Genomic DNA, 219,839 nt, shown 5'->3' on the forward strand with positions numbered 1-219,839 from the left:
ATGATTATTAACAAAAAGAAGCTAAATTCTATAACTATTACTAACTTGTTAGGTTGCAATTTTCTATAGTTATTAAAATGAACTATAAATTATACAATTATTATTAAAATAAAAAGATTCCTATATAAAATAGAAATCTTTTTTCGTCTTTAACATTAAAATTATTTTTGTAGATATACCTTAAATCTAATTTAAGGAGATGTAAATATCAATGGTTTGATTATTTATGTCTTCGCTATCATTATGATAAACTTCAAAATCACAATTATATTTTCTATCTAAATCCATGTTCCAAATCTTCTCCCAAGCTTCACCTACTGCCTTTTGCATATGACCTTTTACTGTGAACTTTGCATATTTACCCGATGGTATAACTTTGGTAACAATATCGTCCTTTTCTTCTATAGCACTACTTACTTCAGCAGCACAATAAAATTTATATGGTTTTGTATAGTCACCTTCATATTCTGTATATAATCCTATCGCTTTTTCATTTACCCTCATTGGAATAGAATCTATTAACTTTTCTCCTATAAATTTTCCCCATAGCATACCAATATCTGTCATAGCCTTCATATTTTTATTGGTAGTTTCTACTCCTATGCCAGCTACAATCTTTTCTTGTATATTAACTATTTCATAATTCATCTTCGTTACTCCTAACATTATTAAATTCTTAAAATACTTTAGTTAATCTTATCATTTTAAACTTTACAACTGTCTGTCATATTCAAAAACTTTTATAGGAAATATTTATTTTCTTAAGCTCACTCTATTTATTCTTACCAAAATATTTTATAATAAGTCCCCTACTAAGATTAACGAATTTGTATATCTGTAATCTATTCTTTTCCTTTTTCAAGAGCAATCTCAACTGCCTTTAAAATTACTTTACTGCTTAGTGTAGCACCACTAACTTCATCAACTTGTAATGACTGCGCTTTTTCAATCTCCTCTGTTATTTTTTCCGCTTTTTTACCTAATCCACAGTCATGTTTTTCAATTTTTATATCATTAATTTTATTCCCTATTACCTCAACTTTCACAATAGCTTTTACCGGACCAGCTTCATATTCTCCAATGTAAGAACCATCATTAATCTCTTTAATATTAATATTTTTGATTTCAATGTTCGGTACTTCAATAGACTTTATATAGAAAAATCCAGCAGTTATAACTATAAAGATGACAATTATTATACTAATAAGAATTTTTATGGATTTCTTCATTTTACTTCTCTCCTTAATAATTTTATCCAAATATTATATAAGGTATATAATAATAACTAGTTAGTATGTTTAGAAGTTATATTCACTAAACTCCATAATGTTAGTAAAATCAATATCCTTATCTCATGGAAAATATTCTAAACGGCTTTAATCAGTTATTTCAATTTATATGACTAATATAAAAATATATTTTTATTCAAGATCGGTTCTTTTACTAAGGTCTGTAACCCCATACTTTCTTGCAGTTTTTCTTGAATTATAATTTAAAAAAGCTACTAATAGTGGATAAAAAAATTTAGGAATTTTTACTGTTAGAAGTTTTTGAGGTTCAGAAGATATTATTTCCCCATGAAAAACATCTTTTAGTGCAAGTTTAAAAGCTGTGGTAATTTTCTTTCCCTTCCTTCCTAAATTCTCTAGCAATTCTCCATTTATTATTGCGCCTCCTCCATAAGCTAAGGCTCCCATCCATTTCATTCCTGTCTCCTCTGCAAAATACCTACAAGATTCTAGAAGCGGCTCACAAAGGATTATATCTGGAAATCCACATTGAGCTATTGCAAAAAAAACTCTTCCCTTGAAGTTCATGTACAAAATCAACAGTGAGTTTTTCAAAGAACCAAATGTCAGGATAAGGAAGTGTATCTACATACAAAGGGGATATGAAACTTATGATATCACTTTGTAAAATAATGCTTTTTAAATTATTAATATTTTTATTTTTGTCAAGGTAATCAATAATGTGTATAATTTCAGCAGTACTACCTTCTTCTTCTATAAGCTTTTTTATTGTGCGTCCAAAGCTATAGGAAGTTCCTTTTTTTCTAGGGCTTCCATTTAATATAAGAAATCTTTTTCCCTTCATATTTAAACCTCTCCTCTAAGGACATCCTCTATTTCATGCTTTATTTTTCTTATATCATCTGATGGTTTAAATATAAGAGTTTTCTGTGTACACTGCATATTTAATCCATTTCTTTCTACTAAGGTTCTAAAATTATTTTCTGCCCCTTTTACATCTTTTAAAGCTATCCCTATTCCAATTATCAATTTACTATCATATCGCATAGGATGAAGCATATGACCATCCTTAACAATATAGAGTGGGAGACCTACTGCCACGAATTTATCAAGAGCTTTTTTCAATTGTGAAGAATATCCTCCAAACCTTATAGGAGTAAGCATTATCATTACATCACTTTTCGCAAAAGCTTTAATTATACTAGGCATCTCATCTTCAAATACACATTTACCTGGAGTTTTATGCGAACAAGCTCCACAACTTCTACAGGGTAATATGTTCATATCTTTAAGCTTAAAATATGAAAATTCCTCGCCTTTTCCTTCAAACATCTTTTTAAGTATAGCACCTATGAGATTTTCTTCTTCAAATCCATCAAGTATTACTGCCCTCAAACTCTACTCCTCCCTAAGCTAAATATTATTTATTAACTTTGCAAATTTATTTATATTTTCTTCTGAAATATTTGATATATCTTTATTAGTTTTAGCTACCTTCTTTACTATGAATCTTTCCAGAGTATTCATATTTTTAAATATAAATTCTCCGCCAAAATATCCTACTGCCGATGCATGAGTTAACAATTCTTCTGGAAAAGAACTATTTAATTGCATCTCTTCATTATCTCTGTTTATACAACATATAAAAAATCCAATTTTTTTATTTTTTAAGATATTAATATTTTCAAAGCAAAAATTTCTTATTTCACTTTGAATTTTACCTATATAAATTGAACCGCCAATAATGATGTTATGAAAAAACTCTATATCAGGTATATCTTGGTTTTTTATATTTATAGATGTAACCTCTCCTTGAAGCTTATCCTTTAGAATCATACTGCATTTTTCTGTACATCCATGTTTAGACCCGTAAATAATAAGTGTTTTCATTTTAAAATCTCCCTTTATTTTAATAATCCATTGATAAGAATTTGAAAATGATGATCTATAAGTCTATCTTTTTGCTTCTTAGAAATGCTTTTTTCTAATATTAATCTAGAAAGAAGTCCATAGGTAGATGTCCATATAATCTGTGCAGTAAGTTCAACATCCATTTCTCTAAATATGCCCTTTTCAATACCTAATGAAACTAACTTACACATAGATTCTATACTCTTTCTCTCCTTTGAAATACCTTCATCTAGTATATTGACTTTATCCTGTATACCTTCAATATCGTTCATCACAATTGCTCTAAACTGCTCTGGTGCTTCAAGCATAAGCTCAATATAGGCTTTTAAGCCATTTACTATTGACTTATCTGGATTTTCAATATCTACAGGAATTTTACTTATTGTCTTTAATATCCTTCCGTATCCTTCCTCCACAATCAAAGTTACTATTTCATCTTTATCCTTAAAATAATGATAAATAATGCCTGGCGAATACTCTATTCTCTTAGCAATTTTCCGTATAGATAAATTTTCATATCCTTCTTTAGCTAATATATCACTTGCAGCCTCTAGTATCTTCTTCTTTATAAGCTCTCTTTCAAGCTTTCTTCTTTCCGTAGTTCCCATTTTTTCCTCCAATAGAATAGATAATATTGAACATCGTAATAATATTAAACACTGTTCAATATTATTTTACCACTATTTTCTTTGTAGGTAAATATAATATTTAAACTTTAGATAATCATAAGAATCTAATTATTATCTCGCTAAAATATAGATAAGAGAAAAATTATTATCATAATAAATAAAAACACAGTTGTAAAACAATTATTTCACAACTGTGTTTTTATTTATTAAAATTTATTAATTAAATTTTTCCATTAAAATACTCTAATCCGATAGCTTCTCTAACTTCTTTTAGTGTTTTCGTTGTAGTTTCTCTGGCTTTTTGACTTCCTTCATATAATATTTTATATATGCTAGGAATATCCTTTTGTAATTCTTCTCTTCTTTGTCTTATAGGAGATAGCTCAGCTTGTAGAACCTCATTTAAATATTTCTTTATTTTTACATCTCCAAGTCCACCTCTTCTATAGTGGGCTTTCATCTCTTCTACAGCAGCCTTATCTTTAGCAAAAGCATCTAAGTATCTAAATACTGGATTATTCTCTACTTCGCCTGGATCTTCAACTCTTATATGATTAGGATCAGTAAACATTCCCATTACTTTTTTCTTTATAGTATCAGCTCCATCTGATAGATATATTGCATTTCCTAAAGATTTACTCATTTTAGATTTTCCATCTATTCCGGGTAATCTACAGGAACCATTTTCATTTGGTAATAATGCTTTAGGCTCAACTAAAACTTCTCCATATATAGAGTTAAAAGCTCTTACAATTTCTCGGGTTTGTTCAATCATAGGAAGTTGATCCTCTCCTACAGGAACTATATTGGCTTTAAATGCTGTAATATCAGCTGCTTGACTTACTGGATAGGTTAAGAAACCTGCTGGTATACTATTTTCAAAATTTCTCAGTTTAATTTCCTCTTTAACTGTTGGATTACGCTGTAATCTAGACACTATTACTAAATTCAAGTAGTAAGTTGTTAATTCATGCAGTTCTGCTATCTGTGATTGAACACAAATTGTAGATTTTGTTGGATCTATACCAACAGCTAAATAATCTAAAGCAACTTCTATTAAACTATTTCTTATTTTTTCTGGATTTCTTGCGTTATCAGTAAGCGCCTGTAAATCTGCAATTAATAAAAATGTTTCATAATCTCCTGTATTTTGTAATTGAACCCTATTTTTTAAAGAGCCTACATAATGCCCTAAGTGTAACTTTCCTGTTGGTCTATCACCAGTTAAAATTATATCTTTCTTCATAAAAACACCTCTAACCTAAGATTTTTCCAAAGTAATACTATCTTTTTACTGAATAGGAAGCTCTGATTAAAGATAAGTTCACCATTTTATATAAGAACATCCCAGCTATTAAATTTATCACTGTAGCTGGTAGTACTACTGTTAATAATAATGTTTTAAATGATGCTGGCAGACCTATTATTATTTGCGCTGATAATAAAAATATTATTCCGCTAATTAAGGTTCCTATAGGTAATATTACTAAAGCTATTATATAATTTTGTTTTCCTTCACTTAATTTCTTAAAAGATTTAAACTTACAAAGTACAAAGATTAATATATACACAAAATTTACCGTTATCAACTTATCTAACATATTTGGTATTTGGCCTCCTGGAAACTTTGTGGTCATAGCAGTAAATACTCCTGTTACTATACCAGCTACTAAAGAAGATTTATAATCATCCTTGTTTAATATGATTATTATAAACAACATTGCCAAAGCAAAATCCGGTTGCATTGGTAATCCTAATGCAGGGGTAATCTGATGTAATAGTGCACCTACAGCTAAAAGTAATGCGTTAATTGTTAATTTCTTTATATTCATATTCTCACTCCTCCTGAGGCATATTGAAAAAATAACTAGTTGATATGATAGTGTATTTTTTCATATACCTAAATTCATTTAATTTTTTATTATTTATATACTTTTTTGAAATACACTTTCACACCATGATACTCCCCCCTAACATTCTTTACTCTCTACCCTCTATCTTCATAAATAAAAAAACTCCGCCCTAAATCAATAGGACGGAGATATTATCCGCGATACCACCTAAATTGCAATATATGTATAACTTGCTTTAATAAGCTTAATTTTCATTTACTTAAGAATCAATAGATTTATAAACTTAAAAACAAATAAACTTTATACAATAAAAAAAGTATAAGTTACAAATCTATAATACCTTAAGTACTAAAAGTTTATACATATACTATACGCCTCTCAACTTCAAGTACTAACATACTCTATCCGCTATAACGTGCAGCCCACGATAACTGGTACTATCTAAAAAGATTTCCCTTTATTCCTCTGAGGCCCATTCATTAAACTCTTTCATACTAGGATTCCACCATCCCCAGCTCTCTTTAACGAACCTAAATTTAATTACTATCCCTCTTCACTGGATTAAAATTATTATACTTATTAAAATTATATTCATTATTATTTAAAATGTCAACCTATTTTTTTATTAGCACCCCCAATTAAATAAAATTTATAGATTATTTATTATGTTATACTTATATTATGAGAATGAAATTAGCTTTTATTAAAATAATTTCTTTAATTAATTTTTTTACTAGCAATACAATTGCTAATCCCCTATAAAAAATTGCTATATCATTTCAAAAAATCGATTAGAAGCTTTTCTTACAAAAGAGAAATATCAATAATTAATTTTCTTTTGTAAACTATCAATAGCCAATTAAACAAAACTTCTTCACCTTTTTAATAGAATAAATTAAGATACTCGTAATTTTCGTATGATATACATATATATTATACCTTATTTATAAAAACATTGATTGAAATTTATTTTTATTCAATTTAAAAAGCGTGGTAAAAACCACGCTTTTTAATATTATTTTCTTGGATTTTTAATTTGTGCTTGAGCTGCTGCAAGTCTTGCTACTGGTACTCTAAATGGTGAACAAGATACATAGTTTAATCCCACATCATGGCAGAATTCTACTGAAGATGGATCTCCACCGTGTTCTCCACATATACCAACTTTTAAATCATTTCTTGTTTTTCTTCCAAGTTCAGCAGCCATTTTAACAAGCTTACCTACACCAGTTTGATCTAGCTTTTGGAATGGATCAAATTCATATATTTTCTTATCGTAGTAATGTTTTAAGAAGTTTCCAGCATCATCTCTTGAGAATCCAAATGTCATTTGAGTTAAATCATTTGTTCCAAATGAGAAGAATTCAGCTTCTTTTGCAATTTCATCCGCTGTAAGTGCAGCCCTTGGAATTTCTATCATTGTACCTACTAAGTACTTAAGCTCTATTCCACTTTCTTTTATTATTTCATCTGCTGTTTTAACAACTATGTCTTTAATATATTTTAATTCTTTAACTTCCCCAACAAGTGGAATCATTATCTCTGGTATTATATTATAACCTTTTCTCTTTTTAACATCTATAGCTGCTTCTATTACAGCTCTAGTTTGCATTTCTGCAATCTCTGGATAAGATACAGCAAGTCTACATCCTCTATGTCCCATCATTGGATTAAACTCATGTAGTGAATCAATTGTACTTTTTAAGTCTTCATAAGTTATTTCTAAGTCTTTTGCTAATTCTTCCATATCCTCACGGTCTGATGGTAAAAACTCATGTAGAGGTGGATCTAAGAATCTTATAGTAGCTGGTCTATCTTCTAGTTCTTCATAAATTCCAATAAAATCTTGTCTTTGCATTGGTAATAATTTAGCTAAAGCTTTTCTTCTTTGTTCTTCATTTTTTGCAACTATCATCTCTCTAACTGCCATTATTCTATCAGAATCAAAGAACATATGCTCAGTTCTACACAATCCTATACCTTCTGCTCCAAATTTAATAGCTTGAGCTGTATCCCTTGGCGTATCTGCATTAGTCCTAACTTTTAATGCTCTAATTTCGTCAGCCCATCCCATTAGTATTCCAAAATATCCACTAATTTCTGGCTCAACAGTTTTTATTGCTCCAGCATAAACATTACCAGTGCTACCATCTATTGAAATGTAATCACCTTCATGATAAATAACTCCTGAAGCTTCAAAAGTTTTTGCTTCTTCATTAACCTTTAGTTCTCCACATCCAGCAACACAGCAAGTTCCCATGCCTCTAGCAACAACTGCAGCATGAGAAGTCATTCCTCCTCTTACTGTTAATATACCTTCAGCAGCAATCATACCTTCTATATCCTCTGGTGAAGTTTCAAGCCTTACAAGTACAACCTTCTCTCCTCTACTTTCATGAGCTTCCTTTGCATCTTCAGCAGTAAAATAAACTTTACCACAAGCAGCTCCTGGAGATGCTGGTAATCCTTTAGCTATAACATTAGCGTTTTTAAGTTCTACACTATCAAAATTTGGGTGTAATAGTGTGTCTAGTTGTTTTGGCTCAACCTTTAAAACAGCTTCTTCTTTAGTAAGCATTCCTTCTTTTTCTAAATCAACAGCTATTTTTAAAGCGGCTTGAGCTGTTCTCTTACCATTTCTTGTTTGTAAGAAATAAAGTTTTCCTTCTTCTATAGTAAATTCCATATCTTGCATGTCTCTATAATGTGTTTCTAATTTATTTGCAATTTCTATAAATTGATTATATATTTCTGGCATGTCTTCATGTAATCTTGATATAGGATGAGGAGTTCTAATACCGGCAACAACATCTTCTCCTTGAGCATTCATTAAATACTCAGCAAATATTTCCTTTTCTCCTGTTGCAGGATTTCTAGTAAATCCAACTCCCGTTCCTGATGTTTCACCTTTATTTCCAAACACCATTTCTTGTACGTTAACAGCTGTTCCCCAATTTGATGGAATATCATTAAGTCTTCTGTAAACTATAGCTCTTGGATTATTCCAAGATCTAAATACTGCAGTAATAGATTCTATTAGTTGAACTTTTGGGTCAGAAGGAAAGTCTTCTCCTTTTTCCTTTTTATAGAATTCTTTAAATCTTTTAACTAATTCTTTTAGGTCGTCTGCATCTAACTCAGTGTCAAGTTTAACACCTTTTGCTGCTTTAACTTCATCCATAATATCTTCAAAATGTTTCTTTTCAATTTCCATAACAACATCTGAAAACATTTGAATGAATCTTCTATATGAGTCATAAGCAAATCTAGGATTTTGAGTTTTTTTAGCTACACTTTCCACTGTTTCGTCATTTAAGCCTAAGTTTAATATTGTATCCATCATGCCTGGCATTGAAGCTCTTGCACCGGATCTAACTGATACTAATAGCGGATTTTCTAAGCTACCAAATTGTTTTCCTGTAAGTTTTTCTAGCTCTCCCATCTTGCTATGTATTTGTTCAACAATTTCTTCTGAGATTACTTCATTATCTTCATAATACTTATTACAAGCTTCTGTTGTAACAGTGAATCCTTGAGGTACTGGAATGCCTATACTAGTCATGTCTGCAAGATTAGCACCCTTTCCTCCAAGAAGATTTTTCATTGCTGCATTCCCTTCTTTAAAAAGGTATACATACTTTTTAGTTTCCATCTTAACAACCCCTTAAAACAAAATATATAGCTAAATAGGCGGAAAATTAATTATATTTCAAATAATTTTCTCTACCTACCTTCACCCATTTTTACAAAAAGCATAGTTATATTTGTTTTTGAAATTTTCCCAACAATTTTATGAATTTCTTTTCCATTCATAAATTCCTTTCTTACCACCGGTAAGCAATCAACTTCATGTTCTATAATCTTTTTAGCAGCTTGGTATGCTGTATCTTCTTCTTCAACTATAATTATATTTGGCATTCTAGTCATAATAATACCAACAGGTACCTTATGTATATCCGCTGTCCCCATTGCTGTTTTTATGAAATCCTTCCTAGATGCTGCACCAACTAAATTTCCATCATTCACTACAAACAATGTGCCTACATCATTCAAGAATAAATCTAAAATAGCATTATAAGTTGTAGTGTCCTCTGTTACAACTACTGGTTTTGACATGACGTCTTTTACCTTAATACTTCTTATATAGTCACTACTAAAGCCTTGTGAGGTCTTTTTTGAGTATATATATCCAACTTTAGGTCTTGCTTCTAATATACCAATCATAGTAAGAATAGATAAGTCTGGTCTTAACGCTGAACGAGTTAATCCTAATTTTGCTGCTAGTGCTTCACTGGTAATTGGTTCATTTTCTTTTACTAATTTTATTATTTCTTCTTGTCTTGGTGAAAATTCTATTGTTTTCGCCCTCTTTCGCTTTAAAATTCTAAAAACTTAATGCTATCTTTAAATTAAACGTAAGGTAAGATGAATTAAGATTTTATAAATATTTTATCATAGTAATATATTTAATAAAATATTTTTTCATTTCAATAAATTGCTCTAATTAACTAATAATTTGTCAATTGTTAGTTAATATATTTTACCATATTTTTCGGAAATGTGCAAATTTTCTGAAATAGTCTTTATTTCATTTTATCATTTGTTTTATTATTTATTTTAGCATTTTAATTGAACGAAATTCTTTTGTGCTACACTTTTCATATTAAGTATAGCACAAAAAAATGAAGATAGGAAGTCTATCTTCATTAATCATCAAAATTTACTGTATAAGAAAAGTTTGTTTCACGAATATTATTGTCTTTTCCAAAGGATTTATTTATTTTTTCTTTTAAATCCGAAGTAACATCTGTCGCTATATCTCTTGCATCATCTACCACATTTTTTACCATTTTATTTATAACTTCTACTGTTCCATCAGTTTTTGTTATCTCAATAGTTACTTTACTAATTAATGCTGTCGCCGCCAGAACTGCTAGTAATTTAGGATACATTATTGAAATTGCTCCTACAGCTAATGCCCCATTTAAAGGAATATCAAAAACTATTTTATCATTTTTCTTAATAGTAATTCTTGTAGCATTTCCCTTTTCTATTAAAGATTTAATATAATCAATAATTTCATCTTTATCTAAAAAAGTATAGCTTTCACTTTTCTTTTTCTTTTTTTCTTCTTCAATATAAACTAAAGCCTCTAAAACGTCTCCGTTACATAATTCTAGTACTCTTTTTGCTTCACTATAAGTAATGTTAACACGTTCTCTTAACATATCTATTTTTTCTAAAGTTATTTCACTCATTTTTTATACCTTCCTTCTTTATTATTTTTGGATTTTTTCTTCAATGTAATCAAAATGCTTTAACATTAAAAGACTTTTTGGCTTTCTCGTATAGTTAGCGCTTATGATAGAGCTTAAAATTTTATTTAGCTCCTTTTTCGCCTCTTCATTTATAGTAACTCTAGGTACTTTTTCAAGTTCTATAGAATTTAAAAATTTTAATATATTATAAGCCAATGCAGTAATGTGAATACCATATGTTTTTTCACATTCATTACAAACCATACCATAATATTGAAAGGATAAATAATTAGAACTTTTAAATTTTTTATCACAAATACTACATTGTTCCAAATTCAATCCGTATCCTGTAGCTTTTAGTAATTTTAGTTCAAAAGTTCTAGTTAGTATTTCTAAATCTGCTACACTATTTTTAATAAGATAAAAAGAAGTTACGAAATCTTTAAATAGCGTACCGTAATTTTCTTCTTCACAGGCAATATCTATAAGTTCGTTAAAATAAGATCCATAAATTAATGTTTCAAAATCTGTTAGCATCTGTTGAAATGATTCTATTATCTTTGCTTCATTTAAGGTATACAGATTTCTTCCTTTAAATATTACATATTCTCCATAACAAAAAGGTAAAGTTGAAGACATAAATTTACTTTTACTTTTTCTTGCTCCTTTTGCTATAACAGATATTCTCCCTAGTTCTTCACTAAAAAGCCAAACTAGTTTATCATTTTCTTTATAGTCTTGCGTTTTTATTACTACTGCTCTAGTTTTAATTATGCTCAATTAATCAACTCCAAGTTCTACTTTTTATATCCTAACTCCTTAAGCATCATTGGGCTATCTCTCCAATCTTTTTTAACCTTAACCCATAACTTTAGCACTACTTGATTATCAAAGAACTTTTCTATATCCTGTCTTGAATAAGTAGAAATCTTTTTTAACATACTACCATTTTTACCTATAATAATTCCCTTATGAGAATCTTTTTCACATAACATATTAGCATCAATATGATATCTATCTTTATCATCCTTCTTCATAGAAATAATTTCTACAGCTATACCATGTGGTACTTCTTGAGATAATAGCCTTAATGCTTTTTCTCTTATAATTTCCGTTACAATGAATCTTTCTTGTTGATCTGTTATCATATCTTCTGGATAATATTTAGGCCCCTCTGGAAGATAATTAACTACAAGCTTATTAACCTTATCGACATTCTTGCCATTAATTGCAGAGATAGGTACTACTTCTGCAAATTTAAAATACTCAGCATATTCTGCTATAGTTTTTGCTACTCTTTCATTTGGATTTTCATCTATTTTATTTACCAATAAGAATACAGGTACATCACATTCTTTAAGCTGTTCTAATATGTGAATATCTCCTTTATTCATTTCTTCACCTGGTGTGGTTATAAATAAAACAACATCTACTTCACTTAAGGCATCTTTAGCTACATTAACCATATATTCTCCTAATTTGTGCCTTGGCTTATGCATTCCTGGTGTATCTACAAATACAATTTGTGAATCTTCTTTTGTTAATATGGTTTGTATATTGTTTCTTGTAGTTTGTGGTCTACTTGAAACTATGGAAAGTTTCTCTCCCATTATATAATTTAATAATGTTGATTTTCCTACATTTGGTCTTCCTATAATTGTTATAAATCCTGATCTAAACATTATTTCCTCCTCTATTTAAGCAAATCCTCTTTAGTAAATGCTCCTGGTAATATATCCTCTAAGTTTTTCACCACATATTCATCTTCATTTTTAATTATAATTATTTTTAAGTCTTTAGAAGCAAATTCAGCTATTACCTGCCTACATATACCACAAGGAGTTGTAAAGGTAGACATATCACCTACAACTGCTATGACTTTTATTTCTCTGTGACCTTCAGATATGGCCTTAAATATAGCTGTTCTTTCTGCACAATTAGTTGCACCATAAGATGCGTTTTCTATATTACATCCTTCATAAACTGAACCGTCCTCTGTTACAACTGCTGCTCCTACCTTAAATTTTGAATATGGTACATATGCTTTTTCTCTTGCTTTAATTGCTATTTTTACTAATTCTTTATATTCCATGGACTACCTCCAAAATAAATAAAATATTAATCTCCAAATAAATGTACATAAATTATACCACTATATGATATAATTTCAACTTTTTAATAAATTTATCCTAAAAATTGATATAAAAGCAATGTTAAAAAGCATCCAAAGGCAGCTCCAAATAATACTTCCAATATGGAGTGTATCTGAGAATCCACTCTACTTTGTGCTACAATAATTGCTAATAAGTATGACAATATCATAATTAATGGTTCATTTGTTAATAGTGTTATAGTTGTTGCTATAGAAAAAGCTATAGCACTATGTCCACTAGGCATTCCTCCTTTTAATGGCGTACCTTCATCATAAATAGCTTTAACAACCAAAGTTGCTATACTTACAATTACTAACATTAAAAATATCATATGTGGATCAGAATTTCTTATTTTAAAAAGAATATTTATAGTAAAGGGCATTAATCTATCCCAAAATATTATATACCCTACTAATACAGAGTTAAAAGCAGTAATTAAAACTGCACCAGCTGCAACATTTTTGGCTATTTTAGCTAATGGGTGATAATAGTTAGTAGTAGCATCTATAGCACATTCTATTGCTGTATTAATCATTTCTGCAACAATAACCATGGTTATTGTTATTGTAGTTATTAAAAGTTCAATTTTAGTTAAGTCATAAAAGAAACATAAACATAACACTAAAATAGCTACTATCATATGTATTCTCATATTTCTTTGAGTCCTTATAGTATGTATTATTCCCTCAATTGCATAATTAAAGCTATCTACTAATTTTTTGACTCTCATTTTCAATACCACCTTAAAAATTATGACATGTAGATAAAACCACATGCCAATAAATTGCTTTATTCAATTGACAATAATTATTTATATTTTCAAAGAAAAATTTTGTATGAAAGTTAAAATGGTGTATAAGTTTAATTTCCCCAAGTAATCCTATAAGTTATATTCAAAAATAATTAATTAGTATATTAACCTATTCCCCTTATTTTATCCCATACGATTAATATTAAACTTATTTAATATTTCCTCTTCTCTTTTACGCATTAAAACTTTATCATTTTCCTCCATATGGTCATATCCTAATAAATGCAATATAGAATGTACCACTAGATACATAACTTCTCTTATAAATGAATGGCCATACTCCTCAGCTTGCTCTGCAGCCTTTTCAAGAGACAGCGCCATGTCTCCTAATACTAAATTGCCTTCATTTAGATCACAAAAATCAAATTCATAGTCTAAATACATTTCCTTAAAGACTTTTCCATCTTCGTAATCAAGCATTGGAAAAGATAGTACATCGGTAGCTTTATCTATGTCCCTTTGCTCCTTATTAATTTTTCTAATTTCTTCATTGTCTATAAAAATAATACTTATTTCAAAGGGAATATTAACGCCTTCTTCCTTTAATGTATATTCAATTATGTCTTTTATTTTATTCTCTAGTTCTTCTGCCATTTCGATTTTATCTTGCCTATTATCTAAAAATATCATTTATTACTCCTTCTTTTCTTCCAACTTTAATTTCTCTAGTGGATATTCAATTCTTTCATGATAAATCCCTTTTAATACCTTTAAAAATGATTCTTTAATTTTTTGAAGTTCCTTAAAAGTTAACTCACAATCATCTAATTGATTTTCTGCTAACCTTCCTTTAAATATATTATCCACCATTTGTTCTATTTTTTCTTTTGTAGGATTTGGTATTGATCTTACAGAAGCTTCAACTCCATCTGCCAACATCACAATAGCAGCTTCTTTACTTATTGGTACTGGTCCTTTATATTTATAATCTTCCTCATTTACCTCATCAGGATTTGAACTTTGATTTTTCATAGTTATATAAAAATATTTAACTAACGAATCCCCATGATGCTGTGCTATAACATCTTGTATAGCAGTAGGTAGCTTATAACTCTTAGCTAACTTTATTCCATCACTAACATGAGAGGTTATAATTAAAGCACTAAGTTTTGGAGAAATTTTGTCATGAGGATTATCTCCACTAAACTGATTTTCTTTAAAATAGTATGGCCTTTCAATTTTACCTACATCATGATAGTAAGCAGATACCCTAGCTAGTACCGCATTCGCCCCAACTGCTTCTGCTGCCATTTCAGCTAAATTTGCCACAAGTACACTGTGGTGATATGTTCCTGGTGCCTCCATAAGTAATCTTTTTAAAAGAGGATGATTCGGATTGGCAAGTTCTAATAATTTGATGTTAGTTACTATGTCAAAAATATTTTCTAAAAATGGTAACATTCCTATAGCTAATATTCCTGAAATAATACTAGACATTGCAGTTATTGTTGCTTTTACTATTATCTCTGCTATATGATTACTTAGTGCATATCCTATAGTTAATGTAAATATAAAATTTAATGCTGCTATATAAATGCATGAATATAAAATATCATTTCTCTGTTGTACTTTTTTCAATATAATAGGAGCAGCTACAGAATTTATAACTGCAATAATAGTTATTTCTACATTAAATCGCACAATAACACTTATTAATATGGCGTTCAAAACATTAATTGTCATTGATACTTTATCATCAATTAATATAGATAATAATATAGGTACACATGCAAATGGAATTAAATAAGGTGATATAATATATAAAGTCCTTGCAAGTATTAAAGAAATACAAGTAAGAATATTTATAACCATTATTTTATTAGATTTTTTATAAATTTCTTTACAATTCCATTTTAAATAGTACCACTGTATTAATGTTACAGAAAGTAATAATACAATTAAACTTATATGAAAATTTAACCTTAAAGACTTATCTTTATTTAATAGTCCTAATTCTTTTAACACTTCGATTTGAGCACCTGTTACTGGTTCACCCTCTTTTACAATGATTTGGTCTTTTTTTATTATAACAGGCTTTACTGCTTTTTTAGCTTCCTCTTTTAGATCCTCTGTTTTATCATAGTCAATAAAAAAATTTGGCTTGACTTGCGAATATCCTATGACCATTCCTAAGTCCTTAACATTCTTAGAAAATCTTGAATTGTTAAATTTTGTAGTTATTACTCCTTGTGCCAAAACTATATCTTCAGGTCTATTTTCACGTATAGTTACTTCATCAAAAATTTTATTAGTTGTACTTATTAAAAAACTTTTTAATTCATCCAATTGTTTTTCATCTAAAGAAAGTAAAGTGGTGTAATTTTCATCAGATAAATTAGAAATTTTTGATGATTTTTTTAGCTCTTGAAGTCTTTTTTCTTCCATATTGGCTTTATTAGCTTCCGATACTGTATTCAGAGGATATTGCTTGTTAATTTTAGCTACAGTTTCAAATAAATCTTCAATATTTTTTACTGCTACTTTACTGATGTTTGCATCATAGGTATATACATCTTGAATATGTTTTACAGAATCTTCAATAAGCCTCTCCGTAGCAATCTGATCTTGAATATCTTTCGATGCTTTTATATCACTCTTAGCTATGTCTCCTACCTCTAAGTCATAAGTTTCTGTAATCATTGAGGTGCTAAGTATAAAATAAATTATTAAAGTAGTAACAACAAAGATACCTCTCTGAGACAATTTGGGTAACTTAACTCTTTTATTCTTCTTAGAATATTTCATTATATCCCAACTTTCTTTTCTCTAGTTTCTAGAAATCTACTCCAAAACTTCTTCTTTATCAGCAATCTCTTCAATAGCAATATTTTCTTCTGCTATTACTAATAAGTTCACTATATAATTATCTTCCATTTTTTTAATCTCAGGTATTACCTCTAATATACTTACGGATTTATCAAGGTTTAAAATTATATTTCTATTTAGTTCTTTTACCACTTCATCTACATCAGTTGGTACTTTTTCTTCCACTACCTCATAATAAGTTTCAGTTTTTATAATTCCCTTGTTATTGTCTATTTTATCATAATTTTCAAAGTCATTTAAGCCATTTCTTATATAAAATTTTTTATCTTTAAATTCTATATAATAGCTTTTCGATACCTTACCAGTTCTTTCTCTTTTTACTGTATATTCAGGCACCTCTTTACTTTCTTCATAAAAAGTCTTAGCATATACAGTACCTTCTGCTTTAACATTATATTCTTTTCCTTCTTTTCCTTGCTCCGATTTTATTAATAAATCTCCTTGCTTTACAATCTTACCTGGTTCAACCATAGTAGTACCTGATGTTGAGAATATTCTATCCACTTCACCGTCTTTTGACGCCACAATATTTCCTGTAGTTTTATGTTCTCTAATCTTAGGAGGGGCTTGTCGTTCTGCCACTTGTACCATTAATTTAGAGCCCTCAATTCTAGCTTTAACCCACATCACTTCATCATTGTCCTCTATAATCTTTTCTTCCAATTTATATACATCAAAATCCTTTTTAAATGTCCCCCTATCTATTCCGTAAGATTTAAGTAACATTCTTATTTCAAAAGGTGATAAATACTTATCTGTAATTATCTCTACCTTCCATATAAAGCTACTTAGATAATATAAAATACCTATAAACAATATTAAAGTTATTACTAAAGTTTTTCTTCTTTTAAGTTTTAAAAGCTTAAAAGTAACTCCCTTTCTCTTTAAAACTTTAATTCTACTATTAGTCTTCGTTGCTCCTTCTAAAACGGCATTATAATCTTTTAACCCTATTTCCATGGTGTAGTTTGTTAAACTTCTTCTTTTAACATTTTTAATTACAACATCATTTCTCCACAAAAAATTTATAAACTTTTCCGGCTTTAAACTTTGAACTTCTATAACTAATATTCCATTACCATATTTTTTTATATTATTCATTTTCTCCATATTCAATAGATTTAAACTTTCCAGTTAAAACTATTGTACTTCCTCCTACAAATATAATTTCAAAGTCTCCGCCTAAAATTGTAATTATAGCTATTGAAGATTTTACCTTAACCATTTCTTTTTCAAATAAAATAATACCTTTATGATTTTCTATAGTAATTTCATTATTTGATACTATTGTTATTTTAGGGATGTCCATTATTACTTCTCTAGGAATATCTAACTTGTTAGCTAAGCGCTCTGTGGCATTTTGTAATTTATTATTCAAAATAATCACCTCTTATTTCTGTTTAGGTATCTGAAATAAAATAATTAGTCAAAGATGCAAGAATATTTTGTGTCAGATAAGGCGTCAGGTTCCAATGATAGTTATGCTATCACTGGCTTCTGACAACGCAGTATGTCACAAAATAGTCTAGCATACTGACTTTTTATTTTTTTGAAGATGCTTTATATAAATTAAGGCTAATATATATGTTAAATTTTATGATTACTTATCAAAATAAATTACTTTAAAGAAAAAAATCGTAACTTTGTCACGATTTTTTAATTAATATTTAATCTTCAAATATATATATATATATATACAAAAAGAACCCAGATAATTCTGAGTTCTTATTTATTCAAATATTCTTTAACTATTTGACTTACAATTTTTCCATCTGCTCTGCCATTTGTACTTGGTCTAACAGCAGCCATTACTTTTCCCATATCTTTCATGCTATTTGCGCCCAATTTCACCGCTGACTCTCGAACAATTTCTCGAATTTCATCTTCAGTTAACTGCTGAGGAAGGTATTGTAGCAAGATATCTATTTCAGCATTAGTGCTGTCTACTAAATCTTGTCTATTTCCTTTTTCAAATTCTTGCAAAGCATCACGTCTCTGCTTAACTTCCTTAGCTAAAACCTCAATGACTTGATCATCATTAAGACTTGATTTATTATCTTTTTCTACTTGTAATATAGCAGCTTTTGCCATGCTTATCACTGAAGCCTTAAATTTTTCTTTTTCTTTTAAGGCATTTTTCCAGTCTTCTTGTAATCTATCCTTAAGGGACATAGCCTGTTACCTTCTTTCAAAAATTCTATTTGAATTTTCTCTTTCTTGCAGCTTCTGATTTTTTCTTTTTCTTAACACTTGGCTTTTCGTAGTGCTCTCTTTTTCTTACCTCTGAAAGAACACCAGCTCTTGCACATTTTTTCTTAAATCTTCTTAAAGCATTCTCTAGTGATTCGTTTTCTCCAACTCTGATTTCTGACATTATTATCCCTCCCTCCGCTAGCTCAATTCAACTTTTAAATTAAAAGTAGCCAATGCGGGGCATAAATAGCACATTTTTAATTATACAATATAATTTTGCCTACTGTCAAGATTTTCATTATTTTTTCTTTAGCCTGGTGGCCACTTTAAACTTCTTCCAGCTAAAAGATGAAAATGTATATGATTTACTGTTTGCCCACCATCTTTTCCTGTATTAGTTACAACTCTATAACCACTCTCATCTATTCCTAGCTCTTTTGCAATATTTTGTATTGTTAAAAATATATGTGAAATAAGATGGGAATTTTGGTGATTTAAATCATTAATACTAGCTATATGAATTTTAGGAATTACAAGTACATGAATTGGTGCTTCTGGGTTTATATCCTTAAAAGCAAGCACTTTATCATCTTCATAAACCTTATTGCAAGGTATTTCGCCGTTAATTATCTTGCAAAATATACAATCACTCATTTTCTCACCTCCAATTTAATCTAATTGATAATAAACAACAATAAAGTTATTATTTTTGTTTTACTAAAATATTATTCTACAAAAACAATATTTTTCCTTCAAGAAAATTCATTAGAAATAAATTAAGTAATTATAATAAAATAAATAAGTCTTCCTTATTATTAAATTTATTATACTTCACCTAAAATATATCCTTTATTTATTTCTTTAAGTTTAGTTTCTACTATTTTCCCTTGTAAATTTTCATTACTTTTTGTAATAACCTTAATATAGTTTGGAGTATATCCTACATAGTGATTACTTAACTCTTTACTTTCTTCTTCATACAACACTTTCATTGTACGTCCTATAAATTTATTCATAAATTCATTTTCTAATTTTTCTGCTAAAGTAATTAATGATTCACTTCTTTGTTCTTTTATATTGCCATCTACTTGAAGCATCATTTCTGCTGCCTTTGTACCTTTTCTTGGACTGTACTTAAAAATGTGCATTTTAGAAAGTTTTATCTCACTTAAGAATTTATATGTTTCATTAAAATCTCTTTCACTTTCCCCTGGAAAACCTGCAATAATATCTGTAGTTATAGATACATCACTTATATATTTTCTAAGATTTTCAACTACGATTTTATAATCCTCTGTAGTGTAGTGTCTGTTCATTCTTTTTAAAGTAGCATCACATCCACTTTGAAGTGATAAATGGAAATGAGGACACATTTTTTCTAAAGTAGTTATTTTCTCTATAACTCCTTCTGAAAAAAAGGTAGGATCAATAGAACCTATTCTTATTCTTTCAATTCCTTCTACCTTATTTATTTCTTCTAATACTTTTACTAAAGACCAATCTCCTTCTAAATCTACTCCATAAGAAGCTGTATGTACTCCAGATAATATTATTTCTTTAAATCCATTTTCAGAAAGCTCATGAACTTCCTTTAATAATTTTTTAGGGTCTTTACTGCAAACTGCACCTCTCGCAAAGGGAATTAAACAATAGGAGCAGAATTTGTTGCATCCATCCTGTATTTTTAAGAAAGCGCGAGTTTTATCTTGATACTGCTCTATGTCTAATTCTTCAAAATTTTTATTTCTAAGTACATCACTTACTTCTACAAATTGTTTTTTTTCTTCTCTAGCTCTATTTACATAGTAAACAATATCTCCCTTGTTTCTAGTACCTAAAACTACATCAACACCTTCAATTTTAGCAATTTCGTCAGAAGCTATTTGAGAATAACATCCTACAACAGCAATTATAGCATCAGGATTTTTTCTTCTTGCTCTAGAAATCATTTGCCTTGATTTCTTATCTCCCATATTAGTTACAGTGCAGGTATTTATAACATATACATCTGAAAATTCTTCAAAATTAGTTATCTCATATCCATCTTTTATAAACTTTTCTATCATAGCCTCTGATTCATATACATTAACTCTACATCCTAATGTAGAAAAAGCAACTTTCATTATATATTTCCTCCTAAATCTCCTAGCTCATACATAAGAAGGCTCAAGGCTACAAAACCTGCCGTTTCAGTTCTTAAGATTCTTGGTCCTAAGGTTACAATATGCGCTCCTACTTTTTCAAGTTTTAAAATTTCTTCTTCCTCGAAGCCTCCTTCTGGACCTATAATAATAGCTATATTTTCAATTTGAGTATTTGCTAAATCGCTAATTAATTTTTTAATTCCGTCCCCTTCCTTATTTTCATAAGGGACTACAATTAAATCCATATCTTTTAATTTTATTAGAAGCTCTTCAAACTCTATAGGTACGTTTATATTAGGTATTAAACTTCTTTTACTTTGCTTACAAGCTTCAAGAGCTATTCTATTCCATCTATCTACCTTCTTAAACTCTGAATCATTTTTAACTACAACTCTTTCTGTAATTATTGGAGTTATACTTCTGATTCCAAGTTCAGTATTTTTTTGAACAATTAAATCCATTTTTGTAGATTTAGGCATTCCTTGAAAAAGATGAACCTTAATATTGCTTTCATTGTTTAGCTCTACCTCTTCAAGGATATTAATAATAACCTCTTTTTTATTAATATCAATAAGCTCCCCTATATACTCTTTACCTTCACAGTTATTAATATTAACTTTTTCGCCCTCTTTAAGTCTTAAAACTTTATATATATGTTTAACATCATCACCTTCAATGGTGCATTTATTTCCTACTATGTTATCCTTAGATACAAAAAACTTATGCATTTATATCTTCTCCCTTTAAATTACGCTTTTGACACTATACAAGCCCACTCACCATCATTAATTACTTCTAAAATCTCAAATCCACAAGATTTTAATTTATTAATAACGTCTTCCTGTCTTGATAGAATTATTCCTGAAGAAATAAAGTATCCATCTCTCTTTATAAACTCTTTAACACCTTCTGCTAAAAATATTATAACGTCAGCTATGATATTTGCTACTACTATATTTGCTTTTCCATCAACAACCTCCATTAAATCTCCATGAAGAACCTCCACATTATCTATGTGATTGTATGACACGTTCTTTCTAGCAGAGTCTACTGCTACAGGATCCAAATCTACAGCTATGACTTTTTCTGCTCCTAATTTTGAAGCAGAAATAGATAATATTCCTGATCCTGTTCCTATATCAAAAACTACACTATTTTTATCAACATATTTTTCTAATGATTTGATACACATTCTTGTAGTTTCATGAGTACCAGTACCAAAAGCCATTCCTGGGTCTAATTCTACTATTACATCATTATCTTCAGGCTCATAATTCTCCCAAATAGGCTTAACAAGTATCTTATCTCCTATTTTTGTAGGTTTATAATATTTTTTCCAATTATTCTCCCACTCTTCTTCATTAACTTTCATAGCGGTAACTACACCTTCACCTTTATCAAAACCAAATTCAGGAAGTTTTTCAACACTTTCTTTTATGTACTCTAGATACTCATCAAAATTTTCATCTTTTTTGAAATATCCTTTAACTACAGCTCCCGTTTTTATATCTAATATGGTTTCATCAAAATAATCCCAATCTCCAGGATTTCTTTTTTTAAACTCTACATCTTCCGAATCAATTATAGATACCCCTTTTACTCCAGTATTATAGAAAAAGCCTGATACAGCTTCTGTCGCTTCACTACTTGTAACTACAGTTACTTCTATCCAATCCTTATCCATTGTCATTCCTCCAATTAAATTTAGGCATTTTTAAAAATAAATAGTCAATGTCCTATCCTATTTTACATAATAGCACATTATCCTAAGACATCTTTATTATAAATAGGCTTTTAACCTCTATCTCTTCTCTAGCTAATTATTTTACTTCATATGCCTTATATAAATTTTATTTTTTCAATTAAATTTAGTATCATTATTATATACTATCATAATTTTTAACCTTTTTAAATTTTATAATCAATTATTTTTTCAATGGAAAGTGTAAAAATAAAGAAACCCCACTTTTAAAGTGAAGTTTCTAATAATTTATTTTTTATTTCCAAATAAATTAAACTTTTTCTTAGTTTCTCCAATTTCCTCTGTAGATTCTCCACTGGCTTCCATAAACATTCTAAGTGCTTCTACTTGTTTATCATTCAATTCCTTTGGAACATCTACTATAACCTTAACATATTGATCGCCACGTCCTGCAGAATTAACTCTAGGTACACCTTTTCCTTTTAGTCTAAATATAGTTCCTGGTTGGGTTCCTGCAGGTATTCTGTATTTAACATCACCATCAACAGTTGGAACTGTAATTTCAATTCCTAGTGCTGCATTAGCAAAACTAATATGTGTCTCTATATGAATATCAAAGCCTTGTCTCTTAAAGGTTTTATGTGGTGCCACTCTTAAATTTATATATAAATCTCCTGAAGGACCTCCATTTTCGCCTGCTTCCCCTTGTGCTCTTAAAGGCATAACATTACCGCTATCTACACCTGCTGGTATATTAACAGTTATCTTTCTAGTCTTTCTTTCTTTACCACTACCATGGCATGATGTACATGGCTCATCGATTATTTGCCCCTTACCTCTACATGCATCACAAGTAGTAGTTGAAGCAATAACTCCTATTGGAGTTTGTCTTTGTACTCTTATTTGACCTGAACCATTACATTTAGTACAAGTTTTAGCAGATGTTCCCGGACTTGCACCTGTGCCATTACAAGTTTCACAGCTTTCTCTTCTTGTTACAGAGATTTCTTTTTCTACTCCAAATACAGCCTCTTCAAAGGTTAAATTTAAATTATATTCAAGGTCAGCACCTTTTCTTGGAGCATTTTTTCTATTTCCTCCACCGAAGCCGCCAAAGCCGCCTCCAAATATATCGCTGAAAATATCGCCAAAATCAAAGCCGCCTCCACTAAAGTCAAAGCCTCCAAAACCTTGACCATTAAAATCGGCAGTTCCAAATTGGTCATATCTTTGTCTCTTTTCCGCATCAGATAATACTTGGTACGCTTCATTTACTTCTTTAAATTTTTCTTCTGATTCTTTATCTCCTGGGTTTCTATCAGGGTGATATTTTAATGCTGATTTTTTAAAAGCTCTTTTTATATCATCTTCACTAGCATTCTTATCTACACCTAAAACCTCATAATAATCCTTATTTGCCATTAATTCTTTCACCACCTATTATACTCTGTTTTATACTATAAAACATCTTTAGCATAAATTCAACTTCTATTAGTTTATTATGTATAATTCCTAAAATATGCTACTAATATTTAATTAATGTACAATTCACTATTATGAACATTTCTCATTTTTAGAGAAACTTCAACTTGACTTCTTTTTAAAAGTAAATAAGTTGCCTTTAATATAGAATAAGTAAAAGGCATACCTTCTCAACACAGTGTCTTAACAAAACCATTTAAGTAAAATTAGTTTTAACTTCATTGTGTATTATTTAAAATTATCAATTTAATAGATTATTGTATAAGTTTAGCTAAATTAAGGGAGGGGCGTTATACCCATCCCTTAATTAAAATAATTAATCTACTTTGTAATCAGCATCAACTACATTATCATCTTCTGGTCCGTTTTGTCCCATGTTATTTGGATCTTGTGGGTCTTGTGGTCCTTGACCTTGTGCAGCCTCTGCTTGATAAATCTTAGAAGATACAGCATAGAATGCTTGAGTTAATTCTTCTGTAGCTTTTTTAATAGCTTCTAAATCTTCTCCATCTTTAACTTTCTTTAGAGCTTCTAATTTTTCATTTATTGAAGTTTTATCTTCAGCTGATACTTTATCACCTAATTCATTTAAAGTTTTTTCAGTTTGATATGCCACTTGATCAGCATTATTCTTAATCTCTATATTTTCTTTTCTCTTCTTATCTTCTTCAGCAAATCTTTCTGCTTCATTTACTGCATTTTGAATTTCATCTTCACTTAAATTAGTAGAAGCAGTAATTGTAATGTTTGCTTCTTTTCCTGTTCCTTTATCCTTAGCTGTAACGTTAACTATACCATTAGCATCTATATCAAAAGTAACTTCAATTTGAGGAATTCCTCTTGGAGCTGGTGCTATTCCTGATAATGTAAATCTTCCTAGAGTTTTGTTATCAGCTGCCATTTGTCTTTCACCTTGAACAACGTGAATTTCAACAGATGTTTGACCATCTTGAGCTGTAGAGAATACTTGGCTTTTCTTAGTTGGAATTGTAGTATTTCTCTCAATTAAAGCAGTAGCAACTCCTCCTAAAGTTTCAATTCCTAAAGTTAATGGAGTAACGTCTAATAGTAATACATCCTTAACATCTCCTGTTAATACACCTGCTTGTATTGCTGCACCTGCTGCAACACACTCATCTGGGTTAACTCCTTTTGAAGGCTCTTTTCCTGTAAAGTTTTTAACTGCTTCTTGTATAGCAGGAATTCTTGTTGATCCTCCTACTAATACAATTTTATCTATTTCATTTATACTTAATCCTGCATCTTGTAATGCTTTTTTCATTGGCTCTATTGTTCTTTGTACTAGGTCATGAGTTAATTCATTAAACTTAGCTCTTGTTAAGTTTAAATCTATATGTTTTGGACCTGTAGCATCTGCAGTTATAAATGGTAAATTGATATTTGTTTGAGTTGATGAAGATAACTCAATCTTAGCTTTTTCAGCAGCTTCTTTTAATCTTTGAAGTGCCATTTTATCATTTCTTAAGTCTATACCATTTTCTGCTTTAAAAGTATTTGCTATATAATCTATAATTTTTTGGTCAAAGTCATCTCCACCAAGTTTTGTATCTCCAGTTGTAGATTTAACTTCAAACACTCCATCTCCAAGCTCTAATATAGATACGTCAAAAGTACCTCCACCTAAGTCATAAACAAATATTTTTTGGTTTTTATCCATTTTATCAAGACCATAAGCAAGTGATGCTGCTGTTGGCTCATTGATTATTCTCTTAACATCTAAACCTGCAATTCTACCTGCATCTTTAGTTGCTTGTCTTTCACTGTCATTAAAATATGCTGGAACTGTTATAACAGCTTCTGTTACTGTTTCTCCTAAATATGCCTCTGCATCAGCTTTAATTTTTTGAAGAATCATTGCTGATATTTCTTGAGGAGTATATTCCTTTTCATCTATTTTAACTTTATGGTTAGTTCCCATATGTCTTTTTATTGATATTATTGTTTTATCTGGATTTGTGATTGCTTGTCTTTTTGCTACTTGACCTACTAATCTTTCTCCATCTGCTAAAAAAGATACTACTGAAGGAGTAGTTCTTGCACCTTCTGCATTTGGAATTATAACTGGTTCTCCACCTTCCATAACAGCCACACATGAATTTGTTGTACCTAAATCAATACCTATTATTTTTCCCATTGTATTTACCTCCTAAATGTTAATTTGCAACTTTTACCATACTATATCTTAATACTTTATTTCCTTTTTTATATCCTTTTAAGAAAACTTCTGCAATTTGATTTTTACCTAAATTCTCATCTTCTACATGCATAACAGCATTATGAAGATTAGGATCGAATTCAATATCTGTAGCAACTTCCTCTACTCCTAATTTTTCAAATGAAGTACTAAATTGCTTAACAGTCATCTCTATTCCCTTTTTTAGATCTTCTTCACTTCCACTAGCATTTAGTGCACGTTCAAGATTATCTAGAACAGGGAACATTTCCTTTAGAACATCTCCGCAAGCATCTACATAAATATTCTCTTTTTCTTTTGCTGTTCTTTTCCTATAGTTATCATATTCAGCAGTTAATCTTAAAATTCTATCTTTTAATGATGATAATTCCTGTTTTAGACTTTCATTTTCTTCTTTTAAAGCTTTTACATCATAAAGTTCTGGTGATGATATGTCTTCAAACTCTTTATCCTCATTTATTTCAGATTCTTCTAAAGTCTCTTCAACATTATCAACTTCTTCATTATTTTTTAAAGCCTCTTCCATCTTTTTATTTTTCAGATCTTCATCTATATTTTGCACTTCTCATTCCTCCATTCCAAAGCTATTATAATACAACGATTTTACTTAAAACCGTTGTATTTTTTTGATATATTAATATTTAGTTCATTAACTATGCTATTAAGGACTGCAATTACCTTACCATAGGGAATTCTAGTGGGCCCTATAACTCCTATAGTTCCTAATGAATTGCCATTATAACTATATGTTGCAGTTATTATGCTGCAATCTTTAGCGCATTCCATAAAATTCTCTCGCCCAATTTTTATAGATAATTCGCCTTCATCATTTTCAAGAATATTACTGATATTTTCTGAATTATTAACTAACACTAAAAATTCCTTTGCTTTATCAATATTATTGTACTCAGGATAGTTAAAAATATTTGTGCTTCCTTCTATATAAACCTCACTATTTTCAGTATTCACCAAACTTTCATAAAGTACAGGAAGTATAGCATCGAATATTTCTTCATTTCCATGTAAATCTTTTTTTAGATTAATTAATAATTCTAAATTAATTTTTTCTACAGAAATATCTCTTAGTCTTATATTTAAAATATTATTTATTTTGAATAATGAATTATTATCAATTGGATTCTTAACTCTAATAACATTATGCTTTATTAAACCACTATCTGTGATAATTGTAGACAAAATACTATTCTTATCTAGGCTAATTAACTGTATATATTTAACAAAACTTTTTTTAACCGATGGTGCTTTTACAATAGATGTTAAATTTGTAAGTTCTGAAAGAATTTGAGTTGCACCTTTTACAATTTTGTCAATTTCACTAAAAGCTAAATCTACTAAATAATTTTTTATGGCACTTTCTTCTTCTTGAGTTAAAGAGGATAATTTCATAAGTCTATCTACATACAGCCTATACCCCTTATCTGAAGGTTTTCTTCCTGAAGAGGTATGTAATTGTTCTAAATATCCCATTTCCTCTAAGTCTGCCATCTCATTTCTTATAGTAGCTGAACTAATTCCTAAATCATACTTTTTAGCAATAGTTCTTGACCCTACAGGCTCTCCATAGATAATGTAGTCATTGATAATAGCCTGAAGTATATAAATTTTTCTATCATCAATCTTCATGTTATCACCTCTTTATTAGCACTCTCTATTATTGAGTGCTAATCACTACATTTTTAAAATATCATTTAAATTTTTAATTGTCAATACCCTTTATGATTTTTCTAGTAAAAATTCAGACATAATTATATTAGATACCTCTATTCCCCTTTCATTTAAAAATATTCTTTCCTCAGTTTCGCATAACATGTTTAAATATTTATACTTATTAATAACTTCTCCATAAATACTATGTATGTTTTGTGAAAATCTTTTCTCAAATTCTTCTTTTTTAATACCATGAATTTTTCTGAGACCTAAAAACATAAACTCTTCTACATTTTCTTCTAATGTATTTTCATTTTTATATACTAACGGGCTATTATATTTATTCATTCTCTCTATATAATCTTTTATATTTTCAGCATTTGAATACCTTATATTATCTATGTAAGAATGGGCGGCAACACCACAACCAATATAAGGATTTAAATCCCAATATACTAAGTTATGTTTACATTCCTTACCCTCTTTACAAAAATTAGAGATTTCATATTGGCTATAACCATATTTGCTTAAGGTTTTTAAAGTAGTAGAGTACATTTGTCGTTCAACATCTTCATTAGGTAAATTTAATTTTTTGTTTTTATTAAGATTAAAAAATGGAGTTTCTTCCTCAATAATTAAGCTATAACAAGATAAATGCTCTGGATCTAATGATGCTACTTCTTCAAGAGTTTCCGCCCACATCTTAAGGCTTTGATTGGGAAGTCCAAACATTAAATCTATATTAATATTATTAAAACCTAATTGTCTTGCCATTAAATAACTTTCTTTAAATTCTTCTATAGTATGAATCCTTCCTAAAGTTTTTAATAAACTATTCTGCCAAGCTTGAAGTCCTATACTTAATCTATTAACTCCCATATTTTTCAAAAACTCTAATTTCTCTTTTGTAAAGGTTCCTGGATTTCCTTCTACAGTAAATTCTACATCTTTATGAATATTTAGTTTATCTATACTTTCTTTTATTATCTTAAAGCCTTCTAAAGATAAATAGGTGGGAGTCCCCCCACCTATAAATATTGTTTTTATAACCGTCTCACTGCTTATGTTGTTAATTTCTTTAGATAAGGCTTTAGCATAATCGAGCATATACCCTTCATTGCCACTAAAAGAAGCAAAGTCACAATAAAAACATTTGTTTTTACAAAATGGAATATGAATATATAATGCTACCTTATTCATAATCTTATCCTCACTTTTTATTAATCTATCTTTAACACAGCCATAAATGCTTCTTGTGGTACCTCTACACTACCAATTTGTCTCATTCTCTTCTTTCCTTGCTTTTGCTTTTCTAAAAGTTTTTTCTTTCTTGAAATGTCTCCACCATAGCATTTTGCAAGTACATCTTTTCTCATAGCTTTTACAGTTTCCCTTGCTATGATTTTTGAACCTACAGCTGCCTGTATAGGAATTTCGAATAATTGTCTAGGAATAATCTCTTTAAGCTTTTCAGCCATAGCTCTTCCTCTATAATAAGCTCTCTCCTGTGGCACTATCATTGATAAGGCGTCTACTACCTCTCCATTTAACATTATATCTAACTTAACAAGTTTAGTTTCCTTATATCCTTTTAATTCATAGTCAAAAGAAGCATATCCTCTAGTTCTAGATTTTAATGCATCAAAGAAATCATAAACTATCTCATTTAAAGGCATATCATAATTTATAACTACCCTTGTTTCTTCAATGTATTGCATATCAATAAATATACCTCTCTTATCCTGACAAAGTTCCATTATTGCTCCAACATAATCTGAAGGTGCAATTATAGAAGTTTTAACCATAGGCTCTTCCATATAACTTATTTCTGATGGCTCTGGAAGATTAGTTGGATTTGTTATTTCTATAAGAGTTCCATCAGTTTTTACTACTTTATAAATAACAGAAGGTGCTGTAGTTATAATATCTAAGTTAAACTCTCTTTCTATTCGCTCTTGAATTATCTCCATATGTAGAAGTCCTAAGAAACCACATCTAAATCCAAATCCCAATGCTATAGAAGTCTCTGGTTCAAATGATAATGCAGCATCGTTTAGTTGTAATTTTTCTAGCGCCTCTTTTAAAGCTTCATATTTTGATCCATCTACAGGATAAATCCCACTAAAAACCATTGGTATTGCAGGTCTATAACCTTCAAGAGCTTCTTTTGCCGGTCTATTAGCTTCTGTAATTGTGTCCCCTGCTCTAGCATCTCCAACATTTTTTATTGAAGCACTTAAATATCCAACTTCACCTGCTCTTAGTTCTGTAACAGGCATTGGTGCCGGTGTAAATACACCAACTTCAGTAACATCATAAACTTTATTAGTATTCATAAGTTTTATTTTAGTTCCTGGTTTAACAATACCATCCATGACTCTTATATATGTAACAACGCCTTTATAGCTATCATAATACGAATCAAATATTAAAGCTTTTAATGGAGCTTCCTCATCTCCATTTGGTGCTGGTACCTTTTTTACTATTGTCTCTAAAACATCTTCTATATTTAGTCCTGTCTTAGCAGAAATAAGTGGTGCATCATGGGCTTCTATTCCTATTACATCCTCTATTTCTTGTTTAATTTCATCTGGCCTTGCACTTGGAAGATCAATCTTGTTTATTACTGGTGCAATTTCAAGATTATGCTCTAATGCTAAATAACAGTTTGCCAATGTCTGAGCTTGAATACCTTGAGTAGCATCTACTACTAATACTGCTCCTTCACAAGCAGCTAGACTTCTGGAAACTTCATAATTAAAGTCTACATGCCCTGGAGTATCAATTAAATTTAATATGTACTCTTGTCCATCTACTTCTCTTTTATACACAAGTCTTGCAGCTTGAGCCTTAATTGTAATTCCTCTTTCTTTTTCAAGTTCCATATTGTCTAATATTTGTGATTCCATTTCTCTCTCTGTTAAAGTACCAGTTTTTTCTAAAAGTCTATCTGCTAAAGTAGATTTACCGTGATCTATATGTGCAACTATAGAAAAGTTTCTTATATTTTTTTGTCTATTATTTTGCATTAATTTTTACCCCCGTTTACGATAATGGATATATTAAAGTTATATTTAATAAGTTTTGATTGACTTTTATTTTTATAGTATGAATACAATTATCACAATAAATTTAATGTAAATAATCGTAGATTTATTTTTTACTCTAAAATATTCTTAGTTCTTTACAAATTGTTATTACCTTTAAGTAAATATATTTATAATTATTTAATCAAAACTTCAAATTATACCTGAGTTATTAACAAATAAATAACTAATCAATACTATAAGTTTATTTTGTGTTATATTTCCTCTATAAAATTTCTACTAGCACCATTATAATCAGAATCTATAAACATATCTAACACAAGGTAAACCTTCCACCTTTAGCTATTTATTTTACTTCAAATACCTTAGTCTAATTATATATTCTATATCTTTGTACATAATTAATCAGATTAAATTATATCATATAATTTAGGAACTTTGTCAATAAAAACCCATTGTTTCTAGTTGATTAGGTTATTATTTCAAAATCTCTATGGTCTAGATAGAGATATTATTTTCTCAACAGTATTGCTTATAATAAGCTCTGCTCCATTTTTAAAATTATAGAATATCTCAGTATTTAATACTATATGTTTTTCCCCTAAATCTAAAACTATTTTTGGAGGATTATCTTTTACATAAATTTTAAAAGAACTTTTTTCTTTAACAATATTTGATGAATTTATATTAACAGATAAAACTCCTAATATTAAAATTGATATAGTTAAACATACTATCCTTTTATATTTTTTACTCATAAAAAGTACCTCCCCATGTCATAAGGATGTACTTTTTTTACTTTTTTTATACAAATAACACTTCTGAAAAAATAATTAATTAAAATTATCAATATATTTTATATCAAATTATTTTAAACAAAAAGAAAACCCAAAGATAGCATATTATCTATGAGTTATGGCGATAAAGTGTAACTAAAAATCTAGTCCAAAAACTATCAGGTATCTTTAAAGATACATTACAACTATTTCAAAGTTTCTCCAATAACCTGTCCTAAATATTTCATGCTAGTTTTTGCTTCACTTAAGGTATTTGTACTAGCACCTACCTCAATTAAAACCGCATTATCACTTAAATCCTGACTATAATAAGTTATTCCTGTAGTATAAGTGTCAAATATAGGCCTTCCTCTTAATAAATCTGGAAATGATTTATTTGCAATATTAACCATAGTATTCATTTTTGCTAATTGATTTTTATATCTAGGATTAGCAGTAGCAGGTACAAACATTATTTTTGCTACTGGTTCGCCATTTACAACTCCAGTTACAGACTCTTTTCTAGGGCCAGAATCTCTATGCATGTCTATAATTAAATCAAAATCTTTATATTGATTTAAGTATCTTTTTAAAGTTTCACGAGATTTATAGTATGAGTCATCATAAACAGTATCATGAAAAGTCTTATCATGTATAACTGCAAACCCACGTTTTTCTAATTCTGCTGTCAGCGCATCTCCTACTGCTACTATATTATTATTAGGATCTTTTTTTGAAGGCTCGCCTGGTGAATAAGCTTCACAAGTATGAGTATGATAAATTAATATCCTCTTATTGGCGTTTTTCATCCTATCCTCTTCACTAACATTTTTTATATCTTTTTTATTGATATCATTTTCCTTTAGGTTAAAAGAATCTATATTAAAATCTTCAATGAAAGCCTCCTTGCTCTCATCTACTGTATTTTCACTGTTATTTTTATTAAAAAATCCAAATTCATCTTTAATTATTTGTAGAATATTAAAAGCAGATATTCCCTTGTCCTCTTCTCTTACTAAATTATTTGAGGATGCACCAAAGGAGGATATACTACTATTTATTACCTTAAAATAAAGGCTAGTCCTAAAACTGCTTTGATGATTGTAATTGTGTATTAAAAAATTCTTTTCAAGTAAAATCACCAATAGTATCATAATTAAAAATGTTATTCCAATCTTTGAATATTTAGTTAGTGAATTATTTTTATTATTTATTTTATACTTATTATTATATCTACCATAACTTTGCCTTTTGTAATTCATTTTACCCCTCCTGTATACCTAAGAATAAGATTTATAACAATTGAAAATTGATAACGGACAATTATAAATACTTCCATTTATAAAAATAAGTATTAAATTAACTAAATCTTAAATTTAAAAATATGTACTCAACTTAAAAATATTTAAAAATCTTTATTGGATTTTAATTGTCCTCTTTCAATAATCAATTGTTTAAATCACATTGCTTATTAATAAATATATTTGATATATATGAGGGGATTTTATTATTTATAACTAATTCACGTATTTATTAATATCATCTAAGGTTAACGCTGGCTGAAGTGCTATGTTTATCCCATTAGCAATTATTTTAGATACAGAATCAATTATCATATCTATATCTTTAGGAGTAACTACTAAAGTTGCCATTTTTACTCCTAGAGTTTCTCTTATCAAATTTTGTTTTTCATTTCTATCTAAAGACTGTAAAAGCTTATAGAATTCTCCACCAGAAGTTGCTTCATCTGTTAAATCGTCTATAACTAAATCTATAGTATCATTTGCCAGTGTAGCTGCATCCACAACTGTAGGTACTCCTATAGCAATAACTGGTACACCCAATGTGCTTTCACTTAATTCCATTCTTTTATTGCCTATTCCAGCACCTGGTGATATTCCTGTATCACCAATTTGAATAGTTCTATTTACTCTTTGAGTTTTTCTAGAGGCTAATGCATCAATACATATGACTATATTAGGTTTAATTTTATCTACTATACCTCTTACAATCTCACTTGTTTCTATACCTGTAATACCTAGTACTCCTGGAGCAACTGCACAAACTGGTCTAACACCTTCATCTATACTGTTAGGTACATACTCTTTTAAATGTCTTGTTACCATAAGCTTAGATACAACCTTAGGTCCTAGTGCATCAGGAGTAATATTCCAATTACCAAGTCCTACTACTAGTGCAGTCATACTTTCATCCAATTTAATTATTTTACTTAATTCCTTTGCTAATGTTTTGCTTACATCATCTTTTGCATCACCATCATAATGAACAAAATCTGCAAACTCTAAGGTGATATAATTTCCTTTTGGTTTACCTATTATTCTCTCACCTTCATCAGTTAATACTTTTACATGTGAAACCATCACTTGTTTATCAATATAATCAACTACTTCTACTCCATCTATATCGTTTTTATTCTTTTCCTTGTAATATTCTCTAGCCTCTAATGCTAAATCTGTTCTTATATTATTCATAATCTCTCTCCTTTTTTACTTTTAATTAAAATTTAAAGATAATTTTTAATATAAATATTAAAATGATAAAGTGTTTTATAAAAAATAGTTTACTTTTAAAATGAAAGTCAAATAAATCCACATTATTCTTTTGGAAAAATTTTAACTAACTATGTATTTTTACTTCCATTACTGTTATAATACATAAAGGGAAGTTATTACAAAAATTATTAGAGTTATTAGATTTTAATCTTAAAAGATAAATTCTACTTGAAGTGATTTTGAAATAATGATATAATAGCATTTGTTAAATATAGGACTCATACGCAGACTTCCCCAAAGCTGCTGAGACGTGATAAAAATACAAGGGGGTGAAACACACATGGCAAACATTAAGTCAGCACAAAAAAGAATTAAAGTTGCAAAAGCTAAAACTCTTAGAAATACAATGATAAAATCTGCACTTAAAACTAAAATAAAGAAGTTTGAAGTTGCAGTTGCTAACAAAAATGTAGAAGAAGCTAAGGCTAACTACAGCGTAGTTGTTAAAGCTTTAGATATGGCTGCTTCAAAAGGAATAATACATAAAAATAAAGCAGCTAGAAAGAAATCTAGACTAGCTACAAAGTTAACTAGCTTATCAGCTTAATAAATAAACCGTGATAAAATCACGGTTTTTTATTTTAATAAAATTATAGATATTTATTTATAAGAAATTACTGTCTCTTTTTAAGAATTAAATAAAAACTTCTCTTATAAAAGAGAAGTCTTAAATTGATTTCTTTTCACGTGACACAGTCACTTTTATTAAAAAATTTATTAAAGAAATTAGTTTGATTAAAACTAATTTCTACTCTAATTGTCAACTGTCCATTCTCAATTCTCCATTAATTAAAATTGTAAATTAAAAAGCCATTTAAAGATAGTCATATTTAATATACATTAATTTTTAAGGTAGTTTATCTATATAATACCTATTCTATATCATTGAGTTTAACATAAAAGCTCTAAATGTATTTTATTATCGCTACTTGAACTTTTAATTAACTTTTCTGTTTCAACACAAAGTTTCAAATTTCTTTTTAAAGCCTGCATAGAAAATTTTTTACTTTGCTTAACCATTTTTTCTGCAATGTAGGGATGTAATCTATATTGTTTTGAAAGTTCATCTACTTTTATACCACTGTCACTACCTAACCTTAATGCTAACAATAATTTAAACTGTCTTTGTATCATATGTAAAATAACAGGAATTTTTTCTCCCTTATATATTAATTCATTAACTAGATCCATAGACTTTTTAATATTCTTTTGAGATAAACAATCTACAAGATTAAAGATATCATTTTCATTTTTAGGTGGCATTAGAGCTAATATGTCCTCTTTAGTTATTTTTCTATCTTCAGTATAACAACATAATTTTACTCATTTTGTTATTATATTCATATTATTTTCTACAAGACTACAAAAAAAACTTAATTCAGACCTATCTATCTTCTTACCCTTATCTTCAAAAATAGTTTTAATTATAGTATAAATTGTCCCCTTTTAATTTATCAATTTTTACTACTGTAGCCTTTTTTTCTAACTTTTTAACTTTATTACTTACCTTTTCTCTATCACTTTCAAAAACATAATACATAATTAAAGTTGAATAATCAGGAAGGTTTTCTAAGTATTTTGATAAATTATTAAAATCTACCTTTTTCCCATCAGATGAGGTTTTATAGCTATCCTCTAAAAATATAGCTCTATAAATTTCTATAACTTTTTTTTCACTCATAAAAGGCATAGTTTCACAACAATTAATTATAGTATCATTATCTACTTTTTTTCCATCTAATCTAATAAAATTTAAATCTCTAAAATTTTCATCTATACTTTTAGATACTATAGTGTTTATAGATGTTTTTATTAAATTTTCATCACTTCCACAAAAAATATAGCAGTTGTCAATTTTACCTTTTTTAATCTTTTCTTCAAATTCTACTAAAGTAAGCAAAGTTTACTCTCTCCTTTTTAAAATAACTTATACAATTTTAAGATTACAATTAATAGTCATTATAAATAAAATTTATAATATCAGTACGATATAAAATAAGTTAATATACTAACTAATTTTTATAAAGATACTTAACTATTTATAACAAGTTATTAACTATATAAGTTTCTAATAATGGTATTCAAATATACTATCTTTGATAATCCTATACCTTTTATATACCACACCATTAAAACCATATTCATCCTCTTTAATAAATTTTATTTTACCATAATTACCTTGGATGTGTTTGCTTTTATTAGTTGTAAATAATATTTTATTGTTTTTAGAGTAGATTATCAAATCCAAATCTCCTCTATTAGGAGTTGCAATTATTTTATAATCATTTTTCAAATTAATAATAGTTTCACTATTAATTTCATCATATATATCATCTACACTAATGAAAGATTTAATTTTTGATAACTTTATTATTTTATTGCTAAGTAAAACACTTTTATTTTTATATTTAACATTTATTATATTATGATTTTTTTGTTTTATATAACTAATTTCAGGATAAAAAGAATAATTACTAACAAGAGTTATTAAAAGAATATTATAGGAACATATAATGAGTTTTATATTCTTTTTTATATAATATATAGGAATAATATAGTGTAATCACAACTAGAGCTTGTATATAAGTAATTTTTGCAACATCCAACATGTTCTTTAAAAAAATCCCCTCAGCTGTATTTATTATAAATAATAGTGAAGTTAATACATAATTAATCAATTTAAATACAAATTTAGTGTTTAATAGTAATAAAGATATATTTCCTAATATAATAAGTATACTATAGAAAGGTATTAATATTAAATTGCTAATAATACCATTAAAGCCTATAGTATTCGTATTTAAAGCTAAATAAGGTAACGTAAATATAAGTGCTGATAAGGTCATAGATATTGAGTTTTTGATCACATTTGGTAAGGTTTTTAATTTATCTCTTATATGTCCATAGGTAGTTGTTATTCCTATCACTGATAAAAAAGACAACATAAATCCCATATCTAAAATATAGTATGGTTTAATTAATAAAAGTATTATTGCTGCAAAAGATATACTAGATAAAGTATCATAATTTCTTTTTATTACTCTAGACATTATCAAAATAGAAATCATGATAAAAGCTCTCACTGTTGAAGCATTCATTCCCGTTATTATTACATAAATAAAAGTTATTATAACTGCTATTTTATAACCAAAAATTTTCTGAAGTGCTCCGTATATAGCTGCAATATGAAATCCAGAAACACTAATAATATATACATCAATATATTCATATTATTTTTTTTACTATAAGAAAGATAATCCTTATCTTCCTAGACAAAGTGCCATTATTAAAGCCATAGAATTTTCTTCTCCTTGATAAATTAATAGTTTTTTAAATATTCTCCTTTTATATTCCTTATTTTAGATATAATATCTTTCTTAATTTTAAAAGATTGAATACTATAAGTTCCTATTATACCTTTATCATATATAGGCTTTTTCATATAAGTTCCCTTATCACATTAATATATCACCTTTATTAATACCTTTTAAATCTCCTTTTATAAGTATTTTTCTATTATGTATACTAGCTATAGTTTCATAATTATTTACTGCGGTAACTCTTAAAGTTTGATTTTGTCCTAAAGTAAAATTAAAATATATAAAGTAACTAACTATACCAGCTATTAAGAAACTGCATACTAAAATAAAATATCTTCTATTGACAGTTTTATAAATTATTATTAGAAATAATCCAATTAATATAAAAGATAAATATATTGAATTTAATAATAAATAACATATGAAAGCACCTAAAAATAAAGCAAAGCTATAATAAACTAATGGTCTATCCATAATCTCCCTCTTCGATAAATTATTTATTTCAAGCTTTGACCAATATATAATAGCTTATACACTTTTCAGTTCATAATGAATATTTCATAATTAAAGACAAATTTAATTCTCCATAAAATTATAAGTTGAACTATTTGAAAAAAGTTTTACATTTTAATATTCATATTAAAATAAAAAGGAATACTAATAATTTATATTAGTATTCCTTAATGTGTTTAGAAATTTTTAACCTTAAATAATTCTACTAATTTTTTCATACTATTGGTCATATTAGAAAGCTCCTGAGCTAAAGCTGATACTTCCTGAGTAGATGCACTTACCTCTTGAGAAGTTGCAGCAATTTCCTCAGAAGAAGCGGATACTTCTTCCGCTACTGATGAAGTTGCTTCTACTTTTTCTATTATATCATTTTTCCTATTATTTATCTCAATTGCTATCTTAGTTGTCTCCTCAATTTTAGGATTTATATCATTTACAGCCTTTGTTATTTCTCCAAAAGATTTTATTGCTGTTGTTATGCTACTTCGTTGAGTTAATAATTGATTACTTACTATATCAGTGGTTTCAACCATTTTTTCTGTATCTTGCGATATAGTACTTATTAACTTAACTATATTTTCTGTTGAGTGTTTACTTTGCTCTGCTAGTTTTCTTATTTCATCTGCTACTACTGAAAAGCCCCTACCTGCTTCTCCTGCTCTAGCTGCTTCTATAGCTGCATTAAGTGCTAGTAAGTTTGTTTGGTCTGATATTCCCTTTATTAATGTAGTTATTTCGTTTATCTTATTTATATTTCCTTCTACATTTTGTATTTTCTCTACTAATTCACTAAATGAATCTGTTACAGTATCTACTGAACTTATAACACTACTCATATCTTTATTACTATCATTAGCTTTTATATGAATTTCTGAAGTTCCATCTTCAATAACCTTTACAGATTCTAATACATTGTCAAGTTGAATATTAAAATCATTTAATATTGAAACTATATATACTAAATCTCCTGATTGAGTTTCCATACCTTTAGCTACATCCTGTACTGAAGTTGCCACATTATCAATAGAACTGGACATCTCTACTGATAAACTTGATAAACTTTCCGTATTTTCATCAATTGTAAAAGCATTATTTTGTACAGTACTTATAGCCTCACTCATAGATACTTGCATTCTCTCAATAGCTTTTCCTATATTAGTGAATTCATCACCACTATTTAATAATTTTTTTGATACTTCTTCTGTAAAATCTCCTGATGCTAATACTTCTAGATGGCTTACAGTAGTAGATATAGACTTTTTAATTGATTTTGTTAATAATAGTACAAACATTAAACTTATTAGTATTGCTACTATTGAAATTATTGCTATCATGTTTTCAGCTTTATATGTACCTGCCAATACTTCCTCAGCATCAATAAATATGCCTACTGACCAACCTGTAGTTGTAATAGGAGCATAAGCTATATACTGTTCTTTTCCACCATTAATACATGATTCAGCATTTTTTTGTCCACTAATCATTCTTTCACAAATATTAGCCATTCCTTTTAACTCTTCATTATCTTTTGACATTTCTATTATATTATCTCTTCTTTTTACTATTTCCGGATTATAATGTGCAGTAATTGTTCCACTTTTATCAAGCATGAAAGATTTTCCTGTCTCACCAAAAGTGACTTTAGATATCATCTCATTAATTTTCTTCAAATCTCTTGTTGCAGATAAAACTCCTTTAACACGCCCATTATTGTCTTTAATAGGTACTGAGTAAACTATTACTATTTCTCCACTTATTTTATCTACAAGAGGTTCACTTACTGCAACGGCACCTGATAAAGATTTTTTAAAATATTCGCTATCAGAAACATCCAAGGTGTTTCCATCAGTAAAATGAGCCTTTCCATTAGGCTCAATAATTCCCATTCTAAGATGACCTGTTCTTTCTTCCTCCAATTTAATATAACTAAGGTTTTCTTCTATAGTTATATTTGAATCTGTTAACTCCTCCCAAATTGATATTGATTGTAAAGAGTCTATAACTCCTTTTATGTAGTTATCTATAGAATTAGCAGCATTTGTTGCAACTTCTGGTAAAGTTAAATTTAAAATATTAAGTGCAGATTCTTCCGACAATCTTACTGATTGTGTTCCTAATACACCAGTAACTAAAAAAATTAGTATTCCAAAATAAAAAGCAAGTTTTGTACCTATACTCTTAAACTTTAGTTTAATTTTTATTTTTTTCTTCATTAACATATCCTCCCATAGCTTTAAATAGCAAACTACCGATATAAATTATGTTCGTCTATAAACTGTTATACTTTATACCTTTTTGATAACCTTTGCAGCTTTATAGAAAGTTTTTAAAAGGATATATATTAAAATAATATTAAAACTATTTTTTTTTAATTAAAATTAAAAATAATTTATTCTATTTATATATTTAAAAAACTTTTTCCAAAATATTGAATTCATATTATTAAGTATATAATCATTTTAATAAATTTTATTATATATTTTACATTTAAAAAGGTAATGTATAAATACATTACCTTTAACTTTTATCATCCTGTTCTTTCTTTTTTATAGTGCTTTGTTTAAACAATTGATTTGTATACACTGTAGTACCTGTAACTAAAATTCCTTGTATAATTGCTTCCATGCTAAATCCTAAAAGGCCTATGGCACTTCCTATACCTACAATTAAAAGTATCCAAGGAATACTCCAATCTTGAATTTTAGAGGTATTTTTAAGCATCATTCCTATTATATAAAGTACTGGTATTAATATAAGTGCCTTTTCTGTAATAAAACTCATTATATCCATAATTACCCCCATTCATAATCAATATATAAATTTAAAAATAATATAAAATTTATATTAATTACTTTGTAGTATAAATTTAGAATATCATTTTAATTTATAACTTAATAAATTATATGCTGAAATTTTATGAATAGAGATATTTTATAAAGTTTTATCTAATATTTTAAATGCATCTACAATATTTTTTATTTATACGATATACTTACAGTTTTATTTTATGATAAAAATTAAAATGACCACACTAATTTAAGTGTGCGGTTTAAAATAATAGAATTTTAATATTACATATTTAATTCAATTTACTTCTTCAAATTAAGCAACGCTAAATACATCGACATATTTTATTGCATTTTTATAGAGTATAATTTGTGTCCCATTTGATCTTTCACAAACAAAATTATCAGTAGTACCAGTTGTTAACCACGTATACATGTCATTATAATTTGTAATTGTTGTATTATTTAACCATATACTGTTCCATCCAAAAAAAGAATACTTAAACTTAATTCCATAATATTCCAACCCCCATTTTACATATTTTAGGATTTTTATATATAAATCAAATTACACTTATATTATATGATGAAATTATCATTTAAGTTCCACTATAAAAATACATTCAATATTATTGTAAATTTTATACTAAATAATATAAGCAAAAATAAATTTATTTTAACTTATAATAATTCTATATTTTATAATAGCTTTTTTAATTGAAAATTTTTTAAAGTACTTATCTGCATTCTAATTAAAGTAATGTTTACATTTTTAATCTCATGCCATATAACATATAACGAAAAGAAGGTATATCTATGAAAAAATTTTTAAAAAGATTATCTATCTCATTACTAACTTTAACTCTATTTTTTAGTATAGGATTTACTAACATAGCCAATGCTAAACCAATATGTGGTTGTTTTAATCTATGTATCCACACTGTAAAGACTGGTGATTGCACACTAAGATCATATTGTACTAATTGTGGTTAGCAGGATGATTAGGTAGCTTCTGATTGCAACAACTAGCTGCTCTAGAAAAAGGCACCTAAAGTATGTGATGTCTTTCTTATTATAATTAATTAAATTTTATAAAAAAATTAGAAGATTAATTCTAAAATAAGTAGCAGATATTTAAAACATATTAATCTAAAATTTCTGCTGTCAATTTGCCGTTAATTAAAAATATAAAACAAAAAAGCTTTGCAGGATTTTTATTTAAAATCTTACAAAGCTAGCATTATCAATTGGCGGGAATATGTGGGAATCGAACCCACCCGTCGTGGTCTTAGCACGGCAACACGGTTTTGAAGACCGGCAGGCACACCAGCACCTATCTACTCCCTTGTATTATCTTTTAAATTCGGACACATATGAAATTGTAACACATATATTTTCACATTTCAACAATTTTCTGATTTTAATATAGTATTTTCTATTATAATTTTAAATAGACTATATTTGATATTAATATAATAATCTATCATTCTCTACTCGCTTTGTAAACTTTATACTATCTAAATGCTCAAGTATAGCTACAGCATATTTTCTATTGGTTTCTAAAAGTTCCCTTGAAGTAGAAGCATTTATTGATCCATTCTTTTCTATATATTCCTTAATCATAATTTTAGCTTTCTCATAATTATCTTTTGTTAATATACATTCTTCGTTAAGCTTTACTAAAATTTCTTGATCTAATAATGATTCATATACCATTTTAAAAGTATTTTTATCTTTTTCTTCATTAGCTAAATCATTATATTTAGGACAGTTATATTTAGATTTTTCATACTCTGAAACAATATATTCTCTCATTCGCTCTTGTTCTTTATTATACTTAATATGAAAATCATATAGGGAAATAAACTTTGAACTTACTTTTATTATTTTTCTTTCTTCTAAAAGCTGCAATATTTCGTCATAATTCTTCTGCTTTAATGATTTTCCAAATATTTTATTTTTTATTTCTTCTTTAGACATTCCAAATTTTAATGGATTTTCTTTATGATATTCTACCAATAATCTTTCAATTTCAATTATTTTATCTTTCAAAAAATCTTTATGAATATATATATTGCTTTCTGAAGAAATTAACTTTATTACTAATCGTTCTTTTATAAGAGTTTCCAGTTTCTCATCTATATTTTCTAAATTTTTACCTAAACCTTTAATAATAGCTATCATATCAGGATACTGCTCACTTAAATTATAAACAGTATTTTCTAATATGCTTTCTGTTCTCCCACTTTCCTTTAATTTTAATTGTTCAAGGTACTTTTTATCAAACCTCTTAGCTTTTTTAGCTACTGGCTCAATAATACTACCACCTGCAATAGTATACATAGGAGAATAATTTCTTATAACATATCTATCATTTCGTTGTGCTGTTATAGGTTTTTCCAATCTTAGCTGTACATAGGCGTTTTCACCTGGTTCAATTTCTTCTTTATTTAATATTACAACTCTACATAATACTTCTTCAGTGCCATGATATAAACGTACCCTTTGTCTATTAACTAAAGTTCTATCAGTACTTTTTAAATAATAAAGATTACAATCTATAGTATTAGAAGGTTCCATCATATTTTCTTTTGCAATTACATCTCCTCTTTGAACTTCATTTAATTTGATATTAGCTAAATTAAGAGCACATCTTTGACCTGCCTCTCCAAATTCACAGCTTTCACCATGAATTTTAATTCCTCTAACCTTGGTAGTTATTTTTGATGGATACACTTCTATTGTATCTCCTACATTTACTCTACCACTAATTATAGTACCAGTGACAACAGTTCCAAATCCTTTAATAGTAAACGCCCTATCTATTGGTAATCTAAAATGCCCTTCTGTATCTTTAGCTTCTACCTCATCTGTCATAATTTCTATATCTTTTATAAGTTTCTCAAAACCTGTCTTAGTTTTTGAAGATACTGCATGTATTGGAGCATCTTCAAGGAAAGTTCCACTAAACTCCTCTTTGATGTCTAACTTAATCATATCAATCCATTCTTCGTCCACTAGATCTGCTTTAGTAAGTACTATTATTCCTCTTTTTACATTTAATAATTGAAGTATTTCAAAGTGTTCTCTAGTTTGAGGCATTATACCCTCATCAGCAGCAATAACTAGTAAAACTACATCTATGCTGCTTATACCTGCTAACATGTTTTTTACAAATTTTTCATGACCAGGTACATCAATTATTCCTGCTCTTTTTCCTGAAGGTAAATCAAAATATGTAAAACCTAAGTTTATTGAAATTCCTCTATCTTTTTCCTCTTTTAAAGTATCTGTTTCTCTTCCTGTTAAAGCTTTAATTAGGGTAGTTTTACCATGATCAATATGACCAGCTGTGCCTATAATAATATGCTTCATAAAACATTCATCCTTTCAATTAGATAATTTCATATACATGTGTATTATCTAAAAAGTTAATGTAAAACTCAATTAATATACAGTTTACAATGCACACTTTGATAAAAATTATTTTCTTATTTAAAATTCATATTTGAAAATGCTTTTGTAATTATGTCAAAATCTTTTTCAAATATAGTTCTTACATCCAAAATAAGTTCATCATTGAATATTCTTGTTATTATTGGCGTTTCATTATATCTAAGTTTTTGTTCCATCTCATTAGCTGAAAAGACTTTATTTTTAACTTTTATAACATAAGTTTCTATTTTTTCTGTAGGCATAGAACCTCCACCTACCATAGAAGCATCTAAAGTTACAGTAAAATCGAAATCCTTAGTATTACTAGAAAGTTTTTTCTTAAGTTTCATAGCCTTTTTCTTCATGTCTTCTTTTGAAGCCAAAATCATATTTAGACTTGGAATATTTTCTATAGCTGATTTTTCATCTAAATAATACTTAAGAGTACCCTCTAATGCTGCTAAGGTCATTTTATCAATCCTTAATGCACGAGTTAATTGATTTTTTTTCATAAGATTTACATATTTTTTCTTTCCTACTATAATTCCGGCTTGAGGACCACCTAGCATTTTGTCTCCACTAAAAGTTATTATATCAACACCTTTTTTAATACTTTCTTGTACTGTAGGCTCATAGGTAAATCCATATTTAGAAAAGTCAATTAAAACTCCACTTCCTATATCTTCTACCACTGGAATATTCATATCATTACCTAATTTCACTAAGCTTTCAAGGTCAACTTCCTCAGTAAATCCATAAATTTTAAAATTGGAAGTATGTACTTTTAACAATAATCCTGTGTTTTCATTTATATTATCTTCATAATCATATAAATGAGTTCTATTTGTAGTACCTACTTCTACAAGTTTAGCTCCACTAAACTTCATAACCTCAGGAACTCTAAAAGATCCTCCTATTTCTACAAGCTGCCCTCTTGATACTATAGCTTCTTTATCTTTACATAATGTATCCAAAACAAGCATTATTGCTGCAGCATTATTGTTTACCACCATAGCAGCTTCTGCTCCTGTAATTTTAGTTATAAGTTCTTCTATATGGCTATATCTTGACCCTCTTTTGCCACTATTTATATCATACTCTAAATTATTGTAACTACCTGCTACCTCGATAGCATTTTTTATTGCACCATCACTTAAAAGTGAACGACCTAAATTAGTATGTATAACTGTACCTGTAGCATTTATAACTTTTTTTAAATTAGGCCTTTTCTTATTATTTAACAGTTTAAAAGCATAATTTAAAATCTCTTCTCTTTCAAAACTATGAATTTTCTCTTCCAATATATATGTTCTATATAAATCTATTGATTCCCTAAGAGAATCCACGACAATTGTTCTTCCTGTAATATTCAGTTCTCTTAATACTAAATCTTCTTTTAAAAGTTCGTCTATTTTAGGCAATTGCCTCAATAACTCTTTATCCATATTACTTCTCCTATACCATAACAAATTTATTCTACAATAATATACTTCTCCTGTAGACTAATTACTTCTCCTATTATGGCAGATTTTAATTCTAACTTGTCTAATTTCTCCATAATTTTTACACTTTCTTCTTTAGTTGTAGAAATTAATAGTCCACCTGAAGTCTGTGGGTCAAATAATAAATCTTCCATCCATAATTCAACATTTTTCAATTCATATTTTCCATCTAAATAATTTTTATTATTATAGCTACCTGCTGGAACTAACCCCATCATCGCATATTCTTTAATACCTTCAATTATAGGTAATTTATCCTTATATAATTTAAAAGTCACATTAGATGCACTTGCCATTTCATAACCATGTCCCATTATGCTAAATCCAGTTACATCTGTGCAAGCGCTAACATAATGTTCTACTATGATTTCACCTGCATATTTATTTAAGGTACTCATAACTTTAACACCTTCATTATAAGCTTCTTTTGAAGCCATATCTGCTTTTATTGCAGTAGTTAGTATCCCTGTTCCTAAAGGCTTAGTTAATATTAATACCTCACCTTCTTTAGATCCATAATTTTTAAGAACCTTATCTGGATGTACTATTCCCATTACTGAAAGTCCATATTTAGGTTCATCATCAGAAACAGTATGACCTCCTATCACCACAGCTCCAGCCTCTATAACTTTATCTGCTCCACCTTTTAATATCTCACCTAGAATCTCTATATTAAGGCAATTTGGAAAACAAACTATATTCAGTGCAACAGTAGGCCTTCCCCCCATAGCATAAACATCACTTAGTGAGTTTGCAGCAGCTATTTGTCCAAAAGTATAAGGATCATCCACTACTGGAGTGAAAAAGTCTAAGGTTTGAATGGTTGCCAAATCATCACTTAATTTATAAACTGCGGCATCATCTGATGTTTCTATGCCAACAATTAAATTATCATTATGCATTTTAGGCAATTTGTTTAATATTTTTGAAAGGGTCTCCGGCCCTATTTTAGCTGCTCATCCTGATGTTTTTGAAAGTTCTGTCAATCTCTTTTCCATGCTAAACCCTCCTGCCTATAAAATTCTAATAACCTACTAAGATTATTTTTTAAAATTTTGATAAGATTTCAACGTAATCATTTTATAATAATCCCTATCTAATGTCCACCTTATCTCTAAATTTATCGATAGTCTTCTCACCTATCCCATCTACATTTGCCAATTCTTCTATGGATTTGAACCCATTATTAACATTTCTATATTCAATAATTGCTTTAGCTTTTGAAGGTCCTATACCTGATAATTGGGTTAAATCTTCAATAGTAGCCTTATTTATATTAATTTTTGAAGAACTATTAGAAGAATTCTCTACATTACTTGAGTTAACTATACTAGAGTCTTCCTCCTTATCTTCTTTTCCATATATAACTATACAATCCTCATCATTTAATGTTTTTGAAAAATGTACTCTATTAGTATCTGCTTCTTCTGTTAATCCTCCTGCCATAGTTATTAAATCTCTTATTCTGCTTCCTTTTTTTAAGGTATATTCCCTTGGATGTTTTATTTTCCCTTTAATATCTACTACTATAACTTCCTCATCAAATGTTGAGTTCCTCTTTTCTTCACTATTTATATCCTTAGTCTCTATAAATATATCCTCATAAGCTTCTTTACTGTTATTTCTAGTTATTAAATATCCACTAATAAGAAATACTATAGCTAATGCTAATATACAAATGGACCCAATAATTTTTTCTTTATCTTTCATGAAATACTCTCCTTTCTATTTTGAGTATTTCCATATTCTATAAATATCTATCGATATTTTTTAAATTTTTTGATATAATGATAGCTATCATATTAAAATTACTAGGAGGAAGATATGAAAAAAGCAATTGCAAGTTTATTATTAGTAAGTACTCTTTCATTTTGCAATTTTAAATACATATTTGCAGCACCAGCAGCTCCTGATCCTAGCGCTGCTGGAATGGTAGTACTTGATGCAACTACCGGTGAGGTTCTATTTGAAAAGAACAAGGACGTTAAATATCCTCCTGCATCACCAACGAAGCTGATGACTGCACTATTAACTTTAGAAAATTGCAATTTAGATGAAAAAGTTACAGTAGGAGCTACACCTCCAACTATAGAAGGCTCTAGAATATACATAGACCAAGGAGAAGTACTTACAGTTAGACAATTATTATATTCTTTAATTATGGTTTCAGCTAATGATTGTGCACAAGCTTTAGCAGAACATATAGGTGGAACTCAGGAAAATTTTGCAAAAATGATGAATGAAAGAGCAAAGGAATTAGGTTGTAAAAATACTAATTTTACAAATCCTCATGGATTATATGAGCCAAATCATAGAACTACTGCTTACGATTTAGCGTTAGTAGAAAAAGAACTTTTAAAGAATCCTGAGTATATTAAAATTTCAAAGACAAAAACTTTATTTTTAGACCCTACAAATAAATATAAGGAAAAAAGACCCCTATGGAATGATAATAGGCTTTTACATAATTATGAAGACTATTATTATGAACCATGTATAGCAGCTAAAACAGGTTACACTGACGAATCTTTACATTCCTTTGTAGCTTCTGCTGAAAAAGGAAATGAAAAATATATAGTTTCTCTTCTATATGATCCTTATAAAACTTATTTTAAAGATAGTAGAGATATATTTGAGTGGGCTTTTAATAATTTCGATACAATAAAACTTTATAGTAAAAATGATTTAATAACTTCTTATGAAGCTGAGGATGGTACCATAATTCCTCTATTAGCCTCAAATGATGAGTTTTATACTAAAGATTTATCTGCAAAAGAAGAACCTCAAATTTCTTTTAATACAGATAACCTTGATAAAAAGTCATTTTTAAAAGGTCAGTTAATAGCTACTGCTACAATGAAATATAATAATAGTACAAAAGAAATTAAACTTATTAGTGGAACAGATTACGCCCCTAAAAAGTTTCCTGTAGTTGCTAAAATTATAAAAGATAATGAGAGAACTATAAAAATTGCTTTAATTATTGGATTTATACTATTACTAGTATTAATAGTACTGATAATAAGAAGAATAAATTTAAGGAAAAAAAGACGTAGAAGATTAAATAGATTAACAAGAAGGCACTAAAGTTTAAAGATTAAAAATGAAGAATGAAGAATTTAGTTGAAATTAACTCATAAGAATTAATTTCATTAATAGATTTAAAAGTAGCTTAGTTACTTTTAAAATACATTCTCATAATTCTTCATCCTTCATTTTTAATTCTTAATTTATAAAAGTTTCTTTCTAAATTAAGATATTATTCAAAAACTTAATTAGAACTCCTCTAATTCTCATCCTTCAATTTACTTAAAAGCCTCTCTATATCTTCTGGTAATTTACTCTCTAAATTTAACATTTCACCTGTTCGAGGATGAGGTATTATAAGCTTATAAGCATGAAGCGCTTGTCTTTTTATGTACTGATTCTCTTCTATACCATATAAAATATCACCATAAATAGGGTGTTTTATGTAACTTAAATGAACTCTTATTTGATGAGTTCTTCCTGTTTCTAAGGTTAGTTCCACTAATGTAGCGTTTTTATATCGTTCTATTACTTTAAAATGAGTTATACTCTTTTGTCCATTACTCATCACTTCTCTTTTAATACTATCTTCTGTAGGTCTGCCTATAGGAGCATCAATAGTACCACTGTCTTCCTCTATTATTCCATGAACAACAGCTAAATAACTTTTAGTGATTAAATTATTTTCCATACTTTTAGCTAAATTCATATGGGCAAATTGATTTTTACCTATCATTATAAGACCAGAAGTATCCATATCCAATCTACTAACTAATCTTACTATACAATTTTCCCCTTTTTCTTTAAAGTAATAAAGTATACCATTTGAAAGAGTTCCTGTAGGATAGCTTTTTGTAGGGTGAACTACCATATTAGGTTGTTTATTCACTACTAACAAATCGCAATCTTCATATACTACATCTATCTCTATATCTTCTGGAATAATATTTTGACTTTCATCTTTAGTAACTTGAACTTCAATAATATCTCCTTTATTTAGCTTATGATTTAATTTAACAATACTTTTATTAACATATATCCTTTTATTAAGACCAGCATTTTTAGTAAATCTTCCAGAGAACTCTAATACATCTGTCATGTATTCTCTAAGTTTCATTCCTTCTCCACATTCTAGCACCTTATATATTAAATTGTTATTCATCTTTCACCTCCATATTTTATATAATTGATAATTAACTATAGACACTTGTGTATACTTCTCATTATTCAAAAAAACTCTCAATAGATTTTTAATAGAATTTGTTATAAATAATTAATCCAAATAAAATTACATTTAACATTATTTTTAATTGTTAATTAAACTATTTTTTCCGGTTAAAAACCTCGAGTAAATACTCGAGGTTTAATAATTATTCAGCTATAGCTATAACTTCAATTTCAACTAACGCATCTTTTGGTAAATTTCCAGCTTGGAAACAAGATCTTGCTGGTGGATTATCTCCAAAATATGTAGCATACACTTCATTCATTGCAGCAAAATCATTTATATCTTTTAATAACACTAAAGTCTTAACAACTTTATCCATAGATGTTCCAGCCTCTTCTAAAATAGCTTTAACATTGTCTAGTGATTGCGCTGTTGCTCTTTTTATATCATCATTTATAAACTCCCCAGTTGCTGAATTTATTGCTAATTGTCCTGATGTATACACCATATTTCCTACTTTAACAGCTTGTGAATATGGTCCTAAAGCTGCTGGAGCTTTAGCTGTGTTTATTATTTTCTTTTCCATGTTGAAATCCTCCTTAAATTTGCTTATATATTTACATATAAATTATATGTTTAATAAACAAAATCCCTATCCTCACCTAATATAACTTCTACTTCAAAATTCTCATTATATTCGGACATATATTCTACATCATCTATATTAAAATCTTTTTTAATAATTTCTACAGCATCTTCTTTTAATCCATATATCTTAATCTTAGAAGTTTGTCTATTTTCATTAGCATTTCCTGTAGTATATTGACTATATCCTTTTTTAGCTATATCTTCACCAAAGTTTTTTGCCAATCCTTCTTTAGTTGTAGAATTCAGTATATTAATTCTAATATTGTTTTTCTTAAATCCTTCTACTTGCTTTCCATCATTAGACTCTACTTGTTTTTCATTATTTAATATTGATAAAATTTCACTATTTGATTCTGGTGTATAAATAAAATAAGATATTCCATCTATCCATGCATCTTCGCCAGAAATTATGTGAAAGTCTATTTTTTCTTTTGGAGTACTAGCTAAGCTTAAACCATAATCCATTATATTTAATGCACTTAAATTAGTCTTTATATGTTTTGGAAAAACTGATAACACATTAGGAAGTTTAGGTATTATGCTTGGACTTTGTATTTTTGCTAGTAAGGTTTTAAAGAATTTTTGTTGTTCTTTTATCCTTCCCATATCTCCTTCTACAAGTCCAGTTCCATCATTATTTTGCCTCCATCTTACAAAATTCTCTGCTTCTTTTCCATTTAAATGTTGTGGTTCTGAGCTAGCTTCAAAATATATATGCAAATCTTGTGTAGGATCATCATAATACATATTTCTTTCTATTACTACATCTACTCCACCTATTGCATCAATGAACTCCCTAAAAGCTATAGTATCTACTTTTACGTAATAGTCTATGGTAATATTTAATAATTCCTCTACAGAATCAACTAAATATTGAACACCACCTATTGCATGAGCGGCGTTTATTTTTTGTTCCTGCCCATCAATAGTTACCTTAGTATCTCTAGGAATTGAAATAACATCATATTTCTTTTCCTTTCCATTATAATGTACTAACATTATGGTATCGGTTCTCTTTGGATCGTATTTATCATTTTCATTACCAGATCCTAGATCCAATCCCATTACGAGAAAATTAACAGAGCCATCACTAGATAAAGTACCATTCTTATTTCCTTTATTAGCACCAGATTTTTTAAGATCTATAGCATCATTATTAAAACTAGATAAATAAGCGTATACTCCACCACATAATAGTACTCCTATCAATAAAATTGTAAATAGAACTCTTAATAAAATAGATGACTTTTTCTTCTTTCTTTTATTTTTTCTTACAGATTCATTACTTCGTTTTTTATTTTCTTCCATACTTAAACACCTACTGCTTCTGAATTAATAAATAATTTCTAGCTTCTATTGTATTCTTATGTAATAAAAGTTTTTTAGATAATATATATTTTATAGTGTTTTCACAACAGTTAATAACAGCTTCATCTAAATTCTTATATGCAATTTCTCTTAAAGATTCAACTCCTTGAAAATTTCTTGAAGGTTCGATGTAGTCTGCTACATATATTATCTTTTCTAGTAAGCACATATTAGCTCTTCCTGTGGTATGATATGTAATAGCATTTAATATATCGCTATCTTCAATACCAAAGGTATTTTTAGCTATATATGCTCCGACAACACCATGTAATAACTGAGGTGAATTATAATAATCCTCATCTATTTCATGATTATTTTCCTTTGAAATTCTTACAAGCTCATCATTGTTCATATTTTTTGCTGCATCATGTAATAGAGCTGCTATTCTTGCTTTTTTAGCATCCACATTATACTGTATTGCCAATTTTTCAGCAACATCTACAACACCTAAAGTATGAACATATCTTGATGGCTTCAAACACTTTTCAAGATATTTTCTTATGTCATCTTCTATTAACATTTTTTCACTTCCTTTATTTATACAAGTTAAGCTTTTTAATAATTTTGTAGGCTTCACAAGGAAGAAGATATTTTACATTTTTATTTTCACTTATTTTCTTTTTAATTATGGTAGAAGAAATATCGATTAAAGGCATATTTAAAAATATAATATCTGTATTATATTTTTCTTCAATATTTTTCTTTTGTTTTTTTATTTCTTCAAGACTATATCCTGGTCTTGTAAAAACTATAATGGTACAATTCTCTAATATACCTTTCACATTTCTCCAATTTTCTAAATCAATTAAACTATCTGCACCAGTTATAAAAAACCATTTAGTATTGGGTTCTAGAGTATTAAAATATTTTAAAGTTTTATATGTATAACTTAATTCATTACTATTTATTTCATAATCACTTATATCAAATCTTGTTTCATCCTTGATTGTAGACTTTACAATTTCATACCTTATTCTACCTTCCGTAACTTTTCTTTGAATCTTATGTGGTGGGTTTCCACTTGGTATGAAAATAATTAAATCTAAATTTAAGTTATATAATGCTTCATAAGCAATATGCATATGACCGTTATGAATTGGATCAAAGGTTCCTCCAAATATTGCTTTTCTCATAATAAAACCCTCTTTTTTTCTATATTATATAATAACATAATTTTTACTTTTTACCAAATACAAATTTCTTCCTTATATTAAATCATACGCTCTATATAGAATTCCTTAATTAAAATTTAACTTATTCACAATTTTAGCTTCCATAACTAAAATTCTTTTCTATGAATGAAAAATGAAGAATTATGGTCAGAACTCCACAGGTAAAGCCTTTGGAGTTTTTTTCAAATAAATTTTATTTTAAGAAATTCATCTTTAGTGAATTTTTTCCTCAATTCTTCATTCTTAATTGTTAATCCTTAATTTCTAAGAATTTAAGTTATTTTTTAGAAAAATTATTTTCCAGAGTATATTTTAAGTTTTCACATTGGTTCCATATATATAGGTATACTAAAAACATTATTTAAAAAACCATGAAAATTCATGGTTTTTATCATTTACTTTGGAAGTTCTATTTTAGGCTTTTTAGCTGATTTTCTGTATATAACTAGTTTACTTCCTATAGCTTGAATGCCTTCGCATCCTAATTTTTCACATAAAATATCAGATGCTTCTCTAGGTGTCATTCCACTGTTATTTAATGTTTTAATTTTAATAAGTTCTCTTGCTTCTAAAGCCTGATCTACTTGTTTTAAGAAATTCTCTTCTATTCCACCTTTTCCCACTTGAAATATAGGATCTATATTATTTGCTAAGCTTCTTAAATAGCTTCTTTGTTTTGTACTTATCATAAAACTCCTCCTATAATAAAAACTCAAATTCAAAATCATTAAGTCTTATAGTGTCACCATCTTGTACTCCCATAGCTTTAAGTTCATCTAGTACACCTTTATTTCTTAAAACCTTATGGAAGTATCTTAAAGAATCTGGGTCATTTACATTAACACTATTAAGTAATCTATCAACAAAGCTTCCTTCTACAACAAATATACCTTCTTCTTCTTCACGTATTGTATAAGTAAACCTCTTTTCCTCAGGTACAAATCTTTCATCATTACTAATTTCAAGCTCTTGAACTGGAATATGGCTCAGCATCTCCGCAGCTTCCTTCATAAGCTCATCTACTCCTTGATTTGTAGCTGCCGAAATTTTAAATACTTTATTATATCCCATTTCATTTAGTTGTTTCTTAAAGCTTTCAAATACTTCTTCATCAAATAACATATCTGTCTTATTAGCAGCTATTATCTGTGGTCTATCCCATAATTTAATACTATACTTTTTAAGTTCTTCATTTATTTTCTTAAAATCTTCAATTGGATCTCTGCCCTCTAATCCTGATATATCTACAACATGTATAAGTAATCTTGTTCTTTCAATATGTCTTAAAAAGTCTAAACCTAAGCCTACTCCTTCTGCAGCTCCCTCTATTATTCCTGGAATATCTGCAATTACAAAGTTTTGTATTCCTTTTAAGCTCACCACGCCTAGATTAGGCTTTAATGTAGTAAAATGATAGTTTGCAATTTTAGGCCTTGCTTTAGAAACTACTGAAAGCAATGTGGATTTTCCTACATTAGGGAAGCCTAGAAGTCCTACATCCGCAAGTAATTTAAGTTCAAGTTTTATCCATCTTTCCTCACCAGGCATACCTGGTTCTGCAAAACTTGGTGCCTGCCTTGTTGGAGTACAGAATTTAGCATTTCCCTTTCCGCCTTTTCCACCTCTGCAAACTACATATGTATCACCAGCATGAGATAAATCACACATTATTTTATCTGTTTCTACATCTCTTATTACTGTACCCATTGGCACATCTATTATGAGATCTTCACCATCTTTACCATAACATTTTGATCCTTCACCTTTGCCTCCATCGTCAGCTATGAATTTTCTATTATAGGAAAAGTCCAGTAATGTAGTCATATTAGGCTCTACTCTTAATATAACACTTCCACCATTACCTCCATCGCCTCCATCAGGACCTCCAAGCGGCACGTATTTTTCTCTTCTAAATGAAACAGATCCATTTCCACCATTACCAGATTTAACAAAAATTTTGGCTGTATCTATAAACATACTTTTTCACCTTACCTTAAATAAAAATTATTCTAACATACATAACTATATTATTTACTAAATTCAATTTTTTATGGATAGTTTATAGTCTTAAAAGGTTTTTCTCTATAAGTCTTATAATATAGTAAAAGTAATTTATTATAAAGTATCTTGTTAATTAAGAATTAAGATTTAAGAATTTTAGATACTTCTTCTCTTATATGGTTTATAATGCACATTATATATACTTCTCCTTTATGAAAGAAGCTTTGAAATGATTTCTTTTTCTATTTCATAGTTTAAAATGCTTTTAAATCATTTCTTTATATCCATAGACAATTAGTCCATAATTCAATTCTCAATTCTTAATTCTCAATTTATCAGTTTAATTCATAAGTTTTTATTCTATAGATTAAAAAAGCACCCTAGCAGGGTGCTTTATCAACTATTCAGCTATTGCAACTTCTACATCGATTGGGTAAACGCTAGCTTTTTTTCTATTTTTGCCCATTCTTTCGAATTTTACAACTCCATCTATTTTAGCAAAAAGAGTATCATCTCCACCTATTCCAACGTTGTTTCCTGGATGGATTTTTGTTCCTCTTTGTCTAACTAGGATGTTTCCTGCAAGCACAAATTGTCCATCTGCACGCTTAACACCAAGTCTTTTAGATTCACTGTCTCTTCCGTTCTTTGAGCTACCTACTCCTTTTTTGTGAGCAAATAACTGAAGGTTCATAATTAGCATAATACTACACCTCCTCTATCTCTATCTTCATATAATCACCGTACGTAAATGCCATACTTATCAATCCAACATGCATAGTTTCAATTAAAACTTGACATCTTTCAATGTCGTCGCTTGTTAGATTCTTTAACGTTAAATTTATAATACCATCATTTATCTCATATTTTGGCTTTAACTTTAAAACCTCTTCCATACCAAGTATGGCGGTTTGTGATATCACCGACACACCACAACAAACTAAATCTATATCTAGATTTTCAGATCGCGGAGCAGCATGACCACTAACAGTAAACCCAATATATGTATCACAGTCTTTGTAAAATTTAACCTTAGTCATAATTAAGCTTCTATCTTTTCAATTACTATCTTTGTAAAAGGTTGTCTGTGTCCTTGTTTTTTTCTGTAGTCTTTTTTTCTCTTGTATTTGAATACTACAACTTTTTTAGCTTTTCCTTGTGCTACTACTTTAGCAACAACTTTAGCTCCTTCAACTACAGGTTTTCCAATTACTAACCCTTCTTCTTTTCCAACTGCTAAAACATTATCAAATTCTACAGTTGCATCAACGTCAGCTTCAAGTTTTTCAACGAATAATACGTCTCCCTCTTGAACTCTGTATTGCTTTCCTCCAGTAAGTAAAACTGCGTACATTAAAATACACCTCCTCAATCCAGTCTCGCCATTTAAGGTACATTTAATAAAAATTAAATGATTTAATAAAACCTATTCTGTGCGGTCTACAAAAGCCATTGTAGCATATCTAAATTTATTTGTAAAGGAATTTTATTCTTTTTATAACAAAGATATAAATCATGAAATAAGTTATAAAATGTTAATAACTATCCATATACCTTACAATTTTCTAGATTTCTTATTTGATTTGCAAATATCAATGGTTCTATTTTGAAAGTATCTAATGCATTAATATAATTTATATATATACGTTTATCCAATGCATTTATATTTTTTATAAAAGTTATTAAATCTCTTTGGATTTCATTTTTATAGAACTCATCTACCTCGATATATATATCCTTGACATTTTGCTCACTATTTAGTCTTTTAATATTATTTCTAATCATATTTTCAATATAACATAATTTTATTTTTACCCCTTTTCCTTTACATGATACACATTCTTCAAAAATATACTCATATATAGATTTCCCAGTTCTTCTTCTTGCAATTTGCACTAAGTTTAGCTCAGTAAAATTATATATAGTAGTCTTGTTTTTATCATCTTTAAAATATCTTTTCAGGGTATTAATAACATCTTGTTTTTCATTATCTTCTATTAAATCTATAAAATCAATTAATATTATTCCACTCAAATTTCTTAGTTTTATTTGTTCAGCTATAGTTCTTGCTGCTTCAATATTTGTGACTAATGCTGTTTTTCTAAGAGATGAGCTTTTTACATTTTTAGCTGAGTTAACATCTATTACATACATTGCTTCTGTTTTTTCAATAACAATATTCCCTCCACTAGGAAGAACTACTTTATTATTTCTAAGACTTAATATTTCTTTTTCAATACCATAATAATCAAAAAGCCCTATTGACCCATCATAAATTTTTATTTCACCTTTATGGTATTTGGAATTTAAAATTTCTTTACAATAATTAAAATCTGCGTTATTATTTATAATAATATTATAGTCGTCACCTGATATTTCTCTCAATATATTCCCTAAGATTCCTTCACTTCCATACAATAAGCCTATATTTTGATAATAAGTAAATTTTTTAACTATATTTTCATATATATTATATAAGCTAGACATTTCTTCTTTTAATATAGATAAGTCTACATTTTGCCCTTTAGTTCTTATGACTACTCCTATGTCTTTAGGCTTATTCAAATTATCTTCTATATATTTGATAAAATTCTTATCCTTTATTTTAGGTGAAAATTGTATTTTATTATGACTATTAGTTATAACGATATAACTTCCTGGTAAGCTAATTGAGTTTATAACTTTAGGACCTTTTTTACCAATTTCCTCTTTTATAACTTCAACTAATACTTCGTCACCTTTTTTTATATTTTTTATATTATCATTTAAATACATGTAGGCATTTTTTTTATAACCTATATCTATAAAAGCACATTTAATAGCCGGTACAATATTTTTAACTATACCCTTATAAATATCAGAAATTTTAGGAAGTTGATTTTGTTCTTCAATGTAACAACCCTTTAATACATTATCTTCTTTCACAGCAACTTTGAGAAAATCTTCTTGTCTTTCAATAAATACTTCTTTCAAAAAACTCTCCTAAAATTTATTAAAAATACTGATTTAGAGAGAGGATTTTTTCATTTTTATATGCATACATATCAATTCTCTCTATATCTACAAAAGAATCTTTTTCTATAGATTCTACTTTTTCTTTTATATAATCGCTAAGTAAACTAGCTGAAAGATTTTCTCTACTACCACAGGCTAATAATGTATTTAATATTACCCTATCCTTTTCAATGCTATAACTAATTTCTTTTATTAATGGTTTTATATCAACTTCTTTTTCACCTTTTTTGCTCTTCTTCACTATATTCCATTGGCTTTCTTTATTTAAGTTCTTTATATCTTCTATTGCTTTATTCACATCTTTAGCTTTTAATTTTATTATATATTTAGCGGCATCAATTATAGCCATTGCTTGAGGCGCCTTAGAGTTTTCCTTATTCTCAACCTTTTTTACATCTAGAAATTTAACACCTCTAGGCGTATTTTCGTTCAAATTCTTTAATATTTGATTTTCATCCATCTCCTCTGTAAATACAACATCCATATACTCTCCTTTGGAATATGAACCTACTGATAAAGGTTGAGCTATAGATATAGTCATATGTGGATTAAATCCTTTAGAATATTCTATAGGCAATCTAGCTCTTCTTATAACTCTTTGAATTGTCCTCATTAAATCTAAATGAGATATAAATTTTATTTCACTTTCCTTAGTGTATTTTATTAAGTATCGCACCTTCAAAGCACTTTCCCTCCTTAAAGCTCACGTTTATACCACATCTTTCACATATTCCTCTACAATCTGGCGTAACAATGGCTTCCTTAGCTTTATTGTTTTCCTTTATTAAGAATTCTTTAGTGACACCTATATCTATAAAATCCCATGGAAGTATCTCTTCATAATCTCTTTCTCTGTAAGCATAAAAATCTCCATCTACATTACAGTCACTCATTGATTCATTCCATGTATCAAAACTAAAGTATTCTCCCCAGCCATCAAAACGTGCACCTTTTTCAAAAGCCTTTATTAATACATCACAAAGCCTTCTATCTCCTCTTGCAAATACAGCCTCCATATAACTTACAGGAGACTCATGCCAATTATATACTATAGCCTTACTTTTAATTGAGTTTCTTAAAGTAGAAATTTTTTCTTTAACACTAGACATAGTATCCATTGGTGCCCATTGGAAAGGAGTAAAAGGTTTAGGCACAAATATAGATGTGCTAATTGTAACTCTTAACCCTCTTTTTCTTATATGCTTTGGAACATTAAAGTATTGTTCTACTACCTTTTCACCTAGGTCTGCTATACCTACAACATCTTCCATAGTTTCATATGGTAATCCTATCATGAAGTATAGTTTTAATGTTGACCATCCTGCTTCAAAAGCATTTCTACTAGACTCTAATAAATTTTCTTCATTAACACCTTTATTTATGATATCTCTCATTCTTTGACTTCCTGCTTCTGGGGCAAAGGTAAGACCTGTCTTTCTGACCTTTTGAATTTCATTAATTAAATCTACAGAGAAAGAATCTATTCTTATAGATGGCAGGGAAACCCCTATTTTTTCTCCTTCATATTTCTTAATTAAAGAAAATATTAAATTTTGAATATCTGAATAATCACAAATACTTAATGAAGTTAATGAAACCTCTTCATATCCGGTCTTCTTAATAATTTCATCTACTTGATTTATAAGTGTATCTGTCTTCTTCTCTCTAACTGGTCTATAAATCATACCTGCCTGACAAAATCTACATCCTCTTGTACACCCTCTAAAGGTTTCTAATGTAATTCTATCGTGGACTATTTCTGTATATGGAACTATAAGTTTATCTGGATATACATTTTCATCAAAGTTATTTATAATTCTTTTCTTAACGGTTTTAGGTACATCATCATAAATAGGTTTAAACTCTTCAATTGTATTATCATCTTTATAAGTTACCTCATAAAGGCTTGGAACATATACTCCTTTAATTTTGCATACTGCTCTTAAATAATCTTTCTTAGATTTATTTTTATATTCTTTATATAAATCTAATATTTCATGAATTACAATTTCACTTTCCCCTAAAACAAAAATATCAGCAATATCATATAATGGTTCAGGATTATAAGCACATGGTCCTCCCATCATAATTATTGGACTTTTTTCATCCCTTTGAGATGCTCTAAGAGCTATTCCTGCCATATCAAGCATATTTAATATATTTGTATAGCTCATTTCATATTGTAATGTAAATCCTAAAAAATCAAACTCTGATAAAGAATCTTTACTTTCTAATGCATATAATGGAATGTTATTTTCTCTTAATCGCTTTTCCATATCAGGCCATGGAGCAAAACATCTTTCACAAAAAGTATCTTCTCTTTCATTAAGTACATAATATAATATTTTACTTCCTAAATGAGACATTCCTACCTCATAAACATCAGGAAAGCAAAAAGCATAACGTATATCAACTACACTTTTATCTTTATTATAAGAATTAAATTCTCCACCTACATATCTAGCTGGTTTTTCAACTTTATATAGTATATCATCGGAAATTTTATTCATTCAAATTCCTCCTTAAGTTAATTACAATACTTTATTTTATCATAAGCTAGGAATATTTCAAAATAAATGTTGATTATATGAAAACTACTTTAACATTTAAAGTATGGGCGAATATTTATTTTTCAAGTCTATATATTTAATTGCTATTATAAATTTAAAGTATAAGTTATTTATTCTCAAAATATTAAACTCTTTTTAAATGTTAAATTAAGGCCTTGACTCTCTATAAATATCAAAGTCTCTATTGATTATAAATTGTTCTAAAGTCATGTTCCCTTGATTCTTTAATCCATTTATTACTTCTTCTTCATAGATAATCTCTAAAACATCCATATTATCGTCTAATACAGTAAAAATATTGTATTTATTTTTATCTACCAAATCTAAGAGTTGAAGTAATGTTAATTTATAGTGTACAGATATACTTTTATTTTCTATATAACCTCTTTTAATTAATTTTTCCCTTTTCTTTATTATATAACCCATAATTACATATACTATCCTTTCTTTTTCCTTTTTAGAAATAACCAAAATAAAAATAGCTATTAAGGCTAAGTTAATATTGGATATACCATAAAGCAAAGTAATAAAGTGAATTATGAGCAATATGTATCCTAAAATTATACTTATCCTTAAGGCTATTTCATTAGCTTTTTTATATAAAAATTTTGTTGTAAGTATATCTCTTAAAACTCTACCTCCATCTAGTGGAAAGGCGGGGAACAGATTAAATATTCCAATCGCCATATTATATTGTAAGAACAAAAGTATATAACTGTTATTTATATATTTATAGACAATATAGCTTATAAGAGCAATTATAAAATTTCCAATGGGACCACTTAATGAAATTATTATATCTTCCATAGGAGAAGCCTCATCTAAGTCTTTCAATTTTAAGGCAGCGCCAATAGGTAATATTTCTATACAAAATCCACTATAACCTAAAATTCTAGCGGTAATGTAATGAATCATTTCATGAATTATCACTATAATAAATCCTAATAAAAGCTTATAGTTTATTCCTATAACAATTAAAAATAATAAATAGGGTATAAAGTATTTACTAAACCGTATCAATCCACTCCTCCTCCAAATTTTTAGGTTACCATATAACTATATACATCTTGCGTTTTTCCCATGTATAAAATTTCAAAATAAAAGGTCTTAGGTTCTGCAGTATCTCCCTTTATTTCACCTATAGTTTCATCTTTTTCTACCGATTGACCTACATTCACATAAATATCAGATAAATTATAATATTTACTTTCTATTCCTTTTCCATGATCTATCAATATATAACTTCCAAGCTTATCATTATCTATCTTTTTAACTCTTCCATTATTACAACTTTTAATATCCATATTCTCGTAAACTTGAAGTTTTAAAATCTCATCCATACTTTTATCCCATTTATTATTACCATAAACTTTTTTTGATGATACAGGTAAAGAATAATCACTTTGAATTTCTTCATCAATTGTTCTTCCACCTACAAAGCCTATTTTAATTTTTTCTATTACTTTTATACTCATATTTTCTATATCTTGAATATCCACACTTTTTACTTTTTCAAGAATAGATTTATAATCATAACTTTTATTTATCATAGTTTTACTTAAATTATAAAATTTAATTGTATACTGATTTTTATATATCTTACATCCTAAAAATACTATGATTAAAAAAATTACTATGGAGAGTTGTATTATAATTCTGTTACCATAATTTTTACGGGACCATGCCCATAGGAATCTACTTCTATTGCTTTCTTTATTAATCCTATTTTTTTGGTAATATGCAGATTTATTTCTAGTTAATGCTGAATAATATTTTTCATATTGTTCACTATAACCTCCCATTTTTCCTCCTTTATAACTTCTTACTTTTCTATTTTATATATATTAAAATACTTGAATTTTATGAATAAAGTTTAAAAAAATCTTAACTTAGATATCTAAAATAAAATAATTAATTAAAGACTAATATATTATTTTATATTAGCAAATAAAAAAATTATGTAGATATTGGCGCCGTCCTCTTTTCACAACAAAAGTAAATAATAAAAATAGCATATAACTTAAATTACTTACAATTTAAGTTATATGCTATTAGTTTAATGTTTTAAGTTTCCTATATATTTTTAATTTTAAATACTTTTCTATCTGCCCTTTAAAGCTTTCATAATTACTTCAGCTGTGCCTAGATTTGTAGCAAGAGGTATACAATGAACATCACATAATCTAATAAGAGCAGTTACATCTGGTTCATGTGGTTGAGCTGTAAGAGGATCTCTTAAAAAAATTATAAAATCCATTTCTCCCTGTGCAAGCCTTGCACCTATTTGCTGATCTCCACCTAAAGGTCCTGACAAAAATCTATGAACTTCCAAATCTACTAAATCAGTTAATAGTTTTCCTGTAGTACCTGTAGCATAAAGTTCATGTTCGCTTAATATATGTTTATATCTTCTTGCAAACTCTATCATATCATCTTTTTTCTTGTCGTGGGCAATTAAAGCTATTCTCATAAAAATTTCCCCCTAGAAATTTATTTTCTTTCTTCTCATACCAACATTTAATATTAAACCTAAAGATATGAAGTTAGTTAACATTGAACTACCACCATAACTAACAAAAGGAAGAGTAATTCCAGTTATAGGCATTACGCCCATGGTCATACCCATATTTTGAATTATAGAAAACATTAGCGCCCCTATTATTCCTGTGCAAATTATACTCCCAGCTACATCCTTTGAAGTTCTTGCTATTTTTATTGATTTATACAGAATAATACCATATAAAGTTAATAGTATTAACGCTCCCATAAGACCCCATTCTTCTCCAATTACTGCGAAAATAAAATCTGTATGGTTTTCAGGAACAAATTTGTACTGCTTCCCATTTAAAAATCCAAGGCCGAAAACTCCTCCAGATCCTATGGCAATTTTTGATTGTAATAGCTGTAAGCCATGACTTAGCTCAAATTGCTCTGGATTTAAAAAAGCAATAAATCTTGACTTCCAATAAGGTTTCATAAGAGGTGAATTCCATAATGCAACTACAGCTAAGAATATACCACCTAAACCTCCTGCAATAGCTTTCCAATTTAAATTTGTTACCACAACTATTCCTAAAACCATAAAAAAGCAAACCATAGTCATCCCCATATCCGGTGCTATAACTATAAGTAACATTGGTATTGCTGCATATATTCCAAGCTTAATAACACTTTTTACATTATTTACATCTCCATCCATATCTTGAATTTGTTTAGCAAGCATTATTATCATACCAAGCTTGGCAAACTCTGAAGGTTGAATTGCTCTACTTCCAATACTGATCCATCCTGTTGCTCCATTTACTTCACTACCTAGTACAAACTCTGTTAAAATCAATAATACAACGCCCCCCCAATAAATAAGAGGTGCATAATTTAAAATTAAAGTATAGTCAATTAATATTACAAAATACATAGCAACAAGCCCTACTATGAGCCATGCAAATTGTAATTTTCCATAATATCCCCCTGCTGCACTATATATATTTACAATGGAAAAAAGAACTAATAGTACTACAGCTATAATTATGCTATAATCCAATCTTTTTATTAATTTATTATTTAGCTTTAAATTCTTTAGCATATTCATCCCTCCAACATAAATATGATTATAACATATTTAATAAAAGAACAAAAGTAATGGTTAATTTCTAATTATTAGTTAAAATCAAACTTTTATGCATAAATAATTCTATAATACTCTTTACATATTAATGTTTATTAAAAAAAGCTATGTATTTAAATAATACATAGCTTTAGGCTATCTATTTTTAATTTTTTTAATAGGTATACTAGCAATTAATGCTGGAGAAGCACCTTCAATTTCTTCAGCCTTTGTAAATTTAACATCCACATCGCTATCATCAATTTCCGCGTAGTTAGATATAACCTTTAATAGATCTCCCTTTATCATTTCTAAAAAATCTGGGGAAAAATCTGCCCTATCATGAATTAATATCAATTTTAATCTATCTGTAGCAATATCCTTAGAAGACAATTTACTTGAAAATATTTTAAACAAATCCATATCTTCCTCCTATTTGTTGCCGAAGAATTTTTTTACTGTAGCCCAGAAGCCACCTTGAGAAGAAGTTTGATTTAATTCTACAAAAGGAACCTCTTCACCTGTAATTCTTCTTGCAATATTTTTAAAGGCTTGTCCTGCATCCGCAGTATTATCTAGTACTATTGGTTCACCTTTATTTGTTGATATAGTTACCTTTCTATCATCAGGTACTACGCCTATTAATTTAATAGCTAGACACTCTTTTATATCCTCAATATCTAACATATCTCCATTTTTTGTCATTTCAAAATTAATTCTATTAACTATAAGTTCACTTTCTTCAAGTCCTTTTGCACAAAGCTTTCCTATAACCCTATCAGCATCTCTAACCGAAGTTATTTCTGGATTGACAACAACTATTGATCTGTCAGCTCCTACTACTGCATTTTCAAAACCTTGTTCAATTCCTGCTGGGCAATCTATTATAACATAATCAAAATCTTCTTTAAGTTCATTAACTACCCTTAACATCTCTTTTATGTCTACATCGTTTTTATCTCTTGTCTGCGCTGTTGGAAGTAAAAATAAGTTATTAAATCTTTTATCTTTTATTAGAGCTTGTTTTAATCTACATCTTTCTTCTATTACATCTAACAATGTGAATACTACTCTATTTTCAAGCCCCATAAGCACATCTAGATTTCTTAATCCTGTATCACCATCTATAACTACTACCTTTTTATCCATAGCAGCTAAAGCTGTTCCTATGTTAGCTGTTGTAGTAGTTTTTCCTACGCCACCTTTTCCTGACGTGATAACAATTGCTTCTCCCATTTATAATACCTCCATTAAATATATTTATTAACTAAATACGGCTCTACGATTATATTTCCATTCTTAACTCTTGCAACTTCTGGATAGGCTGGTTTTATACCATCCTCTGGCGCTCTTGTCATTATATCCGCAATTCTTATAATTTGAGGTTCTAGTGAAAATGCTGCTATAAATGATTTATCATTTCCTGTGCAGCCTGCATGCACACTCCCTCTAATAGCTCCTACAACTACAATATTTCCTGCGGCATATACCTCTGCTCCTGGGTTTATATCTCCTATTATAACTAGGTTACCTGAATATTCATATACTTGTCCACTTCTTATGGTTTTCTTTAAATATTTAGTACGACCTTCATAAATACCATTAAAGACCTTATTTTGTTTTTCATCTATATCTTGAAAAATACAATCTCTTATTAAAAATTCTTCAAATAAAAGATCTCTCAGATTTCTTAATTCTCTATCTGTAAATTCCTTTAATTGAGTTGTAATTTTCAAAGTACATCCTCTATAAAATCTTTTTCCTTTTGATAGCTTTTCAATTAATGCATTGGTCATATCTAGAGAGTTTTTAAATTTTTTCATGTCTATAACTACATTTAATCCCTCTTTATTACCTTTTATTATTATATTGTCTGCATACATAAATACCCTCCAAAATTGAGCTATTTGATATATTTCAACACTTCTAACTAAAATCCTTCTATAATAAGGATATTTTTAAGTAAACTTTAATAATTATAAGTTTATTTTACTCTATTTTCCACATATAATCTAGAATTTTGAAATAATGTATAGGATTTATTTGATTTATAAAAATAAAGCTTAAAATAATGGAGAATTCTCAATTATAGTTAAAATTAATTTATTATAAATTGATTTCTTAAATATATTTTATAAAAGACTTTAATTTTTTAAAATAGCCTTTATGCTAAATTTAGCATAAAGGCTATTTTGTTATTGATTATCATTATTTTGATCTAAAGTATCTTCTTGATTATTATTCTCTGTATTTTCATTATTATTTGTGGTTTTATTATCTGTTGTGTTATTTTTATTAGAATTATTTTGTGTTTCAGGATACATAAATTCATAACCTGGATTTACTTTCAATAATTCTTCTTTAAAATACTCTTCATATATGGCTCTTACTACTGGTCCTGCATATCCTCCATGTCCTCCATCAAATATAATAACACAGGTTACTATCTCTGGATCATCTAAAGGTGCAAAGCCTAAATATACAGCATAGGAAGTTCTTCCTAATGCTTCCTCTTGATTTTGATTAAAAGTGGAAGAACCTGTTTTACCACCATGTGTTAATGGATAACCTATAAAAGCAGTAGCACCTGTACCTTCTGTTGAGCTAACAACATCTTCCATACCTTGTTTTATAACTTCTAAATACTCTGGAGTGATATCAATTTTATCTAACAGCTGTGGTTTAATTACAATCTCTTCTCCTGTTACAGGATCAATAATTTTATCTACAAGCTGCATTTCATATCTATATCCACCATTAACTAAAGTAGCCATATAATTTGTTAATTGTAGAGGAGTAAATTGGTTCATTCCCTGTCCTATAGAAGCATCATAAGCATTAGCAGCAGATTTTTTGTTAGATATAGCATCTGCTATAGAATAATTAATCGCTATTGCCATATTTTTAATATCTTTATCTGTATATTTTTTTTCTTTAAATTCTGGAACAGATTCAATTAAATCTTTAAGAAGTTTTTCCATTTTAGGAACTATTTCTTCTTCTTTTCCTTTAACATCTTTTTTCATTTCTTCTTTTATAGCATCAATTAATACGCTTTTTTTCTCATTAACTTTAGCTATTTCACTTTTTTCTTTATCACTACCAACTTCATTTTTTCTTCTTATATCAATTGGTTTATAATGTGGTGTAGTGTTTATAGAATCTATACCTATAATTAAATAATCAGCTAATTGCTCTACATATTCATTAGCAAACTTATTTCTGCTTGATTCATAGTTATAAACTTGACCAAAGTTTTCTGGTATTTCTATACCAGTTTTAGGTTCTTTATTAGAATTAGGCTCTACCCCTAATCCAAACTTCCATGCATATTTAGCTATATAATCAAGCCCACTTGACTTCTCTCCGCCTTTTGCAAACAATCTATCTGCTACCTCATAGAAGAAATAGTTACAAGATACTTCAAGAGCTTTTCTAATATCAACATCACCATGAGAACCTCCATTTTGATTATATATCCAACATGCTCCCTTATAATCTGAATATCTTTTGTTGTATTCCCCAGCATCATTAACTGTGGTAGATAAATCTATAACTCCTTCTTCAAGTCCAGCTAATCCTGTTAATGGTTTAAATACAGAACCTGGTGGTATTAAAGATTGCGTAGCGTAGTTATATAATGGTTTAGGAAATATGTCATACCTATCTTGTCTATTCTTTGTATTACCTTCTGTTGTAGTATCTAGTGGGAACATTTTATTAAGTAATTTATCTACCTTTTGTTCATAAGAAAGACTAGATAATTCATTCTCATCTAATATCCCTGATATAGATGTAAGTCCTCTTTTTTCAATATATTCTTTTCCCATCTTTTCTAAATCAGAATTAAAATATTTTGATGAAAGTTCTGGCGTAAGTGTAAATATATTAGGATCATATCCTGGTCTACTTGCTAAGGCAAGTATTTTACCAGTCTTAGCTTCCATAACCACAGCTGCTCCTCTTGTAGCATTAGTAGAATCAACGTCATTTACTCTACCTTGTTTTTGAAGGTCAGCCATAGTATCATCCAATGCTCTTTCCGCAACTGATTGTATATTTTTATCAATATTAAGCTGTAAAGTCTTTCCTGGATAAGCTTCAACTTCTCCAAGGGTTTTAACTTTTCTTCCCTGCTTATTTACTTCTATACTCTCTTGACCTTTAGTTCCTTTTAGAATACTTTCAAAGCTAAACTCTAAACCTTGTTTTCCCACTTTATCAGCGCTTACATCATATCCCTTTTCTTCAAATTTTTCTTTTTCCCAAGAGTCTATTTTCCCAGTATATCCTAGGAAAGCTGAACCTAGTTCACCATTAGGATAAGATCTAATAGGCTGAGTTTCTATCATTATACCCGGCAAGTCTGGTTGAAGTTGTTCAAAGATAAATGCAGCTTCTTTATCTAAACTGTTAGATATAACCACCGGTTTATATCCTGAATAACTTTGCATCTTAATGCTATCTAATACAATAATGTATCTTCTCTTATCAGTTAAGTTATAATTTTTCTTGTCAATATCAATATCATAATCTTTCTTAAATTGTTCTTTATATTCATTAAAGAGCTTATTAAAAGCTTCTTCTGCAGTAATCTTTAATAATTCTTCATCTACTTTTTGTAATTCCACATTAGAAAGATCACTTTCGCTTTTTCCCTTATAAAGTTTGTTAATTATATCTCCTTGAAACCCTCTGTCTTTTTTAAATCTAAGCTCCATCCATTGTTTACTTGCTTCATCAACAGCATTAAATTTAAATTCAAAATTCGGCTCAACAGTTATGGGAAATTCATCTACTATAGAAATCTTATTTTCATCTAGGATTTTAAATACTTTTTCCATAGTATCAAAAAAAACTTCTTTACTTTCAGGAGTTTCTGTAAACATCAATGCATAACTTTGCTTACTTGTTGCTAAGACTTCTCCATTTCTATCAATGATATCACCTCTTGGTGCTACCTTAGAAACATTTTTGTAGTGTTTTTTACTTGCTTCTTCCCTATATTCTTCTACCATAACCACTTGAAGAAATAGGAGTCTTACTATTAAAATTGTAAATATCACAGCCATAGTAATAAAAAACACCGTATATCTTGAAAAATTTTTTTCTTTTTTATTGTTTTTTACCATAATACCACTATCCTAAAATCTCCAATCTTTCTTCATAAATTTTTTTTCAGAAAGTTTGTAAACATATCTATATAAAATTATAGATAAAATCATATTGTATATGCTTACATATAGTGCTGTTTGTATATTAACTTTTATCTTTAATAAATAAAATAAGCTAAACATCATAACTCCTTTTAAAATACTAAGAAAAAAAGTTGAAATTATCGGAACAAAGGATTTTTCTTTAAATATGCTTTTACCAATTTGTGCTGCAATATAGCAAGTAAGCATATTAGTAAGCATATTAATGCCTAATCCATTAAATAAATAAATATCTTGCAGTGCACCAGCAAATATACCTAAAATAATTGCCTCCACTGGACCATTTATTATTGAGTAGGAAATTATAAAAACAAATAAAATGCTAGGATAAATAGATTTAATAGCAATAAATGTACTTAATGTATTATCTAACATAGTAAGTCCAATACATATAAAAAATAGTGTTACTACTTTCTTCATTTTAATCACCTAATATTTATATTTAACTTCTATAGTGTCAGTTGGTACTACTATTAATACTTGTTCCAAAGTATTAAAGTCTACAGCTGGCTTTATTATTGCACTTTTCATTACAGCAGCTTTATCTTCCTTTACCTCTAACACAGTGCCTATTTTTATTCCTTTAGGATAAACTAATCCTAATCCTGAAGTTAAGATAGTATCTCCTTCTTTTATCTTAGAGCTAATTGAAAGTCCTGTAATTTCTGCAAGAAATTTTTCGTCATTTCCTCTGTATCCTTTTACAATCCCATCACTTTCTTTAGTTGATAATACGTGTGCTGCAACAGCTATATTTTCATTACATAAAGACTGTACTATCGACCAATTGCTTCCTACAGAAGTGACTTGTCCTACTAATCCTTCTGCTGTAATTGCTACCATGCCTTTTTTAATTCCATCTTTGCTACCTCTATTTATAACAAATCCATCTAAAAAATTTTCTCCACTTAATCCTTTAATATCAGCACCTATATATTTATACTCATTTTTAGAATTAGTGAAATTTAACATATTTCTTAATCTTTCATTTTCACTAGTAAGAATTTCATTTTCCGTTGACATTTGAGATAGTTTAATATTTTCCTCTTTTAACTTCTCATTTTCTTCTTTTATATTATTTATATTAGTAATAAAACTAAAGGAGTTTTTTATTTTATTTCCTATATTATAAACTACACTTTGAATACTATTTAAGGTGTATCCAACACCATTTTCCACGAAAGACATTTTTTCTCTTTGAACACTATATCCAATAAGAAACAAAAAGCATACTGACAGTAGTACAACTATTACTGCCAGTTTATTCTTGAACTTCTTCAAATTTATCCTCTTTTATACATTATATCTATATTATCTAGTGCTTTTCCAGCTCCTATAGCTACACAATCTAGTGGAATGTCAGCTACATTTACTGGCATATGAGTTTCGTGGTAAATTAGTGCATCTATCCCTCTTAACAATGCGCCTCCACCAGTTAACATTATACCTTTGTCCATAATATCTGCGGCAAGTTCTGGTGGTGTTTTTTCAAGTGTAGTTTTTATTGAGTCAATTATAGAGTATACGGGTTCTTTTAATGCTTCTCTAACTTCACTTTCATTGATTTCTGCCACTTTCGGCAACCCAGAAATTAAGTCTCTCCCTTTAATCTCCATAGTTCTTTCTTCTTCACCTAAATCGAAGGCAGAACCTAATTCTATTTTTATTGCTTCAGCTGTACGTTCACCTATCATTAAGCTATATTGTTTTTTTATGTAAGCTATTATTGCCTTATCTAACTCATCCCCAGCAACTCTTAAAGATTTACTAGTTACTATTCCGCCTAGAGAAATAATAGCTACTTCTGTAGTTCCTCCACCAATATCTACAATCATACTACCTGTTGGTTCATCAACTGGAAGTCCAGCACCTATAGCTGCCGCCATTGGTTCTTCTAAAAGACAAGCAAATCTAGCACCTGCACTTTTTGTCGCTTCTTCTATAGCTCTTTTTTCTACTTCAGTTACTCCTGATGGAAAAGAAACCACTATTCTTGGGCTTTTAAATCCATTTTTTGCCCCTGCTTTTTCAATAAAGCTTCTTAGCATTTTTTCAGTAACGTCAAAGTCAGCAATAACTCCATCTCGCATTGGTCTTATAGCTACAATGTTACCTGGAGTTCTTCCTATCATTTGTTTAGCTTCATTTCCTACAGCTAAAACCCTGTTTGTCTTTTTATTTATAGCCACAACTGATGGCTCTCTTAACACTATTCCTTTTCCTTTTACATAAACTAATGTATTAGCAGTCCCTAAATCTATTCCCATATCTCTTGATTTAGCAAAAAATCCCATATACTTTTTTCTCCTTTCGTTTCTATAAAAATGCTCTTTCTTTTAAGCTAACATAAATACCATTCCCAATTATAATATGGTCTAAAACCTCTATGCCTAGTATCTTTCCACATTCTTTAAGTCTATTTGTAATATTGATATCTTCTTTACTTGGAGTAGGATCTCCTGATGGATGGTTATGGCAAATAATTATTGAAGCACTACTATTTTTTATAGCTTCTAGAAATACTTCCCTAGGATGAACAATAGAACTATTTAAGCTGCCAACAGATATATGTTTTACAGATATAACTACATTTTTGCTATTAAGCATTATTAACTTGAGATATTCTTTTTTCAAATACCTCATATCTTCCATGACATATTCTGCTGCTGATTTAGCACTGGTTATTCTATATTCATCGCCAGACTTAAAGGTTTTAAAACGCTTTGAAATTTCTGATAATGCTATAAGTTGTGCTGCCTTAGCTTCTCCTATACCACACAAACTTAAAAAGTCTTGAGTATCACAACTAAGAAGTCCATTTAATCCATTACAGTCTGATATTATTCTATTGCATAAACTTAAAACATCTTCTTTTTGACTTCCTGTTCGCAAAATAATTGCTAAAAGTTCTGCATTAGATAGTGCATATGCACCATATCTAAAAAGTCTCTCACGAGGTCTTTCATTTTTAGGTAAATCCGTAAGTTTAAAATTGTTCAAACATAACACTTCCTTATTAAAGATTTACCCCCATCTCCATAAGTAAAGTATTTAGCCTATTTAAAGGTAAGCCTACCACATTATAATAACAACCATTAATACCTTCTACAAATGTTGCTGCTCTACCTTGTATACCATAAGCCCCAGCCTTATCTAAAGGCTCTCCAGTTTTTACATATTTCTCTATAGTTTCATCACTAAGTTCTGAAAATTTAACCTCTGTACAAACAGCATCAAATTTCATATTATTAGTTTTTGTATCTAAAACTACTATTCCGGAGTATACTTTATGAGCTTTGCCACTAAGCATTTTAAGCATGATAATAGCATCCTCTTCATTTTTGGGTTTTCCCAATACCTTGCCTTCACTATACACTATAGTGTCACAAGCAATTACAAGAGAATGTTCATTTAGCTTTTCAAGTATATTAAAAGCTTTTCCCTTTGCTAAGTTAATAACATACTCTTCACAATTATTATCAAAGCTTATAGTGCTTTCATCAAAGTCACTAACAATCACTTCAAAATTTTCTGTAATTCTAGTTAAAAGTTCTTTTCTTCTTTCTGAAGCTGATGCCAGTATAATCTTCATAATTGTTCACTCCTAATATTTTCTAAATAATATTATTGCCAATATTACACAAATAATAGACATTAAGTTAATATTGAAATAGATACCAAAAGTTATCCCTATTACTTTTAAGTTTAACAAAAAAGGATCACTTAATCCAATGGAATAAGATCTTCCTAATATATCTAAAAAGCTAACGCTTTTAGATAACACTTCCCCAATGAAACTACCAGAAATGGCTGCCAGTAGTATAACAAAAATGTATTCTCTGGTTTTCCTTTCTGAATTTTTCAATTTATATCCCCCATTTATTTCTTTATCTTATATAGTGTATCATTTAATAAAATGATTAACAAGTCTATAATATAGTTTTTAGAAAAATTTTCTGTTCCTTAATTTGGATTTTAAGGTATCAAACAGGTAAATTTAAAAATGACTAAAAGTCATGTTTTCTCAATTCATGAACCCAGTCATAAATTCACAATTATAAATCGTTTTTCTTCATAAGAAGATTTAAAATTAATTTATTTTTAAATCAACGGAGTTACTTGTATAAAATCTAGCAATGAATTCATTAGTAAAAAAGTATATTTTAAAAATTAATTCGTAAAGAATTAATTTCGACCATAATTAACATTAAAATGCCTAAGAAAATAACTATATTAAATTTTATATTAGGGTTTGCACTTTTTTACATTTATAAATATACAAATAGAACAGGCTATACCTGTTCTACTATTTAACTAGTTATTTTAAACTTTATTAATTTGTTATATATATATATATTCATTTCCTCTGATTTTTTCTTGTCCACTTCCTCTGGAAGAGAAGCTATATAACTTTTTATTTCTTTAACATCATTATATGAACGAGTATCCTCCTTCAAATTTTCTAAAGAAGACACCCACTTTTTTAATTCAGTAGTTTTTATAGATTTAACTTGTGCATCTGATGTTTTATTTATTACCTTTAATTTAGCCTCTATAATTTTACTTAACTCAACTATAGATAAATCTTCATAGGGTAAGGTTATTGCTATTTTATTATTTGGAATCTTATTTCCGTTCAATTTTTCTATAATTTTATCACAATCATTTTCAGTATATATACCTTGATATACTTTATAAGTATTATCTTGTTCTACAATAAAAGGACTACCAAAAGAATTTAGCTGTTTTTTTAACTTATCAGCATTTTCTTTTACTTTAAATACACCACATTGAATTAGTATAAAGTCGCTACTTTTAACATTTTTCTCTGCACCTTTAGTTTCTTCATTCTTCTTTTCTTTTTTTGTTTCTGTAATCTCTTTATTATCTTTTTTTAAATCATCATTAGAAGAAAACTTGTTAAAGAGCATAATAGTTAATAACAATGCAATTAACATTATAATTAAAAGATAAATCAAATTATTATTTTTTTTCTTAGGTTTTATATTATATCTTGTGTATTTCATTTTGTCCCCCTCCTATAACCTATAAATACTTGTCCTTAATTTATATTCATAGTTTATGAGGATTATGATAAAAAACCGACATTACTGCCGGTTTAAATTCTAAAATATTCTTCTTCCACCTACATACCTGGTGGAATAATAATCTTCTCCTAAATCACTTATTATTACCCTTCCAGTTCCTGAAGCTGCATGTATAAATTGACCATTACCCATATATATTCCTACATGAGATACAGAGTATCCATCAGTATTAAAAAATATTAAATCTCCTGGTTCTAAACCTGATCTTGAAACTCCTCTACCGTATCTTATCTGTGAACCAGTATAATGTGGTAAGTCTATACCATAATTGCTAAAAACATACTTTGTAAATCCTGAACAATCAAAAACCTCTGGTCCAGTTGCTGCCCAAACATATGGACTTCCAAGCTTAGTACAAGCTAAATCTACTATATCATAAGCAACCTCTGGTGTAGATTCACTTCCACCTCTAGATAGCCTCTTGTTTTCTAATGTTCTATTTGGAACTTTTATTGTCTTATCTGTTGATAAATTAGCTGAACGTAATATTATTTCATTTTTCTTTTTAGGTGTTTCGGTAGCTTGTACACTTTTGCAATTTATTAAAGTAACTGCAAATATAAACAACATTAAATTTAATAACAGCCCGCAGACTTTCTTCATATTTAACATAAATTTTCCCCCTAAAGACTAATAACTATACATCTTAATAACCTTAAAATAATTGCCTCTAAATTAATATATAACGTTATCATATAATGTTCTAAGGTTAATTACTGTATAATATATATTATATTTAGTAAATTTTAACTTAAAGACATTATAAATTATTAAACTACATCTAGTCAACTTTTTTATTAAGACAAATATTCCTAAATAAGTATATATTTCAAAATAATGTTGTTATATTTTAACTTATAAAAGCATATATTTATAGATTTACTACTTTCAAATCTAATATATAAATTCATAAAATTGTACTATTAAATTATTTAAGTTTACATTAATATGAAATTGAGAATTGGCGATTGACAATGGACAATTATTGATACTTTTCTTTTATAAGAGAAGTTTGGACTTATTCCTTTTAAAAGTGACAAAGTAACTTCTTAATAAAAATATTCTCATATGTGATCTTTTCACAGTATTAGTTTAAATCATTAGTATTGTTCCAAACTATACTGCACCTCAGGGGAATCCTAAAGGGTTTCACTACTGTTCCCCAGAGGTAGAGAACTGGCAATTATATTGCTAGCTAAAAATCTATTTATTAAAGAAATTAATTTGTAAAATTAATTTCCATCATAATTTTCAATTGTCCATTTTCAATTCTAAATTGATTAGAGTTGTAAATTGAGATACTCAAGGATACAGTTATACTTTTAAATATGTAAAAAATAATGAGTAGCATTATGCTACTCATTATTTTAACTATACATAAGAGTTAATCTTACTATTCTTCTCACAAAATTTCTTGCTCTCATGTATGGAACTCCTTTAGACTCTAAAAATCTAAATATACCTGGATTATTTCTTTCTATTCTATTAACTATTCTATCAATTTTTAAATAATTATATCCAGGATATCCTTGTGCTGTTTTTAGATCATTATCTAAAAATCCTAAATTTTCATTTACGTTTCCTCTTAAATCTTCTTCTTCATCAAAAACTTTAAATTCATTATCTTCTTCATCCATAATCCATGGCATAGGTGTTATAAATCCCATAGGATTACCTCTTTGCATTGGCATAATTCCCATCATACAATACATAGCAATGAATTCTTCCATCTCTTTAGACATGTTCGTATTATTCATCGGCTCTATAGGAACAAACTCATATTCTTGAACTGCATTTCCATCAAGATTTCTTTCATTATCTGAATACATTATGATACCCCCATATTTATATTGAAGATCAAAAAATAAATAACTAGAAAATATACTATTCCATTTTGTAAATGGTACCTTAACAGAACTTGCTGATATCAAGACTATTAAGGATGCTTCCCTGCATATTGATATAAAACATTCATTTTATGTTCTTTTACTAGTTATTTTACTTCAGACTCCTTACATTAAAATCTATGCATAATCCTATAAATTAATTCAACATTTTTCTTAATGCAACCATCCTATTATTTACAACTCTCCAATCAATATTATTCATAAAAACCTCAATATATTTTTTTCTATCAATTCCAAAATCAATCATATATGCATGCTCGTAAACATCTAAAACAAGTAATGGATAAGCATTCCATATAGGTCCACAATCATGGCTATCAAGTCCATACACATGGAGTTTTTTATCCATAGGTTCATATGCAAGTACTGCCCATCCCCTAACTGCTAAACCTGCATTTTTAAACAATTTTTCAAAAAAATCATAACTACCAAAACTTTCAAGTATTGCCTCATAAACACATGATGATATACCCTTTACTTCTCCATTCATGTTTTCAAAATAAAGCTCATGAAGCTTAACTCCATCTAGTGCAAAACCTTGAGCTACTAAAAGACTTCTATAGGGACTAAAAGTAGCATTTGTTCCTTCAAAATCCCTTTGTTTCCTTATACCACTCCATATTTTGTTAACATTCGTTACATATCCTTCGTATAATTTATAGTGTTGATCTAATTGATTTAAGCTTATTCCTTTAATATTCTTAAAATTAAAAGTTTTAGGACTTAATTTCTCCTCCATTATACACTCTCCTAAATTATTACTTTATGCATCAATAAATAAATAATCAATCATTAATATTATTTAATTCTTCATATGACTAATTAATCCATTTTAGACGCTCTAATACATTATATTTAATCTATTCCTTTAAAATTCATAAAATTTACTTCTACTAGGATAGAGAAGGAAGTTACTGTATTATTTTTTATATATAATTAAAGCTAATATACTTTAATTGTATATTAGCTTTAAAGAATATCTATAATATCGCCTGCATTATTTTTTAATTTATCTATAGAGTGAACATATCTATTTGTAGTTGCTAAATTTTTGTGTCCTGCAAATTCCCTTACTTTTTCTATAGTTGCTCCCTCTGTTATAGCTAGCGTTATAGCAGTATGCCTGGTAGAATGAACTTTTAAATCTTTATTTATATTTGCATTTTTACAAATTTGCTTAATTATATAATTTAAGCTGCTAGGATTTAATTTTTCCTTTTTTAAGCTATTTTTAGAATGACCTAAGAACAAATATTCATCCCAATTTTTTTTAAAATCTCTATTACTTTTTTCAACATATTGTTTTATTAGATTTAATACCTCTTTTTGAATTTTTATTATATCTTTAATATTACCTTTTCTAGTTATGTTAATAACATCATAACCTCCATATGTAGTTACATCTTTTAATTTTATGTTTATAATTTCTGATTTTCTTAAGGCTGTAGTCAATGCTAATGACATTATAGCCTTATTTCTAAGACCTATTATACTAGAAATATCTATGCTTTGAAGTAAAATTTTACATTCTTCCTTTGTTAAAAATTCTGTGTCCCTATTATTTATAATTGGTTTTTCTTCTTTTAAATTACCAAAAGGATTATATTTTATAAGCTCACTTCTTGTACTATTATCTTGAAATTTTAATAGCCACTTATAAAGTGCACTTAATGATGAAATTTTTCTATTTATAGTAGCAGAAGAAAATTTCTTAGAGCTTAATTCTAAAATGTAATTTTGAGCATCAAATATAGTTACTGCTCTAATATGATTAATTGTTATATCTTCAACATATTCTACTTTAAAAAAATCTTTAATATCTCTCTCATAACTTTTAGCAGTATGTTTGCTTTTATTAGCTTTTAATTCTAAAAAATATCTTATAAAATTTTTATCATTAAATAAATTAGTTATTCTTTGTTGATTTTTAATAATAATATCATTGTTCACATTTATCACCTAATGTCTATAACATAATAAAAACTGCTAACAAACGTCAGCAGCTTTTATTATGTTAATTATTCGAAGCTTTCTATTAAGTCACAAATACTTCCTAACGCCTTTTCTTTATCGCTACCTTTAGCTGAAACAGTAATCTTATAATCTTTATTTATGCCTAAAGATAGTATCCCTATCAAGCTTTTAGCATTAGCGCTTTTTCCATTGTACTCAATATTTATATTTGATTTGAAAGATGAAGCTACTCTAACTAACAGTGTAGCTGGTCTTGCATGTAACCCTTGTGGGTTTTTTACAATAACATCTCTTGATACCACTAGCATCACCTCTACAGTTTATTTAAAACTATCCTATGCTATTTACGAATTTTTCAATTCTATCTAATCCATTTTTAATGTTATCCATAGATGTCGCATAAGATAATCTTATAAAGTTATCAACTCCAAAAGCTATTCCTGGCACAACTGCAACTTTTTCTTTCTCTAATAGTAAATCGGAGAAAGTTAAGGAATCCTTAATTACTTTTCCATCAAATTCCTTACCCAAAACTTTGCTTATGTTAACCATAACATAGAAAGCTCCTTCTGGTTTAACACAAGATAAATTGTTTATTGAGTTAATTCTATCAACCATAAAATCTCTTCTTGCTTTAAATTGTTTTTTCATATTTTCAACTTCACTTTGATCTCCATTTAAAGCTTCTACTGAAGCGTATTGAGATATTGAACAAGGATTTGAAGTTGTATGACTTTGAATATTAGACATAAGCTTAATTATCTCTTCGCTAGTTGCAGCGTATCCTATTCTCCAACCAGTCATAGCATATGCTTTAGAAACTCCGTTAATAACTATTGTTCTATTATACGCGTCTTCTGAGATACTTGCAATTGAAATATGTCCTTCTACTCCATATAATAATTTTTCATATATTTCATCTGATATTATTAGTAGGTCCTTTTCCTTAGCAAACTCAGCAAGTTTTACTAGCTCTTCTTTAGTATAAACAGTTCCTGTTGGATTATTAGGGCTATTTAATATAAAGGCTTTTGTTTTATTTGTTGTAGCTTTTTCTAATGCTTCAACTGTTAATTTGAAAGCGTTTTCTTCCTTAGTTTCTACGAATACAGCTTTACTATCAGCTAATTGAATAAGTTCAGGATAACTCACCCAGTAAGGTACTCCTACTAATACTTCATCTCCAGGATTTAGTATTGCTTGTAACGCGTTTGCTAAACATTGTTTAGCTCCAGTTGAAATTACTATTTGAGAAGGTTTGTAAATTAAATTATTATCTACTTTAAATTTGTTTACTATAACATCTTTAAGCTCTGCTATTCCTGAAGCAGCTGTATATCTTGTCAACCCCTCTTGTATAGCTTTTATGCCAGCCTCTTGAATGTTTTTTGGAGTATTAAAATCTGGCTCTCCTGCACCAAAGCCTATTACATCTATGCCATCTGCTTTCATTTTTTTTGCTTTAGCTGTTATTGCTAAAGTCAATGATGGAGAAATTTGCATAGCTTTATTTGATAATTTCATAGTTACTACCCCCAAAATTTTCTTAATTTTATAAGTTATCTGCATACTCCCCTTCATATTTCAATAAAATGAAGGATATACGTCATATCATCTATAATATATCATTTATTATACTCAGTGTAAATAATTTTATAAGGCATATTTTGACTATTTATCAAAATAAAGATTATATTTTAAAATTAAATTTATATATAAATATATTTTTAACATGAAAATTAAAATATTATGTAAATTAGTTTTTAATTTAAAGTTATTATATAGAATTTCTTAGTAAAAATTAAGAATGAAAAATGAAGAATTATGGTTAAAACCCTACTATCAAAGCTTTCGGAGTTTTTAGAATAAATTTTATCTTAAATTCTTCACTGTTAATTATTAATCCTTAGCTTTTAAGTGGTTAAGTCATTTGTATAGCAAATCTATTTTCAAGAGTATATTTTAAAGTTCCATATTGTATTTATATATGTAAGGTAACCGGATATTTAAATGTGGTTTAAATAAAAAAGACATGGCTTTATAATTCATGTCTTTCTTCTATGTAAATTAATTAGTTTTATCTAGGCTGAACAATTAATCTTATCGCTGTTCTTTCTTCGCCTTCAATCTCTATATCTGTAAATGCTGGAATACAAACTAAATCTACTCCACTTGGCGCTACAAACCCTCTAGCTATTGCTACTGATTTTATAGCTTGATTAAGAGCTCCTGCACCGATAGCTTGAATTTCAGCTGCACCTTTTTCTCTTAAAACACCTGCTAATGCTCCTGCTACTGAATTTGGACTTGATTTTGCTGAAACTTTTAATACCTCCATGATTAACCTCCTATAAGTAAACATTCTATTGTGATAATATATAATTCTACAATAATCAAAAAAATCCTCTTAAATTTTGAATAAAATTAAAATTTCCAAAATTTAAGAAGATTATTTTTTTCATTTTTATTTTAAATTTCTACTTTTTACTATTTTGCATACTCAATAGCACGAGTTTCTCTGATTACATTAACTTTAATTTGACCTGGATATTCAAGTTCACTCTCTATTTTCTTAACAATATCCCTAGCCACTTCAATAGCTCCTGCATCATCAATTTCTTCTGGTTTAATCATAATTCTAATTTCTCTTCCAGCCTGAATGGCATATGACTTTTCAACGCCTTCATAAGAATTTGCAATTTCTTCAAGTTTTTCTAATCTTTTAATATAAGCTTCCAATGTTTCTCTTCTCGCACCTGGCCTTGCAGCAGAAATAGCATCAGCTGCTTGAACTAATACTGCTTCTAAAGATTGAGATTCTACATCACCATGATGAGCTGCTATAGCATTTACAACTATTGGTGATTCATGATATTTTTTAGCAAGTTCTGCACCTATTAATGCGTGTGGTCCTTCAACTTCATGGTCTACAGCTTTACCAATGTCATGTAATAATCCGCATCTTTTTGCCAATGTCGGATCCATGCCAAGCTCTGATGCCATAAGTCCTGCTAAATAAGCAACCTCAACGGAATGCTTTAATACATTTTGACCATAACTTGTTCTGTACTTCAGTCTTCCTAATAATTTTAATATTTCAATATGTAGACCGTGTACACCTGTTTCAAAGGTAGCTTGTTCTCCTTCTTCCTTAATATCATTTTCAACATCTTTCTTAGCTTTTTCTACCATTTCTTCAATTCTTGCTGGATGTATTCTTCCATCTACTATAAGCTTTTCTAAAGCTATTCTTGCAACTTCTCTTCTTATTGGATCAAATCCTGAAAGAATTACTGCTTCTGGAGTATCATCAATAATTAAATCTACTCCTGTAAGAGTTTCAAGGGCTCTAATATTTCTACCCTCTCTACCTATTATTCTTCCTTTCATTTCATCATTTGGAAGAGAAACTACGTGTACAGTAGACTCTGCAACATGATCTGCAGCACATCTTTGAATAGCATATGTTATGATTTCTCTGGCTTTTTTATCAGCCTCTTCTTTAGCCTTTTGTTCAACTTCTTTAATCATAACTGCTGCTTCATGCTTAATTTCTTTTCTTACTTCGTCTAGTAAAATCTGCTTTGCTTCATCAGATGTAAGACCTGATACTCTCTCTAATTCTTCTCTTTGTTTAGTATACAAATCTTGTATACTTGATTCTAATATTTCAACTTCTTGTTGTTTTTTATTTAGATTTTCTTCTTTTTTCTCTAATACTGCACTCTTTTTATCTAAAGATTCTTCTCTTTGAATTGTTCTTCTTTCAAGCCTCTGAATTTCATTTCTTCTCTCTCTAGACTCTTTTTCAAGGTCAGTTCTCAGTCTATGAACTTCCTCTTTAGCCTCAAGTATAGCTTCTTTCTTTTTAGATTCAGCATCTTTTTTAGCTTCTTCTATAATTTTTTTAGATTCTTCTTCTGACTTTGCAATATTAGCCTGTGATATATTTTTTCTAGTATAAACAACAACAAAAATTCCAATGAAAATAACAATTAATACAATACCTATCCCTAATAACATTCTTGTATCCATTGTATGTTAACACCTCCTTTGCTCATTTTAATATCTATTTGGATTGAAAATGAAAGCTAGAAAAGGTGTCATATTTTATTCAATTGGTAGCAATTACATTATGCTAAACCAGTATTTGTATTTATTTTATATTACTTTCTATATAATGTCAAGTTGCTTGGTATGCTACAAACAGGTAAAATATATACTTTTTTATAATATTAAAATTATATCCAATTATTCATATATATATTCAAAATTATTGAAAGATAAAAGAAAAATTTCCAAATAATTGAATTTATTTGTTATGTATCTATAAATATCTCTTCATTGTTATTAACCATCTATTTCTACTATCTTTTAATATAATTATATAACATTTTTATACAAAAATATTAGCTTTAAAAAAATTATACATTGTATCAAAAATTCACTATTATTTTACCATACATTAATTTTTAATATAATATTATTATAAAAATAAAAAAACAAAAGTAGCAAGAAATACCTGCTACTTTTCATTACCTTTTTCTTCTACTAAAACTTCTTCCTTATATAAAGGTAAGTTATACTTTTCTCTTATTCTATTTTCTATTTCTAATCTTAATTCAGGATTTTCTTTGAAATAATTCTTAGCATTTTCTCTACCTTGACCTAATCTTGTATCACCATAAGAGAACCATGCACCACTCTTTTGAACTATTTCCTCCTTAACTGCTATATCTAAAACGTCTCCTTCTCTTGAGATTCCTTCGCCATACATGATATCAAATTCTGCTTGTTTAAATGGAGGTGCAACTTTATTTTTAGTTATTTTAACTCTCGTTCTATTTCCTAAAAATTCATCACCTTGTTTAATAGTATCAACTTTTCTTACATCCATTCTAACTGATGCATAAAATTTAAGTGCTCTTCCACCTGGAGTAGTCTCAGGATTTCCAAACATTACTCCAACTTTTTCTCTAAGCTGATTTATAAATATAGTAACACATTTTGATTTATTTATTGATCCTGCTAATTTTCTAAGTGCTTGTGACATAAGCCTAGCTTGAAGTCCAACGTGAGAGTCTCCCATTTCTCCTTCAATTTCTGCTTTTGGTACAAGAGCTGCAACTGAGTCTACAACTACAACATCTACTGCACCTGAACGTACTAACGCCTCTGTTATCTCAAGACCTTGCTCTCCAGTATCAGGTTGGGAAACTATTAAATTATCTATGTCAACACCTAAGGCCTTAGCATATACTGGATCTAATGCATGTTCTGCATCTATAAAAGCTGCTACACCTCCAGCTTTTTGAGCTTCTGCAACAACATGTAGTGCTACTGTTGTTTTACCAGAAGACTCTGGTCCGAATATCTCTACAATTCTTCCTCTAGGTACTCCACCTATTCCTAGTCCTATATCTAGTCCTAGACATCCTGTAGATATTGAATCTAAATTAAGTACACTGTTTTCTCCAAGCTTCATTACTGAACCTTTACCAAATTGTTTTTCTATCTGTCCCATAGCTGCTTCTAAGGCTTTTAACTTTTCACTATTCATATATCTCCCCTTAAGGGTTCACCATCCTTTCACTTGACGAACATTTGTTCTGTATATATTATACAATATATTATTTAATAGGTCAACTAAAAGAATATAATAAGAAGTTCCTACTCTACAAGCAGGAACTCCCTTTTTATAATTGCCATTTTAAATGTTTTTAATCATTTATCCATTTTAATTACATTTGCATTTTTGTAGAAATAATCTATACCAGATACTATAGTTATTATAACAGCTAACGCCATTGATATCATTGTTATTATTCTAATAATCCAAATATCATAGCTTAATGTTACCAATCCTGCTATTATTGCTACTATTTGTATTACAGTTTTAGCCTTTCCCCAGTTGCTAGCTGCAATTACTATACCTTCTGATGCAGCTAATGTTCTAAGACCAGATACAGCAAATTCTCTTGCAATTATTATCATAGCTACCCACCCTGGTATTACTTGTAACTCAACTAAAGAAACCAGTGCAGAAGTTACTAATAACTTGTCTGCTAAAGGATCCATAAACTTTCCAAAGGTCGTTACTTGATTTCTGCTTCTAGCTATGTATCCATCAAGCTTATCTGTTAATGATGCTACTACAAAGACTATGGTAGCCAAAATTGTTCCTAAAGAAGTATTTAATGCTATAAACACTAAGAATACAGGAACCAATAATATTCTTATCACTGTAAGTTTATTTGCAAGATTCATATGACACAACTCCTATTTAAACAAAATTTTATAGAATAAATATGAATATTTTTACTGTAGAACAACTCCTATTAAATCATATTCTAATGCCCTTATAATCTTTACGTCAATAAATTGACCTATCTTTATATTATTATCATTTTCAATAAAAATTTCACCATCTATTTCAGGAGCCATTTCATAACTTCTTCCAATATACATTTTATCTTCTTTATTTTCTATTAATACAGTGTATATTCTGCCCACTTTATTTTTATTTAACTCCTTAGAAATCTGTTGTTGAAGAGCCATAAGCTCATGATATCTCATTTCTTTTATTTCATCATCAATTTGTTCATCCATATCAGCTGCAGCAGTTCCCTCTTCCTGGGAGTAAGTAAATACTCCTAGTTTATCAAATTTGATTTCCTTAACAAAATCTTTAAGCTCTTCAAAGTCTTCTTCGCCTTCTCCTGGAAATCCTACTATAAGAGATGTTCTTAAAACCACGTTAGAGACCTTAGCTCTTAATTTATTTATATTGTCAGTTATAGTTTTATTTCGTCCTTTTCTTCTCATATTTTTTAATATTTTATCACTTATATGTTGTATAGGTATATCAATATATTTACAAACTTTATCATTACTTGCTATTTCATCTATTATTTCATCTGTCAATTCTTCAGCATAACAATATAATATACGAATCCATTTAATACTTTTAATTTTAGATAGCTCATTTAATAATGTGTGTAGTTTCTTTTCACCATATATATCTATACCATAACTTGTAGTATCTTGTGCAACTAAAATTAACTCTTTATAACCATTTATAGCAAGTTCTTTAGCTTCTTTTAGAATATCTTCTATAGTCCTACTTCTATACTTACCTCTTATACTAGGTATAGCACAATAAGCACATTTGTTATTACACCCTTCAGATATTCTTATATAAGCGGTAGTTCCTCCAGTTGTAACCACTCTTTTCCCAATATTAATATTAGAATCACTATAACTAGTATAGGCTATTTTTTTATTATTTTTTAATACATCTTCTATACTGTCATTTAATTTATCATAATCATTTACCCCTAATATTATATCAAGCTCAGGTATAAGTTTTAAAAGTTCACTTCCATATCTTTGAGTTAAACATCCTGTAGCTATAAGCACTTTACAATTATGTTCTTCTTTATATCTTGCCATTTCAAGTATAGTATCTATAGATTCTTGCTTAGAACTCTCAATGAATCCACAAGTATTTATTATTATAATATCTGCATTATTAGGTTCATTTATAACTTCAAATTTTTCTTTTATATTTCCTATAATAATTTCCGAGTCAATTCTATTCTTATCACAACCTAAGTTTACTACTCCAACTTTCAATTTATCCACTAGTTTTCCTCCTATATTTTTCTTTATAGTATAAGGTTATCACTCTTCATATTCTTCTTTACTTAAAAGAACTTGTCTTGGCTTACTTCCATTTCTTCCAGAAATAATACCTCTTTCCTCCATCTGTTCTATTATTCTCGCTGCTCTATTATATCCTATTTTTAATCTTCTCTGCAATAGAGAGGTAGATGCCTGTTCTGTATCTATAACTATTTTTATAGCCTCATTTAAAAGCTCATCACAATCATCACTTTTAGGCCTAGCCCCTTCTTCTATTTCTTCAATAATGTGATCTTCATATTGATGTTCTTCTACTTGATTTTTAATAAATGTTACCACTCTCTCTACTTCTTCCTCAGATACAAAGGCTCCCTGTATCCTAACAGGCTTTGCTTCTCCTACAGGATAAAATAGCATGTCTCCTTTACCAAGTAATTTTTCTGCCCCTGACGAATCAAGTATAGTTCTCGAGTCTATTTGACTTGATACAGCAAAAGAAATTCTTGAAGGTATATTTGCTTTAATAACTCCAGTAATTACATCTACAGATGGTCTTTGAGTAGCTATAACTAAATGCATACCTGCTGCTCTAGCCATCTGTGCTAATCTTCCTATATAATCCTCGACATCATTAGGGCAAACCATCATAAGATCTGCGAGCTCATCAATTATAATTACTATCCAAGGTAACTTTTCTTCAAGAATACCCTTGTTTGCCATTTCATTATAACCTTCAATATTTCTTACGTTATTATCTGCAAATATCTTATATCTTCTAGTCATCTCATTTACCGCCCAACTTAATGCACTAGCTGCTTTTTTAGGATCGGTTACTACAGGGATTAATAAATGTGGTATTCCATTGTAAATATTAAGCTCAACAACTTTAGGATCTATAAGTAATAATTTAACCTCATCTGGAGAATACTTATATAGTAAACTCATGAGTAAGGTATTTATACACACACTTTTACCTGATCCTGTTGCCCCTGCTACTAGCATATGAGGCATTTTTGTTAAGTCAGAAACAATAGAATGTCCACCTATATCCTTACCTAGGCAAAAGGCTAAATTTTTATTAGAACTTATAAACTCTTCTGATTCAATAACTTCTCTTAAATATACTGGTGTTAATTCTCTATTAGGTACCTCTATTCCTACTGCTGCTTTACCCGGAATAGGTGCTTCTATTCTAACTCCTGAGGATGCTAAATTTAAAGCTATATCATCAGATAAATTAACAATTTTACTTACTTTCACTCCAGCACTAGGTTGAAGTTCAAATCTAGTTACAGATGGACCTTTTGTAACTTGTATAACCTTTGCCTCTACTCCAAAGCTTAAAAGAGTTTCTTGTAACTTACTTGCGCTATTTAATAAATCCTTTTTATCTCCTTTTTTAAGTTGATTATGTTCATTTTTATAAAGTAAATCCACATCAGGAAATTTATATTCAAAGTTTTTAGTACTATTTAAAGTATTAATATTAATTTCTTCCTCTAATTCATTAGTAAAAGCTTTATCATTAATAGAAGATTTTTCTTCTTTAATATTATTTTGTATAGAATTTTTTTCACTTTTACTATTATCATCTATCTCTGTAGATTTTAAGAAATCTATAATTTTTATTTTATGGTTTGTATCAACTTTTGATATGGAACTTTCTTCAATGATGTTTTCTTTTAACTCTTCATTCACAAGTATTTTTCCGTCATTTTTTAACTTATTTTTCTTTGAACTATCTTTCTTATTTATGATTTCTGAAATCATATCTTTAATAGTTATGTCCTTGATTAAAGTTATAGATATTATATATACTGCAATAAAAATTATGTAACTACCTAGTTTTCCAAAAAGCTTATATAGTGGAACTGATAAAAAATATCCTATAATTCCACTATGAAATATGCTACCAGAATTATAGATTTTTTCTACTCCTGCCATAATATTATCTTTTACATAATAATTAGATAAAACAGCCATTTGTATAAGTAATAAACTATTAATAATGAATAAAACTATTCCATAAAATCTCTTAGTAAAAGCAATATTACCACTTTTAATTATATAGCTAGCTCCTATAAATATACAAAAGGCAGGCATTACATATGCACCTAAGCCTATTAATCCTACAAATAATTTATAAATAAATAATCCTATCATACCAGATAATGATGATTGATTTGAAAATACAGTAGAACCTAAGCTAAGTAACATTAATATGCCTATAGTTATAAGTATAATTCCCGAAACTTCCGAGTGGCTTTTTTCATTAGTATATCTCTTATCAGTCTTTCCATTATCTTTGGCCCCACTTCTTTTTTGAGATTTTTTACTCTTTTCTTTATCAACGTTATTTTTAGCCACCGTATCACCTCCAAATTAACTATTTCTACAAATATCATAATATTTCCTTTTAAATAAATCCAATAAAAAATAGGTCAAAATCGACCTATTTTTTATCAATAAGTTCATTTAATTTGTGCAACGCTTGAGATATTCCTCCAACTTCATCAATAATTCCGCATTCAACTGCTTGCTTACCTATTAATATAGTTCCCATATCATTTAATAATTCGTCAGTTTCAGACATCATATTTCTCAATTCATTTGCATCTATTTTAGAAGTCCTTGTTATAAATTCAATAATTCGTTCTTGCATTTTTCTAAAATAGTCAAAAGTTTGAGGAACCCCTATTACTAACCCATTCATTCTTATAGGGTGAACAATCATAGTAGCACTAGGTGAAATAAATGAATAGCTTGAGGAAGTTGCTAGCGGAACTCCGATAGAATGCCCTCCGCCAATAACTAAAGATACCGTTGGCTTCGATAAACTATTTATCATTTCCGCAATTGCCAGTCCTGCTTCTACATCTCCTCCAACAGTATTTAATATTACAAGTATACCCTTAACTTTTTCATCTCTTTCCATTGCTACTAATTGAGGTATAACATGTTCATATTTAGTTACTTTTGTTTGAGGTGATGCCATACTATGACCCTCTATTTGCCCTATTATAGGTAGTATTTGTATACTATCATCGCCACTAGCCACATTAAGTACTCCTAACTCCTTAATATTTTGAACTCCTTCATTAGGTTTTGATTCTTCTTCATTTTTAGTTATCTCTTCACTTTTTATTTTCTTTTCAGTATTTTTATCTGTCATAATCATTCCTCCTAAATATACATTTCTATTTTGTACATTTAGAGGAAATCATATACTTAATTATTATAAATTAAACTCTTTATGAAGCACATTAATAGCCAATTCTGTATATGGAGCTTCTACTAAACACCATATAGTCATATGAGAATCCGCTGTTTGTAGTACTTCTATTTTTTCCTTTGTCAATGTTTTTAAAATTCTAGCCATAACTCCTGGCATACCTCTCATCTTAGAACCTATAATAGCAATTTTACTACAATTTTCAATATATGAGCATTGTAGATTTATTTCATTTGTAATTTCTTTAAATTTATCTAAATCACTTAATGCTATAGTAAATATTTTTTGTTTAGGAAAAACATTGATAAGATCAATACTTATACCTTTTTCTGCTATTATGTCAAACAATTCAACATAGCTATTACTATTATTATCTGCAACGGTAATTTGTACTCTATCTTTTACATGAGTAATTCCAGTAATAATACTTTGTGAATCATCTTCTATATGATTAGTAATAAAGGTTCCATCACAGTCGCTAAGAGTATTTTTAATAACTAATGGTATATTATATTTTTTAGATATTTCAACAGCTCTAGGATGAATAACTTTAGCCCCTTGATATGCAAATTGACATACTTCATCATAACTTATAGCTTTAATCAAAGTAGCATGAGATACTATTCTAGGGTCAGCAGTCATTATTCCATCTACATCTGTATAAATGTGAATTTCTTCTGCTTTTAGTGCTGCTCCTAAGATAGCAGCAGTAACATCGCTTCCCCCTCTTCCAAGAGTAGTTAAATACCCATCTTCACAGATTCCTTGAAAGCCTGCTACTACTGGTATTTTATCCTCATTTAAAAGTTTTAGCAATCTCTCAGTATCTACATCCATTATTGTAGCATTTCCATAATTATTATCTGTTTTAATTCCTGCAAGTCCTCCTGTTAGTGGTATAGCATTAAGATTATTATTATATAACTCATTTGATACTACAGCAGTGCTTATAATTTCTCCACACCCTACCATCAAATCCGTAGCTAATAAGTTATTTTTTTTAAAACTTTCGCTTAATAAACCAAGTAATGTATCTGTAGCATAAGGGTCTCCTTTTCTTCCCATGGCAGATACCACAACAACTGTCTTATATCCTTGTTCTACGGCACTAATTATTTTCTTTGCTACTAACTTTCTATTTCTTTCACTTGAAACAGAGGTTCCTCCGAATTTTTGTATAAGTATCTTCATTACTTCTCCCCCATTTAAATACGAGATTTTTTTAGCACCTCATTATCTACGTCTATTATAATAGTTCGAGAGCCAATTTTCTTTACATACTCCCAAGGTACTTCAATGAGTTCACTACTTTTAAAAAAACTAAAAGTAGCTTTATTATCGTTTAATATTAATAATTTTAATACACCACGTTCATCTATTACAATATCATTATTGCCTAAAAAATTGTATTTATCGCCATCATTAATATTTATAATCTCGTATCTTTCCATTTCGCTTAAATACTTAATATTATCTTCCATAATATCACCTCTTATTATAATTCCCATAGAAATAATTATGAGAATTAAGCTGAAGTTATGCAAGAAAAAAGTATTTACTTAAAACTAAATCTATTATTTTTTTATCTCAATTAGATTATCTTTATAAATTTCTTTTAAAAGCCTTATGTCTTTACCTACAAAAGCACTACTTTGTATGCCTTTTCTAAAAGTAAGCTCCTTAACTCTTTCTACACTGCCCATATCAATTTTATCTATTTTCTTAATTACATCACTTGGAGTGTTTATTTTATTTAAAAATAACACAGATTTCCCATTACTAAACATTCTACTGCTAGTACTTTCAAGTCCTAAAATATAATTTCCTTTTAATTGTTCTTTACTTTTTTGAAGTTTTTCATTAGTGATATTCTCTTTTGAAAATTTATTAACTTCATTAAGTATAACATCAATTGCCTCTTTAATATACTTAGGATTTAATCCTGCATATACATTTACAAGACCATTATTTACATGAGAAGACATATATAAATATATAGAATAACAAATTCCTAATTCTTCTCTTATCTTTTGAAAGAGAATAGATGCAGCTCCTCCACCTAATATATTAGATAATAGTATTAATGTATATAAATCATCGTCACCTATTCTTAGTCCCGGCATTCCTAGATTTATATGAAGTTGCTCTATATCTTTACGTCTAAAATAATTATTATTTAATATCTTCGGCGTAGAGTATACAGTTATATTTTTATCATCATATTGCCAGTTTCCAAAATATTTCTCTACAATTTTTTCTATGTTTTTCATATCTATTTTTCCACATATAGATATAACACAATTTTCTGGTATGTAATGAGATTTTAAATATGAAACTATCATTTCCTTATTAAAAGATCTTACTGTATCCTCAGTTCCTAGTATAGGAAGTGAAAGCCCATCATTTCCCCAAACAGCCTCAGCATGTAAGTCCATCAACACATCTTCTGCACTATCCTCACTCATATTTATTTCTTCAATTATAACACCTTTCTCCTTTTCAATATCTTCTTCATTAAATAGACTATTAAAAAGCATATCAGATAATAATTCAAGTCCTAATTCTAAATGAGTATCTAAAGTTTTAATATAATAACAAGTAGCTTCTTTACCTGTAAATGCATTTATTTGACCACCTACATTTTCAATATCCTCTGCTATTTGTTTAGAGTCTCTATTAATAGTACCTTTAAAAAGCATATGTTCTATAAAATGAGATACTCCATTATTAATGCTATTCTCATTTCTAGAACCATTTTCAACCCATAATCCAACTGACACAGAGTTAAAATGCTCTATATTTTCTACTACCACTTTTAATCCATTATTTAAAGTAAACAAATTATACATTTCATCTCTCCTTATTGAAGATATTTCCTTTAATATACCAATTCACAATGTAAAATTCACAATTAAAATTACTCCTAATTATAGATTTAACATTTAAAATAAAATAACTAGTCAAAGATGGAGCTAATATTTTGTGCCAATCAAGAAAAATGGTTTTGCATATAGTTATCATAATTATGTTCAGTTAAACGTAGACGCAATATAACACAAAATAACCTACCATAATGGCTAATTATTCTTTTTAAGATGCCTATATTTTTTAGGCTTTATTATGTCAATTAATTTATAAATGATTAATTATTTCTTTAATTATATATTATGAACTATTCATTGCAAATTGAATATGTTTAAATTTAAACCTAAAAGTAACATTTATTTTAGTTCTAAATTAAATTTCTAAAATAATAGTACTATTTATATATTTTCTTCAATTTTTCGTATAAATATTAGTATAATATCAATTATTTATTAAAAAGTACAGTAAAAAATACCCAAATATAAAAAGCACTTTAAAAATATAATATTTATATAAAAACTTAAAATAAAAGTTTTTGAGTGTAGATTGTTGAAAAAAGATTTCTATCTCAATTCTTAATTATTTATTTTTAACTTTACAAATAAGCAAATTAAAAAAATAAAAAGGCATTATGCCCTTCTATTTGTTATTACTTATCAATTTTATCTTCTTCTGTTTCTTTAATAGCATCTTTTCTTGAAAGATTAACTCTTCCTTGATTATCTATCTCTGTTACCTTAACTAATATCTCGTCTCCTACAGAAACAATATCTTCTACCTTGTTTACTCTTGCAGTATCTAGTTTAGATATATGAACTAAACCTTCTTTTCCAGGTAATAATTCTACAAAGGCTCCAAAAGTAGCAATTTTAGTTACTTTACCAAGATAAATTTCTCCTACTTCAACTTCTTTAGTAAGTTCTTTTATCATTTTTAAAGCCATATTTGCTCCAACACTGTCATTAGACATAATAACAACCTTACCATCATCATTAGTATCTATTTTAACACCAGTTTCAGCTATAATTTTCTTTATAGTTTTTCCACCTGGTCCTATGATATCTCTAATTTTATCTGGATTAACATTTATTGTATATAATCTTGGTGCATATGGTGATAACTCTTGTCTTGCTTCTGGTATACATTCTTTTATTTTATCTAAAATATATAATCTAGCTTTTCTAGCATTTTCTATAGAAGTTCTTATACAATAATCAGATAATCCTTTTATTTTTGTATCTACTTGTATAGAAGTTATACCTTTTTCAGTTCCTGCAACTTTAAAGTCCATATCTCCAAAGAAGTCTTCAATACCTTGAATATCTGTTAACACTTCTTCTTCTGATAAATCTTCACTAGTTATTAATCCCATAGCTATACCTGCTGCTGGTCTTTTTATTGGAACCCCTGCATCTAATAATGCTAATGTACTACCACATACACTTGCCTGAGATGTAGATCCATTTGAACTTAATACCTCAGATACTAATCTTATAGTATATGGAAAATCTTCAATTGAAGGAATTAATGGTTCTAATGCTCTTTCTGCTAAAGCACCATGTCCTATTTCTCTTCTTCCTGGTCCACGTAGTGGTTTAACCTCTCCTACACTATAAGCTGGGAAATTATAATGATGCATATATCTTTTAAATTCTTCTTCTCCAAGGCCGTCAATTATTTGAACATCTCCAAGTGCACCTAGAGTAGCAACGGTCATTACCTGAGTTAATCCTCTTGTAAATAATCCTGTACCATGTGTTCTTGGAAGTAATTCTGTTTCACAGCTAATTTTTCTTATTTCATCAAAACCTCTTCCATCCGGTCTTCTCTTGTCATGAAGAAGCATATACCTAACTATTTCTTTTTGAAGATTATAAACTGTTTCTGATATATCAGACATTTTATCTTCATATTTTTCTCCAAAAGCTTCACTAATTTTTTCTTTAATTTCTGAAACCTTATTATTTCTTTCATCTTTATCAGTAGTATACATTGCATCTTTTAACATATCATATGCAAAGTTTCTTATGTCTTCTTCTAAATTTTCATCAATTTTGTGTATCTCTGGAGTTACTTTTTCCTTTCCAAACTTCGCCATAGCCTCTTCTTGGAATGCAACTATTTTTTTACACTCTTCAAATCCAAAGTTTATAGCTTCTATCATTGTTTCTTCTGGAATTTCATCTCCACCAGCTTCTATCATCATAATTCTTTCTTTAGTTGCACAGACAGTTAATGATAATGTACTTTTTTCTCTTTGAGCTACTGTTGGATTTATAATAAATTGTTCATCTACTAGACCAACAGATACTGTTCCTACAGCATCAGTAAATGGTATGCTAGATAAACATAATGCCATTGATGCAGCATTCATAGCTAATATTTCTGGAAGATTATCTTGTTCAACAGATACTACTGTACAAACTACTTGAACATCATTTCTATACCCCTTTGGAAATAGAGGTCTTATAGGTCTATCTATAGCTCTTCCATTTAATATTGCCTTCTCAGATGGCTTACCTTCTCTTTTGATAAATCCTCCTGGAATTTTTCCTACTGCATATAATCTTTCTTCATATTCAACACTTAGAGGGAAAAAGTCTATTCCATCTCTTGGTTCTTCTGAAGCGTTTACATTAACAAGTACTACTGTATCTCCATAATTCATAAATATTGCACAGTTTGAAAGCATTCCAACTTTACCATATTCAACTTTCATGGTTCTTCCTGCTACAGTAGTTTCTAATGTATTAATCATAGTTTTGCCTCCTTTCAATAATTATTAATAGTATTGTCAAATATAATTAGTTATATTTACCTAAAAAATATAAGTTAAAATAATAGAGCGGCTTAGCCGCTCTAACTATTTTCTTATTCCTAACTCAGCTATTAAAGCACGGTATCTTTCGATATCTTGCTTCTTTAAGTAATTTAAAAGTCCTTTTCTTTGTCCAACCATCATTAAAAGACCTCTTCTTGAATGGTGATCTTTTTTGTGAACTTTTAAGTGCTCAGTTAACTCTTTTATTCTCTCTGTTAATAAAGCAACTTGAACTTCTGGTGATCCTGTATCTCCTTCAGTTCTAGCGAATTTTACCATTATTTCTTGTTTTTTAGCCTTATCCATGTTAAAAACACCTCCGATTGTAATATCCCCTTGTCCCAAGTATACCGTTGGCAATTCAGTAAACTTAGCATAAGGTTCAGACCAATTATAGCAAATAATTTTCTTTTTGTAAATTATTTATTATAACTTTCTTTTAAAATTAACTAGTTTATATATAGGACTTCTTAATATAAATTTAATTTGTAGAATATTTTTAATTCCATAGTAAAAATTCTTCTTTATGGATAAAAAATGAAGAATTATGATTAGAACTTTAACGCTAAAGCCTTTGAAGTTTTTTAAATAAATTTTATATTAATTGCCTATATATCTAACATATTTTGATTTTTAACAAATTTCTTATCTTTATTCAATTGAGCTATTAATTCTTCTAAAGAATTAAAACTTTTTTCTTCTCTAATTTTATGTAAAAAGAATATTTCTACAGATTCTCCATATATATCTTCATGAAAATCTAATATATTTGTTTCAACACAAAGCTTTTTTCCTTTTACTGTAGGATTATATCCTACATTAGTCATAGCTTTATAAAGCCTATCTTTATATTTAACCAAACTATAATAAACTCCACCTTGAGGAAGTACAAATTTTTTATCATAATCTAAATTTATAGTGGGAAATCCTATAGTTCGTCCTATCTGTCTACCTTTAATAATCTGCCCACTTAACATAAAAGGCCTTCCTAGCATTACATTTGCCTTTTCAATTTCTCCCTCTTGTATATAGTTTCTTATTTTAGAACTACTTATTATTTCATCTTTTAATTTAACAGGCTTAGCTACATAAAGTTTAAATCCTAAAATTTCACTGTACTTCTTTAAAAGTTCAACATCTCCTAAATTCTTATATCCAAATCTATAGTTAAAACCTACAATTACACCTACTGCATTATAGCAATTTACTAAGTTTTTGATAAAGTCTTCTGGACTTATTCTCATAAAATTATCATCAAAGGTAATAAAATTTATCACATCTACTCCTAGCTTTTCTAAAACCTCAATTTTATGATCATTATCCATTATAAGCTTAGGTGCAACATCTTCATTTATAACTGTTAAAGGATGATTCTCAAAGGTACATACCATTGTTCTAGCATTAACAAAATTTAAATTCTCTTCTTTATTTCTATTATACTTCTTGGCCATCTCTATTGATTTTTTTATAAGAGACTTATGGCCAAGATGAATTCCATCAAAACTACCTAAAACTATAAAGGTAGGGAAATCTAACTTCTCATTAAAATTATCCTTTATTATCTTCATACTTATATCCTCTAGATTAAAACCTTTATCAATTTAAAACCTACATCATTTTTTCTACCTATTCCAACTAAGTTGTTTTCTTCATCATAAACTCTGTAAATTTCATCTTTCTCTATCTTTGATGTAAAGCTTTTATCCTTTAATATGACACCATTAAGAAGAAGAGTTTTAAATTTAATATTAGCTACTACCTTAGGATAGTTTAAAAAAGCATTTTCTATAGGAATAATATAATCATATATATTTTCCTTATTTAAAGATTCTATATTTATACTATTTTCTTTAGTAAATTTACCTGTAGCTGTTCGTTCTAATGCACTCATCATAGCACCACAGCCTAATTTTTCTCCTATGTCATAACATAAACTTCTAATATAAGTACCTTTAGAGCAGTTTACTTCCATCTTTACATAAGGAAGATTAATTTCTAAAACCTTTATATCATGTATAGTTACACTTCTAGCTTCTCTTTCAATTTCTATACCTTCTCTTGCAAGTTCATAAAGCTTTTTACCATTTACTTTAAGTGCTGAATACATTGGTGGAACTTGTTTTATGTCTCCTTTAAAAGAATATACAGCTTCCATTACTTCTTCTGCCGTAACATTCACATCACACTTTCTTATTACTTTTCCCTCAATATCATAAGTATCTGTTACTTCTCCTAGCTTTAATTCTGCAACATAAACCTTATTATTTTCCATAATGTAATCAATAGCTTTAGTGGCTTTACCTATACAAATAGGTAAAACCCCACAAGCTTCAGGATCTAAAGTTCCACAATGACCAACTTTTTTTTCATTGGTAAGCTTTCTTATAATTCTAACTACATCAAAAGAAGTGATTTTTGTTGGCTTATAAATATTTAATATACCAAAAATATTTTTTTTATTAGAAATATCTTTATTTTCTCTATCTAAGTTCATTATATCAACTCTTTTTCTAATATAGTTATTAACTTCTCTTTTATAGTTTGTATATTACTTTCTGCCACAAAGCCTGCTGCTCTAATATGTCCACCACCATTAAAGTCCTCTGCAACTTTTCTTACATCAACCTTATTTTTTGAACGTAAGCTAACTTTAACACCATCTTCCGATTCCTTAATCAGTACTGTTACTTCTGCACCTTCAACTTTACTTCCAAATGCTATTAAGTCAGATGTATCTGAGCCATCTAGATCCAGTTCCTCTAATATTTTATTAGTAAGTTCCATAAATACAACTTTTTTATTACATTCTAAAGTCATAGTTTCTATAACTTTTCCATAAAGCTTAACTTTATTAAAACTTTTATTATCAAAAATAATTCTATGAATCTCACTAAAATCAATACCTGTATTTATTATATCCCCTGCAATGTTATGAGTATCACTAGTAGTATTAGAATGTCTAAAGGAGCCAGTGTCGGTTAATAATGAAGTATATAATGCTACTCCTATTTCCTTAGTTAGGTTTATATCTAGTAGCTTTAATATTTCATATACAATTTCTCCTACCGCTGCCGCATTAGTATTTACATAGTTTACATCTCCATATAATTCATTTGACATATGATGATCCACATTAATTAACGTATAATCCCTATCTTTTAAAAGAATTTCTGCATTAATTCTTTTAAAATCTCCACAATCTAATACAATGACTAAGTCTGTATCTTGTTCTACATTATAATTTTCACCAGTTATCTCTTCTGAACAAGGTAAATAAGTAAATGTTTCAGGAATAGCTTCCTTACAAAGAATAGTACAGTCTTTTCCTATACTCCTAAGTGCTAAAGTAAGTGCTGTACTACTTCCTAGAGAATCACCATCTGGAGAAGTGTGAAAGGTAATAGCAATTTTTTTACTTTCTTTAATTTTCTCAATAACATTATTTATTGTCATTGCTATTTTGCTCCTTTATTTGCTCAAGTAATGAATCTAAGTGTTGTGCTCTATCAAGGGTATTATCTAACTCTATAATAACTTCAGGTATATGTCTTATTTTAACATTTTTAGCTATTTCTTTTCTTATAAATCCTACAGAACTTTTAAGAGCTGAATAACTATCTTCTTTTTCTTTTTCACTACCAAAAATACTTACATATATCTTTGCATAGCTTAAATCTTTGCTTACATCTACATCAGTTACGCTTATCATTGCAGTTAATCTAGGGTCTTTTATTTTATTTTGTATTGTGTTACTTACGTCTCTTTTTATTTCCTCGTTAATTCTACCGCTTCTATACTTTGTCACGTAACTCACTCCTTATGTTTATATTTGTTTAGGTTTGATTTCCTCCATAGTATAAGCTTCAAGGATATCTCCTTCTTTTATGTCATTGAATTTCTCTATACTTAAACCACATTCAAAACCAGCTGCAGCCTCTTTAACATCATCTTTAAATCTCTTTAATGATGCTAATGTTGATTCAAATATAACTATACCTTCTCTTAAAATTCTTACACTTGAATGTCTAGTAATCTTTCCATTTAGAACATAGCATCCTGCAATTGTACCTACATTAGAAATTTTATAAACCGCTCTTACTTCTACTCTTCCTTGTATAACTTCTTTATACTCTGGATCAAGCATTCCCACCATTGCAGATTTAATATCTTCAATAGCGTCATATATTATTCTATAAGTTTTAATTTCAACGCTTTCTTTTTCTCCAGCAGCTATAGCATTTCCATCTGGTCTTACATTAAATCCTATTATAATTGCATTAGAAGCTGATGCTAGCGTAACATCTGTTTCAGTTATAGCTCCAACACCACCATGGATTACCCTAACTTTAACATTATCTGTTGAAAGTTTTTCTAGTGATTGTCTTATAGCTTCTACAGAGCCTTGTACGTCTGCTTTTACTATGACGCTAAGCTCTTTAACTTTTCCCTCTTGAATCTGGCTATATAAGTTTTCCATAGAAACTTTGTTAGATGCTGTAAAGTTTTCTTGTCTTATTTTTTCTTTTCTCTTATCTGCCATGTTTCTAGCTGTTTTCTCATCTTTAACAACATTAAATCTGTCTCCAGCTGCTGGAACCTCAGATAGTCCTAAAACTTCTACTGGTATTGATGGTCCAGCAGATTTTATTTTATTACCTTTATCATCTATCATAGCTCTTATTCTTCCATAAGTTGTTCCTACGATTATTGAATCTCCAACACTTAATGTTCCATTTTGAACAAGTAATGAAGCTACCGGTCCTCTACCTTTATCAAGTTTAGCTTCTATAACTGTTCCTTTAGCCCTTCTTTCTTTATTAGCAGTTAGCTCTAACATTTCTGAAGTTATTACTACCATTTCCAGTAATGTATCAATACCTTCTCTTGTATGAGCAGATACTGGAACACATATTGTATCTCCGCCCCAATCTTCAGCAATTAATCCATGCTCAGTTAACTCTTGTTTAACTTTGTCTGGATTTGCTGATGGTTTATCCATTTTATTTATAGCAACTATCATTGGCACATTAGCTGCTTTACAGTGGTTAATAGCTTCAGCAGTTTGTGGCATTATTCCATCATCTGCTGCAACAACTAATATAACAACATCAGTAATTTGTGCTCCTCTAGCTCTCATTGCAGTAAAAGCTTCGTGTCCCGGTGTATCAAGAAAAGTAATCTTTTCATCATTTACATCAACAGTATAAGCTCCTATATGTTGAGTAATTCCACCTGCTTCTGTAGCAGTAACTTTAGATTTTTTAATAGCATCTAATAATGAAGTCTTACCATGGTCAACGTGTCCCATAACAGTAACTACAGGTGGTCTTTTTTCTCCATCTTTTTCTTCCTCAAAGTTATCATCTATATCTACTTCTTCACCAAGTTTTCCTGCTTCTTCTTCTTTTAATACTGCCATTGAACCAAACTTTTCAACAACTTTTTCAGCAATGTTAAAGTCTATTTCTTGATTCATATTAGCCATAACACCTAAGAAAATTAATTGTTTAATAACTTCTACAGGTGATTTTTTAAGCTTTTCTGCTAAATCTTTAACAATTATAGTTTTTTCCATCTCTATAACTTCGTCTGGTGTTGATTCTGAATCTAAATCTTCTTCATCCCTATTTCTCATCTTGTTTTTATTTTTTTTCTTATTTAACTTATTTACATTCTCATTTTCGATATTTTCATAATGCTCTATTGTTTCATTTGTATTTGCTTTTTGATCTGCAAATAATTCTTTAATAAGCTCAGCATCTTCCTCATCTATCACACTCATATGATTCTTAGCCTCTATACCAAACTCTTCGAAAAGCACTGTGATTAAATCTTTACTTAAAACTTCTAACTCTTTAGCTAATTCGTATATTCTTACTTTCGCCAAAGCTTTCACCTCCGAATTTGTATGTTATTATGCTATTGCCATAAATCAATAAGTTTTTCACTCATATTTTTATCTTTTACACATAATACATTTATTTCTTCTCGTCCTAAGGAAATACCTAATTGAAATTTAGGCACATTCTCCAATAAAGGAATCTCTCTATCACTACAGTATCTTTTAAATTTATCCTTAGTATTTTCTGAACACTCTAGTGATAATATTACAAGATAAACCTTTTGTTTTTTTATCGCCTCTTCACATTTATTATATCCCTCTATCAAATTCCCTGACTTTTTAGTAAGTCCTAAAAATTGATAAAACTTATTGGTCATATCCCATCTCTTCCTTTAATCTTTCAAATATATCATCACTGATTTTACCTTCAAGATTTCTCTCTAACCTTTTTGCTTTTACGGACTTTTCTAAGCATTCTATATTTTTACAAATATATGCTCCTCGTCCTGGCTTTTTCCCAGTAGTATCAATAGAGATCTCTCCTTCTTTATTTCTAACTACTCTTATAAGCTCTTTTTTAGGCTTCATCTCCATACAGCCAGTGCACATTCTTTGTGGTATTTTTTTCACCTTCATAGATATCACCTACTCTAGAATTTCATTTATCTCAGTTTCTTCATTAACGTCAATAACATCTAAAGCTGTGTAAGCTTGAGATTTGCTTTTTATATCAATTTTCCATCCAGTTAATCTTGCTGCTAATCTTACGTTTTGGCCTTCTTTACCTATAGCAAGTGATAACTGGTTATCATCAACTACAACTTTAGCACTTTTATTTTCTTCATCTACTTTAACTTCTAAAATTTTAGCTGGGCTTAATGAATTAGCAATATATTCTTCAGGAAGCTTGCTGTATTTTATAATATCAATTTTTTCATTTTTAAGTTCATTTACAATGCTTTGTACTCTTATTCCTTTAGGACCAACACAAGCACCCATTGCATCAACATTTTCATCTTTTGAATGTACAGCTATCTTTGTTCTTGAACCTGCTTCTCTTGATATACTTTTAATCTCTACAATACCACTATATATCTCTGGCACTTCTCTTTCAAATAATCTCTTAACTAAACCTGGATGAGTTCTTGAAACTACTACTTGAGCACCCTTTGTAGTATTTCTAACTTCAACTATATATAAACTAAGCTTTTCATTGAAAACATACTCTTCTCCAGGCATTTGTTCATTAGGTCCAAGTACTGCTTCTATTTTGCCTAAATTAATAAATACATTTCCTCTATCTTTTCTTATTACTGTTCCTGTAATTATATCATATTCCTTTGCTATAAATTCATTGTATATGATATTTCGTTCTGCTTCCTTGATTCTCTGTATAACAACTTGCTTTGCAGATTGCGCTGCTACTCTACCAAACTGTCTTGGAGTAACCTCTATTTCTGCTATATCTCCTATTGTATATCTTGGGCTTATTTCTTTAGCTTCTTCTAATAGAATTTCACAACTTTCATCGTAAATCTCATCTACAACTTCCTTTTGTGCGTAAACATGAATTTCACCAGAATCTCTATTCATTGTAACCTTTACATTTTGACCGCTATTTGGAGAATTAGCATAGTTCTTTTTGTATGCAGCAACTAATGCATCTTCAATTGTGCTAAATAATACATCTTCACTTATTCCTTTTTCTCTTACTATCTCTTTAAGTGCGTCTATAAATTCTTCATTCATCTCATTATCCTCCTATAACGTCGGATTTAAATTCACTACTGATACTTTGTCTCTTGGAATCGTTACTGGAGCATTATCAATTTCAATCACTAAATTTAAAGTATCAAAGTCTTTTAAATTTCCTTCATATTTTTTCTTTCCATTTAATAAACTGTTCAAAATAACTTTTACATCTTGATTTAAATACTTCTCAAAATGAGCTTCTGTAAATAATGTTCTAAATACTCCTGGAGAAGAAACTTCTAAATTGTATTCATCTGAAATTGGATCTTCAATATCTAATATGTCACTAATTTCTCTGCTTACTTTCTCGCAATCAGAAAGAGAAATTCCTTTTTCGTTATCTATATAAACTCTAAAAATATATTCCCCTGCTTCTCTTACATACTCTAAATAATAAAGCTCACAATTATTTTTCTCTACTATAGGCTTTGCAAGAGATGTAAGTCTTTCAACTAATGGGCCATTTTGCATAACTACTACCTCCTTATTTAATTTTTGTTTAGTTTAAATCTAAAAATATATAATAAAACGCAACGAATAGATGTTGCGTTTTTAATAAATAGAGAGTAGGCAAAACCTACTCTCTCCAACTAAATTTGTCATAACTCACTAAACTAACCAAAATTATATCATAGTTTAAGCTTAATTTCAAGTAAATTGCCATCTTAAAATAAGCATAATTGATTAGTTTCTGGTAAGCCTTCCAAAGCACCATGATTATCTAAGGCTTCAATTACTGTTTTAGAAACTTTACTTCTAATTCGTAAATCTTCTTTGGAGATAAATTCTCCATCAGCTCTAGCTTCCATAATACTCTTAGCTGCATTCTGCCCAACACCTTGAAGTCCACTAATAGGAATTCTAACCAGTTCTCCTTCTATGGTAAATTTAGTAGCATCAGATTTATATATATCCACTGGTAAGAATTTTATACCTCTTTTATACATTTCGTAAGATAATTCTAATATGGTGAGTAGTCCTTTTTCTTTAGGTCCTACATTATTTCCCAAAGCGTTTATCTCGTCCATCTTAGCCTTCATAGCTTCTTCCCCTTTAATTACTATATCTCCATCAAAATCGTCTGCTCTTACAGTGAAATAGGTTGCATAGTAAGCTTTAGGATAATACACTTTATAATAAGCTATTCTAACTGCCATCATAACATAGGCCGCCGCATGGCCTTTAGGAAACATGTACTTAATTTTTTTACAAGATCCTATATACCAATCTGGCACATCATGCTCTCTCATTATTTTTTCATGCTCCTCTGAAAGCCCTTTACCCTTTCTAACTTTTTCCATTATAGTAAATGCAGTCTTAGGAGGAAGTCCTTTATATATTAGATATACCATAATGTCATCTCTTGTAGCTATACAATCTTTAAGTGTTGTATATCCTTCCTTAATATAGTATTGAGCATTATTAAGCCATACATCTGTACCATGAGAAAGTCCTGAAATTCTCACTAGATCAGAAAATGTCTTAGGCTGTGTATCTATAAGCATTTGTCTAACAAATTTTGTACCAAATTCCGGTATCCCATAGCTACCTACTTCACATCCTAACTCTTCTTTAGTTAAGCCTAAAGCTTCCGTAGAAGTAAATATACTTATAACTTTAGGATCTGAAAGTGGTATAGTCTTAGGATCAAGTCCAGTTATATCCTGTAGCATTCTAAGCACTGTAGGATCATCGTGACCAAGTATATCTAATTTTAATAACCTACCACTTATAGAATGATAATCAAAGTGAGTAGTTATTATATCTGATGTAGAATCATCTGCGGGACGTTGAATTGGACAGAAATTAAATATTTCATTATCATTAGGTACAACCATTATACCGCCTGGATGCTGTCCCGTAGTTCTCTTAACTCCTGTACATCCTAATGTGAGCCTTTCAATTTCAGCTGATGTTGCATACTTTCCTTTTCCATCTAAATATTTCTTAACAAATCCATAGGCAGTTTTTTCTGCAATAGTACCTATAGTACCTGCCTTAAAGGTATATCCTTCTCCAAAAAGAACTTCTGTATATTTATGAATATCACCTTGGTTATCTCCAGAAAAGTTAAGGTCTATATCTGGTTCTTTATCCCCTTCAAATCCTAAGAAAGTTTCAAATGGTATATCATGCCCATCTTTATTGTAGACAGTACCACATTTTTCACAATTTTTATCTGGAAGGTCTACTCCTGAAGCTACAGATCCATCCATAAAAAATTCACTATGTTTACAATTAGGGCATACATAATGCGGTGGAAGACCATTTACTTCTGTTATATCTGTCATAGTTGCAACAAATGAAGAACCAACAGATCCCCTAGAACCAACCAAATATCCATCAGCTATAGACTTAGCAACAAGCTTATGGGCAATTAAATAAAGTACTGCATACCCATTATTTATTATAGAATTAAGTTCTTTATCTAACCTTTTTTGAATAACTTCTGGTAAATTTTCTCCATATATAGAATGAACCTTTTTCATAGTCATATTTCTTATATCATCTTCTGCACCTTCTATTTTAGGAGGATAGGTTTCATCTGGTATAGGTTTTACAGCTTGAACTTCATCGGATATTTTATTAGGATTTACTATTACAACCTCTCGTGCTTTTTCTTCTCCTAAATAGGAAAATTCCTTAAGCATCTCATTAGTAGTTTTTAAATACAACGGAGCTTGATTATCCGCATCGGAAAATCCTTGACCCGCCATTAATATTCTTCTAAATACCTCATCTGTAGGATTTAGAAAATGAACATCCCCTGTGGCTACCACAGGTTTATTATATTTTTCTCCTAAATCACAAATTTTCTTGTTTATACTCCTAAGTTCTTCTTCATTTTTAACATTTCCATTTTGTATTAAAAATCTATTATTATCTATGGGCTGTATTTCTAAATAATCATAAAGCTTTACTATATTCTCCATTTCCTCTACAGATTTTCCTTGAAGTACTTCTCTATATATTTGACCTGCTTCACAGGCAGAACCTATAATAAGCCCTTCTCTATATTTTTCAATAAGACTTTTAGGTATTCTTGGTCTTCTGTAGAAATGCTCTAAATTAGAATAGGATATAAGCTTATATAAATTTTTAAGACCTTCTTGAGTTTTCGCCAATATAATTATATGGTATGTCATTGCTTTTTTTATATCAAAACTTCCTAAAAATTCGCTATTTAAAGAATTAATATCTAATATATCCCTTTCTCTAAGCATGTTAAAGCAATGCAAAACTATCTCTGCGGTTGCCTTAGCATCATCTACTGCTCTATGATGATTTTCTAAAGATATACCTATGTGCTTACATATCACATTTAGCTTATATCTTTTTAGGTCTGGAAATAAAAACTTTGCTAATGGTATTGTGTCCATTATCGGGTTTTTAAATTCTAATCCTAATCTTTTACAATTTTTCATTATAAATGATGTATCAAAGGAAGCATTATGTGCAGCTATTATACTATCACCTATAAAATCCATGAACTTAGGAAGTATAGAGGTTATATCCTCAGCATCTTTGACCATGTCGTTATTAATACCTGTGAGTTCTGTTATTTCATAAGGAATAGCTCTATTAGGGTTTACAAATTCATTAAATCTATCTATAATTTTCCCATTTTCTATCTTTACAGCACCAATTTCTATAATACTATCATTCTCACTAGAAAATCCTGTAGTCTCTATATCAAACACCACAAAACTATCATCTAGTGTTCTTCCTTCTCCATTTAAAACAATTGGAACTCCATCATCTACTAAATAGCCTTCCATTCCATATATAACCTTTATATCATTCTTTTTTGCAGCATCCATAGCTTCTGGAAAAGCTTGTGCCACTCCATGATCTGTTATAGCAATAGCACTATGTCCCCATTTAGCTGCGGTTTCAATTAATTTTGACGCAGAAGTCACTCCATCCATGGCGCTCATAGTAGTATGAGCATGCAATTCTACTCTTTTTTCTTCACTAGTGTCATTTCTTTCAATTTTATGCATCTTAACTATATGCTTACCCATTATAACTATCTCTCTAGCATAAGTATCATATATAACTTCACCACTAACTTTACAATAAAGTCCTACCTTTAGATTTTCCTGTAACCTTTCAAGCTCTTGATTCTTTAAAAAACATTTTATAGTTATAGAACTTGTATAATCCGTTACATAAAAAGTAGGAATTATCCTTCCAGTTTTGGTTTCAATAATCTCTACCTTAAATACATCCCCACAGATAGAAACAAATCCTGAAGTTTGATCTAATTCTTCGATAGGAGTTATTTCGCCATTTACATGTCTACCAACAATAACATTTTCGTCTTTAATATCTGTTTTAGTACTTTCAAATCTATTTTTTTTGTATCCTCCTTGATTTGAACTTGATGAGGATTTAGGTTTTGAATTTTCCTTAGATACTGTCATAGGTTTGTCTTTCATAACTTCTTGAATTATGTTAATATTTTCTTTTTCTTTTTCTTTAAAATAGTCAAATTTTTTATCAGTATCATATTGAACTTTAACACTAGCATTTATGCCATATACTTCTTTAAGAGTAGTCCTAAGATTATGTTCCATATTTTTATTACATAGTAAATCACAAATAAATCTATTTGAAATAAATATAATTAAAGTATCATCTTCCACTGTTTTTTTGCAATTTAAAAGTACTGTTCTTAGAGCTGGACTTTTTGAGGTTACAGCCGCAACAACATCAGTCCAATACATAGAACAAATCTCTTCAAGATTAGCAGATTTTATATCTATATACCATATAAATTCTAAGTCATTAAAGGAAGGTAAAATGTTTTTTAGGAGTTTTTCTACTCTTGGTTTATTTTCTTCTTTTACACTGCTATTGCCTTTAATGTGTATCCTCAATTTTCCGCTTTTTTTAAGGTACTGAACTCTCAGTACCTTAATATCATATTGGCATATTTCTTCATCTTCATTTAAATGATTCTTTAAAATATCAACTAGGCTTACGTTCATATTCCTTTGCCTCCTAGTCTTAAAGTTTTTCTATTTCCTTCATGAGTTCCTCAACTAACTCACTTTCTTTAACTTTTTTTATAATTTCACCTTTTTTAAATATAAGGCCCTGACCTTTTCCACCTGCAATGCCTATATCAGCCTCTCTAGCTTCTCCCGGTCCATTTACTACACAGCCCATTACTGCTACCTTAATATTTTTATTTAAATTTGCTAATCTTTTTTCTACCTCATTTGCAATACCTATTAAATCAATCTCAGTTCTCCCACAAGTAGGACAGGATACAAATTTTACACCTTCATTTATATAACCTAAAGATTTTAAAATCTCTCTTCCTACTTTAACCTCTTCCTCAACATCTCCAGTTATAGATACTCTTATAGTATCTCCAATTCCTTCAGTTAATAATGATCCTATACCTACGCTAGATTTTATAGTTCCCCTCCAAGGAGTTCCTGACTCTGTTACCCCTAAGTGAAGAGGGTAGTTAACTTTACTTGAAATCATTTTGTAGCTTTCAATCATTTGTAATACATCAGAAGACTTAATTGAAATTACTATATCATGAAAATCCATATCTTCAAGAATTCTTACATGACCTAAAGCACTTTCTACTAATGCTTCTGGACATGGTTTAGCATATTTCTGAAGTAAGGATTTTTCAAGAGAACCAGAATTTACTCCAATCCTTATAGGAATACCTCTTTCCTTAGAAGCCCTTACTACTTCTCTAACTTTTTCTTCACTACCGATGTTGCCTGGATTGATTCTAAGCTTAGAAACTCCATTTTCAATGGATTTTAAAGCTAATCTATAATCGAAATGTATATCTGCTACTAATGGTATGTTAATTTTCTTTACTATTTCCTTTATAGCTTCCGCTGCCTCCATATCTGGTACTGCACATCTAACAATATCACAACCAGCCTTTTCTAATCTCAAGATTTGCTCTACAGTGGAATTAACATCTCTAGTATCTGTATTAGTCATAGACTGTACAGATATTTTTGCATCTCCACCAATATAGGTATTTCCTATTTTTATCTTTCTTGTAACTTTTCTATCCATAACTTTCACTCCTAAAACTGTACAGGGCTAACTATATCTTTTATCAGCACTATCACCATAAGGGCCATTAATATCATGAAACCATAATAGTTTATTGTTGCAACCTTTTCTTTATTAAATTCCTTTCGAGTGATTATTTGAAGTAATAATAACATAATCCATCCACCATCTAATGCTGGAAAAGGAATTATATTAAATATAGCCAATTGCACACTTAGATATGCAATAAAAAACATTAATGTAGTTAGTCCTGCTTTCGCAACCTTTCCTGTAACTTTTATTATGGTTATAGGGCCACCTACATCATCTTTAGATATTTTACCCTGAAATAGTTGACCAAAGAATTTAAAAGTCTGTTTTGCCATACTTAAAGTTTGATCCACACCATATTTTACTGATTCAGTAAAAGTTGGCTTTTTAAAAGCTCCTCCAATACCTACTAAATACTGATTTTTTTCTTTATTAAACTCTGGCTTAACCTTATAATTTTCAACTATACCGTCTCTCTCAATAGTTATAGTTACTTCTTCACCTTTTCCTGTGATAATATTAGTTACAAAATCATCCCATGTTACAATTTTGTTGCCATTAACTTCCTTGATAATATCTCCTGATCTTATCCCTGCAATATATGCTGGAGTATTTTGTTCTATTCTATCTACTGTAGGAATTTGAAATCCTTGAACTTTTCCTACTAAAGAGAATAATATTATAGCAATAATAATATTCATTATTGGTCCTGCAGATACTATTGAAAGCTTCTGCCAAGAACTTTTATTTGCATAGGCTCTAGAATCTGAAGTAGTAACATCATCTTCTTCTCCATACATTTTTACATATCCACCTATAGGAAGAGCTTTTATCATATACTCAGTTTCTTTTCCTTTTATTCCAAAAAGCTTTGGTCCCATACCAATAGAAAATTCATCAACTCTAACATCATTTAATTTTGCAAGTATAAAATGACCAAATTCATGGCCCACTATAAGTAGTCCAAAGGCTAAAAGTCCCATAACTACATAAGAAATATTTTGAAGCATTGCTCCCATAAAAATCACCCCTTATAACTTATATTTTTCTATTACATAATGCCTTACTTTACTATCTATGTCTATTACTTCTTCTAAAGTAGGCTTTTCTATGTACTGAAAATTTTCCATGCATTCTCTTATAATTTTTTCTATTTGAAGATATTCTATATCCCCTTTTAAAAATAGTTCTACAGCTACTTCATTAGAGGCATTCATAACTGCAGGCATATTACCACTTTTTTCTCCTGCCTCATATGCCAGTTTTAAACATCCAAAAGTATCCATGTCAGGTTTTTCGAAAGTTAATGTTCCTAAAGTATAAAAGTCTAGTTTTTCTGTTATGGAAGTTTTTCTATCAGGATAATTTAATGCATATTGTATAGGTAATTTCATATCTGTATTACCTAATTGAGCTATAACACTACCATCTACATACTCTACCATTGAATGAATTATAGTCTCAGGATGTATAACTACTTCTATGTCTTTATATGGCATATCAAACAGATAATGTGCCTCTATTACCTCTAAACCTTTATTAACTAATGTAGAAGAATCTATAGATATCTTTCTACCCATATTCCACTTAGGATGTTTTAGCGCTTGCTCTGGGCTTATATTGATAAGTTCCTCTCTTTTTTTCCCTCTAAAAGGTCCACCAGAACCAGTAAGTATTATTTTATTTAATGATTTAGGATTATTTCCTTGAAGAGATTGAAATACAGCACAATGCTCAGAATCAACAGGCAGTATCTTTACCCCGTTTTCTTTTGCTTCTTTCATTACAATTTCTCCAGCCACCACAAGAGTTTCTTTATTTGCAAGTGCAATATCTTTCTTAGCCCTTATAGCATTTATTGTAGGTACGAGACCTATCATTCCTACTACAGAAGTAACTACCACTTCCACATCATCTAAAGTAGAAATTCTATTTAACCCTTCTAGTCCTTCATAAACTTCAACTTTTAAACTATTTTCTTTACAATAATCCTTTATCTTTACATAACTATCGTGATCCATCATAGCAACATATTTAGGATTAAATTCTTTAATTATATCTATTACTTTATCACAGCTGGTATTAGCGGATATTCCTACTACTTTAAACTCATTATTACTTTTTCTAATTACTTCTAGGGTCTGTGTTCCTATAGAACCTGTAACCCCTAATATACTTATGTTCTTCAAAACAATCTCTCCTTCATAAATCTATTTAACACCATAAATTTTATCAAATTTAGGTTTAAGGCATCTGATATAAAATAATAATCCAAAGATGTTAGCATATTTTATATCAGACAAGGCGTCAGGTTCTGATCATAGTTGGGCTATGGTCAGGTTCTGACAACGCAGTATGATAGAAAATAGGCTAACATACTGCGTTATTATTTTGTTGAAGATGCCTTAATATAAATTCATTTACTGTTATAACATATAATGGCCCCATAATCATTCCTACCAATCCAAAATTTTTCATTCCTATGTAAAGAGCTAGAACCATAGGAAGAGGATGAATTTGAAGCTTATTGCTCATAAATTTAGTTTGTATCATTTGAGTATTAACCATAAGCAAAATATATAATAATATGATACCAAATGCAATAATATATTGTCTTATCATTATATAATATACAAACAATGGTATGAAAATCATAAATATCCCTACATAAGGAATTATATCTAATAATCCACATACTATTCCAAGAACTACAGAATTTTCTACTGATAATGCTGAAAATCCTGCTATAGTTATAATTGTATTTACGCCTACAGATAGAAATAATATCTTAAATAATTTTTTTACTTCACTACTTTTTTCACATAGTATATAATAATTTTCTTCTGTAATTATCTTTTTTAGAAAATTACAAATAGAAATCGTATCAGATAAAATAAAGTAAGCAGTAATATTACCTATAAAGTATGTTAATATCTGATCGGTAGTATATACTGCTCCTTTAGTTAAAAATCCACTATTAAATACATTATGAAAAACTCCCTTTAATCCCTCTTTTATAGTAAAAGTATCAATTTTATTAAATGGTATAATTCTATTATACATATTAACAAAATCCACAATAAATCCCTCATATTGATTTCTAATAAAACCTCTTATATGAGTAAATAAAAAATTTCCTATAAACAATATAATTATAAATAAAAATCCATTAACAAATATCAAGCTAATTACTGCACTAGTTTTTGAATTAAATATATTATTTTTTGTTATTACTTTGTGTATGGGTAATGACAGTATTAATAGTCCTATAGTTACTACTATAGGCTGAATATAACTAGTCATTAGTATACTTAAAATTATAAATACTATAAGTAATATAGCTGAATAAATTATTTCTTTATATTTCACTCCTAAATCCCCATAAAAATTGTTATATAATAGTATATTATAACTGATACGAAAAGTATGCTATCAAATCTATCTAATATCCCTCCATGTCCAGGGATAAGGTTACTATAATCTTTAACCTTTGCATATCTTTTTATAGAAGATGCCACTAAATCTCCAAATTGACCAAATATACCTCCTAATGTTCCTATGATAACATAATTATATATTGAAATATTAACTCCATATTTACTAATCACATAGCCATATAAGGTACATCCTATTATGCTTCCTAAAAGCCCACCTATAGATCCCTCTATAGTCTTTTTAGGGCTAACTTTAGGAATTAGCTTATGTTTTCCTAAATATTTACCACTATAATACGCTAAGGTATCACATCCCCAAGATGATATAAATATTAACCATATTAAGTAGCTTCCATGTATTTTATTTTCAATTAATACTATAAAACTAAAGAATACAGCTACATATAAGTATCCAAATATGGTTACTGCTACATCAATAAAATTATAATCCGTTTTAATAACAGGAACACAAAGTAATAAAAATACTGCAATTATTAGTACATAAAAAAATAGTTCTAAATCTAATGTAGATTTTAAGGTAATAAAATGCACTAAACAAAGGGCATAACCTACTATAGCTATTGGTTTTATATCACATTTTTTTGCTGTCCTATAAAATTCATATAGTCCGAGTAAAGCTAAAAGCATTACAAAATATTTAAGGTAAATACCACCAATAAAGAATATTAATAATGAGGGTGCAATTATTGCAGCACCAATATATCGCTTATCCATTTTTAATCCCCCTTTGTTACTTTACCCCACCAAATCTTCTATTTCTATTTTGGAAATCCAATATAGCTTTATGTAAATCTTCTTCTTTAAAATCAGGCCATTTTATATCAGAATACCAAAACTCTGAATAAGCACTTTGCCACAAAAGATAATTGCTTAGTCTTTGTTCTCCACTTGGTCTTATTATTAAATCAGGATCTGGCATACCTTTTGTATATAAATAATTTGAAAATAGCTTTTCATTTATAGATGAAATGCTTAATTTTTCATTTTTTACTTCATTACAAATGTTTTTAACTGCCAATATTATTTCATCACGACCACCATAATTTAATGCTATATTCAAAGTTAACCCAGTATTATTCTTAGTTTTCATCTTTGCATTATCTATAGTATCTTGACAAATTTTTGGTAACTTTGTAACATCTCCAATGGTGTTAAAAATTACATTGTTTTTACATAAATCATCTAATTCTTTATTTAAAAATTCTACAATTAAATTCATAAGTGCAGATACTTCTTCTTCAGGTCTTTTCCAATTTTCCGTAGAAAAAGCATAAAGTGTTAAAAATTTTACTCCTAAACTATCACATTCATCTACAATTCTTCTTATACTTTTCATTCCTTCTCTATGACCCATAACTCTTGGAAGACCTTTTTGTTTTGCCCATCTTCCATTACCATCCATTATAATTGCAATATGTATAGGCATTCTCTCTAAATCTAATTCAGCTTTTTCTTTTTCACTTCTTTTCTTCTTAAAAAATCCTAGCAATCTTATCTCTCCATTCCATTTGCTTTAGCTAATTAAGGCATCAATATAAATTAACCAGTTAAATATGAAAACAGACTAACTTATTTTTTAAAGATACCTAATTCTATTATTAGTAAAAATTATATGTATTACAATAAAATAAGTTATATATTTAAAGTTTTTAATATTATTAATAAAACCTGCAAAAATGCAGGTTTTATTAATAATATAATTAAACTGACATAACTTCCTTTTCTTTAGCTTCAAGAACTTTATCTATTTCCTTAACAAACTTATCAGTTTCTTTTTGTATATTTTCTTCTGCTTTCTTAGCTTCATCTTCGCTAATTTCGTTGTCCTTTTTAAGAGCTTTTATCTTATCATTTGCATCTCTTCTAATAGCTCTTACAGCAACTTTAGCTTCTTCTCCAACTTTTTTAATAGATTTAACAAGGTTTCTTCTTGTTTCTTCAGTAAGTTCTGGTATTACCAATCTTATAACAGAACCATCATTTGAAGGATTTAGACCTAAGTCTGATTTTAAGATTGCTTTTTCAATTTCCTTTATTGAACCTTTATCCCATGGTTGAATTAAAAGAACCCTTGGTTCTGGAGCAGATACACCAGCAACTTGATTTAATGGCATCATGCTACCATAGCACTCAATCTCAATTCTATCAAGCATTTTAGGGTTTGCTCTACCAGCTTTCATTGAACTTAATTCGTTTTTTAATACTGATATAGTCTTGTTCATTTTTTCGTCAGTAGTCTTAATAATTTCTTTTACCATAGAATTACCTCCATTTAAACTTGGCCTTTACATGTATCAGAAGATACTAGAGTACCAATTTTTTCACCTTTAATCGCTCTAATTATATTTTCTGGCTCATCTAATCCAAATACTAATATTGGAATATTATTGTCCATACATAGCGATGTAGCCGTAGAATCCATAACTTGTAATCCTTTCTCTAGTACATCTATATAGTTAAGATTATTAAATTTTACAGCATCTGAATGCTTATGTGGATCTTTATCGTATACACCATCTACTTTTTTCGCTAACAAAATTACCTCTGCTTCGATCTCAGCTGCTCTTAATGCTGCTGTAGTATCTGTGGAGAAATATGGATTTCCAGTGCCTGCTGCAAATATTACTACTCTACCTTTTTCTAGGTGTCTCATTGCTCTCCTTCTTATAAAAGGCTCAGCAACCTCTCTCATTTCAATAGCAGTTTGAACTCTAGTATGTACTCCTACGCTTTCTAAGGAATCTTGAAGTGCTAATGCATTTATACAAGTTGCTAGCATTCCCATATAGTCCGCTGTTGTCCTATCCATACTCTCGCCACTTCTTCCGCGCCAAATATTTCCGCCACCAACAACTGCACCAACTTCTACTCCCATCTCTACTAATTTCTTAATCTGTAATGCTATTTTATTAGCTACCTCAAAATCTATTCCATATCCTTTATCTGCAGCTAAAGCCTCACCTGAAAGTTTAAGCATAACTCTTTTGTATCTCGCAGCCTCCATATATATTATACCTCCAATTTATTATATTTACATCATAATTTTGTATAATTACAAGATATTTGAAAAAAAGAGAACACAGGGTTCTCTTTAATTTTAATTATTTACCTTGCATTTTTTGAACTTCTTCAGCAAAGTTATCTTCTTTTTTCTCGATTCCTTCTCCTCTTTCGAATCTAGTGAATCTTGTAACTTTTATATCTGCTCCAATTTTCTTAGATTCTTCTTGAAGATATTTAGTTATAGTATAATCAGAGTTTTTAACCCAAATTTGGTCTACTAAGCAAACTTCTTTTAAGTATTTACTTACTCTTCCCATAACCATTTTATCAACTATATTTTCTGGCTTTCCTTCATTTAAAGCTTGAACTCTATATATTTCTTTTTCTTTTTCTAAAGTTTCTTGATTTACTGAGTTTTTATCTAAGAATAATGGGTTAGCAGCAGCAACTTGCATTGCAACATCTTTAGCAACTTGAGCTAAAGTAGCATCTTGTTTTTCACAAGCTAACTCAACTAAAACGCCTATTCTTCCACCACCATGGATATAACTTTGAATTAGTCCATTGTCTATAGAAAATCTTTCAAATCTTCTTACAGACATATTCTCACCAATTTTTGCTATTAATGCAGTTAATACTTCTTTAATTGTTTTTCCATTATCAGCTATGTATTTTTCTTCTAATAGTTCTTCTACTGTACTAACATTTGATTCAACTATTTGTTTAGCTATATTGTCAGCTAATGATTTAAATTCTTCATTAGCAGCAACGAAGTCTGTTTCACAGTTAACTTCAACTACTGCACCTTTTTTCATATCTTCAGATATATAAGTTACAACTAGTCCTTCTGCAGCTATTCTTCCAGCTTTTTTAGCAGCAGCAGCTAATCCTTTCTCTCTTAATATTTCGATAGCTTTATCCATATCTCCGTTTGTTTCATTTAGAGCTTTTTTGCAGTCCATCATTCCTGCACCAGTTCTTTCTCTAAGCTCTTTAACCATGCTCGCAGTTATCATTGTTATTCCTCCTCTTCATAATTAATTTAAAAGGTAAATGAAAAGAATTTCTTCTCTCACCTACCTTAAAAATTTATATGCTCATACATCTTAATTACAGATGTTAAAGTCAAGGTAAATAATATAGAAATTATTCAGCTAATTGCTCACCTTGTCTAGCTTCAATTATAGCATCTGATAATCTTTCAGTTATTAGTTTTACAGCTCTTATAGCATCATCATTTCCTGGTATTACATAGTCAACTTCATCTGGATCACAGTTAGTGTCAACTATAGCTATAACTGGTATTCCTAATATTTTTGCTTCTGATATAGCATTTCTTTCTTTTCTAGGGTCAACCACAAATAATGCACCAATTTTGTTTGCATCCATATTTCTGATTCCACCTAAGTTTTTCTCTAGTTTTTCTCTTTCATTTTTAAGCTTTATAACTTCTTTCTTTGGAAGAACATCAAATATTCCATCTTCTTCCATTTTATCTAATTCTTCTAATCTGCCTATTCTAGTTTTAATAGTTCTGAAGTTAGTTAACATTCCACCTAACCATCTATTGTTAACAAAATGCATTCCAGATCTAACCGCTTCTTCTTGTATAGCTTCTTGAGCTTGTTTTTTAGTTCCTACAAATAGAACGTCTTTTCCTTCTTCTGCAATAGATTTTAAGAAATCATATGCTTCGTCAATTTTCTTAACTGTTTTTTGTAAGTCGATAATATATATTCCATTTCTTTCTGTGAATATATATGGAGCCATTTTAGGGTTCCATCTTCTTGTTTGGTGTCCGAAATGTACACCTGCTTCTAATAATTGTTTCATTGAAATAACTGCCATTTTAATATACCTCCTTGGTTTTACCTCCATTACCTTCATGTTCATGAAAGACCTAAATTTAGGCACCTTTTCACAAATACAGTAATGTGTGTATTTTCTCACTTGTGTAGTATAACATAATTATAATTACTATTCAATATAAAATTTATAGCTTATAAATCTTATATGTAAATAAATTAATATTAACTTTATTCAAAATTCTAATAATTCTTCTCAGAATATATTTTCCATTTCAATATACTTAATATTAAAATATATCAAAATTGGAAATTTATATTTTAATATTAAGTTTTCCATTTTTTATAAGTAATATTCATATTATAAAATTCATTATTCAAAATATATACTCTGTATACTTATTAAGTGACAACTTATAAAACATTTATCTCTTTAAAAGCATAAAAATAGAGCAAAAGTGTATGCTCTATTTTTATTAATCTATTTAAGTTTGTTTAACTCTTCAATTAACTTATCATTAAGTATCTTTATATGTGTTCCTTTCATACCTAATGATCTTGATTCAATAACTCCAGCACTTTCAAACTTTCTTAATGCATTTACTATAACTGATCTTGTAATACCAACTTTATCAGCTATTTTAGATGCTACAAGTAATCCTTCAGTACCATCTAATTCATTGAATATATGTTCAACTGCTTCTAATTCTGAGTAAGATAAAGTTCCTATTGCTAATTGAACTATAGCTTTTTTTCTAGCTTCTTCTTCAATTTCTTCATTTTTAGCTCTTAATATTTCCATACCAACTATGGTTGCACTATATTCAGCTAATACTAAATCTTCCTCTGTGAATTCTTTATTAAATCTTGCAAGAAGTAATGTTCCTAATCTTTCCCTATTTCCGTTTATCGGAACTATAGTGGAAAGTTTTCCTTCTATCCCACATTCTTTTTCATCTTCAAACACACATATTCCTTTGCTTGAAAGGTTTGCTCTAGTTTCCTCAACGCTCAGTAATCTCTCATTGTAATCTTCTGGGAACCTCATATTTTTAACAACTTGATCTTTGACTGTATCACATTCAAACCCAGCTGCAAAATTAAAGCCTAGTATTTTTCCTTTTCTACTAATTATATAAACATTACACTGTAATACTTCGCTTAATAAATTGCAGATATCATCAAATACTACTGGCTCAGTACCTGATTTTTGCAATATTTTATTTAGTTTTCTTGTTTTATCTAATAGCGACACTTCTACTCCTCCTTACCAAATTCATTACATTAAATTGAGTATATATCTTGTTACTAACTACACCTAAGAAATCTCATTTAAAGATATAAAGTTGTCACTTTAAAACTTATCTAAAAATCGTCATCAAAATTTTAAATTTTTAGAATTGTTTCTTCCCTAGACTATAATATCATAAAACTTTTAGTATTTCAATAAATTTTTACCTCATTCGACAAATTTCTTGGAAACTCATAGGATATTTCTTCAGTTTTTAACATAATAAAGTTTTTAATTTAATCTTCTGTACTATTATTTTGCATATTTTGCTCTTTTTTATACTTACAATCTTTATTTATACATTCTAAATAATCGCCTTTTGTTTTTGTATATCTTTTAACCATTATTTCATTGCATTTTGGACATCTTTCACTTGTAGGCTCAAACCAACTTACAAAGTCACATTCTGGATAAGAGCTGCAGCCGTAAAATTTATTTCCTTTTCTACTTCTTTTCTCTAATATTTTATTTCCACACTTCGGACAAGGTACATCTAATTCTGCTGCTAAAGGTTTAGTATTTTTACACTCGGGATACCCAGGGCAAGCAAGAAAATCTCCAAACCTTCCATGCTTTATTACCATCTTTCTTCCACATTTGTCACATTCAATATCAGTAATTTCATCTTCAATAGTAATTTTAGCAATTTCTTTTTCAGCTATATCTATAGATTTTTTAACTGGTATAAAGAACTCATCTACTATTTTTTTCCAAGATTCTTTTCCTTCTTCTACGCTGTCTAACTTATTCTCCATGGCAGCTGTAAATTCTACATCTACTATTTCTTTAAAATATTCACTCATTAAATTATTAACAATATAACCAAGCTCTGTTGGTTCAAGAACCTTTTTATTTCTCTCTATATACTTTCTATCTAAAAGTGTAGATATAATAGGTGAATAAGTACTTGGTCTACCTATTCCATTTTCTTCTAAAGTCTTAACTAATGATGCCTCTGAAAATTTAGCAGGAGGTTGAGTAAAGTGCTGCTTACCTTCTATATTCTTAGATGTAATTTTATCACCTTCATTTAGTTTAGGCATTTTTATAGCCTTTTCTTCTTCCTCATTTTCATTGCTATAAATTTTTGTAAATCCATCAAATTTAACAGTAGAGCCAGTTGCTTTTAAAGAATACTCTCTATTATTAATTTCTATAGAAGTACTATCTAATATGCAAGAAGCCATTTGACTTGCCATAAATCTATTCCAAATTAGTGTATATAACTTATATTGAGGTTCTTTTAAATTTTCTTTAGCTATTTCAGGAGTTATATTAATATTAGTAGGTCTAATAGCCTCATGAGCATCTTGAGTATTTTTCTTTCCCTTATATACTCTCTTACTTTGAGGTAAATACTTCTCTCCAAAATTATCTGTAATAAAGTTTTTCGCATTTTCTTGAGCTTCATCAGAAATTCTAACAGAATCTGTTCTCATATAAGTAATTAATCCTATAGATCCATGTCCTTTAATCTCAATACCTTCATAAAGTTGCTGTGCTATTGACATAGTTTTTTTAGTTGGAAAATTTAATTTTCTATAAGCATCCTGTTGAAGAGTACTTGTAGTAAAAGGTGGCAATGGATTTTTATTTTTTTCACTATTTTTTATACTTTTAACAATAAAAGTTCCATCTTGCAAATCACTAATTATTTTGTCACTTTCCTCTTTTGAAGATATTTCAACCTTCTCTCCATCCTTGCTATGCAATTTTATTATAAAGCTTTCCTTTTGATTATCTTTAAAGACGTCACATTCAACAGTCCAATATTCTTTAGGTATAAATTCAGATATTTCTTTTTCTCTATCACATATTATTTTTAAAGCTACAGATTGTACTCTACCAGCACTTAATCCCCATTTGATTTTTTTCCATAGTATAGGGCTTATTTCATATCCTACTAATCTATCTAATACCCTTCTTGCTTGTTGAGCATCAAATACATTTTCGTTAATTTGCCTTGGATTTTTAATTGCTGCTTTTACTGCTGCTTTTGTAATTTCATTAAACTCAATTCTGCATTTTTCATCTTCAGAAATTTTAAGTGCTTTAGCTAAATGCCATGATATAGCTTCTCCTTCTCTATCAGGGTCCGTTGCTAAATAAACTTTTTCACTTTTTTTTGCTTCTTTTTTAAGTTTTTCTAAAAGCTCGCCTTTTCCCCTGATAGTTATATACTTAGGTTCATAATTATTATCTATATCTACGCCTAATTGGCTCTTTGGCAAATCTCTCACATGTCCCATTGAAGCTTCCACTGCATAATTTTTTCCTAAATATTTTTTTATTGTCTTTGCTTTAGCAGGTGACTCAACTATAACTAGTTTTTGACCCATCTTATCCCCTCCAGTAATCTTGTCATTAATTATTACTTTAATTACATAGATTAAATTTTAAAATCAAGCTAATTTAAGATATCTATATACTTTTATTTACCTTAGCATAATAATTACCATGTAAACAGTATATTTCATCTTTTAGTTGCATTTCAAATAATAACCCATATAATTGTTTTATGTCAATATTAGTAGATCTTACAATATCATCAATATGTATAGGACTTTCTCCTAATAAATTATATATTTTGTCATTTTTTTCACTATTATTAGAAATTTTTTTATCATTTTCTTGTCGAATCATATTTAATTTTAGTATATTTATTATATCTTCTGTAGATGTAAAAACAAATGCTCCTTCTTTAATTAATTTATTACAACCTTTGCTTTCTATAGAAAAAATTGAACCTGGCACTGCCATTACATCTTTTCCTTGTTCTAACGCCATAGAAGCAGTAATAAGGGATCCACTTCTTTCTCCAGCTTCTATAACTAAAACTAAATCACTCATGCCACTAATTATTCTATTTCTTTGAGGAAAATTATGTTTTTCCGGTGATTTGTTTGGTAAGAACTCCGATACAATGCATCCTCCCCTATTTAATATGTCCTCGTATAATTTAAAATTTTCTTTAGGATATATTACATTTACACCACTCCCTAATATTGCACAGGTATAAATGTCATTATCTAAAGATGCCCTATGTGCTATACCATCTATTCCTTTTGCCATGCCACTTATTATCTGAACATTATAATTTTTTAGTTCTTTACAAATAATATCAACTATGTTTTTTCCATAATGAGTAGCTTTTCTTGATCCTACTATAGAAAGTTTCTTACTATCATCTTCTAGCCTTTTAATATCTCCTTTATAAAATAATATATAAGGTGGGTTATCGATATTTATTAGCTTTTTAGGATATTTAGGTTCATTGAAAGTGACAGTATTAATCTTATCTCTTTCCATTGTTTTATAAATTAAATTTATTTTATTTTCATCAGAACCTTGTAATAATCTTTCTATAATCTTATTATTACTTCCTTTCATAGAAAATGCATAGTCATATATATTTTTTTCATTTTCTAATTCTTCTAAAAGTTTTATTTTTATATGATCACTCAATTCCACTGAGGCAAACCATAACTTATACTTATCCATTTTTACACCTATATATACCTTAAATTATTTCATTATTTATAAATCTTCTATATTGAAGTGCTTCCATAACATGTTTTTCTTCTATATTTTCACTATTATCTAAATCTGCAATAGTTCTAGAAACTTTTAGAATTCTGCTATAAACTCTAGTGCTTATATGAAATTTATTAAAAGCTCTTTCTAAAACTTCATTACAATTTTCATCAATTTTACAGTATTTCTTTATGTGCTTTTCTTTCATCTCTGAATTACAATTTATATTATCTTTATTGAACCTCTTTCTTTGAACTTCTCTACAAGCTTCTACTCTTTCTCTAATTTCCGCTGAACTTTCATTTTTTGTTGTACTTCTAATTTGTTTATATGATAATGGATTTACTGGAGTGAATATATCTATCCTATCTAATAACGGTGCTGAAAGCTTTCCTAAATATCTTTTAATCTCATAATCACTGCATTTGCAGGGTTTTATATTAGTGCCAAAGAATCCACAGGGACATGGATTCAAAGCTGCAATAAGCATAAAACTGGATGGATATATTACAGTTCCAGCATTCCTTGTTATTTTAATTTTTCTATCCTCTAATGGCTGTCTTAAAACCTGTAATAAATTCTTTTTAAATTCTAATATTTCATCTAAAAATAAAACACCATTATGAGCTAAGGAAATTTCTCCCGGCATTAAATACTTTCCTCCACCTACAAGAGCAACCTCTGTAGTAGTATGATGGGGATTTCTAAAGGGTCTCTCCGCTATTAGTCCTCCTTTATACGCTGTACTTCCATAAACACTATAAATTTTTGTTACCTCTAAGGCTTCTTCATAATTTAACTTAGGTAAGATAGAACTTATTCTTTGCGCTAACATAGTTTTTCCTGAACCTGGAGCTCCATGCATTAATAAATTATGTCCACCTGACGAAGCTACTTCTATAGCTCTTTTAGCAGCCTCTTGTCCCATAACATCCTCAAAGTCTAAAACATCATTTTTGATAGATTTTTCTTCTTTTTTATAAATGTAAGGACACATATCCTTATATATTAAAAAATCTACTACCTGCTTTAAGCTATCCATAGGATAAATTTCTGCATTTTTTATCATGCTGCATTCTTTTGCATTTTCATAGGGCATAATAAATTTTTTAATTCCCCTATTTACACCTTCTATTACTATAGGAAGTGCTCCTTTTATGCTTTTTAAATTCCCAGATAGCGATAATTCACCCATTAATATATACTTATGTATATCCTGTATATTTATTTGATTACTTCCTATTAATATACCTATAGCTATAGGTAAATCAAATAGCGCTCCTTCTTTTTTAATATCTGCTGGAGCTAGATTTACAGTAATTTTATTAACAGGAAATTCATAGCCTGAGTTTACAATAGCTGCTCTTACCCTATCTTTAGCTTCTTTAACGGATGTGTCTGCTAGTCCAACTATATTAAAGCAAGGTAATCCATTACATATATCAATCTCAACAGATATAAGTACACCTTCTACTCCCAAAAAGGTTGCACATAATATTTGCGTTGCCATATAATCACCCTTTATTATAATTTTATATAGTAATTATTGACAATATAAATTCATATAAACATTATCTTTAGAAATTTTACTTACAAATAAAGTTCATTTCATTAAATTTATTATTTTAATTAAATTATAATTGTATAAATCGTCATATTATTCAGTATTTTTTCAAATTCGACAATAAATTAATATATATTAACTCTCTCTGTATAAATTGCCCAAAAATTTAATATATAACTAATATCTAAGCTATTAAATATTTCAATTAACAACTTTAGTCAATGGAAAATTTAAAATGGCAATTGACAATTAATGATGAATTATGAATTGAAATACTATAAAAGGAAATAATTATACTAATTATTAAGATATTTAAAGATATAGAAAGGATGTTTAAATGAAGTCTTTAAATAAAAGCATTGGATGTTATGGTGAAGCCATAGCTGAAGATTATTTAAAATCTGTTGGATATGTTATACTAGAAAAAAACTTTATGTGCAAAATTGGTGAAATTGATTTAATAGCAAAAGATAAAAATTATATTTCTTTTATAGAAGTAAAAACACGTTATGGAAATCTCTATGGAACTCCAGGAGAATCTATAACCACTTTAAAACAACATAAAATATATAAAACTGCTCAAACTTACATTTTAAAGAAAAAACTCTATAAGTCTAATTTTAGATTTGATGTCATTGAAATCACATTAAACAATAAAAATTCTCCTTATATTAAATTAATTAAGGATGCTTTCAGAATATGATAGCTTATCCAATTAATATAAGTAAAATAATACTTTTTAATAAGAATTACAGCCAATTATAAAAAACATGACCTAAATCATGTTTTTTATAATATATTCTTTAAAAAACTTTTTCTATGTATTTTTGTCACACCATAGATCTTTAAAGCTTTTACATGTTCTTCTGTACCATAACCTACATTTCTTTCAAAGCCATAGTTTAAAAACTCTCTACTATAGTCTTCCATAAGTTTATCTCTAAAAACCTTGGCTAGTATAGAAGCACAAGCTATACTTGCACTTTTAGTATCACCTTTTATAACATGATAATTTTTAATATTAAAATCTTTAATCAAATATCCATCTGATAAAACTACCTCTGGTGTAATAGAAAGCCTATTACAAGCTTTTTTAAATACTTCATTATTACACCATCCTATACCTTTTTCATCTATTTCTTCATTATTAATAGTAGAAATGCTATAGCTTAATGCATTTTCTTTTATTTTTGCTGCTAACTCTTCTCTCAACTTTTGTGATATCTTTTTAGAATCATTAATGTATAAAATCATATCCTTATTTTTTTCAAAATCTAAATCTAGTATTACTGCTGCAGAAACAATAGGTCCTGCAAGAGGTCCTCTTCCTACTTCATCTACACCAGCAACATATTTATAATTACCAAAGTTTTTATCAAAATCATACATATGCTTTACTCTAATTATTTCTTCATGGTAAGCATTTATATATTTTTTTAATTTTTCACCTAACTTCTGTACATTTTTTCTATTATCATTATTTAATAAATTTACTAATTTCATAAACAGTTCATTATACTCATCAATGGTATAATCTGATTGAAATTTACTTACATAGTTTTTTATTTCATCATATTTCATAGAAGATAAATTCAAATCATGCAAAACTATCACCACTATTCTTTATAAAATTAAAAATGAACAATTGACAATTATGGTTGAAATTAATTCTTTATGAATTAATTTCTTTAAAAGAAATAAGTTTAAAACTTCTCTTGAGAGAAGTATCCATAATTGTTCATTGTCAATCGTCAATCCTCAATTGACTTAAGGTCTCTCTAGTGATATAGGTCCTAATTTTCCGCCCCTAAATTCATCTAAGAGCATTACTGCCACTCTATTATAATCTATATTTCCCCCTGAGATTACAGCCCCTCTTTTTCTTCCTATATTCTCCATGTTTTCAAGAGCACTTTCACTTAATTCATTAAGTTTATATCTCTCTTTTAATCGCTCTGGATAATACTCTTGCAACCTTTCTATAAGCTTTAATGCTAAATCTTCTATATCCATAATTTCATCTTTTATAGCTCCTGTAAAGGCAAGATTTAATCCTACTTCTTCATCTTCAAATTTAGGCCATAATACACCTGGAGTATCCATAAGTTCTATACCTATTTTAGTCTTTATCCACTGTTTACTCTTAGTAACTCCTGGCCTATCTCCAGTTTTTGCTATATTATTTTTAGCTAATTTATTGATAAAGGTAGATTTCCCTACATTAGGTATCCCTACCACCATAACGCGAGTAACAATATTAACTACTCCTTTATTTTTAAGTCTATCATGTTTTTCTTTCAAAATTTCATCCAATGCAGGCTTAATATTTTTAAGCCCCATACCAGTTAAACAATTTACTGCTAACACCTTAGTATAATCATTTGAAAGAGTCCTTACCCATTCTTTTGTTACTTTTTCTTCACTTAAATCACTTTTATTCAATAATATAATTCTGGGTTTATCTTTACAAATTTCCTCTATATCAGGATTAGCACTAGATTTTATAATTCTAGCATCTCTTATTTCTATTACTGCATCTACTAGTTTAAGACTTTCTTTAATTTGTCTTCTAGTCTTTGCCATATGTCCTGGAAACCAATTTATACTCATAAATACCCACCTTTCTTTTTCTTTATAGTCGGCAATAAGCAATTTATAATAGCTAAAAAATATTTTTAAGTTTTAAAACTTATATTTTAAAATAAAAAAAGGGACTTTTTAGCCCCATTTTTTACTTGATTAATTCTTTAACTTTAGCAGCTTTTCCTACTCTGTCTCTTAAGTAGAATAACTTAGCTCTTCTTACTTTACCTTTTCTTACAACTTCAACTTTCTCTATAACTGGAGCATTAACTGGGAAAGTTTTTTCTACTCCAACTCCTGAAGCTACTCTTCTTACAGTAAAAGTTTCTCTTAATCCACCGTTTTGTCTTTTAAGTACAGTTCCTTCAAAAATCTGGATTCTTTCTTTGTTTCCTTCACTGATTCTGATGTGAACTTTAACAGTGTCTCCAACGTTGAATTCTGGTAAATCATTTCTAATTTGTTCAGCTTCTATAGCTTTTATTATATCTAACATGTGCATTCCCTCCTAAGCTTTATTTGACGTTCATAATCATGTATCATGACAGAGGACCGCCCGTACTAGCACAAAACACATTTTATCACATAAGAAATATCATATCAATACTATTTTTTACTTTTATAGTAATTCTCTAATAATTTTTTATCTTCTTTTGTAAGTTCAATGTTTTTATATAGATCATTTCTCTTTTCTTTAGTTATAAGCAAGGATTGAAGTCTTCTATATTTTCTTATATTATCATGATGTCCTGAAATTAAAACTTCTGGAACCTTTTTCCCTTCGAAATCATAAGGCCTTGTATATTGAGGATATTCTAAGAATCCATTATAAAAAGATTCGTCCATAAAACTTTCATCGCAAGATAATACTTTTGGAATCATTCTACTTATACTATCTACAATTGGTATACATGCCATTTCGCCACCAGTTAGTACAAAATCACCTAAGGATAACTCCATGTCTATGTAATCATAAACCCTTTGATCTATGCCTTCATAGTGACCACATAAGAAAATTAACTCTTTTTCATTACTTAATTCCTTAGCCATTTCTTGATTAAAAGTTTTACCTCTAGGTCCTAGAAATATCACCTTACCATTATTAACCTTTTTGACATTTTTTATGCAATCTACTATAGGTTGAGGAGTCATCACCATTCCTGCACCCCCACCATAAGGATAGTCATCTACTTTTTTATGTTTATTATTTGCATAATCTCTAATATTTACACAATTTATTTCTAATATTTTTTCATTTTGTGCTCTTCCTATAATGCTGTGGTTAAACACATCAAACATTTCAGGAAAAAGTGTTAATATATGTATCTTCATTATTCAGACCAAACATTGACAGGCTTTATTGTTATTTTACTATTTTCAATATCTACTTTAACCACAATATCTTTTAAAGCTGGAATAAGCACTTCTTTTTTTCCTTTGACCCAATATACGTCATTGCTTCCTGTTTCAATAACATCATATACTGTGCCTAGTTCTTCTCCCTCAGTATCAAAGACTTTACAATCAATTAAATCTGCAATATAATAACTGTCTTCTGGCAGCTCTTTAGCATCTTCCCTATGAATCTTTAAATATTTATTTCTATATTTCTCAGCTTCATCCATAGAATCTATACCTTCAATTTTAAGTATTGCCCTATCAGTTTGAAGCTTGCAAGAAGTAATCTTTCTCTCTATCCCATCTATATATACTTTTTTTAACATTGTAAATTCTTCTAAACTATCTGCCAATGAAAAAACTTTTACCTCACCTTTAACTCCATGAGGCTTAGTTATTTGTCCTATGCTCATAAACTCTTTCATTTTTAAAAGCTCCTCCTAGAATTTTATTATAGGGTTTCCTAATCAAAATTTAATTTATGCAGTATCTTAATTTTCATAACAAAATTCTTACCTATAAATGAAAATTTAAAAATTATGATTTAAACTCCACTTTTAAGCTCTTCGGAGTTTCTTTAGGATATATGGTTTTAAGTTTTATATGAAATCCCTATAATTTATCGTCATAATTAATTATAATTATAAAATAAGAGTTAGGATACCCTAACTCTTATGTTTCTATTATTTCTACAACAACTCTTTTATTTTCTTTAACAGCCGCTGCTTTTACAACAGTTCTAATAGACTTAGCTATTCTTCCCTGTTTTCCAATTACTTTTCCCATATCTGCCTTATCAACTTTTAACTCTAATATTATAGAATGATCGCTAGCAACTTCATTTATTACTACGGCATCGGGATTGTCAACTAAAGACTTAGCAATAACTTCAAGTAACTTTTTCATGGAATGCTCCTCCATTCAAATCAACAACTTACTATTTTATTCCAGCATTGTTGAAAAGTCTTTTTACTGTATCTGTTGGTTGTGCACCATTTTTTACCCACTTGTTTGCTTTCTCTTCGTCTATTTTAACTGTAACTGGCTCTGTTGTTGGATTGTAATATCCTATTTCATCAATAAATCTTCCATCTCTTGGAGATCTTGAATCAGCTACTATAATTCTGTAGAAAGGAGCTCTTTTTGCACCCATTCTTTTTAATCTAATTTTTACTGCCATGTTTTTTCACCTCCTTTAAAGGATTAATATCATATATTTAAAAAGGTAACTTTCCAAATATACCTTTTTTCATTGATTTCTGCATACCCTTCATATTCTTCATTGCCTTCTTCATCATATCAAAATGTTTCAAAATTTTATTTACCTCTTGAATTGAAGTACCTGAACCATTAGCGATTCTTTTCTTTCTTGATGGAGAAGATGATATTAGATTAGGTTTTCTTCTTTCCTCAAAGGTCATGGAACTTATTATTGCCTCTATCTTACCCATTTCCTTTTCTCCTTGTGAAAGGTCTAATCCTTTTAATTCTTTAGAATTCATTCCAGGCACCATTTCCATAATTTTACCTAGAGGTCCTAATTTCTTCATTTGATTAAGCATATCTAAAAAATCTTCAAAGTTAAATTCTTGATTTAACATTCTATTTCCTAGTTCTTGAGCTTTTTGTTCATCAATTGCAGATTGTGCTTTTTCTATAAGAGAAAGTACGTCTCCCATGCCTAATATTCTAGAGGCCATTCTTTCTGGATGGAATACTTCAAGATCAGACATTTTTTCTCCCATACCAACATATTTTATTGGCTTACTAGTCATAGCTTTTATTGAAAGTGCAGCTCCTCCTCTTGTATCACCATCAAGTTTTGTTAATATTACACCTGATATATCTAGTTGAGAATTAAAACTTTCAGCTACATTTACTGCATCTTGACCTGTCATTGAGTCAACTACTAATAGTATTTCATTAGGATCTATATTTTCTTTTACATCTTTAAGTTCATTCATCAATTCTTCATCTATATGAAGTCTTCCAGCAGTATCAACAATTACTACATTACATCCATTATTTTTAGCATTTTCTATAGATGCTTTAGCAATATCCACTGGACTTGTTTTATCTCCCATAGTAAACACTGGTACATCTATTGATTTTCCTACCACCTGAAGTTGTTTAATTGCGGCAGGTCTATATATATCACATGCTACTAAAAGAGGTTTTTTATTGTTTTTTCTAAGGTTAAGTGCAAGCTTACCAGCCATTGTTGTTTTACCAGCACCTTGAAGTCCCACTAACATAATTACAGAAATTCCATTTGGATTTAATTGAAGCTTACTTTCCACATTTCCCATAAGTTTAGTTAACTCATCATTAACTATTTTAATTACCTGTTGTCCTGGGGTTAAACTTTCTAAAACTTCATTTCCAAGGCATTTCTCACTAACGTCCTTAACAAAGTTTTTAACAACTTTATAGTTAACGTCCGCTTCTAACAGCGCTAGTTTAACTTCTCTCATAGCTTCTTTTATATCTTTTTCTGAAAGTTTGCCTTTACCTTTTAATTTTTTTATGGTTTCTTGCAACTTAGAAGTTAATCCTTCGAAAGCCATAGTAAACCTCCTAAATTTCAATAATATTTTCGATTATATCATTGATTACTTCGGACTTTTCATGGTCCTCTATATTTAAACTACTTATTTTTTTTATTATTCTTTCTTTAGAATTTTTAATTTCTAAACTTTTTTCTAAAAGATGAAGTTTTTTTTCGTACTCTAATAAGAGACTATTACATCTTTTTATTAAATCATGTATTGCTTGCCTACTAGTATTTGTAATCTCTGATATTTCTTTTAAAGATAAATCATCATTAAAATACAAGCCCATTATGTCTCTTTGTTTTTCTGTAAGCAACGGACCATAAAAATCTAAAAGTAATGATAACTCTAATCTTTTTTCCATGTAATCACCTTACTCACAAAGCATATATTAGCAAAAATAAATATAGCTGTCAAGTATTTTTACTTAACACTCTAAATATTTTTATTTGAGCTTATAATTACTTTTTATTTTATTATTTAAATATAGAATCATCTATAAGTTTTTAACTTTATTCTCATAGTGGATTTTACATTTAAATTTTTTAAAATAGTGCTTCTACAAATTCTCTTGAACTAAATTCTTGAAGATCATCAATGCCTTCTCCAACCCCTATAAATTTAACAGGAATGTTTAATTGGTTTTTAATAGAAATAACTACTCCACCTTTAGCAGTGCCATCAAGTTTGGTAAGTATTATACCATCAATAGGACAGACCTCCATAAATTGTTTAGCTTGAATGACCGCATTTTGTCCTGTAGTTGCATCTAAAACTAAAAGTGTTTCTCTATGAGCTTCACTATACTCTCTGTCAATTACCCTATTAATTTTTCCAAGCTCATCCATTAAATTTTTTTTGTTATGTAGCCTTCCTGCTGTATCGCAAATTAATACATCCACTTTTCTAGCTTTAGCAGCTTGCACTGCGTCATAGACTACTGCTGCTGGATCAGATCCTTCTTGGTGTTTTACTATATCAACGTTTGCTCTTTTACTCCATACCTCTAATTGATCAATAGCTGCTGCTCTAAATGTATCTGCTGCTGCTAATAATACTTTATAATTTTCCGCCTTAATTCTTGCAGCAATTTTACCTATAGATGTAGTTTTACCTACTCCATTAACACCAATTATCAACTTAATTTCTGGAAGATTTTTAGGAATTAAAGTATTTTCTTCTTCTCCCATCATCTCAATTATAACTTCCTTCATACAAGGCTTAACCATTGCTACATCCTTAATTTTGTCACTTTTAATTTTCGCTTTCAGTCTTTCAATAATTTCTACAGAAGTTTCAACTCCTATATCACTAACAATTAGAGCCTCTTCCAATTCTTCATAAAGATCTTCATCTATAGTAACAGCAAGATTTAAAACATCTGATACTGCATTACTAATACTATCTCTTGTTTTTGTTAGACCAGTTTTAAGTTTTTCAAAAAAATTTCCAAACATAAATTTTCCTCCTTGTTTTGTTTATAATGTCAGGTAAAAGAAATTGATTCATAAAGAGTTAATTTCCACTTTAATTGTGGGTTTTAAATTATACATTATTTAAAATTGTGAAGTATAGTTTATCCATATATTCACTAGTTATTTTTTTGAATATCCATAAAATCAACAGAAACCACTTTTGATACTCCTTTTTCTTCCATTGTCACTCCATAAAGCACGTCACTAGCTTCCATTGTTCCTTTTCTATGAGTAATAACTATAAATTGAATATTATTTGAGAATTTCTTTAAAAACTCCGCATATCTAACTACATTAGCATCATCAAGAGCAGCTTCAATCTCATCTAATATACAAAATGGAGTTGGTTTCATCTTTAATATACCGAATAAAAGTGCTATAGCCGATAACACTTTTTCTCCTCCAGATAAAAGATTTATATTTTGAAGTTTCTTTCCTGGAGGCTCTACATTAATGTCTATTTTTGAGGTCAATTCGTCTCCATCTGTTAATATTAAATCTGCACTTCCACCTTTAAATAACTCTTTAAAGGTTTCATTAAAATTTTTTCTAAGTATTAAAAAGTTTTCTTTAAATACTATTCTCATTTTACTTGTCATCTCTTCAATAACTTTTAAAAGTTCATCCTTTGCTTGAACTAAATCTTCTCTTTGAGAAGTCATAAAGCTATATTTTTCCTTAACCTCTTTATACTCCTCAATAGCACCTACATTTACTGAACCTAAACTATTAATCTCCTGTTTAATTTGCACAACATTTTCTTTAAGTTTAGCTACATTTTCTATAGGTTCTTTAAAATTTAAAGCCTCTGCATAAGTTAACTCATATTCCTCATTTAATTTATTAAGAAGGCTTTCCTTTTCTGTTTCTATTCTAGCTAAAGTTACTTGATACTTGTGTAATTCTTTCTCTGAAGCTTCTAGTTCTAAAATTAAATCTTCTTCTTTAGATTTAATTTTAGTTATATTTTCTTTTAATTTTACCTTTTCAATTTCATTATCTGATATAAGCTTTTCCATACTAGATAACATCTCTAAAGTATCTTTAATAGTAATTTTATTATTACTTAAAATCTCTTGATAATTATCTTTATTTTCTTTTAAACCTTCTGCTTCTTTATTAAGTATTTCTATCTTACAAGTATAGTCTTTAATCTCATCATTTATTCTTGAAAGCTCATTATCTTTGTTAATGGTAATTTCATCAATCTTTGCTTTTTCAACTCTAAGTTCAGTTAAAACTTCTCTATACTTTTTAATATTTTCATCGCTTTCTTTTAACTTGCTTTTTAAAATTTCTTCTTCATTATCTATAACTTTTATTTTCTCTTCTATAGAATTTACATTTTCTCTAGATTCCTTTAGCTTTTCATTATTTAAAGAAATTTCATTTTCTGTATTTTTTAAGTTTATTCCAGACTTTTCCAAATCTATTTTAAGTTTAGCTTCTTCTTCAGAAATGGAATTTATCTTACTTTGCACTTTTGTTTTCTCTATATTTTCAAAGTGAATTTCATCTCTTAAATTTAAATTCTCTTCGTCTAAAGTTTTAATATTTTCATTTAACTTTTTTACTAAAATATTTTCATTTTCAATTTCATCATTTATATGGTTAAACTTAACTCTAAGTTCTTCAATCTCTCTTTTTCTTCCTATTACATTAGTAGACTTAGAATAAATACTTCCTCCTGTTAAAGCACCACCAGGATTTACAACTTCTCCAGATAAAGTTACAATTTTTTGTTTATAATTTAGCAACTTAGCTATTTTAATTGCATTATCCATATTATCACATATTATGGTTTTTCCTAGGGTATAATCAATTATACCTTTAAACTTACTATCAAAATCTATAAGTTCACTAGCAACTCCAATATATCCAAAAGTATTTTTAATATTACTGCTAAGTTCCAAGCTTTTACCTTTAACTGTACTTAATGGTAAAAATGTAGCTCTACCTAAACTATTTTTTTTCAAATATTCAATTAGAATCTTTGCATCATTTTCATCTTCTGTAATTATATTAGATAAGCTTCCCCCTAGTGCGATTTCCATAGCTGTTTCATATTTTCTATCAACTTTTATGACTTCCCCTAAAATATAACAACTACCTTTAAAATTAAGTACTTTTTTGGAATCTATATGTTGCATTAAAAGTTTAACAGACCTATTATATCCTTCATATTGCTTATCTAGATTAATTAACATATTTAAACTTGCATCTATCTTGTTTGAATTAGCAACTAATTCCTTAAGTTTTTTTTCTTCTAAGGTTTGACTATGTCTTAACTTTCCAATTTCACTTTTGTTAGCTTTAATTTTATCCTCGTAACTATTTATTTTTTCTAAAAGCTTATTAGATTCTATTTCAAGTACAGCTTTAGTAGAGTTATTAATTTTTAACGAATTAACAAACCCTTCTATATCTACTCTTAATCCTTGAAGTTTTTCATTTAAAATACCTAATTGGCTCTCTAGAAGCATTATGTTATTATTTTGAAGGTTTCTATTATCTAAAAGACTCTGCTTTTTTGATTGAAAAGCCACTAATTTTTCATTTTCATTAAAAGTATCATCACTTAATTTTTTTATTTCTTCTTCCTTAATCTTGATTTTACCTTCTATATTTTTTTGTTTTTCTTTAGAATCACTTAAACTTACTTCTAATTTATCTACTTCATCTTTTAAAGATTTAACCTTTAAATTTAATTTTTCTGTCTCTTCAATATTTTTTCTTATAGATTCATTAACTAACTCCATTCTCTCTTCTAAGATTTTTATCTCTGACAATATTTGCTGATGCTTTGATTTATTATCATAAAACTTTTGCTTATCTTCAGATATTTTATTTTCAAATTGTTCTAAATTACTACTTTGTATTTCTATTTGTTCTTTTATTTTTCTTCTTTCATTTAATTTTTCTTGCAATTCTTTATTTATAGCTTCACATTGTCCTTTATAACTAGAAATTTTTATTTCAGTTTTTTCTATAAAATCAATAATAATATTAATTTCATCATTTTTTAATTGATTTGATAATTCTAAAAATCTTTTAGCCTTATCACTTTCAATTCTAAGAGGTTCTAATCTTTCCTCATAAGTATCTAATATATCATGTATTCTTATTAAGTTTTGTTCTGTATTATCTAATTTTCTCTCTGCTTCTTCTTTTCTAGTTTTATATTTAACAATTCCAGCGGCTTCTTCTAAAAGTTTTCTTCTTTCCTCCGGTTTTCCACTAAGTATAGCATCTATTTTACCTTGACCTATTATAGAATATCCTTCTTTACCTATACCTGTATCCATAAATAAAGCTTGTACATCTTTTAATCTACATATAGTATTATTTATTAAATATTCGCTTTCTCCTGAGCGATAAAGCCTTCTTGAAATAACTACATCAGAATATTCAATATCTAGTTCTGAATCAGAGTTATCCAAAATAAGAGAAACTTGTGCAAGTCCCACAGGTTTTCTAAATTGAGTACCTGCAAAAATTACATCCTCCATTTTATCTCCTCTTAAGTTCCTAACACTCTGCTCTCCTAAAACCCATCTTACTGCATCTGATATATTGCTTTTCCCGCTTCCATTAGGTCCTACTACAGCAGTTACTCCCTTTTTAAATACAAGTTCCGTTTTATCTGCAAAGGACTTAAAACCTCTAATTTCAATAGATTTTAAGAACATCTATTCACTCTCCTAATTTGCTATAATTAATGGTAATACAATTCCTAATAACATAAACATAGAAATTACTGCTGCTAATATTTTCGCTAATTTTTCTCTTTTTTTCTTTTTCACAGTTCTCACCTTCTTTTACTACAATTTAGTTTATATTATTTACTTTAAAATATCAAACAAAAACATTAATAACCCTACAAATACAAGTATGAATTTAATAAAATTAATTTTATTAAATTCATTTCATTCTTAATTGTCATTTATTCACTACTAATTGTCAATTAGTTAAAATTAATTTAATTTTATATTAGATAATTTTTATAAAAGTCTGTTGATAAAATCTTTAAAATAAAATAACTAGTCAGTATGATACAAAAGAATTAAAGTTAAAAATAATATACTTAACTGATTAGCTATTTTTATAATAAAATTAAATAAATATATTATAATTAATGTTAATTTTTTTACTTCAAAGTTATTAATGTTTATAGTATAAAATATTAAAAACTCTTGATTTACAAAACTTCATTTTTGAAATCTAGCAATATCAAGAGTTTAAAATTCCATTTTTAAATGATATTTAAATCTAGGAATAGTAATAAATTTAATATTTATTTCTATATAGCAAATTTTCTTCTCAAATAATTTTCTAAAGTTATTTCCTCAGCATTTTCCTTTAGATTAAATCTTAATTCTCCCCTTTTTACTGATATATCCTGATTGATTTTTAGTTTTTTCAACCCTAATATTTTTAAAGCCTCATTAAAATATTTTTTCTTATTAGCATAAAGTTTTGATATATCTTTAGGATTTATAGAAATACTTTCAATATCACTATGACTTTTAAAATATTCTACTATTAATTCTTGATATATAGAACTTTCTACTAGTTCTCTAAAAGCGGGATGGAATGGACCTTCGACTATTTCCTTACCATAATTTATCTCTTCTGTAGGTTGAAGTCCTATTCTTATAACCATAATACCACTTCCTACGTACATCCCATATATTATTTTGCTAATTTCAACTGCCTTTTCTAAATCATAAGGCTTGTACTCTCCTCTTTCTAATAAGGTTTGCATAGGTGTATTTTTTATCACCAGAGAGGGATAGATTCTGCATATATCAGGTTTCATTGCTATACTTTTTTGAGCAGTTAATATATCCTTTTCCCTATTATCCCCAGGTAATCCCAACATAATTTGATGCCCTAAAGTAAATCCATATTTTTTAATTAACTTTGATGCTTTTACTACATCATCAGAACTATGTCCTCTTCCAGATTTTATTAAAACCTCATCATCAAGTGATTGTACTCCTAACTCTATTATGTCAACAGAATGCTCTTTAAGGTTAGATAATATTTTGTCATCTATGTAATCCGGTCTTGTTGATAACCTTATATAATCTATCTTATTACAATCTTTATAATTCTTTGCTACAGAAAGCAACTCATTTTGTTTATTTATATCTATAGCTGTAAAAGTGCCTCCAAAAAAAGATACTTCTACAACTGATTTTTCTCTATCTATAGTTTTTAGATATTCTTTTATAGTATTTTCTACAAATTCTCCATCAATTTTAAAGCAACTTCCTGTAATACTATCTTGATTACAAAATACACATGTATGAGGACACCCTTCATGTGGCACAAATATTGGGATTATGTAATGAAGTTTATTCATATATTTCCTCCTTAGTTAAAAGCACTTCTCTGGCAGCATTTTGTTCTGCTTCTTTCTTGCTATAACCTACACCGCTACCTTTAGATATACCATTTATTAAAACTTCGACATAGAATAACCTTCTATGTGGAGGACCTTCATATTTAATTAGATTATAAATTATAGACACTTCTCCATTTTTCTGAAGGATTTCTTGAAGCTTTGTTTTATAATCAATTATTATTTGATTTTTTAAAGCCTTATAGATTATATTTTTAAAATTAGTTAATATGAATTCTCTTACATATTCTAAACCCTTATCTAAATAAATAGCAGCGATTATAGCTTCTACAGCATCTGCTAAAATAGATACTCTAGTTCTTCCACCAGTCATTTCTTCACCCTTACTCATAGTTATATAAGAACCTAGATTCCATCCTTTAGCTATTTCATAAAGAGAATTTTCGCAAACAATTAGTGATCTGACTCTTGTTAAGTATCCCTCACTTTCATTTATATTGTTTGAAAACAAATGCTGAGAGATTACAAGTTGAAGTACTGAGTCTCCTAAGAACTCCAATCTCTCATTGTAATCTACGTCTTTTTTTTGATTAGCATAAGAACTATGGGTAATTGCTGTTTGTAATAATTCTAAATTATCAAAGTTTAATTGTAATTTATTCTGCAATTCTAATGTGTTAGGTCTAATCTTCATTTTTTACTCCTTCTTAGGAGTTTATTCCTCAATTTATTACCTCATTAATAAATTCAAGAAAGAACTCCTTGATTTTATTCCTTTTATATGAAAATAAAGTCCCGCAATTAGCGGAACTTAAATTTTACTCTTCTACACGTGCTTTTATGTATTCGACTACATCACCCACTGTAGATATTTTTTCTGCATCTTCATCAGGTATTTCTATATCGAATTCTTCCTCTAATGCCATTATTAACTCAACTATATCTAGTGAATCAGCACCTAAATCATCTATGAAAGATGATTCCATTTTAATCTCATCTTCCTCTATGCTTAATTGCTCAGCTATTCTCTCTCTTATTTTTTCAAACATAATTATTCAGCCTCCTAATAAATTAAAAACATTTCAATTAAATATTAATAGTTATATTGAAAGTAATCAATAGATTTTTAATTTTTTTAATATATTTTAATAATATACTTCAATTTAATAATATTATTCATGATATTTTATTCTTTTACTCTTTTTCTGTTCCTAAATTTTCAAGTTCTACTTGTATTTTTTCAACAATTTTATTATCATATGCTACTTTTGCTTGTCTTATAGCATTTTTAAAAGCTTTTGCATTTGAACTTCCATGAGCCTTAACACAAATCCCATTAACACCTAAAAAAGCAGCTCCACCATATTCTGTGTAGTCAAAATCACTTTTAATCTTTTTAAAAACAGGTTTTAAGAGCATACCACCTAATTTTGTAGTAAAAGAACTCATTATATTTTCTTTTAATATTGAAAATATGCTAGCAGCTACCCCTTCGTACATTTTAAGTACCGTGTTTCCTACAAAACCATCACATACCAGCACCTTAACATCGCCTTGAGTAATATCTCTTGGCTCAACATTTCCAACAAAATTATAATCTGTAGTCTTCAAAAGCTTATGAGCATTTTTAGTAAGCTCATTACCCTTTTCTTCTTCTGCACCAATATTTATAAGTCCTATAGTAGGATTTTTAGTATTTAATACATTTTCAAAATAAATTTTTCCCATTAGAGCAAATTGAACTAAATAATGAGGTTTACAATCTGCATTTGCACCTACATCTATAATCATAAATGGACCATTAATTCCTGGTAAAACTGGTGCTAATGCCGGTCTATCAATACCTTTCAATCTACCAACTATAAGAGTACAACCTGCTAAAAAAGCCCCTGTACTTCCAGCAGATATAATTCCATCTACCTTTTTTTCTTTAACTAATTGTAGCGCCTTAGAAATACTAGAATCCTTTTTTCTTCTAATAGCTTTTACAGGCTCTTCATTAGGGCTTATAATCTCTGTAGCATTCACTATAGTGATCTTTTCTTTATCATAGTCGTATTTGCTTAATTCTTTAGCTATCTCTTCTTCTGGACCGGTTATAATGAGTTCTATATCATTATATTCTTTTACTGCTAATACTGATCCTTCTACTATCGCTGAAGGTGAAAAATCTCCACCCATTCCATCTACTGCAAATTTCATTTTTAACCCTCACTTAATTTTATCAATTTTTTCTATAAGTTACTAAATAAAAAAAATTATGTATAAGTTCTTATTATAAATATTATATATTAAACTTTGTAAAAAATTCTACTTTATTCTTATATTTATAAAAAATATTATATAAAAAATAAAAGAAAGTCAAGTGACTTTCTTTTTTATTTCTCAGTTGAAACAACTTCTCTATTTTTGTAGTGTCCACAGTTCTTACAAACTCTGTGAGCAAGTTTCATTTCATGGCACTGAGGGCATTCAACTATTCCTGGTAAACCAAGTTTGAATGTTTGCGCTCTTCTTGAATCTCTTCTAGCTTTAGAAAATTTTCTCGCAGGATTTCCCATCGTAACACCTCCTTACGGGTTTGAAAACAATTCTTTTAACTTTGCCAACCTCGGATCAAGATCATCTTTTTCACAGTCACATGAATTATGATTTAGATTCGTTCCACAGTGTTGGCACAGCCCTTTGCAGCCTTCCTTGCAAAGTTTTTTTACAGGAAGCTCTACAGAAAGATTGTTTTCTATTATTTGGTAAATATCTATTTTATCATTCTTAATTGAGATAATTTCTCCGTCTTCATCTTTAATAGTATCAGATAACTTTTCATTTATGTCCATATTTACATTATAAGAAAAGCTCTCACTACATCTTGAACAAGGTAATAAAACCTCAGTTTCAACATTTCCAGTTAATTCATAGATATTATCAATTAACCTGATTATTCCTTTGAATTTTATAGGCTTAGTGAACTTTATAACTTCACCATTGTCATTAAAACTTTCTTTAGATAACTCTAAATCAAGCTCTCTTCTTCCATGTTTCTTATTCTTTAATTCTGAAAGGTCAATATTCATAATTTTTAACGCTCCGAAAAAATATTACAAAATATTCTTCTCATATGAATAGCTCATCATACATAATGCGAATTTAATCACATAGCTTGAGCAAAGCTACTACGCCCCTCCTTATGTTTATTCAAGATTTTCTACTATTTTCAAACACAAACTATTATATAAATTATAACTTTAAAAGTCAAGAATTATTTGTATGTTTAAAAACATATTAAGGAAAGGCAGTAGCTAATTATTATTTAAAAACTATTTAGAAGTTAACTCTTGAGTATCTCTTGCTATTACTAATTCTTCGTTAGTTGGTACAACGAAAACCTTAACTTTAGCGTCAGCAGCACTTACATCTACAGCTTTTCCTCTTACATTGTTTTTCTCAGAATCAATTTTAATTCCCATAAATTCTAAGCCTTTGCATATATCTTCTCTTGTAACTGGAGAATTTTCTCCTAATCCTGCTGTAAATACAATAGCATCAACTCCACCCATAGCTGCAGCGTAAGATCCTATCATTTGTCTTACTCTATAGTTATAAACATCTAATGCAAGTTTAGCTCTTTCATTTCCTTCATCAGCAGCTCCTTCTATATCTCTAAAGTCACTACTTACTCCTGAAATTCCTAGAACTCCTGATTTTTTGTTTAGTAAGTCATTCACTTCATCAACACTCATATTTTCTTCTTTCATTAAGAAAGTAACTATAGCAGGGTCAATGTTTCCACATCTAGTTCCCATTGCTATTCCTTCAAGTGGAGTAAAGCCCATGCTTGTATCTACTGATTTACCATTTTTAACTGCTGATAAACTAGCACCATTTCCTAAGTGACAAGTAATAATTTTAATATCTTTTATATCTTTACCCATCATTTCAGCAACTTGGCCAGATACAAATTTATGAGATGTTCCATGGAATCCATATTTTCTTATTCCATGCTTCTCATATAGCTCATATGGTAATGGATATATAAATGCTTCTTTTGGCATTGTTTGATGGAATGCTGTATCAAATACTGCAACCATTGGTGTGCTTGGCATTAATTCTTTACATGCATTAATTCCTATTATGTTTGCTGGATTATGAAGTGGTGCAAGTTTTACACACTCTTCTAATTTGCCCATAACCTCATCATTGATGATAACTGATTCAGCATACTTTTCTCCGCCATGAACAACTCTATGTCCTACAGCATTGATTTCTGACATGTTAGATATAACTCCATGTACTTTATCAGTTAAGCTATCTATAACGTGTTTTATAGCCTCTTTATGACTTTCCATTGGAACTTGGATTATGTATTTATCTCTTCCTGGAACCTTTTGAGTTAATATTGAACCCTCTATTCCTATTCTTTCTACTAAACCTTGTGCTATTGCTTCCTCATTTTCCATGTTGATTAATTGATACTTTAATGAAGAACTTCCGCAATTGATTACAAGTATTTTCATTGATAACTCCTCCTTAATGACACCTTTGTTATTTGTTATTTAGTAATTCTTCTAAAATTACTTTTAATAAAATTGTTATTAAAAGCTCACAATCTTTAGTATATAATATAACTTTTACTTATTGCAAGACTGTTGAGCTTGTATAGCAGTTATAGCTACAACATTAACTATATCATCAACGCTACAACCTCTTGATAAATCGTTAATAGGTTTTGCAAATCCTTGACAAACTGGTCCTATGGCTTTAGCATTTGCAAATCTTTGAACTAATTTATATCCTATGTTTCCTGCTTGTAAATCTGGGAATACTAGAATATTAGCATTTCCTGCTACAGAACTATTTGGTGCCTTTTGTTTAGCAACCTTATCTACAATAGCAGCATCTAATTGTAGCTCTCCATCAATTTGTAAATCTGGTCTTTGTTGTCTAGCTGACTCTGTAGCGATTCTCACTTTGTCAACATTTTCATGCTTAGCACTTCCCATACTTGAGAATGAAAGCATTGCAACTTTAGGTTCTATTCCACATAATGCTTTAGCATTATCTGCTGTACTTATCGCTATTGAAGCTAATTCTTCCGCATTAGGATTTGGATTAACTGCACAATCAGCAAATAATAAAGTACCCTCTTTACCATACTCACAGTTTGGAACTTCCATTATAAAGAAACTTGATACAACTTTTATTTCTGGAGCTGTTTTTACTATTTGAAGACCAGGACGTAATAAATCACCTGTACTATGTACTGCTCCTGAAACTAATCCATCTACATCGTCCATTTTAACCATCATTGTTCCAAAATATACTGGGTCTTTTACCACTTCAGTAGCTTTTTCTAGTGTTACTCCCTTATTTTTTCTAAGCTCATAAAAAGCTTCAGCATATTTTGATGTTTTATCTGAAGTCTCTGGATCTATGATTTCTATTCCTTCTATATTTACTCCAAATGCTTTAGCATTAGCTTTAACCTTCTCTTCAGCACCAACTAAAACTACTTCTGCTATAGCATTTTTTTTAATTAACTCAGCAGCTTTTAAGTTTCTTTCCTCATCGCCTTCTGGCAAAACTATTTTTTTCATATCTGCTTGAGCCAAACTCCAAATCTTGTCTACAAAACTCATCACAAAATCTCCTTTCAGTTTTAAACCACTAACATCCCTTATTAATATAACCCTTTTTTACTATAATTTTCAACCTAAAACAAAAATTTTATTAACATAATATAATTCTGAAAATTGCTACTTCTAAATCTTGTTGTACTAATATAATAGGTTTGAAATAAAATAATTAGTTAACAATAAGGTAAATATTCTCTATTAGATAAAGAATCAATATTTGATAATAGTTATAATATTAAAAAATTATGTTAATGAATCATTATATAAAATAGAGTAACATAATGACTAGTTATTTTCTTTAAGATGCCTTATAATACAAGTTAAAAATAAGATTAAATATGGATGTACTACTTCCATATTTAATCTATAGATTTATATAATTGTGTTATTAAATTGTTAAAATTTCAACCTTATACAATTGATTAAAATTGTGAATTTCAAATTTTCTAAAAGTTGCATAATAAATTTAATTACTAATAAAAATAATTTATAAAATTTAATCTCATAAGTAATTAATAATTTTTCTTTACTTCATTTTAATTACTTATTACTTAATTTTAAATTAATAAAGCTTTAAATTCATAATAAAAATTTAAATATACTATGGAAAATAGTTTTTTTGTAAAAGCAGCTTAACCATTTAAAAATTGAGGATTAATGAATAAGAATGAAGAATTAAAGATAAAATTCACCTTTAGTGAATTTCTAAAATAAAATTTATTCTTGATTAATCTATAAAATATGAGGTGAAAATCATAATGAAAGTATGTGGAATTATAGTTGAATACAATCCATTGCATAATGGCCATGTTTATCATATAAATAAAACTAAAGAACTTACAGATTGTGATATACTTATAGCAGTAATGAGCGGAAATTTTAATCAAAGAGGCATTCCTTCTATAGTAGACAAATATAATAAGACAAAGATGGCACTAGATAATGGAATAGACTTAATTTTTGAGCTTCCTACTATTTATAGTGTTGCCTCCGCAGAATTCTTTTCTTTTGGTGCTATAAGCCTTTTAAACAGCTTATCTATAGTTGATAGTATTTGCTTTGGAAGTGAACATGGAGACATATCTATTCTTATGGAAATTTCAAAGATACTTAAAAGTGAATGTGAAGATTTTAAAATTATTTTAAAAGAGAATCTTAAAAAAGGTACTTTATACCCTACAGCTCGTTCACAAGCTTTACTTTCTTATTTACAAAAAGAGAATTATAATATAGATAATTTAGAAGAAATACTAAATTCTTCTAATAACATACTTGGAATTGAATATATAAAAAGCTTATTAAAATTAAATAGTACCATTAAGCCTTACACAATTAAGCGAGAAGGTGCTTCTTACAATAGCATGATTCTTAATAATGTATTTTCTAGTGCTACATCTATTAGGGAATACATAAAAAGTGAAGCGTCCATAGAAAAGTTAAAGGCCCATGTACCAACTTCTGTTTTTAGTGATCTTCAAAAACTTCAAAGTGAAGAATACAATTTTACTTTTGATGAGTCAATGCTACCTTATATTAGGTATAAAAGTTTTTTAAATAAAAATTCTTTAGAAAAGATCCCAGATGTTTCTGAAGGATTACATAATAGAATATATAATTCTCTCTGTGAAGGAAATAACTACAATGACATAATAGAAAGAATTAAATCTAAAAGGTATACACGTACTCGTATTAGTAGAATACTTTGTCAGTACTTTATAGGCTTTGATAATTTTGACTCCAACCTCCTTAGAAATGAACCTTGTAGCTATGCTAGAATTTTAGGTTTTAATGAAAAAGGAAAATCCATACTTAAATCTATAAAAAGTAATAGTAATATCCCTTTATATACAAAACTTCCTAAAGACTTAAACGAGACACTAAAATTAGAGCTTCAGGCTTCTAGAGCATATAGCCTATTAAATAAAAATTATAGATATAATGAAGATTATCTAACTAGCCCATTAAAAAAATCCTGACTTACCTCAGGATTTTTTTAATTGACTACTAATTAATAAACAATTATAGATTTATGTCCATCCTTGAAGTGCAGTATGAACGATTTATTGAAAGAAATTAATTTTAACTATAATTGTCAATTGTCCATCATCAATTTTCCATTGTTTTAAGTTATCTTAAATAAAATAGTAAATTTATAATTTATGAAAATTAACACATAAGTTGTCCCTTTTATAAATATATTTTATATATGTATATTATACTTTAGGGAGTTGCATAATATTGAAACTTATATATGTTTTTCTTTTAATTATTTTATTATCTATACTTTATAAACTTATAAAAAGCTACGGATTTAATGCTATACTCACCATTTTAGCATCACTAATAATTATTTATATAATAGCTAATCCAAAAGAATGTATGGGATTTACTATAGATGGTGTTAAACTTTTTTTTAATTCTGTATTTCCGTCATTATTTCCATTCTTAGTATTAATAAATATGATTATTTCTTTTGGTGGAATTCAAATTTACTCTAAAATACTTGGGAAAATAATTTCTTATCCATTAGGGCTTTCAAAAAACTGTAGCTTGGCAATACTTGTTAGTGCCTTTTGTGGATACCCTTTAGGTGCTAGATACTCTAGTGACATATATGAAAGAAATTTAATAGATTATAAAACTTACGAGAGACTTCTAAATATTGCTTCTAACGGAAGTCCACTTTTTATAATAGGAGCAGTAGGAACAGCAATGCTGGGGAATGTTTACATGGGATATTTATTGTTATTATCAAATTTTCTTTCTTGTATAGCCATGGGTTTAATACTTCCTAATAGATATAAAAATAATAATTCTACAAGTAGTAAAAATATATTTGTGTATGGCAATACTTTAAACATAGGTGTAGCTTTTAAAAACTCTATAGAAGATGCCATTAAAAATGCACTATCTATAGGTGGATTTATAGTTATTTTTTCAGTAATTATAAACATAATAAAAGGCAATGTTTTATTTAACATTACCTTAGAAAAGATATCTACTCTTACAACTATTCCATTTGAAGTCATTCAAGGTCTAATTTTAGGAATGATTGAAGTAACAAATGGCTGTAGTATTATAACTAAGTCTTCTATTGATTTAAATACTAAATTGCTTTTATTAAGCTTTTTAATTACCTTTAGTGGACTTTCAATAACTTCTCAAGTTTACTCTTTAGTATATAAATTTAAAGTTTCTATGAAAAAATATTTATTTTATAAAACAATACAAGGTGCTATTAGCTCCTTAATAACCTTATTATTATGTAAATTACCATTTTTTAATTTTTCTCAAGAAACCTTTTTACAAAATAGCTATTATAATATAAACAGCTCTCAAATATATTTGATAGTCATACTAGTTATATTATCTCCTTTAATTATAACCAAAATAGAGTCTTAATTATTTTAGAAGATTAATAATAAAAACTACTATATCTTTAATAATTAAAAGTTTTAGTAATGCTTATAAATTACAACTGTAATTTATAAGCATTATTTTATATTCCCTAAATCTTTAATATTTTCTCTAACAATAGAAGTCGTACTTGTAATATCTTTATGCATATTTCTAAGCATAGCATCTACTTCCTTGTTAATTTTTATAATTATAGCTTCTCCATTAATATCTATTTCTTTCTGAAGATTGCTTAACGTTTCATCTGCATAATTTAATACACCAGCTTTTAATTCCTTAGCGTATTTATTAGCTTCTAACTTTACCTCTCTTGCTTCAGCATTAGCTTCTTGAAGAATTTCATTTGCCTTATGTTCCGCTGCTCTTATTACATCAGAATTTTCAAATTCTCTTTGAATTCTTCTTTTTGCATCCTCTCTTATAGCTTCTGCCTCTCTCCTAGCAGTATCTAATATTTGTTCTCTAGCTTCAACAATTTCCTTTGCTTCTAAAAATTGTTCTGGTAAGTCTGCTTTTAATTCACTTATAATATTAAGCATTTCTTTTTTATTTAAGCTTACCTTTCCAAGTAAATTGCTAGAAGTTTTTACTGTCTGTTCAAGATAATCTATAAGCTCTAAAATGTTATTAATCTTTTTGTCCACTATTATCCCCCCTCTTAATTTTAGCTCTTTCCTTTAAATCATCCTTAATCTCATCAGGAACTAAATCTTCAAGACATCCTCCAAATAAAGCAACCTGTTTTGTGGCAGAAGAACTTAAATAAGAATATTTAGAATTTGTCATCATAAACACAGTTTCCTTTGTTTTATCTAATTTCTTATTCATAAGGGCCATTTGAAACTCATAATCAAAGTCAGACATAGATCTAAGTCCTTTAACTATTACATCAGCTTCTTCTGCATTCATGAAATCTACTAATAGTCCGCTAAAACTTTTAACCTTAACATTTTTATAAGGTGCTATAACCTTCTGTATATGGGCTACTCTTTCATCAACTTCAAACCAACCTTTTTTATCGGGATTTATTAATACTGCAACTATTACCTCATCAAAAACGTAAGATGATCTTTTTATTATATCTAAATGCCCATTAGTTATAGGGTCAAAACTTCCAGGATAAACTGCTTTTCTCATTTTTATATCTCCTTATATTCATAGAAACATACTGTTGTATTTCCATACTTTCTTTTATCAGTTAATATTATTTTGTCATTTCCCTCGTATATAATTTCACTTGAATCTATCTTTGTAACAATAAGCCCCTCTCTTTGAAGAAGATTATATTTTGAAATCAACTCTATTGCTGGTGGTATCATCTCCTTAGCATAAGGTGGATCTATAAATATGAGGTCAAAAAATTTTTTCTCTTTTCCAAACTTCTCAAGATACTGATAACAATCTCCTTTTAAAGTAGTACATATATCTTGAAATTTTAAATTTTCTACATTCTTCTTTAAAAGATTGTAACTATTATCTCCTTTTTCTATTAAATAGCTATGTTTAGCCCCTCTACTGGCAGCTTCTATTCCTAAGCTTCCTGTTCCTGAAAATATATCAATAGACACTGCATCTCTAACCCTATTTTGTATTATATTAAATATTGATTCTTTTACTCTATCTAAAGTTGGTCTGGTTCCCATTCCCTCTGGTGGTAATAACTTTTTTCCTTTAGCTTTTCCAGCAATAACTCTCATTCATTTCCTCCTTAGATTTTAATTAAAGATTTTACTTTAATAATCTTACTATAATTATAAATTATACATTATGTAAAGTCTTTATATAAGATTTAATACTATTTTAAATATTATCTATCTTTTTATTCTAAGCTATTAAATCTAATTCATATCACACTACAAACAGATTCCATAACTTTTTCTAATATAAAATAAATCTCTATTTTTAACTTATATTTTGCTTAATTTAATTAAAACAAATATATTTAGAACTTTTTTCAAGCATTTTTCTTATTTCTTCTTTAATTTTTAAATCTTCATCTTTACTACTAAATATTATGTTTTTAGCTTCTTTATTAGCTATCTTAAAGAGCTGAAAATCTTCTACTAAATCTGCAAGTAAAAGTCCACTTTCACCTGATTGTTTAAATCCAAATACCTCTCCGCCTCCTCTAATCCTTAAGTCTTCCTCAGCTATAAAGAATCCATCATTACTATTTTTCATAGTCTCCATTCTTCTTCTCGTAGTATCACTTTTTATATCTGCTATTAATATACAATGAGATTTGTAACTTCCTCTTCCTACCCGTCCTCTTAACTGATGAAGCTGGGATAATCCAAATCTTTCGGCATTTTCAATTATCATTAAAGTAGCATTAGGTACATTAACACCTACTTCAATAACTGTAGTAGAAATTAAAACTTTAATATTTCCCTCTTTAAAACTTTCCATTATTAAATTTTTCTCTTTATTAGGCATTTTACCATGAAGTATTTCAATTTCAATATCTTTAAAGTATTTTTCTTTTATCTCTAAATATAAACTTTCCACAGAACTTAGGTCTAAATCTTCATTTTCTTCAACTAGCGGACATACTATATAAACCTGACGTCCTTCTGCAATTTCTTTTAATGCAAAGTTATATACTCTATCTCTTTCTTTTTTATCTACATAATAGGTATCTACTTTTTTTCTTCCTGGTGGAAGAACATCTATGGTAGATACATCTAAATCTCCATAGAGATAAAGGGTTAACGTCCTTGGTATAGGAGTAGCACTCATTACAAGTATATCTGCATTCTCTCCCTTACTTCCTAATTTATTTCTTTGATTTACTCCAAAACGATGTTGCTCGTCAGTAACAATCATACCTAGTTTTTTAAATACTACATTATCTTCAATAAGAGCGTGGGTTCCTATTAAAAGGTCTATTTCTCCATTAGATAAAGATTCCTTAATTAATTCTTTGTTTTTAGCAGTAGTACTTCCTGTTAAAAGTTCTATTTTTATATTAAAACCTTCAAAAAGTCTTGTAGCTTCATAATAATGTTGCTTTGCTAAAATCTCTGTTGGAGCCATCATTGCCGCTTGATATCCATTTTTGATAACATTGAATAATGATATCAATGCAACTATAGTTTTTCCACTTCCTACATCACCTTGAACTAATCTATTCATGATAATATTTTTCTTTTGATCTATTAAAATTTCTCTTACTACCCTACTTTGAGCTTCTGTTAATTCAAAAGGTAGTTTTTCCTTAAGAGTTGTGAGCTCATCACATATTTTAAATGGTACTCCACTACAGTTTTTATTAAGGTCCTTAAGTAATAAGACCTTCATAGAATATGTAAATAGTTCTTGAAACTTTAATCTTCTTTTAGCTTCTTTTAAGCTATTATTATCCTTTGGACTATGAATATGTCTTATTGCCTCATCTAAAGAAATAAAATTATAGTTCTCTATAATTTTTTCAGGTAAATTTTCAATAATTTTTGTATGAGATAAAACCTCAGTAATAACCTTATTTAAAAAATTATTACTTAAATTATCTTTAAGGGAATATTTAGCTAATATTTTATTATCATCTAAAGTTACATTTCTAAGTATCTTAGGATTATTCATTCTAACTTCACTATTAAACTTTTCAATTTTACCACTTAATATGTATTTTTCATTAACTCTAAAACTATTTTTAGCATAAGGCTGGTTAAACCATTGACCTTTAAAAGTTTTATTATTAGCTTTAAATATTATAGTAGAAAGAATTTTATTATTTCTAGTTCTTATATCTCTTAATATACTTACTACTTTACACTCCAATATTACTTTATCTTTTTCATTAAATCCACTAATATCATTTCCTACAGTTATTAATTCATAATCTCTAGGAAAATATAAAAGTAAATCTAAAACAGTATAAATTCCACATTTATTAAGTTTTTCGGCCATTTTAGGACCTACACCCTTAACATAACTAATATCATTATATAAATTCACACCATTCACTCCATATATAGAATTTAAAGCTTACTGCCCATTATAAATATATCATATATAGAAAAAAAGCCCTAAGGCTTTTTATTCTACAGATGTAATAAAATAATATAATGGTTGCTTTCCATCAAAGCACTGAACATCCATATCTGGATATTTTTCTTCTAACTTTTCTACAAGTTTATTTACTTCTTCAACACTACAATCTTCTCCATAGAATATAGTAATAAGTTCACTATCCTCATTTATCATGCTAGAAATCAATTCTTCACAAATATCATATATATCAGTTCCTATTTTACTAATTTTACCTTCTACAAGTCCAAGAATATTACCTTCTTTTATAACTCTTCCATCATCTTCAGTATCCTTAATTGCATAAGTTACTGAACCTGATATAACATTCTTACTACATTCTGTCATATTTTCACTGTTTTCTTCTGGTGAGGCTTCACTATTAAACATTGTTATAGCAGTAATCCCCTGTGGTATTGTAGTTGTTGGTATAACTATTACATTTTTATCTACTAATTCTATAGCTTGATTTGCTGCCATTATTATATTTTTATTATTTGGAAGTACAAAAACATTTTCAGCATTCACTTTATTTATACTTTCAACTATGTCCTGTGTGCTAGGGTTCATAGTTTGACCGCCCTCTATTACTACATTGACGCCTAAATCTTCAAAAATATTTTTAATACCTTCTCCTCTAGCAACGGTTACAAACCCATATTTTTGTGGCGGCTCTACAGAAGTAACTGCCTGAGTAGCATCATCTTCTTCATAATCCATTAAAGTTCTATGCTGTTCTCTCATATTATCAATTTTAATTTTTGATAGCTCTCCAAACTTAACAGCTTTTGAAAGTACACTTCCCGGATCATTAGTATGAATATGCACTTTAACAATATCGTCAAGTCCTACTAATACTATTGAGTCCCCTTGTTTTTCAAGTTCTTCTTTAAACTCTGGAATATTAACTCTTTCAGATAATATTATAAATTCTGTACAATATCCAAATTTAATATCTGCAGAATCAATATGAACTTCTGGACTTGCCATTTCTACTACTTTATTTTCTAAAATTTTAGTGTTAAGGTCAACTTTAAGGTCATCTTTTAAAGCTTCATGCATACCCTTGAAAAGGATTAATAATCCCATTCCGCCAGCATCCACAACTTTGGCTTGCTTTAACTGTGGTAACATTTCAGGTGTTTTGTTTAACATTTCTTCGCAATTCTTACAAATTTCTTCAAATAAACTAGTTACATCTTTAGCATTACTTGTTTTTATTCCTTCAGCTGCAGCTCTTATTATTGTAAGTATTGTTCCTTCTGTCGGCCTCATAACTGCCTTATAAGCAAAATTAGCACCTTGCACCATACTCTCTTTAATATCTTCTACTGATGCCTCATTTTTGTCTTCAAGTCCTTTTGCTATGCCTCTAAATATTTGAGAAAGAATAACCCCTGAATTACCTCTAGCACCCATAAGTGCTCCTCTTGCTAACTTTCGAGATATTTCCCCTACTGTTTCTTTATCTAAATTTTCAACTTCACCCACTGCTGTTTTAAATGTCATAGACATATTTGTTCCTGTATCTCCATCTGGCACAGGGAATACATTTAGCGAGTTTACATATTCCTTTTGCTCCTCTAACTTATTAGAAGCATTTCTAATCATATTGCAAAAATCATGCCCATTTATTTTTAAGTATTTCAATGTCGATACCTCCTAGACCCTCACACCTTGAACGTTTACTGTAACCTGTGAAACCTTAAGTCCTGTAAAGTTTTCCATATTGTATCTAACCTTCTGAATTATATTATTAGCTATTACTGAAATTTTAGTTCCATATTCTACTATTATATATAATTCTACTGTTAAGGATTCATTTTTCGTATTTATTTTGACACCTTTGCTTAGGTTTTCACCCTTTAAAAGCTCCCATAATCCATCTGTAGCATTTTTAGAAGCCATACCAACAACACCATAGCATTCCATTGTTGACACACCTGCAATGTTTGCTAAAACTTCTTCTGAGTAATATACGTTACCTATTTGATTTGTTATGCTAGCTTTCATAATAACTCCTCCTTAATAACACTATATAGATTATTCTATATTATAAAGTAAATTAATTCAACAATTTTAATTTGTAATTAATAGAATTTCCGTTAATTATTTTACATTTTGCTTGCATAGTTTATAATGACTATGTTAAAATATTGTATGTTTGATTTAAACAGTGTTGGTTATTTTAAGGAGGTGTTTATAATGTCAAGAAGATGCGATATATGTGATAAAGGTGTTGTATCCGGTTCTCAGTTCAGCCACTCACACCGCCAATCTAAAAGAAAATGGGCTCCAAATTTAAAAAGAGTTAAAGCTATAGTTAAGGGATCTCCTAAAACTATTCATGTATGTACTAGATGCTTACGTTCAGGTAAGGTTCAACGTGCTATATAAGCTTAAAAAATGCAACTCCAATAAAGAGTTGCATTTTTTTATGTTTATTTTTTTCTAACAAATATACTAACTATTTTAGATAAAAATTTCGGAAGCTTTATTGCAAATATTTTCATTGTTTCCCCCCTATAAATTAATTACGATCCTCCATAATCTTCCAACCCAAACCTATAATTACACATCCCATTGCCACAATCCATCCCCAAAATGGAATTAGCATTGCTAACAGTATTCCAAGCCCTACAGCTACTACTATTGCCCCAATTCTCTTTCTAGTTTTCCTGCAAAAAAACTTAGACATTTCATCTCCCCCATAGTTATTACTACTATTTAATATATGTTATTTTTTTACAATTGATACAAGTATTCATTGAAGTAACTTTATAGAAATTAAACAAAATAATCTTATAAATAATAAATTCTAAATAATTTTTTATAATATTATATTTTTAAAATAATTTAATAACAAAAGTGAAATACATATATAAATATGATAAAAAAATTTAAGATGTTTTTTAAAATTAGATATATGAAACTTAAAGTTCTCCATAAGCAGAAATAAAAATATTACAATAAACTTTTTAATAACAGTTCAATTGCATACTCTAATACAAAAATAATATTATTTAAGAAATAGTTTAAAATAAAGCACTAGATAAAATTGCTCTAGCGCTTTAATTTAAAATAAATTTGCATTTTAAATTTTATTTTCAAATTTTATCACCATCTAAAGTCAATAAATTTTTTATGATTTTAATTTATTTATCATTACGTGTTAAATTTTATAATTTATAATTTACTTAAGTTAATTAATGCTTCAACCTCTCCTACAACTTTTATTTCCATGAATACATCTAGCGAAAAACAAAATACATCTTTAATCAATACAGGAGCTTTTCTTGTTTTAGAACGAGTTTTCACAACTAGTTCTAATTCACTTGTTTCAATAGAGTTCGGTATACATAATGTGACTTCTTTATTTTTTTCCACAAATCTTTTTATTCTTTTTTTCTTACGTTTACCATCTCTAAATTCAATATTATATGGAATTCTCAGTGTAAATTTGACCTTTGAAAAATTTGGTTTCTCTTTAATTTTTTCTCTTATTTCTGTTCTATTTACTATAAATCCATTATGAATTATAATTTTTTGAAAAGTAAAAGGTTCTCTATAAGTTTTAGGAATATCCACTATAACTTTTGGCAAAGATATATTTTCTTTATAACTTGAAAATATTTTTTTAACTATTATAGGAGACAATTCAACTTCATCTTTTTTTTCTTCCATATTAGTTGAATCAATGGCATTTTCATTTTCAATAAGTGATTCATTTAAAATCATTGTAATATCATAAGGTTGACTATTAATTTCTTCTATAAGAATAGTATTAACTATGGAATTAGTGGTTGTATCAATTATATCTAATGCTCCCTGACCACCACAATTTCTATCAGTTACAAGAAGCTTATCTTTATTTGGAGTTAATAATATACTTTGTGGTTCTGGTAATGTAGTTGCAATAAATCCTTCTAATATATTAGTTGTAATATTTATTATCTCTATCCTATTAAGGCCTCTATTAGCGCCATATAAAATATTATCTTTAAGCGCCAAACTGGTTATAGAAGAATTTGTTGGTAGCTCTATTTGAAAAACTTCTTTTTTCTCAATATCTATTGTAGAGATACTAGCAGAATTCTTAGCTTTTCCACCTTGATTTGCTACGTATATGAATTTACTATCTTCATTTATTAAAATATAACTTGGTTTTACACCAACATTTTTAACTCTTGTTAATAACTTAAAATTAGATGTATCGTAAATCTTTAAATCTTTACGCAATGAATCTAAAACTACTAAATGCTTTCCATTTAAATCTAATTTTAAGCTCTCTATAGCCATAAATCCTACAATTCTTGCTATTTTTCTTTCTGTAAATATATCGTACACCAATATTTCTGAAGTGTTTGATATATATATTTTTCCATTTACTATATCTATTTCTAAGTTGCCATTATTAGGAATATCCAATATTTTTATTTCATCACTTAAATTACATATAATTGCAATAGGATTTTTATCACTACCGACATAAATATCACCATTTTTATGTGCTGATATTCTAAAAGGTCTGTAAGGAAGATTGATAGTTTTTATTATACTATTCTTTTCTCCATCAATAACTGTTATAGTCTTATTTGCTAAATTTGACACATAATAAGTTGTTTCTTTTATCCTTTCTACTGTTGACATAACATCTAGGTATCATCCCTCCTCCCCCAAATTTTACTTATAATAGATTTGTTCATTTCCGCTTCTAAATCTCTTTGCAATTTATTTTTTTCTTTATTAATTTGTCTTAACATTAAACTAATCTCTTCTTTTTCTTTAGTTACCATATCTAATTGTTTATCTAATGTTTCTAATGTATTTTGCAATTCTTCTTTTTCTTTAGTTATATTTTGGTAGTCTTTTCTCATAGTTTCATTTTCTATAGTTATCTGTTCTAAATTTTGTTTCAATTCTTTTCTTTTATTATTCATTACTTCTAATTCATTATTTATATGTTCCTTATCAAGATTTGTTTTATTTAAAGTTTCCTGTAATTTTTCTTTTTCTTTCTTTAATTTTTCTATCTCAAGATTTAAATTTTCATTTTCCTTAATTGTTTCTTCTAATTTTTCTTGTAAATCATCCAATTGTTTCTTTCTTTCTTTTAGTCCATCTTGAGACTCCTCATGTACTTGCTTAAAAATATTGCATTTTTCTTGAATCTTTTTATTTTTATAAATTATATTACTTAATTGTTCTTCCAGTTGTCCAATAATATTTTCTTTTTGTTTTAGCTGTAATTTTAAGTTAACTACTATACTTTCTAACTCTTCATTTAGCTCGCTTAAATTTGATATATCTTCATTTATAAAATCTTTTTCCTCATTGATATTTAATACTGAATTATTATCCTTCTCGCTTTCTTCTTCCTCTACATTCCTTAAAGAACTTTCAGGTAAAAAGAATTTTATAGGATAAGAATCTGTACCTAAAATTTTATTACCTTTTATTTTTTCATTATCATATCCAAATATACAATTGTACAACAGAATTTCTTTTCCTTCTTCAGTATCTAATCTAAATGGTGCATTCCACTCATTTTCAAATGAAGAACAAATTATATCCTTTTGTTCCCTCCACATTGCCCATAAAATATTGTTTTTTTCAATTAATATAGGGTCTGTAATTTCTGTTTTCCCTTCAAAAAGTTTATCATATTTCATTTCTCCATTAAAATCTATATATACAGTTTCTAATGAATACATATCCTTTTCCTTAGATAAATTTAAAATATGAATCTTATTTTTTGAAAATATAGTGGAAAAATTTATTTTACTACCTTTTATATCATATAATTTCTTAGGGAAACTCCAGTTAGGCTTTTTATATACAAAATTTTTTACTTCTATTTCTGGTTCTTTATTATTGATAAAAAATATAGAAATATTATTTCCTCTTACTATCTCTACATGATAATGATTATCTGCATTTGGTATAAGCATAATATTGTGAATACTGTTAATTATGGCATTCTCCTCTCTCCATATATAATGCATAAGACTTCCTCGGGAAGGATTATTTATATTTTTAAGTATGAAAAATGCATTTATACGATTTTCTACCATAATTAAAGTAAGTTCTCTTATTTCATTCTCACTGGCTTCAAAGCCATACAGTACTTTTCCTAGCCACTGATCTTTATTCCAAATGCAATATTTTAATTTTCCTTTTTTACTATATATAATGTGAATATTTTGATCTTTATCTATAGTAATATTAAATTCTAATACTTCTGTATCAATTTTACTTTCGTTAGTCCATCTATCTTCTGAATACATAATATTGTAAGCTAAATGCCCATTTTCTTTTAAAATAAACTTCCATAAATTATTTTCTTTATCGTAAAAAATCCAAGTATTAGTATTTTCCATATATTTCACCTCTTTATAAAATTATATTTTTTTATTTATATATATATGACCACATTTAAACTATCACACAATTATTTTATTTACATACAATGTAATGTAAGTAAGAATATCCTATGTAAGAAGGAGGAAAATATATGGCAATTACTAGTGATAATTTCTCACCACGTCCTGGGCTAGTAAATAAACAAGGATACCTTCCTGACCCAGTTGAATTGGTATGTATCGAAGTACCTAAAGTATTTGACCAATGTTTAATTAAAAAATGTCTTAAATTTAAAGAAGGCCCTGATACAAGTTGTACTGACGAGGAACTAAGAAGTAATCCACTAACAGATCCAAAAAGATTTTTAGGATGTAGAGATTTTAGTATTAAACTTTTATCTGTAGATAAAATTCCTATTAACGGTAAGCCAGGATATAAAAAAGTTATTATTTCTTTTATGATTTCATTTTTCGCAGATTTTTTAGATACATGTGGTACTACTCAATCTGAGTTATTTGAAATAAATAGAACTGAAGTTATTTCTAAACTTTATTGTCCTGACTCAATAGCTAAAACCACTTCTAGCAGTATATGCCCTGATGAAGATGAAGATTTCGATCCTGAAATTATAAAACTTGAATTAGTAGCAGACTGCCTTGATGGAGTATTTACTAGAGATTGTGATTGCTGTGATGTATTGGATATAACTTTAGGTTTCCATTTAATAGTAAAATGTGAACTTATTGTTCAATTACTAATTCCTGCTTATGGTTATTGTCCAGTACCTAAACAATGTAAAGAAGAACCAACAGAAGATCCGTGTGAAATATTCTGTAAATTACCACCACCAAAATTCTATCCGGATCAAAAATTAAGACCACTATTCTCTGATGATTATGATGATTGCTGCGATTAATTAAAAATAAGTTTTCTATAGCAAAGTAACACACTTGTCCAATGTCTCATATAATATAATGAAGAGTTTTAGATAAAATATTTTCAAATAACTTATAAAAAAATAAAATTATGTAAAAGTATAAGGGAGGCTTATTTATGAATTCAAAATCTAAATCTTTTAAATGCGAACATTGCAGATGCAATCCTTGTAAATGCGACGACAGATGCCATGATAAATGTCATGATAAATGTCATGATAAATGCGACCATGACAAATGCTGCTGCCATGAGCATAAATGGAACTGTGATATAGATTGCTGCAATACTTGCCACTGTACTCCAGGACATCCACTACCTGGTCCATCAATATTATCTTGTGGTACAGGAACTGGATTAACTATTCCAGCAGTTACTGCTGGTACTCCATTTAATCCTATACCAGTAGCTAGTGTTACAATTGATACTACTTGCTTATGCAGACCAACTGTAAAAATTGATTTTTCTAGTATAATTAATTATCAAGCACTTCTTACTTTAGGGGCAGGTCCAATATTGACTACTCCATTTACAGTAACCTTCCAATTGAGTAAGACTTGTAATGATGGATCTAAAATACCACTAGGAAGCTGGACCTTTACAATAGCGCTATTAGCAGTTGCAGTAAATATTACTGAAACCTTTGCTTTCACTTTCTGTGAATGCCATGCTTGCCCAGGCTGCTGTGTTTATACTGTAGATATAGTTCAAGCTCTTAGAAGTACACTAGCTGGTACTATTACTGTTACAAGTGAAACTGCTTCAATCGTTACTTCTAGCCTTACAGCAATAGCAGCTTCTTCTTGCTAATAATTTTAAACTTAACTGTAAATAAAATGTCATATTTAAAATTTATAGGAGTCCTCTCTTAACGAGGCTCCTGATTTCCATTTATGATATATTTCAAAATTAATATACACATTAAAATAAGTAGTATTTTAAAATATTATAGCTATACAATTCATAATTACGAATTTGTATTTATCCCTATAAGTTATATAAAAATTAGTATATAGTTAATTGTTACCTAGTTCTTTGAAGTGCAATATAATGGCACAAAGATATTTAATATATTTAGCAGTATCACTGTATTGCTTACCTCCCTTATTCAATTCATAATTGAAAATATTTCTTAGATAAAGCTCAGAGATTTAGAATTGATTTATTTTTAAGCAACACAGTTACTTCTTATAAAGAACTATTAATTATATTGCTAGTAAAAAAATTAGTTTGATTAAAACTAATTTTAATTACAATTTTTAATTTTGAATTGTTCATTATTTTAAATACTCCATTAAGTAAACTGTTCCCTAGAGGCGAAAAATTTAAAATTTATTAAAATATTAAGGAGGCATATTTATGAATTCAAAATCTAAATCTTTTAAATGTGATGATAGATGCCATGATAAATGGGACGACAGATGCCACGATAAATGTGACCATGACAAATGTTGCTGCCATGAGCATAAATGGAACTGTGATATAGATTGCTGCAATACTTGCCACTGTACTCCAGGACACCCACTACCTGGTCCATCAATATTATCTTGTGGTACTGGAACTGGCTTAGCTATTCCTGCAGTTACTCCTGGTACTCCATTTAACCCTGTACCAGTAGCTAGTGTTACAATTGATACTACTTGTCTATGCAGTCCAGCTGTAAAAATTGATTTTTCTAGTATAATTAACTATCAAGCACTTCTTGTTTTAGCAGCTCCTGTACTAACTACTCCATTTACAGTAACTTTCCAATTGAGTAAGACCTGCGATAATGGTAGTAAAATAGCACTAGGAAGCTGGACTTTCACAATAGCAATATTAGCAGTTGCGGTAAATATTACTCAAACATTTGCTTTCACTCATTGTGAATGTCACGCATGCCCTGGCTGCTGCGTTTACACTGTAGATATAGTTCAAGCTACTAGAAGTGCAATAGCTGGTGTTACTGTTACAAGTGAAACTGCTTCAATTGTTACTTCTAGTCTTACAGCAATAGCAGCTTCTTCTTGCTAATTGATTTTAAACTTAACTGCAAATAAAATGTCATATTTTCAATTTATAGGAGTCCTCTATCAACGAGGCTCCTAATTTGTTTTTTATAATATATTCTAAAATTAATACATTCACTAATACTTTAATTGTATTACCTATATCTATTATTCTAGTTAATTAAATCAGTGTTAATAGGAACTATGCTTTACCTTAAAAAAGTCTTCTACAATGGACAATTTAAAATTGACAAAGGAGAATTATTGCTACTTCTCCTTTTATTCAACTCATAATGCACAATTCTAAATTGCTCAGTAAAAACGAGTAATTTAGAATTTATTTATTTTGAAGCCACATAATCACTTCTTATAAAGAACCATCAACTGTACTACTAGTAAAAAAATTAGCTAAAGAAACTAGTTTAATTAAAACTAATTTTAACTATAATTGTTAATCTTCCATTATTAATTGTACATTACTTTAAGCTATCCATTGATTAAACTACTCTTAAAAGGTAGAAGAATTAAATTTTCTTAATTTATATAGTAAGGTAACACAGTTATCTAATAATCCATATAATATACTACACATTTTAAAATAATTTACAAAAGTAAAACTTATTAAAAATATTAAGGAGGCATATTTATGAATTCAAAATTTACTTGTTGTAATAAGCAAAATTGCTGCAACACTTGTGCTTGTACTCCTGGACATCCACTACCTGGACCAACAATTTTATCTTGTGGTACTGGAACTGGATTAGCTATTCCTGCAGTTGCTCCTGGTACTCAATTTAACCCTGTACCAGTAGCTAGTGTTACAATTGATACTACTTGTCTATGCAGCCCAGCTGTAAAAATTGACTTTACTAGTATAATTAACTATCAAGCACTTCTTGTTTTAGCAGCTCCTGTAATAACTACTCCATTTACAGTAACTTTTCAATTAAGCAAAACTTGTGATAATGGAACTAAAATAGCACTAGGAAGCTGGACTTTTACAATAGCAATATTAGCAGTTGCCGTAAACATTACTGAAACCTTTGCTTTCACCCATTGTGAATGCCATGCATGTCCAGCATGTTGTGTTTATACTGTAGATATAGTTCAAGCTACTAGAAGTGCATTACTTGGCGTTACTGTTACAAGTGAATCTGCTTCAATTGTTACTTCAAGTCTTACAGCAACAGCAGCTTCTTCTTGTTAATTAATTCTTATGCTTAACTTATAGAAAAAATGTCATATTTTCAATTTATAGGAGTCCTCTGTTAATGAGGCTCCTAATTTATTTTTACAATATATAAATATAAGAATTATAAAAAACTATAATTAACTTATTTTTAAAATAACTCAGTCACTTCTTATAAAGGACTAACAATACATTGCTAGTTAAAATTATTTAAAGAAATTAGTTTAATTAAAACATTAAAAAATATTCATCTATATATAACTTTTTACATAGTAAGTCTTATAGGTATTCAGTATGAAATTTAACATATATCCTATAAATAAATTTTATATAAAACTAGCTTAACCTCTTAAAAAATTAAGAATTAATAGTTAAAAGTATGAATTTATTAAAATAAAATTTATTCTAAAAAACTTCGAAGGTCCTGGTGGTGAAATTTTGACTATAATTCGTATCTTTAAATTTTTAATCTCTAAAAAACTTTATTATGGAGATTAAAAATAATATATAAATCAAATTTTTATTAAGGAACTCTATATTAGCTTAAAATACCTTAGTTAATGTGTAAAGTAACACAGTAATCTAATAATTCATATAATATAATACATATTTTAAAACAATTTACAAAAGTAAAAATTCAGTAAAAATATTGAGGAGGAATATTTATGAATTCAAAATCTAAATTTTTTAAATGCGAGCATTGCAGATGTAATCCTTGTAAATGTAACGACAGATGCCATGATAAATCCCATAATAGATGGAAGCATGACAAATGCTGCTGCCATGAGCATAAATGGAGCTGTGATATGCAGTGCTGCAATACTTGCCACTGTACCCCAGGACACCCATTACCTAACCCATCAATCCTATCTTGTGGTACTGGAACTGGCTTAGCTATCCCAGCAGTTGCTCCTGGCAATCCATTTAATCCTATACCAGTAGCAAGTGTTACAATTGATACTACTTGTTTATGCAGTCCAGCTATAAAAATTGATTTTACTAGCATAATTAACTATCAAGCAGTTCTTACTTTAGGAGAAGGACCTATATTAACTAGTCCTTACACAGTAACTTTCCAATTGAGTAAAACCTGTAATAATGGAAGTAAAATACCATTAGGAAGTTGGACTTTTACAATAGCACTATTAGCAGTTGCAGTAAATATTACTGAAACCTTTGCTTTCACTTTCTGTGAATGTCGCGCTTGCCCAGCATGCTGTGTTTATACTGTAGATATAATTCAAGCTAATACAAGTTCATTACTTGATGTTACTCTTACAACAGAAACTGCTTCAATTGTTACCTCAAATCTTTCTGCATTAGCAACTTCTTCTTGCTAATTAATTTTTATGTTTAATTTACAGATAAGATGTAATACTTTAAATTTGTGGGAGTCCTCTATTAATAGGACTCCTGATTTATTTTCATAAGAAATACATAATGTTTTAAAATTTAAGATTTATTAATTTATGTAGTAAAGTAACACAGTTATATACCAATCCATATAATATAATACATATTTTAGAATAATTCACAAAAGTAAAATTCATTTAAAATATAAGGAGGAATATTTATGAATTCAGAATCTAATTGTTGTAAACAACAAGATTGTTGCAACACTTGTCATTGCATTCCTGGACATCCACTGCCTACTCCAGCACTTTTAGCTTGTGGTACTGGAACTGGAGTAGCTATTCCAGCAGTTACTCCTGATACGCCATTTAACCCTATTCCAGTAGCTAGTGTTACAATTGATACTACTTGTCTATGTAGTCCAGTTGTAAAAATTGATTTCACTAGTATAATTAACTATCAAGCACTTCTTACTCTAGGAACAGCACTACCTATACTCACTACCCCTTTCATATTAACTTTTCAATTGAGTAAGACTTGCGGCAATGGCACTAAAATAGCACTAGGAAGCTTCACTTTCACAATAGCAATATTAGCAGTTGCAGTAAACATTACTGAAACCTTTGCTTTTACTCATTGCGAATGCCATGCATGTCCCGCATGTTGTGTTTATACTGTAGATATAGTTCAAGCTACTAGAAGTGCACTACTTGGCGTTACCGTTACAAGTGAATCTGCTTTAATTGTTACTTCAAGCCTTACAGCAACAGCAGCTTCTTCTTGTTAATTAATTCTTATGCTTAACTTATAGATAAAATATCATATTTTCAATTTATAGGGGTCATCTATTAATAAGGCTCCTAATTTTTTATTTTATTTTCTTTAATTTAGTAAAAAAGCTACTGGCTTCTGCATATAATGCAGTAGATATTTGTATTTTTTTACAAATGCAAAGATTTATAAAATAAGGGAGGAATATTTATGAATTTAAAATCTAAATCTCTTAAATGTGAGTATTGTAAATCTAATCCCTGTAAATGTGCTACCGATAAAAATATAGATTTAATGCATCCACTACCTATACCAATACTTTTATCTTGCAGTACTGGAAATGGACTATCTATTTTTCCTAATATCTCTGTTCCTATAACCATAGCTAGTATTACTGTTGATACAACTTGTTTATGTAAGCCAGTCGTAAAAATTGATTTTAATAGCACTATTAATTATCAAGCACTTATATCCGGTGGTACATCAATTACTCCATTCACATTAATTTTTGAGCTAAGTAAATTTTGCAATGACGGAACAAAAGTTGCCCTAGGAAGCTGGACTTACTCTATTGGCTCTCTATTAGTAGCAACAGATCTTACTAATTCCTTTAATTTCACTTATTGCGAATGTAATACTTGCTCTTCCTGCTTCGTTTATACTGTAGATATAGTGAAATTTAATAGCAGTGTATTATCCGGTAGGGGTAGCATTACAGAGAAGATTTCAATTATTACTTCAAACCTTTCAGCCTTAGCAACTTCTTCTTAAATAACTAATCTTAAAATTTATCTAATAAGTAACATATTATATTTAATGGAGTTCTCTCTATAATATAAAATAAACTTCTAATTAAACACATATATAAAATATCTTAATCTTAAACAATGATTTTAAGATTATAATAAATTCTTTAAAATTGTAAAACAATTGCTATTTGTTACAATATATATTGTACTGAAAAACTATAAAAATACTAAATAAGCATAAATTTATAAAATTCAAAATCTGAAAAATAACAGCATAAAGATTTTTAACTAACTGATCATTAATAAAGAACAACTTATGCAAGTCAACTGTTAAGAATGAAAAAATAAAAATCCTATATAAGCTAATTTTAAAAATACTTCTTTATAAAAATGTAAGTTAATATGACTATTTGCTATGCAAATAGTCATATTAACCGTTAAATAAAATTTAATTTTACAGATATATATTTTTTAATAGAGCTCCTATGAATACTGAAAACTTCCTTCTACTCTCGCAGTTATCTCAATTTCACCAGGCATTACTGGAGTACTAGCTGTATAAGTTTTCATCATGGCTCTACTTTCAAACTCTTGTATAGGAGCCTGTTCTTTTATGCTATTAGGAATTGTATTTACTGACACTTTTAAAGTGTCTCCAATGGTTATAGCTTTTTCTACTGCATCTATAACTGCTAATTGTAAAGCTTTATTATAATAATATCTAGGATCAGAAATTGTAAAACTTATGTTTCCTACATTGTTTGCTCCAATACTAACTGAAGCATCAATTATTTCTCCTACTCTTCTTATATCCCTTATAGTCACAGTAAAAATATTAGTTACCTTATAATTTCTAAACACCTGTTTACCTTCAATATAATCATATTGGGGTTCAATATTATAAATTGAAGTTTTTATATCTCTTCTTGAAATTCCCATTTCTTCAAGTTGATTTATAACCCTATTACTTATCACTATATTTTCTCTTTGAGCTGTTTCTAAGTTTTTATCTTCTGTTATAACTCCTAAATTGATAATAGCAATATCTGGTTCTGCTTGTATACTTCCAATTCCAACTACCCTTATGTTCCCTTGACTGCCCCTATCTTGATTATAATATGGTTCAGTGTCATAAAAATTAGAATACATCATAATCACTATTCCTCTTTATAAACTTGCTTATCTTATATAATATGAAAATATATAATCTTAGTTACAATTTTTACCATATACATATCAAAATATGAACTATAATTTTTTTAATCTTTTAAGAACTGATTGTAAAATAAAGCATATGAGTTTTCAATTAAAATAATGCACCTATCGCCTCATCACATCAAAATAAAATAATTCTAGGTGTTATAAAAAGAAAACTAAAATAGCACCTAGTCACCTAGATGCTTTTCTAAAATTTATTCTAACTTCTACATTCTTTTATTACCAGAACTTTATTCTTCAATAAATTTCATCAATTCTTTGTTAAATTTGTCTTGTTCATCATAAAATGTTGCGTGACCGCTGAATTTAAATGGTATAAGTTTTGAATTCTTAATACATTGATTTTGTATTTCACCTAGTGAGAATGGAACAACTTTGTCGTGAATACCATGAATAATTAAGGTTGGAACATTTATTGTTTCTAGATCAGAAAATAATACTTCACGTAACCAAGTATTTGCAATACTCGCAGTTGCCCAACCAGCTGCCTGTAATCCCAATTGGAAAAACCAATCAGATAATGCGTCAGTTATATGCTGAAAGAAGAATATGTCTCCAAAATCCCGTAACATCTTAGGACGATCAGTATATGTTCCTTGAATAATTTTAATTACCTCTTCTCTTTCTAGACCATAGGGAAAATTAGGACGCTTGATAAGACTAGGCGCCGCTGCATCAAAAAGAGTAAGTTTAGATACTCCATGTCCTCTATGACGAGCCATATATCGAATAGCTATAGCTCCTCCCGTTGAATGTCCTGCCAATGTGAAATTACATAATTCTAGTTCATCAACCACGCATCTAACATCATCTGACAATCGATCATAGTCGTAACCTGTATAAGGTTTATCCGAATCTCCAAATCCTCTCATATCTATTCCGATGCATCTATAACCCATCTTTGGAAGCTGGTTAAATTGATATTCGAATAAATTATGACTACCAGGCCAGCCGTGTAAAAACAAGATTGTATTCTTTCCCGCTGGATTAAGATCCTCCACATAAATTTTTACATTTGGTTCTACCCTAATATAGTATCCCACTTATAACCTCCAATGAATAATCACTCTATTAATACATTATTCACTTGAGAATAAATATATTCACGTAATTTCAGACATTCAAAAAGGCTTAACTGAAAACTTTTTAATTTTAACAAGTTAATTAATAATATTAACAATTAATATTTTCGTTGATATTGAATTAATAAAATCAACTTTTGTGGCATATTAAACAAAATCGTGACTAAGTGTCACGATTTTCGATAGTTTAAAATTATAAAAATTATTGCCTATTATTTTTTATTGTACCTCTTTTATCATTCTAAGATATATTTTCTTTCCTAAATGTGACTCTTCTACTACTTTATATCCAAGTACAGTATAAAAATGAATTACCTTATGATCATTAACGTCTACTAAAAGAGAGATTTTGCTTAAGTCTTTCTCCTTAGCCATTTTTTCTGCTTCCATCATTAAAGCTCTTCCTATACCTCTGCCTTGATATTTTATATGAGTAGCTATATTGGCTATAAATAATTCCCCTGGTTCAGATTCCTTTAGGTGATCAAGCATTATTATACTAGAGATATATCCTACTTTTTCTTTAAAGCCTTTTTGCCCTTTCATAAGTAACTTTGCAGTTTTTTTCTCAATATTTTTCATAGTGTCATGTGGAATTGCAAATAATATTCCTGCCACTTCGTTATTTACTACTGCAACTTTAGCATGTTGATAACTAAATCTATTTCTACTTTCTTTAACTATATAGGCAAGTCTCTCTATTATTTCGTTCTTGCTTCCCGTTCCCCAAATAACTTCTGGATTAGTTTCTGTAATATAAAGTAAACTTGCTATTTTTTTAACGTCCTTTATTTCTGCATTTCTTATGTCTATTGAATTCATGATTCCTCCCAAATAAAATTTCTTAAATTATTAGCTAATTATAAACCACAATTGTGTCAATTATAAGTCGCTATTATATTTAAGTAATACAGATTTTATAGATAAATAAGTTACTTCTTTTGGAAGCAATTCTTTTATAGGCTTTAATTTTTCTGCCCCTAGATTTTTAATTGTTTCTATTATTAACTCCTCATATTCCTTTTGTATAAAATCATCTAGGTTTACATCTAACCCCTCTGTCTTACACTTAAATAGATGTTCCTCAATGGTAACTTCAGCAAGCTCTCTTTCCTTAGAGATTTCTTTAATAGTCTTGCCTTCTTTATACATATTATAAGTTATTATATGACTTTTTATCTTTTCAGTGCTATCAATTTTTTCATTATCCATTGACACTTCTTTAGTTATGTTATTTTCTTTAATATATTTTTTAATTTCTTCTATAAATACTTCACCATATTTATTATATTTGCTTTGGCCTACACCTTTAATATTAAGAAAATCTTCCTTCGTAACAGGCATGTATTCTGTCATTTCTTTTAAAGAAGCATCTGCAAATACTAAATAAGGTGGTATTTTTTCATTTAATGCAATATCTTTTCTTAAAAGTCTTAAAGCTTCAAATAAGGTATTATTCACTTTTCCTTTTTTACTTTCAGGTTTTTTATTTATCTTTAGAAATACTTTTTCTTCACTTCTTAATACAGGAACAGCCTTTGGTCTTAATTTAACTACAGGAAATTCATCATCTGTAGTAATCATATAATCATCAGCAATAAGTTTATTAATTATATCTACTAACTCTTTTTTTGTATAGTTCTTTACTATTCCATAGGTTGAAAGCTTATCAAGTCCTAAATTTAATATTTTTGCATTAGTTGAACCTTTTAAAACTTCTGCAATTACATTGGTTCCATATCTCTCTTTCATTCTATAAACGCAAGAAAAAATCTTTTGCGCCTCTATAGTCATATCTACAGTTTCTCTATCATCATTACATACAGAACAATTATTGCAGCTATCCTTTATATCTTGTTCTCCAAAATATTCAAGTATATATTTTCTAAGACACATAGATGTATAAGTATAATCCACCATAGCTCTTAAGTTATTATATTCTTGTGCTTTTTTAACAGGGTTCAACTCTCGCATATCGATAAAATATTTTTGAGTCTGTATATCCTTAGGGCTAAATAATAATATACACTCACTTGCCTCACCATCTCTGCCTGCACGTCCTATTTCTTGGTAGTAAGCTTCTATATTCTTAGGCATATTATAATGAATTACATATCTAACATTAGATTTATCAATACCCATTCCAAAAGCATTAGTAGCTACAATCACATCTACATTATCATAAGAAAAATCTTCTTGCGCTTTTGCCCTATCACTGTCAGAAAGACCTGCATGATAAAGAGCAGCTTTAATATTTCTCTTCTTAAGATTAATATATACTGTCTCTGCCTCTCTTCTAGTAGCAGTATATATTATTCCAGTAGTATTGATTTTTTCACTAACATAATTAACTACATAATCTAATTTATTTTCTCCTCTTAATACTTTTAAATTTAAATTTTCTCTATCAAAACCACTTATAAATATATTAGGGTCTTTTAACCTTAAAATATTTATCATATCTTCTCTAACCTTATCCGTAGCAGTAGCAGTAAAAGCGGCTAAAATAGGTCTTTTTTCTAATCTTCTTAAGAAACTAGGTATTTTTTTATAACTTGGTCTAAAATCATGTCCCCATTGAGAAACACAGTGTGCCTCATCTATAGCAACTAAGGTTATATCTATATGTTTTAAAGCTTCACAAAAACTTTCGTTTTCAAGTCTTTCTGGTGCTACATAAATTAATTTGTATTGTCCGTTTCTAGCATAAAATATTCTCTCTTCAATTTCTAAAGGATCTAATGAACTATTTATATATGTAGAAGGAATTCCACTACTATTTAATCCATCCACTTGATCCTTCATTAAAGATATCAATGGAGAAATAACCACTGTAACTCCTTGTAATATAAGCGAAGGAATTTGAAAACATATAGATTTTCCTCCTCCTGTAGGCATAATAGTTAAGGTATCTTGTCCTCTTAATATGCTCTCTATAGGTTTAACTTGCGCACTTCTAAAATCATCATACCCAAAGTATTGTTTTAGAAGCATTTTAGCTTTTTCCATAACTTCAATTCCTTTCCCAATTAATGCACTATCATTAATTATAACCAATAATTCTAAAAAGTGTTATAAAAAATATTAAGTTTTTTACCTACTGCTAGGCATTAGTCAAGATAATTCACAATACAAAATGTAAACTTCTCAATTGGTGTGGGAATTAATTCCCTTAATTTTAAATTTTACTAACAATGAAATTGCTAACTTTTATTATAAGAAGTTGCTGTTTAACTTAAAAAGAAATCAACTGAAAACTTCTTCTATATAGGAGAAATATCAACAATTGTCCATTTTCAATTTTCAATTCTTACATTGTATAGAATACTAATATAATCACTTATTATTTTTCTAAACATATCTTCTCTCAATATGTTAATTAGTAGTTTTTTTTCCATTTTAATAAACTCATTCCATAACTTACATTACCAAATTCTATGATTTTAATTAGACAATAAGGTTGTAATGTATATAATAAGTATCATAGGCTTAAGCATCTGACACAAAATATATTACAATCTTTGGTAGTTATTTTTTGCCAGATGCTTAAATAATACTAATTATTTTCTAAAAAGAAGGGGGAACTACTTTAATGAATAAACTTAAAAAGAATTACATTATAATTCCCATTGTTATTTGCATTTTATCTTTAATAGCAATGACTTTTATTAACTTTGGAAGTTCAAACTTATCTTTTAAATCTTATAAAGAATTTTTAAAGGATGCTCATAATGACCAACTCTCAACTGTATATATTGTTCCCTCTTCTAAAATTACTGTTGTAATGAAAGATGGAACAAAATATACTACGGATAACCCTAATAGTCTTACTTTAAAAGAGGAACTTTTAAGTAAAGGTGTAGAAGTAAAAGAAAATAGCAGTACCACATTTATGCAAACAGGTTTTTCTGCACTTTTAACACTTTCAATTGTTGCCATTGTCCTTATGTCATTATCAAAGACTAAAGGCGCAAGAGGAGTTACTGCTATAGATGCAGTAGATGCTTCTACTCTAGTAAAAGATAAATTTAACTTTAATAGTCTAGCAGGAAATGAAGAGGCTAAAGAAAGTGTTAAAGATATAGTAGATTATTTAAAAAATCCTGAAAAATATAAAAAATATGGTGCAAGAGTTCCTAAGGGAATTATACTATATGGTTCTCCTGGTACTGGTAAAACATTACTAGCTAAAGCAGTTGCAGGAGAAGCAAATGTACCTTTCTACGCTGTATCTGGTTCCGATTTTATTCAAGTATATGTAGGGGTTGGAGCTGGTAGAGTTAGAAGTCTATTTAAAAAGGCAAAAAGTCACGGAAAAGCAGTTATATTCATAGATGAGATAGATGCTATTGGTAAAAAAAGATCATCTAAGGGTACTGGAGGTTCTGAAGAAAAAGATCAAACTTTAAATGCCCTATTAACAGAGATGTCAGGATTTAGCGAAAGCGAAGGAATAGTAGTTATTGCTGCTACAAATAGATTAGATATACTTGATCCTGCACTTTTAAGACCAGGTAGATTTGATAGACATATTGAAGTCGCATTACCTGATGTAAGTGCTAGAGAAAAAATAATTAAACTTCATTTAAAAAATAAACCTCATAAAGATATAGATATCTTAGATCTTGCTCATAGAACTTCATATTTTTCTGGTGCTAAATTAGAAAACTTAATAAATGAAGCAGCTATATTAGCTTGTAAGGAAGACATTGGATATATCACTAATGAACATATAGATACTGCATTTTCTATAGTTCTTGCAGGTTACGAAAAAATTGATAAATCTGCTATTAAAGAAGAAGATAGAAAAATTACTGCTTATCACGAAGCTGGACATGCTTTAATTTCATTGTTAAAGTTGCCAGAGGAAAAAGTATCTAAGGTTACTATAATTCCTACTTCTAAAGGTGCTGGAGGATATACTCTAAGCTTACCTGTAGATAGCGCATATCAAAACCTAGACTATTTAAAGAAAAAAATAATGGTACTTTTAGGCGGACGTGCTGCTGAAGAAATAATTTTTGGGAAAGAAAAGATTACTACAGGTGCTTATAATGATTTAAAACAAACTACTAATATGGTTTACAATATGATTGCTGAGTATGGTATGGGTGAATCTTTAGGTCTTCTAAGACTTTCAGAAGTGCCTAGTCCACTTCAAGGATCAAGTTCTAAGGATATATTAGAAGAATGTAAATCTACTGTTGATAGTCTTTATGAAGAAGTAAAATCTATATTATTAAAAGAAAAATCTAAGTTAGAAGCTTTAACTAATTCATTATTGATTAAAGAAAAGCTTTCTTACGAAGAAATTTTGTCAGCAACTAATTTTATATAAATTCGCAGTTCATCATCTCTCTTAATAAAAGCCTAGAAAATATATTTTCTAGGCTTTTATTTTTGATTATATAAATTAGATAGGCATTTTTCTCTTCTGATTTTTTATAAACTAAGAATTAATCCCTAACTCTTTAAATAAATCATTCAATCTATTTTTCTCTTTTTCTTCAATTTTGAAATTTGTATTATATAAATAATGTTGAAGTACATCTGCATCTTTAAGAATTTCATCATAAACATTATCTACATTATGTTTGTCACTGTGGTTAGATATAGATTTACAAATAATATCAATTTCTTTCTCATTAAAACAGTTAGTATCATTTAAAATTTTTCTTGCTTCTATAGAGCCTAGCTTTGAGTGATCAACAGTATAGCCGATTTTATAACTTGATATATCATGCAACATTCCAGCAATTGCGCACAATTCAACATTTAGTCCACGTTTAAATGCAAGTAAACTACAAATAGATGATACACCATACAAGTGAACAAAACCACAGCGCCTTTCTTTTAAGTCAGATTGCTCCATTAAAATACTATCAACAATCTTCTGAATTTCTTCTAATCTATTCATAAATTTATCTCCTACATTTATAGTTTTATAAGACTTTTTATATACCAATTATAATATTAATTAAAATAAATTGCATGTACTTAAATAAATATTGGCTCTCTTCCTTAAAATTCATTATTTTTGTATATGAGTATGATACATTTATCGAGATACAGTTTTTTAATCTTTACTACTTTTTTATCATTTTGAAACAATTATAACCACTTAACTCAGCTCATCTTATTAAAAAATCACCTTAAAAACCTTATGTCTTGAAATAAGTCCAGCTTTAACTAAAGCTTTATTAGAAGCTATATTATCAAAATCACAGGAACAAATTGCCCTGTGCCCTCTTGTAACGCTTTTTTCTAAAAGCTTGTACATGATATAACTCCCGTAGCCTCTATTTCTATAAGATTTATTCACAACTATTCCTAAATTAACAGTTCCAGGAAAGATATTGCTTTTACGATATTCTCCAACTCCTAGAATTTCGTTGCTATCATAAAGTACAAATAATTCATCATTAGCTACTAATCCTAATAAATAGCTATTTATGCATTCATCTCTATCTTCTAAGTTTTTCATATAAAATTCTTTAATTCTCTCAATTTGTTCCCCTTTAGCGAGTATAAAATTTAGACTATCATATTTTTTCATAAAACTATTAAGATTAAAATCATAAAACAAATAAGAATCTATACTTATCTCTTTAGCAATTCCCATAGTTAAGGATAAAAACATAGGTTCAATACTACATACAATAGCACCTTCTATAGATTCTTCCTCAATTATCATTGAAAAAATTTTTTCATCTAAAGTTCTAAATTCATCAATTATATAAAATTGAGATAATAAATTGTTATTATTACTAATTGAATAATATCCTATTAATCTATCATTTAAATATACTCCAAAATAACTTGCTGTAATGATGTGTACAACATCGTGATAATCTTCCATAGGCTTTAAAAGACTATTATAGTATTCTTTCCTTAAAGGTAAAATATCTCTTACTGAATCTAATTTTTTAAAATTTATCATTTAACTTCTCCTTAATAAACTTTCAAATGTATTTAAATAAACACTAAATACCCTTAAGTATTTAAATAATTTTTAAGATTATTAATTGCTTCAATTACTTTAGTTAAGTTTTCTTGAGAATTTAAATTATCTCGTGCATGTAATAATGCTGGTCTTAGAGATTGAACAGAGTGTCCAAAATTATACATCCACTTATATCTTGGAACCATCCAAGTATGGAAATGATGAGTAGTATCTTCATTATAGAAATAATATACATATTCAATATTCAATACCTTCCTCTGAGCTTCTCTAATTTTTGTTAGCAATGTTATATAGTCGATTTTTTCTTCTTCTGTTAATTCATCAAAACATTTAATGTGTCTTTTGGAAGCTAATATAACTAATCCTTCTATAGGATATACCACATCTTGATGTGCATGAAAAAACTCTGTTTCAATAATTGTTCCTCCATCAGGCTCAACCTCTCCACTTGTAATAGCACAACTTAGACATTCCACTTCAATGGTTTTATTATTAGCCAATGTAATTTTCCTCATCAACCCATCTCCCCTGTCTCATTACAATTTTTCCTCTTATTCTTACATTAACATTTATAATCTTAATAATATGTTTTTATACTATATATTCCTTTAATAAGTCTAATTCTTCACTTATATATGTACTGCCTTCTTTACTTATCATATTAGACAGTATATATTTTTTTAATTTCATGTAAAGACCTAGTGGAAATTCATACTCTACCCACTTTGTCCTATAGCCTATAATACCATGATTTTTTAAAAGTAGTTCACATTCTCTTAAAATTTCTCTTATAAAATCTTTAAACTCATAAATAGTATCTATATCTACACTTATCGTTTCTCCATCATAGGTTTCATTGGTTATTTTAATTCTTATATTTTCTTTATCCTCTAGGTACATTTCCCATTTATGCTGATTAGGATTATCGTGCCAAATAAAATAATATTCTTCGGTTTCTCCATCAATACTTTCTTCTAATATATTAACAATTGCTTGTAGTAAATCTCCTATGGCATCTGTTATATTGTAAGGTGTAAATTCACTTATATTTCCATTTATATTTATAAACCCTTCACAAACTCCTACCCCTGTAAGCTTATAACTGAACTCTACCATAAAACTCCTCCTACTTTCTATAAATTATATATTAGTGTATCTATAAAGCTTCTTTATATGCAAGATTTATGCAAAAACTTTATAGTTATATTATAATACTATTGTATAAATTTAACGATTTGAGAGGAGATTTCTATTATGGAAATAAAATTAGATGCTCTTACATGGCAAGAATTCAATGAGAGAAAAGAAAAGGATGTTGTAATCCTCCCTATAGGCTCTTTAGAGCAACACGGACCTCATCTTCCATTATGCACTGATACAGTAATTTCTTATGAATTATCATTACTTTTAGCTAAGGAGATTAATGGAATAGTAGCTCCATCAATCAATTATGGCTATAAATCATTGCCAGCTAGTGGTGGTGGTCCTCTATTTCCTGGAACTATAGACTTAAATGGAAGCACTGTAGTTGCTCTTGTAAAAGATATATTAGAAGAGTTTATTAAAGATGGAGTTAAAAAAATATTAATCTTTAATAGTCATTATGAAAATGAAGCCTTTATACTTGAAGCGGCAGACCTTGTGTCTCGTAATATACCAAAAGGAACTAAAATTATTATCACTAATTGGTGGGATCCATTATCTAATGAAACAATAGATAAAATATTTGATGAAATCCCATTCCCAGGTTGGGCATTAGAGCATGCGGCTATAACTGAAACTTCATTCATGCTCAAATTTACACCGGAACTTGTACATATGGAAAGATTGGTAGATGAAGCAATGACTCCTCCTGGATATGCAGTATATCCAGTGCCATCTGACTTAGTGCCACCTTCTGGATTACTAGCTAGTGCTAGAAGCAGCTCAAAAGAAAAAGCGGATATAATGATAGAAGAGATTATTCCTAAAATTAAAAGTATAGTAGAAAAAACATTTTAAAAACTTCTCTTATTAATTCTTTAATATACCTTAGGATATCTATATATTTATAAAAAATGAACTGAAGTAAGTAGATAAAATAAATACTCTGCTTACTCCAGCTCAATATATGATACGATCTTAAAAATTAATGTATAGCCCAATATAGCTACACATTTAAATATTTTCATGCATAACTTTAATTAATAGAGAATTAAGAATGGACAATTGACAATCGTCAATTTTCAATTTCATATTAATATAAACTTAAATAATTTAATAACATAATTGTATCAACGTATAGATTAAATTCTAAAGTTGTACATTTATATCAATATCTTTTAAATAATATATTATTTTCTAAGTGAATATGCTGAAAGATGTCACTTTCAAGATCAACTAATTTTCTATATGTCATCTCAAAGGTTAAGCATACATCACTTGGAATACTATAACCATTTGTTACTTTTCTCAATTCTTTAAGAATAACACCAGCACCTTCATGTTCATTTTCAAGTTCATTGATTTTATTTTTTATTTGCTCTTTTTCTTCACCTTTAAGTATAAGTGGAAAAATTTCTTCTTCTTCCTTAGGTAAATGAGTTAATAATTCTTTGGCTAAAGCTGTAAATAATTCTTGAACTTTATAAAGCTCCTTATGATTGTCACCATGTGCTCTTATAATTTTTTCTATAAGCTCTCCTATATTAGGAAGTTCATTGTATAAATAATTATGATGAGTATCTATAATATGCTTTATTAATTCTTCTGAAGATACATTCTTCCATAGCTTAGGTGCTGTTTTCATAATAGATACTTTATAATTTTCATTTATTTTATCCATTATCTCTTTTTCATTTAATCCTTGTTCTTTTATAGCCTCTATTAAAGGTCTATTTCCTCCACAACAAAAATCTATTTCGTAAATTTTAAATATATCGCCTGCTCCTGGATATTCACTAAGTATATCTCCAATGAGCATTGTGCTATAAAATGTTTTTTCCATAATAACTCCCTCCATTTAAGTATTTAAAAGAATTTAACAATTTTAAAATGTAATATACTAATATATTAGCTTGGCTTATGCCTTTATTATAGATTTTTATCTTATGGAAATATGTGATTTAAATCAAATTATAATAAATTATTTAGTGTATAATAAGATATATATATTTATACCTTAAGAAAGTGGAGGGTTCTTTTATGATTAACCTTTATAGTTGTAATAGTTGTTCAGGTAAATATTGCGCTAGTAAAATATCAATATTTAAAGGATTAGATGAAAATCAATTAAAAAAGATTACAACCTTAATAAAGAGAAAAAGTTTTGAAAAGGGAGATGTTTTATTTAATATAGATGATACTTCCGACAAACTTTATATTATAAATAGTGGGAAATTAAAGGTCTATACTTATAACAAAGAAGGTAAAGAACAAATTTTATATCTCTTAAATGAGGGAGATTTTATTGGAGACTTGAGCCTTTTAAAAAGTAGTAAATTTAACTTTGCTTCTAAAGCCCTTGAAAAAACTAATATTTGCATGATTTCTAAAGAGGATTTTGATAAAATCATCAAAGAATCTCCTGAAATTACTTTGAAAATATTAGAGTATGCTTATGATAGAATTGAAAGCCTTGAAAATATGATTACTACTTTAACCAATAAAGATATAGATAGTAGAATCGCAGAACTGCTATTAAAACTAGAAAAAAATAATACAATAATCCTTTCTATAAATAGAGAAGATATGGCAAATTATATAGGAGTGACCCGTGAAACCATAAGTAGAAAACTAACTTCATTAAGTGAAGAAAATATTATAGAACTTGTAGGTAATAAAAAGATTATTATTAAAGATAAAGAATATCTACAGGATTTATTATAACTAAGAAATAAAAATGCACTTTTTATCTAAATAAACATAAAAAGTGCATTTATCAAACTCTTTATAATTCACAATTATAAATAATTACTAAATATATATTAGGTGGCAATAGTTACTTCTTCTTTTCTCTTATTTAATATACCAATGAAAATAGTGGTAGCTAAAGCTAAGGTATCAGAAACTAGTGGTGATAAAAACACTCCGTCAACTCCTAAAAATTTAGGTAATATAAATGATACTGGCACTAAAAATATAAAGGAACGGCCTATAGAAATTATATTTGCATATAAATCTTTTTGTATTGATTGATAATAGCTTCCATAAGTTATTACTATACCTAAAAACGGTAATGACCCTAAGTACATTTTTAATCTTGTAGCTGTACTATTAACGAATTCCAAATTATCATTAAATATGTTTACAATTGAAGTTGCAAATATGAAAAGCAATATTAGTGCTATACATCCATATACTATATCAACGATTAAAGCTAACCTTAAAGTTTTCTTAACTCTATCATATTTTTCAGCGCCATAGTTATACCCTATAATTGGCTGAGTTCCTTGAGCTATTCCTAATAATATTTCTAAAAATATTGTTGCAACATATCCTACTATAGCAAACATAGCTAAATCTATTGTCGTTCCATAATGAAGTATTAAATTATTTTGGATAAAAGTTAAAATACCCAAAGACATTTGCATACCAAAAGATACAAAACCAGAAATACATATTTCTTTTAATATGTTAAACTTAATTTTAAGATGTTTTAGTCTAATATGAAGTTTGGATTTTCTTGAAAAAAAATAATAAAGAAAATAAAGGCCTGAAAGAGTCATGCCTACTATAGTTGCTGCTGCCGCTCCTCCCATTCCATACCCTAATTTCATTACAAATAACCAGTCTAGAAATGCATTTAATATAGCAGAAATTACCAAAATATTCATTGATAATTTTGGATTTCCTTCTGCCCTTGCAATTGGATTTAATCCTGTAGATAAAATATGCATAATTGTAGCAGAAATAATTATTACACTATATTCTTTACTTAACTTTAAAACTTCTCCTTCAGCTCCTAGGAAAATCATAATCGGCTCTAAAAATAATAATCCTACTATAGTTATTATTAATCCAATTAATATCATAGAAAAAACAGATGTACCTAAAATTTGCCTAGCTTCCTCTTTTTCATTTTGTCCAAGCTTTATTGCAATAAGCGCGGAACCTCCTACTCCTAAAAGCATACCTATTGCCATATTACCACACATTACTGGCCACAAAATATTTATAGCTGCTAGCCCTGTTTCTCCTACTCCTCTTCCTATAAATATTCCATCTACAATTATGTACACTGAATTTACTAAAACTCCTATAATTGCTGGAATTACAAACTTCAAAAACAAACTTCCGATACTTTTTGTAGATAAACTATTCTCCATTCTTCCCCTCCGTTTAAGTTAGTTAGTTTAATTAACTATTAATTCTATAAAAAAGTCTTATAATTAAGACTTTTCCATATCTATTTTATTATTTTCTCAACTATTATACTAGTTAATTCTTTATATTTTTCTAACTCCATCTCTATCCTCCTTAAAAACTTGTAATGTAACAAATACACACTAAATTATATTTATAATAAATTTTAAAGTTAACAAGATACATGGCTCATCATATAAAAGTAACTAATTTAAATCTTAAAATATCTAAACAAAAATAAAGAAATTAATTCATAAAGAATTAATTTCAATCATGATTGTACATTTTCATTGAGAATTATTTTAATTTATATTACTAAATTATTTCCATTATCTTTATTATTCTTTAAATTTAAACAAAGTATTATTGTAACAACTAATCCTATATAATCAGCTACTACTGGTGCTAAAAACACTCCATCTACTCCTATAAAATAAGGTAAGATAAATGATATAGGTATTAAAAGTACAAAAGAACGTCCTACAGAAATTATATTGGCAAATAAATTTCGCTTAGTTGCTTGAAAATAGCTTGCAAAGGTTATTACTATTCCAACGGTGGGCATGGATGCTAAATAAATAACAAGTCTTTTAGCCGCTAACTTAATAACTTCTGGATTATTATTAAAAATGCCTACTAATTTACATGAAAAAATATATACAAATATAAATGTAGTACTTCCAAAAATAACATCTGCTATTAAGCTAATTTTTAATATTTCTTTAACCCTCCCATGTTCCTTTGCACCATAATTATATCCTATAATAGGTTGTATTCCTTGCGCTATTCCATATAATATTTGAATAAATACTATGGAAATATATCCTACAATAGCAAATATTGATACATCTAAAGTTGTACCGTAGCTTAATAATATATGATTTTGAATAAATATTATAAATCCTAAAGCTACCTGCATAGCAAAAGACATAAAACCTGAGGTGCAAATTTCTTTTAAAATATCTATCTTTATTTTTAAATAAGACAATTTAATCTTAACATTAGCTTGTTTACTAAAGAAATAGAATAAAAGATATACAGAAGACCCTATTATGCCAATAGCTGTAGCACATCCTGCACCTATAATTCCTAGATTTAATTTAATAACAAATAACCAATCTAAAAATCCATTTAAAATTGAAGCAATAATAAGTATGTTCATGGATAATTTAGGATTCCCATCTGATCTTGTAATAGGATTTAATCCAGTAGCTAGTACATGAAAAGGTGTTATTAAAAATAATATAGTTCCATATTGCTTACTTAACTTTAAGACTTCTCCTTCTGCTCCTAGAAATCTCATTATCGGTTCTAAAAACATTAATCCTATTAAAGATATAAAAGCTGAAACTAAAATCATAGCTAAAATGGATGTTCCCAATATATTTTTAGATTCTTCCTTTTTATTCTCACCAAGTCGTATAGATATTAAGGTCGCTGCACCTGTTCCAAATAGAGAACCAATTGCCATATTTACACATGCTATTGGAAATATAAGATTAATACTAGCAAGTGCAATCTCTCCTACACCACGTCCTATAAATATTCCATCAATTATTAAATAAAGAGAATTTACTAATATTCCTATTATTGATGGTATAACAAATTTAAAGAAAAGACTTAGTGTATTCTTTTTTATTAAATCATTTCCCATTATATTTTCTCCTTTGGTTACTTATTAATATCAAGGATTTTTAGATAGATATATTACTTCTAATACCTTAAGTACAATAAATATTTTAATTATTCTTCTTAAAATAAGTAAAGTACACTATATAAAATGTTAATATAAAGTTAAGTGAATTTCAAATTAAAAAAATCTAATGTTTCTCTAAATTAATTTTAAAAATATAAATGACTAATTATTTATATTTGCAGTATTCATATTAACGCTATCTGAGAATTAATTATTAACATTTATAGAATTCTAATCTATTTTAATAAAATATTTTTTACGCAATAAAAAAATAGCCATATTTGACTATTTTTTGGAGCGGGTGAAGGGAATCGAACCCTCGTAACTAGCTTGGAAGGCTAGCACTCTACCATTGAGTTACACCCGCACATTGGAGCGGAAGACGAGATTCGAACTCGCGACGTTCACCTTGGCAAGGTGACGCTCTACCACTGAGCCACTCCCGCATATTAAGTTTTAAAATTAGTGGTCGGGGTGACAGGGATTGAACCTGCGACCTCATGGTCCCAAACCACGCGCGCTCCCATCTGCGCCACACCCCGAGTATTTTTTTATTTTATCACATAAAAATTAGTGACATTTAATTATTTTTTGGAGCGGGTGAAGGGAATCGAACCCTCGTAACTAGCTTGGAAGGCTAGCACTCTACCATTGAGTTACACCCGCATATTGGAGCGGAAGACGAGATTCGAACTCGCGACGTTCACCTTGGCAAGGTGACGCTCTACCACTGAGCCACTCCCGCATAATGATGTTAATTTTCATATTAGCATTTTAAAATATTAATATTTATCCAATAGCTTGTACTTATTTTAAATATGGGGTGACCGATGGGATTCGAACCCACGACACCCAGAGCCACAATCTGGTGCTCTACCAACTGAACTACGGCCACCATATTTGGTGCGTTTTAAGGGATTCGAACCCCTGGCCCACGCCTTAGAAGGGCGTTGCTCTATCCAGCTGAGCTAAAAACGCATGTATTTTGTCGACCACTGCCGACGAAGATTATAATACCATAGCTAGAAAAATTGTGCAAGTATTTTTGCAAAGTTTCTATTAAAAATTTAATTTAAACTTAAAAACATATTATATTTCAACAAATTGTACTCTATTAATTGCCAGTGCTCCATTGTATAAAGTTGTAAAGTAAAACTAAAAAGTATTTTTTACTTCTTATATCAATATTATAACCAATATTATATTATTATAGTATTGGTTATAATAATTTTGTATATTAAAATTAATTAAAAAGTAGGTGATACTTTGATAGATGTTTTACTTTTAGGCTGTGGTGGTAATCTCCCCACTCCAGGTAGGAGCTTAACCGCTCTTTTACTAAATATTAAAGGTCGTAAAATATTAATAGATTGCGGCGAAGGTACTCAAGTATCAATGAAAATGGTAGGAACAGGTTTTAAATCTATTGATATAATATGCATTACTCATTTCCATGGAGATCATGTAATAGGGCTTCCTGGACTTCTTTTAACAATAGCTAATTCTGGTAGACAAGAACCATTAACTATAATAGGTCCTCTGGGGCTGAAAGAAGTTATATTAGGACTCTCTGTACTCTTTCCTATTCTTCCTTATGAAATTAATCTTATAGAGACTGATGAAAATGGAGAAGTTTTTAATTTTGAAGATTTTATTATATATACTAGTTCTTTAGATCATACCACTTTTTGTAATGGCTATTCTTTTTATATAAAACGGAAAAGACGGTTTGATCCTATAAAAGCAATAAAAAATAAAGTTCCTAAAACCCTGTGGAACAAATTGCAAAATGAAAAAAAAGTATTTTTTGATGGAATATGTTATAGTAATGAAATGGTATTAGGAGAAGAGAGAAAAGGAATAAAAATTTGTTATGCCACCGATACTAGACCCTGTACTAATCTTGAAATACTTTCTAAGGATTCAGATCTTTTTATTTGTGAAGGTATGTATGGGGACGATAGTTATTTAGAAAAAGCACTTTCTAATAAACATATGCTATTTTCAGAAGCTGCACACTTAGCTAAATCTGCAAATGTAAAAGAACTGTGGTTAACTCATTTTAGTCCCAGCATGATAAATCCAGAAGAATATTTATATATAGCAAAAGATATATTTGCTAATACAATTCTAGGCGAAGACAGAATTAAAAAAACATTACATTTTGAGGACTAATAAAAAATTATCACAAAGTTTAACATTATTTATATTATGAAGTTATTTAGCTGAACTTTATTTTTGTAATAAAATTATTTTAAAAAGTATATAAGATATCTGAAAAATAAAGTGGTAGCATAACTACCACTTTAAAAATATTAATAATTAACACTTGAAATAAATTAATTTTCCATACTTACTATATTATAGGGATACAACATAAGGGTTCAAAATATATTATAGAAAATAGATTTTCTATAAAAATAACTTAGTCACTTAAAAATTAAGGATTATGATTAAGATTTCTTAGCCATTTCTTTAGATTTGTTCATACAGTCAACAATTGCTTCTATTACTGCTGTTCTTAGTCCTTTCGACTCTAAAGTTCTAACTGCTTCTATAGTTGTTCCTCCTGGAGAACAAACCATATCTTTAAGCTCTCCTGGATGTTTTCCTGTTTCTAAAACCATCTTCGCTGATCCCAAAACTGCTTGTGCCGCAAACTTATAAGCCTTATCTCTTGGCATTCCACCTATAACTGCTCCATCAGCCATAGCTTCTATAAACATGAAGACATAAGCTGGTGCTGAACCACTAACACCTATAACCGCATCTATTAAATACTCTGGAAGTATTTCTGATTGTCCAAAGCTATCAAATATACTTTTAACTTCTTTTAATTCTTCTTCTGTAGTATTTTTATTAGCACATAACACTGACATTCCTTCATTAACTAAGGCTGGAGTATTTGGCATAGTTCTAACAATTTTAGTATCTTCGCCTAGAATTTTCTCTATATCTGCTATAGTTTTACCTGCTGCTATAGTTACTACCAATTTTTCTTTAGTAATATCCTCTTTTATAGATTTCATCACTATATCATAAATATTTGGCTTAACTGCTAAAATAATTATATCTGCTTTTTTTGCTACTTCCTTAGAATCTGTAGTAGTTAAAACTCCAAATTCATTGTTTATAGCATCTAATTTATTCTGATCTAAATCAGAAATTATAACTTTCATCGGCTCTACAAGCTTTGACTTAATTATTCCACCAATCATAGCTTTTCCCATGTTTCCTGAACCAATAAATCCAATTGTCTTATTCATAATTAGTCCTCGCTTTCACTAAAAACTTTGTTCTGTTCTTTCAATAATTTCATCTTGGAGTACTTTGCTTAAATTATGGAAGTGATCACTATAACCAGCAACTCTAACAATAAGATCTTTATACTCCTCAGGATTATTTTGAGCATCTATTAAAGTTTTTCTATCTATAACGTTAAATTGAATATGATGCCCATCCATATTAAAATAAGCTCTAATTAATGAAGACATATTTTCGAGACCTTCATTTCCATTGATAACAGATGGAGTAAACTTTTGATTTAATAATGTTCCTCCCGTCTTTAAATGATCCATTTTAGCTGCTGACTTTATAACAGCTGTTGGTCCATTTCTATCAGCACCTTTTTCTGGTGAAATCCCCTCTGAAAGAGGTTTAGATTTAAGTCGTCCATTTGCACTAGCTCCCATTACTTCTCCAAAATAAACATGACAAGTTGTAGGAAGCATATTTATTCTATAAACTCCGCCTTTAACATTTGGCCTTCCTGTTACCTCTTTGTAAAAGGACATAAATATATCTTTCATTATACCGTCTGCATAGTCATCATCATTACCATATTTAGGAGTTTTATTTAAAACTATATTGTGAATAGCTTCATATCCATCAAAATTGTTATCCATAGCTTTAATAAGATCTTTCATGCCAATTCTTTTTTTATCATATACATTATATTTTATTGAAGTTAAACAATCAGTAACTGTTCCTATTCCAACTCCTTGAATATAACTTATATTATATCTAGCTCCACCATCATTATAATCTGCACCTTTTGATATACAATCATCAATTATTATTGATAAAAATGGTGAAGGCATGTGCTTCGCATATATAGCTTCGATTACATTACTTCCTTGAACCTTTATATCAATAATGTAATGCAACTGCTTTTTAAAAGCTTCAAATAGTTCATCAAAAGTTTTAAAATCTTCAGCATATCCAAGCTCTAGCCCAATTTGCTTACCAGATATTTTATCAAATCCATTATATAATGTTAATTGGAGAATTTTAGGTATATTTAAATATCCAGTTAAATTGTAAGATTCTTTTCCGAAAGCTCCTGTTTCAACGCAACCGCTTGATCCACCTTGTCTAGCATCTCCAATTGATTTTCCCATTTCCATAAGTTCTTGAACTATTGCTTCAGTATTATAAAAAGCAGGCTGTCCCCATCCTTTTCTAGATATTTCGCAAGCCCTTTTTAAAAACTTATTAGGAGTTTTTTTACTGATTTGAACATTTGAACTTGGCTGCAATAATTTCATCTCATCCATAGTATCTAAAATTAGATAGCTTATATCATTAACTCCATCATGTCCTTCTTCAGTAATTCCGCCTGTATTAATATTAACAAAATCTGTATAGGTACCACTTTCTTTTAGTGTTATTCCAACTTTTGGTGGTGCTGGTTGATTATTAAACTTAATCCAAAAACACTCTAATAATTCTCTTGCTCTTTCATAGGTTATTTTTCCCTCTTCCAACTCTTTTTCATAAAATGGATAAATGTGTTGATCCAATCTTCCTGGAGAAAATGCATCCCAAATATTAAGCTCAGTGGTCACACCAACATGAACAAACCAATACATTTGTAATGCTTGATGATAAGTTTTTGGTGCATGAGCTGGAACCACATCACAATTTTCTGCAATTGTTAATAAATCTAATTTTCTCTTTTCATTAGTTTCTTTATTAGCAAGTTCCCTTGCATATTTAGCATATCTCTTTCCATATATAATTATAGCATCACAACAGATAACCATAGCTTCAAGCTCTACTTTCTTGTTAAATGCTTTTTTATCATTTTTATAATCTATCTTTTCAATAGATTTTTTTATATCTTCTTTAAAATCTAAAAACCCTTTTATATATATCTTTCCATCAGCAACGGTATGACCCGGTGCTCTCTGCTCCATAAATTCTGTAAATAATCCACCTTCATAACAAGCCTTCCACTCTGCTGTCATATTAGCTAATATTTTTTCTCTTATTGAACGGTTACACCAATATGGAATAATTAATTCTTCTTGTGTCTTTCTAACTTCATCACTAACATTAAAAGATATTTTATCTCTTGAATTCATAACTTCTAAATCTTCCATGGTGTGACAGCAAAGTTCTGGAAAAGTGGGTGTGCTTTGAGGTTCTTGACCTTTCTCTCCAACTATTAATTCATCTTCATTTATACAAAGTTCTCTGTTTTCCATAAAATATTTAAAAGCTAACGCTCTTAAAATAGGAGTTTCAACTGAGCCTTCATATTTTTTATAAGCTTCTGTAAATAACTTAGCCCTTTCAATAGAAATATGTGGAGTTGCAGTTGTACTTTGTTTTCTTAATTTCTTAACCCTTTCATTTATACCTCTTTCCATAATATTTAACCTCCAATTTTAACATGGTAATTATACTTTTCAAAAGCCTTTTTAATTTTTTCAACTTTTTTCTCACTAGGTTTTGACATGTGTTCTTGTTTATAAAACATATTAAGCTTTGTATATTTGTGCATGCCAATATCATGGTATGGTAATAAATTTACTTCTTTAATGTTTAAATTTAGGAGAAATTTTATTGTTCCATTAATGTTGTCCTCATCAGTATTAATTCCTTCAATGAGTGGTATTCTTATATTGATCTTTGCTCCATATTCACAAAGCTTTTGTAAATTCTCTATTATAAGCTTATTTGGCTTTCCAATAAACTTCTCATGCTTTTGTGAATTAATTAATTTCAAGTCATACAAAAATATATCTACATAGTCTAATATTCTTTTATAGTTCTCAAAACTTGTATATCCACAGGTATCCACTGCCACAGATATCCCTTTATCTCTACATCTTTTAACAAATGCTTCTACAAAATCAATTTGCATCATCACTTCTCCACCAGATAAAGTAACTCCGCCACCAGATTGCTCATAAAAAACCTTATCTTTATCTACTTCTTTAATTAATTCTTCTACTGTATATTCTTTACCTATAATTTCTCTAGCATTATTTACACAAAAATCCATACATTTTTCACAAAAGTTACACTTTTCTAAATTTGTATACACTATTTTTTCACTAATTGAAATAGCCTGATTGGAACATCTCTTTTCACATTGGCCACAAAGTGAACATTTTTCATTGCTGTACATAATATCTTTTGTATATCTTTGTGTTTCAGGATTATGGCACCATAAACAAGTTAATGGACACCCCTTAAAAAACACGGTAGTCCGTATTCCAGGACCATCGTGTACTGAACACTTTTGTATATTTGTTATTAAGGCATTCTTCAATAAGATCACTCCTTGTCTTTAAAATGATTTGGAGTACTTACTTCCAAAATTCTCACCATCTTATTTGTATAGTTAGCATAATTATGCATAATTGCTGAACTATAATGAGCACTATCTCCTGGATATAAGTCATATTGTTCATTATTTATAAATAAAGTTAATGTTCCTTCTAATACATATATAAACTCTTCTCCTTCATGTTTATATTGATTTAAGTTTTCGTCCGTATTATTAGGAAGTACTTCTATTAATCTTGGTAAAAGTTCTTTATCATGACCATCAGTAGTTAAGTTATAATTTATAAACATACTATTATCAATTTTAAAAACCTCTTTTTCATAACTTCTCAATATCATTCTTGTTTTACGTTTGGGACTTGAAAAAAAGTAATTTAAATCTACATCTAAAGCCTCTGCAATTTTCATTAATGAATCCGTAGCAATACTGGTAAGTCCCCTTTCAAGTTGTGATAAAAAGCCAATAGAAAGACCTGTACCTTCACTTAATTCCCTTAGTGTCATCTTCTTGCTTGCTCTCAATTCTTTTATTTTGTTTCCAATATCCTTTTTCAACTTCGCACCTCTTTATTATCGCCACAAGAATTATTTGTTTTTTAACACTATTCTTAATTATCAATATACTCTAACTAAATTAACTTGTCTATAGTTTTATGAAATTTTTCACTACATTTTTTATTATACTGAACAAATCACTTTTTTAACGTTTATTTTTTAATATATATTAATAATTCTTTAGAATATTACCATAATTTAAACAAGGATTATGTAAAAACATAATCCTTGAATTATTATAGTATTTTAAAATATACTGTATATTTACTAAAAGTAGCATATTTTTATACTTTAATGCATATAAACTAAATTCTGCAGCTTATATTTTTAACAAATTAAATATATTAACTCAATTTTAAGCATAATTAGATGTTATTTATGTAAATATTATAACACCTATATAAATAAAAATCTTATATTAAATTTAATTTTAATAATTTTTTGATAGACTTTTTAATATATTATAAAAAGTTCAGTGTAATTAATAATATTAAAAAATTTTAACTTTATTTAGTATCTTTATCTTCTTTTGAGTGATTCTCTATGATTTTAGCATTTTCATTATTCAGCTTCTCTGTCTTTTCATTTTTAATTATATTATAAGGACAAATATATCTATTAACAATTACAGCTACTATAATGCCAATAGCCGTTTCAATAAATCTACTAATACCATATTGAAGTGGCGATATAGTTTTAAGATTTATCATTATAGCTAAAAATACTACACAAGCAATATTAGCAGATTTATTTTCATGAAGAATATTTGTAATATATATAATTAAGCTCACTCCTATTACTGTTAATATGCTGCTATGGGGTGCAATATAAGAAAATATAATGCCGATAATAGCTCCAATAGTTGTCCCTATCAATCTATTCTTTCCAGCTTCAAAAGAATTTTCAACGGTGGTTTGCATTGTTATAACTGCTGCAATACAAGCATAAAAAGGTGAATCAAACCTCAATATTCTTAAAAGAATTATACATATTCCTACAGATAATGCTGTCTTAATATTTCTCATGCCTATTCTTTTCATAAGTAATTCTCCTTAAAAACCCTCTCAGAAATCTTGCAAAATACCTATCCATATGCTAACCTATTTTTTCACATCCTTTATACTAAATTTAAAAATCATAATTTATTTTATAATACCATATTTTTTTATAACAGGTTATTTAAAATTCTTTATAAATCCAATTATTGAATAATTTCTTTTAAATAAATCTTTAAATATTAATTTCATTTTAAAAGACACCTGCAAAAGGTGCCTTTTTATCTTCTCATTTTTTGTTGTTCTTTTAATATATCTTCTTCTGATAGTCCAGTAATGTCCATAATTTCAGTAATTCCTACACTTTGTTCTAAAAGGTTTCTAGCCTTTTTCATAGCTTTTTCATGCATACCTTTATCCGCCTTTTTCGCCATAGAAAAACACTCCCATCTACTTTTTATTCTTATTATTTCTTTATATATAGTAAAATATTCCTAATATTTTCTATAGACATCATATTTTATTTTTTCTCATCTTTAAATCCTTATGATACCTATACTTCTACTAGTTTTCTTTTTAACTATATTATATGACTATTCAAATATTCATCACCGTATATTTCTTCTCTTTTCTTCTTAATTATATTTAGTATTTATAAAATCTTAATCTACTATTAAAAAGAAAAGTTATACTTAAGTTATTCAATACTATTTGGTTAAACTTCAATCAATAAATTAGTTTTAACTTTACTAAAAATTTTATAATTTATTAAAATAGTATGAAAAATTGTATCTCTTATCCATTTAGGTTAAAATAAATTATAAATAAAAGATTAGGGGGACATCATGAAAAACTTATTTATAATTAATCCAGTTGCAGGAAAAGGACGTTCTTTAGAATATATAGATAAAATTAAAAATTACTTCGATGTTTTACAGGAAGAATATATTATAGAAATCACCGAGTATAAAGATCATGCTATAGAAATAGCTAAAGAGTATACTTCAAAGGACACTTATAGAGTTTTTGCAGTTGGTGGAGATGGTACCATTAATGAAGTTTTAAATGGTTTAATCGGAAGTGATAGTGTTCTTTGTGTCATCCCTACAGGTACAGGCAATGACTTCGTAAGAACATTATATAAAGATAAAGAATTCGAAGATGTTTTAGATTCTCTAATAAGTGGACAAGAACATTATATTGACCTTGCTAAATCAAATGATAGGTACTTTATTAACATAGCATCTGTAGGCTTTGATGCTGAGGTTGTGTATAATGCTAGAATGTTTAAAAATAGAAGATTTATTCCTAGTTCTTTTGCTTATATATTGAGTGTAATTTATACAGCCTTTAACTTTAAATCTATAAATATGAGTATTAAAATCGGAGAACAATATATAAAAGAGTCAACATTTTTATTAGCTGCATGTAATGGCAAATGCTACGGTGGAGGAATTATGATAGCACCTAAAGCTGATATGAAAGATGGCTTATTAGATATTTGTGTTATAAGACGCCCAGGGTTATTTACTCTACTTAAATCCATCCCTAAAGCTTTAAAAGGTGAACTTGAAGGCATAGAAGAGGTAAATTACTACTCTGGTAAAAAAATAATAGTTGAAGGTGATAGGGAATTTATCCTCAATGCTGATGGAGAACTTTTTAGACAAACCCAAGCAGAGTTTGAATTAATTGAAAATGGCATGAAGGTTGTTATACCTTTTTAAAAGCGTGACTTTTAGTCACGCTTTTGTAAGTATCTAATTATGAAAACTTAAATATACTATGGAAAATAAATTTTCTATAAAAATAGCTTAACCTCTTTAGAAATTATAGAAAAGAATTTTTGTTATGGAGATTAAAATTATGTATAAGTTAAAATTCCATTGTGGAGCCTATATAAAGTCTATCCATCCTTAATAATATAAAATAAAAATTATTTTATATTATTATTTATTCAAGATTTCAATGATCTGTTGTAAAAATCTTTTTAAAGGACTTTTATTTAAAATAGTTGATGTTATAGTAATAATTTTTTTATTCTTCATCATTATATGTAGAATAGAGTTACAATCCTTGTCATTATCTATAATACTTATAAAATCTATTTCCTTAAAACTTATATAATTAGCCTCATTAAAACTTTCTTTAAAATAAATCCCCTCAGTAGTAAACAAAAAACCTTCTTTTCCAGCACCTAAAATTGTAATATCTAATAACGCTAATACATTTTCTTTTTTAACACGTTCACCATAAGAATTAATAGCATTATTTAATTTTTTTATAGGGATATTTTCAATATAATAGGTATTTATAGTAGAAATATCACCTATATATTTTTTTAAGCATTTCATTATCTCACTATCTTTAAATAACATTACTCTTCATTCCTTTATTTTTGTTTCATATATCTTATATTTATAACTATTAACACATATCTATATTTTATTACATATAAACTCTTATAAAAATTATTATAATTTCTACTTTATATAAGATTATTATATTACATAAGTTATATTATTAATTTAAATAAAAAAGTGCTAGGTTATTCCTAGCACCTTTTATTATACATTAGTTTCTTTTTCATCTTTTTCTACTGCTAGTTGAAGATGTAAATTACTTTTGTCTTCTATAGGTTTATCCTTAACAACTTTAAATTCTTTTTTTACTCTTCCGCCTAATAATAAAGTAACTAGTACTGTTAATCCATCTGCTAAGGATTGACTGAATCCTATTGCATAAAGACCTAATTCCATTTTATATGGTAATATATGAGTTAAAGATAAAAAGAATGAATTTCCACTTTCAAAAGCAGCCGGCAATAGTAGTAGAGCTGGAATAAAAAACAACCCTTGACGAGCTACTGATAACAGTGCGGCTTCTTTGCTCTTACCTAAAGCTTGGAATAATCCGGTATAAATCATTTGATAACCGAGGAATGGTCTTAATAATCCTAAAGCTATAATTGTATTAGCACCTATTCTTATTACATTTTTATCAGCACTAAACATTGATACAATAGGACTTGCAAATATCCACATTACTACTGTAGTTATTATGCAAAATATAGTAGACCATATTACAGATATCCTAATTGCATCTTTAACTCTCTTATATTTTTTAGCCCCATAGTTATATCCAGCTACTGGTTGGAACCCTTGAATATATCCTATAAGAATATAGTTAATCATTGAGTTTATTCTTAAAACAATTCCTACCGCTGCTACAGCTTCATCACCATAAGGCATTGCGGTGTTATTAATAAGACCAATTACAAAAGAATTTAAAAATTGCATTATAAATGTTGGAACACCTATTTCCAGCATTTCAGAATATATTTTTTTATCAAAAGAAAAATCTTTCCTGCTAATTTTCACAAAACTTTTTTTTCTATAGAAATATGATATTAAAAATATTGTGGAAACACCTTGACCTATAACTGTTGCTATAGCTGCACCTACTACTCCCATTTTAAATGTTAAAATAAATATTGGATCTAATATTATATTTAAAACTGCTCCAAGTATTATTGCAAACATAGAATACTTGGAATTACCTTCTGCTCTTATAATGTTGTTTAAAGTCATATTTGTAATAGTAAATATTGATCCAGTAGCTAATATTTTAGTATAGCTTATAGCATAAGGCATTATTGTTTCAGAAGCTCCCACTAGTCTTAAAACTGGCTTTACAAATATGTATAGTAAAACCATTACTATTATCCCTGCACCAATAGCAGTAAAGAATGCTACTGTTGCAGTTTTATCAGCTCTATCCTTTTTATTTTCTCCTAAACACCGTGAGATGTAAGATGAAGAACCTACGCCTATCGCTTGACCTACAGCACCAACTATCATAAATAGCGGAAAAGCTACTGATATAGCACCTATAGCTGCAGTATCATTTAGCATTCCTACGAAAAATGTATCTGCCATATTATATATAGCATTTATAAGCATAGCAATGATTGCAGGTATAGAAAGTTTAAGTAGAACAGACTTCATTTCTCCCTCGCCCATAAGCTTTGCCCGTTCTGCCCTAGCATCAATTTTATTTTCCATTTATTGTCCTCCTAAAAGTATTACTCTGTAACTAGTAGCCCTAAAATTAACTCTTCAATAAATTTAAGATTTTCTTCCTTTTTATCTTTTCTCACAGATAAATTCATTGTGATTTGAAGAATTAATGTTTGTGCTAACCTTTCATCTGCATCATCTATATCTCTTATTGATTCTACCTTTTCAAAAGGTTTAAACATCAATTTTAATCTTGATATTATCCTTTGATTAAAATCCCCAAGATCTTCAGTTTTTTCTTGGTTAAAAGTATAGCGTTGATGCACATAATATCCTAATCCCCGTCTTTCTTCAATTCCTGTATATAATATTTCAATTTCTTTTTTAATTTTTTCTTTTGCTGGAATATTTAATTCACTTGCTTTACTTAATTCCTGAAAAGTATATTCCCATGAGTTTTCAAGTATATCCATAAAAAGTTCTTTTTTACTTTTATAATAATTATAAAACGTACCTACTGCCATACCACACTCCTTTGCAATTAATTTAACATCAACTTCATCATAACCATGTTCTGAAAATAATTTTAGAGCGTTTTTTTTGATTTTTTCATCTAAATTTTTAATAATTTTTGGCATAACTTCTCCTTTATGAATTATGGTTCATCTTTAATGAACTCCTATTCATTATATGATTTTATTTAAATTTAGTCAACTTCTAAAGATATTATTTATTAATTTATCTTTTTAATTCAATACTATAATAATTCTACCATAGTTAAAATAAAAGCCATATAATAAAAAATCCATAAATATTTCTCTATAAAATAAAACCATGCTAATTAGCATGGTTTTTTTAAACATCATTTATGGCATCTTCTTTATTACAAGGTTTAATTGCAAAACATATCTCATAATTGAGATTACAATAAATTATATATTCATCTTTAAAGTTAAAAGAAGATGAAAAGTCTAATATTTGATATTTACAAAATAAAGATTTTTTTATACATCTTTTAAATTGATTTTTCACATAAAAGTCATTGTCCATTTTCTCACTCTCTTTCAATAACTATTTCATTAATATATTATTAAAATTATTGACAGCATTTGGACAATCCTATACTTAAATAAAATATCTTATTTAATACTTTTCGTACTTTCCCTTACAATCAACTCTGTATCAAGACTTATAATTTTTCCTTGTATTTTATTGTTTTCAATTAAATCCATTAATATTTCTACAGACACTTTGCCAATATCTTCTGTAGGTTGTTTTATAGTAGTAAGTGGAGGATCTAAGAATTCAACTAAAGTTATATCGTCAAATCCTACTACTGAAATATCATCTGGTATTTTATAATTCAATTCCTTTGCTGCTTTATAAACTCCACATGCCATCAAATCATCATGGGTGAATATAGCTGTTATATTATGATTCTTAATCAAATCTTTTGCAGCTTCGTATCCTCCTTCAATAGCATAATCATTAGATTTAATAATAGTCTCATCATATTCTATATGATTATCTATCAGTGCATCTTTATATCCTCTTAATCTTTCAATAGTAGTATTAATGTTTTTAGGACCTGTTATACAGGCTATAGATTTATGCCCTAAATCAATTAGGTGTTTTGTAGCATTATAAGCTCCTTTATAGTTATCTACAAAAACTCCATATTTTACCTCCACCTCAGGTTTTCTATCTATAAAAACCATAGGTATATCATCTTTATAAATGTCATATTTATCTTTAGTTTGCTTAGAACTAAGCAAAATTCCATCTACACATTTTTCTTTCAGTACATTTATATAATTAGCTTCCTTTTCTGTGTCATCATAACTATTACATAATATAAGATTATATCCTAATTCATTTACTAAATCCTCTACACTCTTAGCTATACTTGGGAAAAATGGATTTGATATATCAGGAAGTATTAATCCTATAGTCTTTGTTCTTTTAGTAACTAAACTTCTTGCTAATGCATTAGGTTTATAATCTAACTCTTCTATAACCTTTAGTATTCTCTTTTTTGTTTCTTCATTAGTATATCCTTCTATTTTATTTATTACCCTTGAAACTGTAGTAATTGAAACATTGGCTTTCTTTGCCACATCTTTTATAGTCACCTTCATAAAATCACTCCATCATATCTAATATCATTTGTACAGTAACTAGCACACCTTTATATAACTCTTTTTCGTCTATATCAAATTTACAATGATGATGAGGATAAAACTCACCTTCTACTGCTTTTCTGCTTCCTAAGAAGAAATATACTCCTGGAATTCTGTTTAAAAAATAGGAAATATCCTCTCCTATCATTGTTGACTTTTTAAGTATTACTAACTCTTCATTAGAAATAACTTTTTTGCTTGATTCAATTAGTCTATTTACTAAATCCTCATTATTTTTCACCATAGGATATCCAAAATGATAGTTATAGTCACAGCTCCCATTCATAGCTAAAGTAACTCCTTTAGCTATTTCTCCTATTCTTCTGCTGATATAGTTACGAACTTTTTCACTAGTAGTTCTAACTGTTCCTTCTAACTCTACCTTATCAGGTATTATGTTGTGTGCTGATCCTGCTTGAATTTTACCTATAGATATTACTCCATTCTCATTAGTATCAATTTCCCTACTTACAATACATTGAATACTTTGAATTATTTGAGCTGTCATAGTGATAGGATCTATAGATTTATGAGGCACTCCTCCATGTCCGCCTTTCCCATGAATAACTAAAGAAAATCTATCTAAACAAGACATAATCACTCCATACCCTACTGCTAATTGCCCATTATCAACCTCTTCAAAAATTGAGCCTATATGATGTGAAACTATATATTGGATATTATGTTTTTCAATTATGCCTTCTTGAAGCATTTTTTCTGCTCCACCATGTCCTTCCTCACCAGGTTGGAAAATTAGTTTTACTGTACCCTTTAATTCTTCCTCATTTTCTTTTAAAATCTCTCCTATTGCCAGTAAAATTGACATATGTCCATCATGACCACAGGCATGCATTGAACCATTTGTTGAAGCAAATTCTAAATTAGTTTTTTCTAAAATAGGAAGAGCATCCATATCTGCTCTTATTCCTATTACTTTCCCCTCTTTTTTTCCACCTATAGTCGCAACAATTCCTGAAACTTCTTTGAGTTCTTCAAATTTTATATTTAATTCTTCTAGCTGATTTTTCAAGTATTCTGTAGTCTTAGGTAACACTAATCCTACCTCAGGTATTGTATGTAAATATCTTCTATGTTTTATTATTCTTTCCTCTATTTTTTCTTTATTTATATTAAAAATCATTAATAATCCCCTCTTTTAATCTAAAATTTTTTAGAGATAAAAAACAAAATCGTGACAAGACCACGATTTTTCAATTGATAATATATATCTTATTCAATTAACTCAACCCTGTCTGTTGATTATGAATTATATAAAAATTGTAATTGTTTTTACTTATAAGCTCTAAATAAATTTAATGTGCTCTTTAAGGAAGAAAAAATCTTCTATAAACCATATAGAAGAATTACTCTTAGCTTAAATAATTGGTGATGATTTAAAATATTATTGATTTTAAAATACAACTATGATTAATTTATAGCATTGAGAATTATTATATAATACGAAGTTATTACTCCTTGTAAACCTTCATTTTAATTCTCAATTAATTACAACAGCTAGCATAGAGTAATCCAAATTTTCAATGATTTAAAACATAGCCAAATATCAAATATTTTATTAATGAGATTTTATTGTAGGGGCATCCAGATAGTAACTACCTAGACACCACCTTCAATAATTTAGTGTAATATTAGGAACTAATCGTTTTAACTAAATCTTACTTTCTTGTCATCCAATTTAAAATATTTATCCAAAGTTTATTGTAATATTCCCAATTTAGGAATTCTACTGGACCCCAGTGTGGAGCACAATCAGAAGTAAAGATAGCAGTTCTACCTTTTCCATATTCCATAACAGATATGAATGGATCTCCATCTATTGTTACTAGGTGTTCTCCTTTATCTTCTAGCGCTATTGTTCTATTATATCCTAAGAAATGCGGCCATTCTTTTGGTATTCCATTTAATATTTCATGCTCTTTAACAACTTGTGGATGGAATCCTTGTGGCGCCTCTACTCTATCATCTGTATCTAACATTTTTATTGGTAATATGTCCTTTACAGCAGTTTCACCATATCTAGTTTTTGCATCTATTCCAGTGAAAGACATGTATCCTCCTATCATTAAGAAAGATCCACCTTTTTCAACATATTCTTTTACAAGTTCTAATCTGTTCGGTAATCTTTTTCCTTGTGTAAATACTGATTTAGGTAATAATAGAGTATTTGATCCTATATCAGATAATATAACAGCTTCATATTGATTTAGTTCTTCTAAAGTTGTTGGAAATTTATCTGCAGCTAAATGGTTTGGTAGAAAGTCTACCTCATATCCACCTTCTTCTAATGCTTTTTTTATATACTCAACACCTTCTTCATAAACTGAAGTTGTAAAGCTATCAAATCCCTTTACATGTATAGTATGGCTCATCCATGATTCCCCAGCAATTAATATTTTACTCATCTTCAAAGTCCTCCTTAAAAATTATCTATCAAAATTTAATATTAAATTAGCGTATATAAGAATATGATTTAAATACTCTTCTACTTTTACATATTCATTAATAGTATGACATTGCTCTAGTGCTCCTGGACCTAATATAACTGTAGGTATATTTGCTATATTCTTTAAAAGTCTAGCATCATTACCTGCACAGCTTCCATCTACTATTGATGTACTATCAGTAGCTTCACTATATGCTTCTTTAACTTTAGATACAAAGCTATGATTTTCATCCATCTCAAAAGCTCCTCCAGCTTGATATATATTATATATAGGTGGATTATCTTTAAGATAACTATCTCCATTAGCACATAAATTTAGGGTATTTATAACATCATTTTTAACCATTTCATAACTCATTACTTCTGGTAAATAATGAATACACATTTTAAACTTACAATTGTCAGGTACTGTAGATCCTGCTGTACCACCTTTAATCACTCCTACATTTATTGTTGGAGCAGGAAGTACCTTATGCTTATATTTCATCAGCCATTGATGCTCTAATTCATTTAGTGCATTTATAAGCTTAATTGCTTTTTCAATAGCATTAATACCTTCCCATTTTTTACCACTATGTAGAGCTATTCCACTAACCTCTACTTCAAAGAATATAAATCCCATATGAGCATTTATTATTTTGTTATCTGAAGGTTCACAAATTACTGCACCATCAGCTTTTACACCTTTTGTAACAGCATGAATGGTTCCATTTCCTCCACCTTCCTCATCTACTACTGAAAGAATCTTCACATTAACAGGAAGCTCTATTCCTGCATCTTTTAATAATTTAACTGCCATTATAGATGCTATAAGTCCACTCTTCATATCAGCAGCACCTAATCCATAAAGCTTTCCATCAATTATTTCTGGCTTCCAAGGATTAATTTTCCACTTACTTATATCTCCTGGTGGCATTGTATCTACATGACCATTAAATAGAAGAGTTTTATCTCCTTTTCCTTTAAAATCTCCTATTAAATTAAATCTATCTTCATAGTTATGATTAAGATTTCCCTCATTATAGCTTTCAAGAGCTTTAATAATAGTTTCTTCTTCCATTTGCTCAACTATGACTTGTCCATCAAGTTCCTCTAAGAGTTTTTTGATGTATAACTGTCCTTCTTTTTCTTTTCCTCCATTTATACCATGACCTATTACTTGAGTATCTATAGAGATTAAATCCATAAGATGTTTTATATACTGCTCTTTATTATTCATAAGAGTTTCTTTTAACTTACTATTCATTATTTATCACATCCTATACTTTATATAAATTATTATTTATTATCCATAGTAATAAGAGAACTTTTTGCTTTCTTTTCTACTAAATATTTTCTAATCATTGAAATTGAAAGTATAGCAACAGTTGTAATATATGGAATCATCAGTATAAAATCTGAAGGAAATCCATGGGATTGTAATCTTGCACCTATAGAATCTGCAAATCCAAAGATTAGCGTTCCTACATAAGCAAATATAGGATTTACTCCTCCAAAATACATTGCTGCAACACCCATAAATCCTCTTCCATTAGTCATATTTTCAACGAACATCCTTGAATATCCTAAAGATAAGTGTGCCCCAGCAATTCCTCCCAATATTCCAGATATTATAATTACTTGAAACTTTGACTTATAAATATCTATTCCTGCTGTCTCCGCTGCCTTAGGATTTAAGCCGACACTTCTAATTCTAAGACCCCAAGTAGTTCTAAATAATAAATACCATATGGCAAATACAAAAACTGGTCCTAAAAGTTCAAATAAAGAATAGTTGTTAAACAGCGTGTTTAACACAGGAATATTCTCTAAAAAAGGTATATGCACTCTCGGTATCGGTACTATTTTATCAGAGTAGAAACTTCCAGCAACTCCAAATATCTCTCTTAATAAAAATCTTGTCACTGCTAATGCAAACATATTAAGAGATATACCAACAACCATAATTTCTCCTTTAAATTTTATGTGAGCAACTCCTACTATAAGTGCCATTAAAACTCCCGAAACCACAGCTGCTATTACAGCTAAAATCCAACTTCCAGTTAAAAAACTTACTGATACTGCTACGAAAGCTCCCATTAGCATAATTCCTTCAGTACCAACATTTAATATATCTGCCTGTTGAGTTATTATAACGGCTAAAGCAGCGTATAATATTGGTGTAGATGCTCTAATAGTAGAAGCAATCAAACTTAAATCAAATATAGATGATAACATTTCCAAATTTATTCACTCCTTTGCCACTATGCATTAACTGAACTTTCTTTAGAATCTTCAATCTTTGCTTTTTTCTTTTTTAATTTGATTCCACTATATAATCCTTCCATTGCCACTAGTATTATAAATACTGAAATAATTATATCTATTAAAGACTTAGGTATTCCCGTAAATCTTTCCATACCCAAAGCTCCTGCTTTAAGACTGGCAACAAAGAAAGCTATAAATGGTACAAGTTTTATATTATTTCTAGCAATTAACGATATAAGCATTCCATCAAAGCCTATTCCTACAGAAAAGTTTCCTAAAAAGTATCCATAAACACCAGCAACCTCTATTCCTCCTGCAAGTCCTCCAATTGCTCCACTTATCATCATTCCAATAACCATTATTTTCTTCTCTTTAATCCCTATGTATTCAGAGAATTTTCTATTAATTCCTACATTTCTAAGCTTATATCCCACTGTAGTGTGAAACATTAGCCAATATACAAATATTAAAACTCCAATTGCGATAAATAGTCCAGTATTTGCTTTACTTGGTTTTAAAATTGTTGATAACTTTGCACTATCCGCTATGTCTTTTGTTTTAGCAACAACACCTTGAGCAGATAAACTTCCATTTACTAAATAATTAGTGATATAAATAGCAACGTAATTTAGTAATATAGTTGCTGTTATTTCATTTACATTAAAATATGATTTTAGATATCCTGGTATAAAGGCCCATAAAGAACCTACAATAGCAGAAAAACCAAGTGTTAAAGGTATATGTATAATCTTCGGAAGACCTACAAGTGATGCACCTATCCATGCAGCTGCTATTGCACCTAAATATAATTCTCCTTCAACTCCTATATTAAATATTCCAACCTTTGAAGAGACTGCGAAGGCTAATGCCGCTAACATTAGTGGAACAAAAATTTGAAGTGTACCTCCTAAGTTAAAGTTACCTACAAAAGCACCTTTAAATAATTGTATATATCCTTCAATAGGATTAAATCCCATTGAAATTATAATTATCGCTCCTATAGCAAAGGCAGTTAGCAATGAAAGAAGTAAGCTTATATAATATTTTTTACCCATTTAATTTACCTCCTATCATAAGGATACCTAAATTCTCCTCTGTAGCCTCTTCTGAAGAAAGCACTCCTGTTATCTTACCTTCATACATAACAGCTATCCTATCTGAAAGAGAAAGTATTTCTTCAAGATCTGCAGATACTAAAAGTATAGCTGTATTCTTCTTTTTAGCTTCCTCTAAGTATTTTCTAATCTCTTCAATAGATCCAATATCTACTCCTCTTGTTGGTTGTGCCGCTATTAAAAGTTTTGCATCCATATCAACTTCTCGGGCAACTATTACTTTTTGTGCATTTCCTCCAGATAAATTAGATGTAAGTATTTCTCCATCTTTCGGTCTAATGTCAAATTTATCTATTAATTCCTTAGAATAATTTTCAATTTCTTTTTTATTCAATTTTATAAATTTACTAAAAGGACTTTTATAAAATTTATTTGCAATCAAATTGTCCTTGATACTCCACTCTTTATTTAATCCCCTAACATTTCTATCCTCTGGTATATGTGCTACACCTGATTGTCTAATTTTCAAAGGTGATAAATTAGTTATATTTTTCCCTAATAATTTTATTTCACCTTTCTCAACTTTTCTAAGTCCTGTAATGGCATCAATAAGTTCTGTTTGGCCATTTCCGTCAACTCCAGCAATTCCTAGGACTTCCCCTTCTCTTATCTCTAAATCTAAACCTCTAATTTTTGATAATTCTCTATCTCCTGGAACATAGATATCTTTTAACTGAATAACTACATCTCCAATCTTTCCAGTTTTCGCTTTAGCACTTAAAAATACATCTCTACCAACCATCATTTTTGCTATTTCTGGTATACTAGTATTTTTCTTTAGAAATGTATTTAAATAGCTTCCTTGTCTCATGACAGATATTCTATCACTGATTTCCATAACTTCCTTAAGCTTATGAGATATAAAGATTACAGATTTACCATCTTTCTTAAGTGCATTTAATATTTTAAATAATTGAATCGTTTCCTGAGGAGTAAGTACAGCTGTTGGTTCATCTAGTATTAATATTTCAGCACCTCTATAAAGAGTTTTTATAATTTCAACCCTTTGTGCTTCTCCTACAGATATATTTCTAACCTTTTTATTAAGTTGTATATCCATTCCATATAGATCTATATATTCTTGTATTCTTCTTCTAGCTTCATCTAAGTCTATTCTCATACCTTTGCTTGGTTCAAAGCCTAAAATTATATTTTCAAGTACTGTTAAGTCCTGAACTAACATAAACTCTTGATGAACCATGCCTATTCCCAATTCTATAGCTTCTTTAGGAGTTAAATATGAATACTCCTTACCTTTTATCACCATTTTGCCTTCATCAAATTTGTACATACCATAAAGTATTTTTAATAGAGTAGATTTTCCTGCTCCATTTTCACCTACTAAAGAATGAATTTCACCTTCATATAAGTCGAAAAAACCATTAGAAATAGCTTGTACAGTTCCAAAGCTCTTTTTTATGTTGGTCATTTGTATAATTTTATTTGACATAGCCTCTCCCCTACCTAACTAAATATATTTAATATACCAAGATTAAGGTTTTAATCTTGGTATATTCTTAATATTTGTTATTTCTTTCCAAATCCTGGATGCGACTTAACTTTTATCTCACCACTTTTAATTTTTTCTTCTATTTCTTTAACTTTAGTTAATATATCCTCTGGGAAGTCCTTTCCTAAAGCTTCTTTCATAACTGTCATATCTGTTAATCCAACACCGCCATTAGTTACATCCATGTAAAGTGTTTCTCCAGCTTTAAAGCTTCCATCAGCTACAGATTTAATTACTGTATATGAAGTAACATCAATACGCTTAAGCATTGAAGTTAATATGTTTCCTGGATATATTCCATCTTGATCTTGGTCAACACCTATTGCATATTTACCTGATTCTTTAGCTGCTTCTAATACACCATTTCCTGTGCCTGAAGCAACGTTCATTACTATGTCAGCACCTTGGCTATATTGAGCTAATGTTAATTCTTTTCCTTTTAATGGATCAGTAAATGAACCTGCAAAAGCTTCTAAAACTTTTGTTGATGGATCAATATATGCTGCTCCTTGCTTATATCCTGTTAAAAAGTCTTGTAATACAGGGATATCTACTCCCCCAACCCATCCTATAACTTTGTCTTCATTTACATTCTTAATGTTTGTTTTTTGAGTAAATAATGCTGCTGCTGCTCCTGCTAGGAATGATCCTTCATTTTGAGCAAATATTGCTGAAGCTACGTTAGGTTCATCAACAACACCATCAATAATTGCAAATTTTTGATCTGGGAATTGAGGAGCTATCGTCTTCATTATATCCTCATATTGAGCTGATACTGCTAAAATTAAATCATATTCACCTGATGAAGCCATAGCCATTGTGTTTGATTCCCAATCTGCTGGTTTATCAGTTTCCATAATTTTAACTTCAAGGTCAAATTCTCCTTGAGCCTTCTTTACTCCCTCATTAGCAGAGTCATTAAATGATTTATCTCCTAGATAACCTGCTAATAATAATGCAACTTTGGTTTTTTTACCTTCTTTAGAACTATCATCTTTACTGCCATTACTACTACCGCAACCAACAAGTAATGTTGAAAAAGCAATAATAAGAGTTAGTAACAATGCAATATGTTTTTTACATTTCATGGTTAAATCCCCCTTTAATAATTTTTTTATATGTTTTTAAATAGTTCACTTTTTATTTTTTTCTACTGTTAATAAATTCTTCTACTTCTTCTTTATAAGGTAATGAACTTTGAGCTCCCTTTTTACTAACAGTTAATGCTCCAACGTATAAAGAGTATTCAATGGCTTTTATAACATCATTTTCTCTATTTAAATGTGAAACAAATCCTCCTATAAAGGAATCACCTGCTGCAGTAGTATCTACTGCATTTACCTTTACAGAATTAAAAATTTTAAACTCTTCATTACTTGCATAAATTGCACCTTTTTCACCAAGAGTTGCTATAATATTTTTTACTCCCATGGCTAAAAGTTTATTTATAGCATTCTTTACATCATTTTCATTATTTATGTTTTCACCAGTCATCAATTCCAGTTCTGTTTCATTTGGTATTAAATAATCTACTTTACACAATATTTCCTTTGGTATTTGTTGTGCTGGAGCAGGATTTAATATTATTTTTATACCTTTTTTATGACAAAAATCTACTGCAGTCCTAACCGTATCTAAAGGTATCTCTAGCTGCATTACGCAATAAGAAACATTTTCAAAAGCTTCACTATATTTTTCAATATCCTCTACTTTTAAATTACTATTTGATGCTGGATTTACCACAATGCAATTATCTCCATTTTTATCTACATATATAAATGCAGTTCCTGATGGATAAGTTTCATCAAATAATACGTATTTAATATCAACATTGCTTTCTTCTAAAGCATCTGCTAACTCATTGCCATTACCATCTTGTCCAACTTTACCAAGCATTTTAACACTTCCACCTAATCTTCCAATGGCTACTGCTTGATTAGCACCTTTTCCACCATGAAACTTTAAAATAGACTTTGATAATATGGTTTCTCCTAATTTAGGTATGTGATCTACATCCACTACAAAATCCATATTAATGCTGCCAATAACCAGTATATCTTTCATTTATAGACACTCCTTTTACATAATGAGATAAAAACGTAACCTTAATTTATGTAATTACTTACCATAAAATCATTTTAGTTAAAGGTTTAACTAAAACGTTTTACTTCTTTAAAATCATTCTATTATAGCCTTATAAAAAAAACAATATATTTGACATCATATTTCATTATTTTTTTACAATTTTGTTTCTTTTAAGTGTTTTATAATTTAACTATATTTTTATTAAAAAATATACACTTTTTATATATGTGCTATATACTTTTACATTTAATCTTTAATTGTATATCACTTTTATTAAAAGTTATTTTATTTTTATATATGCTATACTATATAGCATATATTTAAAAATAATCTAAAAAATTAAATTATTTAAATTATTCGTTCTTTTAATCTTTTTATAAATATGATATTCATTAAATATATTTTCTTATATAATTAATGATTGTAGTCTTTATAATCATTTTAAATGTTTCTACTACAATTAAAGTAAATTAAAAATTTGTGTAATAAATTACTTTTATAGTGTAAGATATTTTTTATAAAAGTTGAAAGAGTGCTAAGAACTTTTATATATAAAAAATAGCAAGAGAGTTACATCCCTTGTATAACTCCCTTGTTGTTTTTAATGAATATATCAAAATAAATTAAATCTATTTATAATCTCTAAAATTTTATGTTATATTATTGAAACATTCTAAAATAGTCACTAGCCTATAATATAAAATTATTTATAAATTTTTTATTAAAAGAAAAGTAACCCATAGAAAAATTCTATAGGTTACTTCTCTTACATAGTACTTAGTTTTCAAGGTTGGATATGTGATTTTATATATCGAATTTAACTATCTAGCATGTTTATAACTTATGATTTTATTATAAGTAAAATCAAATAGCTAAACCATTCATATACCTTACAAAACTAAGAATTAAACTTACATTTTTGTAATTTAATCCATCTTCATAATATAACCGCTTCTTTGAATGTCTAAATCATCAACTTCTCTAAATAGATACTTAATAATTAAGTTTGAACTTAATTTATTTAAACAAGCTTTAAATAAAAGCAACTTCATCACTTGAAAAATAGTAATACATATCATCTCTATAATTTATTAATACAATTTTAGCCATTACTTTTAAAGTAATGGCTAAAATTTTATTATAAGTTTTGTATTAAAGTTTCTGTTTTTGTTAAATACTCTTTACGTGATTCATCATCTACAAAAGGAACAGCACCAAAGAAAGTATGATAAAGTGGTTCAATTCCACAAAATTTAAATATACCATCATTTACCATTTGTTTCATAGCGTCATGCATACCATTTTCTGCATAGTCATCACTAGGAGATCCAGTTGTATTGAATACTAGTGCTTTTTTTCCTTCTAGCAGACCTACTGGTGCATTATTGTCATATTTATATGCAAATCCATTAGCAAATACTCTATCTATATATCCTTTAAGTATAGCTGGCATTGATGCCCACCATACAGGGTAAATAAAAGTAATAAGATCCGCCCACTTTACTTCTTCCTGTTCACTTTTAATGTCACTAGGAACTTCTCCTCTTCCAAAAGCTTCAAAATCTGCTGGTTGTAATGTTGGATTAAAGTTAATTGCATATAAATCTTTAATCTTTACTTCATGTCCTTTATTTTTACTAACATTTTCTACACTTTCTAATATAGCATGACAAAAACTATTAGGATTAGGATGAGCATAAATTATTAAATGTTTCATATGTATATCCCCTTTCTCAAAACAAATATAGTTTAGTTTTTGCTAGTTTGTAAATATTATTCTATAGAAACACCAATAATTTTTAACCCATAATAATTTATCTATCTTACACTTAATTTTAGTCTACATTAGATAATAATAATCATCTAAACTTTTAAAGTTACATATATTAAAATAAATTTTTAGTTTTTTATCTTATAAATAATAATTAATAAATTATTTTTCTATTAATATATAATCAAAATATGATGATGTACATTTTCATCATCAATTCTTCTCTAAATTGTTCGTTTTTCTTTATAGAGAATTTCAAATCCATTAAAATATTGTTCGATCTCATCCTCTCTATAGTGGCAGTAAAATACTTCTTGCTCATCTTCAATTTGTATGAACTCCCCTTCGTTAACTTGATTACCTTTTCCATAGGAATCACATTCTTCACTTAAAAAATTTACATAACACAATCCTTTAGATTTTAATACTCTATAAAATTCTTGTAAAGCAAGTAAAAAATCTTGTTTCTTCATATGAACAGAAGTATTATAAGAAAACAAAAAGCTAAAAAATTCATTATTAAAGGGAATTTCCTTCATATCTCCTTTAATAATGTTTAACTTCATATTACTTGTATCACAAAAAGAACTAGCTTTTTCTAATTGTTCTTCGCATATTTCAATGCCGTAAGTTTTATATCCAAACTCATAAAATAGAGAAAGAGGTGGGTTAATTCCACCAGCGCCGCAATCAAGAATAACTTTTTCAAGCGAGCTACCATTGCAGTATTTTAAGAAGTTATACAAAGGAAAAGCTGATATAAGATTATTCATATTTTCATCCTCACTTTATATATTATTATACAAATAATTTCTGAATTCTTAACTATTCTATCTTAATACCCTAATTTCCTGTTAAAAACTTGATTGAAAATTTTAATCTTATGATTTTATAATTTTTCTAAAAAAGGCTACTAAAATATTTAATTTAATAGTAGTCCTTAAAAATATTAATTTATTTTAATTTAAAGTTTAATATTATTGGATTATGATCGGAATAAGTAAAATCTAAGTCTTTTGTTTTAGTAAATATAGCTTCAACATTATTAGAAATCAAAAATCCATCTATTATAGTTGTAAAAGTTTCTCCTTTTTTATAAGGCTTTGCTACTGCTCTAACTGTTGGATTTTCTTCATCAAAACTCCATGTAAAGCCTTCCAACTCAAAATCTTTCGGGATAGGTTGAAGCCATTCTGGCCATTCTTCTGTAGTCTTAAAAATAGAACCTTCACTCCCTGGAATTTGATGATTAAAATCTCCACCTGCAATTATATAATTGCCTTTTTTATATTCTTCCTGCAAAAATGAAGATAAAAAATCAAGTTGTTGCTTTCTTATTTTGCCACCTTTATCATAGGCTGATAAATGAAGATTTATCAAAACTAATTCTTTTCCATTCTCCACTGGCACTCTATTAACTAAAATACAGCGATCAAGTTCTGCTAACTGCCTTGGCCATAACTCTTTTCCTGGCAAATCATACCTTGTGCTTTTATTCACAGTTAGTTTTGAAAAATTCGCTAATCCCGCTAATACATTCCCATGAGGCTTTTTAATAGGCACAGGTACCCATGGTACTTTATAATTAATTGCAAAACTAGATGAATATCCATTTAAATTATTTGTAAAATAATCATATTGATCTACCTTATAACTTCTTGTAGCTTTTTTGTCCACTTCTTGTAGAAAAATAAAAGTTGGACTTTCTTTTTCTATTATTTTAAAACTTTCTTTCAAATTTTCTATGGTCTTCTCCTTACTAAGTGAACGGGACTCTTTTCCTCCATCCATAAAAAAGTCTACATCTTTGTCCATTCCACAATAGCCTATATTATAAGTCATAATAGTCATTAGAGAATTTAATTTAGCTTGTTCTTCTTTATTGTTTTCTATTTTAACTTCTAAAATTTTCTCTGGCTTATAATCTGTAATTGTCATAAAAGCAAAATATCCTATTATTAAAATTCCTACTACAAGTGCCCCATATAAAAACCATTTTAAAAATCTATTTTTCATCTACTCCTCCTAAATATAAACATTTATAAAATTATAATGATTTTATGGTTTTTAATATTGCCTATAAATAATTACTTAAAATAATAAGATCACATTTATATATGTATATTAAAATTATTTAAAGTAAAGGAATAAATATAAGAATTCAACTTTAATTTTAACATAAAAAACCACAGCAAGGGGGTGCCGTGGTTTTTCATAGATAACTTTATTATGAATTTATTTAAGAGGTTAATATGTTTTATTAGCTTTGAAATAACATTAATCAATTTTGTTTTTTAAATTGATTAATGTTAAACAATAAAGTCGATGTAAAAAGAATAATAGAACCCATAGCTAATGGAAAAACCGCAGGGGACATCATACCAGAAGCACTATGACTTAAACTTTCTATGATGTAAAGTCCTCCAAAAACAACTGTAGTTCCAGCAGATATTCTATTTAATACCAAACTAATCTTTTCCATCTCATTATCCTCATAACTTTCAAAGCTTTCATTATAAATCCAACATCTTAAAGGTACTTGATGTCTTCATATTACAATATTAATTATAATAGTATCTAAGAATTTTTAAAATTTATTTGCCTTACAAACCTACATTTGCATCTTACATTTTTGTAATCTTAAGATTATAGGTCTTTAAGCTATGATTAAAATTATATAATATTTTAATCTTTTTATTAAAATAAACTCAGCTGTTCTATTCCTTTATCTTCTAATATTAATAATTTATTATCTTCTAATGAATTTAACATACTTTCTATTATCTCTTCAGGTGTATGACTATCTAAATATATCTTTTCTTCTTTTTTATCCAAAATAACCGGCATTCTATGATGTATTTCACTCATTTCTCTATTAGCCTCTGTTGTTAAAATTACAAAAGCATAATATTCTTCTCCATTCTTATCTATAACTTTATTATAAATACCAGCCATTGAAAAAAATTCTTCATTATCTATCTTTATCTTATATTTCATTTTATCTTTCCATTCATAGAAATGACAAGCTGGTATTAAACATCGCTGAGATTTTATTGCCTTTTTAAAGAATCTTTTTTCAAATACTGTTTCTCCTCTAGCATTTATAACTAATTTATTATTTAGAGGAAACCCCCATTTCATATAAGTGGTTTCATCTTCTTTAACCACTATAGCTTTATGGGAAGGAAATTTTTCTCCCCCTCCTTCTTTTTCATCCTTTATATTGTAATAATCTAAAATCTCTTTATTATTAACATCCAAAAAACTCACCACACATACTGTCACCTCCTCCAATTAAATTTTATAAAATATCTACATATATTATTTTAAAATCAACATTACTATAGCTATACAATATAAATATATACGATGAAACTTAAACTTATCTTAATTATATGTTCATATGAAAAACAGAAAGCATTCTACTTAATTAACTATTTCCATATAAAAATCTTTTATTTTTATATGGAAATAAAACAATAGCTTATAAGAAATAAATCAATTGAAAAATTCTCATGCTCTACTGAGAATTCACCATAATTGTCCATCGTTAATTATCAATTCTATACTAATGTGAATTGAAATGATTTGATAACACAATTATATAAATGCATATATTGAACCTAAAAGTGTTACATCTATAAGTATTCCTTAAAATTATAAATTTAAATCATTTATTAATAATATATATATAGAAAAAAAGAGCCAGCTATATACTGACTCTTTTATTAAATCGTAACATTTTCATAATTTATAGTGTAATAGGGTTATCTAGATTTTCTAATAAAGCTTATTTTATTATTGTCTTTCAATTACTAATGCAGTACCTTGTCCACCACCTATACATAATGTAGCTAAACCAGTTTTTGCATCTCTTTTTATCATTTCATGTATTAATGTTGTTAGTATTCTAGCACCTGAAGCTCCTACCGGGTGTCCTATTGATATAGCTCCACCGTTTACGTTTACTTTACTTGTATCTAAGTTTAAGTCTTTAACTACTGCTAAAGATTGAGCTGCGAAAGCTTCATTTGCTTCTATTAAATCTAAATCTTCTACTTTTAAATTAGCTTTTTCTAATGCTTTTCTTGTAGCTGGAACTGGTCCATATCCCATTATTTGCGGATCTAATCCTGAAGAAGCATATGATTTTATTGTAGCTAATGGTTTTACTCCTAATTCATCAGCTTTTTCTTTAGACATAACTATAAGCATAGCCGCACCATCATTTATTCCTGAAGCATTTCCTGCTGTTACTGTTCCATCTTTTTTGAAAGCTGGTTTTAATTTAGCTAATTTTTCTATTGTCATATTAGCTTTTGGGAATTCATCTGTATCAAATATAATAGGATCTCCTTTTCTTTGAGGAATTTCTATTGGAACTATTTCATCTTTAAATCTTCCCATTTTTATTGCTTCTTCTGCTTTTAATTGACTGTTTAATGCAAACTCATCTTGCATTTCTCTTGTTAAGTTCCATCTCTCTGCTATGTTTTCTGCTGTAATTCCCATATGGTAATTATTGAAAGCATCCCATAAACCATCATTGATCATAGTATCTACAACGTTACCATTTCCCATTCTTTGGCCCCATCTGTTGTTTGGAAGAACATATGGTGCATTACTCATACTTTCTGTTCCCCCAGCAAGAATTATATCTGCATCTCCAGCTTTTATCATTTGAGCTGCCATGCTTACTGCTCTAAGTCCTGAACCGCAAACTTTATTGATAGTTATTGCACTTGACTCTTCACATAATCCTGCTTTTAATGCTACTTGACGAGCTGGGTTTTGTCCAAGTCCTGCAGATAAAACATTACCTATAATAGCTTCTTCTATTATTTCTGGTTTTATACCTGCTCTTTTAATAGCTTCTTTTGCAGCAATTGCTCCTAATTCTATTGCTGAAAATTTAGATAAACTTCCTCCAAATGCTCCTACTGCTGTTCTTACAGCACTTACTATTACTACTTCTCTCATACTGTTCATCCTCCAATAAACTTCACATATTTATGATAAATTTCAATTAATTAATCATTTTCCCGTAAATATATACAAGCAAAAACCGTGCCAACTTTTATATTCTCTTTAAATAGGCACAATACCTATATTGCTCCAAATCTCAAAAAAAAGCAAGTGTAAACTTAGTTTACACTTAAATAATTTGTGTTTATATTAACAATTTTGTTAATATACTGACATCTTTGTTAACATTATCACTATAAGTATTTTCAAGGGTTTAATTATTTTTTATTTCATATTTTGCCCATTGTTTTTCCTTTTAAAGTTTAAATATCAAAATTAAAGGAAATTTGTAAAAACAAAAGTATACATGTAAACTTAGTTTACATGTATACTTTTGTTAACACTTATATATTTTCTAAATTATATCTTTTTAATTTTTTATATAACCCTGTTCTACTTAAGCCTAACATTTCAGCAGCTTTATTTTTATTTCCATCAGTTTTATCTAAAGTTTCTATAATAATATCCTTTTCAACTTCTTCTACTATGTCCTTTAATGTACCTCCTTCATTCAATACATAATTTTTATTTTTAGATTTTAGTATTTTTTCCGGAAGATGTTTAGGAAGTATAAAAAGTTCTGTATCTAATAAATTTATAGCTCTTTCTAAAACATTTTCAAGTTGTCTTACATTCCCCGGCCAATTGTAGGCTTTTAAATACTCTAATGCTTCCTTTGACACTCCTTCTGAATAAATTCCATATCTATTACAAAGATCCATACTTAATCTTTCACACAACGGTTCAATATCCTCAGGTCTTTCTCTTAAAGGTGGAAGATCTATATGCATAACATTTAATCTATAATACAAATCTTCTCTAAATTTCCCCTGTTCTATTAATTCTAAAAGAGACTTATTAGTAGAAGCTATAACTCTAACATCTATTTTTTTTACTTCATTTCCACCTACTCTAACTAACTCTCTCTCTTGAAGTACCCTTAAAAGCTTTACTTGCATGTTCAAGGGCATATCTCCTATTTCATCAAGTAAAATAGTACCTCCATTTGCATATTCAAATAGACCTTTTTTCCCACTTTTTCTTGCCCCAGTAAAAGCCCCTTCTTCATATCCAAACATCTCCGACTCAAAAAGCTCTGACGGAATTGCTGCACAATTAATTTTTATAAAGGGCTTAAAACATCTCTTGCTTCCATTATGTATGGCTTGAGCCACCAATTCTTTTCCTGTACCACTTTCTCCTGTAATAAGAACACTAGAATCTCCTTTGGCTACTTTTTTAGCTAAATTAATAGCATTGGTGAACTTAGCACTTTTTCCTATTAAATTATTAAAAGTATGCTTAGCTTTTTTTTCTCCATTAAATTCATTTTTATAGTATTCTAATTCTTTTTCTAAATTAGAAATTTTACTGCTTAATATCTTAAAATTACTTAAGTCTTTGAACATAACTTTTCCTACAGCCCCAATAACTTTTCCTTCACTAATAAGTGGAGCTCTCATGGAAATCATTTTATGTCCATTAACTTCTTGAATTTCTCCAACTTCTTTCCCACCTGTTTCAGCTACTATATGTAGTTTAGTATTAGGTATTACATCTGTAACATGTTTTCCTTCAGGGTCATTACATTCTAAAAATTTTTTATATACATTGCTCATCATTATAATTTTGCCATTTAAATCTACAACAACAATACATTCTTCTAAGCTATTAAATATACTATTAAGTATTTTTTCATCTATCTTCATGCTATCACCCCTTATACAATTGAAAATTGACAATGGACAATGAAGAATTATTGATACTTCTCCTTTACGGGAGAAGTTTTTAATTGATTTATTTTGAAGTTACACAGTAACTTTTTATGATAAAAATTAGCAATTGCATTGCTAATAAAAAAACAATTAAAGAAATTAGTTTGACTAAAACTGATTTCATCCACAATTGTCAATTGTCCACTGTCAATTCTTCATTATTCTAAGTTTTATTGTAATCTATCTTTTGTTATAAATCCTAAATTATTTTTATTATTAACCTTATATAAATGATTTAATGCAAAGTTACAGGTTAATCCTACAAAAATCCCTGTACCTATACCTGCAATTGTCATTATAGGTAAGTACAGCATAACCCCTAAAGTTTCTACTATATATGATGCAACAAGTAATTGTCCCACATTATGAAAGATTGCTCCAGTAGCACTAATTCCAATAATACTAAGTTTATTTTTAAATACTTTAATTGCAATTACCATTGATGCAAAACTAAAAAATGCACCACCTAAACTATATAGCAATCTTGATATGCTTCCTCCAAACATTACTGAAAGCAAAATTCTAACTACTAAAACTGTAAAAGCTTCTTTATAGCTTAAGGTATATAGTGCTATTACAGTAATAATATTTGAAAGCCCCAATCTTGCACCAGGAGTAATAAAAGGTATAGGTAACATTCCTTCAATAATATGTAATGCTAAAGCTTGAGCAATAAGCAAAGATATATATACTAATTTAGTAGTTTTCTTCATTTTCTTCACCTCTAACCAGATATAAAGTCTGTTTCTTCATCATCAATATTTGCCCGTCCTTTAATTTCTACTACAATTTTATGGGGTAAACAAACTGCAGTTTCTCCTACTTTACTAATATATCCAGGCTTTAAACAAATCTTATCTGGGCAATCAGCCTCAACTATAGCTATCTTATTATCCACAACTTTTATCATATTATATCCTTTACTAGTTTTAATATTAAAGACTTCTTCCCCTTTGTGGTTGTCCAATCTAATATGCTTATATTCTTTTCCTTCTACAGTAATTTTCGCATATACATAATTGCTGTCTCCTGATGTCATCCAAAAGATACCATGTGGAATAAAAGATGCTATAAATAATAGAGAAATAACTATTATATCTAATTTCTTAATTATCTTCATATGCTTCTCATCCATCTCTTTCTAGTTTTATTTATCATAATATATAATAATTTAGACATATTTCTATTAATTTTTTGAATATTTCTATTCTATAATAATTCATATTATGTTATAATTTTAACATCTTAATAATATTTATAAATATTACTAAGATTCATGCTACGATAAGTACAATAATATCATAGCATAAAACTGCTATCTTCTCTAAATTTTTTAATGTAATTATTGATAAAATTTAACTTAATTAAATTTTATCAATAGCTTAAATTATATTAAAAATATAAAAAATAAAATATTGTCATAAATTAATTGTAAAAATAATCATAAAATTATTGAAATTTTTCGTAAAATCTGTTGTAATATAAATAGATGGTTAGCTTTAATATACATTTTAGTGAAGAATTTCTAATAATTCTATAAAATTGTTATTAAAAATCATAATTTGCTTTACTTTTTGTAAATGTTTTAATAAAATTACCTAATATAAGATATTTTTCTAATTATTAACTTAGTTTCCATACTTACTATGTGAAATTACATATGTCCACATAGTAATTAATATAATATTTCTAAAATGAATGTGAATTTCACAGGAGGGATTTTGAAATGAATAAAAAATTAGTGAGTGTTGTTTCTGCAACATTATTAGCTGCAACAGTATTAGTAGGATGTGGATCTTCTTCAGCATCAAAAGAATTAAAAGATGGACAATACAAAGCTGAATATTCCGAAATGGACGAACATGGTTGGAAAGCTTTTGTTGAATTAAAAGTGGCTGATGGAAAGATCTCTGAGTGTAATGCAGATTATGTAAACGAAGAAGGAAAACTTAAATCTCAAGATGCTAAGTATGAAGAATCTATGAAAGGTAGTAGTGAGACTTGGCCATCAAAATTCTCTGCTGACTTTAACAAAGCTTTAGTTGAAAAAGGAAACCCAGATGATGTTGATAACATAACTGGAGCAACTCACTCAACTGAAGATTTCAAGAATTTATCAAAAGAAGCTTTAAAAGCTGCTGAAAAAGGTAAAACTGACACAGTTGTAGTTAAAGCTGCTAAAAAATAAGTTATAAAATGCAAATAAGAGACTTTAGGAATAATTCCTAAAGTCTTTGATTTTAGAAAATAAACAGTAAAAATTAAACTTTGGAGGATATATATGAAAAAATTTAAATTATATGTCTTATCATTACTAATCTTATCTATTACTATTCTATCTGGATGTTCAACCTCTAATTCTAACACTAAAGAACCTATAAGTCATACTGAAGTAGTTATGGGAACAGTATGTACTATTCAGATTTTTGACTCAAAGGATACTTCCATACTTGATAAAGCCTTTGATAGATTAAAAGACTTAGAGAATAAAGTAAGTATAAATAAAGAGGACACAGAACTTGATAAGGTTAATGAAATGTCTGGTAAAGAAGCTGTAGTTGTAGGAAAAGATACCTTCACCATAGTAGAAAGTGGACTTTATTACAGTAAGATTTCTAATGGTAACTTTGACATAACAATAGGTCCTATAGTTAAACTTTGGGGAATTGGCAGTGAAAGTGCTAGAGTCCCTAGTGAAAAAGAAATTATAGAAAAAAAATCCCTTATTAATTATAATGATGTTATTTTAGACAGTGAAAAAAATAGCATTTTCTTAAAGAAGTCAAATATGATTATTGACCTAGGTGGAATCGCTAAAGGATATGCTGCTGACGAAATGAAAAATCTTTTAGTGGATAATGGTGTTAAAAGTGCAATGATTAATTTAGGAGGAAATCTATATATTTTAGGAAATAAGCCTAACGGTAATCAATGGAAAATAGGTATTCAGGACCCTAAGGGAGGTGCTAATGATACTGTTGGTAATATATTAGTCAATGATAAATCTATAGTAACCTCTGGTACATATGAAAGATTTTTAGAAGTAGATGGAAAGGTTTATCATCATATATTAGATCCTAAAACTGGATACCCTTATGAAAGTGATCTTTTAAGTGCAACTATCATAAGTGATAAATCTATAGATGGAGATGGGTTATCTACATCTACCTTTGCTTTAGGAAAAGAAAAAGGATTAGAGTTTATAAACTCCCTAGAAAATATTGAAGCTATATTTATTACAAAAGATAATAAAGTATATTTAACTAATGGATTAAAAAATAATTTTAAACTAACTAACAACAATTATAAGCTAGTAGAATAATTTATTTCTAAAATTAATATATTAAAATAAATGCTATTTTTAATATTTCAATTACATATTGCTTATCCTTATTAATATTGGTTAAGAATTTTAAGCGTTGCTCCAAATTATACTGTACTCAGGGGAACCCTTATACAATTGAGAATTGACTATTGAGAATGGAGAATTATTGATACTTCTCCTTTATGGAAGAAGTTTTGAATTGATTTATTTTTGAAGTGACATAGTCACTTTTATTAAAAAATCTATTTGAAGAAATTAATTTACAGAATTAATTTCAACGACAATTGTCAATTTTCCATTCTTAATTCTCCATTGATTAAACTGTTCCCCAGAGGTGAAATAACTAGTAATTATATTGTTAGTAAAAAATATTAAAATAACAAATAATTAAGGAGGAAATCAAAGAATTTCCTCCTTAATTATTTCATTTCTATAGTTTAATAATAAATGTAGTTTTTTAAAATGTAGGTTTATTGCTTAAATTATCCTCTTCTGTTCCATTAGGATTGCTTTTTAAATACTCTCTTCCATTTTTAGCTCTACTTACATTCACTCCATTTATTAATCCTTCTTTTGTCATCTCAACAGCCTGTTTTATAGAATAGGCTTCTCCATTAGAAAGCATTACATCAGTAATATCTCCCTCAGAATTTTTTCTAACTTTAGATATTGTTATATTATTTTCTTTAGGTATATCTGAAGCTTTCATCATATTACTCATATTACTTAAGCTCTGTGGCATATTATCTTCCGGAAAAAATTTCTTCATATTTATCACTCCTTATGAATATTATGTTTTATATAGCTAAAAATTATTCTATTTAAATAAGGCTTGGCTTATATTATTGACAAAACATGATTACCGACATTATAATCATTATTATATATAAAAAAGGATTATATTATTACGAGGTGGTAAAGTGACTAACGCTGTTAGTGATATTGAGGGTTCGATAATTAATTGTGCAAAAGAATTATTTATTCAAAGAGGATATGAAAAGGTAGATATGAAACTTATTTCTAAAAAATGTAATATATCTACGGGAACAATTTATAATTATTTTCCAAACAAAAGTAAGCTTTTTATAAGAATATTAGAAGATAACCTAGAAAAAACTTTTCTCAAACTTCAAACTTTAATAGAATCAGAGGATAACTATAAAATACCCTCTTGTATTAAAATACTTTATGAAGACATAGAGGAAAGATGTGTATTAAATAAAGAGCTTGTTAAAGCCGATCTTACTAATAGAATTCAAACTGAATCAAATGTTGAAATTGAAAAGAATATTATAAGTTTAATAGATAAAATTTTTAATGATTTTTCTAAAGATTATGCTTCTTCTATAGAATATAATTGTAATATTAGATTAGTAGAATCTTTATTAGCTACTATTTATACTATGATTGAAGCTCATCCTGAAGAAAAAGAAAAAAATATGGAATTTTTAAATCAATTGATTTTAAATTTAGGTTATAAAAAAGAAGTTAGTTAAGGTATTAAAAAAGTCGTGATAATTCACGACTTTTTGTTATTAATTATATACAATATTTAAGTTTTTCTAATATTCCTAGGGTTAATTATTAATTAAATAAACCGCTCCTTCACTATAAATCATATTATTAAATAATTGACGTTTATACTTTTCTATCTCTATATTTATAAATAATATATTAGACTTTATTTCTTCATTTCTAGCATATAATTCGGAATGCTCTAATTTTTTAAATTCCCATATTTTATTAGATATGATATTGTCATTTTCAACAGATAATATTAAATTATCAAAAGCTTTTTCAATTTCTATATTAAGCTTTAGATTTAATTCCTCTATGTTTTCAAAAATCTTATCACAAATCAAAGATGCTACAATAGGTTTTTGTTGTAGTAAAAGTTCCTTAATATAATTCTTTTATTACTAATCTTTTCCTCTGGTTTTATAAAAACAATTCTTACTCCTTCCTTTAGGCTCTTTATAATTCCCTCTTTTGGAAGTATTTTCACATCAAATCTTAAATTATTAGTAAAGTTTTCATAATGGACTTTGAAATTACTTGTCATCTCTTCTAAGGTTATGAAAGATATTTTAGTAGAATCCTTAGAAAATTCATCACTAACACTTAATATTATTTTTCTATTTTCTTCAATATTATTTCTAAGCTCTATCTGCTCTTCATGAACTTTTTCATATTTAGCTAGATATACCTCAAACTGCTCATTTAATATCTTATATATATTTTCGCTGCACCAATTATTGGTGATTTCTAACATTCTATATTCAGCTTCTTCTTTAATATTTTTTATATCTTCTATATCATCTATTAATTTCACATTTTCTTCAATTATAGATGGTATATACATATTTAACTTTGTTTCTAAATACTCTCTTAAAAATATAAGATCACTTTCCACTTTTCCCTTAAATTCTTTAATATTTAATTTAAGCTCATCTTCAAATTCCTTTGTTTTAAAGCTAGTCTCTTCCATCTTATTAACTTCTACTTTTTTATAGTGAAGTTCCCTATCTATTTTTTCATTGATTTTATCTATTTCACTTTTTAATAAATTAGCAAAATCATTAAATCTATATAAAGTCATATTGTTAGGCGTTGTTTTTTCTATTTCATCTAGTAACTCTCTATGCTCTTCTCCACTGGCTATTATTTTTATATTTTTATCTATTTCTTCTAAAATATCTTTTAGAACATTTTTTTTATTTTTAAAATCATCATAAGTTAAATTCTCATTATTGGTTATTACAAATAAAAGTTTATCTAAATTAATATCTGCACTTAATTTCTTTAAATCTTCTATTTTTTCTTCATCCAAATTTTCCATGCAATCTATAGCTATTATTACTAAGTCCGCCACTAACATTTCATCCTTAGTAGTCACATCAATTATAGTAAAAATACCGCTTTCGAACTTTTCTTTAAAATTCTTATTTTCAAGTAAAAGCTGCAACAATTTTTCTCTACTATTTTCTTCACTACCTAAAAACACCAGTTTTACTGTATTATCACTACTCTTATATTGGCTTTCATAGCTTATATTAGGATTAAACTTACATTTCTCCCCTACTAAATTTACTTTATCTACTAGGCCAATCCAAGGATATTTTTCTAAAGGTTTCTTAATAGGTTTTATTTCTTTTAAAATTTCATTCAACAAATTATCAACTATTTCTTTTTTATCATTTATATTATTCAATTCTAATATAGATAATAATTTAGTTGCCCCTTCAAAACTATTATAAAAATCATTGTTTTTAAATGAAGCATTTATAAGATAAAATATAAAATCCTGCTCAAAATTTCTTATTTGAGGGCTTATATACTTTTTATCATTTAAATCCGTATAAATCTCTCTTAGCACTTCAATACATTCTGGAAAGTAAGAATAATCATTATTCTCATAATTAATCTTATCAAAGCTTTCTCTAAGATAAAGTAAAAGTTTATTTAAAGCTATATCCCAATCCTTAATAGCTGTATATAAGGATTTAGTTAATAATCTCCAATGTTCAAACTTAAATGTAGTTAAAAGCAAATTACAAAATTTTATAATTTTTTCCACAGATTGAATATTAAAAGCCTTGCTATTTTGGCAGCATCCACAAGCAATATCTATAAAAAATTCTTCTTCACTTCTGCTATATTCATCATAGCAAATTTCTAAAGCTTTTAAAAAAGCATTGTTATCTTTTAAAAATAATACTACATCTTTATTTATATTACTATATTCAGGTATAATTTTTATTATATTTCTAGCTGCTTCATAGGCTTTATCAGTATTCTTAAGTTGTTTTGAACTGTTATAGATTGCTCTATTTTTTTCTAAAAATAAAAGTTCTCTATCACTAGCTATGCTTTCATAAATTTCTAAAGCTTCTTCTACATTCTTATTTATATCTGCTAAATTTTTTCTAGCCCACATCATAAGTTCAAATAATGTTATATCATCTTTATCCTCTAGCATATTAAAAAATTTCAAATTAAGTTTTGTGCTTTCTTCTAAAATTTCAATAACTTTATTAAAATTATTTAATGCAAATTCTCTATTGTTTTTCTCTATGTAAATTTCTCCTAAAGAATAATAAGCAACAACTAAATGCTTAAGTTCCTTATACTCTAATTTGGATATGATTTTATACTCTGTGTTCTTTATTATCTCATTAAAGAATTTTATATTTAATTTTTCATCTATGTTTACCTTATAAGTATTTTTCAAGCTCCAAAGATAATATTTTTTAAGCGCTAAACAAACTTCACAACTTATATTACTTTCTGCAATACTTAAGTATAAAGTGAATTTATCCATGGATTCATAACACTTATTCAAAAAATCAAACTGCTTTTTTAAT

The 219,839-nt window shown here is 28.4% G+C and carries 210 protein-coding genes and 8 tRNA genes; 22 read left to right on the top strand and 196 right to left on the bottom strand.

All coding sequences use genetic code 11. The features are described from left to right. Positions 1-186: 186 nt before the first annotated feature. From ACY1IQ_RS03475 to gpr, 35 genes are all read right to left on the bottom strand, one after another. Positions 187-648, bottom strand: a complete 462-nt coding sequence (locus ACY1IQ_RS03475) for a GyrI-like domain-containing protein (protein ID WP_461612658.1) — start codon at positions 646-648, stop codon at positions 187-189. 194 nt (positions 649-842) lie between these two features. After that, positions 843-1,229 (bottom strand): FMN-binding protein, encoded by a 387-nt coding sequence (locus tag ACY1IQ_RS03480; protein WP_461612659.1) that lies wholly within the window; start codon positions 1,227-1,229, stop codon positions 843-845. Positions 1,230-1,421: 192 nt separating this feature from the next. Further along, a complete protein-coding gene (locus tag ACY1IQ_RS03485; RefSeq protein WP_461612660.1) occupies positions 1,422-1,706 on the bottom strand; it encodes a hypothetical protein in 285 nt (94 codons plus the stop codon). A gap of 43 nt (positions 1,707-1,749) precedes the next feature. Beyond that, the gene (locus ACY1IQ_RS03490; RefSeq protein WP_461612661.1) at positions 1,750-2,094 is read right to left on the bottom strand and encodes an NAD(P)H-dependent oxidoreductase; all 345 of its coding nucleotides are present in this window, start codon (positions 2,092-2,094) and stop codon (positions 1,750-1,752) included. A 2-nt stretch (positions 2,095-2,096) separates the two neighbouring features. Then, positions 2,097-2,645: a flavodoxin family protein gene (locus ACY1IQ_RS03495; RefSeq protein WP_461612662.1), complete on the bottom strand. Its 549-nt coding sequence runs from the start codon at positions 2,643-2,645 to the stop codon at positions 2,097-2,099. 18 nt (positions 2,646-2,663) lie between these two features. Next, positions 2,664-3,140, bottom strand: coding sequence for a flavodoxin domain-containing protein (locus tag ACY1IQ_RS03500; RefSeq protein ID WP_461612663.1), 477 nt, complete (start codon positions 3,138-3,140; stop codon positions 2,664-2,666). A 14-nt stretch (positions 3,141-3,154) separates the two neighbouring features. Next, positions 3,155-3,769: a TetR/AcrR family transcriptional regulator gene (locus tag ACY1IQ_RS03505; protein WP_461612664.1), complete on the bottom strand. Its 615-nt coding sequence runs from the start codon at positions 3,767-3,769 to the stop codon at positions 3,155-3,157. Positions 3,770-4,010: 241 nt separating this feature from the next. Continuing rightward, positions 4,011-5,036, bottom strand: a complete 1,026-nt coding sequence (gene trpS / locus ACY1IQ_RS03510; protein ID WP_461612665.1) for a tryptophan--tRNA ligase — start codon at positions 5,034-5,036, stop codon at positions 4,011-4,013. A gap of 37 nt (positions 5,037-5,073) precedes the next feature. After that, positions 5,074-5,622, bottom strand: a complete 549-nt coding sequence (locus ACY1IQ_RS03515; protein ID WP_461612666.1) for a tryptophan transporter — start codon at positions 5,620-5,622, stop codon at positions 5,074-5,076. 1,036 nt (positions 5,623-6,658) lie between these two features. Next, on the bottom strand, positions 6,659-9,295 hold the full coding sequence (ppdK, locus tag ACY1IQ_RS03520) for a pyruvate, phosphate dikinase (protein ID WP_461612667.1): 2,637 nt from the start codon (positions 9,293-9,295) through the stop codon (positions 6,659-6,661). A 71-nt stretch (positions 9,296-9,366) separates the two neighbouring features. After that, the gene (locus ACY1IQ_RS03525; RefSeq protein WP_461612844.1) at positions 9,367-9,999 is read right to left on the bottom strand and encodes a helix-turn-helix transcriptional regulator; all 633 of its coding nucleotides are present in this window, start codon (positions 9,997-9,999) and stop codon (positions 9,367-9,369) included. 350 nt (positions 10,000-10,349) lie between these two features. Next, entirely contained in the window at positions 10,350-10,901 is a 552-nt protein-coding gene (locus ACY1IQ_RS03530; RefSeq protein WP_461612668.1) for a DUF4342 domain-containing protein, read from the bottom strand. Positions 10,902-10,922: 21 nt separating this feature from the next. Continuing rightward, a complete protein-coding gene (recO, locus tag ACY1IQ_RS03535; RefSeq protein ID WP_461612669.1) occupies positions 10,923-11,681 on the bottom strand; it encodes a DNA repair protein RecO in 759 nt (252 codons plus the stop codon). Between the two features lie 17 nt (positions 11,682-11,698). Continuing rightward, a complete protein-coding gene (gene era / locus ACY1IQ_RS03540) occupies positions 11,699-12,583 on the bottom strand; it encodes a GTPase Era (protein WP_461612670.1) in 885 nt (294 codons plus the stop codon). 11 nt (positions 12,584-12,594) lie between these two features. Next, on the bottom strand, positions 12,595-12,993 hold the full coding sequence (locus ACY1IQ_RS03545; RefSeq protein ID WP_461612671.1) for a cytidine deaminase: 399 nt from the start codon (positions 12,991-12,993) through the stop codon (positions 12,595-12,597). A 92-nt stretch (positions 12,994-13,085) separates the two neighbouring features. Then, positions 13,086-13,784 carry a diacylglycerol kinase gene (locus ACY1IQ_RS03550; protein ID WP_461612672.1) on the bottom strand — a complete coding sequence of 233 codons (699 nt, stop codon included), beginning with the start codon at positions 13,782-13,784 and terminating at the stop codon, positions 13,086-13,088. Positions 13,785-13,988: 204 nt separating this feature from the next. Further along, the gene (ybeY, locus tag ACY1IQ_RS03555) at positions 13,989-14,495 is read right to left on the bottom strand and encodes an rRNA maturation RNase YbeY (protein ID WP_461612673.1); all 507 of its coding nucleotides are present in this window, start codon (positions 14,493-14,495) and stop codon (positions 13,989-13,991) included. A 3-nt stretch (positions 14,496-14,498) separates the two neighbouring features. Then, entirely contained in the window at positions 14,499-16,610 is a 2,112-nt protein-coding gene (locus ACY1IQ_RS03560; RefSeq protein ID WP_461612674.1) for an HD family phosphohydrolase, read from the bottom strand. 36 nt (positions 16,611-16,646) lie between these two features. Next, positions 16,647-17,792, bottom strand: coding sequence for a sporulation protein YqfD (gene yqfD / locus ACY1IQ_RS03565; RefSeq protein WP_461612675.1), 1,146 nt, complete (start codon positions 17,790-17,792; stop codon positions 16,647-16,649). Beyond that, on the bottom strand, positions 17,785-18,069 hold the full coding sequence (yqfC, locus tag ACY1IQ_RS03570) for a sporulation protein YqfC (RefSeq protein ID WP_461612676.1): 285 nt from the start codon (positions 18,067-18,069) through the stop codon (positions 17,785-17,787). The genes yqfD and yqfC overlap by 8 nt, the downstream gene beginning before the upstream one ends. 347 nt (positions 18,070-18,416) lie before the next feature. Continuing rightward, positions 18,417-18,863 (bottom strand): GatB/YqeY domain-containing protein, encoded by a 447-nt coding sequence (locus ACY1IQ_RS03575; RefSeq protein WP_461612677.1) that lies wholly within the window; start codon positions 18,861-18,863, stop codon positions 18,417-18,419. Between the two features lie 25 nt (positions 18,864-18,888). Then, the gene (rpsU, locus tag ACY1IQ_RS03580; protein WP_034438108.1) at positions 18,889-19,065 is read right to left on the bottom strand and encodes a 30S ribosomal protein S21; all 177 of its coding nucleotides are present in this window, start codon (positions 19,063-19,065) and stop codon (positions 18,889-18,891) included. Between the two features lie 128 nt (positions 19,066-19,193). After that, the gene (locus ACY1IQ_RS03585; protein ID WP_461612678.1) at positions 19,194-19,538 is read right to left on the bottom strand and encodes a histidine triad nucleotide-binding protein; all 345 of its coding nucleotides are present in this window, start codon (positions 19,536-19,538) and stop codon (positions 19,194-19,196) included. A 170-nt stretch (positions 19,539-19,708) separates the two neighbouring features. Then, positions 19,709-21,007, bottom strand: coding sequence for a tRNA (N(6)-L-threonylcarbamoyladenosine(37)-C(2))-methylthiotransferase MtaB (mtaB, locus tag ACY1IQ_RS03590; protein ID WP_461612679.1), 1,299 nt, complete (start codon positions 21,005-21,007; stop codon positions 19,709-19,711). Further along, positions 21,007-21,756 (bottom strand): 16S rRNA (uracil(1498)-N(3))-methyltransferase, encoded by a 750-nt coding sequence (locus ACY1IQ_RS03595; RefSeq protein ID WP_461612680.1) that lies wholly within the window; start codon positions 21,754-21,756, stop codon positions 21,007-21,009. Before ACY1IQ_RS03595 ends, mtaB begins: the two co-directional genes overlap by 1 nt. A gap of 20 nt (positions 21,757-21,776) precedes the next feature. After that, positions 21,777-22,712, bottom strand: coding sequence for a 50S ribosomal protein L11 methyltransferase (gene prmA / locus ACY1IQ_RS03600; RefSeq protein WP_461612681.1), 936 nt, complete (start codon positions 22,710-22,712; stop codon positions 21,777-21,779). A 306-nt stretch (positions 22,713-23,018) separates the two neighbouring features. After that, positions 23,019-24,152 carry a molecular chaperone DnaJ gene (gene dnaJ / locus ACY1IQ_RS03605; RefSeq protein ID WP_461612682.1) on the bottom strand — a complete coding sequence of 378 codons (1,134 nt, stop codon included), beginning with the start codon at positions 24,150-24,152 and terminating at the stop codon, positions 23,019-23,021. A 376-nt stretch (positions 24,153-24,528) separates the two neighbouring features. Beyond that, positions 24,529-26,367, bottom strand: coding sequence for a molecular chaperone DnaK (dnaK, locus tag ACY1IQ_RS03610; RefSeq protein WP_461612683.1), 1,839 nt, complete (start codon positions 26,365-26,367; stop codon positions 24,529-24,531). 19 nt (positions 26,368-26,386) lie between these two features. Then, positions 26,387-26,989 (bottom strand): nucleotide exchange factor GrpE, encoded by a 603-nt coding sequence (gene grpE, locus ACY1IQ_RS03615; protein ID WP_461612684.1) that lies wholly within the window; start codon positions 26,987-26,989, stop codon positions 26,387-26,389. A 41-nt stretch (positions 26,990-27,030) separates the two neighbouring features. Continuing rightward, complete coding sequence (gene hrcA, locus ACY1IQ_RS03620; RefSeq protein ID WP_461612685.1) at positions 27,031-28,071, bottom strand: heat-inducible transcriptional repressor HrcA; 1,041 nt, start codon at positions 28,069-28,071, stop codon at positions 27,031-27,033. Between the two features lie 90 nt (positions 28,072-28,161). Further along, complete coding sequence (gene hemW / locus ACY1IQ_RS03625; protein ID WP_461612845.1) at positions 28,162-29,298, bottom strand: radical SAM family heme chaperone HemW; 1,137 nt, start codon at positions 29,296-29,298, stop codon at positions 28,162-28,164. Positions 29,299-29,315: 17 nt separating this feature from the next. Then, positions 29,316-31,124, bottom strand: a complete 1,809-nt coding sequence (gene lepA / locus ACY1IQ_RS03630) for a translation elongation factor 4 (protein WP_461612686.1) — start codon at positions 31,122-31,124, stop codon at positions 29,316-29,318. A gap of 509 nt (positions 31,125-31,633) precedes the next feature. Then, the gene (locus ACY1IQ_RS03635; protein ID WP_461612687.1) at positions 31,634-31,900 is read right to left on the bottom strand and encodes a hypothetical protein; all 267 of its coding nucleotides are present in this window, start codon (positions 31,898-31,900) and stop codon (positions 31,634-31,636) included. A gap of 224 nt (positions 31,901-32,124) precedes the next feature. Beyond that, entirely contained in the window at positions 32,125-33,180 is a 1,056-nt protein-coding gene (locus ACY1IQ_RS03640; protein ID WP_461612688.1) for a stage II sporulation protein P, read from the bottom strand. 255 nt (positions 33,181-33,435) lie between these two features. Next, positions 33,436-34,410 carry a GPR endopeptidase gene (gene gpr / locus ACY1IQ_RS03645; RefSeq protein ID WP_461612689.1) on the bottom strand — a complete coding sequence of 325 codons (975 nt, stop codon included), beginning with the start codon at positions 34,408-34,410 and terminating at the stop codon, positions 33,436-33,438. A gap of 361 nt (positions 34,411-34,771) precedes the next feature. On the opposite strand from gpr, the gene rpsT reads away from it, so the two are divergent. After that, complete coding sequence (gene rpsT / locus ACY1IQ_RS03650) at positions 34,772-35,038, top strand: 30S ribosomal protein S20 (protein WP_039632086.1); 267 nt, start codon at positions 34,772-34,774, stop codon at positions 35,036-35,038. A 344-nt stretch (positions 35,039-35,382) separates the two neighbouring features. Here rpsT and holA (ACY1IQ_RS03655) read toward each other — a convergent pair whose 3' ends face one another. The 8 genes from holA (ACY1IQ_RS03655) to ACY1IQ_RS03690 all read right to left on the bottom strand — a co-directional run bounded on the left by holA (ACY1IQ_RS03655) (position 35,383) and on the right by ACY1IQ_RS03690 (position 41,114). After that, positions 35,383-35,754, bottom strand: a complete 372-nt coding sequence (gene holA / locus ACY1IQ_RS03655) for a DNA polymerase III subunit delta (RefSeq protein ID WP_461612690.1) — start codon at positions 35,752-35,754, stop codon at positions 35,383-35,385. A 157-nt stretch (positions 35,755-35,911) separates the two neighbouring features. After that, positions 35,912-36,391: a DNA polymerase III subunit delta gene (gene holA, locus ACY1IQ_RS03660; RefSeq protein ID WP_461612691.1), complete on the bottom strand. Its 480-nt coding sequence runs from the start codon at positions 36,389-36,391 to the stop codon at positions 35,912-35,914. Between the two features lie 168 nt (positions 36,392-36,559). Then, entirely contained in the window at positions 36,560-36,784 is a 225-nt protein-coding gene (locus tag ACY1IQ_RS03665; RefSeq protein WP_461612692.1) for a hypothetical protein, read from the bottom strand. A 205-nt stretch (positions 36,785-36,989) separates the two neighbouring features. Further along, positions 36,990-37,712: a ComEC/Rec2 family competence protein gene (locus ACY1IQ_RS03670; RefSeq protein ID WP_461612846.1), complete on the bottom strand. Its 723-nt coding sequence runs from the start codon at positions 37,710-37,712 to the stop codon at positions 36,990-36,992. A gap of 98 nt (positions 37,713-37,810) precedes the next feature. Next, a complete protein-coding gene (locus ACY1IQ_RS03675; protein ID WP_461612693.1) occupies positions 37,811-37,933 on the bottom strand; it encodes a hypothetical protein in 123 nt (40 codons plus the stop codon). Positions 37,934-37,946: 13 nt separating this feature from the next. Beyond that, complete coding sequence (locus tag ACY1IQ_RS03680) at positions 37,947-38,285, bottom strand: hypothetical protein (protein WP_461612694.1); 339 nt, start codon at positions 38,283-38,285, stop codon at positions 37,947-37,949. Positions 38,286-38,500: 215 nt separating this feature from the next. Then, positions 38,501-40,537 carry a methyl-accepting chemotaxis protein gene (locus ACY1IQ_RS03685; RefSeq protein ID WP_461612695.1) on the bottom strand — a complete coding sequence of 679 codons (2,037 nt, stop codon included), beginning with the start codon at positions 40,535-40,537 and terminating at the stop codon, positions 38,501-38,503. A gap of 304 nt (positions 40,538-40,841) precedes the next feature. Continuing rightward, the gene (locus tag ACY1IQ_RS03690) at positions 40,842-41,114 is read right to left on the bottom strand and encodes a phage holin family protein (RefSeq protein ID WP_461612696.1); all 273 of its coding nucleotides are present in this window, start codon (positions 41,112-41,114) and stop codon (positions 40,842-40,844) included. An 812-nt stretch (positions 41,115-41,926) separates the two neighbouring features. On the opposite strand from ACY1IQ_RS03690, the gene ACY1IQ_RS03695 reads away from it, so the two are divergent. Further along, complete coding sequence (locus ACY1IQ_RS03695; RefSeq protein WP_461612697.1) at positions 41,927-42,103, top strand: hypothetical protein; 177 nt, start codon at positions 41,927-41,929, stop codon at positions 42,101-42,103. Between the two features lie 255 nt (positions 42,104-42,358). On the opposite strand, the gene ACY1IQ_RS03700 is transcribed toward ACY1IQ_RS03695, so the two are convergent. The 5 genes from ACY1IQ_RS03700 to ACY1IQ_RS03720 form a co-directional block, all read right to left on the bottom strand. Then, a tRNA-Sec gene (locus ACY1IQ_RS03700) sits at positions 42,359-42,455 on the bottom strand. 122 nt (positions 42,456-42,577) lie between these two features. Further along, positions 42,578-44,485, bottom strand: coding sequence for a selenocysteine-specific translation elongation factor (gene selB / locus ACY1IQ_RS03705; RefSeq protein WP_461612698.1), 1,908 nt, complete (start codon positions 44,483-44,485; stop codon positions 42,578-42,580). Positions 44,486-44,601: 116 nt separating this feature from the next. Continuing rightward, positions 44,602-45,990 carry an L-seryl-tRNA(Sec) selenium transferase gene (gene selA, locus ACY1IQ_RS03710; protein ID WP_461612699.1) on the bottom strand — a complete coding sequence of 463 codons (1,389 nt, stop codon included), beginning with the start codon at positions 45,988-45,990 and terminating at the stop codon, positions 44,602-44,604. Positions 45,991-46,016: 26 nt separating this feature from the next. Next, complete coding sequence (gene selD / locus ACY1IQ_RS03715; protein WP_461612700.1) at positions 46,017-47,045, bottom strand: selenide, water dikinase SelD; 1,029 nt, start codon at positions 47,043-47,045, stop codon at positions 46,017-46,019. A 94-nt stretch (positions 47,046-47,139) separates the two neighbouring features. Continuing rightward, positions 47,140-47,757 (bottom strand): helix-hairpin-helix domain-containing protein, encoded by a 618-nt coding sequence (locus tag ACY1IQ_RS03720; RefSeq protein ID WP_461612701.1) that lies wholly within the window; start codon positions 47,755-47,757, stop codon positions 47,140-47,142. Between the two features lie 114 nt (positions 47,758-47,871). Between ACY1IQ_RS03720 and ACY1IQ_RS03725 the strand changes: the two genes are divergently transcribed. Next, positions 47,872-49,134: a D-alanyl-D-alanine carboxypeptidase family protein gene (locus tag ACY1IQ_RS03725; RefSeq protein ID WP_461612702.1), complete on the top strand. Its 1,263-nt coding sequence runs from the start codon at positions 47,872-47,874 to the stop codon at positions 49,132-49,134. 199 nt (positions 49,135-49,333) lie between these two features. Here the strand turns inward: ACY1IQ_RS03725 and ACY1IQ_RS03730 are convergent, their stop codons facing one another. The 70 genes from ACY1IQ_RS03730 to ACY1IQ_RS04075 form a co-directional block, all read right to left on the bottom strand. Next, positions 49,334-50,236: an RluA family pseudouridine synthase gene (locus ACY1IQ_RS03730; protein ID WP_461612703.1), complete on the bottom strand. Its 903-nt coding sequence runs from the start codon at positions 50,234-50,236 to the stop codon at positions 49,334-49,336. Positions 50,237-50,444: 208 nt separating this feature from the next. Continuing rightward, positions 50,445-50,828, bottom strand: coding sequence for a RidA family protein (locus tag ACY1IQ_RS03735; protein WP_461612704.1), 384 nt, complete (start codon positions 50,826-50,828; stop codon positions 50,445-50,447). Positions 50,829-50,878: 50 nt separating this feature from the next. Continuing rightward, positions 50,879-52,198, bottom strand: coding sequence for an LCP family protein (locus tag ACY1IQ_RS03740; protein WP_461612705.1), 1,320 nt, complete (start codon positions 52,196-52,198; stop codon positions 50,879-50,881). Between the two features lie 10 nt (positions 52,199-52,208). Continuing rightward, positions 52,209-52,778, bottom strand: a complete 570-nt coding sequence (gene yqeK, locus ACY1IQ_RS03745) for a bis(5'-nucleosyl)-tetraphosphatase (symmetrical) YqeK (protein ID WP_461612706.1) — start codon at positions 52,776-52,778, stop codon at positions 52,209-52,211. 13 nt (positions 52,779-52,791) lie between these two features. Then, positions 52,792-53,394, bottom strand: a complete 603-nt coding sequence (nadD, locus tag ACY1IQ_RS03750) for a nicotinate-nucleotide adenylyltransferase (protein WP_461612847.1) — start codon at positions 53,392-53,394, stop codon at positions 52,792-52,794. Between the two features lie 431 nt (positions 53,395-53,825). Continuing rightward, positions 53,826-54,119 carry a ribosome assembly RNA-binding protein YhbY gene (gene yhbY, locus ACY1IQ_RS03755; RefSeq protein WP_039632048.1) on the bottom strand — a complete coding sequence of 98 codons (294 nt, stop codon included), beginning with the start codon at positions 54,117-54,119 and terminating at the stop codon, positions 53,826-53,828. A 10-nt stretch (positions 54,120-54,129) separates the two neighbouring features. After that, a complete protein-coding gene (gene obgE / locus ACY1IQ_RS03760; RefSeq protein ID WP_461612707.1) occupies positions 54,130-55,407 on the bottom strand; it encodes a GTPase ObgE in 1,278 nt (425 codons plus the stop codon). Between the two features lie 424 nt (positions 55,408-55,831). After that, on the bottom strand, positions 55,832-56,134 hold the full coding sequence (rpmA, locus tag ACY1IQ_RS03765) for a 50S ribosomal protein L27 (RefSeq protein ID WP_191740017.1): 303 nt from the start codon (positions 56,132-56,134) through the stop codon (positions 55,832-55,834). A 4-nt stretch (positions 56,135-56,138) separates the two neighbouring features. Further along, a complete protein-coding gene (locus tag ACY1IQ_RS03770; protein WP_461612708.1) occupies positions 56,139-56,471 on the bottom strand; it encodes a ribosomal-processing cysteine protease Prp in 333 nt (110 codons plus the stop codon). Between the two features lie 2 nt (positions 56,472-56,473). After that, complete coding sequence (rplU, locus tag ACY1IQ_RS03775) at positions 56,474-56,785, bottom strand: 50S ribosomal protein L21 (RefSeq protein WP_461612709.1); 312 nt, start codon at positions 56,783-56,785, stop codon at positions 56,474-56,476. A 188-nt stretch (positions 56,786-56,973) separates the two neighbouring features. Next, on the bottom strand, positions 56,974-58,404 hold the full coding sequence (locus ACY1IQ_RS03780; RefSeq protein ID WP_461612710.1) for a ribonuclease E/G: 1,431 nt from the start codon (positions 58,402-58,404) through the stop codon (positions 56,974-56,976). Positions 58,405-58,423: 19 nt separating this feature from the next. Further along, on the bottom strand, positions 58,424-59,128 hold the full coding sequence (locus tag ACY1IQ_RS03785; protein WP_461612711.1) for a TIGR03936 family radical SAM-associated protein: 705 nt from the start codon (positions 59,126-59,128) through the stop codon (positions 58,424-58,426). After that, on the bottom strand, positions 59,097-60,956 hold the full coding sequence (locus ACY1IQ_RS03790) for a TIGR03960 family B12-binding radical SAM protein (protein WP_461612712.1): 1,860 nt from the start codon (positions 60,954-60,956) through the stop codon (positions 59,097-59,099). The genes ACY1IQ_RS03785 and ACY1IQ_RS03790 overlap by 32 nt, the downstream gene beginning before the upstream one ends. 207 nt (positions 60,957-61,163) lie before the next feature. Then, on the bottom strand, positions 61,164-62,036 hold the full coding sequence (locus tag ACY1IQ_RS03795) for a M50 family metallopeptidase (RefSeq protein WP_461612713.1): 873 nt from the start codon (positions 62,034-62,036) through the stop codon (positions 61,164-61,166). A 20-nt stretch (positions 62,037-62,056) separates the two neighbouring features. Continuing rightward, the gene (locus ACY1IQ_RS03800; protein WP_461612714.1) at positions 62,057-62,818 is read right to left on the bottom strand and encodes a peptidoglycan DD-metalloendopeptidase family protein; all 762 of its coding nucleotides are present in this window, start codon (positions 62,816-62,818) and stop codon (positions 62,057-62,059) included. Positions 62,819-63,117: 299 nt separating this feature from the next. After that, a complete protein-coding gene (locus tag ACY1IQ_RS03805) occupies positions 63,118-63,486 on the bottom strand; it encodes a methylglyoxal synthase (protein WP_461612715.1) in 369 nt (122 codons plus the stop codon). Positions 63,487-63,498: 12 nt separating this feature from the next. Beyond that, a complete protein-coding gene (gene rodA, locus ACY1IQ_RS03810) occupies positions 63,499-64,599 on the bottom strand; it encodes a rod shape-determining protein RodA (protein ID WP_461612716.1) in 1,101 nt (366 codons plus the stop codon). A gap of 177 nt (positions 64,600-64,776) precedes the next feature. After that, positions 64,777-65,043: a cell division topological specificity factor MinE gene (minE, locus tag ACY1IQ_RS03815; RefSeq protein ID WP_039632025.1), complete on the bottom strand. Its 267-nt coding sequence runs from the start codon at positions 65,041-65,043 to the stop codon at positions 64,777-64,779. A gap of 9 nt (positions 65,044-65,052) precedes the next feature. Further along, entirely contained in the window at positions 65,053-65,856 is an 804-nt protein-coding gene (gene minD, locus ACY1IQ_RS03820) for a septum site-determining protein MinD (RefSeq protein WP_461612717.1), read from the bottom strand. A 14-nt stretch (positions 65,857-65,870) separates the two neighbouring features. Then, a complete protein-coding gene (gene minC / locus ACY1IQ_RS03825) occupies positions 65,871-66,503 on the bottom strand; it encodes a septum site-determining protein MinC (RefSeq protein WP_461612718.1) in 633 nt (210 codons plus the stop codon). Positions 66,504-66,815: 312 nt separating this feature from the next. Then, positions 66,816-69,752 (bottom strand): penicillin-binding transpeptidase domain-containing protein, encoded by a 2,937-nt coding sequence (locus ACY1IQ_RS03830; RefSeq protein ID WP_461612719.1) that lies wholly within the window; start codon positions 69,750-69,752, stop codon positions 66,816-66,818. Between the two features lie 12 nt (positions 69,753-69,764). After that, positions 69,765-70,256 (bottom strand): rod shape-determining protein MreD, encoded by a 492-nt coding sequence (mreD, locus tag ACY1IQ_RS03835; protein ID WP_461612720.1) that lies wholly within the window; start codon positions 70,254-70,256, stop codon positions 69,765-69,767. A 9-nt stretch (positions 70,257-70,265) separates the two neighbouring features. Further along, positions 70,266-71,117 carry a rod shape-determining protein MreC gene (gene mreC / locus ACY1IQ_RS03840; protein ID WP_461612721.1) on the bottom strand — a complete coding sequence of 284 codons (852 nt, stop codon included), beginning with the start codon at positions 71,115-71,117 and terminating at the stop codon, positions 70,266-70,268. Positions 71,118-71,119: 2 nt separating this feature from the next. Further along, entirely contained in the window at positions 71,120-72,130 is a 1,011-nt protein-coding gene (locus ACY1IQ_RS03845) for a rod shape-determining protein (protein ID WP_461612722.1), read from the bottom strand. Positions 72,131-72,152: 22 nt separating this feature from the next. Continuing rightward, complete coding sequence (gene radC, locus ACY1IQ_RS03850) at positions 72,153-72,836, bottom strand: RadC family protein (RefSeq protein ID WP_461612723.1); 684 nt, start codon at positions 72,834-72,836, stop codon at positions 72,153-72,155. Positions 72,837-72,852: 16 nt separating this feature from the next. Next, positions 72,853-73,428: a Maf-like protein gene (locus ACY1IQ_RS03855; RefSeq protein WP_461612724.1), complete on the bottom strand. Its 576-nt coding sequence runs from the start codon at positions 73,426-73,428 to the stop codon at positions 72,853-72,855. A gap of 12 nt (positions 73,429-73,440) precedes the next feature. Next, positions 73,441-73,701, bottom strand: a complete 261-nt coding sequence (locus ACY1IQ_RS03860) for a DUF4321 domain-containing protein (protein WP_291584237.1) — start codon at positions 73,699-73,701, stop codon at positions 73,441-73,443. 445 nt (positions 73,702-74,146) lie between these two features. Beyond that, positions 74,147-74,863, bottom strand: coding sequence for an SPOR domain-containing protein (locus ACY1IQ_RS03865; RefSeq protein ID WP_461612725.1), 717 nt, complete (start codon positions 74,861-74,863; stop codon positions 74,147-74,149). 99 nt (positions 74,864-74,962) lie between these two features. Next, positions 74,963-75,556 (bottom strand): C40 family peptidase, encoded by a 594-nt coding sequence (locus tag ACY1IQ_RS03870; RefSeq protein WP_461612726.1) that lies wholly within the window; start codon positions 75,554-75,556, stop codon positions 74,963-74,965. Positions 75,557-76,311: 755 nt separating this feature from the next. Continuing rightward, the gene (locus ACY1IQ_RS03875; RefSeq protein ID WP_461612727.1) at positions 76,312-76,773 is read right to left on the bottom strand and encodes a hypothetical protein; all 462 of its coding nucleotides are present in this window, start codon (positions 76,771-76,773) and stop codon (positions 76,312-76,314) included. A gap of 214 nt (positions 76,774-76,987) precedes the next feature. Beyond that, a complete protein-coding gene (locus ACY1IQ_RS03880; protein WP_461612728.1) occupies positions 76,988-77,590 on the bottom strand; it encodes a superoxide dismutase in 603 nt (200 codons plus the stop codon). A 230-nt stretch (positions 77,591-77,820) separates the two neighbouring features. Beyond that, entirely contained in the window at positions 77,821-78,801 is a 981-nt protein-coding gene (locus ACY1IQ_RS03885; protein WP_461612729.1) for a tyrosine-type recombinase/integrase, read from the bottom strand. Positions 78,802-78,869: 68 nt separating this feature from the next. Further along, positions 78,870-79,127: an HPr family phosphocarrier protein gene (locus ACY1IQ_RS03890; RefSeq protein WP_461612848.1), complete on the bottom strand. Its 258-nt coding sequence runs from the start codon at positions 79,125-79,127 to the stop codon at positions 78,870-78,872. A gap of 28 nt (positions 79,128-79,155) precedes the next feature. Further along, positions 79,156-80,349: a pyridoxal phosphate-dependent aminotransferase gene (locus tag ACY1IQ_RS03895; RefSeq protein WP_461612730.1), complete on the bottom strand. Its 1,194-nt coding sequence runs from the start codon at positions 80,347-80,349 to the stop codon at positions 79,156-79,158. A gap of 553 nt (positions 80,350-80,902) precedes the next feature. Continuing rightward, positions 80,903-81,163, bottom strand: coding sequence for a stage V sporulation protein S (locus ACY1IQ_RS03900; protein WP_039631998.1), 261 nt, complete (start codon positions 81,161-81,163; stop codon positions 80,903-80,905). Between the two features lie 149 nt (positions 81,164-81,312). Then, the gene (rny, locus tag ACY1IQ_RS03905; protein ID WP_461612731.1) at positions 81,313-82,860 is read right to left on the bottom strand and encodes a ribonuclease Y; all 1,548 of its coding nucleotides are present in this window, start codon (positions 82,858-82,860) and stop codon (positions 81,313-81,315) included. Between the two features lie 490 nt (positions 82,861-83,350). After that, the gene (gene recA, locus ACY1IQ_RS03910) at positions 83,351-84,385 is read right to left on the bottom strand and encodes a recombinase RecA (RefSeq protein WP_461612732.1); all 1,035 of its coding nucleotides are present in this window, start codon (positions 84,383-84,385) and stop codon (positions 83,351-83,353) included. Positions 84,386-84,549: 164 nt separating this feature from the next. Beyond that, on the bottom strand, positions 84,550-85,092 hold the full coding sequence (gene pgsA / locus ACY1IQ_RS03915) for a CDP-diacylglycerol--glycerol-3-phosphate 3-phosphatidyltransferase (RefSeq protein WP_461612733.1): 543 nt from the start codon (positions 85,090-85,092) through the stop codon (positions 84,550-84,552). 51 nt (positions 85,093-85,143) lie between these two features. Next, positions 85,144-86,469 carry a 30S ribosomal protein S12 methylthiotransferase RimO gene (rimO, locus tag ACY1IQ_RS03920; RefSeq protein WP_461612734.1) on the bottom strand — a complete coding sequence of 442 codons (1,326 nt, stop codon included), beginning with the start codon at positions 86,467-86,469 and terminating at the stop codon, positions 85,144-85,146. Positions 86,470-86,508: 39 nt separating this feature from the next. Then, on the bottom strand, positions 86,509-88,836 hold the full coding sequence (locus ACY1IQ_RS03925) for an FtsK/SpoIIIE family DNA translocase (RefSeq protein WP_461612735.1): 2,328 nt from the start codon (positions 88,834-88,836) through the stop codon (positions 86,509-86,511). Positions 88,837-88,921: 85 nt separating this feature from the next. After that, positions 88,922-89,641, bottom strand: coding sequence for a ClpP family protease (locus tag ACY1IQ_RS03930; protein ID WP_461612736.1), 720 nt, complete (start codon positions 89,639-89,641; stop codon positions 88,922-88,924). 63 nt (positions 89,642-89,704) lie between these two features. Beyond that, on the bottom strand, positions 89,705-90,892 hold the full coding sequence (gene dapG / locus ACY1IQ_RS03935) for an aspartate kinase (RefSeq protein ID WP_461612737.1): 1,188 nt from the start codon (positions 90,890-90,892) through the stop codon (positions 89,705-89,707). Between the two features lie 14 nt (positions 90,893-90,906). Beyond that, complete coding sequence (locus ACY1IQ_RS03940) at positions 90,907-91,182, bottom strand: YlmC/YmxH family sporulation protein (protein WP_461612738.1); 276 nt, start codon at positions 91,180-91,182, stop codon at positions 90,907-90,909. A 93-nt stretch (positions 91,183-91,275) separates the two neighbouring features. After that, positions 91,276-92,550 (bottom strand): M16 family metallopeptidase, encoded by a 1,275-nt coding sequence (locus ACY1IQ_RS03945; protein ID WP_461612739.1) that lies wholly within the window; start codon positions 92,548-92,550, stop codon positions 91,276-91,278. A gap of 665 nt (positions 92,551-93,215) precedes the next feature. Next, positions 93,216-95,324: a polyribonucleotide nucleotidyltransferase gene (locus ACY1IQ_RS03950; RefSeq protein ID WP_461612740.1), complete on the bottom strand. Its 2,109-nt coding sequence runs from the start codon at positions 95,322-95,324 to the stop codon at positions 93,216-93,218. Positions 95,325-95,429: 105 nt separating this feature from the next. Then, entirely contained in the window at positions 95,430-95,693 is a 264-nt protein-coding gene (gene rpsO / locus ACY1IQ_RS03955; protein ID WP_039631981.1) for a 30S ribosomal protein S15, read from the bottom strand. A 302-nt stretch (positions 95,694-95,995) separates the two neighbouring features. Continuing rightward, on the bottom strand, positions 95,996-96,955 hold the full coding sequence (locus tag ACY1IQ_RS03960; RefSeq protein ID WP_461612741.1) for a bifunctional riboflavin kinase/FAD synthetase: 960 nt from the start codon (positions 96,953-96,955) through the stop codon (positions 95,996-95,998). Positions 96,956-96,966: 11 nt separating this feature from the next. Continuing rightward, the gene (gene truB / locus ACY1IQ_RS03965; RefSeq protein ID WP_461612849.1) at positions 96,967-97,836 is read right to left on the bottom strand and encodes a tRNA pseudouridine(55) synthase TruB; all 870 of its coding nucleotides are present in this window, start codon (positions 97,834-97,836) and stop codon (positions 96,967-96,969) included. Positions 97,837-97,880: 44 nt separating this feature from the next. Further along, a complete protein-coding gene (locus ACY1IQ_RS03970; protein ID WP_461612742.1) occupies positions 97,881-98,840 on the bottom strand; it encodes a DHH family phosphoesterase in 960 nt (319 codons plus the stop codon). Next, positions 98,827-99,192 carry a 30S ribosome-binding factor RbfA gene (gene rbfA / locus ACY1IQ_RS03975; RefSeq protein ID WP_461612743.1) on the bottom strand — a complete coding sequence of 122 codons (366 nt, stop codon included), beginning with the start codon at positions 99,190-99,192 and terminating at the stop codon, positions 98,827-98,829. The genes ACY1IQ_RS03970 and rbfA overlap by 14 nt, the downstream gene beginning before the upstream one ends. An 18-nt stretch (positions 99,193-99,210) precedes the next feature. Beyond that, a complete protein-coding gene (gene infB / locus ACY1IQ_RS03980; protein WP_461612744.1) occupies positions 99,211-101,274 on the bottom strand; it encodes a translation initiation factor IF-2 in 2,064 nt (687 codons plus the stop codon). Between the two features lie 32 nt (positions 101,275-101,306). After that, entirely contained in the window at positions 101,307-101,606 is a 300-nt protein-coding gene (locus tag ACY1IQ_RS03985; protein WP_461612745.1) for a ribosomal L7Ae/L30e/S12e/Gadd45 family protein, read from the bottom strand. After that, entirely contained in the window at positions 101,596-101,865 is a 270-nt protein-coding gene (gene rnpM, locus ACY1IQ_RS03990; protein WP_461612746.1) for an RNase P modulator RnpM, read from the bottom strand. The genes ACY1IQ_RS03985 and rnpM overlap by 11 nt, the downstream gene beginning before the upstream one ends. 9 nt (positions 101,866-101,874) lie before the next feature. Further along, the gene (gene nusA, locus ACY1IQ_RS03995; protein ID WP_461612747.1) at positions 101,875-102,978 is read right to left on the bottom strand and encodes a transcription termination factor NusA; all 1,104 of its coding nucleotides are present in this window, start codon (positions 102,976-102,978) and stop codon (positions 101,875-101,877) included. Positions 102,979-102,990: 12 nt separating this feature from the next. Then, complete coding sequence (rimP, locus tag ACY1IQ_RS04000) at positions 102,991-103,452, bottom strand: ribosome maturation factor RimP (protein ID WP_461612748.1); 462 nt, start codon at positions 103,450-103,452, stop codon at positions 102,991-102,993. Positions 103,453-103,646: 194 nt separating this feature from the next. Next, positions 103,647-107,975 carry a PolC-type DNA polymerase III gene (locus ACY1IQ_RS04005; RefSeq protein ID WP_461612749.1) on the bottom strand — a complete coding sequence of 1,443 codons (4,329 nt, stop codon included), beginning with the start codon at positions 107,973-107,975 and terminating at the stop codon, positions 103,647-103,649. A 19-nt stretch (positions 107,976-107,994) separates the two neighbouring features. Further along, positions 107,995-109,044 carry a flavodoxin-dependent (E)-4-hydroxy-3-methylbut-2-enyl-diphosphate synthase gene (ispG, locus tag ACY1IQ_RS04010; protein ID WP_461612750.1) on the bottom strand — a complete coding sequence of 350 codons (1,050 nt, stop codon included), beginning with the start codon at positions 109,042-109,044 and terminating at the stop codon, positions 107,995-107,997. An 11-nt stretch (positions 109,045-109,055) separates the two neighbouring features. Then, on the bottom strand, positions 109,056-110,093 hold the full coding sequence (rseP, locus tag ACY1IQ_RS04015; protein ID WP_461612751.1) for an RIP metalloprotease RseP: 1,038 nt from the start codon (positions 110,091-110,093) through the stop codon (positions 109,056-109,058). Between the two features lie 12 nt (positions 110,094-110,105). Continuing rightward, positions 110,106-111,263, bottom strand: coding sequence for a 1-deoxy-D-xylulose-5-phosphate reductoisomerase (locus ACY1IQ_RS04020; protein ID WP_461612752.1), 1,158 nt, complete (start codon positions 111,261-111,263; stop codon positions 110,106-110,108). A gap of 181 nt (positions 111,264-111,444) precedes the next feature. Then, positions 111,445-112,443, bottom strand: a complete 999-nt coding sequence (locus ACY1IQ_RS04025) for an AI-2E family transporter (RefSeq protein ID WP_461612753.1) — start codon at positions 112,441-112,443, stop codon at positions 111,445-111,447. Positions 112,444-112,445: 2 nt separating this feature from the next. After that, positions 112,446-113,243, bottom strand: coding sequence for a phosphatidate cytidylyltransferase (locus tag ACY1IQ_RS04030; protein WP_461612754.1), 798 nt, complete (start codon positions 113,241-113,243; stop codon positions 112,446-112,448). Positions 113,244-113,259: 16 nt separating this feature from the next. Then, positions 113,260-114,018 carry an isoprenyl transferase gene (locus tag ACY1IQ_RS04035; RefSeq protein ID WP_461612755.1) on the bottom strand — a complete coding sequence of 253 codons (759 nt, stop codon included), beginning with the start codon at positions 114,016-114,018 and terminating at the stop codon, positions 113,260-113,262. Positions 114,019-114,229: 211 nt separating this feature from the next. Further along, positions 114,230-114,787, bottom strand: a complete 558-nt coding sequence (frr, locus tag ACY1IQ_RS04040; protein WP_461612756.1) for a ribosome recycling factor — start codon at positions 114,785-114,787, stop codon at positions 114,230-114,232. Between the two features lie 14 nt (positions 114,788-114,801). Then, positions 114,802-115,533 (bottom strand): UMP kinase, encoded by a 732-nt coding sequence (gene pyrH / locus ACY1IQ_RS04045; RefSeq protein WP_461612757.1) that lies wholly within the window; start codon positions 115,531-115,533, stop codon positions 114,802-114,804. 97 nt (positions 115,534-115,630) lie between these two features. Beyond that, a complete protein-coding gene (gene tsf, locus ACY1IQ_RS04050) occupies positions 115,631-116,548 on the bottom strand; it encodes a translation elongation factor Ts (RefSeq protein WP_461612758.1) in 918 nt (305 codons plus the stop codon). Between the two features lie 130 nt (positions 116,549-116,678). Continuing rightward, positions 116,679-117,380 carry a 30S ribosomal protein S2 gene (gene rpsB / locus ACY1IQ_RS04055; RefSeq protein ID WP_461612759.1) on the bottom strand — a complete coding sequence of 234 codons (702 nt, stop codon included), beginning with the start codon at positions 117,378-117,380 and terminating at the stop codon, positions 116,679-116,681. Between the two features lie 438 nt (positions 117,381-117,818). Then, on the bottom strand, positions 117,819-118,592 hold the full coding sequence (gene codY, locus ACY1IQ_RS04060) for a GTP-sensing pleiotropic transcriptional regulator CodY (protein WP_461612760.1): 774 nt from the start codon (positions 118,590-118,592) through the stop codon (positions 117,819-117,821). 272 nt (positions 118,593-118,864) lie between these two features. Further along, complete coding sequence (gene topA / locus ACY1IQ_RS04065; RefSeq protein ID WP_461612761.1) at positions 118,865-120,967, bottom strand: type I DNA topoisomerase; 2,103 nt, start codon at positions 120,965-120,967, stop codon at positions 118,865-118,867. A gap of 82 nt (positions 120,968-121,049) precedes the next feature. Next, positions 121,050-122,129, bottom strand: a complete 1,080-nt coding sequence (gene dprA / locus ACY1IQ_RS04070; protein ID WP_461612762.1) for a DNA-processing protein DprA — start codon at positions 122,127-122,129, stop codon at positions 121,050-121,052. 19 nt (positions 122,130-122,148) lie between these two features. Beyond that, positions 122,149-123,672 (bottom strand): YifB family Mg chelatase-like AAA ATPase, encoded by a 1,524-nt coding sequence (locus ACY1IQ_RS04075; RefSeq protein ID WP_461612763.1) that lies wholly within the window; start codon positions 123,670-123,672, stop codon positions 122,149-122,151. 391 nt (positions 123,673-124,063) lie between these two features. Here ACY1IQ_RS04075 and ACY1IQ_RS04080 point away from each other — a divergent pair, with 391 nt between their 5' ends. Continuing rightward, on the top strand, positions 124,064-124,429 hold the full coding sequence (locus ACY1IQ_RS04080) for a YraN family protein (protein WP_461612764.1): 366 nt from the start codon (positions 124,064-124,066) through the stop codon (positions 124,427-124,429). 86 nt (positions 124,430-124,515) lie between these two features. On the opposite strand, the gene ACY1IQ_RS04085 is transcribed toward ACY1IQ_RS04080, so the two are convergent. From ACY1IQ_RS04085 to pta, 19 genes are all read right to left on the bottom strand, one after another. Then, positions 124,516-125,307, bottom strand: a complete 792-nt coding sequence (locus ACY1IQ_RS04085; protein WP_461612765.1) for a ribonuclease HII — start codon at positions 125,305-125,307, stop codon at positions 124,516-124,518. A 186-nt stretch (positions 125,308-125,493) separates the two neighbouring features. Beyond that, entirely contained in the window at positions 125,494-126,336 is an 843-nt protein-coding gene (gene ylqF, locus ACY1IQ_RS04090) for a ribosome biogenesis GTPase YlqF (RefSeq protein ID WP_461612766.1), read from the bottom strand. A gap of 121 nt (positions 126,337-126,457) precedes the next feature. Further along, positions 126,458-126,805, bottom strand: a complete 348-nt coding sequence (rplS, locus tag ACY1IQ_RS04095; RefSeq protein WP_461612767.1) for a 50S ribosomal protein L19 — start codon at positions 126,803-126,805, stop codon at positions 126,458-126,460. A gap of 110 nt (positions 126,806-126,915) precedes the next feature. Beyond that, positions 126,916-127,641: a tRNA (guanosine(37)-N1)-methyltransferase TrmD gene (trmD, locus tag ACY1IQ_RS04100; protein ID WP_461612768.1), complete on the bottom strand. Its 726-nt coding sequence runs from the start codon at positions 127,639-127,641 to the stop codon at positions 126,916-126,918. Beyond that, on the bottom strand, positions 127,641-128,132 hold the full coding sequence (gene rimM / locus ACY1IQ_RS04105; RefSeq protein ID WP_461612769.1) for a ribosome maturation factor RimM: 492 nt from the start codon (positions 128,130-128,132) through the stop codon (positions 127,641-127,643). Before rimM ends, trmD begins: the two co-directional genes overlap by 1 nt. 247 nt (positions 128,133-128,379) lie before the next feature. Continuing rightward, positions 128,380-128,613 carry a KH domain-containing protein gene (locus tag ACY1IQ_RS04110; RefSeq protein ID WP_039631839.1) on the bottom strand — a complete coding sequence of 78 codons (234 nt, stop codon included), beginning with the start codon at positions 128,611-128,613 and terminating at the stop codon, positions 128,380-128,382. A 31-nt stretch (positions 128,614-128,644) separates the two neighbouring features. Further along, positions 128,645-128,887: a 30S ribosomal protein S16 gene (rpsP, locus tag ACY1IQ_RS04115; protein ID WP_039631837.1), complete on the bottom strand. Its 243-nt coding sequence runs from the start codon at positions 128,885-128,887 to the stop codon at positions 128,645-128,647. Positions 128,888-128,924: 37 nt separating this feature from the next. After that, complete coding sequence (gene ffh, locus ACY1IQ_RS04120; RefSeq protein ID WP_291584319.1) at positions 128,925-130,274, bottom strand: signal recognition particle protein; 1,350 nt, start codon at positions 130,272-130,274, stop codon at positions 128,925-128,927. A 10-nt stretch (positions 130,275-130,284) separates the two neighbouring features. After that, positions 130,285-130,623, bottom strand: a complete 339-nt coding sequence (locus ACY1IQ_RS04125; protein ID WP_461612770.1) for a putative DNA-binding protein — start codon at positions 130,621-130,623, stop codon at positions 130,285-130,287. A 181-nt stretch (positions 130,624-130,804) separates the two neighbouring features. Then, positions 130,805-131,716 (bottom strand): signal recognition particle-docking protein FtsY, encoded by a 912-nt coding sequence (ftsY, locus tag ACY1IQ_RS04130; protein ID WP_461612771.1) that lies wholly within the window; start codon positions 131,714-131,716, stop codon positions 130,805-130,807. 134 nt (positions 131,717-131,850) lie between these two features. Continuing rightward, positions 131,851-135,423 (bottom strand): chromosome segregation protein SMC, encoded by a 3,573-nt coding sequence (gene smc / locus ACY1IQ_RS04135; protein WP_461612772.1) that lies wholly within the window; start codon positions 135,421-135,423, stop codon positions 131,851-131,853. 611 nt (positions 135,424-136,034) lie between these two features. Further along, a complete protein-coding gene (locus ACY1IQ_RS04140) occupies positions 136,035-137,102 on the bottom strand; it encodes an elongator complex protein 3 (RefSeq protein ID WP_461612773.1) in 1,068 nt (355 codons plus the stop codon). Next, a complete protein-coding gene (gene rnc, locus ACY1IQ_RS04145) occupies positions 137,095-137,796 on the bottom strand; it encodes a ribonuclease III (RefSeq protein ID WP_461612774.1) in 702 nt (233 codons plus the stop codon). Before rnc ends, ACY1IQ_RS04140 begins: the two co-directional genes overlap by 8 nt. Before the next feature lie 124 nt (positions 137,797-137,920). Beyond that, positions 137,921-138,154 carry an acyl carrier protein gene (gene acpP, locus ACY1IQ_RS04150; protein ID WP_145953075.1) on the bottom strand — a complete coding sequence of 78 codons (234 nt, stop codon included), beginning with the start codon at positions 138,152-138,154 and terminating at the stop codon, positions 137,921-137,923. A gap of 142 nt (positions 138,155-138,296) precedes the next feature. Next, positions 138,297-139,304, bottom strand: a complete 1,008-nt coding sequence (plsX, locus tag ACY1IQ_RS04155; protein WP_461612775.1) for a phosphate acyltransferase PlsX — start codon at positions 139,302-139,304, stop codon at positions 138,297-138,299. A gap of 176 nt (positions 139,305-139,480) precedes the next feature. Further along, entirely contained in the window at positions 139,481-139,663 is a 183-nt protein-coding gene (gene rpmF / locus ACY1IQ_RS04160) for a 50S ribosomal protein L32 (protein WP_039631819.1), read from the bottom strand. Positions 139,664-139,675: 12 nt separating this feature from the next. Then, a complete protein-coding gene (locus ACY1IQ_RS04165; RefSeq protein ID WP_461612776.1) occupies positions 139,676-140,176 on the bottom strand; it encodes a YceD family protein in 501 nt (166 codons plus the stop codon). Between the two features lie 243 nt (positions 140,177-140,419). Continuing rightward, positions 140,420-141,616, bottom strand: a complete 1,197-nt coding sequence (locus ACY1IQ_RS04170) for an acetate/propionate family kinase (protein ID WP_461612777.1) — start codon at positions 141,614-141,616, stop codon at positions 140,420-140,422. Between the two features lie 114 nt (positions 141,617-141,730). Continuing rightward, complete coding sequence (pta, locus tag ACY1IQ_RS04175; RefSeq protein ID WP_461612778.1) at positions 141,731-142,738, bottom strand: phosphate acetyltransferase; 1,008 nt, start codon at positions 142,736-142,738, stop codon at positions 141,731-141,733. Positions 142,739-143,493: 755 nt separating this feature from the next. Here pta and ACY1IQ_RS04180 point away from each other — a divergent pair. Further along, a complete protein-coding gene (locus ACY1IQ_RS04180; protein WP_461612779.1) occupies positions 143,494-144,711 on the top strand; it encodes a nucleotidyltransferase in 1,218 nt (405 codons plus the stop codon). 262 nt (positions 144,712-144,973) lie between these two features. Then, positions 144,974-146,137: a sporulation integral membrane protein YlbJ gene (gene ylbJ, locus ACY1IQ_RS04185; protein WP_461612780.1), complete on the top strand. Its 1,164-nt coding sequence runs from the start codon at positions 144,974-144,976 to the stop codon at positions 146,135-146,137. A gap of 92 nt (positions 146,138-146,229) precedes the next feature. On the opposite strand, the gene ACY1IQ_RS04190 is transcribed toward ylbJ, so the two are convergent. The 6 genes from ACY1IQ_RS04190 to ACY1IQ_RS04215 all read right to left on the bottom strand — a co-directional run bounded on the left by ACY1IQ_RS04190 (position 146,230) and on the right by ACY1IQ_RS04215 (position 152,194). After that, positions 146,230-146,796 carry an ATP synthase subunit B family protein gene (locus tag ACY1IQ_RS04190; RefSeq protein WP_461612781.1) on the bottom strand — a complete coding sequence of 189 codons (567 nt, stop codon included), beginning with the start codon at positions 146,794-146,796 and terminating at the stop codon, positions 146,230-146,232. Further along, positions 146,780-147,289: a pantetheine-phosphate adenylyltransferase gene (gene coaD, locus ACY1IQ_RS04195; protein ID WP_461612782.1), complete on the bottom strand. Its 510-nt coding sequence runs from the start codon at positions 147,287-147,289 to the stop codon at positions 146,780-146,782. The genes ACY1IQ_RS04190 and coaD overlap by 17 nt, the downstream gene beginning before the upstream one ends. Positions 147,290-147,291: 2 nt before the next feature. Continuing rightward, positions 147,292-147,849 (bottom strand): 16S rRNA (guanine(966)-N(2))-methyltransferase RsmD, encoded by a 558-nt coding sequence (gene rsmD / locus ACY1IQ_RS04200; RefSeq protein ID WP_461612783.1) that lies wholly within the window; start codon positions 147,847-147,849, stop codon positions 147,292-147,294. Between the two features lie 226 nt (positions 147,850-148,075). Then, positions 148,076-150,109, bottom strand: coding sequence for an ATP-dependent DNA helicase RecG (gene recG / locus ACY1IQ_RS04205; protein WP_461612784.1), 2,034 nt, complete (start codon positions 150,107-150,109; stop codon positions 148,076-148,078). 81 nt (positions 150,110-150,190) lie between these two features. Continuing rightward, positions 150,191-151,831, bottom strand: coding sequence for a DAK2 domain-containing protein (locus ACY1IQ_RS04210; protein WP_461612785.1), 1,641 nt, complete (start codon positions 151,829-151,831; stop codon positions 150,191-150,193). Positions 151,832-151,843: 12 nt separating this feature from the next. Next, the gene (locus ACY1IQ_RS04215; RefSeq protein WP_039631800.1) at positions 151,844-152,194 is read right to left on the bottom strand and encodes an Asp23/Gls24 family envelope stress response protein; all 351 of its coding nucleotides are present in this window, start codon (positions 152,192-152,194) and stop codon (positions 151,844-151,846) included. 192 nt (positions 152,195-152,386) lie between these two features. Between ACY1IQ_RS04215 and rpmB the strand changes: the two genes are divergently transcribed. Continuing rightward, entirely contained in the window at positions 152,387-152,578 is a 192-nt protein-coding gene (rpmB, locus tag ACY1IQ_RS04220) for a 50S ribosomal protein L28 (protein WP_039631798.1), read from the top strand. Between the two features lie 133 nt (positions 152,579-152,711). Here rpmB and ACY1IQ_RS04225 read toward each other — a convergent pair whose 3' ends face one another. The 3 genes from ACY1IQ_RS04225 to ACY1IQ_RS04235 form a co-directional block, all read right to left on the bottom strand. Further along, positions 152,712-152,879, bottom strand: a complete 168-nt coding sequence (locus ACY1IQ_RS04225; RefSeq protein WP_291559299.1) for a hypothetical protein — start codon at positions 152,877-152,879, stop codon at positions 152,712-152,714. 488 nt (positions 152,880-153,367) lie between these two features. Continuing rightward, positions 153,368-154,831, bottom strand: coding sequence for a YncE family protein (locus ACY1IQ_RS04230; RefSeq protein ID WP_461612786.1), 1,464 nt, complete (start codon positions 154,829-154,831; stop codon positions 153,368-153,370). 5 nt (positions 154,832-154,836) lie between these two features. Further along, positions 154,837-156,561 (bottom strand): hypothetical protein, encoded by a 1,725-nt coding sequence (locus ACY1IQ_RS04235; RefSeq protein WP_461612787.1) that lies wholly within the window; start codon positions 156,559-156,561, stop codon positions 154,837-154,839. A 134-nt stretch (positions 156,562-156,695) separates the two neighbouring features. Between ACY1IQ_RS04235 and ACY1IQ_RS04240 the strand changes: the two genes are divergently transcribed. From ACY1IQ_RS04240 to ACY1IQ_RS04270, 7 genes are all read left to right on the top strand, one after another. Further along, entirely contained in the window at positions 156,696-157,460 is a 765-nt protein-coding gene (locus ACY1IQ_RS04240) for a hypothetical protein (protein WP_461612788.1), read from the top strand. Positions 157,461-157,597: 137 nt separating this feature from the next. Beyond that, complete coding sequence (locus tag ACY1IQ_RS04245) at positions 157,598-158,287, top strand: DUF4489 domain-containing protein (RefSeq protein WP_461612789.1); 690 nt, start codon at positions 157,598-157,600, stop codon at positions 158,285-158,287. A gap of 549 nt (positions 158,288-158,836) precedes the next feature. After that, the gene (locus tag ACY1IQ_RS04250; protein WP_461612790.1) at positions 158,837-159,490 is read left to right on the top strand and encodes a DUF4489 domain-containing protein; all 654 of its coding nucleotides are present in this window, start codon (positions 158,837-158,839) and stop codon (positions 159,488-159,490) included. A gap of 621 nt (positions 159,491-160,111) precedes the next feature. Next, complete coding sequence (locus tag ACY1IQ_RS04255) at positions 160,112-160,672, top strand: DUF4489 domain-containing protein (RefSeq protein WP_461612791.1); 561 nt, start codon at positions 160,112-160,114, stop codon at positions 160,670-160,672. A gap of 647 nt (positions 160,673-161,319) precedes the next feature. Further along, a complete protein-coding gene (locus ACY1IQ_RS04260; protein WP_461612792.1) occupies positions 161,320-161,994 on the top strand; it encodes a DUF4489 domain-containing protein in 675 nt (224 codons plus the stop codon). Between the two features lie 233 nt (positions 161,995-162,227). Continuing rightward, complete coding sequence (locus ACY1IQ_RS04265) at positions 162,228-162,794, top strand: DUF4489 domain-containing protein (RefSeq protein WP_461612793.1); 567 nt, start codon at positions 162,228-162,230, stop codon at positions 162,792-162,794. Between the two features lie 194 nt (positions 162,795-162,988). Beyond that, positions 162,989-163,549 (top strand): DUF4489 domain-containing protein, encoded by a 561-nt coding sequence (locus tag ACY1IQ_RS04270; protein ID WP_461612794.1) that lies wholly within the window; start codon positions 162,989-162,991, stop codon positions 163,547-163,549. Between the two features lie 461 nt (positions 163,550-164,010). Here the strand turns inward: ACY1IQ_RS04270 and ACY1IQ_RS04275 are convergent, their stop codons facing one another. The 4 genes from ACY1IQ_RS04275 to recQ form a co-directional block, all read right to left on the bottom strand. Beyond that, positions 164,011-164,679: an SIMPL domain-containing protein gene (locus ACY1IQ_RS04275; protein ID WP_461612795.1), complete on the bottom strand. Its 669-nt coding sequence runs from the start codon at positions 164,677-164,679 to the stop codon at positions 164,011-164,013. Between the two features lie 296 nt (positions 164,680-164,975). Continuing rightward, positions 164,976-165,788 (bottom strand): alpha/beta fold hydrolase, encoded by an 813-nt coding sequence (locus ACY1IQ_RS04280; RefSeq protein WP_461612796.1) that lies wholly within the window; start codon positions 165,786-165,788, stop codon positions 164,976-164,978. A gap of 258 nt (positions 165,789-166,046) precedes the next feature. Next, positions 166,047-166,649 carry a GNAT family N-acetyltransferase gene (locus ACY1IQ_RS04285; RefSeq protein ID WP_461612797.1) on the bottom strand — a complete coding sequence of 201 codons (603 nt, stop codon included), beginning with the start codon at positions 166,647-166,649 and terminating at the stop codon, positions 166,047-166,049. A 60-nt stretch (positions 166,650-166,709) separates the two neighbouring features. Then, the gene (recQ, locus tag ACY1IQ_RS04290; RefSeq protein ID WP_461612798.1) at positions 166,710-168,836 is read right to left on the bottom strand and encodes a DNA helicase RecQ; all 2,127 of its coding nucleotides are present in this window, start codon (positions 168,834-168,836) and stop codon (positions 166,710-166,712) included. 583 nt (positions 168,837-169,419) lie between these two features. On the opposite strand from recQ, the gene ACY1IQ_RS04295 reads away from it, so the two are divergent. Next, positions 169,420-171,165: an ATP-dependent metallopeptidase FtsH/Yme1/Tma family protein gene (locus ACY1IQ_RS04295; protein WP_461612799.1), complete on the top strand. Its 1,746-nt coding sequence runs from the start codon at positions 169,420-169,422 to the stop codon at positions 171,163-171,165. Between the two features lie 111 nt (positions 171,166-171,276). On the opposite strand, the gene ACY1IQ_RS04300 is transcribed toward ACY1IQ_RS04295, so the two are convergent. The 4 genes from ACY1IQ_RS04300 to ACY1IQ_RS04315 form a co-directional block, all read right to left on the bottom strand. Continuing rightward, on the bottom strand, positions 171,277-171,744 hold the full coding sequence (locus tag ACY1IQ_RS04300) for an HD domain-containing protein (RefSeq protein ID WP_461612800.1): 468 nt from the start codon (positions 171,742-171,744) through the stop codon (positions 171,277-171,279). 222 nt (positions 171,745-171,966) lie between these two features. Further along, positions 171,967-172,767 carry a GNAT family N-acetyltransferase gene (locus tag ACY1IQ_RS04305; RefSeq protein WP_461612801.1) on the bottom strand — a complete coding sequence of 267 codons (801 nt, stop codon included), beginning with the start codon at positions 172,765-172,767 and terminating at the stop codon, positions 171,967-171,969. 53 nt (positions 172,768-172,820) lie between these two features. Next, a complete protein-coding gene (locus ACY1IQ_RS04310) occupies positions 172,821-173,306 on the bottom strand; it encodes an HIT family protein (RefSeq protein WP_461612802.1) in 486 nt (161 codons plus the stop codon). Between the two features lie 76 nt (positions 173,307-173,382). Then, entirely contained in the window at positions 173,383-173,907 is a 525-nt protein-coding gene (locus ACY1IQ_RS04315) for a hypothetical protein (RefSeq protein WP_461612803.1), read from the bottom strand. Between the two features lie 138 nt (positions 173,908-174,045). Here ACY1IQ_RS04315 and ACY1IQ_RS04320 point away from each other — a divergent pair, with 138 nt between their 5' ends. Then, on the top strand, positions 174,046-174,792 hold the full coding sequence (locus ACY1IQ_RS04320) for a creatininase (protein ID WP_039637169.1): 747 nt from the start codon (positions 174,046-174,048) through the stop codon (positions 174,790-174,792). 310 nt (positions 174,793-175,102) lie between these two features. On the opposite strand, the gene ric is transcribed toward ACY1IQ_RS04320, so the two are convergent. After that, positions 175,103-175,777, bottom strand: a complete 675-nt coding sequence (gene ric, locus ACY1IQ_RS04325) for an iron-sulfur cluster repair di-iron protein (RefSeq protein ID WP_461612804.1) — start codon at positions 175,775-175,777, stop codon at positions 175,103-175,105. Between the two features lie 197 nt (positions 175,778-175,974). Between ric and ACY1IQ_RS04330 the strand changes: the two genes are divergently transcribed. Next, positions 175,975-176,658, top strand: coding sequence for a Crp/Fnr family transcriptional regulator (locus ACY1IQ_RS04330; protein ID WP_461612805.1), 684 nt, complete (start codon positions 175,975-175,977; stop codon positions 176,656-176,658). A 98-nt stretch (positions 176,659-176,756) separates the two neighbouring features. Here ACY1IQ_RS04330 and ACY1IQ_RS04335 read toward each other — a convergent pair whose 3' ends face one another. From ACY1IQ_RS04335 to ACY1IQ_RS04375, 9 genes are all read right to left on the bottom strand, one after another. Continuing rightward, positions 176,757-178,097, bottom strand: coding sequence for an MATE family efflux transporter (locus tag ACY1IQ_RS04335; RefSeq protein ID WP_461612806.1), 1,341 nt, complete (start codon positions 178,095-178,097; stop codon positions 176,757-176,759). 344 nt (positions 178,098-178,441) lie between these two features. Further along, positions 178,442-179,788, bottom strand: a complete 1,347-nt coding sequence (locus ACY1IQ_RS04340) for an MATE family efflux transporter (protein WP_461612807.1) — start codon at positions 179,786-179,788, stop codon at positions 178,442-178,444. Positions 179,789-180,123: 335 nt separating this feature from the next. Then, a tRNA-Gly gene (locus ACY1IQ_RS04345) sits at positions 180,124-180,197 on the bottom strand. Positions 180,198-180,201: 4 nt separating this feature from the next. Then, positions 180,202-180,276 (bottom strand) — tRNA-Gly (locus tag ACY1IQ_RS04350). A 20-nt stretch (positions 180,277-180,296) separates the two neighbouring features. After that, positions 180,297-180,372, bottom strand: a tRNA-Pro gene (locus ACY1IQ_RS04355). A gap of 50 nt (positions 180,373-180,422) precedes the next feature. After that, positions 180,423-180,496 (bottom strand) — tRNA-Gly (locus ACY1IQ_RS04360). A gap of 4 nt (positions 180,497-180,500) precedes the next feature. Next, positions 180,501-180,575, bottom strand: a tRNA-Gly gene (locus tag ACY1IQ_RS04365). Between the two features lie 74 nt (positions 180,576-180,649). Further along, positions 180,650-180,725: transfer RNA gene (locus tag ACY1IQ_RS04370), tRNA-His, on the bottom strand. 6 nt (positions 180,726-180,731) lie between these two features. Next, positions 180,732-180,808: transfer RNA gene (locus ACY1IQ_RS04375), tRNA-Arg, on the bottom strand. A 288-nt stretch (positions 180,809-181,096) separates the two neighbouring features. Here ACY1IQ_RS04375 and ACY1IQ_RS04380 point away from each other — a divergent pair. Next, positions 181,097-182,005: a ribonuclease Z gene (locus tag ACY1IQ_RS04380; protein ID WP_461612808.1), complete on the top strand. Its 909-nt coding sequence runs from the start codon at positions 181,097-181,099 to the stop codon at positions 182,003-182,005. Positions 182,006-182,283: 278 nt separating this feature from the next. Here the strand turns inward: ACY1IQ_RS04380 and proC are convergent, their stop codons facing one another. The 6 genes from proC to ACY1IQ_RS04410 form a co-directional block, all read right to left on the bottom strand. After that, positions 182,284-183,096: a pyrroline-5-carboxylate reductase gene (proC, locus tag ACY1IQ_RS04385; RefSeq protein ID WP_461612809.1), complete on the bottom strand. Its 813-nt coding sequence runs from the start codon at positions 183,094-183,096 to the stop codon at positions 182,284-182,286. 18 nt (positions 183,097-183,114) lie between these two features. After that, the gene (gene hypD, locus ACY1IQ_RS04390; protein WP_461612810.1) at positions 183,115-185,484 is read right to left on the bottom strand and encodes a trans-4-hydroxy-L-proline dehydratase; all 2,370 of its coding nucleotides are present in this window, start codon (positions 185,482-185,484) and stop codon (positions 183,115-183,117) included. Between the two features lie 5 nt (positions 185,485-185,489). Next, positions 185,490-186,392: a trans-4-hydroxy-L-proline dehydratase activase gene (locus tag ACY1IQ_RS04395; protein ID WP_461612811.1), complete on the bottom strand. Its 903-nt coding sequence runs from the start codon at positions 186,390-186,392 to the stop codon at positions 185,490-185,492. Between the two features lie 5 nt (positions 186,393-186,397). After that, entirely contained in the window at positions 186,398-186,964 is a 567-nt protein-coding gene (locus ACY1IQ_RS04400) for a helix-turn-helix domain-containing protein (RefSeq protein ID WP_461612812.1), read from the bottom strand. A 506-nt stretch (positions 186,965-187,470) separates the two neighbouring features. Next, on the bottom strand, positions 187,471-188,004 hold the full coding sequence (locus tag ACY1IQ_RS04405) for an FUSC family protein (protein WP_461612813.1): 534 nt from the start codon (positions 188,002-188,004) through the stop codon (positions 187,471-187,473). Between the two features lie 236 nt (positions 188,005-188,240). After that, the gene (locus ACY1IQ_RS04410; RefSeq protein WP_454054526.1) at positions 188,241-188,393 is read right to left on the bottom strand and encodes a hypothetical protein; all 153 of its coding nucleotides are present in this window, start codon (positions 188,391-188,393) and stop codon (positions 188,241-188,243) included. A 411-nt stretch (positions 188,394-188,804) separates the two neighbouring features. Between ACY1IQ_RS04410 and ACY1IQ_RS04415 the strand changes: the two genes are divergently transcribed. Next, positions 188,805-189,686: a diacylglycerol/lipid kinase family protein gene (locus ACY1IQ_RS04415; protein WP_461612814.1), complete on the top strand. Its 882-nt coding sequence runs from the start codon at positions 188,805-188,807 to the stop codon at positions 189,684-189,686. A gap of 222 nt (positions 189,687-189,908) precedes the next feature. On the opposite strand, the gene ACY1IQ_RS04420 is transcribed toward ACY1IQ_RS04415, so the two are convergent. The 23 genes from ACY1IQ_RS04420 to ACY1IQ_RS04530 all read right to left on the bottom strand — a co-directional run bounded on the left by ACY1IQ_RS04420 (position 189,909) and on the right by ACY1IQ_RS04530 (position 213,270). Then, complete coding sequence (locus ACY1IQ_RS04420; RefSeq protein WP_461612815.1) at positions 189,909-190,313, bottom strand: hypothetical protein; 405 nt, start codon at positions 190,311-190,313, stop codon at positions 189,909-189,911. Between the two features lie 213 nt (positions 190,314-190,526). Next, positions 190,527-192,023, bottom strand: coding sequence for an MATE family efflux transporter (locus ACY1IQ_RS04425; RefSeq protein WP_461612816.1), 1,497 nt, complete (start codon positions 192,021-192,023; stop codon positions 190,527-190,529). A 20-nt stretch (positions 192,024-192,043) separates the two neighbouring features. Further along, positions 192,044-192,616 carry a TetR/AcrR family transcriptional regulator gene (locus ACY1IQ_RS04430; RefSeq protein WP_461612817.1) on the bottom strand — a complete coding sequence of 191 codons (573 nt, stop codon included), beginning with the start codon at positions 192,614-192,616 and terminating at the stop codon, positions 192,044-192,046. 217 nt (positions 192,617-192,833) lie between these two features. Continuing rightward, a complete protein-coding gene (locus ACY1IQ_RS04435) occupies positions 192,834-193,028 on the bottom strand; it encodes a hypothetical protein (protein ID WP_461612818.1) in 195 nt (64 codons plus the stop codon). 89 nt (positions 193,029-193,117) lie between these two features. Next, complete coding sequence (locus tag ACY1IQ_RS04440) at positions 193,118-194,116, bottom strand: LacI family DNA-binding transcriptional regulator (RefSeq protein WP_461612819.1); 999 nt, start codon at positions 194,114-194,116, stop codon at positions 193,118-193,120. 4 nt (positions 194,117-194,120) lie between these two features. Beyond that, positions 194,121-195,299 carry a M20 metallopeptidase family protein gene (locus tag ACY1IQ_RS04445; protein WP_461612820.1) on the bottom strand — a complete coding sequence of 393 codons (1,179 nt, stop codon included), beginning with the start codon at positions 195,297-195,299 and terminating at the stop codon, positions 194,121-194,123. Between the two features lie 535 nt (positions 195,300-195,834). Then, a complete protein-coding gene (locus tag ACY1IQ_RS04450) occupies positions 195,835-196,581 on the bottom strand; it encodes a glutamine amidotransferase (protein WP_461612821.1) in 747 nt (248 codons plus the stop codon). A 21-nt stretch (positions 196,582-196,602) separates the two neighbouring features. After that, the gene (locus ACY1IQ_RS04455) at positions 196,603-197,868 is read right to left on the bottom strand and encodes a M20 family metallopeptidase (RefSeq protein ID WP_461612822.1); all 1,266 of its coding nucleotides are present in this window, start codon (positions 197,866-197,868) and stop codon (positions 196,603-196,605) included. A 32-nt stretch (positions 197,869-197,900) separates the two neighbouring features. Further along, positions 197,901-198,839: an ABC transporter permease gene (locus ACY1IQ_RS04460; RefSeq protein WP_461612850.1), complete on the bottom strand. Its 939-nt coding sequence runs from the start codon at positions 198,837-198,839 to the stop codon at positions 197,901-197,903. A 26-nt stretch (positions 198,840-198,865) separates the two neighbouring features. After that, complete coding sequence (locus ACY1IQ_RS04465) at positions 198,866-199,924, bottom strand: ABC transporter permease (RefSeq protein ID WP_461612823.1); 1,059 nt, start codon at positions 199,922-199,924, stop codon at positions 198,866-198,868. Next, on the bottom strand, positions 199,917-201,434 hold the full coding sequence (locus ACY1IQ_RS04470; RefSeq protein ID WP_461612824.1) for an ABC transporter ATP-binding protein: 1,518 nt from the start codon (positions 201,432-201,434) through the stop codon (positions 199,917-199,919). Before ACY1IQ_RS04470 ends, ACY1IQ_RS04465 begins: the two co-directional genes overlap by 8 nt. Before the next feature lie 77 nt (positions 201,435-201,511). Then, on the bottom strand, positions 201,512-202,582 hold the full coding sequence (locus ACY1IQ_RS04475) for a BMP family lipoprotein (RefSeq protein WP_461612825.1): 1,071 nt from the start codon (positions 202,580-202,582) through the stop codon (positions 201,512-201,514). Positions 202,583-202,634: 52 nt separating this feature from the next. Continuing rightward, positions 202,635-203,558, bottom strand: coding sequence for a ribokinase (gene rbsK / locus ACY1IQ_RS04480; protein WP_461612826.1), 924 nt, complete (start codon positions 203,556-203,558; stop codon positions 202,635-202,637). 947 nt (positions 203,559-204,505) lie between these two features. Continuing rightward, a complete protein-coding gene (locus tag ACY1IQ_RS04485) occupies positions 204,506-204,631 on the bottom strand; it encodes a hypothetical protein (protein ID WP_461612827.1) in 126 nt (41 codons plus the stop codon). Positions 204,632-204,717: 86 nt separating this feature from the next. Continuing rightward, positions 204,718-205,296 carry an NAD(P)H-dependent oxidoreductase gene (locus tag ACY1IQ_RS04490; protein ID WP_461612828.1) on the bottom strand — a complete coding sequence of 193 codons (579 nt, stop codon included), beginning with the start codon at positions 205,294-205,296 and terminating at the stop codon, positions 204,718-204,720. Between the two features lie 278 nt (positions 205,297-205,574). Next, entirely contained in the window at positions 205,575-206,123 is a 549-nt protein-coding gene (locus ACY1IQ_RS04495; protein WP_461612829.1) for a class I SAM-dependent methyltransferase, read from the bottom strand. A 181-nt stretch (positions 206,124-206,304) separates the two neighbouring features. Continuing rightward, entirely contained in the window at positions 206,305-207,366 is a 1,062-nt protein-coding gene (locus tag ACY1IQ_RS04500; protein WP_461612830.1) for an exonuclease/endonuclease/phosphatase family protein, read from the bottom strand. A 265-nt stretch (positions 207,367-207,631) separates the two neighbouring features. Next, positions 207,632-207,832: a hypothetical protein gene (locus ACY1IQ_RS04505; RefSeq protein ID WP_461612831.1), complete on the bottom strand. Its 201-nt coding sequence runs from the start codon at positions 207,830-207,832 to the stop codon at positions 207,632-207,634. Positions 207,833-208,047: 215 nt separating this feature from the next. Beyond that, positions 208,048-208,623, bottom strand: a complete 576-nt coding sequence (locus ACY1IQ_RS04510) for an SOS response-associated peptidase (protein ID WP_461612832.1) — start codon at positions 208,621-208,623, stop codon at positions 208,048-208,050. 525 nt (positions 208,624-209,148) lie between these two features. After that, the gene (locus tag ACY1IQ_RS04515; protein WP_461612833.1) at positions 209,149-210,330 is read right to left on the bottom strand and encodes an acetyl-CoA C-acetyltransferase; all 1,182 of its coding nucleotides are present in this window, start codon (positions 210,328-210,330) and stop codon (positions 209,149-209,151) included. 389 nt (positions 210,331-210,719) lie between these two features. Further along, positions 210,720-212,084 (bottom strand): sigma-54 interaction domain-containing protein, encoded by a 1,365-nt coding sequence (locus ACY1IQ_RS04520; RefSeq protein ID WP_461612834.1) that lies wholly within the window; start codon positions 212,082-212,084, stop codon positions 210,720-210,722. A 236-nt stretch (positions 212,085-212,320) separates the two neighbouring features. Continuing rightward, positions 212,321-212,863 (bottom strand): Gx transporter family protein, encoded by a 543-nt coding sequence (locus ACY1IQ_RS04525; protein ID WP_461612835.1) that lies wholly within the window; start codon positions 212,861-212,863, stop codon positions 212,321-212,323. 11 nt (positions 212,864-212,874) lie between these two features. Beyond that, positions 212,875-213,270, bottom strand: a complete 396-nt coding sequence (locus ACY1IQ_RS04530; protein ID WP_461612836.1) for a NusG domain II-containing protein — start codon at positions 213,268-213,270, stop codon at positions 212,875-212,877. Positions 213,271-213,876: 606 nt separating this feature from the next. Between ACY1IQ_RS04530 and ACY1IQ_RS04535 the strand changes: the two genes are divergently transcribed. Both ACY1IQ_RS04535 and ACY1IQ_RS04540 read left to right on the top strand, forming a co-directional pair. After that, positions 213,877-214,338, top strand: a complete 462-nt coding sequence (locus ACY1IQ_RS04535) for an FMN-binding protein (RefSeq protein WP_461612837.1) — start codon at positions 213,877-213,879, stop codon at positions 214,336-214,338. Positions 214,339-214,431: 93 nt separating this feature from the next. Then, positions 214,432-215,472: an FAD:protein FMN transferase gene (locus ACY1IQ_RS04540; RefSeq protein ID WP_461612838.1), complete on the top strand. Its 1,041-nt coding sequence runs from the start codon at positions 214,432-214,434 to the stop codon at positions 215,470-215,472. A 460-nt stretch (positions 215,473-215,932) separates the two neighbouring features. Here ACY1IQ_RS04540 and ACY1IQ_RS04545 read toward each other — a convergent pair whose 3' ends face one another. Further along, on the bottom strand, positions 215,933-216,184 hold the full coding sequence (locus tag ACY1IQ_RS04545; protein WP_461612851.1) for a DUF3892 domain-containing protein: 252 nt from the start codon (positions 216,182-216,184) through the stop codon (positions 215,933-215,935). Positions 216,185-216,395: 211 nt separating this feature from the next. On the opposite strand from ACY1IQ_RS04545, the gene ACY1IQ_RS04550 reads away from it, so the two are divergent. After that, positions 216,396-216,971, top strand: a complete 576-nt coding sequence (locus ACY1IQ_RS04550) for a TetR/AcrR family transcriptional regulator (RefSeq protein ID WP_461612839.1) — start codon at positions 216,396-216,398, stop codon at positions 216,969-216,971. An 81-nt stretch (positions 216,972-217,052) separates the two neighbouring features. Here ACY1IQ_RS04550 and ACY1IQ_RS04555 read toward each other — a convergent pair whose 3' ends face one another. After that, positions 217,053-217,337, bottom strand: a complete 285-nt coding sequence (locus ACY1IQ_RS04555) for a hypothetical protein (RefSeq protein WP_461612840.1) — start codon at positions 217,335-217,337, stop codon at positions 217,053-217,055. A 5-nt stretch (positions 217,338-217,342) separates the two neighbouring features. Beyond that, on the bottom strand, positions 217,343-219,839 hold a 2,497-nt coding region (locus tag ACY1IQ_RS04560), incomplete at its 5' end, for a hypothetical protein (protein WP_461612841.1).

The sequence above is a fragment of the Clostridium sp. Marseille-QA1073 genome (genome assembly GCF_054863625.1).

What these genes read in the sequence shown, in the direction of transcription:
- ACY1IQ_RS03475 (WP_461612658.1), bottom strand. Translation starts at nt 648, where the DNA reads ATGAATTATGAAATAGTTAATATACAAGAAAAGATTGTAGCTGGCATA.
- ACY1IQ_RS03480 (WP_461612659.1), bottom strand. Translation starts at nt 1,229, where the DNA reads ATGAAGAAATCCATAAAAATTCTTATTAGTATAATAATTGTCATCTTT.
- ACY1IQ_RS03485 (WP_461612660.1), bottom strand. Translation starts at nt 1,706, where the DNA reads ATGAAATGGATGGGAGCCTTAGCTTATGGAGGAGGCGCAATAATAAAT.
- ACY1IQ_RS03490 (WP_461612661.1), bottom strand. Translation starts at nt 2,094, where the DNA reads ATGAAGGGAAAAAGATTTCTTATATTAAATGGAAGCCCTAGAAAAAAA.
- ACY1IQ_RS03500 (WP_461612663.1), bottom strand. Translation starts at nt 3,140, where the DNA reads ATGAAAACACTTATTATTTACGGGTCTAAACATGGATGTACAGAAAAA.
- ACY1IQ_RS03505 (WP_461612664.1), bottom strand. Translation starts at nt 3,769, where the DNA reads ATGGGAACTACGGAAAGAAGAAAGCTTGAAAGAGAGCTTATAAAGAAG.
- trpS (WP_461612665.1), bottom strand. Translation starts at nt 5,036, where the DNA reads ATGAAGAAAGATATAATTTTAACTGGTGATAGACCAACAGGAAAGTTA.
- ACY1IQ_RS03515 (WP_461612666.1), bottom strand. Translation starts at nt 5,622, where the DNA reads ATGAATATAAAGAAATTAACAATTAACGCATTACTTTTAGCTGTAGGT.
- ppdK (WP_461612667.1), bottom strand. Translation starts at nt 9,295, where the DNA reads ATGGAAACTAAAAAGTATGTATACCTTTTTAAAGAAGGGAATGCAGCA.
- ACY1IQ_RS03530 (WP_461612668.1), bottom strand. Translation starts at nt 10,901, where the DNA reads ATGAGTGAAATAACTTTAGAAAAAATAGATATGTTAAGAGAACGTGTT.
- era (WP_461612670.1), bottom strand. Translation starts at nt 12,583, where the DNA reads ATGTTTAGATCAGGATTTATAACAATTATAGGAAGACCAAATGTAGGA.
- ACY1IQ_RS03545 (WP_461612671.1), bottom strand. Translation starts at nt 12,993, where the DNA reads ATGGAATATAAAGAATTAGTAAAAATAGCAATTAAAGCAAGAGAAAAA.
- ACY1IQ_RS03550 (WP_461612672.1), bottom strand. Translation starts at nt 13,784, where the DNA reads ATGAGAGTCAAAAAATTAGTAGATAGCTTTAATTATGCAATTGAGGGA.
- ybeY (WP_461612673.1), bottom strand. Translation starts at nt 14,495, where the DNA reads ATGATATTTTTAGATAATAGGCAAGATAAAATCGAAATGGCAGAAGAA.
- ACY1IQ_RS03560 (WP_461612674.1), bottom strand. Translation starts at nt 16,610, where the DNA reads ATGAAATATTCTAAGAAGAATAAAAGAGTTAAGTTACCCAAATTGTCT.
- yqfD (WP_461612675.1), bottom strand. Translation starts at nt 17,792, where the DNA reads ATGAATAATATAAAAAAATATGGTAATGGAATATTAGTTATAGAAGTT.
- ACY1IQ_RS03575 (WP_461612677.1), bottom strand. Translation starts at nt 18,863, where the DNA reads ATGTCCCTTAAGGATAGATTACAAGAAGACTGGAAAAATGCCTTAAAA.
- rpsU (WP_034438108.1), bottom strand. Translation starts at nt 19,065, where the DNA reads ATGTCAGAAATCAGAGTTGGAGAAAACGAATCACTAGAGAATGCTTTA.
- ACY1IQ_RS03585 (WP_461612678.1), bottom strand. Translation starts at nt 19,538, where the DNA reads ATGAGTGATTGTATATTTTGCAAGATAATTAACGGCGAAATACCTTGC.
- mtaB (WP_461612679.1), bottom strand. Translation starts at nt 21,007, where the DNA reads ATGAAAGTTGCTTTTTCTACATTAGGATGTAGAGTTAATGTATATGAA.
- ACY1IQ_RS03595 (WP_461612680.1), bottom strand. Translation starts at nt 21,756, where the DNA reads ATGCATAAGTTTTTTGTATCTAAGGATAACATAGTAGGAAATAAATGC.
- prmA (WP_461612681.1), bottom strand. Translation starts at nt 22,712, where the DNA reads ATGGATAAGGATTGGATAGAAGTAACTGTAGTTACAAGTAGTGAAGCG.
- dnaJ (WP_461612682.1), bottom strand. Translation starts at nt 24,152, where the DNA reads ATGGCAAATAAGGATTATTATGAGGTTTTAGGTGTAGATAAGAATGCT.
- dnaK (WP_461612683.1), bottom strand. Translation starts at nt 26,367, where the DNA reads ATGGGAAAAATAATAGGTATTGATTTAGGTACAACAAATTCATGTGTG.
- hrcA (WP_461612685.1), bottom strand. Translation starts at nt 28,071, where the DNA reads ATGAAGATTGATGATAGAAAAATTTATATACTTCAGGCTATTATCAAT.
- lepA (WP_461612686.1), bottom strand. Translation starts at nt 31,124, where the DNA reads ATGCAAAATAATAGACAAAAAAATATAAGAAACTTTTCTATAGTTGCA.
- ACY1IQ_RS03635 (WP_461612687.1), bottom strand. Translation starts at nt 31,900, where the DNA reads ATGAGTAAAAAATATAAAAGGATAGTATGTTTAACTATATCAATTTTA.
- ACY1IQ_RS03640 (WP_461612688.1), bottom strand. Translation starts at nt 33,180, where the DNA reads ATGAATTACAAAAGGCAAAGTTATGGTAGATATAATAATAAGTATAAA.
- gpr (WP_461612689.1), bottom strand. Translation starts at nt 34,410, where the DNA reads ATGAATAATATAAGAACAGATTTAGCATTAGAGGCTAGAGAATATTAC.
- rpsT (WP_039632086.1), top strand. Translation starts at nt 34,772, where the DNA reads ATGGCAAACATTAAGTCAGCACAAAAAAGAATTAAAGTTGCAAAAGCT.
- holA (WP_461612690.1), bottom strand. Translation starts at nt 35,754, where the DNA reads ATGCCACCTAAAAATGAAAATGATATCTTTAATCTTGTAGATTGTTTA.
- ACY1IQ_RS03675 (WP_461612693.1), bottom strand. Translation starts at nt 37,933, where the DNA reads ATGAAAAAGCCTATATATGATAAAGGTATAATAGGAACTTATAGTATT.
- ACY1IQ_RS03680 (WP_461612694.1), bottom strand. Translation starts at nt 38,285, where the DNA reads ATGGATAGACCATTAGTTTATTATAGCTTTGCTTTATTTTTAGGTGCT.
- ACY1IQ_RS03685 (WP_461612695.1), bottom strand. Translation starts at nt 40,537, where the DNA reads ATGAAGAAAAAAATAAAAATTAAACTAAAGTTTAAGAGTATAGGTACA.
- ACY1IQ_RS03690 (WP_461612696.1), bottom strand. Translation starts at nt 41,114, where the DNA reads ATGGATATAATGAGTTTTATTACAGAAAAGGCACTTATATTAATACCA.
- ACY1IQ_RS03695 (WP_461612697.1), top strand. Translation starts at nt 41,927, where the DNA reads ATGAAAAAATTTTTAAAAAGATTATCTATCTCATTACTAACTTTAACT.
- selB (WP_461612698.1), bottom strand. Translation starts at nt 44,485, where the DNA reads ATGAAGCATATTATTATAGGCACAGCTGGTCATATTGATCATGGTAAA.
- selA (WP_461612699.1), bottom strand. Translation starts at nt 45,990, where the DNA reads ATGGATAAAGAGTTATTGAGGCAATTGCCTAAAATAGACGAACTTTTA.
- ACY1IQ_RS03720 (WP_461612701.1), bottom strand. Translation starts at nt 47,757, where the DNA reads ATGAAAGATAAAGAAAAAATTATTGGGTCCATTTGTATATTAGCATTA.
- ACY1IQ_RS03725 (WP_461612702.1), top strand. Translation starts at nt 47,872, where the DNA reads ATGAAAAAAGCAATTGCAAGTTTATTATTAGTAAGTACTCTTTCATTT.
- ACY1IQ_RS03730 (WP_461612703.1), bottom strand. Translation starts at nt 50,236, where the DNA reads ATGAATAACAATTTAATATATAAGGTGCTAGAATGTGGAGAAGGAATG.
- ACY1IQ_RS03735 (WP_461612704.1), bottom strand. Translation starts at nt 50,828, where the DNA reads ATGGAAAAGAAAATAATAAACACAGCTAAAGCTCCAGCAGCTTTAGGA.
- ACY1IQ_RS03740 (WP_461612705.1), bottom strand. Translation starts at nt 52,198, where the DNA reads ATGGAAGAAAATAAAAAACGAAGTAATGAATCTGTAAGAAAAAATAAA.
- yqeK (WP_461612706.1), bottom strand. Translation starts at nt 52,778, where the DNA reads ATGTTAATAGAAGATGACATAAGAAAATATCTTGAAAAGTGTTTGAAG.
- yhbY (WP_039632048.1), bottom strand. Translation starts at nt 54,119, where the DNA reads ATGATAAGTACAAAACAAAGAAGCTATTTAAGAAGCTTAGCAAATAAT.
- obgE (WP_461612707.1), bottom strand. Translation starts at nt 55,407, where the DNA reads ATGTTTATAGATACAGCCAAAATTTTTGTTAAATCTGGTAATGGTGGA.
- rpmA (WP_191740017.1), bottom strand. Translation starts at nt 56,134, where the DNA reads ATGCTAATTATGAACCTTCAGTTATTTGCTCACAAAAAAGGAGTAGGT.
- ACY1IQ_RS03770 (WP_461612708.1), bottom strand. Translation starts at nt 56,471, where the DNA reads ATGACTAAGGTTAAATTTTACAAAGACTGTGATACATATATTGGGTTT.
- rplU (WP_461612709.1), bottom strand. Translation starts at nt 56,785, where the DNA reads ATGTACGCAGTTTTACTTACTGGAGGAAAGCAATACAGAGTTCAAGAG.
- ACY1IQ_RS03790 (WP_461612712.1), bottom strand. Translation starts at nt 60,956, where the DNA reads ATGAATAAAATTTCCGATGATATACTATATAAAGTTGAAAAACCAGCT.
- ACY1IQ_RS03800 (WP_461612714.1), bottom strand. Translation starts at nt 62,818, where the DNA reads ATGGGAGGTTATAGTGAACAATATGAAAAATATTATTCAGCATTAACT.
- ACY1IQ_RS03805 (WP_461612715.1), bottom strand. Translation starts at nt 63,486, where the DNA reads ATGAGAATAGCTTTAATTGCCCACGACAAGAAAAAAGATGATATGATA.
- rodA (WP_461612716.1), bottom strand. Translation starts at nt 64,599, where the DNA reads ATGCTAAAGAATTTAAAGCTAAATAATAAATTAATAAAAAGATTGGAT.
- minE (WP_039632025.1), bottom strand. Translation starts at nt 65,043, where the DNA reads ATGGATTTGTTTAAAATATTTTCAAGTAAATTGTCTTCTAAGGATATT.
- minD (WP_461612717.1), bottom strand. Translation starts at nt 65,856, where the DNA reads ATGGGAGAAGCAATTGTTATCACGTCAGGAAAAGGTGGCGTAGGAAAA.
- minC (WP_461612718.1), bottom strand. Translation starts at nt 66,503, where the DNA reads ATGTATGCAGACAATATAATAATAAAAGGTAATAAAGAGGGATTAAAT.
- ACY1IQ_RS03830 (WP_461612719.1), bottom strand. Translation starts at nt 69,752, where the DNA reads ATGGTAAAAAACAATAAAAAAGAAAAAAATTTTTCAAGATATACGGTG.
- mreD (WP_461612720.1), bottom strand. Translation starts at nt 70,256, where the DNA reads ATGAAGAAAGTAGTAACACTATTTTTTATATGTATTGGACTTACTATG.
- ACY1IQ_RS03845 (WP_461612722.1), bottom strand. Translation starts at nt 72,130, where the DNA reads ATGGGATTTTTTGCTAAATCAAGAGATATGGGAATAGATTTAGGGACT.
- ACY1IQ_RS03855 (WP_461612724.1), bottom strand. Translation starts at nt 73,428, where the DNA reads ATGAAGATTATACTGGCATCAGCTTCAGAAAGAAGAAAAGAACTTTTA.
- ACY1IQ_RS03865 (WP_461612725.1), bottom strand. Translation starts at nt 74,863, where the DNA reads ATGAAATACACAAGATATAATATAAAACCTAAGAAAAAAAATAATAAT.
- ACY1IQ_RS03870 (WP_461612726.1), bottom strand. Translation starts at nt 75,556, where the DNA reads ATGTTAAATATGAAGAAAGTCTGCGGGCTGTTATTAAATTTAATGTTG.
- ACY1IQ_RS03875 (WP_461612727.1), bottom strand. Translation starts at nt 76,773, where the DNA reads ATGTATTCAGATAATGAAAGAAATCTTGATGGAAATGCAGTTCAAGAA.
- ACY1IQ_RS03880 (WP_461612728.1), bottom strand. Translation starts at nt 77,590, where the DNA reads ATGGAGGAGAAATTAAGTCCTAAAACTTTTAATTTTAAGAATATTAAA.
- ACY1IQ_RS03895 (WP_461612730.1), bottom strand. Translation starts at nt 80,349, where the DNA reads ATGAAATTATCAAATAAAGCTATGCAAATTTCTCCATCATTGACTTTA.
- ACY1IQ_RS03900 (WP_039631998.1), bottom strand. Translation starts at nt 81,163, where the DNA reads ATGGAGGTATTAAAAGTTTCAGCAAAATCAAGTCCAAATTCAGTAGCA.
- rny (WP_461612731.1), bottom strand. Translation starts at nt 82,860, where the DNA reads ATGGATACAAGAATGTTATTAGGGATAGGTATTGTATTAATTGTTATT.
- recA (WP_461612732.1), bottom strand. Translation starts at nt 84,385, where the DNA reads ATGAATAGTGAAAAGTTAAAAGCCTTAGAAGCAGCTATGGGACAGATA.
- pgsA (WP_461612733.1), bottom strand. Translation starts at nt 85,092, where the DNA reads ATGAATCTTGCAAATAAACTTACAGTGATAAGAATATTATTGGTTCCT.
- ACY1IQ_RS03930 (WP_461612736.1), bottom strand. Translation starts at nt 89,641, where the DNA reads ATGACAGATAAAAATACTGAAAAGAAAATAAAAAGTGAAGAGATAACT.
- dapG (WP_461612737.1), bottom strand. Translation starts at nt 90,892, where the DNA reads ATGAAGATACTTATACAAAAATTCGGAGGAACCTCTGTTTCAAGTGAA.
- ACY1IQ_RS03940 (WP_461612738.1), bottom strand. Translation starts at nt 91,182, where the DNA reads ATGGAAGATAATATTAAGTATTTAAGCGAAATGGAAAGATACGAGATT.
- ACY1IQ_RS03945 (WP_461612739.1), bottom strand. Translation starts at nt 92,550, where the DNA reads ATGTATAATTTGTTTACTTTAAATAATGGATTAAAAGTGGTAGTAGAA.
- ACY1IQ_RS03950 (WP_461612740.1), bottom strand. Translation starts at nt 95,324, where the DNA reads ATGATTAATACATTAGAAACTACTGTAGCAGGAAGAACCATGAAAGTT.
- rpsO (WP_039631981.1), bottom strand. Translation starts at nt 95,693, where the DNA reads ATGGATAAGGCTAAAAAACAAGAAATAATGGTAAAATTCGCTAGAACT.
- ACY1IQ_RS03960 (WP_461612741.1), bottom strand. Translation starts at nt 96,955, where the DNA reads ATGAAGATAATAAAGGATAATTTTAATGAGAAGTTAGATTTCCCTACC.
- ACY1IQ_RS03970 (WP_461612742.1), bottom strand. Translation starts at nt 98,840, where the DNA reads ATGACAATAAATAATGTTATTGAGAAAATTAAAGAAAGTAAAAAAATT.
- ACY1IQ_RS03985 (WP_461612745.1), bottom strand. Translation starts at nt 101,606, where the DNA reads ATGACCAATAAGTTTTATCAATTTTTAGGACTTACTAAAAAGTCAGGG.
- rnpM (WP_461612746.1), bottom strand. Translation starts at nt 101,865, where the DNA reads ATGAAGGTGAAAAAAATACCACAAAGAATGTGCACTGGCTGTATGGAG.
- nusA (WP_461612747.1), bottom strand. Translation starts at nt 102,978, where the DNA reads ATGAATGAAGAATTTATAGACGCACTTAAAGAGATAGTAAGAGAAAAA.
- rimP (WP_461612748.1), bottom strand. Translation starts at nt 103,452, where the DNA reads ATGCAAAATGGCCCATTAGTTGAAAGACTTACATCTCTTGCAAAGCCT.
- ACY1IQ_RS04005 (WP_461612749.1), bottom strand. Translation starts at nt 107,975, where the DNA reads ATGAACGTAAGCCTAGTTGATATTTTAAAGAATCATTTAAATGAAGAT.
- ispG (WP_461612750.1), bottom strand. Translation starts at nt 109,044, where the DNA reads ATGGATAGAAAAGTTACAAGAAAGATAAAAATAGGAAATACCTATATT.
- rseP (WP_461612751.1), bottom strand. Translation starts at nt 110,093, where the DNA reads ATGGGAGCAATGCTTCAAAATATTTCTTATGTAGTTATGGGACTTTTA.
- ACY1IQ_RS04030 (WP_461612754.1), bottom strand. Translation starts at nt 113,243, where the DNA reads ATGGATAAGCGATATATTGGTGCTGCAATAATTGCACCCTCATTATTA.
- frr (WP_461612756.1), bottom strand. Translation starts at nt 114,787, where the DNA reads ATGGTAAAAGAAATTATTAAGACTACTGACGAAAAAATGAACAAGACT.
- pyrH (WP_461612757.1), bottom strand. Translation starts at nt 115,533, where the DNA reads ATGGAGGCTGCGAGATACAAAAGAGTTATGCTTAAACTTTCAGGTGAG.
- tsf (WP_461612758.1), bottom strand. Translation starts at nt 116,548, where the DNA reads ATGATAACTGCGAGCATGGTTAAAGAGCTTAGAGAAAGAACTGGTGCA.
- rpsB (WP_461612759.1), bottom strand. Translation starts at nt 117,380, where the DNA reads ATGGCAGTTATTTCAATGAAACAATTATTAGAAGCAGGTGTACATTTC.
- topA (WP_461612761.1), bottom strand. Translation starts at nt 120,967, where the DNA reads ATGGGTCAAAAACTAGTTATAGTTGAGTCACCTGCTAAAGCAAAGACA.
- dprA (WP_461612762.1), bottom strand. Translation starts at nt 122,129, where the DNA reads ATGGATAAGTATAAGTTATGGTTTGCCTCAGTGGAATTGAGTGATCAT.
- ACY1IQ_RS04075 (WP_461612763.1), bottom strand. Translation starts at nt 123,672, where the DNA reads ATGGCAACGCAAATATTATGTGCAACCTTTTTGGGAGTAGAAGGTGTA.
- ACY1IQ_RS04080 (WP_461612764.1), top strand. Translation starts at nt 124,064, where the DNA reads ATGAAGTCTTTAAATAAAAGCATTGGATGTTATGGTGAAGCCATAGCT.
- ACY1IQ_RS04085 (WP_461612765.1), bottom strand. Translation starts at nt 125,307, where the DNA reads ATGAAATATGATGAAATAAAAAACTATGTAAGTAAATTTCAATCAGAT.
- ylqF (WP_461612766.1), bottom strand. Translation starts at nt 126,336, where the DNA reads ATGAGTATAAATTGGTTTCCAGGACATATGGCAAAGACTAGAAGACAA.
- rplS (WP_461612767.1), bottom strand. Translation starts at nt 126,805, where the DNA reads ATGTTAGATATAATAAAAGCTATAGAAGCTGAACAAATTAGAAATGAT.
- trmD (WP_461612768.1), bottom strand. Translation starts at nt 127,641, where the DNA reads ATGAAGATACATATATTAACACTTTTTCCTGAAATGTTTGATGTGTTT.
- rimM (WP_461612769.1), bottom strand. Translation starts at nt 128,132, where the DNA reads ATGAAAGAGTTTATGAGCATAGGACAAATAACTAAGCCTCATGGAGTT.
- ACY1IQ_RS04110 (WP_039631839.1), bottom strand. Translation starts at nt 128,613, where the DNA reads ATGAAAAAGTTACTTGAAGTTATTGCTAAGTCTTTAGTTGACAATCCC.
- rpsP (WP_039631837.1), bottom strand. Translation starts at nt 128,887, where the DNA reads ATGGCAGTAAAAATTAGATTAAAAAGAATGGGTGCAAAAAGAGCTCCT.
- ffh (WP_291584319.1), bottom strand. Translation starts at nt 130,274, where the DNA reads ATGGCTTTCGAAGGATTAACTTCTAAGTTGCAAGAAACCATAAAAAAA.
- ACY1IQ_RS04125 (WP_461612770.1), bottom strand. Translation starts at nt 130,623, where the DNA reads ATGGAAAAAAGATTAGAGTTATCATTACTTTTAGATTTTTATGGTCCG.
- ftsY (WP_461612771.1), bottom strand. Translation starts at nt 131,716, where the DNA reads ATGTTTGGAAATTTTTTTGAAAAACTTAAAACTGGTCTAACAAAAACA.
- smc (WP_461612772.1), bottom strand. Translation starts at nt 135,423, where the DNA reads ATGTTCTTAAAATCTATTGAAATTAGAGGTTTTAAGTCCTTTGCAGAT.
- ACY1IQ_RS04140 (WP_461612773.1), bottom strand. Translation starts at nt 137,102, where the DNA reads ATGAATAAACTTCATTACATAATCCCAATATTTGTGCCACATGAAGGG.
- rnc (WP_461612774.1), bottom strand. Translation starts at nt 137,796, where the DNA reads ATGAAGATTAGACCTAACACATTAGAATTGCAGAATAAATTACAATTA.
- plsX (WP_461612775.1), bottom strand. Translation starts at nt 139,304, where the DNA reads ATGAAATTTGCAGTAGATGGAATGGGTGGAGATTTTTCACCTTCAGCG.
- rpmF (WP_039631819.1), bottom strand. Translation starts at nt 139,663, where the DNA reads ATGGGAAATCCTGCGAGAAAATTTTCTAAAGCTAGAAGAGATTCAAGA.
- ACY1IQ_RS04165 (WP_461612776.1), bottom strand. Translation starts at nt 140,176, where the DNA reads ATGAATATTGACCTTTCAGAATTAAAGAATAAGAAACATGGAAGAAGA.
- ACY1IQ_RS04170 (WP_461612777.1), bottom strand. Translation starts at nt 141,616, where the DNA reads ATGAAAATACTTGTAATCAATTGCGGAAGTTCTTCATTAAAGTATCAA.
- pta (WP_461612778.1), bottom strand. Translation starts at nt 142,738, where the DNA reads ATGAGTTTTGTAGACAAGATTTGGAGTTTGGCTCAAGCAGATATGAAA.
- ACY1IQ_RS04180 (WP_461612779.1), top strand. Translation starts at nt 143,494, where the DNA reads ATGAAAGTATGTGGAATTATAGTTGAATACAATCCATTGCATAATGGC.
- coaD (WP_461612782.1), bottom strand. Translation starts at nt 147,289, where the DNA reads ATGAGAAAAGCAGTTTATCCTGGAAGTTTTGACCCTATAACTAATGGG.
- rsmD (WP_461612783.1), bottom strand. Translation starts at nt 147,849, where the DNA reads ATGAGAGTTATTGCTGGAAAAGCTAAAGGAAAAAAGTTATTACCACCA.
- ACY1IQ_RS04215 (WP_039631800.1), bottom strand. Translation starts at nt 152,194, where the DNA reads ATGAAAGCTAGCATAACAAATCAAATAGGTAACGTATATTACTCAGAA.
- rpmB (WP_039631798.1), top strand. Translation starts at nt 152,387, where the DNA reads ATGTCAAGAAGATGCGATATATGTGATAAAGGTGTTGTATCCGGTTCT.
- ACY1IQ_RS04225 (WP_291559299.1), bottom strand. Translation starts at nt 152,879, where the DNA reads ATGTCTAAGTTTTTTTGCAGGAAAACTAGAAAGAGAATTGGGGCAATA.
- ACY1IQ_RS04230 (WP_461612786.1), bottom strand. Translation starts at nt 154,831, where the DNA reads ATGTCAACAGTAGAAAGGATAAAAGAAACAACTTATTATGTGTCAAAT.
- ACY1IQ_RS04235 (WP_461612787.1), bottom strand. Translation starts at nt 156,561, where the DNA reads ATGGAAAATACTAATACTTGGATTTTTTACGATAAAGAAAATAATTTA.
- ACY1IQ_RS04240 (WP_461612788.1), top strand. Translation starts at nt 156,696, where the DNA reads ATGGCAATTACTAGTGATAATTTCTCACCACGTCCTGGGCTAGTAAAT.
- ACY1IQ_RS04245 (WP_461612789.1), top strand. Translation starts at nt 157,598, where the DNA reads ATGAATTCAAAATCTAAATCTTTTAAATGCGAACATTGCAGATGCAAT.
- ACY1IQ_RS04250 (WP_461612790.1), top strand. Translation starts at nt 158,837, where the DNA reads ATGAATTCAAAATCTAAATCTTTTAAATGTGATGATAGATGCCATGAT.
- ACY1IQ_RS04255 (WP_461612791.1), top strand. Translation starts at nt 160,112, where the DNA reads ATGAATTCAAAATTTACTTGTTGTAATAAGCAAAATTGCTGCAACACT.
- ACY1IQ_RS04260 (WP_461612792.1), top strand. Translation starts at nt 161,320, where the DNA reads ATGAATTCAAAATCTAAATTTTTTAAATGCGAGCATTGCAGATGTAAT.
- ACY1IQ_RS04265 (WP_461612793.1), top strand. Translation starts at nt 162,228, where the DNA reads ATGAATTCAGAATCTAATTGTTGTAAACAACAAGATTGTTGCAACACT.
- ACY1IQ_RS04270 (WP_461612794.1), top strand. Translation starts at nt 162,989, where the DNA reads ATGAATTTAAAATCTAAATCTCTTAAATGTGAGTATTGTAAATCTAAT.
- ACY1IQ_RS04275 (WP_461612795.1), bottom strand. Translation starts at nt 164,679, where the DNA reads ATGATGTATTCTAATTTTTATGACACTGAACCATATTATAATCAAGAT.
- ACY1IQ_RS04285 (WP_461612797.1), bottom strand. Translation starts at nt 166,649, where the DNA reads ATGAATTCAATAGACATAAGAAATGCAGAAATAAAGGACGTTAAAAAA.
- recQ (WP_461612798.1), bottom strand. Translation starts at nt 168,836, where the DNA reads ATGGAAAAAGCTAAAATGCTTCTAAAACAATACTTTGGGTATGATGAT.
- ACY1IQ_RS04295 (WP_461612799.1), top strand. Translation starts at nt 169,420, where the DNA reads ATGAATAAACTTAAAAAGAATTACATTATAATTCCCATTGTTATTTGC.
- ACY1IQ_RS04300 (WP_461612800.1), bottom strand. Translation starts at nt 171,744, where the DNA reads ATGAATAGATTAGAAGAAATTCAGAAGATTGTTGATAGTATTTTAATG.
- ACY1IQ_RS04305 (WP_461612801.1), bottom strand. Translation starts at nt 172,767, where the DNA reads ATGATAAATTTTAAAAAATTAGATTCAGTAAGAGATATTTTACCTTTA.
- ACY1IQ_RS04310 (WP_461612802.1), bottom strand. Translation starts at nt 173,306, where the DNA reads ATGAGGAAAATTACATTGGCTAATAATAAAACCATTGAAGTGGAATGT.
- ACY1IQ_RS04315 (WP_461612803.1), bottom strand. Translation starts at nt 173,907, where the DNA reads ATGGTAGAGTTCAGTTATAAGCTTACAGGGGTAGGAGTTTGTGAAGGG.
- ACY1IQ_RS04320 (WP_039637169.1), top strand. Translation starts at nt 174,046, where the DNA reads ATGGAAATAAAATTAGATGCTCTTACATGGCAAGAATTCAATGAGAGA.
- ric (WP_461612804.1), bottom strand. Translation starts at nt 175,777, where the DNA reads ATGGAAAAAACATTTTATAGCACAATGCTCATTGGAGATATACTTAGT.
- ACY1IQ_RS04330 (WP_461612805.1), top strand. Translation starts at nt 175,975, where the DNA reads ATGATTAACCTTTATAGTTGTAATAGTTGTTCAGGTAAATATTGCGCT.
- ACY1IQ_RS04335 (WP_461612806.1), bottom strand. Translation starts at nt 178,097, where the DNA reads ATGGAGAATAGTTTATCTACAAAAAGTATCGGAAGTTTGTTTTTGAAG.
- ACY1IQ_RS04340 (WP_461612807.1), bottom strand. Translation starts at nt 179,788, where the DNA reads ATGGGAAATGATTTAATAAAAAAGAATACACTAAGTCTTTTCTTTAAA.
- proC (WP_461612809.1), bottom strand. Translation starts at nt 183,096, where the DNA reads ATGAATAAGACAATTGGATTTATTGGTTCAGGAAACATGGGAAAAGCT.
- hypD (WP_461612810.1), bottom strand. Translation starts at nt 185,484, where the DNA reads ATGGAAAGAGGTATAAATGAAAGGGTTAAGAAATTAAGAAAACAAAGT.
- ACY1IQ_RS04405 (WP_461612813.1), bottom strand. Translation starts at nt 188,004, where the DNA reads ATGAAAAGAATAGGCATGAGAAATATTAAGACAGCATTATCTGTAGGA.
- ACY1IQ_RS04410 (WP_454054526.1), bottom strand. Translation starts at nt 188,393, where the DNA reads ATGGCGAAAAAGGCGGATAAAGGTATGCATGAAAAAGCTATGAAAAAG.
- ACY1IQ_RS04415 (WP_461612814.1), top strand. Translation starts at nt 188,805, where the DNA reads ATGAAAAACTTATTTATAATTAATCCAGTTGCAGGAAAAGGACGTTCT.
- ACY1IQ_RS04420 (WP_461612815.1), bottom strand. Translation starts at nt 190,313, where the DNA reads ATGAAATGCTTAAAAAAATATATAGGTGATATTTCTACTATAAATACC.
- ACY1IQ_RS04425 (WP_461612816.1), bottom strand. Translation starts at nt 192,023, where the DNA reads ATGGAAAATAAAATTGATGCTAGGGCAGAACGGGCAAAGCTTATGGGC.
- ACY1IQ_RS04430 (WP_461612817.1), bottom strand. Translation starts at nt 192,616, where the DNA reads ATGCCAAAAATTATTAAAAATTTAGATGAAAAAATCAAAAAAAACGCT.
- ACY1IQ_RS04435 (WP_461612818.1), bottom strand. Translation starts at nt 193,028, where the DNA reads ATGGACAATGACTTTTATGTGAAAAATCAATTTAAAAGATGTATAAAA.
- ACY1IQ_RS04440 (WP_461612819.1), bottom strand. Translation starts at nt 194,116, where the DNA reads ATGAAGGTGACTATAAAAGATGTGGCAAAGAAAGCCAATGTTTCAATT.
- ACY1IQ_RS04445 (WP_461612820.1), bottom strand. Translation starts at nt 195,299, where the DNA reads ATGATTTTTAATATAAATAAAGAAAAAATAGAGGAAAGAATAATAAAA.
- ACY1IQ_RS04450 (WP_461612821.1), bottom strand. Translation starts at nt 196,581, where the DNA reads ATGAGTAAAATATTAATTGCTGGGGAATCATGGATGAGCCATACTATA.
- ACY1IQ_RS04455 (WP_461612822.1), bottom strand. Translation starts at nt 197,868, where the DNA reads ATGAATAGTAAGTTAAAAGAAACTCTTATGAATAATAAAGAGCAGTAT.
- ACY1IQ_RS04460 (WP_461612850.1), bottom strand. Translation starts at nt 198,839, where the DNA reads ATGTTATCATCTATATTTGATTTAAGTTTGATTGCTTCTACTATTAGA.
- ACY1IQ_RS04465 (WP_461612823.1), bottom strand. Translation starts at nt 199,924, where the DNA reads ATGGGTAAAAAATATTATATAAGCTTACTTCTTTCATTGCTAACTGCC.
- ACY1IQ_RS04470 (WP_461612824.1), bottom strand. Translation starts at nt 201,434, where the DNA reads ATGTCAAATAAAATTATACAAATGACCAACATAAAAAAGAGCTTTGGA.
- ACY1IQ_RS04475 (WP_461612825.1), bottom strand. Translation starts at nt 202,582, where the DNA reads ATGAAATGTAAAAAACATATTGCATTGTTACTAACTCTTATTATTGCT.
- rbsK (WP_461612826.1), bottom strand. Translation starts at nt 203,558, where the DNA reads ATGAAAGATATACTGGTTATTGGCAGCATTAATATGGATTTTGTAGTG.
- ACY1IQ_RS04485 (WP_461612827.1), bottom strand. Translation starts at nt 204,631, where the DNA reads ATGAAGTTGCTTTTATTTAAAGCTTGTTTAAATAAATTAAGTTCAAAC.
- ACY1IQ_RS04490 (WP_461612828.1), bottom strand. Translation starts at nt 205,296, where the DNA reads ATGAAACATTTAATAATTTATGCTCATCCTAATCCTAATAGTTTTTGT.
- ACY1IQ_RS04495 (WP_461612829.1), bottom strand. Translation starts at nt 206,123, where the DNA reads ATGAATAATCTTATATCAGCTTTTCCTTTGTATAACTTCTTAAAATAC.
- ACY1IQ_RS04500 (WP_461612830.1), bottom strand. Translation starts at nt 207,366, where the DNA reads ATGAAAAATAGATTTTTAAAATGGTTTTTATATGGGGCACTTGTAGTA.
- ACY1IQ_RS04505 (WP_461612831.1), bottom strand. Translation starts at nt 207,832, where the DNA reads ATGGAAAAGATTAGTTTGGTATTAAATAGAATATCTGCTGGAACTACA.
- ACY1IQ_RS04515 (WP_461612833.1), bottom strand. Translation starts at nt 210,330, where the DNA reads ATGAGAGAAGTAGTAATAGTAAGTGCTGTAAGAACAGCAGTAGGAGCA.
- ACY1IQ_RS04520 (WP_461612834.1), bottom strand. Translation starts at nt 212,084, where the DNA reads ATGAAGATAGATGAAAAAATACTTAATAGTATATTTAATAGCTTAGAA.
- ACY1IQ_RS04525 (WP_461612835.1), bottom strand. Translation starts at nt 212,863, where the DNA reads ATGAAGAAAACTACTAAATTAGTATATATATCTTTGCTTATTGCTCAA.
- ACY1IQ_RS04530 (WP_461612836.1), bottom strand. Translation starts at nt 213,270, where the DNA reads ATGAAGATAATTAAGAAATTAGATATAATAGTTATTTCTCTATTATTT.
- ACY1IQ_RS04535 (WP_461612837.1), top strand. Translation starts at nt 213,877, where the DNA reads ATGAATAAAAAATTAGTGAGTGTTGTTTCTGCAACATTATTAGCTGCA.
- ACY1IQ_RS04540 (WP_461612838.1), top strand. Translation starts at nt 214,432, where the DNA reads ATGAAAAAATTTAAATTATATGTCTTATCATTACTAATCTTATCTATT.
- ACY1IQ_RS04545 (WP_461612851.1), bottom strand. Translation starts at nt 216,184, where the DNA reads ATGAAAGCTTCAGATATACCTAAAGAAAATAATATAACAATATCTAAA.